The organism is Pseudomonas sp. GW822-FHT06B12, from assembly GCF_058799675.1.
Map to the genome: position 1 here is coordinate 334,398 of NZ_JBXALR010000003.1, position 191,128 is coordinate 525,525.

A 191,128-nucleotide genomic window follows, 5' to 3' on the forward strand; every position below is an offset into this window, starting at 1 on the left:
AACGTCGGCGGAGTTCCTTTTTCCGGAAACCCTTATGGCTTCGTGATTGCCTGCCTGATGATGGTGACAGTAGGGGTGGGGCAGTGGTGGTTGTTCCGGCGTTTGCGCTGGGTATGAGGGAGAGCCATGTGACCCGGAGAATTTTGATCGCGTCTTTCACAGATATCACGAGAGGTGCGTATGCACGATCCGTTTGAACAGTCCTTGCGCGACATGCTCAAGGCATCACCGTCCACCCGTGACGACGATGCCTGTCTGGGGCGTGTACTGAAAACCGCCAACCGCCAGGTCGGCGCCGGTGACCTGTTCAGCCTGCTGGGCCGCTGGCTGCCCGCGCTGATGATCGCCCTGAATAACGGATCGGCCCATGTCTCGCCGGTTTCCCGTCGTAAACCTACTGCTCGCACTGCTGATAAGGCTGATTGAATATGGAACTTGATCTCTGGACTCAGAGCCTCGTCACGGCAATGACAGCGTTGTGGACCAAGGTAGCGAACTTCATTCCGAACCTGTTCGGCGCACTGGTAGTGCTTTTGCTGGGTTTTGTCGTGGCCAAGCTGCTCGACACCCTGCTTTCCAAATTACTCGCAAAACTGGGCCTGGATCGCTTGATGGGCGGTACCGGTTTGACCAAGCTGCTGGCTCGCGCAGGCCTGCAGGTGCCGATCTCGACCCTGATCGGAAAGATCGTTTATTGGTTCGTTTTGCTGATTTTTCTGGTTTCTGCTGCAGAATCCCTTGGCTTGGAGCGAGTTTCGGCTACGCTCGATATGTTGGCGTTGTATGTGCCGAAAGTATTCGGCGCCGCGCTGGTGTTGCTGGTGGGCGTGCTGCTCGCGCAATTGGCCAATGGGCTGGTGCGCGGCGCCGCAGAAGGTGTAGGACTGGATTACGCATCGGGCCTGGGGCGTATCGCTCAAGGCTTGGTGATCATCATCAGTATTTCGGTCGCGATCAGTCAGTTGGAGGTCAAAACCGACCTGCTGAACCATGTGATCGTGATTGTTTTGATTACCGTTGGTCTGGCAGTTGCCTTGGCCATGGGGTTGGGAAGCCGGGAAATTGCCGGCCAGATTCTTGCGGGAATCTATGTGCGTGAGTTGTATCAGGTTGGGCAACAAGTGCGTGTTGGTGAGGTCGAAGGCCAGATCGAAGAGATCGGCACGGTTAAAACTACATTGCTGACCGACGAGGGTGAGCTAGTCTCACTTTCCAATCGGATCCTCCTGGAACAGCATGTTAGTAGCCGCTAACCCGGCAAACCCTGCTAATGTATGCCGCCGCTAAATACCCGATACCCTGGGTTGCGGCGGACATTGACCTGACTGTCGGCCCGACTTGTTTTGAATAAAGCCCAATCGCTATCCATGCGCTACGACCCCCGCGAGCTCTCTGATGAGGAGTTGGTCGCGCGCTCGCACACGGAGCTGTTTCACGTGACGCGCGCCTACGAAGAGCTGATGCGGCGTTATCAGAGAACATTATTTAACGTTTGTGCACGGTATCTTGGGAACGATCGTGACGCAGATGATGTCTGTCAGGAAGTGATGTTGAAGGTGTTGTACGGTTTGAAGAACTTCGAAGGCAAATCGAAGTTCAAAACCTGGCTCTACAGCATCACGTACAACGAATGCATCACACAGTATCGGAAGGAACGGCGTAAGCGTCGCTTGATGGACGCTTTGAGTCTGGACCCCCTTGAGGAAGCGTCTGAAGAGAAGACGCCGAAACCTGAGGAAAAGGGTGGACTTGATCGCTGGTTAGTGTATGTGAACCCGATTGACCGAGAAATTCTAGTGCTACGATTTGTCGCAGAGTTGGAGTTTCAGGAGATCGCAGACATCATGCACATGGGTTTGAGTGCAACGAAAATGCGGTACAAACGCGCTCTTGACAAATTGCGTGAGAAATTTGCAGGCATCGCTGAAACTTAGTTCGGCGCAAATATCTCTTACGTGTAGGCAAGTTCTGATAGACTTGCCGCCGAGTTGTCCCCCGGTTTGCGGGACTGCTTTACAATCACCAGATGGGGATTTAACGGATGAAACTGAAAAACACCTTGGGCTTGGCCATTGGTTCTCTTATTGCCGCTACTTCGTTCGGCGCTCTGGCACAAGGCCAAGGCGCGGTCGAAGGTGAGGCGTTCTGGGGTAAAACCTGGAACCACAGCGTCGATTCCTACCAGAACGGCCGCACTCCTGGCGTCTCGATCGGCTACTTCCTGACCGACGACGTTTCGATCAACGCGACCTACCGCAAAGACGAATACACCCGTTCGGACACCGACACTGGCAACCAGCGGATCAAAGGCGATCACTTCGGCCTGAAGTCCCAGTACCACTTCGGTACCGTAGGCGACGCTATCCGTCCTTACGTTGAAGGCGGTGTATCTCACGGCAGCATGACCAACGTCGCTGCTGACGGTCACACTGGTCGTGACAAGTCCACCTACCTGACCACTGGTGCTGGCGCCAAGTGGTACATCACCGACAACTTGTACGCTCGTGCCGGCCTTGAAGCTGACTACAAGCTGGACAACGGTCGTTGGGACTACCAGGCTCTAGTTGGCCTGGGCGTTAACTTCGGCGGCACTGGCGGCAAAGTTGCTCCAGCTCCAGTAGCTGCAGCACCGGCTCCAGAGCCAGAGCCAGAAGCTCCAGTTGCTGAAGTTGTTCGCGTTCAACTGGACGTGAAATTCGACTTCAACAAGGCTGTTGTCAAGCCAAACAGCTACGGCGACGTGAAGAACCTGGCTGACTTCATGAAGCAGTACCCGAACACCACCACCGTTGTTGAAGGTCACACCGACAACGTCGGTCCTGACGCTTACAACCAGAAGCTGTCCCAGCGTCGTGCCGACGCTGTGAAACAAGTTCTGGTCAAGGATGGTGTTGAAGCTAACCGCGTTCACTCGGTTGGTTACGGCAAGTCCCGCCCAATTGCTGACAACAGCACTGACGCTGGCCGCGCTGCAAACCGTCGCGTAGAAGCGCAGGTTGAAGCTACTGCTAAGTAATTAGCGTGTAGTTTGGAAAAGCCCGGCTTAGGCCGGGCTTTTCTTTGCCTGCGATTTGGTCTTGAGCGAAAAGTTGCAATGGCGTTTACGCAAACTTGGCGCTCCGGCGCTCCTCTGTAGGAGCTGCCGAAGGCTGCGATCTTTTAGCATTGTCACAGGCTGCCACCGCACCGATCACCAGGATAGCCGGGCTTTTCAACTGGAAGCTGTGGGCGTCTTCCTGCATCGCTGTGAGGTTGCTCCGACATTCCCTCTGGTGCGGCAATGAAGCATTTTCAATCATCGCCACGGGCGTATCAGTCGCCATCCCGCCGGCCAGCAATTGCTCGCCAATTGAGCTCAATTTCGCCACGCCCATGTAAATCACCAGCGTCGTACCGCTTTGGGCCAAGGCTCGCCAATTGAGCTCGCTGTCGTCCTGCGTATGCGCTGTCACCAGGGTTACGCCGCGGGCGATGCCGCGCAGGGTCAGGGAAATATCGCATTGCGTTGCGCCGGCCAGGCCTGCGGTGATGCCATTGACCAGCTCGACCTCAATTTCACGTTCGCGCAACCACTGTGCCTCTTCACCGCCGCGTCCGAAAATGCACGGATCGCCACCCTTGAGCCGCACCACACACTTGCCCTGGCGGGCATAACGCAGCATCAAGCGATGAATGAACGCTTGCGGAGTAGAGCGGCAGCCTCCGCGTTTGCCGACCGCAATGATTCGCGCCTGTGGGCAATGCACCAGCACTGCTTCGTTGACCAGATCATCGATCAGCACCACATCGGCTTCGTTCAGCGCCCGTACGGCTTTGAGGGTCAGCAATTCAGGGTCGCCGGGACCTGCACCTACCAACCAGACTTTTGCGCTCATGTTCTATTCCTCACGACGTGATTGCGATGGGCTGCACGTTGGCCGCCAACAGACGCTTGATTTCCGGGACACAGGAGCCGCATTGCGTGCCGCAACCGAGTTGTTGTTTCAGGCCCTGCAAGTCCAGCCCGCTGCGAATACCGGCGCACACCGCGCCTTCGCTGACGTTTTTGCAGTTGCACAGGGTTTTGTTGGCGCTGACGGATGCACCTGCACTGCCGGGTGGCGTGCTCAACGGCGCCAAGAGCCAGCGCCGCAGTTGTTCGTCGGCACGACCTTCCAGCCAGAGGTTTTGCAGCCAGTGCTGTGCAAGGGTTTCACCTGCCAGGCGAATGGCGGTAATCCGGCCCTGTTCGATGCGTACGCGTTTGCCAATGGCGCGCCGTGGATCGTCGTACGCTAGGACCGGGCCATCGTTGAGCCCCAGCAGTTGATCGATGTCATGCAGCCGTTGTGGGTCGGGCGCCTGGGCGCTGGCAGCGCGAATCAGCAGCGCTGGGCGTTCACGGCCAGCCAGGCTGAGGCTGACGTAGGCAAAGTCCTCGCAGAGCGGTCGTAAGGTCTCGAAATGCTGCTGAACATCGCCCTCAACCAGTGCGAACAAATGCCATGGCAGCTTTACCGGTTCGATACGCACGCCGCTGTGCTTGAGTTCGGGTTGTTTCGACAGGGGATCGAACGCCGGCTGCGTGACGGCATTCACCCCGCCCTTGAGAAAGCGGTCCCCCCAGTGCATTGGCAGAAATGCCTGACCCGGGCGCACGCTGTCATCGCTGCCGACGGCGACGATCAGGCTGCCTCGACGGCTTTTGAGGCTGACCAGATCAGCGTTTTTCAGCCGATACCGACGCAGTTCATCAGGGTGCAGGCTCAACAGGGCTTCGCTGACGTGGCCGAACAATTGCGCTGAAGTGCCGGTGCGGCTCATGCCATGCCATTGATCGCGCAGACGTCCGGTGATCAGGGTCAGCGGAAAGCGTGCATCGCGTTGCTCCTTGGCGGCGCGATAAGGGTCGGCGACAAACTGTGCACGGCCGCTCTCGGTAGGGAAAATCCCGTCCACATAAAGCCGTGGCGTTCCGCTCAAGGCGCCATCCGGGAACGGCCATTGCTGTGGGCCGAGGCGGTCGAGCAGCGCATGGCTGATCCCGCATAGGTCCAGATCCCGTCCGCGCGTCAGTTGTTTGTATTCATCAAAGACCTGGGCCGGTTGTTCGAAGGCAAACAGGCTGGGCTGTCCTGGACGCAGACGTCGTTCCAGGCGTTGCGCGAAATCCACGGTGATCGCCCAGTCCGGGCGTGCTTCACCCGGTGCGCTGATGGCGCGGCGAACGTGGGAAATCCGCCGTTCAGAGTTGGTCACCGTGCCTTCCTTCTCGCCCCAACTGGCGGCAGGCAGCAGCAGGTCGGCGAAGGGCGCGGTTTCGGTGGTACGAAAGGCTTCTTGCAGCACCACGAACGGGCAAGCCTGCAACGCCGCACGCACGGTTTGCTGATCTGGCAGCGACTGCGCCGGGTTGGTGCAGGCGATCCACAATGCCTTGATCTTGCCGCTCTGCACCTGTTCGAACAATTCGATGGCCGTTAACCCGGTCGTGTCAGGTAGTTTTTCGACACCCCAGTAAGCCGCCACTTCAGCGCGATGTTCCGCTTTGGCCGCTTCGCGATGACCTGGCAGCAAGTTCGACAAGCTGCCGGTTTCGCGTCCTCCCATGGCATTCGGCTGACCGGTGAGGGAGAAGGGGCCTGCACCTGGGCGGCCGATTTGCCCGGTGGCCAGGTGCAGATTGATCAGTGCGCTGTTTTTTGCGCTACCGGCGGTGGACTGATTCAGCCCCATGCACCACAGCGAAAGAAAACTTGGCGAGGTGCCGACCCACTCGGCGCATTGCTGCAGTTGTTCAGCGCTGATCCCGCAGAGTTGCGCGACCATTTGCGGGGTGTAGTCGCGGACCAGGTTTTTCAGCTCGGCCAAGCCTTCGGTGTGAGCTTTGATGAACTCCCGGTCGACCCAGTCTTCCCACAGCAGCAGATGCAATATCCCATGGAACAGCGCGACATCGGTGCCGGGCAGAATGGCCAGATGCAGGTCGGCGAGGTCGCAGGTGTCCGTGCGTCGAGGGTCGATGACGATGACTTTCATCTGTGGTCGGCGGGATTTGGCTTCTTCCAGTCGGCGAAACAGCACGGGATGGGCGTAAGCCATGTTACTGCCGACAATCATCACGCAATCGCTCAGCTCAAGGTCTTCATAACTGCACGGCGGGGCGTCGGCGCCCAGGCTGCGCTTGTAGCCGACCACCGCCGAGGACATGCAAAGTCGCGAATTACTGTCGATGTTGTTGGTGCCGACCAGCGCTCGGGCCAACTTGTTGAAGGCGTAGTAGTCCTCGGTCAGCAGTTGCCCGGAGATATAGAACGCCACGCTGTCCGGGCCGTGCTCGGCGATGGTGTCGGCGAAAACGCTGGCGGCGTGATCGAGGGCGGTGTCCCAATCGGTACGGCTGCGGGCCATACCTTTGCCGAGGCGCAGTTCCGGGTACAGCGCCCGAGCCGCGAGGTCGCCGGTGAGGTGCAGCGTCGAGCCTTTGCTGCACAGTTTGCCGAAGTTGGCCGGGTGCGTCGGGTCGCCGCTGACGCCGAGGATCTGCTCGCCGTCATGCTCGATCAGCACGCCGCAACCCACCCCGCAGTAACAGCAGGTCGAGGCGGTCGTCTGGCGGCTCATCAGCCTGCGTCCCGCAGAGCGAGCATGACCCGACCGTTCTCCACCCGCGCCGGATGGTGATGGGCGCAGCCAACGTCGGGCGCCAGGGCCTGACCGGACTCCAGTTCGATCTGCCAATTGTGTAATGGGCAAGCGACACGTTTGCCGTAGATCAGTCCCTGGGACAGCGGCCCGCCCTTGTGCGGGCAGCGGTCGTCGAGGGCGAAAACCTCATCGTCGCTGGTGCGAAAAATCGCGATGTCACCTTTTGGCCCGCTGACGATGCGTGAGCCCAAGGCGTTGATTTCTTCCAGTGCGCAGATATCCAGCCAGTTCATGCCGGCACCTCCAGGTTTTTCACGGGGATGACATCGAACTCCTTCTTCAGCAGCGGCTGCTCAAGACGTTCTTTCCACGGGTCCTGCTCGAACGACAGGGAGAATTGCAGGCGATCGTTGAGCGCTTTGCGGCGCTCCGGGTCTTCCAGCACGGCTTTCTTGATGTGTTCCATGCCGACGCGTTGCAGGTAGTGCACGGTGCGCTCGAGGTAGAAGGCTTCTTCGCGGTACAGCTGCAGGAAGGCGCCGTTGTACTCGCGCACTTCTTCGGCGGTTTTCAGTTTGACGAAGAACTCCGCGACTTCGGTTTTGATCCCGCCGTTGCCGCCGATGTACATCTCCCAGCCAGAGTCGACGCCGATGATTCCTACGTCTTTGATCCCGGCTTCCGAGCAGTTGCGCGGGCAACCAGAGACCGCCAGCTTGACCTTGTGCGGCGACCACATGTTGAACAGGTCATGCTCCAGTTCAATGCCCAGTTGCGTGGAGTTTTGCGTGCCGAAGCGGCAGAACTCGCTGCCGACGCAGGTTTTGACCGTGCGAATCGATTTGCCGTAGGCATGCCCGGAAGGCATGTCCAGGTCCTTCCAGACGCCGGGCAGATCCTGCTTCTTGATCCCCAGCAAGTCGATACGCTGGCCGCCCGTGACCTTGACCATGGGCACGTTGTACTTGTCGGCCACATCGGCAATGCGCCGCAGCTCCGCAGGATTGGTCACACCGCCCCACATCCGTGGGACTACCGAGTAGGTGCCGTCTTTCTGAATGTTGGCGTGGGCCCGTTCGTTGATCAGTCGCGATTGCGGATCGTCCTTGGCCTCGCCTGGCCAAGTGGAAATCAGGTAGTAGTTGAGCGCCGGACGGCAGGTGGCGCAGCCATTCGGGGTGCGCCAGTTCAGGTAGCTCATGGTCCCGGCGATGGTCAGCAGATGCTCTTCGCGGATCGCTTGGCGGATCTGTCCGTGGTTGAGGTCGCTACAACCGCAGATGGCTTTTTCGCTCTTCGGTTTGACGTCCGCCGCACCGCCGACGGTGTTGATCAGGATCTGCTCCACCAAACCGGCGCAGGAACCGCAGGAGCTGGCCGCTTTGGTGTGCTTCTTGACCTCGTCGACGCTGAACAGCCCGTGTTCCTGAATCGCCTTGACGATGGTGCCCTTGCAGACGCCATTGCAACCGCAGACTTCGGCGTTGTCAGCCATGCTCATGGCTTTGTCCTGGCCTTGGTGGCCTACATCACCCAAGGCGTTTTCGCCGAACATCAGGTGATCGCGGATTTCGCCGATGGCGTGATTCTCACGAATCTGCCGGAAATACCAGCCGCCATCCGCTGTGTCGCCGTACAGACAGGCACCGACCAGCACGTCATCCTTGATCACCAATTTTTTGTAGACCCCGCCGATGGGGTCGGAAAGGGTGATGGTTTCGGTGCCTTCGCCGCCCATGAAGTCGCCGGCGGAGAACAGGTCGATGCCGGTGACTTTCAATTTGGTCGAGGTCACCGAACCCGAATAGCGGGCAAACCCCAGTTGCGCCAGGTGGTTGGCGCAGACCTTGGCTTGCTCGAACAGCGGTGCCACCAGACCGTAGGCGATGCCACGGTGGCTGGCGCATTCGCCGATCGCATAGATGCGCGGGTCATAGGTTTGCAGGGTGTCGTTGACCAGAATCCCGCGATTGCACGGGATGCCGGATTTTTCCGCGAGCTCGGTGTTGGGGCGAATGCCGGCCGCCATCACTACGAGGTCGGCAGGAATAATGTCGCCGTTCTTGAACTGCACCGAGCCGACCCGGCCATTACCGGCGTCGTGCAGGGCCTGGGTCTGTTCGCACAGGCGAAAGTGCAAGCCGCGACCTTCCAGGGCGGTTTGCAGCAACTGGCCGCTGGTTTTGTCCAGTTGCCGTTCCAGCAACCACTCGCCAAGGTGCACCACGGTCACGTGCATGCCGCGCAGCATCAGCCCATTGGCCGCTTCAAGGCCCAGCAGGCCGCCGCCGATGACCACCGCGTGCTTGTGGGTTTTGGCGGTGTCGATCATGGCCTGGGTGTCGGCAATGTCGCGGTAACCGATGACGCCTTCCAGGGTATTGCCAGGAATCGGCAGGATGAATGGCGTCGAACCGGTGGCGATCAGCAGACGGTCGTATTCGGCTTCGCTGCCGTCTTCGGCGATGACCCGGCGTTTGACCCGGTCGATCTCCACCACTTTGCGGTTGAGCAACAGTTTGATGTTGTTGTCCAGGTACCAATCAAGATCGTTGAGCACGATTTCGTCGAAGGTCTGCTCACCCGCCAGCACCGGCGAAAGAAGAATGCGGTTGTAGTTGGTATGGGGTTCGGCGCCGAAGACCGTGATGTCGTACAGCTCGCTGCTCAGCTTGAGCAATTCTTCCAGGGTGCGAACCCCGGCCATGCCGTTGCCGATCATCACCAGTTTTAGTTTTTTCATCAGGTTCTCCGGGGAGCTCAGACTTGCCTCATCAGGGTGGTCAGGCTGGCTCGAGGTATTTTGCGCAAACAAAAAAAGGCGTCCCGCTAGTTACCTAGCGAGGACGCCTTTGTCCTGGTCCCGTTCTCTCGGGAAGCACACCCTTCGTCGTTGAAGGCTGGGCTTTATGTATGGTGAAAAAGGTAATGCAGTGGTCGTGCCAAGTGGCGGGAGGGCCGTATCTACGGACGTTCCCTATGAGTAACTGGCTTTTTAATGCACCGGATAAAGGCGCAATGCCCGATTTTGAAGCAAAAAATCAAAAGATCGCATACACCTGTAGGAGCTGCCGAAGGCTGCGATCTTTTCGGATCAACGAAAAACTCAGCCATGAAATGCCAGATACAACAGCACCAGATTGATCAGCAACGACACCAGCGCCAAGGTCCGCCAGACCTTCAACGGTTCACGTTCCAGCAACGGCCTGGGTCGCACACTCAAACTGCGCCGTTCACCTTGCTCCAGCACCAGCAACCATTCTTCCGCCGTCTCATAACGTTGCGCCGGGTCGGCGCATACCGCGCGTTCCAGGCTTTGCCCGAGCCAGTCCGGCAAATCCGGCCGATAACGATTGGCGTTGATTGGCAGGCCAAAGCGCGGCCGTTGAAAGGCTTCGATTTCCCCGTAGGGATAATGCCCGGTAGCCAGGTAATAGAGCGTCACTCCGACCGCGTACAGATCCTGTTGCGGTGTCGGTGAAATCCCGTTGAACGCTTCCGGGGCAATGTAGCTCGGGGTGCCCGGCAGCGCGTTCGATTGGTTTTCGGATAAACCGGTGCAGTACGCCAAACCGAAATCCAGCAGCCGTAATTCACCGTCTTCAGCCAGCAGCAGATTTTCCGGTTTGATGTCGCGATGGAAGATCTGCCGCCGATGCAGCATGCCCACGGCTCGCAGCAGACGCTCGGCCAGTTGTTGCCATTGGGGCAGCGGCAACGGACCGTTTTGCGCGAACAGTTCGGCCAAGGTCACACCCGGATACTCGCGCATCACGTAATACAGGTGCTGACGTTGCGCCGCCGGGTGAATTTCCGGAAAGCTGCGACCGGCGACACGCTTGAGAAACCACTCCTCGGAGAGCAGTGCCTGTGCGGCGGCGGTGTCGTTGTTCAACGGCAAAGGGAGTGTTTTCAGAAGCCAGGGCTGTTGCTGCCCATCATGTACACGGTAAATCAGCGATTGCTGGCTCTGCCCAAGCAGCCTCTCGACATGCCAGCCCTCGAAGATTTGGCCGGGTCTGAGCGGCGGCGGCAATGGCCATTGCTGCAATTGGATCAGCGCATCGCCGATGCTCGTTTCGCCGAGGGTGTCGACCCGCACCAGCAGCGCGCTGGCGTTGTCCTGACTGCCGGCCAGGTGGGCCGCGTTGACCAGGGTTTGTGCGGCGCTGTCGAGGTCGGGCTGATCGCGCAGAATGGCCGCGATGGCCGTGTCGCCCAGCGTCGCCCAAACGCCATCGCTCAGCAGGACGAAACTCTCGCCGGTGCGAAGCTCGCCGTCGAGAAAGTCCAGCACCAGGTGCTGATCCAGTCCCAATGCGCGCTTGAGCACATGCTGCATGCCCGGTTGTTCCCAGACGTGGTCCTCGCTGATGCGCTGCAACTGGTCGGCGTGCCAACGATACACCCGACAATCGCCGACATGCGCCAAGGTGAAGCGTCGACCGCGCAGCACCAGCGCGCTGACGGTGGTGAGCAACGGCTGGCCACCGCCGTTGGCCTGCAGCCAGCGATTCTGCGCCAGCAGCAGGCGGTCCAGCGCTTGCGCCACCGCCCAGGTTTGCGGCGTGGCGTAGTAATCGAGGGCCAGAGCCTGCAAGGTTGCCCGGGCTGCGAGCCCGCCATCGGCGCATTGACTGACGCCGTCGGCGATGGCGAACAGAAACCCCTTGCTCGCCGCCAGTTCGGCGGCGGGCGTGACCAGGCGCAGGGCGTCCTGATTCTCGTCTCGTGGGCCGATGGCGCTGGCCTCGGCGAAGCTCAATTGCAGGCTCATTGACGCATCATACTCGCGCGGCGGTCACGGCGGCCGAACCCCATGTGGTTCTCCAGCGGCGTTTGACCCCGTGCAAGCCGAACCAGGCCAGAACACCGAGGCTGGCGAACAACCACAAGGCCAACTGATAGCTGCCGGTGCTCTGTTTGATCGCCCCCATGCCCGCCGCGAGGGCGAAGCCGCCGATGCCGCCTGCCATGCCGATCAGCCCGGTCATCACGCCGATTTCGCGCCGAAAGCGCTGCGGCACCAACTGGAACACCGCGCCATTACCCGCGCCAAGGCCGAGCATGGTGCAGACGAACAGCGCCAGAGCAGCGTAGGAACTCGGTAGGTTGAAACCCACGGCAGAAATGCAGATCGCCGCGACGGTATACATGATCAGCAAGGTGCGAATACCACCGAAACGATCCGCCAGTGCGCCACCGAGAGGTCGCATCAAACTGCCGCCGAACACGCAGGCCGCAGTGTAGTAACCGGCGGTGACCGGGCTCAGGCCGTATTGGTCGTTGAAGTAGCCGGGCAGGGCGCTGGCCAGGCCGATGAAACCACCGAAGGTCACGCTGTAGAAAAACATGAACCACCAACTGTCGCGGTCACCGAGAGCCTTGAAGTAGTCGCTCATGGACTTGGCTTTCGGCCGTTCCGGTGCATTTTTCGCCAGCCAGGCGAAGATGATCAGCGTCAGGATCAGCGGGATCAGCGCGAAGCCGAAGACGTTGCTCCAGCCAAATGAGGCAGCCAATATCGGGGCGATCAGCGCAGCGAACACCGTGCCTGAGTTGCCCGCGCCGGCGATGCCCATGGCTTTACCTTGATGCTGCGGCGGATACCACTGCGAAGCCAGGGGCAGGGCTACGGCGAACGAAGCACCAGCCATGCCGAGGAACAGGCCCAGCAGCAGCGCTTGTTCGTAGCTGTGGATGCCGAGTTTCCAGGCGCCGAACAGCGCGCAGATCACAATCACTTGGCCGATCAACCCTGCAGTTTTCGGCGACAGGCGATCCGCCAGCAAGCCCATCACGAAGCGCAAGAAGGCCCCGGCCAGAATCGGTGTGGCCACCACGAGTCCGCGTTGCTGGGTCGTCAGGTGCAGGTCAGCGGCGATTTGCACCGCCAGCGGGCCGAGCAGGTACCAGACCATGAAGCTCAGGTCGAAATACAGAAAGGCCGAGAAGAGTGTCGGGGTATGGCCGGATTTCCAGAAGCTTGAATTCATCGCGCACCTCAGCTGTGAAGAGTCTCGAAGGGAGTCATAAGCTTTGCGGTGGGGCGCCGCGACGGCCGCACCACCGGCCCCGGGCTGTGGGGCCAAAACGAAAAAACGCCGCAACCCGCTGCGCTTGCGCGAAAGGGGTGTGCGACGTCTTTGTCGTAGGTGGGGCAACCGCCGTTGGTTACCTGTGTGGTTTAAGTAGCGAGATCTGTGCCAACAGGTGAAACCGCGTCGCGGCCAATCGCGAGCAGGCTCGCTCCCACAGTTGATTTGTGTACGACGCAATTCCCCTGTGGGAGCGAGCTTGCTCGCGATGGCGTCTTCGCAGGCACCGCAAGGGCTTCAGCCCAGCAACTCACTCATGGCAATGATCTGCTCGGCCACCTGGATCAGCTTCTGCTGGCGGCTCATGGCCTGGCGGCGCATCAGGGTGTAGGCCTGTTCTTCATTGCAGTCCTTCATTTTCATCAGCAAGCCCTTGGCCAGCTCGATCCGCTTGCGCTCGGCCAGTTGCTGGTCGCGGGCCTGGAGTTGGGCGCGCAGGGCCTGATCGCTTTCGAAGCGCGCCATGGCCACGTCAAGGATCGGTTGCAGGCGCGCGGCATGAATGCCTTCGACGATGTAGGCGCTGACGCCGGACTTGATCGCCTGACGCATCACGCCGGGGTCGTGCTCGTCGGTGAACATCACGATCGGCCGAGGCTGGTCGCGGCTGACCAGCACGACTTGCTCCAGCACATCGCGGCTCGGTGACTCGGTATCGATCAGGATCACGTCCGGACGCACCGTTTCGACGCGCGCAGGCAGGTCGATGGTCAAGCCCGACTCGTCGATCACCTCAAACCCGGCTTCGGTCAGTGCCGCTTTTAGACGCCCAACCTTTTTCGCCGTGTCGTTGATCAGCAGGATACGCAGCATGTTTGCAGGCTCCTGTCAGCGGCGGGCGAAAAGGGTGGGGGTGTCGGCCATGGCGTGCAGCCTGAAACTGCGGGCATACGCCGCCGGGTCCGAACCATTCCATATTTTACCGTCGATCAACTGGCTGCTGCGCATTTCCTGACCCCGGGCCGCGATGCCCAGCGCACTGGCTGCGTCGCGGTAGACGTCGAGTTGCTGGACCTGACGCGCCACTTGCAGATAGTCCGGGTCTTCGCGCAGCAAGCCCCAGCGGCGGAATTGGGTCATGAACCACATGCCGTCGGAAAGGTACGGCAAGTTGACGTCGCCGCCAGCGTGAAAGCGCAGCGCGTGAGGGTCCTGCCAGCGATTGCCGAGGCCGTCGGCATAGTCGCCCAGTAAGCGCGGTTCGATGCAGTCCAGCGGCGCGTCGAGGTATTCGGCAGCGCTCAACAGCTGCGCAGTGCTGCGGCGATTTTCCACGCTTTGTTCGATGAAGCGGCTGGCCTCCAGAATTGCCATGACCAGCGCCCGAGCGGTGTTCGGGTATTGCTCGACGAAGGCGCGGGTGCAGCCAAGGACTTTTTCCGGGTGGTCGGGCCAGATGGTTTGGGTCGTCGCCATTGTGAAACCGAGGTTCTGCTTCACCGCACTGGCGCTCCAGGGTTCGCCGACGCAGAAACCGTCGATCCGTCCGGCCTGCAAGTGCGCGACCATTTGTGGCGGTGGTACCACGACGCTGTCGACATCCAGCAACGGATGGATGCCCTGGCTCGCCAGCCAGTAATACAACCACATGGCGTGGGTGCCGGTGGGGAAGGTCTGGGCGAAGGTGAGTTTTGGGCGACTTTGGTGCACGTGGCGGTCCAGCGCTTCAGGACTGGTCACGCCCAGCCCTTGCAGGCCATGAGAAAGGTTGATGCTCTGACCGTTCTGGTTCAGCCCCATGAGCACGGCCATGTCCGTCGCCGCGACGCCGCCGATCCCCAGATGCACCGCATAGATCAAACCGTACAGGCTGTGGGCGGCATCGAGTTCGCCGCTGACGAGTTTGTCCCGCAGGTTGGCCCAGGACGATTGGCGCTTGAGGTTCAGGGTCAACCCGTAGGGTTGGGCGAAGCCCTGGGTCGCTGCAACCACCACTGACGCGCAGTCGCTCAGGGCCATGAAGCCAAGGTTGATCGCGGTTTTTTCCGGGGCATCGCTGCCGTTGACCCAGGCCAGCGGTCCTGCTTCAGGTTCTGTCATCACATAAGCACCTTGCATGAAAAAGCGCCGTACCCAGGCCCATGTGCACACCTTGCCAGGTGACGACGCCGTTGTCCTTTCGATTCGCAACCCGGCACTCATCCCGCCATTGGCATGGGTGCACATACCAAGCTGGTGCAAGGCATATGCCATGCAGGCCGTGTGAAAACTACTACGCTCGACAATCCTGCGTTAAAAACAGGCTCGGAATGCTCATTTACAACCCGTAAACTCCGCTTCCTCGCCTGTTTTTGCCTTGTCTTGCCTTCGCTCGCTACGTTTTCACACGGCCTGCATCGACAGCTGATTTCATCGTGCGCCTCGCTTGCGGCCCCGATGCACGGCTATAATCGCCGCCTTATTTCGCCGCCAACCGAGTCAAACCCGCCCATGTATACCCTGGCCCGCCAACTGCTGTTCAAACTCTCCCCGGAAACCTCCCACGATCTGTCCCTGGACCTGATCGGCGCAGGTGGGCGTTTGGGCCTCAATGGCTTGCTGTGCAAGGCGCCAGCGCAGATGCCGGTGAATGTCATGGGCCTGGACTTCCCTAACCCGGTGGGTCTGGCGGCCGGCCTGGACAAGAACGGTGCGGCCATCGACGGGTTTGCCCAATTGGGTTTCGGCTTCGTCGAAATCGGCACCATTACCCCGCGTCCGCAACCGGGCAATCCAAAACCACGGATTTTCCGCTTGCCGCAGGCCGAAGCGATCATCAACCGCATGGGGTTCAACAACCTCGGCGTCGATCATTTGCTGGCGCGTGTGGCGGCTGCCAAATACAAGGGCGTGCTGGGGATCAACATCGGCAAGAACTTCGACACGCCGGTAGAACGTGCGGTCGACGACTACCTGATCTGCCTGGACAAGGTCTATGCCCACGCCAGTTACGTGACGGTCAACGTCAGCTCGCCGAACACCCCGGGCCTGCGCAGCCTGCAATTTGGTGATTCGCTCAAGCAATTGCTCGCGGACCTGGCTCAGCGCCGGGAAGAACTGGCGCTACGTCATGGCAAGCGTGTACCGCTGGCGATCAAGATCGCTCCGGACATGACCGACGAAGAAACCGCTCAGGTGGCGCAGGCACTGATCGAAACCGGCATGGACGCGGTGATCGCGACCAACACCACCCTGAGCCGCGTAGGCGTCGAAGGCATGGAGCACGGTGACGAGGCGGGTGGTTTGTCCGGTGCACCGGTGCGCGACAAGAGCACTCACACAGTCAAGGTGCTGGCGGCCGAGCTGGCCGGGCGTTTGCCGATCATCGCGGTCGGCGGCATTACCGAAGGCAAGCACGCGGCTGAGAAAATCGCTGCGGGCGCCAGTCTGGTGCAGCTGTATTCGGGCTTCATCTATAAGGGCCCGGCGCTGATTCGTGAGTCTGTAGACGCGATCGCGGCCTTGCGCTGATCCCTGTGGGAGCGAGCCTGCTCGCGATGACGGGTTTACAGGCAACATCATTGTTGAATGTTGAACCGCTATCGCGAGCAGGCTCGCTCCCACAGTCGTGTTTACAACTTGAGTTTCTCGCAGGCATAAAAAAGGGCTCCTCGAAGGAGCCCCTGGGCCGAAGCCCGCCGTCCGGAGAGGACGTGCGTGGTTAAGTCGTTACATAATCAGATTGTCGTGTCGGAGTGTGTGCCCTGTTTAGCCGACGGCGTGAAGTTCGTTGAGTCTATGGATTCCCGCAGTGCCGGTCATACCGTCCCAGTTGTCGCCGCGTCCTTCTCGCCAGCCGTTGATCCAGGCTTGACGTACCGACGGTAGAGTAAAGGGGCAAAGCTCACGGGATTTTCCACCAACGCCATATTGATATCCGCGCAAAAATGCTCTTTCCAACGGATCACGCTTAAGTCTTCTCATAGGGTGTTTCCCTCACTTGTTGACTGTATTTGTCGCGTCGACCTCTATCGAGGTCAGGCAGAAAAATTTCTGCCGTTGGTGGCTCGCTGCCGGCGTCACGAGCCAAGGTGTTGACGTCGTTGCGGCGTCAACCTGTATTGAGTTCTAACCAATGCGTCACATCGAGGGAATGATCGTTTTGTCATAAGGACGTAACGATAATGATGCTAAGGCCATAAGTAACACGATGTAATTCCCGTGTTCATTGACCAAAGCTCGCTATGATCAGCCTTTCACTGGATGATGAGGCTAATCCTTTCGTGAGAATGTCCACCCGTTGCACTCGGGTACTATTCGACGAAGGGTCGAGTTATGACATTTTGTTGCATAGAATTTCTTATCTGCCTGGGCATCTAAGCTCATTCAACCGGTTGGTTGGCTGTGCGGCCAGGGTGGGACGGCACACTTTCGTGCCACGCGAGCGCTCTTCAAGAAAAGCGCTTGATTGAAAAACGAGCGGTCAATGCGTTGCCCGTTCACTTATTGCTAAAGGCCCTGGAACTCCCATGTCGGATCGTTACGAACTCTTCCTCACTTGCCCAAAAGGCCTCGAAGGTCTGCTTATCGAGGAAGCCGTCGGGCTTGGCCTTGAGGAAGCGCGCGAGCACACTTCTGCCGTGCGCGGCATGGCCGACATGGAAACGGCTTATCGCCTGTGCCTGTGGTCACGTCTGGCTAACCGGGTGCTGCTGGTGCTCAAGCGTTTCCCGATGAAGGACGCCGAAGACCTGTACCACGGCGTACTGGATATCGAGTGGCAAGACCACATGCTTAATGACGGCACCCTGGCCGTTGAATTCAGCGGTCACGGCTCGGGCATCGACAACACCCACTTCGGCGCCCTGAAAGTGAAGGACGCCATCGTCGACAAACTGCGCACCCCGTCGGGCGAGCGTCCGTCCATCGACAAGCTCAACCCGGACCTGCGCATTCACCTGCGTCTGGACCGTGGCGAAGCAATCCTCTCCCTCGACTTGTCTGGCCACAGCCTGCACCAGCGCGGCTATCGCCTGCAGCAAGGTGCGGCGCCGCTGAAGGAAAACCTCGCGGCGGCGATTCTGATTCGTTCCGGCTGGCCACGGATTGCGGCTGAAGGCGGCGCTCTGGCTGACCCGATGTGCGGTGTCGGTACGTTCCTCGTCGAAGCGGCGATGATCGCCGCCGACATGGCGCCGAACCTGCGCCGTGAGCAGTGGGGCTTCACCGCCTGGCTCGGTCACGTGCCGGCGTTGTGGAAAAAACTTCACGAAGAAGCCACCGCCCGCGCCGCTGCCGGTCTGGCCAAGCCGCCGCTGTGGATTCGCGGTTACGAAGCCGACCCACGGCTGATTCAACCGGGCCGCAACAACGTCGAGCGCGCAGGCCTGAGCGAGTGGATCAAGATCTACCAGGGCGAAGTCGCAACCTTCGAGCCGCGTCCGGACCAGAACCAGAAAGGCCTGGTGATCTGCAACCCTCCGTACGGCGAGCGTCTGGGCGACGAGGCAAGCTTGCTTTATCTCTACCAGAACCTCGGCGAGCGTCTGCGTCAGGCTTGCCTGAACTGGGAAGCGGCGGTGTTCACCGGCGCGCCGGATCTGGGCAAGCGCATGGGGATTCGCAGCCACAAACAGTATTCGTTCTGGAACGGCGCCTTGCCGTGCAAATTGCTGTTGATCAAAGTGCTGCCGGATCAGTTCGTCACCGGTGAGCGTCGTACCCCGGAACAGCGTCAGGCTGAGCGTGAACAGGCTGCCTACGATCAGTCGCCGGTCGAGCCGCAAGAGCGTCAGTACAACAAGAACGGCAATCCGATCAAACCTGTACCGGCGCCGGCTCCTGTTGTTGAACAGGCACGCCTGAGCGAAGGCGGGCAGATGTTTGCCAACCGCCTGCAAAAGAACCTCAAGGCCATGGGCAAGTGGATCAAGCGCGAGGGTATCGACTGCTACCGTGTCTACGATGCCGACATGCCGGAATACTCCATGGCCATCGACCTCTATCACGACTGGGTCCATGTTCAGGAATACGCGGCACCGAAGTCGATCGATCCGGAAAAAGCCTCGGCGCGTATGTTCGACGCGCTGGCAGCCATTCCGCAGGCCTTGAACATCGACAAGAGCCGTGTGGTCGTGAAACGTCGCGAGCGTCAGAGCGGCACCAAGCAGTACGAACGCCAGAGCGCGCAGGGCAAGTTCACCGAGGTGAACGAAGGTGGCGTGAAGTTGCTGGTCAACCTGACCGACTACCTCGACACCGGCCTGTTTCTGGACCACCGCCCAATGCGTCTGCGGATTCAGAAAGAGGCGGCCGGCAAGCGCTTCCTCAATCTGTATTGCTACACCGCGACGGCCAGCGTCCATGCGGCCAAGGGCGGCGCGCGTAGCACCACCAGCGTCGACCTGTCGAAAACCTATCTGGATTGGGCACGCCGCAACCTGTCGCTGAACGGTTTCTCTGACAAGAACCGCTTGGAGCAGGGCGATGTGATGGCCTGGCTGGAAGCCAATCGTGACGAGTTCGACATGATCTTTATCGATCCACCGACCTTCTCCAACTCCAAGCGCATGGAAGGGATTTTCGACGTCCAGCGCGACCACGTGCAGTTGCTGGACCTGGCCATGGCCCGTCTGGCGCCGGGTGGCGTGTTGTATTTCTCCAACAACTTCCGCAAGTTCCAGCTCGAAGAAAACCTCACGGCGCGCTATGCCGTCGAGGAGATCACCGCACAAACCATCGACCCGGACTTTGCCCGTAACGGCAAGATCCATCGCGCCTGGAAAATCATGGCGCGCTGAGGTCTGATTGGATCCATAGAGCCTTGATTTTTCGAGGCTCTGTGGTCTTTTGGCGCTGGCTAATCTAGTGGCTAATAGCTATAACTTCACTCAAAGCCAAGGTGACACCAAAGCACGCCGGCGTTTTGAGTTTTGCTTATGCCGTTGCACGCCGTACGACCCAAGATCCTGGGCTTCATCAGCGAAGAGGTTTCGGCCTCGCTAGTTGCGCTGCTGGTTCTACTGGCTGGCGGCGTGCTGACGGGGCTGCTCGCCTGGGCCAGCCTCAATGCGCACCATCAACAGATGGCGCAGAACTTTCAATTGCTGGTCAACGAGCGCAAAAGCCGGATTACCGAGCGTTTCGACGATCAGGAACAGCGCCTCGATAGCCTGCGGCGATTTTTCGTCAACTCCGAATCGGTTTCCCGTAAAGAGTTCGACGGTTTTACCAAAGCACTGTTGCAAAGAACTCAGGCCTACGCCTGGGCGCCGTCGGTTGCCCGCAGTGAGCGTGCCGCGTTCGAACTGCGGGTGCGCGAGCAGGGTAAAACAGGGTTTTCCATCCGCGACCTGACGCCTTCCGCAGAGTTGCAACCTGCCACCGAACGTGATGAGTACGCTCCGGTGTTGTACAGCCAGACGCAAAGCTCAAAAGGCGCGCCGCTGGGTTTTGATTTGCTCTCGGAACCGCTACGTCGCGCAACCCTGCAAAGGGCCCGTAACCTGAACGCGATGGCGGTGTCCGAGCCCACGCACCTGCTGGGTGTCGATCCTGAATACGCCCGTGGCGTGCTGCTGGTCGAGCCGGTTTTGCGCAATGCCACAGCGTCTGCTCATGATGCCGCGCCCCTTGGTTACGTGCTGGCAGTGATCAGCATGCGTCAGTTGGTGGCCGATGGTTTTCCGATGCCAGCTCAGGACAACCTTGTGGTGCAGATTCGCGGTCAGGCGCAGGGAGGTCAGGCAGAAGCGCTCTACGAATCCACTAACCCAGTGGCGAATCAACCGTTGCATTACAGCTCGATGTTGCGCCTGGGCGATCATGTCTACGATCTCGACATCCGCACCAGCGCGGTGTTTGAGCGTGCCAATCATTCGGCGGTTACCAGCCTGATCGTGATGGGGACGCTGTTGAGCGTGCTGCTCAGTGCCTTGCTCTACATTCTGGTCAGTCAACGGCAACGAGCGCTGGCGCTGGTTGAGCAGAGTACCCGCGAGTTGCGCCTGCGTGAGCAGGAGTTGAACAGCGCTCATGGGCAGTTACGCGGAGTGCTGGACGCTGCGACCCAGGTGGCGGTGATTGCCACTAACCTGCGCGGTGTGATCACGACCTTCAATGCCGGTGCCGAGCACATGCTCGGTTATCGCAGCGGCGATGCGCTGGGGCATATGACTCTGGAAAGCCTGCACCTGCCCCTTGAGCTGGAGGCGCGAGCGGTGGAGCTCAGTCAGCGTTACGGCAAGCCGGTGCCGAGCTGTCAGGCGATGCTGGTGGAAGGAGGCGATGCGGGTGGGCACGAAGCGCGTGAATGGACCTTGGTGCGTCAGGACGGCAGCCATCTGACGGTGAACATGCTCGCCACCGCCGTGCTTGATGAACAAGGGCTTTGGGTCGGGCATCTGGCGATCTGCATCGACATCACCGAGCGCAAGCGCGTGCATGAAGCGTTGGCGGCGCGCGATTTGTTGCTCAAGAAACTCAGCGCGCATGTGCCGGGCGGTATTTATCAGTTCAAGATGGCGGCGGACGGGCGCTTCAGTGTGATCTACGCCAGTGACGGCATCCGTGATATTTACGAGATCGATCCAGACGTGCTGCAACAGAATGCCGAGGCTATTTTCGAGCGAATTTATCCGCAGGATGTGGCTCGGGTGCGCGCCTCGATCCGGATCTCTTCGCAAAAGCTCAGCCCGTGGCGCGAAGAATACCGTGTGCAGTTACCCGTACGTGGCCTGCGTTGGGTGCGCGGTGAGGCAACGCCGGAAGAACTGCCCGGCGGTGGAGTGCTGTGGCATGGCTATATTTCGGATATCTCCGACCTCAAGCGGGTCGAGGAAGAGCTGCGCGCGTTGTCGGTGACCGACGCGCTGACCGGGATTCACAATCGGCGCTATTTCCAGGAGCGGCTGACCACGGAAATGGCTCGGGTCGAGCGCGGTACCGGGGAATTGGCGGTGATCATGCTCGATATCGATCACTTCAAACGCATCAATGACGTGTACGGCCACGCGGCAGGCGATCGGGTGTTGCAGGCGATCTGTCAGCGCATCCGCCACCGCTTGCGGCGTACCGATGTGTTCTGTCGCCTGGGGGGCGAGGAGTTTATGGTGTTGTGTCCCGACACCGACGGGCAGCACGCCCATACGTTGGCCATCGAGCTATGGCAGAGCTTGCGCAATACGCCGATCGACGGGCTGGGGACGGTGACTGCGAGTTTCGGTATCGCCAGCTGGCGTTCCGGAGAAGGTGCCGATGCCTTGCTGTTGCGCGCTGACTCAGGGGTTTATGCGGCGAAGCAGGCCGGGCGGGATCGGGTTGAGATGGAGTTGGCCTAGGCGGGTTGCGCACAAGCTTTTGTGGGAGCGAGCCTGCTCGCGATGAACGATGACACGGTCATTCTGATACACCGCGTTGCCCGCATCGCGAGCAAGCTCGCTCCCACACTGGATCTGTGGCGTTTGATGGATCGGCTTAAAGCGCCGACTCGGCTGTCGCCATTTTCGGCTGGCGGTACAGATCCAGCAGCACCTGATCAAGCACCGTATGCGCGCCAAATGGCGCGGGATCGTTGAGGATCGCGACCACAGCCCAGGTATTGCCGTTGCTGTCGCGGCTGAAACCGGCAATAGCGCGCACGGTGTTCAGGGTGCCGGTCTTGACGTGTGCTTCACCCCTCATCGCGGTGGTCTTGAGGCGTTTGCGCATGGTGCCGTCCATGCCGCTGATCGGCAGCGAACTGACGAACTCGGCCGAGTACGGGCTTCTCCAGGCGGCTTGCAGCATGCTCGCCATCTCACGAGCGCTGACCCGTTCTGCACGCGACAGACCGGAGCCGTTCTCCATCACCAGGTGCGGCGCGGTGATGCCTTTCTTCGCCAGCCACTGCCGGACTACACGTTGTGCGGCTTTTGCATCGTCAGGATCAGCGTCGGTGCGGTATTTCGCGCCCAGGCTGAGGAACAGCTGCTGAGCCATGGTGTTGTTACTATATTTGTTGATGTCGCGGATGATTTCCGCCAGGTCAGGCGAGAACGCCCGGGCCAGTACCTTGGCATCTTTCGGCACGGCGGCGAGACGATCCTTGCCCTGAATGCTGCCACCCAGTTCCTGCCAGATCGCGCGTACGGCACCAGCGGTGTAGGTTGCGTGGTCGAGCAGCGAAAGGTAAGTCTGCGAGCTGCAACCGTCGGCCAACTGGCCCGCAACCGTCACGGACACGCTGCCGTCGGCCTGAGTCACCGGGTTGTAGCGCACGCCACCCGAGCACTGTTTGCCGCTGAGCGCTTTGACCTGGTTGTCGATGCGAATGCTGGCGATCGGAGGCTCGACCGATACCAATACCTTGCCCGAATCGTTACGAGCCACGAAGCGCAAGGCCTTGAGGTTGACCATCAGCGCGTCGGGCTTGACCAGGAACGGCTTGTTCTCGTCTTTACCATCGTCATTGAATTCAGGCAATTGCGGTTGGACGAAGAAGCTGCGGTCCAGCACCAGGTCACCGGTGACTTGCTGCACGCCATTGGCCCGCAGGTCACGCATCAGCAACCAGAGTTTTTCCATGTTCAGCTTCGGATCGCCGCCGCCCTTGAGGTACAGGTTGCCGTGCAGGATGCCGCCACTGAGGGTGCCGTCGGTGTAGAACTCGGTTTTCCACTGGTGATTCGGGCCAAGCATTTCCAGCGCGGCGTAGGTGGTCACAAGCTTCATGGTCGACGCCGGATTGACCGAAACGTCAGCGTTGAAAACGGTCGCTGTGCCGGGGCCGTTGAGTGGAATCATCACCAGCGACAGGGCGCTGTCCTTCAACTTGCTGGCTCTGAGAGCCTTTTCAACATTGGGTGACAGGGCTGTGTTGGTCGGGGCAGCGGAAACCGGGAAGGCCAGAGGCACAAGCAGGCTGGCGAGAAGCAATGGACGCAAAGATTTGATCATCTGAAGTAAAACCCTACAGCCGAGGGGAAAAAAGATGAGGGCATGAAGATAAATTCCCTCAGTGGTCACGAAAGTGTCGGCATTATGCCCCAAGGTATGGCGCCTTGTGCCGTACACAGAGGGCCGAATCCGCTATTTTTTTTACCGGCGGTAGGCACAAGTTCCCAGAGAGTCGGGCAAACAGCGGCTTAAACTGCTAAAGTGCCGCCCGTTATTACTTTTGAGGATTGTTCCAATGGCGACTAACCGTTCCCAGCGTCTGCGCAAAAAACTCTGCGTCGATGAATTTCAAGAGCTGGGTTTCGAACTGAACCTGGATTTCAAAGAAGATCTGGCTGATGAGGCTGTTGACGCTTTCCTCGACGCGTTTCTGAAAGAAGCCATGGAAGCAAACGGCCTCGGCTACGTTGGCGGCGACGACTTTGGTCTGGTTTGCCTGCAGAAACGTGGCTCGGTCAGCGCAGAACAACGCGCCGCCGTTGAAGCCTGGCTGAAAGCTCGCACCGAGCTGACCAGCGTAGAAGTCAGCCCGTTGCTGGACGTTTGGTACCCGGAAAAGCCGATCAATCCGGTAGCTTGATGTTCAAAAAAACGGCGACCTGAGGGTCGCCGTTTTTGCAAAGATCAAAAGATCAAAAGATCGCAGGCTTCGCCAGCTCCTACAGGGTGTACGCATGTAGGAGCTGCCGAAGGCTGCGATCTTTTGCTTTTCAGGCTTGTCGCCAATTCAGAATCATCAGCGTCACCACCCCCGCCACAATCCCCCAGAATGCCGAACCGATGGAAAACAGCGTCAACCCCGACGCAGTGACCATAAAGGTGATCAGCGCTGCTTCACGTTCTTTCACTTCGCTCATGGCGATGCTCAGACCATTGATGATCGAACCAAACAGCGCCAGTGCAGCAATCGACAGCACCAGCTCTTTCGGCAGGGCGGCGAACAATGCGGCCAGGGTTGCACCAAAGACTCCGGCAATCCCGTAGAAAATCCCGCACCAGACTGCTGCGGTGTAACGCTTGTTGCGGTCTTCATGGGCATGCGGCCCGGTGCAGATCGCGGCGCTGATGGCTGCAAGGTTGATCCCGTGGGAGCCAAAGGGTGCCAACAGCAGCGAAGCAATGCCGGTGGTGGTGATCAGCGGCGAGGCCGGCACGTTGTAGCCGTCGGCACGCAATACGGCGATGCCGGGCATGTTCTGCGAGGTCATGGCGACCACGAACAGTGGAATGCCGATGCTGATGGTCGCCGCGAGGGAAAAGTGCGGAGTAGTCCAGACCGGGGTTGCCACTTCGAGGTGGAAACCGCTGAAGTCTAGCAGGCCCATGAAGCCGGACAGTGCCGTGCCGATCAGCAGCGCTGCCAGCACCGCATAACGCGGCGACAGGCGCTTGACCACCAGATAGGTGAAAAACATCCCCAGCACCAGGCCGGTGCGATGCTGGGCGGCGACGAAGATTTCACTGCCGATTTTGAACAGGATCCCCGCCAGTAACGCGGCCGCCAGGGATGCCGGAATGCGTTTGATCAGACGTTCGAAGCTGCCAGTCATACCGCAAAGGGTGACGAGCACGGCGCAGGTGATGTAGGCGCCAATCGCCTCGCCGTAGGTCACGCCCGACAGGCTGGTGATCAGCAACGCCGCACCGGGCGTCGACCAGGCGATGGTGATCGGTGTGCGATAGCGCAAGGACAAACCGATCGAGCACACCGCCATGCCAATCGAAATCGCCCAGATCCACGATGAAATCTGCCCGCTGGTCAGGCCCGCCGCCTGGCCGGCCTGGAACATCAGCACCAGCGAGCTGGTGTAGCCGGTCATCATGGCGATGAACCCGGCGACGATGGCCGAAGGTGAAGTGTCGGCCAGTGGGCGAAGTTGCGCGTGAGTGGCGTCGGTCATGGCGCGGTGTTTCCTTGTTCTGTTGAAAATCTCGCTACCTGCGTAGGAGCTGCCGAAGGCTGCGATCTTTTGATTCTGGCTTTTGCGGTGTTGCCGAGAAAAAGATCGCAGCCTTCGGCAGCTCCTACGCAGGGGGCGTGCATAGGCCACGGGGGTTGTGTTCAAGCCTAAACTCAAACGTGACTGGGTGTTGCAATACAGCCGGGGGCGTATATGGCCGTACAGTCGTGTTGCCACCACCGGTTGTGTACAATGTGCTGTGTTTTTTACGCAATACTTGCCAGCGACCCACTGTGCCGTATTACAGTCACAGTTAATTCGCCGCAGTTCTCCCGACTCGAGTGCCCATGAACGAACAGTTGCAGCCCCTCAAGAAACAACCGCGAGCAGGTAAAGCCGGCCGCAGCGGAACCCAGGACGATATCGTCTATGCGCATATCTTCGAGGCCATCCTCGAACAGCGCCTGGCGCCCGGTACAAAATTGAGCGAAGAGGCGCTGGGAGAGATTTTCGGGGTCAGCCGCACCATCATTCGCCGTGCGCTGTCACGTCTGGCCCACGAAGGTGTGGTGCTGTTGCGTCCCAACCGTGGCGCCGTGGTTGCCAGTCCGAGTGTTGAAGAGGCCCGTCAGGTATTCATGGCACGGCGTCTGGTTGAGAAGGCGATCACCGAACTGGCAGTCGTACACGCGACCGCCGAACAAATTGCCGAGCTGCGGCAGATGGTCAACGACGAGCGCGACAGCTTCTCCCGTGGCGACCGCGGTGCCGGTATCCGTCTGTCTGGCGAATTCCACCTGAAACTGGCCGAAGCGGCGAAGAACGCCCCGCTGATCAGCTTCCAGCGCAGCCTGGTGTCGCAGACTTCCTTGATCATCGCCCAGTATGAAAGCGGTAACCGTTCGCACTGTTCCTACGATGAACACACGCAGCTGATCGATGCCATCGAGGCCCGCGACGCCGAACTGGCGGTGAACCTGATGATGCATCACATGGATCACATCGACAGCAAGCTCAACCTCGACGAAGAAAGCGCCTCGGACGATTTGCACGCGGTGTTCTCGCACCTGTTGCAGACCAAGAAGCCAGGGCGGTCGACCGCCAAGCTTTGAGTTGAATCAACGCCACCGAGTCGCGCCTATCGCGAGCAAGCTCGCTCCCACAGGGTTTTGTGCTGAATGCAAATTCTGTAACCACTGAAGATCAACTGTGGGAGCGAGCTTGCTCGCGATAGCGGTCTGACAGGCGATAAAAAATCCCCCGCAACCAACGATTGCGGGGGATTTTTCGTTTCAGAAGGGCTTAGCGCTGGTGAACGAGGTTGCCCGCCGCATAAGTCTGCAACACCGTCCGGTCATCACCCAATGTCATCAGCACAAACAACGTCTCGGCGATGGTGTTGGCCTGTTTCAGGCGATAGCTGAGCAGCGGCGTGGCGTTGTAGTCCAGTACCAGGAAGTCGGCGTCGGTGCCCGGTTGCAGGGTGCCGATCTTGTCTTCCAGGCGCAGTGCGCGGGCGCCGCCGAGGGTCGCCAGGTACAGCGACTTGAACGGGCTCAGGCGTGCGCCTTGCAACTGCATGACTTTGTAGGCTTCGTTCAGGGTTTGCAGCAGCGAGAAGCTGGTGCCGCCGCCGACGTCAGTGCCCAGGCCCACGTTCAGGTTGTGCTTCTCGGCCATCGGCAGGTTGAACAGACCGCTGCCGAGGAAGAAGTTCGAGGTCGGGCAGAAAGCGATGGCCGAGCCGGTTTCAGCCAGACGTGCGCACTCGTCGTCGCACAGGTGCACGCCGTGCGCGAATACCGAGCGCTCGCCGAGCAATTTGTAGTGGTCGTAGACGTCCAGGTAACCCTTGCGCTCCGGGAACAGCTCCTTGACCCATTCGACTTCCTGCAGGTTTTCACTGATGTGAGTCTGCATGTACAGGTCGGGGTATTCGCTGAGCAACTGGCCGGCGAGGGTCAACTGTTCCGGGGTGCTGGTCGGTGCGAAGCGCGGCGTCACCGCATAGTGCAGGCGACCCTTGCCGTGCCAGCGTTCGATCAGTGCCTTGCTTTCGACGTAGCTGGATTCAGCGGTGTCAGTCAGGTAGTCCGGCGCGTTGCGATCCATCATCACCTTGCCGGCGATCATCCGCAGATCAAGCGTCCGTGCGGCTTCGAAGAACGAGTCCACCGATTGCGGGTGCACGCTGCCAAACACCAGTGCGGTGGTGGTGCCGTTGCGCAGCAATTCCTTGATGAAAATGCCGGCGACTTCTTCGGCGTGGGCCTTATCGGCGAACTGGCTTTCGCACGGGAACGTGTAGGTATTGAGCCAGTCCAGCAGTTGTTCGCCGTACGCGCCGACCATGCCGGTTTGCGGCAGGTGAATGTGCGTGTCGATGAAGCCAGGAGTGATCAGAGCGTCCTGATAATGGGTGATTTGAATGTCGGCGGGCAGACTGGCAAGCAGTTCGCTGGCGTGGCCGATGGCGCTGATTTGGCCGTTTTCAGTCACCAGCAGGCCATCTTCGAAATACTCGTAAGAGGCTTCGATGCCAACCACGGCTGGGTCGGCGATGCTGTGCAGGATGGCGGCGCGGTAGGCTTTGCGAATCAAAGGCATGAGGTGTTCTCAGTTTGTGGCTTGACTGCGGCGCGAGGCGGGCAGCAGTTTGGCGATAGGTTCGGCTTTTGCGGTGTGCTGGCCGAAATTCGCGTTATAGGTGGCGATGATTTCACCGGCGATGGAGATGGCGATTTCCACCGGCAATTTGCCTTTGACCTCGCCCAGACCCATCGGGCAGCGCATGCGTTGCAGCACGGCGTTGTCGAAACCGCGCTCGCGCAGGCGGTGTTCGAACTTCACCCGTTTGGTCTTCGAGCCGATCAGGCCGAAGTAGGCAAAGTCGTTGCGCTTGAGGATCGCCGCGGTGAGTTCCAGGTCGAGCTGGTGATTGTGGGTCATGACGATGCAGTAACTGCCAGCGGGCAGGTCGTCGATTTCGTCCACCGGTTCTTCGGCGACGATTTTACGCACGCCATGGGGGATCTGTTCGGGGAACTCCGCTTCCCGCGAGTCGATCCAGCGCACGCGGCAGGGCAGGCTGGCCAGCAACGGCACCAGCGCCCGACCGACGTGGCCGGCGCCGAACACAGCGATCTGTGCTTGCACCTGGCCCATGGGTTCGAACAGCAACACGGTGACGCCGCCGCAGCATTGACCCAGGCTGGCGCCGAGGGTGAAACGTTCCAGATGGGTGTCCTGTTTGCCGCTGGCAAGCATCTCCCGCGCGACCTGCATCGCCTTGTATTCCAGATGCCCACCACCGATGGTGTCGAACGTCTGCGTGGCGCTGACGACCATCTTCGAACCGGCATTGCGCGGCGTTGAGCCGAGCTCTTCGATGATGGTCACCAACACGCAGGGTTCACCCTGGGTTTGCAGGTCGGCGAGGGCGTCGATCCAGTTGTACATGTTTTCACCCCTACAACATTGTTGTCTGTTCGGGCCTCATCGCGAGCAAGCTCGCTCCCACATTAGATCTGCGTCGTGCATAGATCTCCTGTGGGAGCGAGCTTGCTCGCGATGGCCGCGACGCGGTCGTTACAGCGAAGCGAGCTCAGCCTCGGCTGCTACGGCTTTCGAAGCCTTCAACTGGCGCATCTGTTCACAGCCCCACAACACCCGCTCCGGTGTGGCGGGTGCGTCGATTTTTGGTTGATGTTTGTAATCGCCCAGGCTGGCCACCGCATCCTTGATCGCACACCAGGCGGCGATGCCGAGCATGAACGGCGGTTCGCCCACGGCCTTGGAATGGAACACCGTGTCTTCCGGGTTCTTGCGGTTTTCCACCAGCTTCACGCGCAAATCCAGCGGCATGTCGGCGACTGCCGGGATCTTGTAGCTGGCCGGGCCGTTGGTCATCAGTTTGCCCTTGGCGTTCCACACCAGCTCTTCCATGGTCAGCCAGCCCATGCCCTGGATGAAGCCACCCTCGACCTGACCCATGTCGATGGCCGGGTTCAGCGAGGCGCCGACGTCATGCAGGATGTCGGTACGGAGCATTTTGTATTCGCCGGTCAGGGTGTCGACAATCACCTCGGCGCAGGCTGCGCCAAAAGCGAAGTAGTAGAACGGCCGACCGCGTGCCTGGCTGCGGTCGTAGTAGATTTTCGGGGTCTTGTAGAAGCCGGTGCTGGACAGCGACACCTGAGCGAAGTACGCCTGTTGGATCAGCTCTTCGAAGGTCAGGATCTGATCGCGAACCCGCACGTGGCCGTTGTGAAATTCCACGTCTTCTTCGCTGACCGCAAACTTGCGCGCGGCAAATTCCACCAGGCGTTGCTTGATGATTTCAGCGGCGTTTTGCGCAGCCTTGCCGTTCAGGTCGGCGCCACTGGACGCGGCGGTCGGCGAGGTGTTCGGGACCTTGTCGGTGTTGGTCGCGGTGATCTGCACACGGTCGATTTCAACCTGGAACACTTCGGCCACGACTTGTGCAACTTTGACGTTCAAACCCTGGCCCATTTCGGTGCCGCCGTGGTTCAGGTGGATACTGCCGTCGGTGTAGACGTGAATCAGCGCACCGGCCTGGTTGAGGAAGCTGGCGGTGAAGGAAATACCGAATTTCACCGGGGTCAGCGCCAGGCCTTTTTTCAGGATCGGGCTGTTGGCGTTGTAGCGCCGGATCGCTTCGCGGCGTTCGGCGTACTGGCTGCTTTCTTCCAGCTCAGCAGTTATTTCCTCGAGCATGTTGTGCTCGACGGTCTGGTAGTAATGGGTGACGTTGCGCTCGGTCTTGCCGTAGTAGTTGGCCTTGCGCACGGCCAGTGGATCAAGGGCCAGATGACGGGCGATGGCGTCCATCACTTCTTCGATGGCGACCATTCCTTGTGGGCCGCCAAAGCCACGATAGGCGGTGTTCGACGCGGTGTTGGTCTTGCAGCGGTGACCGTTGATGGTCGCGTCGCCCAGGTAGTACGAGTTGTCCGAGTGGAACATCGCCCGGTCGACGATCGACGCCGACAGGTCGGGTGAGCAACCGCAGTTGCCAGCCAGTTCCAGCTGGATGCCGTGCAGGCGCCCGGTGTCGTCGAAGCCCACATCGTATTCAATGTAGAACGGGTGACGTTTGCCGGTCATCAGCATGTCTTCGACCCGTGGCAGACGCATTTTGGTCGGCTGCCCGGTCAGGTGCGCGATCACTGCACAGAGGCAGGCGGGGCTGGCGGCCTGGGTTTCCTTGCCGCCGAAACCACCGCCCATGCGACGCATGTCGACGACGATTTTGTTCATCGACACGTCGAGCACTTCCGCCACCAGTTTCTGCACTTCGGTGGGGTTCTGGGTCGAGCAGTAGACGATCATGCCGCCGTCTTCAGTCGGCATCACCGAAGAGATCTGGGTTTCGAGATAAAAGTGTTCCTGGCCGCCGATGTGCAGCGTGCCTTGAATCCGGTGCTCTGCGGTCGCCAGCGCAGTGGCCGAATCGCCGCGTTTGTGGGTGTGGCTATCCAGCACGAAGTGGCGTTTGCGCAGGGCTTCGACCACGTCGAGCACCGGCTCCAGATCTTCATATTCGATGATCGCCGCCATTGCAGCTTTGCGTGCGGTTTCCAGGTCTTTCGCGGCTACTGCGAGCACCGGCTGACCGACGAATTGCACATCATCGATGGCCAGCAACGGATCGCCCGGCAACAACGGACCGATGTCTTTGAGGCCCGGCACATCTTCGTGGGTAATAGCGATGCGCACGCCTTCGAAGGCGTAGCAGGGCTGGGTGTCGATGCTGATGATTTTCGCGTGGGCGCGATCCGAAAGCCGCGCGTAAACGTGCAGCTGATTCGGGAATTCCAGTCGGTCGTCGATGTACTGGGCTTCACCAGACACATGCTTGTCGGCGCTGTCGTGCTTGACGCTGCGACCGACACCGGTGGTCAGGTCTTTGGCAAACAACTCGGCCAGTTCGGCTTGGGTCTTTTCGACTTTGTGATGGTTAGACATAAGCGGTCACCCGAGTCTCGATGTGCGGTGTTTGCAGTTCGATGAAGTATTTACGCAGCAGGTTCTGCGCGCTGAGCAGGCGGTATTCCTTGCTTGCGCGGAAGTCCGAGAGTGGCGTGAAATCTTCTGCCAGGGCTGCGCAGGCACGTTCCACTGTGGCGTTGCTCCACTGCGCACCGAGCAGCGCGGCTTCGCAGCTTTTGGCGCGTTTTGGCGTCGCCGCCATGCCACCGAACGCGACGCGGGCGTCGGCAACCACGCCGTTTTCGATGCGCAGATTGAACGCCGCGCAGACCGCGGAAATGTCATCGTCCAGACGCTTGGAGACCTTGTAGGCGCGGAACAGCTGTTCAGCGCTGGCGCGCGGCACGATGATCTTTTCGATGAACTCGCTTTCCTGGCGCGCAGTGACCCGGTAATCGATGAAATAGTCTTCCAGTGCCAGGGTGCGACGGGTTTCGCCTTTACACAAAACGATCTGCGCGCCGAGAGCGATCAGCAGCGGTGGCGAGTCACCAATCGGCGAGGCGTTGCCAATGTTGCCGCCAAGGGTGCCCTGATTGCGGATTTGCAAGGAGGCGAAACGTTGCAGCAATTCGCCGAAGTCCGGGTACTCGGCCTCAAGAGCGTCATAGCAGTCGGAGAGGGCGGTGGCGGCGCCGATTTCCAGGCGGTCGTCAAAGCGCTCGATGCGCTTCATTTCTGCAACGTTGCCAACGTAGATCATCACCGGCAACGTGCGGTGGAACTGGGTCACTTCCAGCGCCAGGTCGGTGCCGCCGGCCAACAGCCTGGCTTGCGGATAGGCGTCATAGAGATCGGCGAGATCGGCGACGGTCAGTGGCACCAGGCAGCGTTTGTCGCCGCTGTTCAGCTCACCGGTGTCGGTCGGCGCGATGGCCTTCAGGCGAGCGATGGTTTCGGCTTCGCGAGAATCGAACTGGTCGGTCTGTTTGCCGCAGCACACTTGTTCGGCGGCGGCGAGGATCGGCCGGTAGCCGGTGCAGCGGCAGAGGTTGCCGGCGAGGGCTTCGTGGGCTTTATGGGAGTCTGGGTGATCGCTGTTTTTCTGCAAGGCGAACAGCGACATGACGAAGCCCGGAGTGCAGAAGCCGCACTGCGAGCCGTGGCACTCGACCATGGCTTTTTGCACGCTGTGCAGCTCGCCCTGGTGTTTGAGGTCTTCGACGCTGATCAGCTGTTTGCCGTGCAGCGACGAAACAAACGTCAGGCACGAGTTGAGGCTGCGATAGCGAATGTGTTCGCGTCCGGTGTCGTCGGTCTGCAATTCGCCGACCACCACCGTGCACGCGCCACAGTCACCGCTGGCGCAACCTTCTTTGGTACCGGGTTTGCCCAAATGCTCGCGCAGATAGTTCAGCACGGTCAGATTCGGGTCCAGGGCGTGCTCGCTACGGAGTTCCTGGTTAAGTAAAAACTGGATCACGGAAGGCCTCGCAGACTCATTATTGTTGTTAACCGACTTGAACCTGAATTTATCAGGTCTGACTTTTCGGTCAATGATTTTCTGACTTAAAGGTCAGGAAAATCGCTTTTGCCGATCAACAGTAGCTTCTTTCATTATTGACCCTCTCGGGATACCTCGCTTTTTGCTTGAATCGTGCCAAATTCCGCTGGCTGGGCCCTGCGCCATCACCCATCAAGTGCGCTACACTGCGCCGCTTGTGCAGATCGAAGATTTTGAAGGAAAACCATGACGTTCAAGGCGCCGGATAGCCTCGCCGAGCAAATCGCTCACCACCTCGCCGAACGCATCATTCGCGGCGACCTCAAGCCGGGAGAGCGCATTCAGGAACAGAAGGTCACGCTGGCCCTCAATGTCAGCCGCGGCTCGGTTCGCGAAGCCTTGCTGATCCTTGAACGCCGGCACCTGATCGCCATCCTGCCGCGTCGTGGCGCCCACGTGACCGAACTCACCGCGCACAAGGTGCAGAGCCTGTGTACGCTGATGAGCGAGCTGTACATTCTGCTCGGCAATTCGGTGGCCAATGGCTGGTCGGTTCAGGCCGACATGGCGCCGTTCCTGCAAATCCAGCAGCGCTTGAGCGCCAGTTACGAGCGTCAGGACATCCGCGCCTTTGTCGAGGACAGCTTCAACGTGATGCGGGCCGCGTATCCATTCGCCAATAACCCGTACTTGCAGGAAACCGTCGAGAACCTGCAGCCAGCCATGAGCCGCGCGTATTTTCTTGCTCTGGAACAGCGCAAGGCCGAAATGAGCGAGTTCCTCGAACTGTTCGAGCGCTTGCTCGCGGCCGTGCTGGCCCGTGATCTGCCAGAGATTCGTATCGTGCTCTCGGCCTATGCCCGGCGCAGTTGCGATCTGGTGCTGTCTGCCTTGCCGGCGGCCTGAGCGTGCGGCTCAAGTGCATCAAACTGGCGGGGTTCAAATCCTTCGTCGACCCGACCACGGTGAACTTCCCCAGTAACATGGCGGCGGTGGTCGGGCCCAATGGTTGCGGCAAGTCGAATATCATCGACGCCGTACGTTGGGTGATGGGCGAGAGCTCGGCAAAGAACTTGCGCGGCGAGTCGATGACCGACGTCATCTTCAACGGTTCCACCAGCCGCAAGCCGGTGAGCCAGGCGAGCATCGAGCTGGTGTTCGACAACTCCGATGGCACGCTGATTGGTGAGTACGCGGCCTACGCGGAAATCTCCATTCGCCGCAAAGTCACCCGCGACAGCCAGACCACTTATTACCTCAACGGCACCAAATGCCGTCGCCGCGATATCACCGACATTTTTCTCGGTACCGGCCTGGGCCCGCGCAGCTACTCGATCATCGAACAGGGGATGATCTCCAAGCTGATCGAGTCCAAGCCCGAAGACCTGCGCAACTTCATCGAAGAAGCGGCGGGGATCTCCAAGTACAAGGAGCGCCGGCGCGAGACCGAAAACCGCATTCGTCGCACTCACGAAAACCTGGCGCGCCTGACTGACCTGCGCGATGAGCTGGAGCGTCAGCTCGAACGCTTGCACCGTCAGGCCCAGGCGGCCGAGAAGTATCAGGAATACAAAGCCGAAGAGCGTCAGCGCAAGGCTCAACTGTCGGCGTTGCGCTGGCAGGCATTGAACGAACAGGTCGGCCAGCGCGAGGCGATCATCGGCAACCAGGAAATCAGTTTCGAAGCCCTGGTCGCAGAGCAGCGCAATGCCGATGCGAGCATCGAACGGCTGCGCGACGGTCATCACGACCTGTCTGAGCGCTTTAATTTGGTGCAGGGACGCTTCTATTCGGTCGGCGGCGACATCGCCCGGGTCGAGCAGAGCATCCAGCACGGCCAGCAGCGTTTGCGTCAGTTGCAGGACGACCTCAAGGAAGCCGAGCGTTCGCGTCTGGAAACCGAGTCGCACCTGGGCCACGACCGCACCTTGTTGGCGACCCTCGGCGAAGAGCTGGACATGCTCACCCCCGAGCAGGAAGTCACCAGCGCCGCCGCTGAAGAAGCCGCCGCCGCGCTGGAAGAATCCGAAACCACCATGCACGGCTGGCAGGAGCAGTGGGACAGTTTCAACCTGCGCTCAGCCGAGCCACGGCGTCAGGCCGAAGTTCAGCAGTCGCGTATCCAGCAGCTGGAAACCAGCATGGAACGCCTGGCCGAGCGTCAACGTCGCTTGGCCGAAGAGCGCGACCTGCTCTCGGCGGACCCGGAAGACGCAGCGATCCTCGACCTCAACGAACAACTCGCCGCCAGCGAAGCGACCCTCGAAGATTTGCAGGCCAGCGAAGAAGCGCAGGTCGAGCGTCTTGAGCAGTTGCGTCAAGAGCTGCAACTGGCCCTGCAAAACCAGCAGCAGGCGCAGGGCGACTTGCAACGACTCAACGGACGCTTGGCCTCGCTGGAGGCGTTGCAGCAAGCGGCGCTCGATCCGGGCACCGGCGCCGCCGAGTGGTTGCGTGAGCAGCATCTGGCCGAGCGTCCGCGCCTGGCCGAAGGTTTGAAGGTTGAAGCGGGTTGGGAGCTGGCGGTGGAAACTGTGCTCGGCGCCGACCTGCAAGCGGTGCTGGTCGATGACTTCGCGGGCTTCGACCTGTCCGGGTTTGCCCAGGGCGATCTGCGCTTGCTCAGCCCGGCCAGCGACGGTGTGCGGATCCCCGGCAGTCTGCTCGACAAGGTCGAGGCGCAGATCGATCTGTCGCCGTGGCTGGGGCAGGTCAAACCGGTGGAAAGTCTCGAACAGGCGTTAGCGCTGCGTGGCCAATTGTCGGTCGGCGAAAGCCTGATCAGTCGTGACGGCTACTGGGTCGGGCGGCACTTTTTGCGGGTGCGCCGCGCCAGTGAAGCCGAGAGCGGCATGTTGGCGCGTGGCCAGGAAATCCAGCGTCTGGGGCTTGAGCGTGAAGAGCGTGAAGCGACCGTAGAGACGTTGGAAACCACCTTGCAAAACCTGCGCGCCCAACAGCGTCAGCAAGAGAATGGCCGCGAACACCTGCGCCGTTTGCTGCAAGACGAGGCGCGCCAGCAAGGCGAATTGAAAGCTCAGCTGTCCGCAGGCCTTGCCAAGGCCGAGCAACTGATGTTGCGTCGTACGCGTCTCGATGAAGAACTTGGCGAGTTGAGTGAGCAGCGCGCGCTGGAACACGAACAGGTTGGCGAGTCGCGCCTGCAATTGCAGGAAGCTCTCGACAGCATGGCGATCGACACCGAGCAGCGCGAGTTACTGCTGGCTCAGCGCGACAGCTTGCGCGAGCGCCTTGATCGAGTGCGGCAGGAAGCCCGTCAGCATAAAGACCACGCGCACCAATTGGCGGTGCGTCTGGGCTCGCTCAAGGCGCAACACGATTCAACCCGTCAGGCGCTGGAACGGCTGGAGTTGCAGTCCGAGCGTCTGACTGAAAAGCGCGAACAGCTCAGCCTCAATCTGGAGGAGGGCGAAGCGCCGCTGGAAGAGTTGCGGCTCAAGCTTGAAGAATTGCTCGACAAGCGCATGAGTGTCGACGAAGAGCTGAGAACTGCGCAGATTGCTCTGGAAGATGCCGACCGCGAATTGCGTGACGCCGAGAAGCGCCGCAGTCAGGCCGAGCAGCAATCGCAGTTGATCCGTGGCCAACTGGAACAACAGCGCATGGAATGGCAGGCGCTGACCGTGCGCCGCAAAACCTTGCAGGATCAATTGCTCGAAGACGGCTATGACTTGCACGGGGTGCTCGCCACGCTGGTGGCTGAAGCGAACGAAAAGGAAGCCGAAGAAGAACTCGAACGCATTGCCGCACGAATTCAGCGACTGGGTGCGATCAACCTCGCGGCCATCGACGAGTATCAGCAGCAGTCCGAGCGCAAGCGTTATCTGGATGCTCAGGACGCTGACCTGGTGGAAGCGCTCGATACCCTGGAAAACGTCATTCGCAAGATCGACAAGGAAACCCGCAATCGCTTCAAAGATACCTTTGATCAGATTAACGGTGGATTACAGGCGCTTTTCCCAAAAGTTTTCGGTGGCGGCAGCGCTTATTTGGAACTGACGGGCGAAGATCTACTCGATACAGGGGTAACGATCATGGCGCGTCCGCCCGGGAAGAAGAACAGCACCATCCATTTGCTGTCAGGCGGTGAAAAAGCCCTGACGGCACTGGCGCTGGTTTTTGCGATCTTCAAGCTGAACCCGGCACCGTTTTGCATGCTCGACGAAGTTGACGCGCCGCTGGATGACGCTAACGTTGGACGCTACGCCCGATTGGTGAAAGAGATGTCACAAACGGTGCAGTTCATCTATATCACCCACAACAAGATCGCCATGGAAATGGCCGAGCAATTGATGGGGGTTACGATGCACGAGCCCGGTTGTTCACGTCTGGTAGCCGTGGATGTCGAGGAGGCGATGGCAATGGTGGACGCCTGAGTCATGGCGCGTAGGCCATATGTTTGCGGGAATCAGGGATTTTTACCCGCGCAGATTGCTGGCCAATCGACATAATGGCTGAAGCCATCGTGACTGACGGTGTAAAGTTATCTTTGGTCGTGCTAGTTTAATGTCAATTTTTCGTATGCGTGGGCAAAACGCCATTCAGAACAGAGAGTTGGCGCCACGTTTTAAAGCGGTTTGCAGGTTGTAAACCCCTTATTTTTCAGCATTTTTTATAGAGGCACGGGATTACATGGAAATCGGTCTGCGCGAGTGGCTGATCGTCATCGGCATTATTGTCATTGCCGGTATTCTTTTTGATGGCTGGCGGCGTATGCGCGGCGGCAAGGGCAAACTGAAGTTTCGCCTCGACCGCAGCCTGTCCAACCTGCCGGACGAGGACAGCGGCGCTGAACTGCTGGGCCCGCCGCGCGTGCTGGATACGCATAAAGAGCCGCAACTCGACGAGCATGACTTGCCGTCGGTGAGTATGCCTGCCCGTGAGCCGCGTGAATCGGGTTCCAAGCGCGGCAAGCGTGGCAGCGAGCCGTCCCAGGGCGACCTGAATTTGAATCTGGATCTGGACGGCGGCCCGAGCTTCAGCAGCCGTGATGATTTTCCGGACGAAACCAAACCGTCAAGCACCAAGGCCGATAAAGAGCAGCCGCAGGCAGAAGAAGTACTGGTCATCAGCGTGATCTGCCGTGACCCGGGCGGTTTCAAAGGCCCGGCTCTGTTGCAGAATATTCTGGAAAGTGGTCTGCGCTTTGGCGAGATGGATATCTTCCATCGTCACGAAAGCATGGCCGGCAACGGCGAAGTGCTGTTCTCCATGGCTAACGCGGTCAAGCCTGGGGTGTTCGATCTGGACGATATCGATCTGTTCAGCACCCCGGCCGTCAGCTTCTTCCTCGGCTTGCCAGGCCCGCGTCACCCAAAACAGGCCTTCGACGTGATGGTCGCTGCCGCTCGCAAACTGTCCCAGGAGCTCAACGGCGAACTGAAAGACGACCAGCGCAGCGTACTGACCGCTCAGACCATCGAGCACTACCGTCAGCGTATCGTCGAGTTCGAGCGCCGCGCCCTGACCCAGAAGCGCTGATATCGACCCGAAGACTGCGGACGCTTGGTGATCTTGAAATTGTTGAGAGCAAGATCAAAAGATCACAGGCTTCGCCAGCTCCTACAGAGGTCACGGCATCACGTAGGAGCTGCCGCAGGCTGCGATCTTTTAACGTAGCCCACGAATTGCATTCAGATTGAGCAGCCTCGGCTGCTCTTTTGCTTTATGAGAGAACACCCATGACCGCCGCTGAAAATCGCATTCTAGAGCTGCGCGCTGAGCTGGATCAGCACAACTACCGTTACCACGTCCTCGACGAGCCGAGCATTCCGGACGCCGAGTACGATCGGCTGTTCCATGAGCTCAAGGCGTTGGAAACGGCAAACCCCGAGCTGATCACCAGCGACTCGCCGACTCAGCGGGTTGGCAGTGCGGCGCTCTCGGCGTTCACTCAAGTGCGGCACGAAGTGCCGATGCTGAGTCTGGGCAATGCCTTCGAAGAAAATGACATGCGCGAGTTCGATCGGCGGGTCACCGAAGGTCTGGATTTGCCGTCCGGCGATTTGTTCGGCGGTGGCGCCGAGGTTGAATACAGCTGCGAGCCGAAGCTCGATGGTCTGGCCGTCAGTTTGCTGTATCAGGACGGTGTGCTGGTGCGTGGCGCTACTCGCGGCGACGGCACCACCGGTGAAGACATCAGTGTCAACGTGCGCACCGTGCGCAATATTCCGCTCAAGCTGCAAGGCAGTGGCTGGCCGGCGACTCTGGAAGTGCGCGGCGAAGTGTATATGTCCAAGGCCGGTTTCGAGCGCCTTAACGCCACGCAACTGGAAGTCGGCGGGAAGACCTTCGCCAACCCGCGCAACGCCGCGGCGGGTAGCCTGCGCCAGCTGGACTCGAAGATCACCGCCAGTCGTCCGCTGGAGTTTTGCTGCTATGGTCTCGGCCAGGTCTCGGCCGAGATTGCCGACACGCACATCGGCAATTTGCAGCAGCTCAAACAGTGGGGCATGCCGGTCAGTCGCGAGCTGAAACTGGCCAAGGGCATCGACGAATGCCTGGATTATTACCGCGACATCGGCGAGCGCCGTAACGCGCTGGCCTATGAAATCGATGGCGTAGTGTTCAAGGTCAACAGCATCGCCTCGCAGCGTGAGTTGGGCTTCCGCGCTCGCGAGCCGCGCTGGGCGATTGCCCACAAGTTTCCGGCGATGGAAGAGCTCACCGAGTTGCTCGACGTGGAATTCCAGGTCGGCCGAACCGGTGCGGTCACTCCGGTTGCACGGTTGAAGCCGGTGAAAGTGGCCGGCGTGACCGTGTCCAACGCGACGTTGCACAACATGGATGAAGTGGCGCGTCTGGGCTTGATGATCGGCGATACGGTCATCATCCGCCGCGCCGGTGACGTGATCCCGCAAGTGGTGCAAGTGGTCACCGAGCGTCGCCCGGAAAACGCCCGTCCGGTGCAGATTCCCGAGTGCTGCCCGGTCTGTGGTTCGCATGTCGAGCGCACGCAGTTGGTCAAGCGCAGCAAGGGCCGCGAAACCGTCAGCGAAGGTGCGGTGTATCGTTGCGTCGGCCGTCTGGCCTGCGGTGCGCAGCTCAAACAGGCAATCATCCATTTCGTTTCGCGCCGGGCCATGGACATCGAAGGTCTGGGCGAGAAGAGCGTCGAGCAGTTGGTGGACGAAGGTCTGGTCAGCTCGCCGGCGGATTTGTACGCCTTGAGCTTTGAACAGATCGTCGACCTGGAAGGTTTCGCCGAGCTGTCGAGCAAGAACCTGCTCAGCGCCATTGCCGACAGCAAGAAACCGGGGTTGGCGCGTTTCATCTATGCCCTCGGTATTCCGGATGTCGGCGAAGAGACGGCCAAGGTTCTGGCGCGCTCGCTGGCGTCGCTGGCGCGGGTTCAGCAAGCGTTGCCGCAAGTGCTGACGTACTTGCCGGATGTCGGGCTGGAAGTCGCCTACGAGATTCACAGCTTCTTCGAAGATGCGCACAACCGGAAGGTGATCGAGGAACTGCTCAAGCATGGTCTGGAGATTCAGGATCAGGGCGAATTGGGCGCCGAGTTTGCCGCCAGTACCACGCTGGGCGGGATGATCGACAAGCTGAACATTCCCTCGGTCGGGCCGGGCGGGGCGCAGAAGCTGGCTGACAAGTTTGGTTCGCTGGAAGCGATCATCAGCGCCGACTGGCTGGACATGCGCCAGGCGCTGCCTGAGAAGCAGGCCAACGCCGTGCGGGAGTTCTTTGCCATCGAACAGAACCGTCAGCTGGCGCTGGATGCCGAGAAGCAATTGCGCGACTTCGGCATGCACTGGCAAAGCGAGAAGAAAGTCGTCGAAGGCTTGCCGTTGGCAGGCCAGACCTGGGTGCTCACCGGCTCCCTGGAGCTGATGAGTCGCGACGTCGCCAAGGACAAACTCGAAAGCCTCGGCGCCAAGGTGGCGGGTTCGGTGTCGGCCAAGACCTACTGCGTGGTCGCAGGGCCTGGCGCTGGCTCCAAACTGGTCAAGGCCAATGAACTGGGGTTGAAGGTGCTGGACGAAGAAGCGTTTGTCGAGTTTCTGCGCATGCACGACATTTCAGTGTGACGCCATTCGCGAGCAAGCCCGCTCCCACATTAGTTTTGCGCGACTCTGTGGGAGCGGGCTTGCTCGCGAAAGCAATGTCAGCCCTCGCAGAAAAAGCGGGAACGATCATGGCGCGAGAATGATCTAGTCTTGGCAGGCCCCAGGGAGAGATCGCCATGTACCGCTTTTTCGAGCAGCTCAGCTCACGTATCGCCGCGCCCTTCATCGGCGAAAGCTCGCGTAACAGCAAGGTCTGGCATTGCCGTTGCGGGCAGTCACTGTTCTTTCGCAACAGTCAGTGCCTGGCCTGCTCGGCAGCCTTGGGTTATCAGCCTGAGCAGAGTCGTTTGTCATCGCTCGCGCCGGGGTTCGACATCGATACCTGGCAACTCGATGCGGAGCCCGAGGCGGGGCTGTTTCGCCGTTGCGCCAATCTGGATACGCCGGCCGCCTGTAACTGGCTGCTCCCGGCTCATGGTTGGGGCGTGCACTGCATTGCCTGTGCTCTGAACCGGACCATTCCCGACCTGTCGATCCCTGAAAACCATGACCATTGGCGCAAGGTGGAAATCGCCAAACGGCGGCTGGTTGCGCAACTGGTAAGTCTGGGCTTGCAGGTGATCCCCAAGTCAATCGATGAGGAGTGGGGCCTGGCGTTTGATTTTGTCGGCGTCGACCTTGAGGGCCAGTCGCCGACCACTGGCCATGCCAATGGCCTGATTACCCTCGATATCAAAGAGGCTGACGATGCTCACCGCGAGCGCGTCCGCGTGCAGATGCGCGAGCCGTATCGAACCTTGATCGGGCATTTTCGTCATGAAGTCGGGCATTACTATTGGGATCGCCTGATCGCCAATGGCCCTTGGCTGGAAGCGTTTCGCGGACTGTTTGGCGATGAGCGTGTCAGTTACGCCGAGGCGCTGGAACGGCATTACCAGCAGGGCGCTCCACTGGACTGGCAGCAAAGTCATGTCAGCGCTTACGCTACAATGCACCCGTGGGAAGACTGGGCGGAAACCTGGGCGCACTACCTGCACACGCGCGGCACGGGCCAACCGGACTTCTACCCCTTCGTCCTGCCGACAGTGGTCATCGCCAAGTTGCATTTCGTTCACCTGGTGATCCAGCAGGAGGGCGGCAGGGCGGATGAGGTGTTACAGGCGCAATAAATCAAACGTTCGCAGCCTGCGCACGTACGCCGACCCCCGTAGGAGCTGCCGCAGGCTGCGATCTTTTCAGGATCAACGCAGGTCCTTGACGCGGCTCATATTTTTTAATCCGCACCAACGGTTGTAACTTCGTCTCAGATAGGTACAATGGCGCGGCTCGCCGTCAGGTGAGCGTCGTTATGGTGACCCCATCGGTCCCCCCGCAACGATTACCCGTGAACCTGGTCAGATCCGGAAGGAAGCAGCCACAGCGGGAACATTGTGTGCCGGGGTGTGGCTGGTGGGGTCGCCACCTTAACGCCAGGCCTTCATTCGCAAGGTTTGTATCTTCTCCAAAAAACCAGATTCTTAAGTCATTGATCATTTCCGATCGATGTTTTGCTGCGCCTGAGAAAATACCGCCATTGCGAGCGCGTAAGACTGTCGGTGCCGATGTCTGTCAGGATTCAGCGCAAATGAAAAGAGCAGGCATGCCTATCAATCCGATACGCATGCCTGCTCTTTTTTTTGTTTCTGGCTCTAAGGCTTGGACAAGGCCTGGTCTACCGCCGCGATCAGCTTTCCCAGATCCTTCGGGGTGGCTTTGTGTATGACACCGAACAAATACGCTCGCTGTTCGTCTTCGTCGCCAAGATCGGCAAAAAACGCTTTGAGCTTCACTCCCAGCACATCGGCAAGCATGAACAGGGCTTCCACGCTGGGGGTATAGGTGCCGGTTTCGAAGCGGCTGATGGTTTTGGGGTCAAAACCGGTTTTTTCACCGAGTTCAGCCTGAGTAAGCCCCGCCACCTTGCGATAGCGCCTTATGGCTGGACCCAAACTTGAAATTTGCATCGCTCAATTCCCATTTAGAATCAAGAACTTAACGATAGATTTTTGCATTAGACAACTGCATGATCCATCACCTTGCTTTGCAAAATGTGATGTATTTCGTAGAATCTCCGTTTCGTACGGGCATTTGGTGACCTGGCTTCATAAGTCCAGGCAATGTGAGACAGCCAGCATTGCGTTACCTCACAGGGTGTGCAGAGACGCCGCTGACGACGCGAAATGCCGTTCAATATTACCAGAGTCGGTATTTTTGACGTGACTGTACGAGGCCTCTGAGCCTAGTTGATCTTCGTCTGTTCGGGGGCCATCAAATGCTGTCCATGGAGTTTTAACGTGCATCTGAATTTGCCGGCCCGCTCTTTTACAAGGATGTTGCCCCGACAGCATCACGTTCTGCGATCCCCAACGCAGTGCAAGACCTTTCAAAACATCTCTTCCGGGCGTTGTGCGCTGGTCGAGCGGTACAACCGCTAGCCACAGTGGGCCAGACTCATGGATGAGAAGTACCGTAGGGCCGTAGATGCAGCCGCCATTTTCTCCGAGACTGACCTGGCGGGGCGCATTACTTACGCCAACGATTTGTTTTGCGAGGTGTCTGGTTATAGCCGCGAGGAATTGCTGGGGGCCAATCACCGCATCCTCAACTCAGGCCTGCATTCTGACGATTTCTTCGCAACGATGTGGCGCACCATTGCTCTGGGCAAGGTCTGGAAGGGCGAAATTTGCAACCGGGCCAAGGACGGTAGCCTCTACTGGGTCGATAGCACCATGGTCCCGGTGCTGGACGAGTCGACCGGGCGGGTCCATCGCTATCTGTCGATTCGCTTCGATATCAGTGAAAAGCGTCAGTTGCTGCACTCTCTGCAATGGCGGGTCGGCCATGACGTACTGACCGGTCTACCCAATCGGGCGTATCTCTCCGACTTGCTCGAGCAGGCCCTGGATTATTCCCGTGTCGAGAACGTGCCGTTGGCGGTGTGCATGCTCGACCTCGACGGCTTCAAGGCAGTGAATGACGGCTATGGCCACGCCAGCGGCGACTTGTTGCTGGTGGAAGTGGCCAAGCGCCTGCGCACCATCGTTCGTGGCGAAGATGTGGTGGCGCGGCTGGCCGGGGACGAGTTCGTGCTGATTTTGCGTTTTGTGCGCGATATGCCGGAATTACGCGCGGCGTTGCATCGAGTGCTGGGGGCGATCTCTGCGCCGTACTCGATTCTGGGCAAGGACATCAATGTCTTTGCCAGCATCGGCGTCACGCTGTTTCCGGTCGACAGCGAAGACGCGGAAACCCTGCTGCGTCATGCCGATCAGGCGATGTACGTGGCCAAGCAGAGCGGGCGTAACCGTTTTCACCTGTTCGATGTGGTGCGCGACCAAGAGGTCAAGGCGACTCATCAGACAGTCGCGCGGGTTCGTCAGGCATTGCTCAACGATGAGCTATGTCTGCATTTTCAACCCAAGGTCAATATGCGTTGCGGTGCGGTGGTGGGCTTTGAAGCGCTACTGCGCTGGGAGCACCCGCAGAACGGTCTGGTGCCACCCAGAGAGTTTCTGCCGTTTGTGGAGGAGACTGATCTGATCGTCGATATTGGCGAGTGGGTGATGGAGCAGGTTCTGGCGCAGTTGTCCCAATGGCAAAAGGACGGTCAACGGTGGCCGGTCAGCGTCAACATCGCTGCCCGGCATTTTCAACGGGCGGACTTTTTCGATCGGCTCAAGAACGTGCTCGAGCGGCATGCCTGGGTCGCACCCCAGTTGCTTGATCTGGAAATTGTCGAGTCGGTGGCGATCGAGAATATTCAGCACGTCAGTACCTGCCTGCAAGCCTGTCAGGCGCTGGGCGTGAGGTTCTCTCTGGGGGATTTTGGCACCGGTTATTCGTCGCTGAGCTACCTCAAGCGCCTGCACACCCAAACCATCAAGATCGATAAGTCATTTGTGCGCGACATACTGCATGATCGCGACGATCTGGCGCTGACTACCGCAGTGATCGGCCTTGCCCGGGCCTTTGGGCGAGAGGTGATCGCCGAGGGCCTGGAAAGCATCGAGCATGGCCAGTTGCTGTTGCGCCTGGGCTGCGAGGTGGCGCAGGGCTATTTCATTGCGCGGCCGATGCCGGCCAGTGAGGTGCCGGGTTGGGTCGAGGCCTTTGTCGCGCCGACCCAGTGGCAGGCGCTGGATCAGGCGGTCTGAGGCTTATTGATCGACCTGGGTCGGTTCGTTGGTTCCGGTGTAGAGCCTGATGATGTCGTCGATTTCCCCGGACATTTTCATCTTGAGCAGCGTTCGCAGGATTTGCTGGATTGGCAGTTTTGGGTCGTTGCGTACATAACAACCGACGTTTTGCTCCTGCAACACCGCGACTGCCCGCAATGGTCGGTCGGGCATCAATTGCTGATTGAACCAGTCCAGGGCCCATTGATTGCTGACGGCGTAGCGATTACGGCCGGCCGCCAGTTTTTTCAGCACCTGTTCCTGATTGCGCGCATCGTCGCGCTTGAGCTGGCCGCGATCGAAGAGTGGTTGCAGGGTCGGATAGCTGTAGCCGAGCACGGTGCCGATCGGTTGCACGGCAAGGTTTGCGGGGACGACCGAGGCAGGAGCGCTTTGCGTGCCGATCAGCAGGTCGCGCTGAAACCACAGCGGAACGCTCCAGAGGTAGTCCCCGGATGGGTTCGGCAGCCAGGATTTCGCCGCATAGCAGCGGATGTCGATTTCCCCGTGTTCCATGGCGCTTTGCACGCGTGCGCGGGCCAGCACATGGAATTCGGCCGGCAGACCCACCTGTGTGGCCAGACTGAGCATCACATCGTACAAAATGCCTTGGGTTGGCCGACCGTGCTCGATTTGCACCATGGGCATCGCCCAGCTGTCGATGATTGAAAAGCGCAAGGGCGCTGGCGCGGCAATAGCGCTGACGCTGATCAACAGCAAAGCCCCCAAGGCTGAACGCATAAACTCTCCAGCAAAAGACCGGCAGGAGCCGATAAAAACGCCTCCAAAGACCAGCTTAGCCAGATTAGCCGAGCGCACCGGATGCAATTTTGCCCTTGCTCCGCTAGCATTACCCGCTTCCGCTTCCCAGTTGCGACGGTTTTCGATGAGTTATCAGGTTCTTGCACGTAAATGGCGTCCGCGCTCGTTCCGCGAAATGGTCGGCCAGACCCATGTGCTCAAGGCTCTGATCAATGCCTTGGACAGCCAGCGGCTGCACCACGCCTATCTTTTTACCGGCACCCGCGGTGTGGGCAAGACCACCATCGCGCGGATCATTGCCAAATGCCTGAACTGTGAAACAGGTATCACTTCGACGCCGTGTGGCGAGTGCTCGGTGTGCCGCGAAATTGATGAGGGGCGCTTTGTCGACCTGATCGAGATCGACGCCGCGAGCCGGACCAAGGTCGAGGACACCCGTGAGCTGCTCGACAACGTGCAGTACGCGCCGAGCCGTGGGCGCTTCAAGGTCTACCTGATCGACGAAGTGCACATGCTCTCCAGCCATTCCTTCAATGCGCTGTTGAAAACCCTCGAAGAGCCACCGCCCTACGTCAAGTTCATCCTGGCGACTACCGATCCGCAGAAGCTTCCCGCAACGATTCTGTCGCGGTGCCTGCAGTTCTCGCTGAAAAACATGACGCCGGAGCGCGTGGTCGAGCATTTGACCCATGTGCTCGGCGTCGAGAATGTGCCGTTCGAAGACGACGCACTGTGGCTGTTGGGCCGTGCTGCCGACGGTTCGATGCGCGATGCGATGAGCCTCACCGACCAGGCCATTGCCTTTGGTGAAGGCAAGGTCATGGCGGCTGATGTGCGGGCGATGCTCGGCACGCTCGATCACGGCCAGGTCTACGACGTCCTGCACGCGCTGCTCGATGGCGACGCCAGAGCGTTGCTGGAAGCGGTGCGGCATCTGGCCGAGCAGGGTCCGGACTGGAATGGCGTGCTGTCTGAAATTCTTAACGTGCTGCACCGCGTCGCGATTGCCCAGGCCCTGCCTGAAGGCGTCGATAACGGTCATGGCGACCGTGATCGGGTGCTGGCGCTGGCCCAGGCCTTGCCGGCCGAAGACGTGCAGTTCTATTACCAGATGGGCCTGATCGGACGCCGCGATTTGCCGCTGGCACCCGACCCGCGCGGTGGTTTCGAAATGGTCTTGCTGCGAATGCTCGCGTTCCGACCGGCAGACACCGCGGACGCACCGAGGCAGCCGCTAAAGCCAGTGGGGATCAGCCAGGCCACAGTTGATTCCGCAAACTCAGTGGCTGGCGCACCGCGTGTTGCGCCGGTAGTTGCTTCTGCTCCCGTTGTTGCTGCGCCGGTCGCCGCAACGCCGGTTCAACCGGTTGCCGAGGTGGTTGCACCCGTGTCGACACCTGAGCCGGTTGTTCCAGTAGTCGTGCCTGCGCCTGTGGTCGAGGTTGTGGCTGAGCCTGTGGCCATCGTCGAAGAAGTCGTCGACCTGCCCTGGAACGACCCGGTAGAGCCTGAGATTGTGCAGCAACCGGCCATTGAGCCAGTGCTGGAGACGACTTCTGAGCAGCCTGACCTGACACCCATGCCGACGCCGACTCCGGATAGCGTTGTACCCGATGCGCCGGAATGGGCCGCCGCGCCGATTCCCGAGCCGTCAGTGGCTGAAGTCGATGCCGCCACGCCGGGCATGGATCTGGATGACGAACCGCCGCTGGACGAGGACTACATCGAGCCGGACATGGATTCGGCCTATAGTTACCTCGATGAGCTGGCCAGTGAGCACGCCGCAGAACCAACGCCTGAACCCGAACCTGAACCGGCCGCGATGCCGGCCACAGGGCTGGCATTGCAATGGCTGGAGCTGTTCCCGAAATTGCCGATTTCCGGCATGACCGGCAGCATCGCCGCCAACTGCACGTTGATCGCAGTCGATGGCGATCATTGGCTGCTGCACCTGGACCCGGCCCACAGCGCGCTGTTCAACGCGACTCAACAACGCCGGCTGAACGATGCGCTGAACCAGTATCACCAGCGCACCCTGACGGTGAGCATCGAGCTGATCAAGCCCGAGCAGGAAACCCCGGCGCAGGCGGCTTCGCGTCGACGTGTCGACCGCCAGCGCGAAGCTGAGAATTCGATTCACGGTGATCCGTTCATCCAGCAAATGATGCAACAGTTCGGCGCGGTGATCCGTAACGATACTATTGAACCTGTCGAGGCTCTGGCCAGCCAGGGCTAATAACTGAAGGCGTTCGGCCCACTGGGCCGGGCGCTGTTTTGATCCAAGTACTTTTGAGGTGATTCCCATGATGAAAGGTGGCATGGCCGGCCTGATGAAGCAGGCGCAGCAGATGCAGGAAAAAATGGCCAAGATGCAGGAAGAGCTGGCCAACGCCGAAGTCACCGGTAAAGCCGGTGGCGATATGGTCACCGTGGTAATGACCGGTCGTCACGACGTCAAGCGCGTAACCATCGATCCAAGCCTGGTGGAAGGCCTGAGCGAAGACGACAAGGAGATGCTGGAGGCCGTGTTCGCCGCCGCCGTCAACGACGCCGTGCGCAAGATCGAAGCCAACAGCCAGGACAAAATGTCCGGCATGACCGCAGGCATGCAACTGCCGCCGGGCATGAAACTGCCATTCTGATTCGCTAACGCGTCGGATGGACTACAAAAATGCCAGGCACTCAGCCTGGCATTTTTGTTTTCGGCGGGAAAGCATACTGCGTCTGTTGAGCCGCCTTCGCGAGCAAGCTCGCTCCCACATTGGATTGGGGGACATTCGCGATAGATGTCACACTGTAAATCCCTTGTGGGAGCGGGCTTGCCCGCGATGAAGTCGACTCGGTAACGCTGAAGAAACTTCGAACGTGGCACCGTGATGAGCATTTGACGCTGGCCAGAGGCGCAGGTATAAACCGCGTCTCGTTGTTTTGTCGGACCTTTTCCCCATGAGCTTCAGCCCTTTGATTCGCCAACTGATCGACGCCTTGCGCACTTTGCCGGGTGTCGGTCAGAAAACCGCCCAGCGCATGGCGTTGCAACTGCTCGAGCGTGATCGCAGCGGAGGCTCACGGCTGGCGTTGGCCTTGAGCCAGGCCATGGAAGGGGTCGGCCATTGTCGTCTGTGCCGCACGCTGACCGAAGACGATCTGTGCCCGCAATGCGCGGACCCTCGCCGCGACGACACGCTGTTGTGTGTGGTCGAGGGGCCGATGGATGTCTATGCAGTGGAGCAGACCGGGTTTCGCGGTCGCTACTTTGTGCTCAAGGGGCATTTGTCGCCACTCGACGGTCTGGGCCCGGAAGCCATTGGCATTCCGCAGTTGCTGGCGCGGATTGAAGAGGCGGGTACTTTCACTGAAGTCATCCTGGCGACCAACCCGACGGTTGAAGGTGAAGCGACGGCGCACTACATCGCCCAGTTGCTCAGCAACAAAGGCCTGATCGCCTCGCGCATCGCCCACGGCGTGCCGTTGGGTGGCGAGCTGGAGCTGGTGGATGGCGGGACTCTGGCCCATTCGTTTGCTGGGCGTAAGCCGATCGTTCTGTAGCGCGTGAACTGACGTCATCGCGAGCAAGCTCGCTCCCACATTGGACCGCATTCGACAGGACAATTCGGTCAACTGTGGGAGCGAGCTTGCTCGCGATACAGGCGCCGCGGTCTTCCTGGCTCACATAATTCTATTGAAAACCAAGCAAGCGCTCGGTAAGTTCGCTGAACCTTCAGTGGAGCTCGCCGATGCCTGCCTTTCAGGAATACTTCGACCCCGGCCATCAGTTGGTCCGCGACAGCGTGCGACGTTTCGTCGAGCGCGAGATTCTTCCGGACATCGATCAGTGGGAGGAGGCCGAGAGCTTTCCTCGTGAACTCTACCTCAAGGCCGGCGCCGCGGGGATTCTCGGCATTGGTTATCCCGAAGCGCTGGGCGGCAGCCACGAAGGTGACCTGTTCGCCAAGATCGCCGCCAGTGAAGAGCTGATGCGCTGTGGTTCCGGCGGGCTGGTGGCGGGATTGGGCTCGCTGGATATCGGCCTGCCACCCATCCTCAAATGGGCCAGACCCGAGGTGCGTGACCGGGTGGTGCCGCTGGTTCTTTCAGGTGAAAAAATCAGTGCGTTGGCGATCACCGAGCCCAGCGGCGGCTCAGACGTAGCCAACCTGCAAACCCGCGCCGTGCGTGAAGGGGATTACTACCGGGTCAGTGGCAGCAAAACCTTTATCACCAGTGGTGTTCGTGCGGATTTCCATGCCGTCGCGGTGCGTACCGGTGAGCCGGGTTTTGGCGGTATCAGCCTGCTGTTGATCGAGAAGGGCATGCCGGGATTCACCGTCGGTCGTCAGTTGAAGAAAATGGGCTGGTGGGCATCGGACACCGCCGAGCTGTTTTTCGATGATTGCCGCGTACCGGTGGACAACCTGATAGGCGTCGAGAACATGGGCTTTGCCTGCATCATGGGCAATTTTCAAAGCGAGCGTCTGGCGCTGGCGCTGATGGCCAACATGACCGCGCAACTGGCGCTGGAAGAAAGCCTGAAATGGGCCCGGCAACGCGAAGCGTTCGGCAAGCCGATTGGCAAGTTTCAGGTGCTCAAGCATCGCTTGGCGGAAATGGCCACGGCGCTGGAAGTCTCCCGAGAGTTCACCTATCGCCAGGCAGCGAAAATGGCCGCCGGGCAGAGTGTGATCAAGGAAATTTCCATGGCCAAGAATTTTGCCACCGACACGGCGGACCGCATCACCACCGACGCGGTGCAGATCCTCGGCGGGCTAGGTTATATGCGTGAAAGTCTGGTGGAGCGGCTGTACCGCGACAACCGGATCCTGTCCATTGGCGGCGGTACGCGTGAAGTGATGAATGAAATCATCAGCAAGCAGATGGGGCTTTGAATCAGGCGGTGCTGCGGCTGACGCTATCGCGAGCAGGCTCGCTCCCACAGGGATTTTGTAAATACCGGAGATCCAATGTGGGAGCGAGCCTGCTAGCGATGGCGTCGGTGAAGACGCCGACTTATCTTTCGGTCAACGCAAACTGTGTCAGGCAGAACGTCGGAATGCCCATGTCTTCCAGGCGCTGGGAGCCGCCCAGTTCCGGCAGGTCGATAATGGCCGCTGCTTCGAAAATCCGTGCGCCCATGCGTCGAACCAGATTGGCCGCAGCGATCAGCGTGCCGCCGGTGGCGATCAGGTCATCGAACATCAGCACCGAGTCGCCTTCACAGAGGCTGTCGGCGTGGACTTCAAGGAAGGCTTCGCCGTACTCGGTCTGGTAACCCTCGGACAGTACGTCAGCCGGCAGCTTGCCTTGCTTGCGGAACAGCACCAGCGGTTTGTTCAGTTGATAAGCGAGGATTGAGCCGATCAGGAAACCGCGAGCGTCCATGGCGCCGATGTGCGTGAAGTCGGCCTCGACATAGCGGTGCGCAAAGCTGTCCATCACCAGGCGCAAGGCCTTGGGGGACTGGAACAGTGGAGTGATGTCGCGAAAGATCACGCCCGGCTTTGGAAAATCGATCACGGGGCGGATCAGGGATTTGATGTCGAAGGAGTCGATGACCATCGTCGAAGTGTCCTGGCGGGCTACAAACGCCGAAGTATAACTGCGGCCGAGCAGGTTCGCTCAGCCGCATGTGCAACATCAGCCTTCGACCGAGCCACCGGCCAGCGCGCAGAGTTGAATCGGGTCGAGGATGTGTACTTCCTTGCCTTCGGCGGCGATCAGCTCGTTCTGCTGGAAGCGCGTGAACACGCGGGACACGGTTTCCACTGCGAGGCCCAGGTAGTTGCCGATTTCATTGCGCGACATGCTCAGGCGGAACTGGTTGGCCGAGAACCCGCGTGCGCGGAAACGTGCCGACAGGTTGACCAGAAACGTGGCGATACGCTCATCAGCGGTTTTTTTCGAGAGCAACAGCATCATCTGCTGATCGTCACGAATCTCGCGGCTCATCACGCGCATCAATTGACGGCGCAACTGCGGCAGTTGCAAGGCCAGTTCATCGAGGCGTTCGAAAGGGATTTCGCATACCGAGGTGGTTTCCAGCGCCTGGGCTGAAACCGGGTGGCTTTCGGTGTCCATGCCGGACAGGCCGACCAGTTCGCTCGGCAGATGGAAGCCGGTGATCTGCTCTTCGCCGCCATCGCTCAGGCTGAAGGTTTTCAACGCGCCGGAGCGTACTGCATAAACGGAATCGAACTGGTCGCTCTGGCGGAACAGGAACTCGCCTTTTTTCAGCGGGCGACCACGTTTGACGATCTCGTCCAGCGCTTCCATGTCTTCCAGATTCAGAGAAAGTGGCAGGCAGAGAGGGGCCAGGCTGCAATCCTTGCAATGTGCCTGGTTATGAGCGCGCAGTTTAACTGGCTCGGACATTTCTTAGATCCTTGTGGGAAAACACACATAAGATGTAAGGGTAACCCACGCAATGACCTCGAGGCCAGCTTGTGGTGTCTTAAATCACCCGAGAGAAGCGCTGGCGATTCTGTTGTTCCAGGTAGGCATCGAAGACCATGCACGCCGAACGGACCAGCAGCCGTCCAGCCGGCAAGACCACGATTTTTTCGCTGTCGAGTTCGATCAGGCCATCCTCGGCCATGGCGTGCAACTGCGGCCAGAGCTCGTTGAAGTAGCCGCGAAAATCGATATTGAAGGCCTGCTCGATCTGGGCGAATGCCAGGCTGAACGTGCAGATCAACTGCTGAATCACTGCCCGCCGCAAACGGTCGTCCTGATTGCACAGCAAACCACGGCTGGTGCCCAGTTGTGCGCTGGCCAGAGCGTTTTGGTACTGATTCAAATCGCTGCTGTTCTGACAATACAGATCACCGATCTGGCTGATGGCCGACACGCCAAGACCGATCAGGTCGCAATGACCGTGGGTGGTGTAACCCTGGAAGTTGCGTTGCAGTGTCGACTCTTCCTGGGCGATGGCCAGCTCGTCATCCGGCAAGGCAAAATGGTCCATGCCGATGTAGCGATAACCGGCGGCGGTCAGTTGCTCGATGGTGCGTTGGAGCATGTTCAGCTTTTCGGCGGGTGCCGGCAGGTCGCTGCTATTGATTCGCCGTTGCGGCATGAAGCGCTCGGGCAGGTGCGCGTAGTTGAACACCGAGAGCCGATCCGGTTGCAGGTTGATGACTTCGTCCACGGTGCGGGCGAAGCTCTCGGCGGTTTGCTTGGGCAGGCCGTAGATCAAATCGATGTTGATCGAGCGGAACTGCAAGGTGCGCGCCGCCTCGATCACCGCTCGGGTCTCCTCCAGGCTTTGCAGGCGATTGACCGCGCGTTGCACCGCAGGGTCGAGGTCTTGCACGCCAATGCTGACCCGGTTGAAGCCCAACTCGCGCAGCAGACCCATGGTCGACCAGTCGGCTTCCCGCGGGTCGATCTCGATGCCGTAATCGCCGGAGTCATCGTCCAGCAGGTTGAAATGCTTGCGCAGTTGCGCCATCAACTGGCGCAGTTCGTCGTGACTGAGATAGGTCGGGGTGCCGCCGCCGAAGTGCAATTGTTCGACTTTCTGGTTCGGGTCCAGATGACAGGCGATCAGCTGGATCTCCTGTTCCAGCCGTTGCAAGTAGGGCTGGGCGCGGCCGCGGTCCTTGGTGATGACTTTGTTGCAGGCGCAGTAGTAGCAGATGTTCGCGCAGAACGGCACGTGCACATACAGCGACAATGGCCGCTGGGCCTTGCGGCTATCGCGCAGGGCGTGCAGCAGGTCGAAGGTGCCGACCTGGCTGTTGAATTGCACCGCGGTCGGGTACGAGGTGTAGCGAGGTCCCGCCAGGTCATAACGGCGGATCAGATCTGTGTCCCAACGAATGGCGTCGAGCATGCGGGCATTCCCCCGGAAAGGCTGGCAGTGTTGGCGAGTCTAGGGGGGGCGGCGTTGAGGCATCTTGATTTGCATCAAGGGGGCATTCGGTCGGGATCTGCGTTGTCGGTGATGGCCCCTTCGCGAGCAAGCCCGCTCCCACAGGGATTTTGTGAACACTGGAAATCCAATGTGGGAGCGGGCTTGCTCGCGAAGGGCGCGCCGCCGATCTAATGCCCCATCAACCAATGCTGATGCGGTCCGGGCAAGGTCCAGAGACCAAACAGGATCACCAACAAACCACCGGTCATGCGCACGCTGCGTTTACGCAGGAGTGCGGTGACTCGCTCGGCGGCAAGCCCGGTGGCCAACAAAACCGGCCAGGTGCCAAGGCCGAAGGCGAGCATCAACAATGCGCTATCGATGGCGTTGCCCTGACTGGCGGACCACAGCAGCGTGCTGTAGACCAAACCGCACGGCAACCAGCCCCAAAGCGCGCCGAGCAGCAACGCGCGTGGCAGGCTCGACACCGGCAGCAAACGGTTGGCAACTGGCTGTATGTAGCGCCACAGGCCGCGTCCCAGGCTTTCGATGCGGGTCAGGCCGCTCCACCAGCCGGCCAGGTACAGGCCCATGGCGATCAGCAGCAAGCCGGCGAGGATCCGCATGAACATCGCCGCCGGGCTGTTGGCCACGGCCCATCCCGCCAGGCCGATCAGCAGGCCCGCAGTGGCGTAGCTGAGAATCCGCCCGAGGTTGTACGCCAACAGCAGACGAAAACGCCGGCTGCGTTGTTCCTTGGGAATCGCCAGGGTCAGCGCGCCCATCAGCCCGCCGCACATGCCCAGGCAATGCCCACCGCCCAGCAGGCCGAGGATCACCGCAGAAACCAGCAGAGGCGCCAACTCAAGCATGAGGCGGGGCCTTGTCGGTCGGCTTGGCCGGATCAGTCGGTGGTTGACCGCTGGCTTCGTCGACTGCCGCCTGATGGTTCGGGTCCTGGTCGTCGAACAGGATGCTGTGGGCCGGACCGTCGAGGTCGTCGTACTGACCGCTGTCGACCGCCCAGAAGAAAATGTAAATGGCGATGGCGACGATCAGCAGCGCCGCCGGGATCATCACGTAAAGAGCTGGCATCTGGACTCCATGCTCGTGCGGCTCAGGCCGGCAGCGGGCGGGTTTCTGGCGTGGTGCGCAATGGCGGCATGCTCGGCATGCGAGTCAGGCGGAGCGCATTCAGTACCACAGTCAACGAGCTGATGGACATGCCGACCGCGGCCCACACCGGAGTGATCCAGCCGAGGGCGGCGAACGGCAACATGAGGCCATTGTACAGCCCGGCCCACAGCAGGTTCTCGATGATTACCCGGCGGGTGCGTCGGGCCAGGCTGAAGGCTTGCACCAGCGCGTCGAGACGATTGGACAACAGCACCGCGTCGGCGCTGGTTTTCGCCAGATCGGTGGCCGAACCCATGGCCACGCTGATGTCGGCGGCGGCCAGCACTGGCACGTCATTGACCCCGTCGCCGAGCATCAACACCTTGCGACCTTCCTGGTGCAGTTGCTTGAGCACCTGCAACTTGTCATCCGGGCGTAAACCGCCTCGGGCTTCGTCGATACCCAATTGCGCGGCGACACTCGCGACCATCGGCGAGCTGTCGCCGGACAGCAGCAATGTGCGCCAACCGCGAGCTTTACACGCCGCGAGCAGCGCAGGAGCGTCGTTGCGCAGACGATCATCAAGGACGAACCAGGCCAGCGCGCCGTGGCTGTCGCCGAGCAACAGCCATTGGCCGGCTTCATCCGGGATTGCCGGCACAGCACAGCCGCTGAGTTCGCAGACAAACGTCGGTTGACCGATGCGCAAGCGCTGTTCGCCGACCAGTCCTTCGAGTCCCAGTCCTGGCGTGCTCAGGACTTCTTCGGCGGCCAGCGGCGCCCGGCCAAAGGCGCGGGCGATCGGGTGCTCGGAACGGTTTTCCAGAGCGGCAGCGAGGCCCAGGCACTGGTCGCTGTCGAGTGCGCCCAGTGGTCGAATCGAACGCAAGGCCAGGCGACCTTCGGTGAGGGTGCCGGTCTTGTCGAAAATCACCGTGTCGATCTGATTCAAGCCTTCCAGTACGTGGCCACGGGTCAGCAGCAGGCCGAGTTTGTGCAAGGTGCCGGTGGCGGCGGTGAGCGCGGTCGGCGTGGCCAGCGACAAGGCGCACGGGCAGGTCGCGACCAGCATCGCCAGCACGATCCAGAATGCGCGGGACGCATCCAGTTCCCACCAGAGCAAACCAATGGCCGCGGCGGCAATCAGTGACAGCAGCAGGAACCACTGTGCGGCGCGGTCGGCAATTTCTGCCAGGCGTGGTTTTTCGGCCTGAGCGCGATCCAGCAGGCGGACGATGGCGGAGAGGCGAGTGTCCTGACCCAGCGCCAGCACTTCGACGGTCAGCGCACCCTCGACGTTCAAGGTGCCGGCGGTGACTGCATCGCCCAGCGTTCGAGGTTGCGGCAGGTACTCGCCGGTCAGCAGCGACTCATCGATGCTCGACTGGCCGTCGAGGATTTTACCGTCGGCCGGGAGGATTGCACCGGGATGCACCAATACCTGGTCACCGAGACGCAACTCGCTGAGCAGGATGCGCTCGCTCTGGCCATCCGCGCTCAGGCGCAGGCATGACGCAGGCAGCAGGTTGACCAGTTGTGCGGTGGCGGCGGCGGTGCGTTCGCGGGCGCGGCGTTCCAGGTAGCGACCAGCCAGTAGAAACAGTGCAAACATCCCGACCGCGTCGAAATACAGCTCGCCGACTCCAGTGATCGAGGTCCAGATCCCGGCGAGGTAGGCGCCGCCGATGGCCAGCGAAACGGAAACGTCCATGGTCAGGTGGCGGGTGCGCAGGTCGCGCATCGCGCCTTTGAAGAACGGCGCGCAGCTGTAGAACACAATCGGCGTGGTCAGGAACAGTGCAACCCAGCGCAGGATGGTGTGCAGTTCGGGACTGAGGTCGATGTTGAATTCCGGCCAGGTGGCCATGGTCGCCATCATTGCCTGAAACCACAGTAAACCGGCGACGCCCAGTTGGCGCAAAGCCAGGCGGTTTTCGTTGGCCAGTTGTTCGCTGGCGCGGTCGGCTTGATAGGGGTGGGCGGCGTAACCGATGTGGCGCAATTCGCTGAGCACCTGGCTCAACGGCAACTGGCTGTCGGCCCAGCGCACGTGCAGGCGATGGTTGGACAGGTTCAGTCGCGCCTCGGCCACGGCCGGCAGGCTGCGCAGGTGTTTCTCGATCAACCAGCCGCACGCCGCGCAGCTGATGCCTTCCATCAGCAGGGTGGTTTCAGCCAGATCGCCTTCGTGACGGACGAAGGGTTGTTGCACGTCGGCGCGGTCATACAGCGCCAGTTCGTCCACCAGTTGCACTGGCAAGGCTTCGGGGTTGGCTGAGGCCTCGCTGCGGTGGCTGTAATAATGTTCCAGCCCGCCTGCGACAATCGCTTCGGCCACGGCCTGGCAACCCGGACAGCAGAGCTCGCGGGTTTCGCCGAGGATGACGGCGGTAAACCGGCTGCCGGATGGGACGGGCAGGGCGCAGTGGTAGCAGGGGGTGGGCGTGGTCATGAGGTTTTCACTGGTACCGCTGAATCTCTGTCGTCAGGTAGGGCCTCATCGCGAGCAAGCTCGCTCCCACATTTGATCGGTGTCGTGCACAAAGTTTGTGTACGCCGAGATCCACTGTGGGAGCGAGCTTGCTCGCGATGCGCGAAGCGCAGGTGTTACTGCTTCAGGTCTTCCGCGCCTTGCAGAGGCTCATCACCCAGCAGCAAATCCTTGTCATGGCTGATCTGTTCTTCTTCGAACATGCGCCACACATGATCGTCCTGGCTGCCCAGCAGCTCGACGAAGCGCCGGCCGTCGATCTTGTCGGTCAGTTGGCCGATATAACGCCCCTGTTCGGTCTCGCTGCGGGTCAGGATGATCTTGCGATCCTTTTCCGGTTGGGTCGGCGAGATCAGGTTCAGTTCCAGGGTCGCAGGTGTGCTGTTACCCGTCAGGTGCAAGTCGACTTCACCGGTCACGTCATCCAGGCGCATGCGGGCATGCATCATCAGGCTCTGGGCCAGCAACTCGCGGTCCAGCGAGCGGTTGATGCCTTTACCGGCTTCGTAGTAATTGTCGTTGACCAGGTTGTCCGGGTTGTTCACCGCGATGGTCACCATGGACAGGGTCAGCGTCACCGAGCAGGCCAGGATACCGATGATGATCCATGGCCAGAGATGTTTGTACCAAGGGCTGGTGGCGGTTGCTGCGGGCATGATGACTTCTCTCAACGAATTTGTGGGCCGATGAACCGGCTCTTGGCTTCAACGTGGACGCTGCTGTCGTCGGCATCCTTGAGGGTGAATTTCACCTCGTTGGTGCTGGACGGCAGTTGTTCCGGCGCGCTCGACAACTCGACCGGCATGCTGAAAATTTCCCCGGCGGCGACCTTGATCTCGCGCTTGCCTTGCAGCTTGAGATCCGGCAGGCCGGAGGCTTCCAGCACGTAAGTGTGATCGCGCTGGTCCTTGTTCATGACTTTGAGGCTATAGACGTTCTCGATCCGGCCTTCGGCGTTCTCGCGATACAGCACACGGTCCTTGCTGACATCGAAACCGACCAGCGAACGCATGAAGAACGCGGTGATCAGCAAGCTGATCATAGCCAGCAACACCAGCGCGTAGCCGATCAGGCGCGGACGCAGTTTATGGGTTTTTTGCCCGGACAGGTTGTGCTCGGTGGTGTAGCTGATCAGCCCGCGCGGGTACTCCATCTTGTCCATGATGCTGTCGCAGGCGTCGATGCAGGCCGCGCAGCCAATGCATTCGATCTGCAAGCCATCACGGATGTCGATGCCGGTCGGGCACACCTGAACGCACATGGTGCAGTCGATGCAGTCACCCAGGCCCTGGGCCTTGTAGTCGATGCCTTTCTTGCGTGGGCCACGGGTTTCGCCACGACGTGGGTCGTAGGAAACGATCAGCGTGTCCTTGTCGAACATCACACTTTGGAAGCGCGCGTAAGGGCACATGTAGATGCACACTTGCTCGCGCAGCCAGCCGGCGTTGCCGTAGGTGGCGAGGGTGAAGAAGCCGACCCAGAAATACGACCAGCCATCGGCCTGGCCGATGAAGAAGTCGATGGTCAGTTCACGAATCGGCGAAAAGTAGCCGACGAAGGTCATGCCGGTGACGAAACCGATCAACAGCCACATCGTGTGTTTGCTGAGCTTGCGCAGGAACTTGTTGGCGCTCATTGGCGCCTTGTCGAGCTTGATGCGCTGGTTGCGGTCGCCTTCGGTGACCTTCTCGCACCACATGAAAATCCAGGTCCAGACGCTCTGCGGGCAGGTATAGCCGCACCAGACACGCCCGGCGTACACGGTAATGAAGAACAGGCCGAAGGCGCTGATGATCAACAAGCCGGACAGCAGAATGAAGTCCTGCGGCCAGAAGGTTGCACCGAAGATGAAGAATTTACGCTCCGGCAGGTTCCACCAGACGGCTTGATGGCCACCCCAGTTGAGCCAGACCGTGCCGAAATACAGCAGAAACAACGCGGCACCGCCGGTCATTCGCAGATTACGGAACAGGCCGGTGAAGGCGCGGGTGTAGATTTTTTCCCGAGAGGCGTAGAGGTCGACGCTGTTGTTCGCGTTCTTGGCAGGCGGGGTAACGTCGTGTACCGGAATCTGGTTGCTCATCTATTGCATCCCACGGCAGTGGAAAAATGCCCCGGTCAGTACGTGCCGACCGCGGTCAAAAAGAGGTGTTGCAGTGGCGCAATGATACGCCTGTAGCTCTAGTGCAAGGGTGCGACCTTTGGTCGCGTTGGGGGAAATCAATTGATGGTGTAATGACTTGAATCAATTGACTTGTGAATTATGGACCGTTTTACAGAGGGTGGGAGTTCACCCGATCAAAACAAAACGGCCCCGCCAGATCACTGGCGGGGCCGTTTGTTGTTGCTAACAGGCGTTTGCCTTACTGGGCGTCAGCCGCTTTCTCGCCGTGGGACAGGCTATAAACATAAGCGGCCAGCAGGTGAACCTTGTCGTTACCTTGCAGTTGCGCCTGCGCAGGCATCTGGCCCTGACGGCCGTAACGGATGGTCTGCTGCAGTTGAGCGAAGCTCGAGCCGTAGATGAACGCTGCCGGGTGAGTCAGGTTAGGTGCGCCCATGGCTGGGGTTCCTTTACCTTCCGGACCGTGGCAAGCCACGCAGTTGGCGGCGAAAATCTTCTGGCCGGCAACCGGGTCAGCCTTGCTGCCTTCCGGCAGCTTGCGGCCATCGAGGTTGGTCAGCACGAACGAGGCGACGTCGCTGACGCCTTGCTCGCCGATGACTTCACCCCAGGCCGGCATCACCGCGTGACGGCCGCCCATGATGGTGGTCTTGATGGTTTCCGGCTCGCCGCCCCAACGCCAGTCTTCGTCGGTCAGGTTAGGGAAACCGTAAGCGCCTTTGGCGTCGGAACCGTGGCAAACCGAGCAGTTGGAGGCGAACAGGCGGCCACCCATCTTCAGGGCTTGCGGGTCCTTGGCAACTTCTTCAATCGGCATGGCCGCGAATTTGGCAAAGATCGGACCGAACTTGGCGTCCGATTTGGCCATTTCCTTTTCCCACTCGTGAACACCGGTCCAGCCGGACTGGCCGTTGGCGAACGGGGTTTGCTTCTCGTTGTCGAGGTAGCCGTAACCTGGCAGCAGGCCTTTCCAGTTGCCCAGGCCCGGGTACAGCGCCAGGTAGCCCAGTGCGAAGATGATGGTGCCGACAAACAGCATGAACCACCATTTCGGCAGCGGGTTGTCGTACTCCTCGATCCCGTCGAAGGCGTGGCCAACCGTCTCATCCGTCTGCTCGGCGCGCTGGCCCTTGCGGGTCGACAGCAGCAGCCAGGTCAGGGCGAAGATGGTACCCAGACTGAGGACTGTGACGTACAGACTCCAGAACGTAGTCATTCTTTGTTACTCCTAGAAGCTTGCTCGACGTGCTTGATGGCTTCGGGATCATCCGCGAAAGGCAGCAAGGTCGCGTCTTCAAACTCCGACTTGCGCTTGGGGCTGAATACCCACAACGCCAGACCGATAAAGGCAACCATCACGACAACGGTGCCCAGGCCACGAATCATCCCGATATCCATCCAGATCACCGTTTGCTTTTGATGATGGTGCCCAGGCCTTGCAGATAGGCCACCAGCGCGTCCATTTCGGTTTTGCCCTTCACGGCATCTTTTGCACCGGCGATGTCTTCGTCGGTGTAAGGAACGCCGAGCGTGCGCAAGACTTCCATTTTCTTCGCGGTGTCTTTGCCGTCGAGCTTGTTTTCCACGAGGAACGGGTAAGCCGGCATTTTCGACTCAGGCACCACGTTGCGCGGGTTGTACAAGTGCGCACGCTGCCAGTCATCGGAGTAACGACCGCCTACACGGGCCAAGTCCGGACCGGTACGCTTGGAACCCCACAGGAACGGGTGGTCCCAAACGCTTTCACCGGCTACCGAGTAGTGGCCATAACGTTCGGTTTCAGCACGGAACGGACGGATCATCTGCGAGTGGCAGCCGACACAACCGTTGGCGATGAAAATGTCACGGCCTTCAAGTTCCAGCGCCGGGCGTGGCTTCATGCCTTCAACCGGCTTGTTGGTCACGTCCTGAAAAAACAGGGGGACGATCTGGGTCAGGCCGCCGATGCTGACGGCGATGACCATGAAGAAGGCCAGCAGGCCAATATTCTTCTCGACTGCTTCATGCTTCATCAGTGAGCTCCAACTACAGCGATCTGAGCGGCGGCTTCGGCTTCAGCCGGGTTCGAGGCGCGTACGGTACGGAATACGTTGTAGGCCATGAACAGCATGCCGCTGGCAAAGAACGCACCACCCAGGGCGCGAACGATGAAACCAGGGTGGCTGGCTTGCAGCGCTTCGACGAAGGAGTAGGTGAGGGTGCCGTCATCGTTGATTGCACGCCACATCAGACCCTGGGTGATGCCGTTGACCCACATCGAAGCGATGTAGAGCACGGTACCGATGGTCGCGAGCCAGAAGTGCGTGTTGATCAGGCCGATGCTGTGCATCTGCGGACGACCGAAGATTTTCGGGATCATGTGGTACAGCGCACCGATCGAAATCATCGCCACCCAGCCCAAGGCACCGGCGTGTACGTGGCCGATGGTCCAGTCCGTGTAGTGCGACAACGAGTTGACGGTCTTGATGGCCATCATCGGGCCTTCGAAGGTCGACATGCCGTAGAACGCCAGGGACACGACCAGGAAACGCAGGATCGGGTCGGTCCGCAGCTTATGCCAGGCACCCGACAGGGTCATCATGCCGTTGATCATGCCGCCCCAGCTTGGCGCCAGCAGGATGATCGACATTGCCATGCCAAGCGACTGAGCCCAGTCCGGCAGTGCGGTGTAGTGCAGGTGGTGCGGGCCAGCCCAGATGTACAGGGTGATCAGTGCCCAGAAGTGCACGATCGACAGGCGATACGAGTAGATCGGACGCTCGGCCTGTTTCGGCACGAAGTAGTACATCATCCCCAGGAACCCGGTGGTCAGGAAGAAACCTACCGCGTTGTGGCCGTACCACCACTGGATCATGGCGTCAGTCGCACCGGCGTACGCCGAGTAGGACTTGAAGAAGCTGACCGGCAAGGAGGCGTGGTTGACGATGTGCAGCATCGCCGTCACGACGATGAAGGCACCGTAGAACCAGTTGCCGACATAGATGTGCTTGGTCTTGCGCTTGACGATGGTGCCGAAGAACACCAGACCGTAGGTGACCCAGACGATAGCCAGCAGGATAGCCAGAGGCCATTCCAGTTCCGCGTATTCCTTGGTGGTGGTGTAACCCAGCGGCAAGGTAACGATCGCGCCAACGATTACAGCCTGCCATCCCCAGAAGTGGAAGGCAGCGAGGCTGTCGGAAATCAGTCGCGTTTGGCAGGTTCGCTGCACGACGTAATAAGAAGTGGCAAACAGTGCACAACCACCGAAGGCGAAAATCACCAGGTTGGTGTGCAGCGGGCGTAGGCGTCCAAAAGTCGTCCACGGCAGGCCAAAGTTAAGTTCTGGCCATACGAGCTGTGAGGCGATGAAGACACCGAGCCCCATGCCAAGGATCCCCCAGACCACCGTCATGATGGCGAACTGGCGGACTACCTTATAGTTATAAGCAGTCGGACTGATTGCTGTGCTCATTCTAAGGTTCCACGGTTTGGGTGTTTTATTAGGAGTAAAAATCGGTCGCAAGTATGGAGAAAACAGGGGGTCATTGCAACGCGCCATGACCTGCGTCAATGCTTCCAAAAGCTGATTCTGCGGCCTTTCCATGCGCCGCGTAGGGACAAAATTGCCCATGGGCAAAATGTCCCGGCGGACGAAAAAGGCGAGGGGGTCTGGTCAGTTGTAACTGGGTGTGTTCAAACGAGGCGGGCAGGTGACAGACGGCAACTTGCGCGACAGCCGGTATCTACCAGCCTTTGCGGCCTGTCATCGAACAGATTCGTCGAACGCATCGTGTACGGTTGACCCTTGACCGGCTGTTGCCAGTCCGCTTCGAAGCAAGCGTAGACGCGAATCCACCGAACCGAAAGGCAGACCAATTGAGGGGTGCGACAATGCGTCGCAAAGGAGCAGGGAACTGCCGCATTCGGGTGAATGCAGCAGTTGGGCGGTGAAGATTTATTCGGTTTTGCTTTCAGCCTGCAAACGCTCGGCGTTCGGGTTGTGAGACAAACTGTACACATACGCGGCCAGCAGTTGCACCTTGTCGTTGCCGAGCAGTTCGCTCTGCGCCGGCATGTGACCCTGGCGACCATGGCGGATGGTCTGTTGCAGTTGCGTCAGGCTGGTGCCGTAGATGAAACCTGCCGGTTGCGTCAGGTTTGGCGCCCCCATCAACTCCGTGCCCTGGCCGTTTGCGCCGTGACAGGCTACGCAGGTAGTGCTGAATGTTTGCTGTCCGGCGTGCAGGTCAGCGCCGCTGTCAGCCGGCAGTGGCAGGCCGGCGAGTTCGTGACGCACATAGGCCGCGACGTTTTTCACCCCAGTCTCGCCCAATACTTCGCCCCAGGCCGGCATGGCCGCCATGCGTCCACCCATGATGGTGGTCTTGATGGTGTCGGGACTGCCACCCCAGCGCCAGATACTGTCGGCGAGGTTAGGGAAGCCGAAGGCGCCCTTGGCATCCGAGCCGTGGCAGACCGCGCAGTTGGAGGCAAACAGGCGACCGCCCATTTTCAGCGCTTGCGGGTCTTTGGCGACTTCTTCCACGGGCATGGCTGCGAATTTGGCGAAGATCGGTCCGAATTTGCTGTCGGCCTTGGCCATTTCCTTTTCCCATTCCTTGGTCTGGGTCCAGCCGTCTTCATAGCCTGGCAATACGCCTTTCCAGTTGCCCAGGCCCGGATAAAGGATCAGGTAACCGACGGCAAACACCAGGGTCCCGGCGAACAGCATGAACCACCACTGCGGCAGCGGATTGTCGTACTCCTCGATGCCGTCGAAGCTGTGGCCCATGGTCTGGTCGACGCTGCCCTTGGTTTCGCCCTTGCGGGTGCCGATCAGCAGCCAGGTCAGGCCGATCAGGCTGCCAATGGTCAGTACGCAGATCCACGTACTCCAGAAGGTGGTCATGGCCGGGTACTCCTTGTTGCGGATTCTTTGGTGTCGGTGTCGTCGGGTTGCGGTTCATCGGCAAAGGGCAGCAGGCGCGCTTCGGCGAATCCCGGGCTGCGTTTGCCGTTGAACACCCACAGCGCCAGTCCGACAAAGGCGACGAATACGACGACGGTGCCCAGGCCGCGGATCATTCCAGTACTTATTTCAAAGGGCATGGCTCACCTCTTGCTCTTGATCGCAGTGCCGAGCACTTGCAGGTAGGCGACGAGCGCGTCCATTTCGGTCTTGCCCTTGAGCGTTTCGACGCTGCCTGCAATGTCTTCGTCGGTGTACGGAACGCCGAGGGTGCGCATGACCCGCAACTTGGTTTCGGTGTGGCTGCTGTCGAGCGGGTTGGCCACCAGCCATGGGTAGGCGGGCATCTTCGACTCCGGCACGACGTTGCGCGGGTTGTACAAGTGCGCGCGGTGCCAGTCTTCCGAGTAGCGGCCGCCGACCCGGGCCAGGTCCGGACCGGTGCGCTTGGAGCCCCAAAGAAACGGGTGATCCCAAACGCTTTCACCGGCCACCGAATAGTGACCGTAGCGCTCGGTCTCGGCGCGGAACGGACGAATCATCTGCGAGTGACACTGCACACAGCCTTCGCGGATGTAGATGTCGCGACCTTCGAGTTGCAGCGCGGTGTAGGGCTTCATGCCTTCGACCGGTTTGTTGGTGACGTCCTGGAAGAACAGCGGGACGATCTGGGTCAGACCGCCGATGCTCACCGCGAAGACCATCAGCAGCAACAGCAGGCCGACGTTTTTCTCAATCGTTTCGTGTTTCATGGCGGACTCCTCAGGCCATCTGCGCCGCGGCGGCGACTTCGGCTGGCTGTGCGGCACGCACGGTGCGCCAGGTGTTGTAAGCCATCAGCAACATGCCGCTGAAGAAGATCGCGCCGCCCACCAGTCGCACGACGTAGCCTGGGTGGCTGGCCACCAGGGTTTCGACGAAGGAGTAGGTCAGCGTGCCGTCTTCGTTGACCGCACGCCACATCAGGCCCTGGGCGATGCCGTTGACCCACATCGAGGCGATGTAGAGCACGGTGCCGATGGTTGCGAGCCAGAAATGCGCGTTGATCAGGCCGAGGCTGTGCATTTGCGTGCGGCCGAAGATTTTCGGGATCATGTGGTACAGCGCGCCGATCGAGATCATCGCCACCCAGCCGAGTGCGCCGGCGTGTACGTGGCCGATGGTCCAGTCGGTGTAGTGGGAGAGGGCGTTGACCGTTTTGATGGCCATCATCGGCCCTTCGAAGGTCGACATGCCGTAGAACGCCAGGGACACCACGAGGAAGCGCAGGATCGGGTCGCTGCGCAACTTATGCCAGGCGCCCGAGAGGGTCATCATGCCGTTGATCATCCCGCCCCAACTTGGCGCCAGCAGCACCAGCGACATCACCATGCCCAGCGACTGTGCCCAATCCGGCAGTGCGGTGTAGTGCAAGTGGTGCGGACCAGCCCAGATGTACAGGGTGATCAACGCCCAGAAGTGCACGATGGACAGGCGATAGGAGTACACCGGACGCTCGGCCTGTTTCGGCACGAAGTAGTACATCATCCCGAGGAAGCCAGCAGTGAGGAAAAAGCCTACCGCGTTATGGCCGTACCACCACTGCACCATGGCATCTGTCGCACCACCGTATGCCGAGTAGGACTTGACGAAGCTCACCGGCAGGGACGCGTGGTTGACGATGTGCAGGATGGCTACGGTGATGATGAACGCACCGAAAAACCAGTTGCCGACGTAGATGTGCTTGGTTTTGCGCTTCATCACCGTGCCGAAGAACACGACGCCGTAGGCCACCCAGACAATGGCGATGAGAATGGCGATCGGCCATTCCAGCTCGGCGTATTCCTTGGAGGTGGTGTAGCCCAGCGGCAAACTGATTGCGGCCAGCACGATCACCAACTGCCAGCCCCAGAAGCAGAACTGCGCGAGTTTCGGCGCGAACAGCTGGGTCTGGCAGGTGCGCTGCACCGAGTAGAAAGAGCTGGCAAACAGTGCGCAACCGCCAAAGGCGAAAATCACCGCGTTGGTGTGCAGCGGGCGCAAACGGCCGAAGCTGGTCCAGGGCAAATTGAAGTTGAGTTCAGGCCAGACCAATTGAGCCGCGAGAAAAACCCCGAGCCCCATGCCGACGATGCCCCACACCACCGTCATAATGGCGAATTGGCGGACCACCTTGTAGTTATAGGCGGTACTTAAAGAAGTGTTCATGGTTCCCCATCCACGGTTCAGCCGAAGTGAAAGCGTCTGCGCAAGGCGATGACGCTTCCTTCGCCTGGAGTTATAGGCAGATTAAAAGCGAGGCAAGCATGGACAAACAGCACAAGGCCAGTATTGACGGGGATCAATGGGCGCAGTGCGTGCGGGATCACGGATGGTTGTGGGATGCCGCCTCAGTGCCGGCATCGGCGACGCTGATTCTCGCGCATGGCGCCGGCGCACCGATGGACAGTGACTGGATGAACGACATCGCCGCACGCCTTGCTGCGCAGGGCGTCAACGTCTTGCGTTTCGAGTTTCCCTACATGGCGCAACGGCGTCTGGATGGCGGCAAGCGCCCGCCGAATCCGGCGCCGAAATTGCTCGAATGCTGGCGTGAGGTCTATGCGCTGGTGCGACGCCATGTCGCTGGGCGTCTGGCCATTGGCGGCAAGTCCATGGGCGGACGCATGGCCAGTTTGCTGGCCGATGAGTTGGGGGCGGATGCGCTGGTGTGTCTGGGGTATCCGTTTTATGCGGTGGGTAAACCGGAGAAGCCTCGGGTCGAGCATTTGGCCGGACTCAAGACGCCGACGCTGATTGTGCAGGGGGAGAGGGATGCGCTGGGGAATCGTGCGGCGGTTGAAGGGTATGAGTTGTCGCCGAGTATCGAGGTGCTGTGGCTGACGGCGGGTGATCACGATTTGAAGCCATTGAAGGTCTCAGGGTTTACTCATGAGCAGCATTTGGCGGCTGCTGCGCAAAAGGTTGCTGCATTTCTTCTCTGATATTGATGGTGGTGGTTGCGGCCTCATCGCGAGCAAGCTCGCTCCCACAGGGCTTTGTGCATCACCACAATCCAATGTGGGAGCGAGCTTGCTCGCGATGAGGACCTGACAGACGACATCACTTTCAAACTGGCAATAAAAAACCCGGAAGTATCACCTCCCGGGTTTTTGTATTTGCCAACAACGATCAGCGGTTAAACCGCTCCACCAACGAATACTGGGTATTCGCCGTTCGCGTCAGCTCTTCACTCAGCAGCGCCGAGTTCTGTGCCTGTTCCGAGGTCTGGTCGGCCAGTTGCGCGATGGTGCTGATGTTGCGGCTGATCTCTTCAGCCACCGCGCTTTGCTCTTCAGTAGCTGCAGCGATTTGCGTGGTCATGTCGGTGATGTTGGCCACCGCTTCGCTGATGCCCACCAGTGCCTGGTCAGCTTCCAGAACCCGCGCCACGCCTTCTTCGGCCTGGCGATGTCCCGCTTCCATGGTTTGCACCGCCGTGCTGGCGGTCTGTTGGAGCTTGGCGATCAGGCTGTGGATCTGCCCGGTCGATTCGCTGGTGCGTTGCGCCAGTTGCCGTACTTCGTCAGCCACCACCGCAAAACCACGACCCATCTCACCGGCGCGAGCCGCTTCGATGGCCGCGTTCAAGGCCAGCAGGTTGGTCTGGTCGGCGATGCCTTTGATCACGTCGACCACGCCGCCGATTTCGTCGCTGTCCTTGGCCAGTTGGGTCACGGTCAGACCGGTTTCACCGACCACCACCGACAGGCGCTGGATAGCTTCACGGGTTTCGCCAGCGATGTCACGACCACGGCCGGTCAGGCGATTGGCTTCCTGGGTGGCGTCAGCGGTGCGTTGCACGTGGCTGGCGACTTCCTGGGTAGTGGCGGCCATCTGGTTGACGGCCGTCGCCACTTGCTCGGTCTCGACGCGCTGACGTTCCAGGCCGGTCGAGCTTTTGTGCGCCAGGGTGTCGGACTGTCGAGCCTGTTCGGTCAGGTGCTCGGCGGTGTCTTGCAGGCGAGTCAGGCAGGTTTTCAGACGGGCTTCCTGGCTGAGGATCGACATTTCCAGGCGCGCTTGAGCGCCGCGGCTGTCGGTGTACATCTGCGCAATCAGCGGGTCGGACGTGGTCTGCTCGGCCAGGCGCAGCAAACGCTTGAGGCCGCGCTGTTGCCAGCTCAAACCGAGCAGGCCGAGTGGCACCGAAAGTCCGGCAGCCAAGGCAAAACCCCACTGCGAGTTGAGCGTGGCGCCAATCATGAAGCTCAGCTGGCTGACCAGAATGAACGGCAACCAGTCCTGTAGCACCGGCAGCCATTTATCTGTTTGAGGAATCGCCGACTTGCCCTGATTGATGCGTTGGTAGAGCGCTTCGGCGCGGCGGATCTGTTCGGCGGTGGGCTTGACCCGCACCGACTCGTAACCGACCACCTGCTTGCCGTCGAATACCGGTGTGACATAGGCGTTAACCCAGTAGTGGTCACCGGTCTTGCAGCGATTCTTGACAATGCCCATCCATGGCAAGCCTTGTTTCAGTGTGTCCCACATGTGCGCGAAGACCGCAGCCGGGACGTCGGGGTGACGGACCAGGTTGTGCGGCGCACGGATCAGTTCCTCACGAGAAAACCCGCTGATTTCGACGAAAGCATCGTTGCAGTAGGTGATCACGCCTTTGGCATCGGTCGTGGAAATCAACCGTTGCTGAGCCGGGAAGGTCCGTTCGCGTTGTGTAATGGGCTGGTTATTACGCATGGCTTTTTCAATCCGCAAGGCTTTGACAGGGTGTCGGCAGCGCCAGGAATAAATTGAAATTATTTTTCAATATTCAGCGGTGCCGCACATTGTTTGATTTCAACCGGCCAGCATCGGGTAGGTGAAGAGGCCAAAGTGCAACAGATTCAAACCAAAGTGCGTGGCGATGGCTGCCCCCAGTCCACCGAAACGGTACGCCAGCCCGTAACCAACCCCGGCAAGGCTCGCCAGCAGCACCCATTGCCAGCCAGCGCCGAGGTGCGCCAGGCCGAACAACAGCGCGGTACCGAGCAGGGCGAGGTGTTCGCCGTAGCGCAGGTGGTTCAGGCAGCGACTCAAACCACCCTGAATGTAACCGCGAAACAGCGCCTCCTCGACCAGCGTCACCAGCAGCAGGTTGTTCAGCACCCAGAGCCAGGATTGATCGGGCCACTTCGGCGCCCAACTGATCATGCCCAGCAGCAGCGCGCCACCAAGAGCAGTCAGCGCGCTCAAGGGCAGTGCCGCGGCGGTGGCATACAGTGAAAGGCGCAGGGAGCGGCGACCGACAATCCACGGGCAAACCAGCAACAGCCAGAAGCCAATCAGTGGTTTATCCAGATTCAGGTACATGGAATACGGCACCGCATCGGCAGTGAAGCGTTCCGGGCCGATACCGCGACCGTTGTAGAAACCGGGAAGCCAGTGCATTGCCAGCGCGAGCGCCAGGAAAATGAACAAGCCGTGACCCAGGACGCGGCCGACCTGAATCTGAGGCTGGCGAACGGCAAAACCGGCAAACAGTAATAACCCGACGGTAATTGCCGCCAGCCAGCCGAGTTGGCTGTAGATCAGGGCCAGTGCGTAGCCGATGGAGAGGAGTGCCAGGTAGAGCCATGGCAGAGCAATCATGTGAAGTCCTTGTGTCTGAGATTCTGCGGGCCACCTCGGTCCACTGTGGGAGCGAGCTTGCTCGCGAAGGGGCCATAAGACTCAACATCAATATTGCCTGTTCTGGCGCTTTCGCGAGCAAGCCCGCTCCCACACTTGATCGGTGTTGTTCACATTTTTGTGCCCGCCACATCACCACTATGGAAGCGGTGCGATTAAAGGGACGTTCGCGACGCAAACAAAAACACCGCCTGAAGGCGGTGTTTTTGTCAGTGCGACATTATGAAGCGATCAACTGCCGCAACACGTAATGCAGAATCCCTCCCGATTTGAAGTATTCCACTTCGTTCAGCGTGTCGATCCGGCACAGCACGTCCACCTTCTCGCTGCTGCCGTCCTCGCGGGTGATCACCAGTGTCAGGTTCATTCGTGGCGTCAACTCGACGCCTGTCAGTCCCTGAATGCTGAGTGTCTCCTTGCCGGTCAGGTTCAGGCTCTTGCGGTTCTGATCGAGCTTGAACTGCAGTGGCAATACCCCCATGCCCACCAGGTTGGAACGGTGAATCCGTTCGAAACTCTCGGCGATCACCGCTTTGACGCCCAGCAGGTTGGTGCCCTTGGCCGCCCAGTCACGGCTTGAGCCGGTGCCGTATTCCTGGCCGGCGATCACCACCAGCGGAGTGCCCGCCGCTTGATAGCGCATGGCGGCATCGTAGATCGGCAGTTTTTCACCGGTCGGAATGTAGAGCGTGTTGCCGCCTTCTTCGCCGCCGAGCATTTCGTTGCGAATGCGGATGTTGGCGAAGGTGCCGCGCATCATCACTTGATGGTTACCGCGACGTGAGCCGTAGGAGTTGAAGTCTCGCGGTTCCACACCCTGTTCACGCAGGTAGCGCCCGGCCGGGCTGTCGGCCTTGATGTTGCCGGCGGGAGAGATGTGGTCGGTGGTCACCGAATCGCCCAGCAGGGCCAGCACGCGTGCACCGCTGATGTCCTGAATCACCGGCAGGGGGCCGGAAATGTCATCGAAGAACGGCGGATGCTGGATGTAGGTGGAGTCCTTCTGCCAGACGTACGTCGCCGCTTTCGGGACTTCGATGGCTTGCCACTGCGCGTCACCGGCGAACACTTCGGCGTATTCCTTGTGGAACATCGCGGTGTCGACCTGCGCCACGGCGTCGGCAATTTCCTTGCTGCTCGGCCAGATGTCCCGCAGGTACACCGGCTTGCCATCCCTGCCATCGCCCAGTGAGTCGCTACTGATGTCCATGCGCACGCTGCCGGCCAAGGCATAGGCGACAACCAGCGGCGGGGAGGCCAGCCAGTTGGTTTTCACCAGTGGATGCACACGACCTTCGAAGTTGCGGTTGCCGGACAGCACTGAAGCGACGGCCAGGTCGGAACTCTGAATGGCTTTTTCAATCGGTTCCAGCAACGGCCCGGAGTTACCGATGCAGGTGGTGCAGCCATAGCCGACCAGAGAAAAGCCCAGTTCATCGAGGTATTGGGTCAGGCCCGCGGCCTTGTAGTAGTCAGTGACCACTTTGGAACCGGGCGCCAGCGAGCTTTTCACCCACGGTTTGCGTTTGAGGCCTTTCTCCACGGCTTTTTTCGCCACCAGCCCGGCAGCCATCATCACGCTCGGGTTGGAGGTGTTGGTGCAAGAGGTGATGGCGGCAATCACCACGGCGCCGTTTTTCAGGCGATAGGTCTGGCCTTCATACTCGTAGTCCGTTTCGCCGATGAGGTCGGCATTGCCGACGGCAACACCGCCGCCACCTTCGCTTTCGAGGCGACCTTCTTCCTTGCTGGTGGGGCGGGTGGGTTTGACTTGCAGGCCGAGGAAGTCAGTGAACGCCTGGGCGACATTTGGCAGCGACACCCGGTCCTGTGGGCGTTTGGGGCCGGCGAGGCTGGCTTCGACGCTGCTCATGTCCAGCGCCAGGCTGTCAGTGAACACCGGTTCTTTACCGGGCAGGCGCCACAGGCCTTGGGCTTTGCAATAGGCCTCGACCAGTTTCACCACGGCGACGGGCCGACCGGACAGGCGCAGGTACTCCAGTGTCACGTCGTCCACCGGGAAAAAGCCGCAGGTGGCGCCGTATTCCGGGGCCATGTTGGCAATGGTTGCGCGATCCGCCAGTGGCAATTCAGCGAGACCGTCGCCATAGAACTCAACGAATTTGCCGACCACGCCTTTCTTGCGCAGCATCTGGGTGACGGTCAGCACCAGGTCGGTGGCGGTGATGCCTTCCTTGAGTTTGCCGGTGAGTTTGAAACCGATCACTTCCGGGGTCAGCATCGACACCGGTTGGCCGAGCATCGCGGCTTCTGCTTCGATGCCGCCAACCCCCCAGCCGAGTACGCCGAGACCGTTGATCATGGTGGTGTGGGAATCGGTGCCCACCAACGTGTCCGGGAAGGCGTAGGTGCGGCCGTCCTCATCTTTGGTCCACACGGTGCGGCCGAGGTATTCGAGGTTGACCTGGTGACAGATGCCGGTGCCCGGCGGCACGACGCTGAAGTTGTCGAAGGCGCTCTGGCCCCAGCGCAGAAAGGCGTAACGCTCGCCATTACGCTGCATCTCGATGTCGACGTTTTGACCGAAGGCAGCGCTCGTTGCGAATTTGTCGACCATCACCGAGTGGTCGATCACCAGATCCACTGGCGACAGCGGATTGATTCGCTGCGGATCGCCACCGGCCTTGGCCATGGCGGCGCGCATGGCGGCGAGGTCGACCACCGCTGGCACACCGGTGAAGTCCTGCATTAATACGCGCGCGGGACGGTACTGGATTTCCCGGTCGCTGCGCCGCTCTTTGAGCCAGGCGGCGAGGGCCTTGAGGTCGGCGCCGGTGACGGTTTTTTCGTCTTCCCAGCGCAGCAGGTTTTCCAGCAGGACTTTCAGCGACATCGGCAGTTTGTCGAGATCGCCTAACGCTTTGGCGGCTTCCGGCAAGCTGAAGTAATGGTAGGTCTTGTCGTCTATTTGCAGCGTTTTAAGGGTTTTCAGGCTATCGAGGGACGGCATTGAAATGACTCCTTTGGGTCCGCACGGCAACGGACTGGCGGGACAGACAGAGCTCTTAACCTAGCCCTGTTTAGACGTTAAGGCTAATAACCGGACTCTATGGACAAGTCCAGGCTGGTGAACTCGGCTATCATGCGCCGGTTTTCGTGACAGGCTTTGCTTCAACGCAAGTCTGGGCATCGCGCAGTGGTTGAATTTCTCGCCATCTGCCCAGGAGTAAGAATGAACACCCTCTTTATGCATTGCCGGCCAGGCTTCGAAGGCGAAGTCTGTTCCGAGATTTCCGAACACGCCGCACGGCTGAACGTGGCCGGTTATGCCAAGGCCAAAACCGCCAGCGCCTGCGCCGAGTTTGTCTGCACCGAAGAAGACGGCGCCGAGCGCCTGATGCGCGGCCAGCGTTTTTCCCAGCTGATCTTTCCGCGTCAATGGGCTCGCGGCATCTTCATTGATCTGCCGGAAACCGACCGCATCAGCGTAATCCTCGCCCATCTGGCGAGCTTCCCGACGTGCGGCAGTCTGTGGCTGGAAGTGGTTGATACCAACGATGGCAAAGAGCTGTCGAACTTCTGCAAGAAATTCGAAGGCCCGCTGCGCAAGGCGCTGACCGGCGCTGGCAAACTGGTGGAAGACCCCAACAAGCCGCGTTTGCTGCTGACCTTCAAAAGTGGCCGTGAAGTGTTCGTCGGCCTGGCCGAGGCCAATAACTCGGCGATGTGGCCGATGGGTATTCCGCGCTTGAAGTTCCCGCGTGAAGCGCCAAGCCGTTCGACCTTGAAGCTGGAAGAGGCGTGGCACCATTTCATCCCGCGTGATCAGTGGGATGAGCGCCTGCACAGCGACATGACCGGCGTCGACCTGGGCGCCGCGCCTGGCGGCTGGACCTGGCAACTGGTCAACCGTGGCATGTTGGTGACCGCTATCGATAACGGCCCAATGGCTGAAAGCCTGATGGACACCGGGCTGGTTCAGCATTTGATGGCCGACGGTTTCACCTTCAAGCCCAAGCAACCGGTGGACTGGATGGTCTGCGACATCGTCGAGAAACCGGCGCGCAACGCCGCGATGCTGGAAGAGTGGATTGGCGAGGGGCATTGCCGCGAGGCGGTGGTCAACCTGAAGCTACCGATGAAGCAGCGTTATGCCGAAGTGAAGCGCTTGCTCGAGCGCATTGAAGAGGGCTTCAAGGCGCGTGGTATTCGGGTCGATATCGGCTGCAAGCAGCTGTATCACGACCGTGAAGAGGTGACCTGCCATTTGCGCCGGCACGATATGAAAAAACCGAAAGCTCGCTGATTCACACGGACCAATGTGGGAGCGAGCTTGCTCGCGATTGCGGTGTGTCATTCAACATTGAAGTCGGCTGATGTACCGCTATCGCGAGCAAGCTCGCTCCCACAGGTACATCGAAATGCCACAGATGACGATATACCCCGCATTGCGCGACAATAGCGGCCAGTTTCAGGAGTGAGTCATGAGTGAAATGATCAATACGCCGGTAGACGGCACCCTCGACGCCACCGGCCTCAATTGCCCGGAGCCGGTGATGATGTTGCACCAGCATATTCGTGACCTGGTGCCTGGCGGCCTGCTCAAGGTGATTGCCACCGACCCGTCGACCCGTCGCGACATTCCCAAGTTCTGCGTGTTTCTGGACCATGAACTGGTTGGACAGCATGAAGAGGCAGGCACCTACCTCTATTGGATCCGCAAGAAACTCGCTTAATCCGCTGACCGACTGATGCGGATTCGCTTGCGTGCACTGCGCGTCAGGCGGATCGACAGCATCAGCGCCGCGCAGCTCAAGCCCACGATCAAGCCCTGCCACAGCCCGCTCGGTCCACTTGGCGCGCCGAGCCAGTGGGTCAGGCCAAGGGCGTAACCCACCGGCAAACCAATCCCCCAGTAAGCGAACAAGGTCAGGATCATCGTCACGCGAGTGTCCTGATAACCGCGCAGCGCACCTGCAGCAGTCACCTGGATCGCATCCGAGAACTGAAACAGCGCTGAATAGACGATCAGCATCGACGCCACCTGAATCACGATCGGGTCGGCGGTGTAAATCGCCGCGATGTGTTCACGCAGCAACAGCATCATGCTCGCCGACAGGCAGGCGTAAGCCAGCGCAGTGCCCATGCCGACACCGGCGGCGAAGCGTGCTTCGCGGGGTTCCTCGCGCCCAAGTGCCTGGCCGACCCGCACGGTCACGGCCATGCCCAGGGAGTAGGGGATCATGAACACCAGCGAACTGAAGTTCAGGGCGATCTGATGCCCGGCCACCACCGTGGCGCCGAGGCTGCCGATCAACAGGGCGATCACCGCGAAAATGCTCGACTCGGCGAACACTGCGATGCCGATCGGCAGGCCGATGCCCAGCAGACGCTTGATCACCGCCCATTGCGGCCAATCGAAACGGCTGAACAACTGACTCGATTGATAGGCCGGCGCCCAACGCTCCCAACCGGCCATGCCCAGCGCCATCACCCACATCACAATCGCGGTGGCCCAGCCGCAGCCGACGCCGCCCATGGCGGGTACACCGAGGTGGCCATAAATGAAGATGTAGTTCAGCGGAATATTCAGCGCCAGTCCACACAGACCCAGAACCATCGCCGGCCGGGTGCGTCCCAGGCCGTCACTGAAGCAGCGCAGCACGTGATACAGCGCCACCGCCGGCAGACCGCTGGCGATGCCGTGCAGGTATTGCATGCACGGGCCGATCAGCTCGGGATCGACCTTCATGATGTGCAGGATCGGTTCGGCGCTGAACAGCATGCCAGTCGCCATCAGGCCCACCACCAGCGCCAGCCACAATGCCTGACGGACGATAGGGCCGATCTCGGCGTGGGTGCCGGCGCCGAAGCGCTGAGCCACTTTTGGCGTGGTCGCCAGCAGCGTGCCGGTCATCAGCAGGAACACCGGCACCCAGATCGAGTTGCCCAGTGCCACCGCCGCCAGATCGCGCGGCCCGACGCGGCCGGCCATCACCGCATCGACGAAGCCCATGGCGGTGGTTGCCAGCTGCGCGATCATGATCGGCAGCGCCAGGCCAAGCAGGTTTTTAAGCTCCAGGCGAACCCGGGCCGGGCGGTTGAGGGAAATAGCGGCGGGGCTGTCAGTTACGGAATTCACAGGCGAAGCGTCCAGAGAGGTTTGATGCGCGGGGCGGCGCATTCTACGCGTTGACGCCGCAGTCAGGAAAATTCCTGTGTTGCGGATTTGTAAACTCGCACCTTTGCAGCTCCTACGAAGATGTGCGCTACACTGCCGATCCGCCAAAGGAGCCTGCCATGCTGATTGTTGCCGACGAAAATATCCCGCTGCTCGATGCGTTCTTTGAAGGTTTCGGCGAAATCCGCCGTGTACCGGGACGCTCCATCGACCGCGCCACGGTCGAGGCGGCCGATGTGCTGTTGGTGCGCTCGGTGACCAAGGTCGACCGCGACTTGTTGGAAGGCAGCAAAGTGCGGTTTGTCGGCACCTGCACCATTGGCACCGATCACCTGGATCTGGACTACTTTCAGCAGGCCGGCATCACCTGGTCCAGCGCGCCGGGCTGTAATGCCCGAGGCGTGGTCGACTACGTGCTGGGCAGCCTGCTGACCCTGGCCGAAATCGAAGGCGTCGATCTGGCCGAGCGCACATACGGGGTCGTCGGCGCCGGTGAAGTTGGCGGTCGGCTGGTCAAGGTTCTGCAAGGTTTGGGCTGGAAGGTGCTGGTGTGTGATCCACCGCGTCAGGCGGCCGAAGGCGGCGAATTTGTCAGCCTGGAGCAGATCATCGGGCAATGCGACGTCATCAGCTTGCACACCCCGTTGAGCAAAAACGCTGAGCAACCGACCTGGCACCTGTTTGACGAAAACCGCTTGAACCAACTCAAGCTCGGTGCCTGGCTGATCAACGCCAGTCGTGGCCCGGTGGTGGATAACAGCGCATTGCGCGAAGTGCTGCTGGTGCGCGAAGACCTGCAAGCGGTGTTGGACGTGTGGGAAGGCGAGCCGAGTGTCGATATCGCCCTGGCCGAACTGTGCGTGATTGCCACTCCGCATATTGCCGGTTACAGCCTCGACGGCAAGCAGCGCGGGACCGCGCAGATCTATCAAGCGTTTTGCCAGTTCCTCGGGCAGCCAGCCCAGGTCTCCCTTGATGAGCTGTTGCCGGCACCGTGGCTGGCGCAAGTCCACTTGAACGCCAGTTGTGATCCAGCCTGGGCCTTGGCGATGGTCTGCCGTGGGGTGTACGACCCGCGCCGCGATGACGCGGATTTCCGCCGCAGCCTGGTGGTCAGCGGTGCCGAACAGCGCACGGCGTTTGACCTGCTGCGCAAGCATTACCCGGAACGTCGAGAGATTGATGGACTGAAGGTACGCATTGACGGCGAATCACCGGCCTTGCGGCAAATGGTGGCGGCGTTGGGGGCAACGGCTGTCTAGCGACCTGCAGGCCAGCGTTGCTGGCCTCAAACCCCTTTCGGCAACTCCATCAAAAACCGCGTCCAGCCCTGGCCCGATTCGCAATGAATCGTTCCACCATGGGCGCGGATGATCGACTGAGTGATCGCCAACCCCAATCCTGCATGTTCGCTGCTGCCTTCATGGCGCGCCGGATCTGCACGGTAGAAGCGGTCGAACAAGCGCGGCAGCAACGCTTCGGCAATGCCTTCCCCGGAGTTCTCGATACTCAGGCTCAACCCTTTTGGCGCATCGACAATCCGCACTTGAACCTCGCCGTGTGGCGGGGTAAAGCGCAGCGCGTTGTCCAGCAGATTGGAGAGGGCGCGGCGCAACATGCTGCGGTCACCACTGATGCCGGCGCTGCCGAGTCGGGTCAGCTTGACCTGGGCGTCTTCGGCCAACGGTGCGAAGAATTCCAGCAGCAGATCCGCTTCCTCAGCCAGTTGCAGCGGCTCGCGTTTTGGAATCAGCAAACCGTGATCGGCCTTGGCCAGATAGAGCATGTCGTTGACCAGTTGCGCCATCCATTGCAGCTCTTCGAGGTTGCTGTGCAGGGCCTCGCGGTAATCTTCGAGGTCACGCGGGCGGGTGAGGGTGACTTGAGTGTGGGTCAGCAGATTCGACAGCGGCGTGCGTAGTTCGTGGGCGATGTCGGCAGAGAAGGCTGACAGTCGCTGGAACGAGTCGTCGAGACGGCCGAGCATGGCGTTAAACGTGTGGGCCAGCTCGGCGAGCTCCGTGGGCATTTGATCTTCGGGCAGGCGCTGGGTCAGTGAGCTGGCAGAGACCCCGGCGGCCACTTCACTCATGCGCCGCAACGGCCGCAAACCACTGCGCGCCGCCCAGGCACCGAGCAGCGCGGTGGCCAGCGCCGACAAGCCGACGGTCAGCCAGATCAAATGCTGCATGCGCTGCAAAAAATGCTGATGGTGGGTGATGTCGAGCATCAGAATCAGCTGCGCGGAATCGGCTTTGTCCGGCGCAAGTGCAGCGCTGTAGACCCGATACGCCGTGCCGGCGCTGTGCAAACTGTGAAGGCCGGACTGGGCTGGCAAATCGGCAGGCAGGTTCGTCGCACTGTCGAACCACACACGCCCATCGGCACCGCGGACCCGCAATGCCAGGTCCGGCTGATGGCTCATTTCATCTTGCAAGCGGGCTTTGCGTTCGGCGAACAACACTGGGTCGTCGGCACCCGCCAAGGCGCTGCGCAGGGCGATCAGCTTGCTGTCGAGCAGTTGCTGGTCGAGTTCAATAAAGTGCGTTTCGCTGGCGCGGCTGAACAGCACGCCGGCGAACAACGAAACCACCGCCGTGCAGGCGGCAAACAGCAAGGCCAGACGGCCGCTCAGGGACAGGCGGCGCATCAGGCGGGACGCTCTTCAAGCACGTAACCCATGCCGCGCACGGTATGAATCAACTTGTTCGGGAAGTCGTCGTCGATCTTCAGGCGCAGGCGGCGGATCGCCACTTCAATGACGTTGGTGTCGCTGTCGAAATTCATGTCCCAGACCTGCGAAGCGATCAGCGATTTGGGCAGCACTTCGCCCTGACGGCGCAGGAGCATTTCCAGCAAGGCGAATTCCTTGGCGGTCAGGTCGATGCGCTGGCCGCTGCGCTCGACCCGACGCCGGATCAGATCCAGTCGCAGATCCGCCAGTTGCAGACTGGTTTCCTGCGGCGTCACGCTGCCGCGACGCAACAGGCTACGCACGCGGGCGAGGAACTCGGAGAAGGCGAAGGGCTTGACCAGGTAATCGTCGGCGCCCAGTTCCAGCCCATGAACCCGGTCTTCAACGGCGTCGCGAGCCGTGAGAAACAGCACTGGAATATCCAGGCCGGCGCTGCGCACCGCTTGCAGAATCTGCCAGCCGTCACGGCCGGGGAGCATCACGTCGAGAATCAGCAAGGCGTAATCACCCGTCAGCGCCAGGTGTTGGCCGGTGTTGCCGTCGGCCACCAGTTCAGCGTTGAAACCAGCCTCGGTCAGGCCTTGGCGCAAGTAATGGCCGGTTTTCGGTTGGTCTTCGACGATCAGCAGTTTCATGAGGCGCTCGAGGTCAATGGAACAGGGGCGTTATACCGTGGCGGGCGGCCATGCAGCACAACCTTACAAAGTTGTAATCTAGCCGTCAGCTGGCTGGCAGCGGCGCAGCCATAGAGTTTCCCACAGGCTGAACCTCATCTTGTTGGAGTGTGATCATGTTTTTGCGTCATCGACTGGTGCTTGCCGGCTGTTTGCTGGTGTTGAGTTTTCCCGTATGGGCCTCGCCGGCACAGACCTACGACTTCGGTGCGCCAGCCCCGGCGGCCAAGGCTACACGCAGTGTCGAAATCGTGATGGGCGATATGTCGTTCACGCCCAAGGCGCTGGAAATCAAGGCCGGCGAGACAGTGCGTTTTGTGCTGATCAATAAAGGCCAGTTACTGCACGAGTTCAACCTGGGCCATGCGGCGATGCATGCAGCGCATCAACAGGAAATGCTGAAAATGCAGCAGAGCGGCATGCTGACTCCGACCGCGATGAAAAGCGCTTCCATGGACCACGGCTCGATGCCGGGCATGGATCACGGCGCAAGCATGAAGCACGATGATCCGAACAGTGTGCTGGTGGAGCCGGGCAAAACCGCCGAGCTGACCTGGACCTTCAACAAAGCCGGCAACCTGGAATTCGCCTGCAACATCCCCGGCCACTATCAGGCGGGCATGGTCGGCAAATTGACTGTCAGTCAGTAAGCACTCAAAGGCGGGAGCAAAGGCTGTTAGAATCCGCTGATTCTTCAGTCAGGTTTCCGCCATGCATCCCGCAGCCGAACATTCGCCGCTGGGCAAATCCAGCGAATACATCGCCACGTACACGCCGTCCTTGCTGTTCCCGATCCCGCGCACCGCGAAATGGGCCGAGCTTGGCCTGACGGCTGAAACCCTGCCGTACAAGGGCGTGGACTTCTGGAACTGCTTCGAGCTGTCCTGGCTGTTGCCGTCGGGCAAGCCAGTGGTGGCCATCGGCGAATTCAGCATCCCGGCGGACTCGCCGAACATCATCGAATCGAAGTCGTTCAAGCTGTACCTGAACTCGCTGAACCAGACGCCGTTCGCCGATACCCAAAGCCTTGAAGCTACTTTGGTGACCGATTTATCGGCGGCGGCTGGCAAACCGGTGGGCGTGCGCATTCGCAGCTTGAACGAGGTTCAGGCCGAAGGCGTCGTGGCGCTGCCGGGTGTGTGCATCGATGATCTGGACATCAGCGTCAGCAACTACGAGCATCCGCGTCCGGAACTGTTGCGTTGCGACGATTCGCGCATCGTTGAAGAAAGCCTGCACAGCCATCTGCTCAAATCCAATTGCCCGGTCACCAGTCAGCCGGACTGGGGCAGCGTCGCGGTCGAGTACCGTGGCGCGGCGCTGGATCACGCCAGCCTGTTGGCCTATCTGGTGAGCTTCCGTCAGCACTCGGACTTCCACGAGCAATGCGTAGAGCGGATCTTCCTCGATCTGCAACGCTTGCTGAAGCCGGAAAAGCTGACCGTGTATGCGCGTTACGTGCGCCGCGGCGGGCTGGACATCAATCCGTATCGCAGCACTGAAGCGGTACAACTGCCGAATCTGCGGTTGGTGCGCCAGTAAAGATCTAATGTGGGAGCGGGCTTGCTCGCGAAGAGGCCATTACATTCAACATTGATGCTGAATGTCACTCCGCCTTCGCGAGCAAGCCCGCTCCCACAGGGGATTGCATTTCAGGCCGTATAAAACGAAAAAGCCCCGCTATCACTAGCGGGGCTTTTTTGCATCTGAAGGGTCAGATCCCGATGTTGCCCAGGGTCTGCACGATGTTGCGCAAAATGGTGGCCAGCGCCGGGTGGTCCACTTCGAAACGCTCTACGGCAAGGTTTACGCCGTCTGACAGGCTGCTGTCCTGCGTCGCGGTTTCCAGTTTGATCTGCGCCTCGATTTTCTGCATCAGTTCTTGCAGGTGTTCGCGTTCTTCCAGCGTGAGCGGTGGGTTCTGCTCCAGTTGCTCGCGCAGGGCGTTGAGCTGTTCTTGCAGTTCGCGGGCAGGCATGGCGTTCTTCCTTTTATCGATAGGCACTGGCATAGACCGCAGCGATGGGCCAAAGGTCTGCATCTGACCTTTAGATTAATCCACTGGCGAGCGAAGTGCATGATCTTGATCAAGAACGGCCTATCAGGGCTTTTCACCCTTGTGTCGGCGCAGGCCGATGTCTGACAGGCAAGTGCCGAGTTCGCCCAGATGATCGATCACTGAGTGCACGCCGAGGCTGAACAGTTGCAGGGTCGCCTTGCCGCGTTTGAGCTCGCGCTCTTGCTGGCTCAAGGCTTGCCACTCACTGGGAGCCAGCCCGCAGAGTGAGCCGCAGGACGCCAGGCCAATGGTCCAGAGCCCGGCATTGAGGCCCGATTGCAGCAAGCGCGGTTCGCCGCTGACCAGTACGCAGCCGTCCAGACGATCGATGTTCAGTGCCATCAATGCTTGCCAGCACGCATCGGGGGAAGGCCATTGCCCGACATTCAGCGTGTGTGGGCTGGCGGTGATCCAGTCCGGCAGCGAAGTGGCCAGGGCGTGGCTTTGCGCGGGCGGCAACTCGTCGAGCCAGGCGCACGGAATGCCTTGAAGTTGCAGGCTGTGCAGCGCTTCCAGAGCGCCCGGTGTCAGGTGCGCCCGCTCGGCCGCATCGTAGTTGTTCTGACGGCTACAGGCGCCGAAATCCACCAGGCAGCCGCTGAGACCGAAAAGCACTGCGGTCGGGTTGGGAATGCTGTGGGGGAGGGCTTGGGCGTGAGGCATTTCGACGTCCCTGAAATAACCTGAGAGGTTATGGAGGGACCATGACAGTTGAGTGACATCGGGATGAATCGGCATTTCCCGGGTGGCTGCCTAAAAATACTTATCCGTCTTATACTAGCGCGCTTATCGCCCGGGTATTGAGGCCCGCGCCAGTACGGTCCAAGGAGTTTTTTCTATGCGCTGGAGCAATCGTCTAGCTCGACTATGTATGTGTGCCGGCGTGTTGCTGGTTCCGTTCGCTGCCCAGGCCGCGTCGGAAGATGACCCTTGGGAAAGCGTTAACCGTCCGATCTACAAGTTCAACGACGTGCTGGACACCTACGCCTTGAAACCTCTGGCGCAGGGCTATCAGTTCATCACGCCGCAGTTTCTTGAAGACGGTATCCACAACTTCTTCCGCAACATCGGTGACGTCGGCAACCTGGCCAACGACATCTTGCAGGCCAAGCCTCACGCTGCCGGCGTTGATACGGCTCGTCTGCTGATGAACACTACCTTCGGCCTGGCCGGTTTCTTCGATGTGGGCACCAAAATGGGCCTGCAACGCAACGACGAAGACTTCGGTCAGACCCTCGGTCACTGGGGTGTGGGGAGCGGTCCTTACGTGATGCTGCCGTTCTTCGGCCCAAGCACATTGCGTGATGCACCGTCCAGGTACGTCGACACCTTCACCAAGCCGTACCACTACATGAACGACATTCCGGCACGCAACACGTTGTTCGGCCTGGACGTGATCGACACCCGCGCCAGCCTGTTGTCGAGCGAGAAGCTGATCACGGGTGATAAATACATCTTCATTCGTAACGCTTACCTGCAGAACCGCGAGTTCAAGGTCAAAGACGGCAAGGTTGAAGACGATTTTTAAATCGTCACCTGCACAACAAGAAGGCGGCCATTTGGCCGCCTTCTTTGTTTCTATTCGTGCTCAATTCATTTTCAGGATTGTAAGCCCAAGTTTCTGGCCACCAGAGTCCTGTTGAGTGACCCAGACCACTTCAGTCTCGGCTTCCAGGCCTTTGAGCGCGGCGTGCTCGGAATCGATGCGCACGTTCAGCGTGTCACCCACCTGGAACGAACGGCTCGCCCGAACCTGCATGCCACTGCTGGAAAGGTCGATGCAGACGGCTGGAATCAAATCGCCGGCGTGGATCAAAGTGACGTCCGCATCGACCCGCATGCGGATGTAATCGCGCTTTTCACTGTAGTCACGATCGGTTTGGCTCATGGGCTCGATCCTTCCAATATGTTGCGGTTTTGGCTGTTCTTATAACTCCCGGTGATTTGCGATGTAAAGACGCCTGATGACCATCGGCGTGAGCTTGAAACGCCTCGCGGATGGGAGTACCGTCTGCGCCTTAGAAGGGCACCTCTGATGAACACGCTTGTAGGGCAAATGCTCGAAAGCGGTGCGACAGAGAGGCTAGAAAGCGAATCCAGTAGTGTGTGCCGGGCCGAATGCCCTGCCAGCTACGCCAACCTAATTCTGGCGCCGTTTGCCCACATGCAAAAAACCAGTGCCACGCTGCTGATAATCGATGACGACGAAGTAGTACGCGCGAGTCTCGCGGCCTATTTGGAAGACAGTGGGTTCAGCGTCCTTCAGGCCAGCAATGGCCAGCAGGGGCTTCAGGTATTCCAGCAAAACCAACCCGACCTGGTGATCTGCGATCTGCGCATGCCGCAGATGGGCGGGCTCGAACTCATTCGTCAGGTCACTGACCTTTCGCCGCAAACCCCGGTGATCGTGGTCTCGGGTGCCGGCGTAATGAACGACGCCGTCGAGGCCCTGCGCCTGGGCGCGGCGGACTACCTGATCAAACCGCTGGAAGATCTGGCCGTGCTCGAGCACTCCGTGCGCCGGGCCCTGGATCGTGCGCGTCTGCTGCTGGAAAACCAGCGTTATCGGGTAAAACTCGAGACCGCCAACCGCGAACTCGAAGCCAGCCTGAACCTGTTGCAGGAAGACCAGAACGCTGGGCGTCAGGTGCAGATGAACATGCTGCCGGTCAGTCCCTGGACGATCGACGAGTTCAAGTTTGCGCACCAGATCATCCCGTCGCTGTACCTGTCGGGCGACTTCGTTGACTACTTTCGGGTCGACGAGCGTCGGGTCGCCTTCTACCTGGCGGACGTTTCAGGGCATGGCGCTTCATCGGCATTCGTGACCGTACTGCTGAAATTCATGACCACGCGTTTGCTGTTCGAATCCAAGCGCAATGGCACCTTGCCAGAATTCACCCCTTCAGAGGTCCTTGGTCATATCAACCGAGGCCTGATCAGCTGTAAGCTGGGCAAACATGTCACGATGGTCGGTGGAGTCATCGACGAGGAGACGGGTTTGTTGACCTATAGCATCGGCGGGCACCTGCCGTTGCCAGTGTTATACACGCCAGAGAGTGTGGGTTATCTCGAAGGGCGCGGTCTGCCGGTGGGCTTGTTCAATGAAGCCACCTACGAAGACCACGTCATCGAGCTGCCGCCGGTATTCAGCCTGACGCTGATGTCCGATGGCATTCTGGACCTTTTGCCAGAACCGACACTCAAAGAGAAAGAGGCCGCCTTACCTGAACGGGTAAGAACGGCGGGCGGCAGCCTGGATGGCTTGCGGCAGGTTTTTGGATTGGCCACGCTAGGGGAGATGCCGGATGATATCGCCCTGTTGGTGTTGAGCAGGAATCTTTAATGAGTACCGGTAGAATCCAGTTCGCCGAGCAGGACGGCACCTTCGTCCTGAAGTTCGTCGGTGAAGTTCGCCTGACCCTGTGTTCGGCGTTGGATGCGACTATTGAGCGGATCTTCACGGCGTTGAACTTCAATGCAATCGTGATCGATCTGACCGAAACCCGCAGCATCGACAGCACCACGCTGGGCCTGTTGGCCAAGCTGTCGATCATGTCGCGGCAAAAGGTCGGCCTGCTGCCGACCGTCGTCACCACCCACGAAGACATCACGCGGCTGTTGGAGTCCATGGGCTTCGAGCAGGTGTTCAACATCGTTGACCGCCCGATTCCGTGCCCGGAATGCCTGACCGACCTGCCAGACCAGGATCAGTCCGAAGAAGTGGTGCGGATCAAGGTGCTCGAAGCGCACAAGATCCTCATGGGCCTGAACGACTCCAACCGCGAAGCTTTCCATGACTTGGTGAACGCCCTGGAGCGTCACTGATTCGCTGAGTCTGCGCCTTCTTCACCGGCCCCATCGCGAGCAGGCTCGCTCCCACACTAGTTTTGTGTCGATCACGCTACCTCGGTCACGCCACAAATCCCCTGTGGGAGCGAGCCTGCTCGCGATGGGGCCAGACCTGTCACCCGTTGCTCTGGCGCGAAGCTCATACAATTCCCGCGGCCAAACCGCATAAAAAAGGGCGAACCTGTGAGGGTTCGCCCTTTTTGCATCACGCTGAATCAAATCACAGCTTGGCTTGCAGCAGCGCTTCCAGTTTCTCCTGGTCACGAGCGAACTGACGAATACCTTCAGCCAGTTTCTCGGTGGCCATGGCGTCCTCGTTGGACGCCCAGCGGAACTGCGCTTCCGTCAGGCTCTGACGCGCTTCGCCAGCGTGGCCTGGCGCCAGCTTGCGTTCCAGCTTGCCGGTGTCGGCGGCCAGTTTCTCGATCAGCTCCGGGCTGATGGTCAGGCGATCGCAGCCGGCCAGTTGCTCGATCTGATTGAGGTTACGGAAGCTCGCACCCATGACCACGGTTTTGTAGTCATTGGCCTTGTAGTAGTTGTAAATGCGCGTCACTGACTGCACGCCCGGATCATCGGCACCGGTGTAGTCGTTGCCGTTGGTCTTCTTGTACCAGTCGTAGATACGGCCCACGAACGGCGAAATCAGGAACACCCCGGCCTCGGCACAGGCAACCGCCTGGGCGAAAGAGAACAGCAGTGTCAGGTTGGTCTGAATGCCTTCGCGTTCCAGCTTCTCGGCAGCGCGGATGCCTTCCCAGGTGGACGCGATCTTGATCAGCACGCGGTCGCGGCCAATGCCGGCCTTTTCGTACAGCTCGATCAGACGGTGCGCGCGCTTCAATACGGCGTCAGTGTCGAACGACAGGCGCGCATCCACTTCAGTGGAAATACGCCCCGGAATCACTTTCAGAATCTCTTGACCGACCGCGACACCAAAACGGTCGCTCGCCAGGCCCACGTCGCCTTTGCAGTCACTGACGCAGGCGTTCAGCAAATCGGCGTAGGCAGGAATGGCCGCTGCTTTAAGCAGCAGGGAAGGGTTGGTGGTGGCATCCACCGGTTTAACGCGAGCGATTGCCTCGAAGTCGCCAGTATCGGCCACCACGGTGGTGATTTGTTTGAGTTGTTCCAGCTTGGAAGTCATGAGCGTGCTCTATCCTGTGGGTCTGTTGACATTACCCGAGCGTTGACGACCACTCAAGGGCGCAAATGCGTAACAACGGCCAGAGCGGTAACAACCTGAGAACAGGCGTTGGAAAGGTCCGGTGCTATTCGGTAAATACGATGCTGAAATGGCTTACAGGTTCAAAGGAAGTGACGGGCAGTGGTTATTGAGGTTATGACTACTGGCTGCTGATCAGCGCAGCTACGGCGAGATCGTTCAGCTCTGCGTCGGGTGTTTCCTGCCTGAAGCGATTCAAGGCTGAGGTGAAATAGGCCACTTCAAGCGTGCCGTCGCTGGCGAGGTAGAGCTGTGCCGCTTCTTGCTCTTGTGCGGAATAGACGAGCTTGCGGTTCTCGGTCGTTTCCTGGCTGGCAGAGAAAGGTGAGAGCAGTACGCTGACGAGGGTAAAACCGCTGAGTTGGGTGACTTGCAGCGGGCTGTCTGTGTTACCTACACACAGGCCATCGCAGTGGGCGAAAGCCGTGGCGGAAGTTGCAGAGAGTAGGGCCAGGAGGGTGCAGCGCTTGAAAACAACAGAATTGAACACGGGCATAACGAGAAGGACGTCCTGTCGACAGTGCATCGGCGTAATTTCACAAGCAGGCAACACTTCTTGGTTGCCTGCCAGCCCGCTGGTGCTAGCGAGACTCCGATGCGGCGCAATGATCCACACTTTGCGCCTGCACAACAAGGAAGAGCTGCTACAACCGGCGAGATAGTAAAACCTGCCTATCAGCGCCCCTCCAACAACTCCGCCGCCTGATCCAGCAATGCCAAAGGCTCTTTAGCCTTGTGAATATCCACCGACAACAACTGCCGAAACTTGCGCGCCCCTGGAAACCCGGTGCCCAAACCCAGCACATGCCGAGTGATATGGTGCATCGCACCGCCCGCATCCAGGTGCGCGGCGATATAAGGCCGCAACTGCGCCAACGCCTCGGCCCGCGAAATCACCGGCGCCGTGCTGCCGAACAATTGCTGATCCACCTCAGCCATCACATAAGGATTGTGATACGCCTCACGGCCCAGCATCACGCCGTCAAAGATCTGCAAATGCTCGTGACAGGCCTCCAGCGTCTTGATCCCGCCGTTGAGAATAATCTCCAGCTCCGGAAAATCCGCCTTCAACTGCGCCGCCACGTCATAGCGCAACGGCGGAATGTCCCGATTCTCCTTCGGCGACAACCCCTCCAGAATCGCAATCCGCGCATGCACCGTAAAACTGGTGCACCCGGCATCCCGAACCGTCCCGACGAAATCACACAGCTCAGCGTAACTGTCGCGCCCATTGATCCCGATCCGATGCTTCACCGTCACCGGAATCGACACCGCATCGCGCATCGCCTTCACACACTCCGCCACCAACACCGGATGCGCCATCAGGCACGCACCAATCATATTGTTCTGCACCCGATCACTCGGACAGCCGACGTTGAGGTTCACCTCGTCGTAACCGTGTTCCTGCGCCATGCGTGCGCAGGCTGCCAGATCGGCTGGGACGCTGCCGCCCAACTGCAAGGCGAGTGGGTGCTCGGCTTCGTTGTGGCGCAGGAAACGGTCGTGATCGCCGTTGAGGAGGGCGCCGGTGGTGACCATTTCTGTGTAGAGGAGAGCGTGCTTGGAGAGCAGGCGCAGGAAGAAGCGGCAATGGCGGTCAGTCCAATCCATCATCGGCGCCACGCTGAAGCGGCGAGACAGCTCAGTACGAGAGTGGCTAGTGTTTACGGGGGATTCAGCTTTTTCGATATTCATTAGTACTGATCTTTTATACAGCTGTTTTTACCCATTATTCCTTGTTTTTTGAAGTCGGTTGCTACAATGTAGCAATCGAATTCAGCAATGTAGCAACTGGAAATGGGCACGATCACATCACGCAAGCGCAAGGACAATTCGACGGCTTACACGGCGCAGATACGGATCAATCGGGACGGGAAGACAGTTTATCAGGAAAGCCAAACCTTCGACCGCAAGCAGGTCGCCCAGGCCTGGATCAAGCGCCGGGAAACGGAGCTGGCGGAACCTGGTGGCATCGAGCGCGCGAACCGCAAAGGTGTGACGATCAAGAAGATGATCGAGCAGTACCTGGACGAGTACGAAAAGATCCGTCCGTTGGGCAAAACCAAGAACGCCACGCTGAAAGCAATCAAGGACACCTGGTTGGGCGAGCTCGATGACTCGTCGTTGACCAGCCAGAAGCTGGTGGAGTTCGCGCAATGGCGGATGAGTAAAGAGGGCGGTGGGGTTCAGGCACAGACGGTCGGCAATGATCTGTCGCACTTGGGTGCGGTGCTCTCCGTGGCGCGGCCGGCCTGGGGCTATGAGGTCGATCCGCTGGCGATGCCGGACGCGCGCAAGGTGTTGCGCAAGCTCGGCATGGTGAGCAAGAGCAAGGAACGTAACCGCCGGCCAACCTTGGATGAGCTGGACAAGCTGATGAAACACTTTTTCGGGGTGTTGAAGCGCCGGCCGGACTCAATCCACATGCCAAAGATGATCGCTTTCGCTATCTTTTCGACACGCCGGCAGGAGGAGATCACACGAATCCGGTGGGACGATCTCGATGAAACCCGGCAGGCCGTCCTGGTACGGGACATGAAGAATCCCGGGCAGAAGATCGGCAACGACGTATGGTGCCATTTGCCTGACGAAGCTTGGGCGATTCTGAAGACCATGCCCAAGACAGAGAGGGAAATTTTTCCCTACAACGGTAAGTCAGTGTCGGCGGCCTTCACTCGGGCGTGCCCGCTGTTGGGCATTGAAGATCTGCATTTCCATGACCTGCGGCATGAAGGGGTGAGTCGACTGTTCGAAATGGACTGGGATATCCCCAGGGTTTCCAGTGTTTCGGGGCATCGCGATTGGAATTCGTTGCGTCGATATACCCATTTGCGAGGAAGGGGTGATCAGTACAAAGGTTGGGTATGGCTTAGGCCTCTTCTAGGGCATCGTGTCTCCGGCTGACGGCAAAAATTGTTTTACTGCTGATTCCGGTAACGTTAGGCTGTGGCACGATGCTATTACCTCCTCAGAATTGGCGAATGGAATTTCAATGTCTACTGCAATGGAAGATTTAAGAAAAGAGTTACAAGTTGCTCGTACCGAAGAGCACCGCATGCAAGCTCTTGCAAAAATGGAAGATCTGCGTGTGCAGGCGGAAAACTCAATCCGAAATGCGCAAAAGAATATTGCCTATAGCACTCGAGAGTTTCCAATCGAGACAATTCTTCAAAAGTACCAAGATGGAATTGATACAGAAGAAAATGAGCTTTTTATCCCGGACTATCAGCGCGATTATAAGTGGGATATAAAAACTCTTTCTCGGTTCATTGAGAGTATTTTGTTGGATTTCCCAATACCGTACATTTATATAGCTAACGTTTCTGCTGAAGATCCTGAGTTGGATGGCCGGGTCGAAATTATTGACGGGTCGCAGCGAATTCGTGCGCTTGATTATTTCGTTACAAATCAAGTTGCTCTGCAAGACCTTAAGGAGCTTAAGGCGCTTGAGGGGTTTTATTTTGATGATTTGCCGGCTGGTCGCAAAAGAAGATTTTTACGTGAAACATTAAGGTTCGTTGAGCTTAAAGGCGAGGTAAGCGAATCGCATAGGCGCGACCTGTTCGAACGCATCAACTCAGGCATGAAGAAGCTGGTAGGTGCAGAGACCAGGCATGGTTCGGAATTCGCATCGTCCCCATTCTATAAGCAAATCATTGTGCCTTGTTCTGACGATGAGCTATTTTCCAAGCTTGCACCGCTGTCTAATAAGAAGAAGTCAAATGGTGATCATCTCGAGCTTGTTACTCGATTTTTTGCTTATCTTAATGATTTGGGCTCATATGACGGAAAGGTTCTCCAGTTCCTTGAGGAGTTCTTGGCTAAAAGCGTGGCAAGGGATGATGTTGCAATTGCGGCTGATCTCGTGGAATTTAACAAAACCATGCAATTTATTGATGCTCATTTCAATATGGGCTTTAGACGTACTCCTACAAGTAAAACGACGCCTCGTGCTAGATTTGAAGCTATTGCGGTAGGGGTGGCACTAGCATTGCGAGAGGCGCCCTATCTAAATGCGCCCGCAGCGCCGGTGAGTGATTGGTTGTTCGGTCCTGAATTTCAAGCCGTTATAAGCGCGGATAGTGCGAACAATAAGGCTCAGCTATTGGCTCGAATTGACTACGTCAAGAATAAGGTATTAGGGGCCTAACATGCTCGAAGCTGTCAAGGATGAGTTTGATAAGCGATCTGAAGAAATAGATACGCTTTATTCCCATATTGGAGGTTTAGATGCGGAACCTGACGAAGTGGTCAGGGAAGCCTCTGTTGGGCTAATTTCTATTCTTGCTTCGTCCTTATGTCTCATGCTCTACAATCAGGTTGAGTCGACGGCTTTCTCTTGCGTTGAGGCAATATATGACAGCGTGCATGAAAAGCGGATAAGCTTTAATAGGCTTGTGCCGGGATTTAAGAAGAAAATTTTGAACGATTGTCGTCAGGCGTATCACTCCGTCGACAGTTTGATGTCTGGATTTCAGAACAACGACATTTCTGAAGTTATCGCAAGAACATCACTCAAGCTGGAAAAGGTGTTCAGTGGAAACGTAGATGCTAGAAAGTTAAGGGAGGTTCTCGGGAATTATCATCTGGCAATTTCTGGGCCGTCACCTTTAAATCAAGGAGCCGAACTTTTGAGTTTAAAGGTTGCAAGGAACTCCCTTGCGCATGGCTCCGCTTCGTTTGAAAAGTACGGTCGGAGCCTGACGGTCTCAGATTTAAACAATTTGCGGGATAATATTCGAGAGTATATGTCTCATGTAATAGCCCTTACGGAGCGCTATTTAGAGTCTGAGGCATATCTAAATCCTTCAGATGCTGCATAAATGTTTCCCCGATAACTTCGCCTAACCGAACTGGGACGGCATTTCCAATCATCGTTCCAATGGCGCGAGTGGAGACTTCCGTGCCAGGTTCGAAAAATTCGTAGTCGTCGGGGAACGACTGAAGGATCGCCATTTCTCGAATGGACAAAGCGCGGTCCTGTTCCGGGTGGCCAAACCTGCCTGTGCCATAGCCATAGCTTTGAGTCGTAATGGTTGGGCTCGGTTTCTCCCACTGCATTCTGCCGTACACACTGGCGTAAGTGGACCCAGAAGCCTTTGAGTGGCACGCTGCGCGTAACGACTCGGGCCAATCTCTCCAAGTGCCGCCTGGTATCGAACATTTGATTCGCTGAAGATTCATGGTGTTGAGGGAAGCGGCGTAATGCAGGGAATCACTTGCATGTCGTTCTCCTGCCTCGAGCGGTGGGAGATGGCCAATTGCTGATTTAACTGTCTTGAATTGATCTGGCGCGAGTTTTGGGGCAATTATCTTGATCGGCCCTAGCTTCGAAGCAACAAGAACTAAACGCTTTCTTAGTTGATGAAGTCCGTATTCAGCGCAAGATACTACTTTGTAATCGACTTTGTAGCCTTCTGATTTGAGTGTCTTCACGAACTTTAAATATACGGAGTGGGTTCGTAGTTGCGGAACATTCTCCATGGTTACAAGTTCTGGTTTGCATTCCAGAATTAAGCGTTGGAATTCTCGAAGTAGCATCCATTTGTCGTCGTCACTCTTTCGAGTGCTAGAGTACTTTGAGAATGGCTGGCATGGAGCGCAACCGGCAAGAAGTTTAAAATTTCCACCCTGGAGCCACTTGTTCACGTCTTCGCTAGTTAGATCTGTGACTGATTTACCGACGAATACAGACGCTGAATTATTTTTTTCATACGCGTATTTGCAGGCTTGATCAAAGTCAACCCCGTAGGTGACGTTAATCCCTGCATTTTTAAGCCCTCGGGTTAAGCCTCCGGCTCCGCAAAATAAATCGACAGCTGTAACGGTCATTCAGGTCACTCAGTGGGTCAAAAGCAGGGGGCGTATGGTACAGATTTTTTCAGGTGAAATCGATCTTGTGGTCGGGCAAATCACTCTCAACGATTGCTAACCTCACCTGCCCGATGCTTGGCAGGTGTAGGTAGCCACGTTGATCCCGAGTCAGCAGTGGTTTTTGGGCCGGCTCATCAATTGATCTTGCTCCTTCATCGCGGTTTCTCTTTGTTTGTCTATGTATTTCGCCAGATCTTGCAGATGGATGCCTAGCGCTGCTTTCTGTGTCGCGGCTCCCAGTCGAACGATGGGGATATCAATTTCTCCTGACAGCCGCTTGTGCTTAAATTTTTCAACAGTCAACCCCATGTAGTCAGCGCACACGCGATCCAAAGGGATAACTGCTTGCCCGTTGTATTGGGCCATCAACAGGAAAAGAGTGTTCATGCTGCCTCCTGTTTATCGTCTGTCGGAAAGTAAATTGAATGCGTTCGCAGCCACGATTGGAGCCTGTCCGTTGCCAATGGCCTTAAGCCGGTCCACCCGATGGGCCACCCCATCAGCCACTCGGCCCAATCCGGGTTCAGATGACCACCATCCAATGCCATCACGGCGTGATCCAGGCGATCGTTCGAACGGTCGGCTCCCGATCGGCGAGTCAGTGCGGCAGGTGAGGATCCCTTCGCCATGCTCGCCACCGGCGTTGGCCATCGTCTGGCGGGTGTCTTCTGCGATGAGCCAGATCCGGTCTCGCTGATGAGGTGCGCCGAAGTCAGCCGCTCCGATAACACCCCATCGCGCGTCATACCCCATTTCGGCAAGGTCACCGAGCACCATGGCAAGTCCTCTTCCCACAAGCAGTGGTGAGTTCTCCAGCTCGATGTAGCGCGGTCGTACCTCATCGGTAATTCGTGCCATCTGCCGCCACAGTCCGGAGCGGGCTCCAACGATGCCCAGACCGTTGCCTGCGGCCGAGATGTCCTGGCAAGGAAATCCTCCCGAAACCACGTCAACAAGGCCTTGCCATGGCCGTCCGTCAAAACTGCACACATCAGACCAAATCGGGAAAGCCGGGAGCAGTCCATCGGTTTGTCGTTGCGCCAGAATCTGTGCAGCGTAGGCATCACGCTCAACGGCGCAGATGGTGCGCCATCCGAGGAGGTGAGCGCCGAGTATTCCGCCACCAGCGCCTGCGAAAAGAGCCAGCTCATTCACGCCGCCTCCTTCATAGACGAGTAGCCTGAAAATGGGCATTCTCGACTCTTTTTGGTGGCTAGGAGCCATGACGCATGAAGGGGTTGAATATGTCGTCTGCGATGAAGATCGCTGGTGTGTGGGTGACTTGGGCCTTTCTGGCGACAGGTGCATTGGGCTGGGCATTGTTTGTTGTGTTGGATGCGTTCGAGGTCAAAAAAGACGCTGCCGCCTGGGTTCAGGCGATCGGTTCCATTTTGGCCATCATAGGTGCCGCGGCTTTTCCTGTTATCCACTCCAAGAAAAGTGCTGTGGAAAGGCAGTCTCAAACTAATGCAATGCTGAAAACCATAGCTACATTGATCCGCAAGGAATTGGACTTGCTGATCAATTCCCTGCTTGGGGCTATCAGTCCAGATCAAGAACTGGCAGGTGAGATTTTTGAGTTCCGTTACAGAACTCCGCACCTTAAGCCACCTGAGCCTAGCAAGCGAATGTGTGAGGAATCCACGAAGAGTGCGCGTCAATACGCGAGGCATGGCCATATAGCCAGCTGGAAAGGGCTGGATATATTGCTGACGAACATCAGCAGTGCCCACATGGCTACAAGGCTCCACCTGATCCATCTCAATCATTTGATGAACGCTATTTCGGCGGCCAAGGCAGCAAGTGAGATGCTTGATGACTGGGACCTTTTGAATGACGATGAGCTGCCAATGGTCAATAGACTCATTTTTTGCCAGCAGAATGTCGTCTTTGCAATCGACTATCTGAGCGGAAAAATACAGACTGCCAGCCAGTAAGTCAGCTCCCTTGTACCCCACAACAGGCTGCGCGGGCGGGCGATTCTGAGCGATTAGCGTGGCATCAAGAGTGGCTGCCTCGCGCAGCTTTTCGTGGGGTATAAGTGCCTCGGTGGTGCTGCTGGACGGAGCAGTAATGCCTGCTGCTGCGCAGCAGAGGTTGTTTGTTTCCTGCGCGTCGAGGCACGTTTTGGCGTTTGGCTCGGGTAAGTCGAAGCGCTTGCCGGTATTGGTGAGGATCTGGCTCATGCGGCTTCCTGCTCTACTGGCTCCAGCAGGGCGGCCATGGCGAGTGTTTGCTCGCGTAGGGCGACGGATTCACGTTCCAGTTTTTTGCCGGTGCGGAATGCTGCGAATGTCTCGGCGGCGATCCTGAGTTTTTCGGCGATGGCCAGCAGGGTTTGGCGTTCTGGTTCTCCCAGTTTCGAAGTGGCCAGTGCGTTCTCGTAGCGGGCGTAAAGCTGCTGGTAGTGTTCCCGCGACTGGTTAAGTGAAAGCTCCAGATTGCGGACGGTTTGCGAGTTGTCGGATTGCTGGATGGCCATTCCTTCATCAATGCCCTCAAGGCGGCCGTCGATCAGGCCGCCGCGATAGCCGGCCCAATAGGTGAGGCCGACGAGCGAGATGAGGGCGATCAGTGCGCAGATCTGTATTGCGGTCATGTGGTGTGCTCCTGGTGATGTCATCGGCTGGTGGTGGCAGCCGTTCGGTTTGTGGGTGTTACTCGTTGGTCTCTTCCTGTTGTCGCTGCATGTCTTCGTCGGCCTTATAGGCACGGATGTCGATCAATGAGGCGACATGCCGGATATGAGCGTACTTCGGTGCTTTGCGGCTGGTGTCCAGCGTGGTGATGGGTAGCTGAATCCGGCCGTTGTTGATCTCGGCCACAAACGACTGTTCGTTGAGGTTTCGAAAGTACTGTTCGCGGACTTTTTCCAGGGGGATCAGCACGTCGCCGAAGGTGCGGTAAAGCAGCTCTACGGTGGCTGATTCCGGTGCGGGTTGTAGCCGCAGTGGGGTTTGGCTTGCGTTACTCATTGGCTTACTGAGCCTCCTTGCGTTGTGTTCTTGCCGGGTGATTCCAGGCGTTCAGGCAGTGGCGTTTGGTCAGCTCTCGCAGATGTTCCGGCACTTCGAGGAGCGCGGCGTTGCGCTCCTCGCGTGTGCGCATGGCGACGATCTGGCGGGCGTATTCCCTAGGCCACGTCACGGTTGTCTACCGGGATGGCGGGTAGGTCCAACCCCAGTTGCTCGGCCAGCCAGCGGATACCGGGTTGTTTGACGCGGGTTGACTGGCTGTACTGCATGCCGGCGGTCTCGTGATACCAGTTACCGTCCTTGACTCGCAGGAACTCCCGGTCGCGGGATGGGTAAGTGGGCAGGTTTCGATCATTGAGCAGACCTTTTTCCCGCATGAGCTTGATCAGCTTGGGGCGTGTGAGTCCGAGCTGGGCGGCTGCTTGGGCGAGTGTGCGTTCCATGGCATCCCCCTCAAGCTGCGTGCGCGGCAGGTGTTGCTGCCGCAGCCAGGTGGTTGATGGACTCGGCCACTTTCTCGTAGATCTCAATGTCGCTGCCGCACACGGTGAAGCATTTGGTGCGCGGGCTTTTCACACCGATGCTCATGATGGTGGTGACACCAGAGCGGGTTTTGGTGCGATGCATAGCAACGTGAAGGGGCAGATCAAAACCCATGTCGAGGCTCACGACACCGCCAGTACGCACCAGCTCGAACACCCGTTGTTTATGCTCGGTATCGAACCGGGCGTATTGGCGGTTGGCGTGTGGGATGTTCAGCAGATCGGCAGTGTTGCTGGCATCGAAGGGGCCGTTGGCAATCTCTTCAATGAAGTCGGCCAGTTTGAGGTGCATCTTCTTTTCGTTCTGCAAGGTCAGCGTGTGGCGCTCGCTGCCCAGCTCGACGGTAAAGAGGGTGTCTGATTTGCTGCGTTCAACCTTGAGACGAAACGCCAGAGCTTCGCGCTTTGGTGTCGACCGTAGCGTGTGATTGAAGGTCTCGCTCAGATTGACTTGGGCGTTGAGCAGTTGCAGGGTGCGGTTATCGAGCTTGAATTTGCTCATGCTGCATGCCCTCCACCATTGGGATCGAAGGGTGCGGGTGCGGTGCGGGTTTTCTGCTTCGGTTTGGTGGTGACAAACGAGCAGCCGCATTCGCGGGCCAAGCGGCGAATCTCGAAGATATGGAAGGGGTTAGCAGCGGCCGGATGGACGTGCAGGGTGGCTGTGGTGTGCATGGTGTTGCCTCGCTCTGTGGTGGAAGAGTGAGTCAAATATCAACCATTAGTTTGCATCAAGTCAACTGGTGGTTGATTTATTTTTAGGCTGGGAGCAGCTAGAGAGGCGTGGGAAATTTACAGCTGCTGGACATGATGGTGGCAAAACAGTAGCTTTGTGTATCGCCTATATTTATCAAGGATTGCGTAGAAAAATTATGGAGAGCTATAAAGTTGAGTATTTATCAGTAATTAATTCGAAGGAGGATTTCTGTAAGTCGGTATCTTCATTCAATAGCTTTTTACAGTCATATGATAATATTAAGATTTCTGCAGGCAAGATTAAGTTTGAGGGGGCCGCATTTTTATATGATGTGCAGTTTGGCGATATCGTTGAGAACGCTCAGCGTTATTTTCATGTTAGGTTTGCGTGTGATGAAGCTAAAGATCTTGATAAATTCAAAGCGATGTTGCGCGCTGTTCGAACTTTGTTGGCTAAGGCGAGTGGGCGGCCACCTGAGGTTCTTTGGGATGACATTAGTAGTGAGCTATCTCAACGGGCGTATCCTATAGTCCATGAGCTGGAAAATTTGATGCGTAAACTTATTACTAAGTTTATGTTTATTAAAATCGGGCTGGCGTGGACTAAAGATGCGGTGCCCAAAGAGGTGTCAGAGTCTATAAAGACTAAGAAGGAAACTGCTGGGCATAATTACTTATATGAGGCTGACTTTATTCAGCTTTCAAATTTTTTGTTCAGGGAATACTCTACGGCTAATTCGCGTAAGCTTGTAGAGAAATTAGGCGGTGCAAAAAAAATAGAAGAGTTGGACTTGCTGGAGCTGCAAGAATTGGTCCCTAGGTCTAACTGGGAGAGATATTTTTCGCCGATTGTTGATTGTAAGATTGAGTATCTTCAGCCACGCTGGGAACGTTTGTATCTCTTGCGGTGTTTAATAGCTCACAATAATCTGATGAGTGATTCTGATTATAGTGAAGTCTGTCTGCTCTCCCGTGAGGTGAAGGATAAGTTAACTCAGGCTCTTGATGGGCTTGATAAAATTCAAGTCTCAAGTGAACAAAAAGAAGATGTGGCTGAGAATGCTGCGATTGAGATAGATACTAGTTTTGGTGAGTTTATCGTTAATTGGAACAATGCACTTGACATGATTTTCCAGCTTTCCGTATTGACAAAAATTGAGTTTGGTAAAGATGGTCATGGTAAAGGTAGCGTTTCGGCAAAAAATTGTGTCAAGGTATTAGTCGAATTCGGTGTTCTCAGTCGTAACGACGGCGTTCTATTTTCTGAGTTGATGAATGCTAGAAATTCTATAGTTCACAACTCTGTTTTTGGTGTTACGGATATTGAGGCCAAAAATTATATTCTGGCATTGAAGCATTTTCAGAGTGTTTTATTAAGATTGATAGATGAGTACACGAAAGGGTGATGGTCTATCGGCTCATTCAGGGATGAATGAGCCAACCACTTTTCCACAAATATGTGTTTCTTCCGTAATATCAATGATTGGGTATTGTGGATTGATCGGTCGCAAAAACTGCCGCCCGGCATCTTCTACCAGAACTTTGAACGTTGCCTCATTTGTACGCGGAACTCGGGCAATCACTCGATCACCCGTCTTGGTTTCCGCCTCAGGATCTACAAAGATGATGCAGCCCGTTGGGTAGCTCCGGCCTGGCCCTGGATTCGTCATCGAGTCACCAAAGACTTTCAATGCATATCCATGGTTGCTGATCGGTACAGGGCAGGACAGCCATGAGTCAGCATCATATGCCTCAAAGTTCGAGATCGCTTCGCACCAGGCTCCTGCTTGGACCCAAGAAATCAACGGCACCTTACCAAAGCGCTGTGTTAATTCGCTAACGTTGCTTTCTTCGCCGACGGCCAGTTGGCGAACATTGCTTTCACCGATCTGCTCTTTAGGCAGCACACCATACTCCAGCCACTCCCTGCGTACTCTCAGCCAGGAGCAGAGTGCAGCCATGCTATCGGCTTCGGCCATGGCTTCACCGTTAAGCCACTTGCTGACGGCCTGCGTGGTTTTATCAACCCCCAAGCTCTTCAACTGACGATGGATGTCCACGCCACGACCCCGGCTGCGTACGCCGGCATCGTCGAGGGCTTCGTGTAGGCGCGAGCTGAAAGCGGCGCGTAGTGCATTTTTATCAACCATAGGTTGAGAGTGCCACGGAGCTTGCGCAATAGTCAGTTGATGTTTAATATCAATTCCGAGTTGATAAATGGAGGTTGCCATGTTGGACCCCGCAGATTTCCCGAACGCCATTGCGTTCGCTTTTGAAGCAGTAGGCGGCATCGGGGCCGCCGCGAAGGTGTGCGACAGGAGCTATCAGGCGTTGAACAAATGGCGCCTGGCGGCCAGCTTGCCGCGAACCGACTACACCGGTGAAACCAAATATGCAGTTCTTTTGGCTACAGCTGCAAAGCAGAAGGGCAACTCGTTTGAGTCCACCTGGTTGCTGAATGCATCTGCGCCGCAGAAAGCTGCTGCATAGCGTAGTCAGAAAAAAGGCGACCCAAGGGCCGCCCAGTTCCTCCCGGCACGCACCATCACAGCGCTGTCGGGTCGTGATAAAGATAGGCGGGCACACCACATGCGAACCGCCAATCTTTACCGCGCTTTCCAAGGCACGGATGCCTTGGAGTTGCTGCCTTCTCCACCACAGATTGGGCAGCTGTTGCGCCAGAGGTGAACGACGGATCGTTCGCCTCGGCACGGTGCCGGTGTCGATCCTGAAGATCTAGCCGGCGTTTGGGCCCTTTCAAGCCACGCGGCAAATGTATCACCACTGCATGTCGCGCGGCACTGGCAACTTACAAGGATTAATGCCATGAGCCGAATCGCTCTGAGTTGCGTTGATCGAGCACAGCGGGAAATCCTGCCGCTCGATTTGGCGCTCTACCATGCTGCTCGGGACTATCCCGGCGGCGCCGCTGCAATCGCCGCCACCACCGGCCGCAATCCCACCACGCTGCAACACAAACTCTCACCTACGCACCCGAGCCACACGGTTAACATTCAGGAATTCGGCGAGATCCTGGAGCTGACCAAGGACCGCCGCATCCTTGATGCCGTGCATGCCTTGGTCGGTGACACGATCTGGCAGGAGCTGGCTGAGACGTACACCAATGACATGCCTGAGACGCTGACCACTGGCATTGCCGAGTACTTCCGGCAGGTCGCGAACTTGGCTGAGACGTGGGCCAAAAGTATCGGCGACGGTGTGGTGAATGACCACGAACTGGCCGAGATCCGCCTGCAGGTGTTTCGCGGCATTCAAGGGCTGTTGGGGATGTTCAACCGCGCCACCTACGTCAACCAGACAACGCGGGGTGTCGACCGTGGCTGACATTGCTGACTTTGCTAATGACCTGGTGCAGGAGCGTCTTGATCAGGCTCTGGCCGCTCGAAATGCAGTCAAACCTGTGACGGCAGCTTACTCATTCATGTACTGCGAAAACTGCGATGAGCCGATCCCAGAAGCTCGCCGCCTCGCTGTGCAAGGGTGCATTTACTGCGTGTCCTGTCAGGCGGTTGATGAAGTGTTGGAGGCCCGCCATGCTCGATGAGGTTCTGAATCAGTTCGCGGACTATGGCCTGGAGCCCAAGCAGCCTTTGGTGTTCGGCAAGCTGACCCGCTGCAAAACCACCCAGGACAAGGGCAAGGAAAAAAACGGTTGGTACGTCGTCCACGAGCATCGGACTGAAAAGAACGAAACGCTGATCTTCGGCAGCTTTGGTGACTGGCGCTCGGGTGAGACGCAGAAGATCAAGGTCAAGGCCGGGCGGATGTCGCCAGAAGAGCGTGAGGTCATGCGTGCTCGGCAGGAAGATGCCAAGCGCCGCGCCGCCGAGATCGCGGCCAATGCCGCACGTCGAGCGGCAAACCGGGCGGCGGGGTTGTTCAAACGCATACCGGAGAAGGGCCGCAGCGATTACCTGGATCGAAAGCAGATCGTCGGTTTCGGCGTTCGTTATGCACCGCGCTCCGGCGCGTTTTTGGTGCCTATGTGCAACGTGCGGGATCAGATCGTCGGTCTACAGGTGGTGTTCCCGACCAAGCAGGAAGACACCGGCCGGGATAAATCCTACTGGCCCTACGGCATGTCGAAAGAGGGCGCCTTTCACCTGATCGGACCGCACCCTGAACCGGGCGAGCCGGTGTTGGTGTGTGAGGGTTACGCCACGGGCGCTAGCCTGCACATGGCGACCTCGCTGACGGTGGCCATCGCTTTCGACGCGGGCAACCTGCTGGTGGTCTGCAAGGCCATGCGTGAGCGCTTTCCGGGTTGCCCACTGATCGTCTGCCGCGATGATGACTGGAAGACAAAGCGCCCGAATGGCGATCCTTGGAACCCCGGTGAAGAGAAGGCGAATAACGCCGCGTTGATCGTTGGTGGTCAGGTCGTTGCGCCGATCTTCTCTGGTGAGCGGGAAGACAAGTGGACGGACTTCAACGACCTGCACGTTGCGGAAGGCTTGGAAGCTGTCCGCCGCCAGGTACTGGCGGTGGTCAAGCCACCGGCTGCGGGTGGCTGGAAGGATCAACTGGCCCGAACCGAAAATGGTGCTTTGATCGCGCACATGCAGAACGTCGAATTGATTCTCGGCAACGACGAACGCTGGGCCGGGGTGATCAGTTACAGCGCCTTCAGTTCGAAGCTGGTGAAGCTTCGGTCTGCGCCTTATGGCTGCGGTGCCGGTGACTGGGCGGACATTGATGACGTGCGGGTGATGAAGTGGCTCGCGCAGCAGTACAACCTCAGGGTGAAGGCGAGTCATGTGATCGAGGCGGTCAGTGTGGTAGCGCATGACCATGCGTTCCATCCGGTGCGGGAGTACCTGAAAAAGCTTGAATGGGATCGCGTGCCCCGGCTGGAAAGCTGGCTCACTGACGTGATGGGCGTACATGCCAGCGACTACACCGCCAAGGTCGGCAAGCGCTGGATTCTGTCGGCCGTTGCGCGGGTGATGAAGCCAGGTTGTAAGGCTGATTCGGTGATGATTCTTGAAGGCGCGCAGGGCGCTGGTAAGTCGACGGCGATGAGCATCCTTGGCGGCGAGTGGTTCATGGATACGCCGTTTTCCTTGGGCGACAAGGATGGGTTTCAGGCGATTCGCGGGAAGTGGATCGTCGAGCTGGGGGAGCTGGACAGCTTCAACAAGGCCGAAAGCACCAAGGCAAAACAGTTCTTCTCCGCGTCCACTGACACCTACCGTGAGAGCTACGGCCGCAGAACAATGGACGTGCCACGCCAGTGTGTTTTCGTGGGTACGACCAACCAGGATGAGTACCTCAAGGACACCACCGGCAATCGACGTTACTGGCCGGTCGCTTGTAACAAGGTCGACCTGATGAAGCTGCGGGAGATCCGAGATCAACTGTGGGCCGAGGCGATGTTTTGTTATGAGGCGGGAGATATCTGGTGGGTGACGCCGGATGAGTCTCCGATGTTTGCGGAAGCCCAGGACCAGCGTTTTGTAGTTGATGAGTGGGAGGGGCCGATTCTGAGTTGGCTGGAGGAGTCGCAGATCGGAGAGACCACCTCAGGCAGTGATGTGTTGAGCCAGGCGCTTAATCTGGATTTTGGGCATTGGGGTAAGCCCGAGCAGATCCGTGTTGGGTCGATCATGCACCGTCTTGGTTGGCGTCGGGTGCGAATGCCGGCTCTGCCCAAAAGCGGTAAGCGACCTTGGGCGTACAAAAAGCCTAAAGGCTGGGGTATCCCGCCAGCATTCCTGCCTGTCGCCTTCGAGGAGCCTTGCTTTGATTAAGCGAATCGATGAGATATTGAAGTTGTGGGCCGAGGATCTGCACAGCCAGCACGAAGGGGGATCGGAACTGGGCGGCGGCAACATGATTGCGATGCTGATGGCGTGCAAGGGGGAGCTGATACGTGGGACTCGCGGTAGTCGGGTGTTGCTGGATGAATCTGCTGACATTGAGTTGATCGTCAACAAACACTTGGCACCCGAGTTAGCTTTGGTGGTGATGGAGCACTACTGCAACCACGACAGCTTCCTCTCACAGAAGATGCTGCATTGCGGGTGCAGTTCACGGACCTACTACCAGCGCTTGCATGATGCGCATGTAAGCATTGCCGGTTTACTGATGGGCAAGGCTGCATGATACTTGTGGCTACCGCGTCTGGCGCTGTCCCAGCGTCCTACCTTGTCCTACCGCTGATTCAGTTGGTAGGACAGCTACAGGCCGCGTGGTTAGAGGTCTGTCCTACTGTCCCATTGAAATTATCGAACCGCGCATGTGAGCGTAGCGGGAACGTGTACGCGCGCTTCGCGCATGCGTGTTTTTTAATTCTCTCTATATGCGTAAAAAGGATAGAAATAGTAGGACAGTGGGGCAGCGCCTTGATTTTCGGGGCTCTCAGCTGTCCCACCTTCCTGTCAATCAATGGGACAGGTAAGACAGGGGAAGGAGAAGCGATAGCCGAGGTGGTGTATTCGCCGACATTCGCTAGGCGTTCACCCTGTGTTACCCACTTATTCACCGGGTGGCATTAAAGTGGGGTTGCTGCCAGTAAAATCCACCTGTAAAAAGTAGTCATCTTCGATAGGTGCGACTGCGGAGAGCGACACAAAAGAACCGGCCCAATGGCCGGTTTTTTTATGCGCGAAATTTACCCAAGTTTGCTGCGCTGGGCTTCATCCAGCTTTCGCCAAATCATTGCAAGGCCTAGCCCAGTGACAGCGAAAGCGATGATGGTCCAACAGTCCAAAAGCAAGTGAATGACGCTGGAGCGAGTTATAGGAGCACTACTAGTACCAAAAGCTACGATCCCCAACACGCCCTTACCCATCAATACAAGCGTGCCTGCGTAGGTCAATCCTCTAGTAATTCTTTCGGTGCAAAAAGCTCTCAGTTTCTTCCATTTCGTCTTGTCCTCGTCAGAAGCCTGGACCCACAGAAGCATGAACGTGGCTAGGCCGACGGGGAAAAGTATGAGAGTCGCAACAGCGACCAACACATTCAGAGTATTCATGGCAATTCTCAAAACCAAACTGCCAGCTTATTCGAGATCGGTAATCATCGGAATAGCGTGATTGCGGTGCTGATCAATCCTATGAAGTGAGAGAGAGTATGACGAACGAGCAACAAGCGCTGGCAGAGATGCCGATCTGGTTAGTGATCGTCTTGGCCTTGGTCGGTGGCGTGTCCGGAGAAATGTGGCGGGCAGACAAGGACGGGGCGCGGGGCTGGGCATTGTTGCGCCGGTTGGCACTTCGATCCGGTGCCTGCATTGTCTGCGGGGTGTCGGCGATGATGTTGATGATCGCCGCCGGCATGTCGATCTGGACGGCAGGCGCTTTGGGTTGCTTGACCGCGATGGCCGGCGCCGATGTCGCCATCGGCCTTTACGAGCGCTGGGTCGCCAAGCGGTTGGGCGTTTCCGAGTCGGCATCGACTGACCACACCTAGGCGGCGCTCCGGCCGGGGGGCGGTTTTTCCGGGTCCTCCCCGAGGGGCGCCCCCTACACGGGTCATCGAACTCGCGGATTCTCTGCAGCTGAGAATCTTGCAGGGATGTCCGTCTTTTCAAAGGGTTAGATATGGGCAGGACAGTCAACAAGGCCGACTTGAGTGAGATTGTTGGCCGCGACGAGCGCACCCTGTCCCGCTGGCAGAACGACGGCATGCCGGTGATCGAATTCGGCCTGGGGCGGGGCAACGAAAACCAGTACGACACCGAAGCCGTAATTCAGTGGCTGATGCATCAGGCCTCGCTCAACGGCAAGAAAGAATCCTCTCGCGACCGACTGGACCGGGTTAGGGCTAACCGCGAAGAGCTGGCGCTGGCCAAGGATCTGGGGGAGGTGGTCATCGCCGCCGACCTGGTCGAACGCTTCGAAGCCATGATCACCTCGGCCAAAGTCGAGTTGCTCAATACGTTACCTGATGCGCTGGCCACGGAGTTGTCGGCGCGTTATGGCGTGGAAGTGGATGAACAACTGATCAGAGACCCCATCGAATCCATCCTGAGGAGGCTGTCTGACTATGACAAGGATGATGCCCAGTCAGCTGGAGATCCTGACGAACCGGACAATCCGGAGGGCTTTGAGGAAGACGGCGAGTAACGCGCTGCGCGGTGCTTGCCGCAAGTGGGCACCACCGCCACGCATGAGCATCATCGAGTGGGCGGACAAGTACCGTTGGCTCGCACCAGAAGAGGCGGCTCGCCCCGGCAAATACCGCTTTGATGTAACGCCACACCTCATCTGGCCCGGTGGCCCGCTGGAAGCGTTGGACGATCCGGCGGTCAGTGAAATTGTCGGCCGCAAGTCGGCGCAGGTGGCCTGGACGTCGGGCGTTCTGGGTAACGCCCTGGGCAAATGGATCGACATCGATCCGTCGCCGATCCTGGTGCTGTTCCCCAAGGCCGAAGCCGCCAAGCAATACGTCGGCGAGAAGCTCGAACCGATGATCGAGGCCACGCCACGGCTGCGCAAGAAAGTCGACCTGCGCAGCCGAAAGCTGCAGCAGCGTCAGGACTTTAAGCGCTTTCCCGGTGGCTTCCTGAAAATGGTTGGCTCCAACAGCCCGGCCAGCGTGAAGTCCACGCCGGTGCCACGGGTGGCCATCGAAGAACCGGACGACTGCAACCTCAACCTGCGCGGGCAGGGCGACAGTATCAAGCTGGCCAAGGAGCGTCTGAAAACCTTTCGCCGCTCCAAGATCATCATCGGCGGCACCCCGACCATCAAAGGCCTGTCAGCCATCGATGCGGAGCTGGAGCTGTCGGACAAGCGCGTCGGCCTGGTGCCGTGTCACGAATGCGGCCAGGAACACGCGCTGAGCTTCGACAACCTGCACTGCGATGAGGATCCGGCCTACCTGCACGAGGTGTACGGCAAGAAACGGCCGGAGAAGAGCTTCTACTCCTGTCCGCACTGTGGCGCGATCTGGGACGACAACCAGAAAAACGCCAACCTCAAGCACGGTCGCTGGTCGGCCACGGCTGAGTTTCGCGGCATTGCCGGCTACATCCTCAACGAGCTTTACGCCACGTTTTGGGGATCGCGCTTCCAGGTGCTGATGGAGAAAAAACTCCAGGCCGAACACGCAGCGGCGCAGGGAAACATCGGCCCGATGATCGCCTTCGTCAACAGTTCGAAGGGCGAAAGTTACGAGTATCAGAGCGACGCGCCGAAGACCGACGAACTGGAGAAACGCGCCGAGCCTTACACCGAACTGACGGCGCCTAAAGGCGTGCTACTGATCACTGTCGGTGTCGACGTGCAAGGCGACCGGCTGGCACTGGTCATCACCGGCTGGGGCCGTGGCGAAGAATCTTGGCGGCTGTACTGGGGCGAGCTTCACGGCAACCCCATTGACCCGCATGACAGCGTCTGGCAGGAACTGGACCGGGTGATCTCCCGGCCGATTCCCACCGACGGCGGCGCGCACTTGGCAATATCGGCGGTCAGCATCGACAGCTCGGACGGCAACACCAGCGATGCGGTTTACGCCTACGTGCGGGATCGCCAGCGCTACAACGTTATGGCGATCAAGGGTGCGTCCATCGACAGCCGCGACAAGGAGATTTTCACCAAGCCGCCACAGTCGGTGGACACCTCGCAGGACAACACCAAGGCGGCGAAATACGGTCTGCGGGTACACATCGTCGGCACGCACAAGGCCAAGACGTTGATCGACGGCCGGCTTCGGCTCAAGGGTGTCGGGCCGGGGCGCATGCACTGGTACAGCGAGATCCGTTCGGACTACTACGAGCAGCTCACCAACGAGGTGCTGGCACCGCATCCGCGCAACCCCAGCAAGATGGTCTGGCAGAAAAAGGCCGGGCGGCGCAACGAGGCGCTCGACTGCGAGGTGTATGCCTTGCATGCCGCACGCAGCCTCAAAACCCACCTGCTCCGTGATCACGAATGGGACCAGTTGGAGCAGCAACTGCTGCAGCCAACCCTGTTCAACACCGAACAACCGGTCGCACCGGTACCGCGCCGAGCAGTGGCTCGCGGGCGGGGCACCCGCAGTCGAGCGGGCTACTAAGGAAACCATCATGACAGACGCACAACAGCGCCTCGCGGAAGTCCGGGCGGCGATCTCTGACGTCCTGAAAAAAGGCCAGCGCCTGCGTCGTGCGGATCGCGAACTGTATCGCGCCGAACTGAACAGCCTGCGCCTGCTGGAACAGCAGTACGTTAAGGAGGTCGCGCTGGAGCAGGCCCAGCAACAGGGCCGTGGCCGTAACCGCATCTCTTACATGGCGATTTGACTATGGGCTTCTTTCGGAAGGATCCAGCCGAGCTGCTGATGCGCGAGGCCATCCGGCTCGCCAAGTCTGCATCCGGCGCTCGGCCCATCGTCGCCCAAGGTGGCGGGGGCGGTGTCGAGACCCGCTGGCGTGGCGCCTCCCGCGTGCTGCGCAGCATGGCCAGCTGGATTCCTGGGCTGGGTAGCCCGCGCCGGGATCTCGACCAGAACGAACGGCGCATGCTCGTCGCCCGTTCGCGGGACGCCATGCGCAATCATCTGATCGCTCGGGCGGCCATCACCCGCCTGCGCACCAATGTGGTCGGCACCGGTCTGGTATGCCGTTCACAGATCGATCACGACGCACTGGGCCTCAGCGAGCAGCAGGCGGACGAACTGAACACACAGCTCGACCGGCTGTGGTCGCTGTACGCCGATGACCCACGTGAATGCGATGCCGAGGCGACCCTCAACCACTACCAGTTGCAGGCGCTGGTGATGATCTCGTCGATGGTCTGCGGTGACGTGCTGATTGCCAGCCCTGACGATGAGCGTCCGGGCTGCGTGTTCAGCACGCGTCTGCAACTGATCGAATCGGATCGGGTGTGCAATCCGGCCGGGCAATTAGACGGCGCCAACCTGGTGGACGGCGTCGAGTTCGACCGGCTCGGCGCGCCGTTGGCCTATCACGTCTGCACCGGCTATCCCAATGAGTTCACCGCAGGCCAGTCCCTTCGCTGGGAGCGGTTGCCGACATTCGGTGGGGCCACCGGTCGCCGCCGGGTCATGCACGTCATGGCTGACAAGGAGCGGCCCGGCCAGAAGCGTGGTGCGCCTTACCTGGCTCCGGTGCTGGAGCCGCTACAGAAACTGGAGCGCTACAGCAGTGCCGAACTAATGGCGGCGGTGATCTCGGCGATGTTCACCGTGTTCATCAAGAAGACCAACGACTTTCAGGTCTCCAACCTGCCGCTAACGGCGCTGGCCAACGAAGGTGATGGGGCTGGCGGCGACACCACCGCCGATGGCGAATTGGCCTTGGGCGAGGGCGCCATTGTTGATCTAGGGCAGGGCGAGGAACCGGTGATTGCCAACCCAGCACGGCCCAATGCGCAGTTCGATCCGTTCTTTACCTCCGTGGTCAAGGAAATCGGCGCGGCCCTGGAGCAACCGATGGAAGAGCTATTGCTGCATTACAGCAGCAGCTACAGCGCGGCCCGTGCGGCGATGCTGCAGGCGTGGCGCTTCTACAGCCTGCGCCGCTGGTGGCTGATCTGCGACTTCTGCCAGCCCAGCCGTGAACTGCTGATCGATGAGGCCGTGGCGCGGGGGCTGATCAAGTTGCCGGGCTATGCAGAACCGGCCAAGCGCAAGGCGTACTGCCAAGCGATCTGGATCGGTCCGGCGCGTGGCGCCATCGATGAGTTGAAGGAAGCCAATGCCGCTGGCAAGCGCATCGAGATCGGCGTCAGCAACGAGACGCTGGAAACCGCCGCGATGACCGGCGAGCCGTGGCAACAGGTGTACCGACAGCGCGTACGCGAAGTCGAGCAGCGCCGCAAGGATGGCTTGCACGTCCTGCCCAAAGGGCGCGAACAGGAAACACCGCTCAATAACCCCAACGAGGAATAACCATGCCCCGCGCATTTGAGCTGGCTGCCTCGCAGCCCTGGCTGATGCTGCCTGGCGCCCTGGACAACCTGCTGACCATTGCAGACCGGATGGGCGACCCGGCGGCGCTGGAAACCCGCACCGGCATGCGGCTGGACAACAGCCGGAGCGTCAGCGTCCGCAACGGGGTGGCGATCATCCCGGTAGTCGGCCCGGTGTTTCGCTACGCCAATCTCTTCACCGAGATTAGCGGCGCGACCAGTACCCAAGTGCTGGCTACTGACCTGCAGACGGCTCTGGACGACCCCAAGGTCAACGCGATCATTCTGAACATCGACAGTCCAGGTGGCGTGGCCGCCGGCATCAATGAGCTGGCCGACCACATCCATGCAGCCCGTGACCGCAAACGCATCGTCGCCTACATCGGCGGCACGGGAGCCAGCGCAGCCTACTGGATCGCTTCGGCGGCCAGCGAGATCGTCATCGACGAAACCGCGCTCGCCGGGAGCATCGGCGTCGTGGTCGAGGCGGTCGTAGAGGGTGAGGCATCCAGCGGTCGCAAGCGCTACCAGATCGTCAGTCGCAACGCGCCCAACAAGCGCGTCGATCTGGCCACCGAGGAGGGCCGGGCCAAGGTCGGCGAAACGGTCGACGCCATGGGCGAGGTGTTCGTGGCCAAGGTCGCTCGCAACCTGGGTGTGGATCCGGAACGCGTGCCCGAGATGGGCGACTTTGGTGGTCTGCGCGTTGGCGCTGCCGCCGTCGAATCCGGCCTGGCTCACCGCTTGGGCTCGCTTGAAACACTGATTACCCAACTGGCCAAACCGGCCGCAACCCAACCGAGGAAATTCAACATGACCACCGTCAGCAGCACGGCGGAGTTGCGTGAGGCGCTGGCCGCCGGCACGGATCCGCAAACCATCCAGATTGCTCAGGCCAGCCAGCCAGATCTGGAAAGCATCCGCACCGAGAGCCGCGAAGAAGGCGCAACCGCCGAACGGCAGCGGATCACCGGCATCAATGCGATGGCCAGCAAGGGCTTTGAGACCGAGATCGCCGCTGCCATCGACGCCGGAACGTCGGTCGAGGCCACTGCACTGCAACTGTTTAAGGCGGCGCAGGATCGCGGCATTTCCCTGAGCGCGATCAAGTCCGACGCCACTGGCGCGTCAACTTCCACCCCATCCGGCAACAATGACCAAGGCGAACGCAAAGCCGTGGTCAACGCCATCGTCGAGGGCGCCTCGCGCCGCTGATTGGAGAGCCTCATGAGCAACCCTGAACGCGAAACCTACATCCCCGATCAGCTGTCGGCCGGTGCCTTCCCGGTGATGATCGACAGCGCCGTGATTGCCGCTGGACAGAAGCTTAGCCGTGGCGCTGTCCTCGGTCAGGTGAAAGCCAGCGGCGAATACGTGCTGTGCACGGCGGCGGCCACCGACGGCTCCGAGGTACCGAAGGCGATCCTCGACCAGGCCACCGACACCAGCAAGGGCGCCCGGGTGGCACCGATTCGTCTGACCGGTGAAGTGCAGGCCCACCAACTCATTCTCGGCGAGGGCCTCACCCTGGCGCAGGCGAAAGCCGCGCTGCGTTCCCTGTGCCTGTTCGTTCGCTAACTGGAGCTTCCGATGGATATTTTTGATACCCGTACCATGCTGGAGGCGGTCGAGCAGATGCCGACTGCACGCCGCTTTCTGCTGAACACCTTTTTCAATGGCGGCAGTCCGGTGACGTTCCCGACCAAGACGGTGGACATCGACATCATCAAGGGCAAGCGCAAGATGGCGCCGTTCGTTCACCCACGTCTGCCCGGCAGCGTGTCGTTGCGCGATGGCTACACCACCAGCAACTACACGCCGCCTTATATCCAACCCAAGCGTGAAACCACCGCCGAACTGGTGCTCAAGCGTGCAGCCGGCGACAACCCGTTTTCCTCGCGCACTCCGCTGGAGCGCGCCGGACAACTGCTGGGCAAGGATCTGCGCGATCTTGATGACGAGATCGTCCGTCGTGAAGAGTGGATGTGCGCTCAGGCGCTGACCACCGGGAAAGTGCGGGTGATCGGCGAGGGCGTGGACGACACCATCGACTTCCTGATGGCCAGCGATCACAAGATCAGCCTGGGCAGCGGTCAATGGGGTACTGCCGACGGTGACCCGATTGCCAACCTGCGTGGCTGGAAACGCAAGATCGCCAAGGACTCCGGGCGCACGGCCAACACCGTGGCCATGAGCGGTGAAGCACTGGATGCGTTCCAGTCGAATGCGACGGTGATGAAGCAGCTCAATACCCGCCGCGTCGACATGGGCCTGATCAAGCCCGAGGAACTGCCGGACGGCGTGACCTACCTGGGTTACCTGAACGATCCGGGCGTCGACCTCTACGGCTATGACGAGTGGTACCTGGACGATGACGACGACGAGCAGCCGATGATTCCGGCTGGCGGGCTCATCCTCGGTTCCACCTCGACGCGCAACGCCATGTTGTACGGCGCCATTCAGGATCTGGAAGCGGTAGAAAGCGGCTTGGTCGAGGCGGCGCGCTTCCCGAAAAGCTGGGTGACGCAAGAGCCGAGCGCCCGTTGGCTGAAGCTGCAGAGCGCAGTGTTGGCGAGCCTGCTGGAACCCGACGCTTTCATCTACGCCAAGGTGGTGTGACATGGCCAAAAAAGCCGAATTCCTGGTGATCGACGGTTGCGTGCAGGACGGTCGCACCGTGGTGGTGAAGGGCGAGCCGTACACCCCGCCAAACAAGGAGGTGGCGGACGCACTGATCGCCGAGGGTCGTATCGCCCCGGTCAAGGATCCGCTCGCGCAGCAACTGCTGCGTGAATCTCAGGGCCTGACCGGTGATACCGACGACAGCTCTGATGACGGTGCATAACCGTGCGCTTTCGGGAGTTGAGCGACGACATGGACGCCCTGGTGCTGGATGGCCTGGGCGACGTTGGGCTGGTCGGCGGTCGCGAGATCGCCGGCTTTTTTTCCGCACCCTGGCTGCAGCCGCGTATGGGGCGCATCAACACGGCGCTGCGGGAGCCTCAGTTCGAGGTCCGCGTCAGTGATGCCGCAGGGATTGAGTCAGGTCAGTTGGTGGTCATCGACCTGCCGGTGCAGGACGGTGGCGGCGCCTATGACCTAGTGAAACTGGAACCGGACGGCACCGGCTGGGTCGCGTTGCTATTGAGGGTTAAGGCATGAGCGTCGGCAGTCATTTCAAGTCTTCGGCCAGCGGCGGAATGATCTCCTTGCAGACCTCGACAGCAGATCGGCAAGCGTTCCAGGACTTCGCCAAGTTAGTGCCGAAAGCGGCGGCCGTTGCCCAGCGTCGAGCGATCAACAAAACCCTGGGTTGGCTGCGTACGCACATTGCCCGCGCTGTCGGTCGGCAGGAGCGCATTGCGGTGGCTGCGGTGCGTCAGCGGTTGCGTGCTTACCCGGTCACCGGCGGCGCCATGAGCGGCAAGTTGTGGTTCGGTCTCAATGCCCTCGAGGCAAGTCGAATCGGTCGTGCCCGGCAGAGCAACTCCGGCGTGTCGGTGGCCGGTCGACGTTATCAGGGCGCCTTCTACAAGAAGGTCTATGGCAACAGCGCAGACATCTGGATTCGCACGGCCAGCAAGCATTTCAATGCCGACGATTATCCCGACAGCACCGTGAGTGCGCGAGGCGGGGCGAGTTCGGGCTGGATTGCCGAACACGACAACCGCTTCCCGCTGGCCAAGGCCAAGGTCTCCCTGGGCCAGGCCCGGCCGCACTTCGAAAGCTGGGTGCGTAAGGCCGATGCACACCTGGTGCACGTCCTGCAGCAGGAGCTCAACTTTGAACTGCAGAAGTATCTGAAGGGGAAATAACGTGTCAGATGAACCATTCAGCCTCGAGCAGTTGTACCAGGCCATCGAGCGGCACATCCATGCGCATCTCCCGAGCGTGCAGACGGTCGCTGTGTGGCCAAACATCGAAGATCGCGTCGGGTTGCCGGCGGTGTTCGTCGAGCTGGCCGAAATGGAGTCGGGGCAAGATCCGGGCACCGGTGAGACGGGGCTGGCCTGCAAGTTCGAAGCGCGGGTGATCACCGATCCGATCGAACCGGATCACCACCAACAGGCCGTGTTCCTCGCGGGGCAGCTTGCGGTGTTGCTGCGCCTGCAGAGCTGGGGCTTAGCGGTGGAGCCTGCCGAGTTCGTCCAGGCCATGCAGGACTGGACCAAGCCGGTACTGGATGGCTACACCGTCTGGGTGGTGGAGTGGACGCAGCAGATTTACTTGGGTGAAGCTCAGTGGCCGTGGCCGGATCAGCCGCCGGGCACCCTGGTATTGAATATTGAACCGGGTGACGGCGAGGTGCGGCCTGAGGAGGTGCAATGAGTTATGCCAGCGCGCAGCACGACCGCATGCTCGCCGGCCTGGTCAAGGATTGTTACGTGGTGGCGGTGGACCTGGCCGCCTCGCCGCCGGTATGCCGGGTTTCGGACGGGGAATGGGTCAGCGGCTGGGTGCGCTGGCACAGCGTCGCTGCCGGCAAGGCGCGGCACTGGCGGGCACCCAGCCTGAATGAGCAGGGCACGCTGATTAGTACCAGCGGTGACGTGTCGCAAGGTACGTTTATTCCTGGTCTGTACGGCAACGGTGGTCCGCCGCCAGACAATCGTGATCACGTTGAAGTGTGGCGTTTTGACGATGGCGGTTCGCTGGTCTACGACTGGCAGGCCAAGAGCTACAGCATCAGCCTGCCCAGCGGCACGGTCACGATCAAGGTGGGGGCCACCCAGGCCGAGGTGACGGACAACGCCGTGACGGTGAAGTCCAGCACGATCAACCTGGAAGCGAGCGTAAACATCAAGGGACCGGTGAACATCGACGGCTCGCTGCATGCCACTCAGGACATCACCAGCGACGGGGCGATTCTCGACACCACTGGCAACAGCAACCGCCACTCGCATTAGTGACAACCAATAACCCCAGCCCGCCGTGTGCGGGCTTTTTCATGCTCGGAGCAATCATGGCCAAACCTCAAGAAGACCCCGTGGCGTTGGTTCAAGCCATCACCAGCAGCCCACCGTCGGCACCAGGGGCGCCGAAGGCGACCTACCGCGACACCGTGTACACGTCTCGTACGCTGATCCTGCCGGATGACCGAACGCTGGCCGTAGCGAAGGGCGTTGTGTCGGTCAGCACCTCGGATGATGGGGCACTGAAGTACCTCAAGTCCCACGCTGAGTTCGAGCTGCTTAAGGAGTAACCCCGATGATCGGAATGGATCGCCACACCGGGCAGCCCATCTCCGGCATCGAGCATTTACGCCAGTCTGTCGAAGACATCCTCGGCACGCCGCTGCTGAGCCGTCGGGAGCGACCGCTGTACGGCTGCAAGTTGCGGCGCATGGTCGACCTGCCCATCAATGAAGGCTGGAAAAGCGCTGCGCAGGCCGAAGCCGCTCGGGCCTTGGGCTTGTGGGAGCCGCGTCTGAAACTGGAACGGGTCCGCGTGGTGTCCGTTCTGGGCGGGCAAATCAATTTGAAGATCAGCGGCGAATACCTCGGTGTGCGCGGCACGTTGGAGGTGTGGGTATGAGTACCTTGGTGGACCTGTCGGAATTGCCGGCACCGGAGGTGCTGGAGCCGCTCGACTTTGAAGTTGTGTACGACGAAGCGCTGGAGGTTTTCCGTGGGCACATGGGCGACAACTGGACGGCATCGCTGGAAAGCGACCCGGTCACTAAGCTGCTGGAGGTCGGCAGCTACATCAAGCTTGGCAACCGGGCACGGGTTAACGACGCGGCCAAAGCGCAATTGCTGGCCTATGCCACCGGCGGCGATCTGGATCACTTGGCGGCCAACGTTAACCTGAAACGCCTGGAGATCCAGCCGGCCGATCCGCTGGCGGTGCCGCCGGTCGAGGCGATCCTGGAATCCCACGAGGCCTTGCGTGAGCGGGTGCAGTTGGCCTACGAAGGTTTGACGACCGCAGGGCCACGCAACAGCTACATCCTGCACGCTCGTAATGCATCGGCGCTGGTCGCCGATGCCACAGCCGAAAGCCCGTCACCGGCCTGTGTTGATGTCACTGTGTTGAGCCTGGAGGGCGACGGCGAGGCGGGGCCTGACTTGCTGGCGTTGGTCGCCGCTGCCGTGAATGACGAGGACGTGCGCCCCGTCGGCGACCGCGTGACGGTGCGTGGCGCCGAGATCTTGCGGTACCGCATCGACGCCGTGCTGCACATGAAAGGTGCTGGTCCGGAAAACGATGCCGCACTCGCCGAGGCGATCAAACGTCTGGAGACCTGGATCAACCCGCGTCGGCGGTTAGGGCTTGAAGTGGCGCGTTCCGGTGTTGACGCGCAGGTGCACGTGGCGGGCGTAGCTCGGGTCGAACTCAAGGATTGGCAGGATCTCGCCCCGACCAAGGCGCAGGCCGCTTACTGCACCGGATACAGCGTCGTGCTGGGAGGTTGAAATGCGCAGTCTTTTACCGCTCAACAGCACCTCACTGGAGCGAGCCATTGAGGCGACGTTCGGTGAGCAGATCCTCATCCCGCTGCGCACGTTGTACAACCCTGATACCTGTCCGGTTCATCTGCTGCCACACCTGGCCTGGGCCTGGTCCGTCGACCGCTGGGATCCTAGCTGGTCGGAGTCGGTCAAGCGGGCAGCGATCAAGGCGTCGTTTTACATCCATGCCCACAAAGGCACCATCGGTGCGCTGCGTCGGGTGGTCGAGCCGCTGGGTTACCTGATCGAGATCGTCGAGTGGTTCAACACGGTGCCGCAAGGCATGCCGGGCACCTTCGCCCTGAAGGTCGGCGTCTTGGACACCGGCATCACCGAGGCAATGTATCAGGAGCTGGAGCGGCTGATTGATGACGCCAAGCCTGTCTCCCGGCACCTGACGGGGTTAGCGATCAGCCTCGAAACCCAAGGCAATTTGAATATCAGTGTCGCCCTGTACGAAGGCGACGAAATTGACGTTTACCCGCCGGTGATGCGTGACATCGAGGTCACGGGCCGCTTCGGCGTGGTCGGTCGCGAACACTCCATAGACACCCTGGACGTTTATTATGATTGATGCGAACTCGCAGTTTTTCGCGATCCTCACGAATGTGGGGATGGCCAAGCAGGCGAACGCCGACGCGCTCGGCATTCCCTGGAAGATCACTGAAATGGGCGTGGGTGATGCCAACGGCACCGACCCCATCCCCAACGCCGCGCAAACCAAGCTGATCAGCGAATGGCGGCGCCGGCCGCTGAATCAGCTCAAGATTGACCCGATCAACCCGGCGGTGGTCATTGCTGAACAGGTGATTCCGGCCGACGAAGGCGGTAAGTGGATCCGCGAAATCGGCCTGTACGATGCCGACGGCGATCTGATCGCGGTGGCCAATTGCGCACCGAGCTTTAAACCGATCTTGTCGCAAGGCTCGGGCCGAACACAAATTGTGCGCATGAACTTCATTGTCACCAACACCGGGAGCATCACCCTCAAGATCAATCCGGCGGTGGTGCTGGCCTCGCGGGCCTACGTCGACGCGGCCATTCTGGAAGTGCTACCGAAGAACAAAGCCCCCGGCGAGTGGACTCGGGTCAAGACCAACGATCGCGGGCTTGTGGTGTCGGGCGACAACCCGGACACGCTCGCCGGAATGGGCATCAAGGACAGCTACACCAAGGCTGAAATCGAGTCGATGATTGCCCAGGCCTCGGCGCTTCCGGTCGGCACTATGGTGGCGTTTCCGGTGAACAAGGTTGCGCCCGGATTTCTGGAGATTGACGGCAGTGTAAAGAGTGCTGCGGTCTATCCGGATCTGGCAACGTTCCTGGGCACAGCGTTCAACAAGGGCGATGAGGGCGTTGGTAACTTCCGTCTTCCCGAATCGCGCGGCGAATTCCTGCGTGGTTGGGACCATGGGCGTGGTGTTGATCCGGGCCGCGTCATTGGTAGCTGGCAAGATAGTCAAAACAAGGCGCACACGCATACCAATGGTGCCGTTGGCTTTGGTACCGGGTCACTAAGCGGCGGCAGCGCAAATTACGCTCTGTGGGGGAGTATCGCTACTGGCTCTTCTGGCGGCGATGAGGCCCGCCCCCGAGGCCTCGCAGTAATGTGGTGCATCAAGGCCTGGAACGCGCCGATCAATCAGGGAAACATTGATATTGCCGCCTTGGCTACTTTGGCGACGCAGGCGACAGAGCTAAAGCTCGGCACCGCAAAGATCGCTACTGAATCGCAGGTCGATGCGGGAGCGGATGACGCCACAATTGTTACGCCGAAGAAACTCCGGTGGGGGTTTTCGATGTTGAAGGCCGCCAACGGATACATCGTTTTTCCCAGTTGGTTGGGCGGTTTTATTATCCAGTGGATGTATGTCACCAACTCCAACAATTTGGGGACAGGCTTTTCCAGCGTCGCATATCCCATCCCTTTCCCCAATGGAGCATTAGGTGCGGCGAAAATCAACCTTGCCTCTAGCGGCGGGAGCTATGCGAGCTCTGATGCCAGTTACAACAGTCTGGATAATGCGGGTTTCTCTTGGTTGGCTTACAGCGGTAGCGGCGCGCTGGTTACGGGTGTCGGTGGCGTCGGGGTTCGTTTTGTTTTTTTTGGATGCTAGGTGCGATCATGGGCGATAAATATGCCGTTTTCGGCAAAGACAACATCCTTAAGGCGCGCTTGATTCGCGGTGTTCACGCTATTCCGATGGACGCGGTCGAGGTCGATGATGAGTTGTGGTTCAGGCTTATCCAGGAAACAGAGTGCATATGGGTACTGGACGCCGAAAGCAAAGTATCCCAGCGCCCGATGCCCGAACCGCCACCACTGACCGCCGAAGAAAATGAGAGGTTACGTCTGTCGGCCTATGCCAACCCGCTGACCGGATCTGATCGTTATTTCTCGGAAGCGTTGCGCATGCAGGTCATGGGAGAGGATGGCTGGGAGGAAGTCCGGGCGGCCGGTGTGACCCGCTACAAAGCCATTCAGGCGGAATTCCCATGGGCACCGCCTGATGTCGAAGAGCCTCAATAACGCCCTGTACTGACGGGGCGTTTTCTTTTCCGCTGCGTGCAACACGAACCCCCTCACGGCCTCGCTCATGCGGGGCTTTTTCGTTTTTGGAGATTGAGCCTTATGAGTTTCTTTCACGGCGTCACGACCACTTCGGTCGATACCGGCGCACGCACCATCTCGTTGCCGTCGTCTTCGATCATCGGACTGTGCGACACCTTCACCCCGGGCGTCCTCGGTGGCGGCACCGCCAAGGCCGGCGAGCTGAAACTGATCACCACCGAGCGCGAAGCCATTGCTGCCTTTGGCGCCGGTGCGGCGATCACCCAGGCCTGTCAGGCGATCTACAGCAAAGCCAAGGCCGTGATCGTGGCCATCGGCGTGCCCAAGATGGAAGACGCTGCGCTGCAGACGTCGGCGATCATTGGCGGGGTGCTGGCCTCGGGGCAGCGTACCGGCCTGCAGGCGTTGCTCGATGGCAAGAGTCTGTTCAACGCGCAGCCGCGGCTGCTGATCGCGCCAGGGCATTCGGCCACACAAGCGGTGGCCACGGCGCTCGATAGCCTGGCGCAGAAGCTGCGGGCTATCGGCATCATTGATGGGCCATGCACCACCGACGAGGCCGCCATGGCCTACGCCGAAAATTTCGGCAGTCGCAACCTGTTCATGGTCGACCCGGGCGTGCAGTTCTGGGACACCGGCTCCAGTGCGACGGTGGATGCACCGGGCTCGGCCTGGACGGCTGGCTTGTTCGCCTGGACCGACGCGACATACGGCTTTTGGGCATCCCCGTCGAACAAGGAGTTTGCCGGCATCACCGGCACTACCCGTGCGGTCGAGTACCTGGATGGTGACGCAACCTGCCGGGCCAACCTGCTCAACAACGCCAATATCACCACGATCATTCGCGACGACGGGTTTCGTCTTTGGGGCAACCGCACGCTGTCCAGCGATCCGAAGTGGGCCTTTGTCACTCGGGTTCGCACGCTCTTCATCATCATGGATGCGGTGCAGGCGGGTCACAAGTGGGCGGTCGACCGCTCGATCACCAAGACCTACGTCAAGGACGTCACCGACGGTCTGCAGGCGTTCGGGCGTGACCTGAAGAACCAGGGCGCAGTGATCGAGTTCGAGGCGTACCCCGACCACGAGCTGAACACGGCCAGCCAGATCGAGCAGGGCAAGGTGTATTGGCGCATCCGCTTCACCGACGTACCGCCGGCTGAGAACCCGAATTTCCTCTTCGAAGTCACCAACGAATGGATGACCGAAGTGCTTGAATCCGCCTAAGGAGGCCCCCTGATGATTCCTGAAGTTCTGTCCAACTGCGCCGGCTTTATCGACGGCGTGAGCTTTGCTGGTGAGATGCCAAGTCTCACCCTGCCCAAAGTAGTTCTGAAAATGGATACCTACCGTGGTGGAGGCATGGCCGGTGAGATCGAGATCCCGACCGGCGTGGAAAAACTCGAAGCCGGGTTTACCACCAACGGCGTGCGCCGTGAGGCCTTGAAGTGGTTCGGCCTTTCGGATCGTACCGCGTGCAACGCTGTGTTTCGCGGCTCTTTCAAGGGCCTCAAGGGTAAGGTCACTCCGGTCATTGTCACCATGCGCGGCGGCCTCAAAGAGGTCGACATGGGCGACTGGAAACCCGGCGACAAGGCCGAGACCAAACACAACATGGCGCTGACCTACTACAAGCTCGAAGTCGATGGTCGGTTGATTTACGAGATCGACATGGTCGGCATGGTGCTGGTGGTGGATGGCGTCGATCAACTCGCGGATGAACGTGCGGCCCTGGGCCTCTAAGGACAAACAAACATGACTCAAGCAACTGTAAAAGACACGCTGCCCAAGTGGCTGCACATCACCGAAGACGGCTTTCGCATCACCCTCAAGTACCCGACCGATCTGAGCGGCATGCTGGTCGACAGCATGTCGATGCGCGCCCCTTGCGTGCGCGATATTCGGGCCGCGCAGGCAACCTGCAATGGCGACGAAGAGAAGCGCGAAATGTCGCTGTTTTCGTCGCTGACCCAGACCCCTGAGTCGGATCTGATGGCGCTCAAGCTGGTCGACTACATGCGCCTGCAGGCCGGTTATTTTCGTCTGGTCCAAGACGACGGCATTTGATGCGACCACGTTGAAGACGCTGGCCAAACGGGTGGCCAAAGAGACTGGGTTCTCGGCGGCCGAGATCATGGTCATGCCATTCAACGAGCTGGTGTGGTGGCTCACGGATTGAGCCACCTTCCATTTTTCCGATGCATAGGGCACGCACATGGCGAACAAACTGGCGCTCGGCTTTGTCATCGGCGGCGCCGTCGATTCGACGGTGGGCAAAGCGTTCAAGGACGTCGAAAGCAAGATCAAACAGCTGGACGAAACCGGGAAAAAAGCACGGGTGTTGCAGAACACCATCGGCGACACGATCCGTCTGCGCGAGGAGTGGCGCAAGGCACATATGGCCGGCGCCGAAGGCGCGGGCAAGCTGCTGACCAAGCTGGAATCCAACCTCAGCCTGCTGAAAAAGCAGGGTGTCGAGGTCGGCCGGCTCAGCAAGGCGTACACCGCGATGGGCCGGGCGGCGGCCGGGGCCGAATTGAAGGCGTTGGGGCACCGGCAGTTGGAGGAAGGGCGGTCTGGCCTCAAAAGCAGTCTCGGTCAGGCAGGCGCCATGGTCGCCGCCGTGGCCATTCCGACCAAGGTCAGCGCGGACTTCAGCGCGATCATCCGCGACATCTCGATCAAGGCCGGCATTGCCAACACCGCGCAAGAGCAGGACATGTCCCGCACGATCATCACCACGTCACAGGACACGGGCATGGCCCGCAACCAGGTGGCCGAGGTGGTGAACGCCCTGGTCGGTGCCGGCATGGATCTGAGCAAGGCGCTGGACTACGCCCCGACGGCGGCCAAGTTCGTCGTCGGCCAGGGGGCGGACGGTACCGAAACCGCGAAGATGATCAACGCCCTGGGGCAGAACGCCAAAATCACCGATCCGGCGATGATGCAGAAGGCGCTGGAGGCGATCGCCTTTCAGGGGCAGGCGGGCAGTTTCGAGTCGGCGGACATGGCCCGCTGGTTCCCCGAGCTGCTGGCCAACATGGGCAACCTGAAGATCTACGGCATGGACGCGGTGATCCAGCTGGGTTCGATCCTTCAGGTGCAGATGAAAACGGCCGGCGGCGCCGATGAGGCGGCCAACAACCTGAAAAACTGGATGGGCAAGATCGGCTCGGGCGAAACGGTGGATGCATACAAGAAGGCCGGGATCGATTACCAGGCCTCGATGACCACCGGGCTGCAGAATGGCATGTCGACCCTGGAGTCGAGCTTTGCGTTGGCCCAGAAGTACATTGCCGCGACCGACCCGAAGAAGGCCAAGGCGATGGCCGAGGCGACGGCCAAGATCAGTAAAGAGACCGATCCGGAAAAGGCCAAGGGCATGATCATCGCGTTGGAGGAGGCCTTGCGCACCGGTGACCTGTTTGCCGACATGCAGGTCAAGGCCGCGTTGACCGCGTACATGCAGAACAAGGATCTGTACAACCAGCTTAAAAAGGACTCGGCGGACGCCACCGGCATTCTCGACAAGAACTTGGCGGAGCGCCGGCAGACGTCCTCGCAAAAGTGGGCCGAGATGGCCCAGAGCATGGACGACGGTATGCGCAGCATCGGCGATGCGTTGCGACCGGTCACCGACGCGGTGGCTGACGGCATCACCAGCGTTGCCCGTCGCCTCACTGAGCTCTCCGACGAATCCCCGCGTTTGGTGACCAAGATTGGTACCGCTGTAGCCGGATTGGTGGTCCTGAAGACGGCGGTCAGCGCTTTCAAGGTGGGTAAGGGGCTGATGAACCTCGGGCGCGGCACTTTGTTGGGTAACCCGAATATTCCGCAGAAAGTGATCGTTACCAACCTGCCGGCCGGTAGTGGCGGACTGGATGGCGGCATGGACGGCGGGGGCACATCGGAGAAATCCGGCAAGTCAGGTACGCGAGGCGGTCGCGGTGGCTCGGTGGCCAGAGGCATGAAAGGCCCTGCGGTATTCGCGGTGGTCGACGCAGGGGTTAAGGCCGTGGACACCTACAATAACGCGGTGACCCGGGACGAAAAAGCCGAGGGGTACGGTGAGGCCGCCGGTGGATTGGCCGGCACTTTGGCCGGTGCCGCAGCTGGGGCAGCTATCGGCTCCATGGTGCCGATTATTGGCACCATCGTTGGCGGACTTGTCGGCGGTGCGTTGGGTAACTGGGGCGGTGATGCGCTCGGTGGTTACCTGGGCAAATCGATGTTCGGCACGGACGAATCGCGGAAGACCCTGCCTGCAGCTGGGCCGCTGATGATGACCAATGCAGGGCGGAGCATCCCGCTGGTGATGGGGGATATCGCTCGCTCTTTTGCGCCACCGAAGTCTTCAGCTGCGCAGAGCCTGCTGCCTGAACGGGGGGCGGATGGCGCGGCCCTGGGCGATGTCACTCGGTCCCTGAGCAAACCCTCGGCGCCCAATGTGCCGGCCTTGTTGGCACCGGTCTCGGTACCGCCAAAGACCGAACCACCGAAGATCGAGCAGCGGGTCGAGATCCAAGCGCCGCTGCACATCACCGTGCAGGGCGATGTGAAGGATCCGGCGCAATTGGCGCGGGAGCTGCAACCCTACATTGATCAGCAAATGCGCCAGGCCACGCAGCAGATGCAAAACCGCAAGCTGTATGACGAGCCGCATGTGTAACGAGGAGGGCCTATGGCTTACATGGAGCAATTGCAGGCGGGTCTGAAAAACCTGGCAGCAGCGGGGGAGACCGGGCGTCGTAGCCTCGACGGCATGATGGGGCCGGTCAACGGCGCCATCAGTGAAATCAGCGGCGCGGCCTCGGAGCTGGAGAGCTTGCCGATTGTCGGGCCGGTGGTCGGTCAGAAGCTGCAACGGGTCATGCGTAGCGTCAACGCCGCCCAGGCCAAAGTGGGGCAGGTGGTGGCCACGTACAACAAGGCCACGCGGGCCGTGTCACAGATCGATGAGCGCATGGGCCAGCTGAAAGAGCAGGCTGCCCGGGCGTCCACTGCGATCAACAAGATCGCCGGCAAGGTCAGCCCATCGCTGGCCAACATCGTGCCCACCGGATCGCTGGCGGGCGATGCCACACCAATGCCGGAGGCGGTCACGCCGTTTCCGCACCTGCTGATCATTCAGCCGCAGGATCCGAAGGCGCAGCCGTACTACTTCAACCTGGATACGGCCGCTTTCGACGAACTGCGACGTTCGACGGAGTTTCGCTGGGCCTCCCAGGAACGGCTGACCCGTCGACCCGCGCAACAGGCGGTCGGCATGGGTGAAGAAAAGATCACCCTCAAGGGCGCGATTTTTCCCGGGTTCAAGGGCGGGATCAAGCAACTGGACACCTTGCGCAGCCTCGGTGCCCAGTTGAAACCCCTGACCCTGACCACCGGTTATGGCGATGTGCTCGGGACTTGGTGCTTGAAGAACGTCGAAGAAGAACAGAGCGCGCTGCTGCAGGGTGGGATCCCGCGCAAGCAGGCGTTCACCTTGGAGTTTGTGCGCTATGGCGACGACCTGCAGAACGTCTGACGGGGATCTGCTCGATACCCTGTGTTACCACGCCTATGGCCATCTTGGCGGCACCGTCGAGGCGGTGCTGGATGCCAACCAGGGGCTGGCCGATGAGCCGCAACCGTATCGTGCCGGCATTGTGATTGTGCTGCCGGATCTGCCGGCTCCCACCGATGAGGTGGTGATGTTGTGGGGCTGATGCCGACGCCCAGCACACCGCCTCGATGACACTTATTTGCCCGCCTTGTGCGGGCTTTCTTTTGGACAAAACAATGACCCCTGCCTTTCGCGTCGTGGCCGACGGCGCCGACATCACGGCCCTGATCAATGATCGGCTGCTGCAGCTGAAAACCACCGACAAGCCCGGTATGGAGTCCGATGAGTTCGAGCTGCGCATTGATGACCGTGACGGTGCCGTGGCACTGCCGCCACGCGGGGCGGGTATCGAGATCTACCTCGGCTACGCCGAAACATCATTGGCTCGCGTCGGGCGCTATGTCGTCGACGATGTGGATTTCTCCGGACCGCCGGACACCCTGGTGATTACTGGCAAGGCCAGCGACATGCGTGGCAGCGGCAAGACCACACGTAGCGGCAGCTGGGAAGACGTGCCCTTGTCGCGCATCGTTGCCGATGTCGCCACGCGTAACGGCTGGCAACCGGTGTGCCCGGTGCAGACCAAGGTGCCGCGTGCCGATCAGCTCAACGAGTCAGACTTCAATTTCATCACCCGCTTGGCCAAGCAGTACGACTGCACGGCCAAGGTCGCCGATGGCAAATTGCTGGTGATGCCTCGACAGGGCGGGCAGAGCGCCTCGGGCAAGGCCTTTGGCGTGGTCACGATTCATCGCCGTGACGTCAGCCGCTTTCAGTTCCGGCTGGGTGATCGCAACTCTCACAAGGCAGTGTCGACCAAGCACCAGGACAAGAAAAACGGAAAGCTCGTGGTCGTCACCCTGGACAATGACGACTCACCGGACGGCCTGCCGCCGGTGCACACCGACCGTCACATCTACCCGAACAAGTCGGCTGCCGAACAAGCTGCCAAGGCGCGACTGGCGGCCTTCAACCGGTCGACGGCCGGGGTTCGTCTGGAGATGCCTGGGCGCACCGACCTGTTTGCCGAACGTTCGATCAATGCCCAGGGCTTCAAAGTCGGCCTCGATGGCGAGTACCTGGTGGACTCGGTGGAGCAGGTGTTCACCCAGTCTGGCTGGAGTACGACCGCTGAGTGCAATGGCGGCAAGAAGGGCAAGGCGAAAGCCAAAGGCAAAAAGAAAAAGCCGGCGAAGGATCTGAAGGTCGTTCAGCTCAAGCAGTAGCGCCGCATCCCCCAACCCCATGGAGATACGCTATGTCACTGACAGAGCAACAGCTACAGCGCATCATGCCCAACGCCCGCCGCCAAGCGGGCGTTTTTGTATCCGCCCTAAACACGGCGATGGCCCGTCGGCAGATCAATACGCCGAAACGCCAGGCCGCATTCCTCGCGCAGGTCGGCCACGAGTCCGGTCAACTGCAGTACGTCCGCGAGCTGGGCGGCGACCAGTACCTGAGCAAGTACGACACCGGCACTCTGGCCGTGAAACTGGGCAACACCCCGGAGGCCGACGGTGATGGCCAGCGTTATCGCGGTCGCGGCCTGATCCAGATCACTGGCCGCAATAATTACCTTCGCTGCAGCCTGGCGCTGTTTGGCGATGAGCGATTGTTGCGCACCCCTGAGTTGCTCGAGCTGCCGCAATGGGCTGCCGAATCGGCCGCATGGTTTTGGTGGGTGCGTGAGCTGAACGCCCTGGCGGATCGGAATGAGTTCGAGGCGATCACCCGAAAGATCAATGGTGGTCTCAATGGACTGGAGGATCGGCTGCAACTGTGGGGGCGGGCGAGGGCAGAGCTATGCGTGTCGTCGACCTGATCCCAGCGCCTTATCGGCTGTTCGCCATCGGCGTACTGCTGGCCGTCTTGGCCGGCGGCTCCGCTACGGCGGCCTGGCAGGTGCAGGACTGGCGCTACGGCCGGCGGCTTGAGCAACAAGCTCGCCTGCAGGCTGAACGCCTCAACCAACTGAGTCTGGCCGCAGCAGCGCAGCAACAAGCCGAGCACGACAAGCGTCTGGCCCTGGAACAGCGGCTTTCGGCCAGTGAGCAAACCTATTATCGAGCCCTGAGTGATGCCCAACGTGATCAAGGTCGCCTGCGCGACCGTCTTGCCACTGCTGATCTGCGCCTGTCAGTCCTACTCGACGTCACCGATGCAGCCAGCGGCGGCTCAGTGTCAGCCGCCACCACAACCGGCGGCGTGGTTCATGGCGCCACAAGAGCCCAACTTAACCCAGCGCATGCTCAACGAATTATCGGCATCACCGATGCCGGCGACCAAGGACTGATCGCCTTGGCGGCTTGTCAGGCGTATGTAAAAGAGTTGGTACAAGTCTTCAAGCGATGACTAGAGATCAAGATACAAATGGCTAATGCATGTGCCGCACGCTGAACGACCATATGTTGCGGATGCTCTACGTGCCTCTTTTTCGGCTTGGCAAGCGAAGGCGGTTTCAATTGCTTCAGAATTATCCATCTTCTTGCAAATTGATTTTACCTTCGGAGTACATCCGTCTTTGGCCGCATTTTGTGTAGCTTCAAAGAGGTGGTACTCGCCAGTTACTTTCTTCTTTTTAAGTGAGTAGACAATCATTTGATACGCTCCTTGCTATGTAGTGTCAAAACGATATCAATACTAGCTCGCGCTTATAAATAAGCAACATTAAAAAAGAGCGGCCGGGGTGGATGCGTCAACATCCAACCCGGCCGCCGTCCCTGCAGACTGTCCCTGCAAGTCCAGCCAAGGCTCTCGCTTCGTGCACAAAGCGCGGCGAGCCTAGCACCTGTTTATCCATACAGTAAAGGTCTTGCTTTCAATGTCTACACCCATCATCCCTTGGATGGGCGGCAAACGCCGCCTGGCCGACCGCCTCATTCCACTTTTTCCGCCACACGAATGCTACGTTGAAGTCTTTGCCGGCGGTGCCGCGCTGTACTTCATGCGGCCCCAGGCCGCGCCCGTGGAAGTCCTCAACGACATCAACGGCGACCTGGTCACGCTGTACCGCGTCGTGCAGAACCATCTGGAAGAATTCGTGCGCCAGTTCAAATGGGCGCTGAGCTCACGCCAGGTGTTCGAGTGGCAGAAGATGACCCGCCCCGAAACCCTCACCGACATCCAGCGCGCCGCCCGATTCTTCTACCTGCAGCACCATGCCTTTGCCGGCAAGGTTACCGGGCAGACGTTCGGTACTGCCACCACCGGCCCGGCCATCAACCTGCTGCGGATCGAGGAAAACCTCTCGGCTGCGTGGCAACGTTTGTCCGGCACCTACGTCGAGAACCTGCCCTGGCTTGAATGCGCTGAACGCTATGATCGTGCCCACACCTTCCACTACATGGACCCGCCTTACTGGCAGACTGCAGGCTATGGCGTTGATTTTTCCTTCGACAACTACGAGCGAATGGCCGACTTCATGCGCCGCTGCAAAGGCAAGGTGATGGTCAGCATCAACGATCACCCGGACATCCGGCGCGTGTTCGAGGGATTCCACTTCGAGACTTTGGATATCCGCTACAGCACCGCCAATCAACGACAGGGCAAGGCCGAGATGAGCGGGGAGCTGATAGTCATGAACTGGGAGCCGGCTGCTTTGGGAGGATTGTTCTGATCGGTATTTAACTTCTGCAGAGGAACCGGCAGGACCTTTGGTCCTGCCGGAGAGGGGCTATTTCAAATTACAACAAAGCGGTAGTTCCCTCTGCTACCAAGAGCCATACGGTACACCAAACTTCTCGACATAGGCTTTGGATTCATCAGAGAGGAAGTAGTACTCCCCGTCAGACTTACCTTCATACGGTCCACGCGGATCAACCGTGCCCTGTACGCGAGTCACTTCGAGTGGTGGCAGGCAGGGGCCGAGCACCCAGACTTTGGCAATGCCGCCGGGGGCCAGACCCACGACCAAAGCTTTGCGGTAATCCGTTATCCATTTCCCGTCGGCAGCACAAAAGGTTTTTTCGCCCTTGCGCATAATCGTTCTAGTTGATTCCGGTATTTCTATATAAGCCTCATAGGTTTTGGGCTCGACCAGGGATTGCCAACGAACATAAAGCAGTCGTGGTAAGTCGGCATCCATCACGTATTTACCTTTGCCCCAGCTTGGCTTTGCAGGCCATCCTTTAGGGTGGCCCGTGTTATTTGGGGGTGAATGTATTGCAGCGATACCGCTCATCGCACGTTTGTAAACATGCTCTTGAATGTCCACCACGTCAGCTGTTTCTATCCACACCTCCATGTAGTTAGGTGCGGAAAACCCCAAGCGCCAAGCGTCATAAGGTAATGATCGACTATTGGCGAGCGTGCAGCCACTGAGCAATAAGGCGGCGATAGCGATTCGTAAAAGCTTACTCATTAGGGTGCACCGTGCGCTTAGAGTCATCGTTGGGCCGATTGATAAAGACCACGCTCAGTTCGCTGTTTTTCAAATCTTTTACGGCATTCCAATTGGCAGACAGGTGGACGTAGCGCTGATAGAGCAGCTCTTCTTCTCCCGAGCTCAATCCGATCGTTTTGGTTTTACCCAAGGCATAGTCCATCAGTTTTTCGGCGATCGGAACGAGTTCACTAGGAAGCGCAAGTCTTGGGTCCTTTTCTTGGATCTGTCGGAACGGTACACCATTTTGTACCGCCAGCTCACGCATGATACGCAGGTAAATCAAGGCCAGATCACTGCGCACTTCGCGCTGGCTACTGACGGCTGCATAGACGTGTTTACCACTGTAACTATCGCCCTTGGTTCGGCGGCTATACGCCACTTCCCAGGATCGCACCTCCAATGGAAGATTATATTGGAATAATTGGTCTTGAAGTTTTCCAAGGTCGTTCAGCGCAAGCTTGTAACTGGAGGCTGTAGACGATGCAGTGTCTTGCTCAACATCACTGCTACGTGGTTTGCTCAGTAGTATGCGCTCCACGGCTTTGGGTCGATATCCCCCTCCAAGGTCAGAGTGCACACCCGGCAATACAATATCAGCGCCCCCAACGCTATTAAGGGAAAAATTGTAACGCCGCTCATCTCGGGCAACCAAGTGAACCACTTTCTTAGCAGCATCCGTAGCAAGGAACAGATTGATCCCCGGGTTGTTCGCATTGTTGCCATCGAAGTCGCCAACCAATGGGTTGGCAATGGCCGCTACTGTGTCGTAGATACCGATAAAATCTATCGACACATCCTTTTTGGCCTGCCATTTAAAACCATCGGTTAATACAGGAGAGCCAGCAGGCAGCGCTTTGGCGAGAATGCTCTGTTCACCCTTAAGCACTTCGTTGGCAAAGTCCCGTGCGGCGGCGGCTCCGCGACTGAACCCAAATATATCGAACTCGATTCGCTCCACACGTTTATCTGGATTGTTTTCTCTAAATCTCCTGAGTGCTTCAAGAAATAGCGCTGGAGTTTGTTCTACACGAGCCCTGACGCCCTGTGCCCCCAACCCTGTACTTTGTGAGTACAGGGAGTCGTCTCCGGTGCTACTGGTGCCGATTCCTTCCAGATAAATAGCTAAGTTTGCGGTTGTCGCTTCGGCCGGTAGAGTTTCATCTATTTGATCGTTGTACAGGTCATACAGCTTGGCCACGTTACTGGTGTCATTCCCATAGCTGTCGTCGGGTGAGCTGCCTTTGCCATCGTAACCATGAGATGCACAGTACTGACGAATATCCTCAGCTGCATCTTCCAGGTTCACGTCCGGTGCAAAGCAACCAAAAGCGCGTTCACTGTTCGTTCGGTTGTTGCCAGTGCCGTCGAAGAACACGCCCACCCGCAGGGTAATGTCTTCCAGTTCGACCTCTTCTTCCTCTTCCTCCAGCTCCTCTTCCACCGGTGGTGCGGCGTTCAACGCACCCATAGGAGGCGCCTTGAGCAACTGTCCGGCAGCGGCCAGAGCGGCAACCCCAGGAATCAATGGTGCGAGGATCTGAATGCCCGTCCCGGCACCCGGCGCACCCCCTGAATTCACCTTCACCTCAGCCCCACTAATCGTCACACCCCCCGCATCAACCTTGACGAAACTCCCCCCGGCCTTGGCCGTCAGTTCCATTCCACCCTCAACCACCACCTTTTCACCAGCGTGGTAATGAATCTCCGTCCCGGCTTCAACAAACTGCGCCGTGCCGACCTTCACATGCTGGGTCACCCCGACCGTCAGGTGATCATCGGCCCGCGCTTCGGTCTTGCGATCCAAATGGGTAATGCGGTGTTCTTCAGCCTTGAGTTCGGTGAGGGTGTTGGCTTCGACGGTGTCGTGGCGTTCGTTGCCGACGCGGATTTTCTGGTCGTGCTCGACGTTTTCGTCCCAGTCGCGTTGGGCGTGCAGGTAGATTTGTTCGGCACCTTTTTTGTCTTCGAGGCGGAATTCGTTGTAGCCCTTGCCGCCCGGTGAGCTGAGGGTTTTGAAGGTGCTGCGGGTTTTGTTCGCCGGTAGGTCGTAGGGGACGACGTTTTCCTTGTGGTACAGGCAACCGGTGACCAGTGGCTGGTCGGGATCGCCTTCGAGGAAGGTCACCAGCACTTCCATGCCGATGCGCGGGATGGCGATGCCGCCGTAAGCGCTACCGGCCCAGCCGCTGGCCACGCGAACCCAGCAACTGGTCTTGTCGTCGGTCTGGCCGTCGCGGTCCCAGAAAAACTGCACCTTGATGCGGCCGTATTGATCGCAATGAATTTCTTCGCCTTTGGGCCCGGTGACCACCGCGGTCTGGCTGCCGATACCCATGGGTTTCGGGTGTTCCAGGGCCGGGCGGTAATGCGCGTCCCACGGGGTGGCGAGGAAGCGGTTGCGGTAGCCCTGGTGGAAGTCATCCTTGTTCTGGGTGACGTCACTGGTGATGGACTCGCCCAGCACTTGCGGCTGTTTGCCTTCGTGAATGACTTCCAGCAGTAGCCAGAGGTCGTTCCACTCGGCGCGAGGGTGTTCGCTCAAGGCGAGGAAATGGCCGCTGACCAGGATCGGTTGATCGCTTTTGCCTTCGGCCAGTTGGTAGTCGCTGCGATGACGCTCCAGGGCGCGGGTCGCCAGTTGCTTGCCGCGCTCGCGGTCGGTGAAACGGCCGGGATAGTCGTAGTCTTCCAGGTCTGGCAGGAACGCACTGCTGGCCGCGCCTTCAGGCAGGATGCGCGGTTTTTCGAAGTCGTAATCGCGGCGGCTGACGCGGCTGGTGCGGGTTTCCAGGCGCAGGTTGAAGCGTTTGATCACCGGTTTGTCGGCGCTCATGCCGGAGTCTTGCTGATAGGTCACCGGCGCCAGTTTGCGGAACACCGTCTGGTCATCGCCGAACACCAGCGTGTGGCCGCTGGCACTGTGCTGGAAGTGGAAGTGAATGCCTTCTTCTTCGCACAGACGCTGGATGAAATGCAGGTCGGACTCGTCGTACTGCACGCAGTACACGCGCTCGGGGTAGATCGCGCCAAGCTGGAAACGGTAGGCGTCGGACAGAATGCCGCGGGCTTCGAGGACCTGGGCGATGATCTTCGGCACGCTCAGTTGCTGGAAGATTTGCTGGTCATGGTTGTGGCGCAGGTAGTTGAGCTGCGGGGTCAGGCTGATGCTGTAGCGCGTCAGGCTCTTACCCGAATCGCCCTGAGCGATGCGGTAGACCAGGCCATGAATGATCCCTTCGCCGGTACTGCCGAAGGTCAGGCACGCCGGTTTGTGCAGCAGCTCTTCAAGCTTGAGGTCGGGGCGGGTGCTGACCAGTTCGATATCGAAGCAGAACGGCTGATTGAGGGCTTCGCGGCCAATGAAACTGAGTACCTGAAGGTCGACGGAAGCGCCTTCAATAGTGAGCGAAATATGGGTAGCGTTAGCATCCAGCATGCCGTGAATTCCATCCATTGAAACGATCTAGGACCTGGATGGTGCGGGATTAGATCCATTACCTCAATACAGAAATTGCCGCGAGGCATTACTGCGGCAAAAAATCAGAAAACTCCTACAGTGCCACTACTCTGTTGGAATCCTTGGAGTTAGAGGCAAGCTTAGGGAAAACTTAGGGCAAAACAGAGATCGTTGTACGCCGCTACGGGCCTTACAAGCGAAGGTTTTTTCCAAGTTTCAGTGGCCTCGGGCGGTGTGGCGTGGGGGCGGAAGGGGTTCGAATCCCTATCCCTGCTAGACTCAATGAGTAGCCGATCAATGAAATGGTAACTACTCACTCTGGTGCTACCTTCCTAGCGTTCCTGTTCGCCCAAGCGAGGTGCAATGTTTCGGGCGTGTTGCCCGCGTGGAGCAGGCGTAGTGCGTTATCGGAGTATCGTGGATGCCGTTGACTGCCAAACTCAAAGACCATCACATTGGAAGCGTCTTCATCGATCGCAAGGTGATCCCTAAGGGCTTTACAGCGAGGCGGGGTAATCTCTAATTTTTCAGATAGTTGTTGTGGACTTAAGTGATATTTTTTCTGAAGATCAACCTCGCGGATTGCCCCTGCCGCTCCAGGGTCGTCGCCTGATATGAAGCGAACAGGTGCTCCCTCTTTCTTGCTAAAATGAACTTTGACGGTTAATCCCTCACCTGTCACGTCGCTTGCAAGAGTCATCAATCTAGGAAAAATTTCTGAGACTTCAGTGCCATTTTTTATAGCTCTTTCAATACGATCAATATCTCGCTCTGATACTGCGATTTGCTCAGTGACATGCCCCTCCATTGCAAGAAGGGCTCTGATTCTTCCGCGAGCTTCGTCTCGCGCTCTTTTATTTGGAGCAAGAAGCTCTGCAATTTGTGTGTATTCGTTATCGATCAGCAGCTCAAACTCTCTCAATGGTTGAGTCGAAAGGGGGAGAACTCTCAGCGGTAGATTGCTCGCAAGAGAGTCTCCGAAATGCAGCTTTAGAAGTTCGTCGATAGTTGTGATTAGGGCTCGTGCATTTAAATACAGTACCTCTTCAGATACAACAATCATTCAGTGTTGGGCCGCATCGCGCATCGCATCAATAGTTCTAACTGTTCCTGCTTGGGATGCATTCATATATCCGTTGGATGTCGCCACATTCAAGGCCTTCTCAAGCCCAATAGAAATGCCTTTTTCTTTTTCGAACACCGGTTGAGATTTTTGAATCAGCAAAGCTTTAACAAGCATCTCACTGCAGTGCTGCAAGTGTAGAAGTACGGATTCGGTACGACCTTGGTCGTCGTGGCTATTGAATACCTCCAGGCCACGCCGTAACGATGCAATACCTTTGCTTTTTAGTGTCCGCGCTTCTCGCTTAAGCTTCATAGTTTCATCCCTTTAGCGGCATGCTGACTAGAATTTTGCCTTGCGCGGATCAATGCGATCCTTGCTCGTCCTGGCAATCAGTACAAGATGCTAATTCGTATTCATCTGCTTTAGCCTGGCAAGTCCTTGCTTAATATAGCCTGCGTTTTCCCCAATCGCATGCAGGGATCCGCGCACATTTTTACCTACCTCCACCGAATTCCGCTGCTCCACCCACAGCGTCAATTCCATCACGGCCGCTTCCAAGGCCAGCTGGTTGTCGTAGATTCTTTCCAGCAAATCCGATAACGAATACTCGTCTGACATGGCATCGACTCCTTTCGAAAAAAGAACAAGCATAGTACCGGTAGTGCCCTTGGTGGGCAGTAATCGCGGCATGCTTAAAAATTGCTACAAAGCAATGTGTTTTCGAGGGATTAGCCAGTCAGGCCGGGGGGGAAGTGGGGTACTACGCCCAATCCATCATCGGGGCGACGGCGAAGCAACAGGGCAATTTTTCACAATTGAATCCAGCTTCCAAAACACCACATCAGCATCGGATATTTCCCGCAACCCGCATCGGTTCTAGCCGCTTTGCCGCCAGCCTCCTCACCAGATAACCTTTCCCCGTCGCTGCAAAATCAGCGGCCGGATGTGGAAGTCCGTTCTATAGCTAAAGGCGCCCAAGCGCCCATAAACACATGTCGGCGTTTTTTATGCCAACATTGTCGTGTTATGGCGGCTGTGCGCGGGGCACTCCCGAGTGCGCCGGGTTCCTTTAGCCCCGGTCTTCCACACCTGCGTACAGCTGCCACCCTCATGTGGAAGTGAGATTGGTAGTTCACTGAATTGCTAAAGGAGCTTCACTCATGAAAAAGATCACCCCCAATCCCCCCGAAACCCCAGCCGTTTCCGACCCTACCACCCACATCTTCACCATCGCCCCAAACATCGACACCGAAACCTTGCTAATCCATACCTCCGAAACCCTAGCGTCCCTAAACGCCATGACCACCGACCTGGCCTTCGAGCTCGAAGGTTCGCGCCGTCATGTGGCGTTGGCGATGCAGCAGTTGGTTGTACTCAGCGAGTTGCTGGTGAACCGAGCGCTGGAGCACTTCGACACGCCGGATGCGGCCTCCGGGGTTTCGTCCGCGGCTCGTCACTGAGTGCTCACGCTGGTTCATTCATTGGAGGTTCTGCCATGGCTCGATACATGCCGATCACTGGCATTGATTGCACAATTCCGTCGCTGCTGATTGATACCGAAGCGCCGGTCGATGTGCTGCACGACACGGCGGCGTACCGTATTCGCAGCGTGACGCAATTGCTGGAAACGCTTTCCCTGGGCGAGGGGATCGGTCGTGATGCATTGCTGTTGCAGGACTTCGCGCGGGTGTTGGCGATTCCGCTGCGCGATGGGTGTGATGTGATGGATGTGATCGGGCGGCGATTGCAGCGGTAAACAAAGGGGCGATCGTGAGGTCGCCCCTTTGGTTGGGTGTCCTTTCCTGTAGTAGCTGTCGAGCCTGCGTCAGGCTCGGGTTGTGTTCGGATGAGGCGGTTGTAAATCAGGCAATGCGTTCCTTCAAGCAAACTGCGTATGCAGGATTTGCGAGGACTTCGTCCTCGAACGCAGCCTCGCGGGCTCGGCAGCTGCTACGGGCATAGCCCTTTTCCGTGTTTCAACTTTGCGTAGATATCTGTCGGCGCAGTCAGCGGGGTAGATTGGGTTTTTGAAGTGATCAAATATATCTGTTCACTTATCTCGGAAAATAACTGGCAGTCAGTCGGCGCTCTCGTTAGCGTCTTTCATGGCCTGCTCTTTTTTCCGATTTTTTAAATCTCTTCTGGCAGCCCAAACAAGGCCAATGATTGTAACGGCAACAAAGATGATGATTTGTTCAGTAGGCATTTGCTTTCCTTCATAAGGCATCCGTTGGAATAGCGACGTCCCTGAATTCGCATAAGGTTTGTCCATGCTAATCAACGAAAGGAATGCAATTGTTAGGAATGTGTACCTCAGATGTAAAAGAATGTGATCGGAGGCGGGGCGTGAATAATTAAAGTGTTACAGAAGTTGTAGATAGTGTGTAGGGACGACCATTGCGGCCGCCTCTTGTTTATATCGAGCATTTTTTCGGGATTGGCAGGGAAGGGTGATACACCACGCTCCTTCCCCGCGTTGCTCTTGGCTTTAGAGCTCCAAGCCTTCCTGTATCACCGAGAGGAAGTTGTCCTCATCAAGCTCCACCGGATTTGGCTGTGGTTGTCCATTGCGCGAAATGCTCTGGATCTGCCACTGCGCTTCACCGTGTTCGGTCTCGGTTCGGCGCAAATACAGCTCTTTGCCTTTGGCGAGGACATCGACACGGCCCATGCCACCAATGATGAAGCGAGCAATGGGGTCGAGGGTGATGCTGTTGTGGTTGCCCTCGATCAGCAGTTTGTCGATGGCGTAGTTGAAGGTCTCGCCGGAAGGGAGGTTTTCGATAACGTGTGTGGGGACTCGGCGAATGTTCAAGCCGGCTTCAGTCAGTGGCTCCAGCCATGTCTCAAGCTGGTGGTACATCTCATAGACCTGTATCGGCCAATGCTCAATCGCCGTATCTGCGCAGGCTTCAGCGTCAGCGCGGGTTTGCTGTTTTTGCTTCAGTTTTGCGGCGAGCTCATCTGCCTTACTCATTTCGATGTCCTATCGTGACGTCAGTGTAAGCGTAGCCACTTCAAGGTACTTCACCCGGTTGAGTGACGGCCAGCTAGAATCCGCTGCAATGACAGGTTCACCACGCTGAGAAAGATCAACCGATCTGTCCCAAAGGAGAGGGTTAATGAAAAAACTGTATGCACTGGTCGCGCTGTTTGCGCTGACGATTGGCAGCGTCGGCATGAGCGACGCTCGGTCCCATCGCGATAAACAGCAGACCGAATCGGTGGCAGGGGTGTTTGATTACTACTTGCTGACGCTGTCCTGGTCACCGACGTTTTGCCTGACTCATCAGAACAACCCGCAATGCTCGGGCAAAGGCTACGGCTTTGTGCTCCACGGTCTCTGGCCGCAGTATGCCAAGGGCGGTTGGCCGGAGTCGTGTCCGCCGATGGTGCCTTTGTCGCCAGCGGAGCAGAAACAAGGGCTGACGCTGTTTGTGACACCAAAACTGCTTCAGCATGAATGGTCCAAACACGGTACTTGCAGCGGCCTCGGCGCTTCGGGTTATCTGGATGTGGCGGACAAGGCGGTTGGCGCGGTGAAGATCCCGGACAAGCTGAAACCCTTGAGCACCGAGATCTACTTCCCGGCGCAGGAAATTGCGCAGATGTTCCGTCAGAGCAATCCCGGAATTCCGGAGGATGGTATTGCGATTGTCTGCAACGGACCTGAGCTGTCGGAAGTGCGCGTGTGCCTCGGTAAGGACTTGTCGTTCGGGTCTTGTGGCAAGGGCGTGAAGAGTCAGTGTCGTGCGGGGGATATTCGGGTTCCGCCAATGCGATGATGGGGAGCATGAGCGTTTTATCGGCATAAAAAATGGGCGACGTCGGTTAATGCCTGTCAGTTAAGCGAAATCCATGTGGGAGCGGGCTTGCTCGCGAAGAGGGAGTACCAGTCAACATTAATGTTGCCGGGCACACCGCCTTCGCGAGCAAGCCCGCTCCCACAGGTTCCGCACCTTAACTGACAGGCATTAACCGAAGTCGCCCATTTTTGTGTGTTCGTTGCGCTGATAATGTGTTGCCTGTCGGTTCGTTATGCCGGCTCACTCAGGGCCTGCACAGGCAAACCCAATGCCACCAAGTCTTTGCGCAGCTGTGCCGCACTGGTGAACTGCAGCGCAGTGAAACCTTCCCGGCGTGCACCTACGATGTTCGGCGCGTGATCATCGATAAACACCGCATGGTGGCCTTCGAACTGATAGCGAGATTTCAGCAGTTGGAAGATCGCCGGGTCGGGCTTGATGATGCCTTCTTCGCCGGACACGAGGATTCCCTCGAAAGTGTGCAAAAAGGGAAAGCGCTCAAGGGCAATCGGGAAGGTTTCGGCGGACCAGTTGGTCAGGGCCAGCAAGCGGATACCCTTGGCGTGCAGTTCATCGAGGATCAGCACGGTTTCTTCCAGCACGCCGCCGAGTGTCTCCTCCCAGCGCTCGTGGTATGCACGAATCAGCGCCTCTTGTGACGGATGCCGCGCGATGGCTTCCTCAATCCCTTCCTGCCACGACCGGCCTGCATCCTGGCGCTCGTTCCACTCGGGAGGGCACACCTCTGAAAGAAAGGTCTCCATGGCCTGTACGTCATTACCGAAGATTTTTCGGTAAAGGTTTCTTGGGTTCCAGCGAATCAGGACATTGCCGAGGTCGAACACAACGGTGTCGATGGTTGTCGGGTTGTTCAGAGCTTTCATGCGTTTCCTCCTTGGATTGGCTTGTGTGGGCGGTTTTAGGGTGCCCCTGTTTTACCGCATCCCAAACCGAATAACACCCTCTGTAAACAAACTGATCATCCACCGGAACGGTCCATACAGCAGCGCGCTGCCGCCTTCGATTCGGCCGGTATCGCGGTGGTTTTCCTCATCTTCCAGGATCGACTGGACCGTTTCCCAGGCCGCCGAATCGTTCCGGCTTTCAAGGTAGGAGAGCTGGTTTTTCAGATGGCCCACCACCACCGACTCCACGGCCCAAGTGCAGGCCATGACGCCGCTTTTTCCCAGTAACGCCGAGATAAAACCCATGAACCAGCCCCCGGCGCCGCAGAGCCAGTAGCTCTTGCACTTGATGCCGTTGCGGCGCTGTATCTCTTCCCAGAACCGGTTCATGTGACGTTTTTCGTCTTCCATGAAGCTTTCCAGAAGGGGCACGTAGTCCCTGCGCAGCAGTCGGGATACAAAGATCTGCGATCGGTAAATGTTGATGGCGCCAAATTCTCCGGCGTGGTTCACCTTGAGAATCTTTCTGGCGGTGTCCAGCGATGCGGTGCTGTCTTTGTATTTCATTGGGTGTGGACGTTCACAGGGCTGTATCGGTGGGGAGCATTGATGTTTCAAATGAGCATCGACGAATCCATTGAACAATACAGGAGAAAGGGCCGCGAATTTATGACTCGCGCCGCTATTTGCCCCTCATCACCCCCGTAAGCTAAGCTCCCCGGCACTAAGGGAATTGGGCTATTGCTCATGCCTTACCCTTCAAGGATGACGCTTTTGCCTACCCCCATTCACGATCCTCATTACGCCCCCGGCGGCCCTCTTAAACGCTTGCCTCTGCGCAAAGCCGCGGTGATGTTTGTTGCGGCGGTTTGCCTGTGTTTGTGTGGCTTGCTTTACCTGCAACTGGAGCAGTCCCGGCGTCATGATTTGTCGCTGGCCGAGGTGGCTTCGGCGAACCTGACGCGGGCGATGGCGCAGCAGGCGCAGGACACGTTTTTGAGTGCGGACCTGGTGATGACCAGCCTGGTCGACTGGATTCAGGCGGACGGTTTTGGCGTTTTTCAAAACCCGCGGTTGCAGCGGACCTTTGCGCGGCGGGTGCAGGCGCTTGAGCAGTTACACGGTCTGTTTCTGTTCGATAAAAATGGCCAGTGGGTGGTGACGTCGTTTGATGATTTGCCGCGTGATGGGGGGGTGACTGATCGCGACTACTTCACGTTCCATCAGCAAAACCCTTCGTTGCTTGCGCACATCGGGCCGGCGATTCGTAGCCGGCAGAACGGCGAGTGGATCATTCCGATTTCCCGGCGGGTGAACGACCGGAACGGCGAGTTCCAGGGCGTATTGATGGCCGGGATCAAGCTGGCGTACTTCGATCAGTTCTTCAAAAGCTTCAGCCTCGATGACAATGGCGCGATGTCTCTGGTGTTGGCGGACGGGACGTTGCTGGCCAGGCGACCGTTTGAGGAGGCGCGAATAGGCGAGTCCCTGATGCACGGGGATATTTTCCAGAAGTACCTGCCCCATGCCCGTTCCGGGAATGTGATGATCCGTTCGGTGGTGGACGGCGTGGTTCGGCTGTATGGCTATCGTCAATTGGACGCTTATCCACTGGTGGTTACGGCGGCGACACCCGAAGAGGTGATTCTTCGGGGTTGGTACGCCAGCGCCTATCAATCCAGTGTCATCGTTGCCCTGGTGGTGCTCGGCGTTGGCCTGTTCGGCTGGGTGTTTGTACTGCAGGTTCGCAACGGTGAACTCATCGAGGCGGACTTGCGTACCGCGCAAGAGCGCCTGGAAGTCATCGCGACTCACGACAGTCTGACCGGGTTGGCGAATCGTCGGCTGTTTGAACGAGCGCTCGACATCGAGTTTGCACGGGGTGCCCGTCAACAGCGTTCGTTGAGCCTGATCATGCTCGATATCGATTTCTTCAAACGTTACAACGACACCTACGGTCACGTGGCGGGGGATCAGTGCCTGGCGGAAGTGGCGCGTGTGGTGAAAGGTTGTTGTCAGCGCAAGTCCGATCTGGCGGTGCGTTACGGCGGTGAAGAGTTCGCGGTGCTGCTGCCCGACACTGACATTCGCGGCGCCTTTGCGATCGCCGAGCAGATCCGTCACAGCGTCAAGGACAGTCACATCATCCATTCCGGCGCGCCGTCGGGGAACCTGACGGTGAGTCTGGGCTGTTATGCGTTTGTACCCAGCGACGGGGACAGCATCGAAGTGTTCATTGAGCGGGCGGACGCAGCGATGTATCAGGCCAAAAATTTTGGTCGAAACCGCACGATGGTGTTGTCGATGGACGGCACTCCCGACACGGCTGTGTGTTCAGAAGTTTGCTGAGGGGCAGGGCATCGGTTGTAGATTGAGTCCGCCTGACATTTTTATTGTTTACGAGGTACGGCATGAAGTATTCACCCACGCGACGTTCATTGTTGAAGGCAGGACTTACGCTGCCGTTGATCACTCTGGTGTGCCCGGCCTGGGCAAACGCTTCAGCCCCGGATAAATCACTGGCCGAGCTTTACAAACAACTCGCCGAGTTGGAGAGCAGCGCAAAAGGTCGGCTGGGCGTTGCATTGATCAACACTGCCAATGGCCACGACATTCAGTATCGGGGCGGGGAGCGTTTTCCGTTCTGCAGTACTTTCAAGTTGATGCTGGCCGCAGCGGTGTTGCACAAAAGCATGGCGGAGCCTGGGGTGCTCGACAAACATATCGCCTATGGCGAAGCCGACTTGCTGTCTTACGCGCCCATTGCCAAACAGAACTTGAAACAGGGTATGAGCGTTGCGCAGTTGTGCGCCGCCACGTTGCAATACAGTGATAACACCGCCGCCAACTTGTTGATCAAGGAGTTAGGTGGAGTGGCAGCGGTTAACCAGTTCGCCAAAGGCCTGGGTGATCCGGAGTTCCGACTTGATCGCAAGGAACCAGAGTTGAACACCGCCATTCCTGATGATCCGCGTGACACCACCACACCCGCCGCGATGGCCGCCAGTGTGCAGAAAGTCGTGCTGGGTGACGCGTTGGCAACGGCGCAGCGTGAGCAGTTGGCGATCTGGCTCAAGGGCAATACCACCGGCGATGCGAGCATTCGGGCCGGCACGCCGAAGGGTTGGGTCGTCGGCGATAAAACCGGTAGCGGCGACTACGGCACCACGAACGATGTGGCGGTGCTTTGGCCACAGACGGGCGCGCCCGTAGTACTCGCGGTTTACTTCACCCAGCATCAGAAAGACGCAGAAGCGCGGCGTGATGTTCTGGCTACTGCCACCCGTTTAGTGATGGCGCACGTGTCCTGAACAAGGAGTCATTGATGATTCAGACTGAACTATCGAATGTTGACCTCTATCTAAAGCGCCTCGGCTACGACGCACCGCCGTCGGCCACACTCGACACCCTTCGCGAGTTGCAGTCGCGTCATACCGCAACGTTCCCTTTTGAAACCCTGTCGACGATGCTGTGGGTTCCGGTGCCTATCGACCTGCCTTCGGTCGAGCGCAAAGTCCTGCACGAGGGGCGAGGCGGTTACTGTTACGAACTCAACAATATGTTCCTTGCCCTGCTTCAGCAACTGGGGTTCGAAGCCCGAGGGATCACCGGGCGGGTGGTGATAGGCGGTCCTGAAGACGCGTTGACCGCTCGCACTCACCGCTTGAGCCTGGTCACCCTGGACGGGGTTCGTTACATCACGGATGTCGGCTTTGGCGGCATGGTGCCGACGGCGCCGCTGCGCCTTGATACTGAAGAGGAGCAGCCGACCGGCCATGAGCCGTACCGCATCGTTCGCAAGGACAGCAGCTACGCTTTGCGTGCGAAGGTCGCGGACGAGTGGCGGCCGATGTATGTGTTCGATCTGCAGGTTCAGTCAGACATCGACTATCAGATCGGCAATTGGTATGTCTCGACCCACCCCGACTCTCCGTTTCGGGGGCAATTGAAGGTGGCACGCACCGGCCCCGGGATGCGTCGAACGCTCAACAACGGCAGTTATGCGATTCACCGGATGGGCCAGGAGAGCGAACGCCGGCAGCTCACGAATGCTGATGAAGTGATTGCGGTGCTGGAGCGTGAGTTCGACATTCGCGTGCCGCAGCATCCGCAGTTGAGGCAGGTTCTGGCGCAGCTGGTCAGCTCAAGCGAAAGGCCCGACTGAACGCTGCGTCAGGCATGGCTCAGTGTTCGAGTCGCTTTGGGTTTTGCCTTCGGGCTGTGCTCGGCGTCGAGCATCCGGTTGATTTCACTGGCTGCCGCACTCAACGTTTGCTCCAGTGATTTCAGTTCAGCAGCGGTAATTCCCTTCTTCAGGTGTTTGATGCCTGCGTCAATGGCGGAGGCAGGCGTCGGACCCTGACCTTTTGCGTTCAGCAAGGCTTGGCGCAAGGCATTGTTGATCACGGTCTGATAGCCATATCCCGCACTCTCTGCGAGTTCGCGTGCTGCCTCTATCACGGCATCGTCGAGCATGATGGTGATGCGGGTCTTGCCTTTGCTGGCAGCAACCGGCCCGCGTTTAGCGCTGCTGAAATCGTATTCTTCTTTCATGGTTCAAGCCTCCAGGTATTGGCGGCGCTCATGGTGGGTGGCGATGCGAGCGGAAATGATTCGAACGAAGTTCGGATCGCGGTAGGTGTAGACAACCACCAGTACCCGGCCCACAGCGTCCTTACCCATGACGATCCACCGTTGCTCATCATGGTCGTTGTCCAGGAGCGTCAGGGCGTTGTTGTCGTAGAACACCGGTTCCGTGTCGGCGAGACTGATGCCCTTGTGCTTCCTTTTGTTTGCAGCGTTTTTGACTTCGTCGTACTGAATGTCGAACGTCTTCATTATGCATACTTTATATGTATAAAAAAGGCAGCGAGTGAACCGTTGATCGCTGAAGAGACTTGAAGGTTAGTCGTCGTAAGGGAGGGGTCGAGGGAAGAACTATTTCAAGGTTTTGATGTGGGCCTGCAAATACTAGCTGGCAAACTGTATACAACTCTATAGACATTTGTCTTGAGTATTGAATACAGTGTGCGCATAACAAAAAACCAGGGAACCCCCCACGATGAAAACGCCCTCTGTTTCACACCAACGGCCTGAGGATGAAAACCTCGGGGTCGGCGCGAATATGGCTTACGGCCTGCAACACGTTCTGACCATGTATGGCGGTATTGTTGCGGTACCACTGATCATCGGCCAGGCGGCCGGGCTTTCTCCGGCCGACATCGGTCTGTTGATTGCGGCGTCACTGTTTGCTGGGGGGCTGGCGACATTGCTGCAAACCCTCGGTTTACCATTTTTCGGTTGTCAGTTGCCGCTGGTGCAGGGCGTTTCGTTCTCGGGCGTCGCAACCATGGTGGCGATCGTCAGTAGCGGTGGCGAGGGTGGTTTTCAGTCGATTCTGGGGGCGGTGATCGCAGCCTCGCTGATCGGGCTGCTGATCACGCCGGTGTTCTCTCGAATTACCAAGTTCTTCCCGCCGTTGGTCACCGGCATCGTGATCACCACCATCGGCCTGACGCTGATGCCGGTGGCGGCACGCTGGGCCATGGGCGGTAACAGCCACGCCGAGAGCTTCGGCAGCATGGCGAATATCGGTCTGGCGGGATTGACGTTGGTACTGGTGCTGATGCTGAGCAAGATCGGCAGCGCCACGATCTCCCGTTTGTCGATCCTGTTGGCCATGGTGATCGGTACAGTGATCGCGGTATTCCTCGGCATGGCAGACTTTTCGACGGTCACTCAAGGGCCGATGTTCGGCTTCCCGACACCGTTCCACTTCGGCATGCCGACCTTTCACTTCGCCGCGATCCTGTCGATGTGTATCGTGATCATGGTGACGCTGGTGGAAACCTCTGCGGATATCCTGGCGGTCGGTGAAATCATCGGCACCAAGGTTGACTCCAAGCGTCTGGGTAATGGGCTGCGAGCTGACATGCTGTCGAGCATGATCGCGCCGATCTTCGGTTCCTTCACTCAAAGTGCCTTCGCGCAGAACGTCGGGCTGGTGGCGGTGACCGGGATCAAGAGCCGTTACGTGGTGGCCACGGGCGGGGTGTTCCTGGTGGTGCTCGGCCTGTTACCGGTGATGGGGCGAGTGATTGCCGCAGTACCGACTTCCGTCCTCGGCGGTGCCGGTATCGTGCTGTTTGGCACCGTGGCGGCGAGTGGTATTCGTACCCTGTCCAAAGTCGATTACCGCAACAACGTGAACCTGATCATCGTCGCCACTTCCATCGGCTTCGGCATGATCCCCATCGCCGCACCCAACTTCTACGATCACTTCCCAAGCTGGTTCGCAACCATCTTTCATTCCGGCATCAGCTCGTCGGCGATCATGGCGATCGTGCTCAACCTGACCTTCAACCACTTCACCGCCGGTAACTCGGACCAGCAATCGGTCTTCGCCGCCGGCACCGAACGGACCCTGCGCTTCCAGGATCTGGCGGCGTTGCGTGAAGGGGATTACTTCAGTCACGGCAAACTGCATGACTGTGATGGGAATGAGATTCCGGTGGTGGTGGACTCGTCTCACGGTCCGTCGGAGCATCATGCGGGGCATGCCAAAAGCAGTGAGCATGTCTGACGACACTGTGCAGAGCGGCGCCTGACCGACGGCACGCTCACAACCGATAAACAGAAGGGCAGAGGGGATCGCATCCCTTCTGCCCTTTTTGCATGGGGGCTAGGGGCGCCCGGCCTCGCTGGCGATCAGCATCATTGCCGCCGAGAGCGTGTGGCCATCGGTGATCTGGCCGGCGACGATCATTGCCATCAGTTCCTGGCGCGTGATGAACAAAAGATCATCTACCTCACCATCGGTTTCGTCGGTGGCCTGTGTGTCAAGGTAGACTTGGCACACCGCAACCGCACTGGCAATCAGTGATGTGTTGCTGTGCAGCAACCCCAAATTCTTGACCTTCAGCGCCTGCCAACCCGTTTCCTCCAGCAGCTCGCGAGCCGCCGCTTCGCTGGCAGTTTCGCCCTTGTCGATGGCGCCCCGCGGGAACTCGAGGGACATTGCACCAATGGCCCGGCGCTTGAGGTTGACCAGCATCAACCGGCCGTCTTCCAGGGTCGGCACGGCCACCACGCCATTGATGGCCTGGGCTTCCTTGATGATGAAGTAGCCGTTCTCGCGGACCACTTTGAAGTACGGGGTTTCCAGCAGGCACTGGGATTCGGTGACAGGCTTCATGCGCGGTATTACTCCAGAAAGCAGCGATCGAAAAGGTAGAGGCTGGCGGGCTTGAGGTTTTCCAGCGTGGCTTGCGGGCGGCCGCCGTCGCCGCTTTTCTTGCGCCCGGTCTCTTGCAGGTAGCCGGCCTCGATCATCTTCAGCAGACGCTGGCGGATGCTGGTCTTGAGCACCGGTCGCTCAAGCACCAGGGAGAAAATGCTCACCGCTTCAGGCGCGCTGAACTCGTTGCCGAGGAACATCAGCGGCAGGCTGCTGTACAGCGACTTGGAGAACAGGCGCTCCTGCACGGAGGCCACCAGACTGTTGTGATCGAAGGGCAGCCTGGTCGAGGCTTCGGCCACCTCCTTGAGCGGGAAAAATCCCTGGTGTTCGGCCGGCTGGACCGCATCGCTGACGATGGCGAGGTAGAAGGTCGACGACGACCAGCAGCGCGGATCGCGGAACGCGTCGCCAACGGTGCCGACCTGCTCGATCCATGCCAGTGGCATGTCGACCTTTTTCGAGGTGCGCAAACGCTCCACGGCATCGTTCAGCGTGAGGTCTTCGACTCCGCCATTGACCACGATCCCGGGCAGCGCCCAATGGCCGGCGAACGGCTCGGCTTCGCGCCGGTTCAGGAGGATTTCCAGCGCCTGGGTTTCCCGGCAGTAGCGCAGCACACAGAGGTCGATGGTGTGCAGGTAGGCGCTTGGATGAGGGGTGCGGTCTGGCATGTCAGCTTCCGTGGGCAGCGTAGAGGTCATAGTTTACCGGGTCCATGCCAGGTGCCATCCAGTGGGTGGGCAGCGACTCGCCCAAGGCCAGCCGTTCGCGCACCACCGTGCTGCGTACGTGGATCTGTTCCTCGACGCAGATGATGGAAAAGCGCTCCAGCAACTCCGGGCCGCGATAGAAGGTCGGCAACAGGTCCGCCACATCCTGGCCGACCACCAGGGCAATCTGTTTACCGGTCATGGCCAGGCTGTCGGCGAGATGGGCGAGCAGGGTGTAGCTGTAGATCGGACCTTCGACGCCGCGCGCCACGATCTGCTCGACCCGGCTGGCACGCACTTCGGCGCAGCACTGGGGCTGTACGTGCTCGACGATCGACTCCAGCCAGTTCAGGCGCAGTTCATAGTCGGTCATTCGCTTGCCGTAAGGGTGCCTGAAGCTGGGGGCCACCAGCAGACGCCTGGCCTGGCGTGAGGCCTCGATCATCACCTGGGCGTGCCCGGCATGAGGAGGATTGAAGGCGCCGCCATAGAGGGCTATTTCAAACATGGCTGATCTCCCTATTGGTACATGACGTGTACCTTATCACCGAATTCATTCAGACGAAACTATCGCCATTGACCCTCGTATCAATGGCGTTTAGGCGGGTTCGTGGCCGGTTAAAATATTTCCATGGTCAGGTATTGCAATGAAAGTACATGACGTGTACTTTTTGATCCATGCAGAGGAGAGACCCGACATGAACAGCCCGACCCTGAAAACCGCTTCCTTCGATGTCGATGCGCAAAAGAGCTTCACGCCGCTGTGCCCTGATGAGCTGCCCGTGGCGGGTGGCGAGCAGATCGGCAGCGAACTGAACTTCATGGCCACCCTGGCCAGCCTGCGTGTCGGCAGCAAGGACGCTCATACAGCTCAGGCTCCGTGGGTGGTGGCGGAGCACTCGCAAATGCTCCAGTCGACCGGCCTCGAACACGCCGACCTCACCTGGGTCAGCCACTGTGTCCCTGGCACCGAAGGCTTCACCCTGCTGAACGAATTGCCGACCCCATACGACTACGACTACTTCGTCTGGAAGGGTGTCGAGCCGGACCTGCACCCTTACGGCGCCTGCTACCACGACCTGCACGGCAAGCTGTCCACCGGCGTGATCGAGTACCTGAACAGCCGGGGTGTGAAGCAGGTCATCGTCGGCGGTCTGGCGCTGGATTTCTGCGTCAAGACCACCGCCCTGCAACTGGCCGCCGCCGGTTTCAAGGTGATCATCCACTTGCCTGCCTGCCGGGCCATTAGTGAAGAGGGCGCCACTCAAGCCATCCAAGACATGCAACAAGCGGGAATCTCGGTTACCGCGACCCGCGAAGAAACCGCCAGTCTGGCAAGCGCATAAGGAAAAAAAACATGGAAAGTGCATTCGATTGCAGCAACGGCGTCATCCAGAGTCTTCTGGATACCGACTACTACACGTTCACCATGATGCAGGCGGTCCTGCACCAGCACCCGAACGTCGAGGTGGAATACCAGTTCATCGTGCGCTCGAAAGAGCGGCTCGGGCACCTGATCCCGGACATTCGAAATGAGCTGGAGAAGCTCGCCGGCCTGCAGTTGCGTGAGGGTGAGCAGCGGTTTCTGTTCAACAAGCGTTTCCGTGAATACCTGACACCGGACTTTGAACAGTTCCTCGGTCTGTTTCGCTTCAACCTGCGCTACATCCATGTGTCGGAAGTCGACGGCCAACTGCACATCCGCGTCCGTGGTCCGATGTTGCACTGCATCATGTTCGAGCAGCCGGTGCTGGCGATGGTCAGTGAGTTGCGTAACCGCGAGAAGTACCCGGAAGTCGAGTTGGCCGACGTTACCCGCACGCTGTACCAGAAGTTTGAATGGCTGGAAAAAAACGCCAGCCGCGAAGAGCTCGCCGAGTTCCGGGTCTCGGATTTCTCCACCCGCCGGCGCCTGTCGTTCAGGGCCCAGCGCGAAGTGGTCAACGTCATGCGCAGCGACTTCCCTGGAGTGTTCGTCGGTACCAGCAACGCTCACCTGGCTTATGAATTCGATCTGCCGCTGATCGGCACCATGGCCCACCAATGGCTAATGGTGCACCAGCAACTCGGGCGGTTGCGCGAGAGCCAGAACGCCGCGTTGGAAAACTGGGTGCGCGAGTACCGTGGCAGGCTGGGTATCGCGCTCACCGACTGCATCAGCACCGACTTTTTCCTCAAGGATTTCGATCTGTACTTCGCCAAGCTCTATGACGGCCTGCGTCAGGACTCCGGTGACCCGATCGTCTGGGCCGACAAGGTACTGGGGCGATACAAGGAACTGGGCATCGATCCTAGAACCAAGGACCTGATGTTCTCCGACGGTCTCAACTTCGAGAAGTGCCTGCCGATCCTGCGCCACGTGCGTGGCAAGGCCAAATTCGGTTTCGGCATGGGCACCAGCCTGGCCTGCGATGTCGAGGGCGTCGAGCCGCTGAGCATCGTCATGAAACTGGTGCGGGTGCATGGCGAGCCGGTGGTGAAGTTCTCCGACGACCCGATCAAGAACGTCTGTGAAGACGCTTCGTTCCTGCGGTACGCGGCCCAGGTATTCAACGTCAGCCTGATCAATCCACAGCTGGGAGCCTGATATGACTATGCAACAGCAAGAGCGCATCGCCCGGGAACTGGGCATCGACCGGCAACTCACCCGGGGTGGCGAGGCCGCTGAAATCGTCCGTCGTGTCGATTTCATTAAACAGCTGCTGCGCGAGTCGGGCTGCAAGGCCCTGGTGCTCGGTATCAGCGGCGGCGTTGACTCCTTGACCGCCGGCCGCCTGTGCCAGCTGGCGGTGGAGCAACTGCGCGCCGAGGACCATGAAGCGCGCTTTATCGCCGTGCGCCTGCCGTACAAAACCCAGGCCGACGAGCGCGACGCCCAGGCCTCCCTGGACTTCATCCAGCCGGACCTGATCACCACCAGCAACATCGCCGACTGTGTCGACGGCCTGATGGCCAATATCGCCATCGACGGTTTGCAACCTTCGGCCGAACTCACCGACTTTGCCAAAGGCAACGTCAAGGCCCGGGCGCGGATGCTGGCGCAATACGCCATCGCCAACTTCAGCAACGGGTTGGTGGTCGGCACCGATCATGGCGCGGAAGCGCTGATGGGCTTCTTCACCAAATTCGGCGACGGCGCCTGCGACCTGGCACCGCTGTCCGGGTTGACCAAAAGCCAGGTGCGGTTGCTGGCCGATGCCCTGGGCGCGCCGACGCAACTGGTGCGCAAGGCGCCAACCGCCGACCTGGAAGACCTCGCGCCGGGCAAGCTGGATGAGGCTGCGTATGGCTGCAGTTACCAGGAAATCGATGCGTATCTGATGGGCGAAACGGTGTCGCAACGGACGCGGCAGATCATCGAAAGCGCCTACATCAAGACCGCCCACAAACGCGAACTGCCTCGCATCCCCCAGTCATAGCTGTAGGCGCTGCCGCAGGCTGCGATCTTTTGATTTTCCATCAGCCACAAAAAAGCCCCTGAATCTTTCGATTCAGGGGCTTTCGGTATTGCTATATGGCTCCACGACCTGGACTCGAACCAGGGACCCAGTGATTAACAGTCACTTGCTCTACCAACTGAGCTATCGCGGAATGCGCTGTATGTTACTGATTAAAAAGGACAAGTCAAGCCTGGATTGCTCAAGTGGCACATTTTCCGTTGGGCGGTGATGATTCTGGAGGCGAGTAGGGTGTTGTCAGCCATTGGCGGTTACCAGAATCGTGGCAGGGGTCTACCATGGCCCCCCGGAAGTGGTTTCACGCGCTACCGGCCCTCAGCCGAAAAGGTACGCGACATGACTCACCAACCACTGTTCACTGTTTCCCTGCTGCGCGAGGTGTTCGTATGAGCATCGCTCAGATCAGCCTGCCCAAAGGCGTAGGCCCGCATGCCGAGAAGCTCTTCGATGCAATCACTCAGGCGAGCACCGCGGATGAGCTGAATCGCGCTGGCGGCAAGGCCGAAGGGTTTGTGCTGGGGCTGGAAAGCACCAAGGCGATCAAAAGTCAGGTCGCCGAATCGCTGTATGTGGCGTATGACGACGCCGCCAGTCAGCGTTCAACTGAGCTGGCGGGCTGATCGACCTTACCCGCCGAAGGTAAAGGTGCCGAGCATGAATTTGGCATACAGCGACGTGGCGGCCAGTTGCACCAGCCACAGGGCCAGGCCACCGAGAAACACGCCCAACGCAACCTGCCAGACCAGCCCGCTGCTGCGTTTGGTCTGGTTGCGTGGCACGAAGTGGTCCAGGTCTTCATCGCGGTCAGCGCGTAAATCATCGTTTTTCATGTCGGTTCTCTGAAGTATCGGAAATACGCAGTACGTGTGGGAGCGAGCTTGCTCGCGATAGCTTCATCCCAGGCAGCCTATTCATTGCGGCATCTGGCGCATCGCGAGCAAGCTCGCTCCCACATTTGGTATGTGTGCAGTTTAGAGTGCTCGTTCGCAGTGTTGATTATTATCTGTTCATCAACGAAAAGGGGAAGCCAAACGGCTTCCCCTTTTCTGTCGCGCGTGTGGCTTAGATCACCTGAACGATGGCCTTGGTCACCACCTCGATGTTGTTCTGGTTCAGCGCGGCCACGCAGATGCGGCCGGTGTCCAGGGCGTAGATGCCGAACTCGTTGCGCAGACGGGTGACTTGCTCAACCGTCAGACCGGAGTACGAGAACATGCCGCGTTGACGACCGACGAAGCTGAAGTCGCGGTCAGGCGCGTTTTTCGCCAGCAGATCGACCATCTGCGTACGCATGCCGCGAATGCGCAGGCGCATTTCGGCCAGTTCCTGTTCCCACTGGGCGCGCAGCTCAGGGCTGTTCAGCACGGCGGCAACGATGGCTGCGCCGTGGGTCGGCGGGTTGGAGTAGTTGGTGCGGATCACGCGTTTGACTTGCGACAGCACGCGAGCGCTTTCTTCTTTCGATTCGCTGACGATCGACAGCGCGCCAACACGTTCGCCGTACAGCGAGAACGATTTGGAGAACGAGCTGGAAACGAAGAAGTCCAGGCCCGATTCGGCGAACAGGCGCACGGCAGCGGCGTCTTCGTCGATGCCGTCGCCAAAGCCCTGGTAGGCCATGTCGAGGAACGGCACGAGGTTTTTTGCCTTGACCACGTCCAGCACGTTGTTCCAGTCCGCCGGGCTCAGGTCGACACCGGTCGGGTTATGGCAGCACGCGTGCAGTACGACGATCGAGCCAGCCGGCAGGGCGTTCAGGTCTTCCAACAGGCCTGCGCGGTTTACGTCGTGAGTCGCCGCGTCGTAGTAGCGGTAGTTCTGAACCGGGAAGCCGGCGGTTTCGAACAGCGCGCGGTGGTTTTCCCAGCTTGGGTCGCTGATGGCAACGACGGCGTTCGGCAGCAGTTGCTTGAGGAAGTCAGCGCCGATTTTCAGTGCGCCGGTACCGCCGACGGACTGGGTGGTGACAACCCGGCCAGCCGCGAGCAGTGGCGAGTCTTTACCGAACAGCAGCTTTTGCACGGCCTGGTCGTAGGCGGCGATACCGTCGATCGGCAGGTAGCCACGGGAAGCATGTTGAGCAGCGCGAATCGTCTCGGCTTCGACAACGGCTCGCAGGAGTGGAATTCGCCCCTCCTCGTTGCAGTAAACACCGACTCCCAGGTTGACCTTGTTGGTACGGGTGTCAGCGTTGAATGCTTCGTTGAGGCCCAGGATTGGATCGCGTGGTGCCATTTCGACAGCGGAGAAGAGGCTCATTATTGCGGCGGCTCTGAATGGAATGTGGAGGGACGTGTGGCGCTCCAGCCGAATGCACTAGAGCGGTGCACAAACGGGGAGCTAGTATAGAGGCCAACACCGGGCGCGGCGACAGGCGTTTCCGCTTTTCGGGCAGGTTTTTTCGGATTATTTTTCGGCCGTTCGCCTTATTGTCACGTCAATGGCATAGGGGCATGTAGGACGTTTGCCTTGAAACTAGAGGTATTCGGCACCACATCAACGGTTATCATGATTTTTCCCGGCGACATTCGTCGTGAGCGGTCTTCATCGTTCGTGCCCGGTCAGCTCGCGCAGGAATGAACCAAGAGGTACGTTATGTCTGAATTCCAGCTAGTGACCCGCTTCGAGCCCGCCGGCGATCAGCCGGAAGCCATCCGTTTGATGGTCGAGGGCATCGAGGCCGGGCTGGCGCACCAGACGTTGCTCGGTGTGACCGGTTCGGGCAAGACCTTCAGCATCGCCAACGTGATCGCCCAGGTGCAGCGGCCGACCCTGGTGCTGGCGCCGAACAAGACCCTGGCCGCGCAGTTATATGGCGAGTTCAAGGCGTTCTTCCCGAACAACGCGGTGGAGTACTTCGTTTCCTACTACGACTACTACCAGCCCGAAGCCTACGTGCCGTCGTCCGACACGTTCATTGAGAAAGACGCCTCGATCAACGATCACATCGAGCAGATGCGTCTGTCGGCGACCAAAGCCTTGCTGGAACGCAAGGACGCAATCATCGTCACCACGGTGTCGTGCATCTACGGTTTGGGCAGTCCGGAAACCTATCTGAAAATGGTGCTGCACGTCGATCGTGGCGACAAGCTCGATCAGCGTGCCTTGCTGCGCCGTTTGGCCGACCTGCAATACACCCGCAATGACATGGATTTTGCCCGCGCGACCTTCCGCGTGCGTGGCGATGTGATTGATATCCACCCGGCGGAATCCGATTTCGAAGCGATCCGTATTGAGCTCTTCGATGATGAAGTGGAGAAGATCTCTGCCTTCGATCCGTTGACCGGCGAAGTGATTCGCCAGCTGCCGCGTTTCACCTTCTATCCGAAAAGCCACTATGTAACACCGCGAGAAACCCTGCTGGGAGCCATCGAAGGGATCAAGGTCGAGCTGCAGGAGCGCCTGGAATACCTGCGCTCCAACAACAAGCTGGTGGAAGCCCAACGTCTCGAACAACGCACCCGTTTTGACCTGGAAATGATTCTTGAGCTGGGCTACTGCAATGGCATCGAAAACTACTCGCGCTACCTCTCGGGCCGTGAGTCGGGTGAGCCGCCGCCCACCTTGTTCGACTATTTGCCCGCCGATGCCTTGCTGGTAATCGACGAATCCCACGTCAGCGTGCCGCAGGTTGGTGCGATGTATAAGGGTGACCGTTCGCGTAAAGAGACATTGGTCGAATACGGTTTCCGGCTGCCGTCGGCACTGGACAACCGGCCGATGCGTTTCGATGAATGGGAAAGCATCAGTCCACAGACGATTTTCGTCTCGGCGACCCCGGGCAACTACGAGGCGGAACACGCCGGTCGAGTGATCGAGCAACTGGTGCGGCCGACCGGTCTGGTCGATCCGCAAATTGAGATTCGTCCGGCGCTGACCCAGGTCGACGACTTGCTTTCGGAAATCACCAAGCGTGTCGCACTGGAAGAGCGGGTGCTGGTCACTACGTTGACCAAGCGCATGTCCGAAGACTTGACCGACTACCTTGCCGACCACGGTGTGCGGGTGCGTTATCTGCACTCGGACATTGATACCGTGGAGCGGGTCGAGATTATCCGCGATTTGCGTCTGGGCACTTTCGATGTGTTGGTGGGGATCAACCTGCTGCGTGAAGGCCTGGACATGCCGGAAGTCTCGCTGGTGGCGATTCTCGATGCGGACAAGGAGGGCTTCCTGCGCTCCGAACGCTCGCTGATTCAGACCATCGGCCGCGCGGCGCGTAACCTCAACGGTCGGGCGATTCTGTATGCCGACCGGATCACCGGCTCTATGGAGCGGGCGATTGGCGAGACCGAGCGGCGTCGCGACAAACAGATCGCGTTCAACCTGGCCAACGGCATTACTCCAAAAGGGGTGTTCAAGGACGTCGCCGATATCATGGAAGGCGCCGTCGTGCCGGGCTCGCGCAGCAAGAAGCGTAAAGGTATGGCCAAGGCTGCCGAGGAAAGTGCCCGGTACGAAAATGAACTGCGCTCGCCGAGCGAAATCGCCAAGCGCATTCGTCAGCTGGAAGAGAAAATGTACCAGCTCGCCCGCGATCTGGAGTTCGAAGCCGCCGCGCAGACGCGCGACGAAATCACCAAGATGCGCGAGCGGTTGTTGACCGTCTGAGATTTGTAGTGATTGTCAGGCCGCCATCGCGAGCAAGCTCGCTCCCACAGTTGATCGCGTTGTCCGGGCGTGCGCAGTCCAATGTGGGAGCGAGCCTGCTCGCGATGGGGGCGCCGCGGTCTTAATGGGCTTCTCCAGCCTTCAATCCAGGCGGCAACGCCTTGGTCAGCAAGATCGCCAACATGCTCACCCCCAGCGCAATCCCGACAAAGTGAAACGCATCGTTGTAAGCCATGATCAAGGCTTGCTGATGGGCTATCTCGCTGAGTTTTCCCAGCGCGGCCATTTCGCTGCCGAATCGATCGGTCATGCTCGCCATGCGCTCAGCCACCTGCGGGTTGCTTGGCACGATCGACTCACGCAAATAATCGAAGTAGGTCTTGGTTCGTGCATCCAGCAACGTGGCGAGCAGGGCGATGCCAATCGCGCCGCCGAGGTTACGCAGAATATTGAACAGGCTCGAAGCGGAGCCTGCATCCTGCGGCAGGATGTAGGCGGTGGCGATCAGCGAAATGGTCACCATGATCAGCGGCTGGCCCAGCGCCCGGACGAGCTGGATCTGATTGAACTGCGGTCCGGCGAAATCCGGGTTGAGCGCGCCCGAAAGAATGCTTGCCAAGCCAAACAGGCCAAAACCGAGCGTGCACAGCCACTTCGGAGAAACGAACTTCATCAGTTTCGGCACCAGCGGAATCAGGAACAGCTGCGGCACGCCCATCCACATGATCACTTCACCGATCTGCAAGGCGTTGTAGTTCTGGATCTGCGCCAGATACAGCGGCAGCAGATAAATCGAGCCGTACAGCCCCACACCCATGCCCAGGCTGGAAATACTCGATAAGCCAAAGTTGCGGTTGCGCAAGATGCCCAGATTGATCAGCGGATTGGGCTTGGACACTTGCACGATCACAAAGGTGATCAGGCTCAGCAGGGCGATGCAACCCAGCGTCACGATCAGGTTCGACTCCAGCCAGTCCTTGCGATGGCCTTCCTCAAGAAACACCTGCAAGCACCCCAGGCCAACCCCTAGCGTGAGGATGCCCATGTAGTCGGTGCTTTTGAGCAATTCCCAGTGGGCTTCTTTTTTCTCCAGGCCATACATGAGGCCGGCGATCATGATCAGCCCCGGCGGAATGTTGATGTAGAAGATGTACTTCCAGCCCCAGTTTTCCGTCAGCCAGCCGCCGAGGGTCGGGCCGATGGAGGGCGCGAAGGTCGCGGTCATGGCGAACATTGCCATGCCTTTGGCGCGATGGTGTTCGGGGAGTTTGATCAGCGTCAGGGTGAACGCCAGCGGGATCAGCGCACCGCCAGTGAAACCCTGCAAGGCGCGGAACACGATCATGCTCTCCAGGCTCCAGGCCATCGAGCAGAGCAGGGAGGCGGCGAGAAAGCCCAGCGAAACCCAGACTGCCAGGCGTCGTGCCGAGAGCAGTTGCACCAGCCACGCGGTGAGCGGGATCATGATGATTTCCGCCACCAGGTACGAGGTGGAAATCCACGAGCCTTCTTCCAGTGTCGCTGACAGCGCGCCTTGAATGTCCTTGAGCGAGGCGTTGGTGATCTGGATGTCGAGCACCGCCATGAAGGCGCCGAGCATCACGCTCATCACCGCAATCCAGTCCCGCCGGGTCGGTTCGCCGGCCGGGCGGATCAGTTGATCACCGGCCATCGACAGGGTCTTTGATGTTTACTTTGACGGTGACCGACATGCCTGGGCGGATCTTGCCGTGCAGCGGATTGTCAGCAGCAAAAGTCAGTTTCACCGGAATCCGTTGTACGACTTTGGTGAAGTTGCCGGTGGCATTGTCCGGTGGCAGCAGGCTGAACTGCGCGCCCGAGGCGGCGAACAGGCTGTCGACCCGGGCTTCGATCGGCGTGTCGCTGTAGGCATCGAAGGTCAGCTCGGCTTTCTGGCCGGGCTGCATGTGGCCAATCTGGGTTTCCTTGAAGTTGGCTTGAATCCAGATGTCCTGATCCGGGACGATCGACAGCAGGTAAGCGCCGGCCTGCACGTATTGGCCATTGCGGGCGGCACGCTGGCCGATCAGGCCGCTGATCGGTGCGTGAATCTCGCTGCGGGTCAGGTTCAGCTGGGCCTGCGCCAGATCGGTTTTGGCGTTGGCGATTTGCGCATCGAGGCGCTTGATCTCGGCCGTCAAGGCGTTGACCTGCTGGCGCTGGCCTTGGGCATCAGCCTGGGCCTTGGCCACTTGCGAGCGGGCGATGTGGGTATCGGCGGAGAGGGTGGTCACCCGTTCTTCCGAGACATAACCCGGTTTACGCAGGGTTTGCGCACGGGACAGATCGATTTGCGAGCGGCCGAGGGTGGCTTGGCTGGCAGCGACCTGAGCTTCGCTGGCGGCAATCAGGCTGGCTTGTTGGGTCAGTTTGCTCTGTGCTTGCAGGCGCTCGGCTTCGCGAGTGGCGAGAGTCGCGTTGGCGCGGTCGACGGCGAGATGAAAGTCATCGCCTTCAAGTCGGATCAGCAACTGGCCTTTTTCGACGTGCTGGTTGTCCTGCACCAGTACTTCTTCAATGCGCGCGCCCAACTGGCTGGAGACGCGGGTGATTTCACCCTGGACATAAGCGTTGTCGGTGCTTTCATAAAACCGTCCCTTGAAGAACCATTGAGCAAAGAAGCCCCCGGCAATCAGCAGGACGATTAGCAGGAAAATAAACAGGCGACGCTTGAGTTGGGCAGGCATGGGCAGACTGTAGTCGAGAAAGTGTAAGGAGATTTATCAGTACTCGAATCTGTCATATAGCCGATAAGCGGTAAATGCCACTTATTGATAATCAGCCATTGAACGGTGCCAGAGCCTTTTGTAGCCCCGACGTTGGCTTAAATGCCCTGCTCACTGGAGCCGGGCGGGCAACGCCTGTTACCATTCGCCCTTTGTTTCATCTCCGCTTTTTATATTCTTTCGAGACATGCCATGACCACCGTCCGCACTCGCATCGCGCCATCGCCTACCGGCGATCCCCATGTCGGCACCGCTTACATCGCTTTGTTCAACTACTGCTTTGCCAAGCAGCATGGCGGTGAGTTCATCCTGCGGATTGAAGACACCGACCAACTGCGTTCGACCCGCGAGTCCGAACAGCAGATTTTCGATGCCTTGCGCTGGTTGGGCATCAACTGGAGCGAAGGCCCGGATGTGGGCGGCCCGCACGGTCCGTATCGCCAGAGCGAGCGCGGCGACATCTACCAGAAGTACTGCCAGCAGCTGGTCGATCTGGGCCACGCCTTCCCGTGCTTCTGCACGAGCGAAGAACTGGACCAGATGCGTGCCGAGCAAATGGCTCGCGGCGAAACCCCGCGTTACGACGGCCGTGCGCTGTTGCTTTCCAAGGAAGAAGTCGCGCGCCGTCTGGCCGCTGGCGAGCCACACGTCATCCGTATGAAGGTGCCGACCGAAGGCGTCTGCGTGGTGCCGGACATGCTCCGTGGCGACGTCGAGATCCCGTGGGATCGCATGGACATGCAAGTCCTGATGAAGACCGACGGCCTGCCGACGTACTTCCTCGCCAACGTGGTCGACGACCACCTGATGGGCATTACCCACGTATTGCGCGGTGAAGAGTGGCTGCCATCGGCGCCGAAGCTGATCCTGCTTTACGAGTACTTTGGCTGGGAGCAACCAGAGCTGTGCTACATGCCGCTGCTGCGTAACCCGGACAAGAGCAAGCTGTCCAAGCGCAAGAACCCGACCTCGGTAACGTTCTACGAGCGTATGGGCTTCATGCCGGAAGCGATGCTCAACTACCTGGGACGCATGGGCTGGTCGATGCCGGACGAGCGCGAGAAGTTCTCGCTGCAGGAAATGGTCGACAACTTTGACCTCAAGCGTGTTTCCCTCGGCGGGCCGATTTTCGACATCGAGAAGCTGTCGTGGCTCAACGGCCAATGGCTGCGTGATCTGCCGGTGGAAGAGTTCGCCAGCCGCGTGCAGACCTGGGCGCTAAACCCCGAGTACATGATGAAGATCGCGCCACACGTGCAAGGGCGGGTTGAAACTTTCAGCCAGATCGCACCGTTGGCCGGGTTCTTCTTCGCCGGTGGCGTGACCCCGGATGCCAAGCTGTTCGAGTCCAAGAAGCTCTCGGGCGATCAGGTTCGCCAGTTGATGCAGTTGATCCTGTGGAAGCTCGAAAGCCTGCGTCAGTGGGAGAAGGACAGCATCACTGCGACCATTCAGGCCGTGGTCGAATCCCTGGAGTTGAAGCTGCGTGACGCCATGCCGCTGATGTTCGCCGCCATCACCGGTCAGGCCAGTTCGGTCTCGGTGCTGGATGCGATGGAAATCCTCGGCCCGGACCTGACGCGTTTCCGTCTGCGCCAGGCCATCGACTTGCTCGGTGGCGTGTCGAAGAAAGAAAACAAAGAGTGGGAAAAACTCCTGGGCGCTATCGCCTGATTTAACGCATTTCCTCGTAGGAGCTGCCGAAGGCTGCGATCTTTTGATCGTGATCTTCGGCGACCGAAAAGATCGCAGGCTGCGCCAGCTCCTACACCGGATGCGCAAGAGCGCCGCCGCGTAGGAGCTGCCGAAGGCTGCGATCTTTTGATCTTGCTCTTCGGCGCCACCCCCATTTTTCGGGGGGAGGGCGGTAAGTGATTGTTATGGCGGCAAAAAACTTTGGAAATAGTTAAAAATAAGTTTGACAGCTTTCCGAAGCGCCATTAAGATTCGCCCCGTCCTCAGCGATGAGGGGCTATAGCTCAGCTGGGAGAGCGCTTGCATGGCATGCAAGAGGTCGACGGTTCGATCCCGTCTAGCTCCACCAATTTTACAGTTCAAGGTCTGGCCACACCGGCCTTGAATCGATCAGTACTCAGCACTGATCAGTGTATAGAAGGGTTTGTGTCCCCTTCGTCTAGTGGCCTAGGACACCGCCCTTTCACGGCGGTAACAGGGGTTCGAGTCCCCTAGGGGACGCCACGATTACCCGCTCTGCGGGATTTATAAGGGTCATTCAATTATTGAATGGCCCTTTTGTTTGTCTGGCGTTTGACCAATCCCCGCATTCTCCCAAAACTGTTCTTCTGACCAACGGTCACATCAACGACTTGCGTAAAATTATTATGAGAATAATATTTTAATCGTAATATTCGGAGGCAACGATGAACGACAAAAAAGCTCAAACCCGTGAACGCATTCTCCAGGCCGCCAGCTCCGCGCTGATTCAGCGCGGCCCGGCAGAGCCCAGCGTGGGTGAAGTGATGGGCGCTGCCGGCCTGACTGTCGGCGGTTTCTACGCACACTTCGAAAGCAAGGACGCGATGATGCTGGAGGCCTTCACGCAATTGCTTGGCCAGCGTCGGGCGATGATTGCCGACATGGACGCCACGCTGACCGGCGAGGAGCGCCGGGCGTTGGTCGCTGCGTTTTACCTGTCGCGCAAACACCGTGATTCCACCGAGCACGCCTGTCCGATTCCTGCGTCGGTAGGGGAGTTGGGGCGTCTGCCGGACGATTTTCGTCTGGCCTTGAATGAACACGTCGAGCTGATGGTCGCGCAATTGGCCGCCAGCCCGGAAGACATCGATAAAGCGTTGGCTGACCTGGCGCTGATGGTCGGTGGTTTGGCCCTGGCGCGGGCGCTGGGTGCCGGTGAGTTGTCCGATCGATTATTGCGTGCCGCCAAGTCGGCGGTGCTATGACCTGAAGCACAAGCCTTTGGAGATGAGCGATGAGCACGTTAAGTTGGATTCGTGGCGTTAATGGCACCTTGGGCTGGGTTGCACCACAGTTGGTGGCGAGCAAGATGCGTTCGGCGTTCATGACGCCGCGCGAGCTGCCACCGCGTGATTGGGAAATGCCGCTGCTGGCGAACTCCGAGCGGATTACCTTGCGCTTCGGTCTTTCAGCGTTGCGCTGGGGACAGGGCCCGACGGTGCTGTTGATGCACGGCTGGGAAGGTCGGCCGACGCAATTCGCCAGCTTGATCACGGCGCTGGTGGATGCCGGCTACACCGTGGTTGCGCTGGATGGTCCGGCTCACGGTCGCTCTCCTGGTCGCGAGGCCAACGTCGTGCTGTTTGCGCGTGCCATGCTCGAAGCGGCGGCGGAGCTGCCACCCTTGCAAGCGGTCATCGGTCACTCCATGGGCGGCGCCAGTGCGATGCTTGCCGTTCAATTGGGGTTGCGCACTGAAACCCTGGTCAGCATCGCGGCCCCGGCGCGGATTCTCGCTGTGCTGCGCGGCTTTGCCCGTCACGTCCGCATGCCGCCCAAGGCGCGCTCGGCGTTTATCCGCAAGGTCGAGCAGGATGTGGGCATCCAGGCCTCACGGCTCGATGTCGCCCATTACCAACTGGATATGCCAGGGCTGATCGTGCATGCCGAGGACGACTGCTTTGTCTCGGTCAAAGAGTCGCAGCTGATTCACGACGCCTGGTTCGACAGCCGCCTGTTGCGCCTGGCAGAGGGTGGTCATCAGCGAGTGCTGGCGGATCCGCGACTGATCGAAGGCGTGCTGTCGCTGCTGTCCGGTCGTAGCTTGCAGGCGCGCCAATCTGCCTGATCATCCGTTACACTGCCCCGGTCGAATAATCTGACCGGGAGTGGGGCATGGGCTGGGATCGGGCAACGCCGTTTATCATTGATCTGCAGGTGGCCGCCGAGGACATCGATGGTCTGGGGCACGCCAATAACGCGGTGTACGTCACCTGGCTTGAGCGTTGCGCGTGGCGCCATTCGCAGCGTCTCGGGCTGGACCTGACCGAATATCGGCGGCTGGACCGGGCGATGGCCGTGGTGCGTCACGAAATCGATTACCTGGCCGCCGCCTATGAGGACGATGAGTTGCAGTTGGCGACCTGGATCGTCGACTGGGATCAGCGCCTGAAGATGACCCGGCATTTCCAGCTGAAACGCCCGAGCGACAACGCCACGCTGCTGCGGGCGCAAACCACGTTTGTCTGCATCGAGCTGTCCAGCGGCAAGCCCAAGCGCATGCCGGCGGAATTCATCGAAGGCTACGGCCCGGCATTAGCTTAATGTGGGAGCGAGCTTGCTCGCGATGAACGATAACGCGGTGTACTTGATAAACCGCGCCGCCTGAATCGCGAGCAAGCTCGCTCCCACACTCGATCAGCGATGTTCTGCAGATTCCTTGTGTAAATCCAGTAAACTGCCGCACGTTTTTCGTTGAGTGTTTTCCATGCAAATTGCTTTGGCGCCCATGGAGGGGTTGGTCGACAACATCCTGCGGGACGTGTTGACCCGTGTCGGCGGTATCGATTGGTGCGTGACCGAGTTCATTCGGATCAACGATCAACTGCTGACGCCCGCCTATTTCCACAAGTTCGGCCCTGAACTGCTGAACGGCGCCAAGACCGCTGCCGGCGTGCCGTTGCGCGTGCAGCTGTTGGGTTCCGACCCGGTGTGCCTGGCGGAAAACGCGGCGTTGGCCTGTGAGCTGGGCTCGGAGGTGATCGATCTGAATTTCGGTTGCCCGGCCAAGACCGTGAACAAATCACGCGGCGGTGCGGTGCTGCTCAAAGAGCCGGAGCTGCTCAACGAAATCGTCGAACACGTGCGTCGCGCAGTACCGGCGCATATTCCGGTGACCGCCAAAATGCGTCTGGGCTTCGACAGCCCCGACGGCGCGTTGGTGTGCGCCACCGCGTTGGCCGAAGGCGGTGCCGCGCACATCGTCGTGCATGCACGCACCAAGACCGACGGCTACAAGCCGCCGGCGCATTGGGAGTGGATCCCGCGGGTGCAGGAAGTGGTCAAGGTTCCGGTGTTTGCCAATGGCGATATCTGGAGCGTTGAAGACTGGCGCCGTTGCCGCGAAATCAGCGGCGTGGAAGACATCATGCTCGGTCGCGGTCTGGTCTCGCGCCCTGACCTGGCGCGACAAATCGCTGCCGCACGGGCGGGTGAGGAAGTGGTCGAGATGACCTGGGCCGAGTTGCTGCCCCTGCTTCAGGACTTCTGGCTGCAAGCCAAGGCACAGATGACGCCACGCCAGTCGCCGGGTCGCTTGAAGCAGTGGCTGGCGATGCTGACCCGCAATTATCCCGAAGCGGTGGAGCTGTTCACGGTCCTGCGTCGCGAGACCGAGCTGGATCAGGTGTCGCGTTTGCTGGGTGTGCAGGTCACTGAAGCGGCCTGAAACCTCTGTTGAAAAAAACACAAAATAATCTCTTGAAATGCAATCAGCGGTCCTTATCTAAGGATTACGCGATGCCGAATTCGGGTCGCGGAGACAAAAAAACTTGCTGATTATTTTCAGGAGATTTGAATCATGAGTACTGCATTTTCCATGGCTCCACTGTTCCGTTCTTCGGTGGGCTTCGATCGTTTCAACGATCTGTTCGAGTCGGCGCTGCGCAATGAGCCAGGCAGCACCTATCCACCTTACAACGTCGAAAAACACGGCGACGACCAATACCGCATCGTCATCGCGGCGGCTGGCTTCCAGGAAGAAGACCTGGAGCTGCAAGTGGAGAAAGGTGTGTTGACCATCAGTGGCGGCAAACGTGACGCCAATGAAGCTGTCACCTATCTGTACCAAGGCATCGCTCAGCGCGCCTTCAAACTGTCCTTCCGACTGGCGGACCACATTGAAATCAAGTCCGCAGGTCTGAGCAACGGTCTGTTGAACATCGACCTGCTGCGCGTCGTGCCGGAAGAAGCGAAAGCCAAACGCATTCCGATCAACGGAACGCAAAAACCGGCGTTGCAGCACTGAGTTATGTGCTGAAACATATTCAACTGATCAGGCTGTAACTCGCTGAAATAAAGGCCCCGACTTGTCGGGGCCTTTTCGTTTGTGCAGAGAAATCATTCGTTCGTACTTTGCCGCTGCACGAGTGTTTCTCTACAATCCGCGCCAATTTCGCCGACACCTCCTTTCAACTTTGTCGGCCTGGAGCTTTTTTTCATGGAAGAGATACAGCAGCGTTGGCTGTGCGGCCTTTCTGCGCCGATGGTGGCCCTCAATCCTCGCGCCAGTTACAGCGATCCCGGTTTTTACTCCGACCCACAATTTATCGATTTGCAGTGCAGTTGGTCCATCAGTGATCGGCCGCAGCTGTTAAGCATGCTCGAACGCATGACAGATGGCGGCCATGCCATTCATCTCGATGGCGCATATCGGGCATGGCAGCGTCGCCTGCCGAGCGAATGGCAGGCTCTGCTTGAAACCCTGACACCTCGTGAGCGTGTCTTGTACGAATTTGCTGGCCGTACCTATGGCGGTTGCGGGCCGGGCGGTATTCGGGCCTGGGATCTTGGGCGTATGGGGTTTCTCTTGCGCTGTGGCTTGCGCAACGAATGGATCGATCTGACAGAAAGTCTCTGGCTGCACGGCCGACTCGCTGCGCGAGCGCAACACTATTACGGCAGTTGGTTCTCTTATCTCAGCGGTTTCCTGGCCGGTCATGCGTTCTGGAGCTGTCAGGGCAGCAGTGACGAACAGCTGGCCCACGAACTCAATCGCCAGGGGGAGTCTTCGGGTAGTGCCCTCATTGCTCGTGGCCTTGCTCGCGATATCCCTTCATTTATTGCCGATCTGCCTTGGCACATGGACCTCAATCCGCCGGAACGCCCGGTCTCCCTAGAGGAGTTCGACTGGTCATGAGTTGCTGGATACGTTTGGGTATCGAACCCACCAAGGATCAAGAGCTGATTCGCAATGCCTATCGCGCACGCCTGCCGGAGCATCATCCGGAGAGCAACCCCGAGGGCTTTCAGGCCCTGCGTGAAGCCTACGAGAGCGCTACCCGTTTCGCTCGGCATGATGAGGTCACCATTGAACAGGCGATCGCTGCTGTTCCTGAGGTCCCGCCGGCGATCGTTGATTTTTACGCTTTGCTTGAGGATCCGGCTCGGCGATTCAATCTGGAGGCGTGGCAGGGATTTGTTCGAAGGTTGGATCAACTGCCTTTGGATACGCTTGAGGACCTCAGTTGGGGCTTGTTCCATCAGTTGGCCGATGCCGGTCCGCTGTCCTACCGTTGTGCGAATTTACTGGCGCAACGCATGGCTTGGGAGCATCAGTTGCTGGATCTGGAGTTCGACCAGGCGCAAGAGGTCGAAGTGTTCCTGCAACGCATCAAAACGCGCGATCCATTCGACACGGCGCTGATGAATGACTGGCCCGAGCCTGCACAGACGGAAGCCCTGTGGTATGCCCGCAGCCTCGACTACCTCTTCGAGCATCGTCCGCTCCATGAGTTCGAAGACTTCGCCAGCCAACACACGTGCTTGCCGCTGCCCGCGGATGAGGCGTTCATTAAGCGTTTGCTGGCGCAGTTCACTCAGGCCGGTATCGGCGGTTCCGGTTTGCTGCAGCTTTGTCTCGAACAACAGCGGCAAGCTCCAGACGATGTCGACCGGCTTTACGTGTTGGCTTGCCAAAGCAGCTTGCTGGACCTGGAAGAGCAAGCTTTGCCCTGCTGGATCCGGCTCTGGCAGGAGCATCGTCATCCGAAGGCCGAGAGCCACTTGCTGGAGCTTTGCTCTGCGCGTCAACCGGACTTTCTTGCGCTGCTGATCCAGGCGTTCGACCGCCCGGAAAGCTTCCGCGACTGGTCCCATGACCTCGCCGATGTCACTCAAGAATATGGCAGTCCTTCACAGCGTTCGGAAACTCTGGCCCGTTGGCTCGGTGTCGGGCAACTCAAGCTGCAAGGACTGTCGGCCGCCTTCGTCGAATGGTGCATGACGGGCGATGAACTGCCGCTGCTGGCACTCCTTCTTGGAGCGCATGAGGACCGTTACTTGCTACGTCTATACCGACATGCCTGGGCATTGCACCGTGGGGATGTGGGGTTGTTGCAGCAGATACTGGAGGAGCCGTCGCGGATTGATGCTCTCGAGAACCTGGTATTGAGCGGGTTCAAGTATCAGGCCGAGCAGCAACTCTGTTGGTTGAATCAGGCGCCGATCCCGTTGGCGCTGAAGAGCTTTCTCAGCAGTCATTCAGCCCAGCCGCAACTGGCTGAGAAACTGGCAAAGGGCGAGCCGCATGCCATTTGCCGTCTCTGGTTGCGTAGGCTGCGTGTCTATGATCAGTCCGCATTGGAGCGGATCGAGCAGGCCTTCAATCTGCAAGACGCAGATGCGGACGCAAACTTGCGGGAGTTGAGTCTGTTGGCACAATTGGGTCAGCGGGGCGTGTTCCTGCCGGCCATTGCGCAAGGTGAGGCTGCATGGCAATGGCACGCTCAAACGGTTTTCCTGCTGGCTTTGCTCGATCAGCCGGAACGCTGGCTGGCGCTGGTCGATGCGCAATGTGTGGAGCGGCTGGAGTTCAATCCGGCTCATCCGCTGAGTCGGCTTCAACCGCTATTGCTACGTCTGCAACGCGAGCAGGGTAATTGCAGCGGTCTGCTCGGATGGTTGCAGGGTAGTGATCCGGTTCATGGTTTGCTCGTGCAGCAATTGTTCAATGTGCAGCAGGTCCTCGACAGCGCAGCGCTATCCGACAATACAACGATCTATACCTGCATTGAGAGTGATCCCGATGCTTGCGGCGAGGATCTACTGGGGCTGATGCTTCTCTGGGGAGTGCTGTATCACGATCCGGGTCTGGATGCGGAGCGTCATCGCATGCTGTTGCAATCCATCGCCGGCATCAGTTGTGAGGATGACTGGTTCGAAGCGTTTCGTGATGGTTTGATCCGGGGGGAACCAGTGTGGCCGCCTCGTAAGGTGCTGACGGATTACGAGGTCGACAAGCTGTTGGTTTACGAAACTCTCGATACCCTGAAAAGCCTGATTCGTTATGGCGCGGCAGGTGTGCCCAGAACCAGGGTTCTGCAGCAGTTGCAGCGTGGCAAGGATGATGCCGCGAACAGTGCGGGGCTGCGTCTGGCGTTGAGCGCTTTGTTGTCGTGGTCCGAGCGTCTGTTGCTGGCCAAGAGTGACAGTCGCCCTGTGGCATCGGGTGCTTTTTGGCGTTTAGGCACTCGATTGGGACGTAAGGCTTTTATCGGGCAGTGCCTGGGATGCGTGCTGCTCACCCCGATTGTGGCATTGCTCGGCGGCACTGCATTGTCCGGGGTGTGCGTGCTGGTTCTCGGCGCAGCCATGTTGCTCGGCGCCACTTTGCGTCGGTTACATGATCTCGGTCGCGGTATTCCTACGCTGGCGGTCTTTCTCTGTCTGGTGCCGGTGTTGCCGTTCCTGCCTCTGGTGTTGTTTGGGTTGCCCGGGGACAAACTGCCGAACCGTTTCGGCGCGCCAGCGGACAGCGCGGGTCAGGACGCGCTGTCCGGCGGCTTGCAAGCCACTCTGCGACGGTTGAATGGTTAGAGGCGCAGGTCGTCCAGCGCTTCATTGAGCTGTTTGCGGTGGCTGGCAATCGTTGAGGTTTGCTGGCCACCGAGCACGCCGATGAACTCGTCCAGCCAGTAACGGATCTGCTCACGCTCATCGCCCAGGCTTTGCATCCAGGCGCGCTCAAGTCGCGCCAGCAGGGTGCGATTGGGCAGTGCGTCGCGCGGATGGATTTTCAGTGCTGCGAGCCGTTCATGGCTGGCTGCGCGCGCCTGCGGGTCAAGGCCGGTGGGGCTGCGGTCGATGCTGTGGCTGTGGCGCTCGCCGTTATCCAGGGTCACGTCCACTTCCAGCAGGCCATTGATGTCGTAGCTGAACCGCACATCCAGGGCTTGTTGGGCGCCGGTGCGCGGCAGTGGCACCTGGAACTCGTCGATGAAGATGTTATCGCGTACCCATGGACGTTCGCCCTGATAGATCGCGATGCGAATCGTATCCTGCTCGGGGTGGGTGCTGTAGAACCGTTGCTCGCGGGAGGTCGGGATCACAGTGTTGCGCTCGATGATTGGTGAGTAGGCGCCGCTAATATCTTCGCCGCGCATCGAGGCAATGCCTAGGGTGTAAGGGCAGACGTCGGTCAGAATCAGCTCTTCGACGGCTTGCTCGCGTGCCTTGCACGCTGCCTGGGTCGCGGCGCCGAGGGCTACGATGGTGTCCGGGTCGAGGTGGCGGTAGGGTAGGCGTCCGAACAGGGTCGCGACCATCTGCTGCACCGCCGGCATTCGTGTGGCACCGCCGACCAGCACCAGGCTGTCGAGATCGCGGGGGCGCAGCCGGGCATCGCGCAGCGCTTGTTCGATGGGTGCTCGCAGGCGTGCCAGCAGTGGTTCCCAGATCTTCTGTGTGCGGGCCTCATCCAGGGACCATTCGCGGGTTTCACCAGCGCTGTTCCAGCTCAGTTGCTGCGGGCCTTCACCGAGTTTGCACTTGAGTTGTTCGAGAGTGTCACCGAGGCTGGCCAGCGCCAGGGGGTCAAGGGCGGCCGAACTCAGTTGCCATTCCTTGAGGCAGGCTTGCAACAGCGCGGCGGTGAAGTCTTCGCCGCCGAGGAAATTGTCGCCCGCGGAGGCATGCACTTCGATCAACGGTAATGCGTACTCCAGCACGGTGACGTCGAACGTCCCGCCGCCCAGGTCGAAGATTAGCGTACGTTCGAATTTTTGTTCGTGCAGACCATAGGCCATGGCGGCGGCGGTAGGTTCGTTGATCAGGCGCAGTACCTTCAAACCGGCCAGTTCGGCCGCGAAACAGGTGCGTTTGCGCTGCTCGTCGCTGAAGTACGCAGGAACTGAAATCACCGCCTCGTGTACTGGGCAACCGAGCCAGGCCTCGGCGTCCTGCTTGAGTGAACCGAGTACCAGCGCCGAGAGTTCTTCGGGGCTGAAGAGTTGAGCGCCGAGCTCAAAACGCTTGTCGCTGCCCATGTAGCGTTTGAAGGCTGCCGCGGTGCGCTCGGGGTGAGTGGTCAAGCGTGCGCGTGCGGCTTTGCCAATCAGCATGCTGCCATCTTCGTCGACACTCACGACCGAGGGCGTGAGCACTTCACCGAGGGCGTTGGGGATCAGTTGGGCACGGCCATCCAGCCACACCGCGATCAGGCTGTTGGTGGTGCCGAGGTCGATACCCAATAACGGTGTTCGAGGGGTGTTCGCGTCCTGCATCCTGGAGCTCCTGCAAAGTCTGGTGCCGCCTTTGGCGATACGCTCGGTGCCCGCCATGGGCGCGCTGTGCGGGTGAAACTCGCCAGCACAGCGAAAAAAACGCGACCCTACAGGTTGTGAGAAACACTGGCAATCGGAGCGCTCCCCTGGAGGCCGCCGAGTCCAGTGATCAGGCTGTTTGGTGCCGCCAAACGCAGACTGCGCAGTGGATGCGGGTTGAGGAAAAATCAGCCGCATTCACTTCAATAGTTTTTCAAAGCCCTCCAGCGGCAGTGGCTGACTGTGCAGGTAACCTTGATACAAGTGGCAGCCCAGGCCCTGCAAAAACTCAAGCTGTTCGGGGGTTTCGACGCCTTCGGCAATCACTGTCAATTCAAGGCTGCGGGCCATGGCCACGATGGCGCGGATGATTTCCGCGTCGTTCGGATCGCTGGTCGCATCGCGGATGAAGGACTGATCGATCTTCAGCGTGTCCACCGGCAGGCGCTTGAGGTAAGTCAGCGAGGAATAGCCGGTGCCAAAATCGTCCATGGCGAAGCTGACACCAAGTTTCTTCAGGCGGCGCATCTTGCTGATGGTGTCGTCGAGGTTCTGGATCACGATGCCTTCGGTGATCTCCAGCTTGAGCAGCGAGTACGGTAACCCGTGGTTGTTCAGGCTGTGTTCAATCCGCTCGACGAAGTCGTTCTGGCGGAATTGCCGTGGACTGATGTTCACACAGAGACTGAAGTTCTGCGGGTCGATCAGGCCTCTATCGATCAGTTGCCTGAAGGCCTGGCAGGCTTCATCGAGGACCCAGGTGCCGACTTCCAGAATCAGTCCGCTGTCCTCCAGCACCTTGATGAATTCGCTGGGCGACTGAGCGCCCAGCTGCGGGTGATGCCAGCGTAGCAGGGCTTCGGCGCCGATGATGCGATCGTCTTGCGCGTCCACCTGAGACTGGTACTGCACGTTGAATTCGCCTCGCGAAAGGGCCAGACGCAGATCGGTTTCCATCCGCAGGCGTTCACTGGCAGCTTTTTGCATAGTGTTGTGGAACATCTGCGTGGTATTGCGCCCCGAGTCCTTGGCCCGGTATAGCGCGATGTCGGCGCGCTTGAGCAGGTCGGTCGGGGTTGAGCCGTGATCGGGAATCAAGGCTATGCCGATGCTCGGTGTGACTTGCAGGCGCTGACCGTCGAGGAACATCGGCTCGGACAGCAGCTCGCGCAAGGTGTCGGCCAGCTCGCGAACCTGTTCGCTGACCTCGCTGCGCGTACCTTCCAGACCGCTCAACAGCACCACGAACTCATCGCCACCCAGCCGCGCCACGGTGTCTTCCATGCGCACGCTGGCTTCGAGGCGCGCGGTGATGATTTTCAGCACCGTGTCACCCACCGGATGACCCAGCGAGTCATTGATGTGCTTGAAGTGGTCGAGATCGAGGAACAGCAGGGCGCCGCGCAGGTTGTGGCGTTTAAGCAGGGCGATCTGCTGGCTCAGGCGATCCATCAGCAGGGCGCGGTTGGGCAGGTTGGTCAGCGGGTCGTGGTAGGCCAGGTGACGGATCTGCGCTTCGGCGTTTCTCAGCAGGCTGACGTCCCGGGCGGTCAGCAGCAGGCAGGCGGTTTCGTTCAGGGTGATGGGCTCGATCGACACCTCGACGGTGAGAATCTCGCCGCGCTTGTTGCGTCCAAGCATTTCCTGGTGATGCACCCGGCCTTTGATCTTCAATTCGGCCAGCAGCGCCGAGCGTTGTTTTTCTTCGGCCCAGATACCGACCTGATACACGGTTTTGCCAATCACCTCATCGGCACGGTAGCCAGTCAAACGGCAGAAACCGTCGTTGACCTCCAGGTAACGTCCGCTGTCGCGCTCGGTGATGGTGATGGCGTCGGGGCTGGAGTGAAACGCTTTGGCGAATTTTTCTTCGCTGGCCTTGAGTGCTGCCTCGGAACGTTGCTGCTGGGTGATGTCGCGCAGGGTGGTAACGATGCATGGCTCGTTGCCGACGTTGATCTGGCGGCTGGATATCACACAGGTCAGGGGTTGCCCGTCCTTGTGGTGAACGATGATTGCGACGTTGTTCAGCGCTTGTTCGCGAATCACCTGTTCGATGCGCTGCTGACGCTTCACCGAAGCGTCCCAGAGGCCAATCTCGTCGGCACTGCGGTCGATGACGTCGCTGGCACTCCAGCCGAAGGTCTGAGTGAAGGCGGGGTTGATCTCGATGAACTGGCCGGTGTCCTGACGCGTCACGCAGATCGGGTCCGGACTGACCTGGAACAGGCTGGCGAATTTTTCTTCGGAGGTGATCAGGCGTTGCTCGCGCTCTACCTGGTCGGTGATGTCGAGCAGGGTGCCGGCCATGCGCAGTGGTGCACCGGACTCATCGCGATAGAGCCGGGCACGGCTTTCCAGGTAGCGCGAACTGCCGTCGGGCAATTGCACGTGGTAGGTCAGTTGATAATTGCCGGCCGGGCCTTCGCGCAAGCTGCGGTAGGCGTCGCGCATGCTGTCGCGCTCATCGTTGGGCACGCCTTCGAAAAACGCATCGAAGGGCTCGTGAAAGGGCACCGGGTCCAGGCCATGCAATTGCGCGGCGCGGGCCGAGCCGTAGAGCATGCCACTGGGAATGTGCCAGTCCCAGGTACCGAGTTGCGCCGAATCCAGGGCCAGGTCCAGGCGCTCTTGACTGTCTTTGAGCGCTTGCTCGGCAAGTTTGCGTTCGCTGGTGTCGAGGAACGTGCTGAGCAGGTAGGCCTGACCCTCGAGTTCAACCTTTTGCGCGCTGAGAATGCCGTCGTGGATCTGGCCATTGCTGGCGCGAAACTGCACCTCCATGCTGACCAGTTCGCCCTTGGCCTTGGTTGCCTTGACCAGTTTGGCGCGTTGTTCCGGGTGCACCCAAAGGCCCAGCTCCAGCGTCGTACGGCCGATCACGCTGTGCACGGGCCAGCCGAACAGGCTTTCGAAGTATTGATTGGCTTCACTGATCAGGCCGTCTTCCTGGCGGGTCAGCAGTACCATATTCGGGCATAGATGAAATAGTGTTGCGAAACGTTTCTCCGAGCTGCTCAGGGCCTGTTCGCGCTGGCGTTGATGGGTGATCTCGCGGATCACCCCGATCATTCGTGGCCGGCCTTGTTTGTCCGGTATCAGGCTGCCGTTGATCTCCAGCCAGTGCAGACTGCCGTCGGGCCAGCGGATCCGGTGATGCATCGCCTGTTCCAGCGGCGCGCCGGCCACCACGGCGTGAAAGGCCCGCAGCGCTTTCGCGCGATCCTCGACCGGCAACAAATCCAGGTATTCCAGATCGGCCGGCAGCGGCTGCCTTGGGTCAAACCCGAACAGCGCTTGAGTCCCCCGTGACCAACTGATCAGCCCGCGTTCAATGTCCCAGTACCAGGCGCCCAGGCGTGCGCCGTTCAGAGCGGCGAGCAATTGTGGTGCGCTTTCCCAGCTCTGCTCCGAGGTACGCGGGTCGAGCGCCTTAATGCGCGGCATTGGGGGCGTGCGTGAGCGAGTGCGGTCAGCAGATTTGGGCATTGGCAACAGGCCTTGGGCTGAATTGGGTGTTTGGCGCAGGGATTTTCAACCTTAAAGGATTAGCACAAGTTAGCCGTGAGTCCCTGGCAAATCGATTTGTGCGTCCAGCAAGGCCATGAAAGCCCGTGCAGCATTCGACAGCGTCCGTTCGGTGTGCACGATATAGCCTAGCTGGCGAGTGAGCTGTATGCCCGGTAAAGGAATGCGCGCCACCTGATCATCGAGCATGGTGCGCGGCAATACGCTCCAGGCCAGACCGATGGAAACCATCATCTTGATAGTTTCCAGATAGTTAGTGCTCATCGCGATGTTTGGCGTCAGCCCCTGGGCTTCGAAAAGTCGTTGCACGATATGGTGGGTAAAGGTGTTGCCGCCGGGAAAAACCGCCGGATGGCGGGCAATATCGGCCAGGCTGACCGCGCCGTTGCTGATCAGCGAGTGTTCCGGAGCCGCCACGAAGTCCAGCGGGTCGTCCCATACCGGCGTGGCCTTCACCAGTGTGTGGGGCTCGGGTGCCAGGGTGATGACCGCCAGCTCGGCGCGACCGTGAAGAATTTCCTCGTAGGCGACTTCCGAATCGAGGAACTGAATATCTAGCGCGACCTGGGGATAGCGTCGGGTGAACGCCCGCAGCAAGGGCGGAAGACGGTGCAGGCCGATGTGATGACTGGTCGCCAGCGTCAGACGGCCGGTCACTTCGCCGGTCAGGTTGGTCAGCGCCCGGCGCGTGTCATCCAGCACGTTAAGAATCTGATAGGCCCGCGGCAGCAGGGCGCGCCCGGCCTCGGTCAGGCTGACTTCCCGACCCAGTCGATCAAACAGCCGCACCTTGAGTTGCTGCTCCAGCCCGGCGATGCGTTTGCTGATGGCTGGCTGGGTCAGGTGCAGCCGTTCGCCCGCGCCGGAGAAGCTGCCGGTCTCGGCGATGGCGATAAAAGCATTGAGGTTGGCCAGGTCCATGGTCGTATTCCAGTTGGTTATCCAAAGCATAAAAAATATGAATTTGAGTTATTTAATGTAACCCCATAGGATCGACCTCACAAGCCAAGGGGTTATTGAAGCGTCCTTAACCCAGGGCATAGAAACAAGCTGATGAGGAAACGTCTGATGGCCGGCAAAACGCTCTACGACAAGCTCTGGGATTCGCATTTGGTCAAACAGCGCGACGATGGTTCGGCGCTGATCTACATCGATCGTCACATCATTCACGAGGTGACCTCGCCGCAAGCCTTCGAAGGTCTGCGTCTGGCCGGGCGCAAGCCGTGGCGCATCGATGCCAACATCGCAACCCCGGACCACAACGTACCGACGACTCCAGAGCGCAAGGGCGGCATTGCTGCCATCGCTGACGAAGTCTCGCGTTTGCAGGTTCAGACCCTCGATGACAACTGTGACGAATACGGCATCGTCGAATTCAAGATGAATGACGTGCGCCAAGGCATCGTCCACGTCATCGGCCCGGAGCAGGGCGCAACCTTGCCGGGCATGACCGTGGTCTGCGGTGATTCCCATACCTCGACCCACGGCGCTTTCGGCGCGTTGGCTCACGGTATCGGCACTTCCGAGGTCGAGCACGTGCTCGCCACTCAGTGCCTGGTCGCCAAGAAAATGAAGAACATGCTGGTTTCCGTCGAAGGCACCTTGCCGTTCGGCGTGACTGCCAAAGACATCGTTCTGGCTGTCATCGGCAAGATCGGCACCGCCGGCGGTAACGGCCACGCGATCGAATTTGCCGGTAGCGCGATTCGTGAGTTGTCGGTCGAAGGCCGCATGACCATCTGCAACATGTCTATCGAAGCCGGTGCGCGAGTTGGTCTGGTTGCTGCTGACGAAAAGACTGTTGCCTACGTCAAGGGTCGTCCGTTCGCCCCCAAAGGCGCTGAGTGGGACTTGGCTGTCGAAGCCTGGAAAGACCTGGTTTCCGATGCAGATGCCAAGTTCGACACCATCGTTGAACTCGACGCTGCGCAGATCAAACCGCAAGTCAGCTGGGGCACTTCCCCGGAAATGGTCCTCGCCGTCGATCAGAACGTGCCGGATCCGGCTAAAGAGATGGACCTGGTCAAACGCGATTCCATCGTCCGTGCCTTGAAATACATGGGTTTGACCGCCAATCAGGCGATCACCGACATTCAGCTGGACCGCGTGTTCATTGGCTCCTGCACCAACTCGCGAATCGAAGATTTGCGCGCTGCGGCAGTGATCGCCAAGGGCCGTAAAGTGGCTTCGACCATCAAGCAAGCCATTGTGGTGCCGGGTTCGGGTCTGGTGAAGGCGCAAGCCGAAGCTGAAGGGCTGGACAAGATTTTCCTCGAAGCCGGTTTCGAATGGCGCGAGCCAGGCTGCTCGATGTGCCTGGCGATGAACCCGGACCGTTTGGAGTCTGGTGAGCATTGCGCATCGACCTCCAACCGTAACTTCGAAGGTCGTCAGGGCGCCGGTGGCCGTACGCATCTGGTGAGCCCGGCGATGGCCGCCGCCGCCGCTGTCAACGGTCGTTTCGTCGACGTCCGTGAATTGATCTGAAGGAGCGCAGCATGAAAGCTTTTACCCAGCACACTGGTCTTGTCGCGCCTTTGGATCGTGCCAACGTCGACACCGACCAAATCATTCCCAAGCAGTTCTTGAAGTCGATCAAGCGCACCGGTTTCGGTCCGAACCTGTTCGATGAGTGGCGTTACCTGGACGTGGGTCAGCCGTATCAGGACAACTCCAAGCGTCCGTTGAACAAGGACTTCGTGCTCAACGCCGAGCGTTATCAAGGTGCCAGCGTGTTGCTCGCCCGGGAAAACTTCGGCTGCGGTTCGAGCCGCGAGCACGCGCCGTGGGCCCTGGAAGAGTACGGTTTCCGCAGCATCATCGCGCCGAGCTATGCCGACATCTTTTTCAACAACAGCTTCAAGAACGGCTTGCTGCCGATCATCTTGAGCGACGCTGAAGTCGACGAGTTGTTTGCGCAGGTGGAAGCCAATCCGGGTTACCAATTGCAGGTCGACTTGCAGGCCCAGACTGTGACCCGTCCTGACGGCAAGGTCCTGAGCTTTGAAATCGATGCTTTCCGCAAACACTGCCTGCTCAACGGTCTGGACGATATCGGCCTGACCTTGCAGGACGCTGATGCGATTGCCACGTTCGAAGCCAAGCACCGCGCCAGTCAGCCGTGGTTATTTCGCGACGCGTGATTGATCCGGCATTTCGGTAGGTAGTATTGGCCTCATCGCGAGCAAGCTCGCTCCCACAGGGTTTGTGAACACCTCAATTCCAGTGTGGGAGCGAGCTTGCTCGCGATGACGGCAGCCCAGACAACACAAGACTCACCCCTTAAGGAAGTCACCATGACCAGCACTGCCCAGCACAGCGAAGTGGTACAAAAGCAATTCGGTGAACAGGCTGCGGCCTACCTGAGCAGCGCAGTACACGCCCAGGGCACCGAATTCGCACTGCTACAGGCCGAACTCGCAGGTCGCGGTGATGCGCGGGTGCTGGACCTGGGCTGCGGCGCCGGTCATGTGAGTTTTCATGTGGCGTCCTTGGTGAAAGAAGTAGTGGCCTACGACCTGTCGCAGCAGATGCTCGACGTGGTGGCTGGCGCTGCGGTTGATCGCGGTCTGAGCAACGTGACCACCGTACTCGGCGCGGCGGAACGCCTGCCATTTGCCGATGGCGAGTTCGATTTCGTGTTCAGCCGTTACTCGGCGCACCATTGGAGCGATCTCGGGCAGGCATTGCGCGAAGTGCGCCGGGTACTCAAGCCGGGCGGGGTGGCTGCGTTCATTGACGTCTTGTCGCCGGGCAGTCCGTTGTTCGACACTTACCTGCAAAGCGTTGAAGTCCTGCGCGACACCAGCCACGTGCGTGATTATTCCGCCGGCGAGTGGTTGCGTCAGGTCAGCGAGGCGGGGTTGCATACCCGTAGCACCACGCGCCAACGGCTGCGTCTGGAGTACAACTCCTGGGTCGAGCGCATGCGCACACCCCAAGCGTTGCGCGTGGCGATCCGCGAGTTGCAGCAGGCAATGGGCAACGAAGTGCGCGAGTATTTCGAGATAGAAGCCGATGGTTCGTTCAGCACCGATGTGCTGGTGCTGATGGCTGAACGATAAGCGCCGAGCGCTAGAATTTTTCCGGGCGCGCCCATGAGCGCGCCGACTGATGACATGAGGAACGCATGAGCAAGCAGATTCTGATTCTCCCAGGTGACGGTATTGGCCCGGAAATCATGACCGAAGCGGTCAAGGTGCTGGAACTGGCCAACGACAGGTTCGCGCTGGATTTCGAGCTGAGCTTTGATGTAATCGGCGGCGCCGCCATCGACAAGCACGGCGTGCCGTTGGCCGACGAAACCCTGGCCCGCGCGCGTGCTGCCGATGCGGTGCTGCTGGGTGCGGTGGGTGGTCCGAAATGGGACACCATCGAACGTGACATTCGTCCAGAGCGCGGCTTGTTGAAGATTCGTGCGCAACTGGGCCTGTTCGGCAACTTGCGTCCGGCGATCCTGTACCCGCAACTGGCCGAAGCTTCGAGCCTGAAAGCGGAAATCGTCGCGGGCCTGGACATCCTGATCGTCCGTGAACTGACCGGCGGTATCTACTTCGGCGCGCCACGCGGCGTGCGCGAACTGGAAAATGGCGAGCGTCAGGCGTACGACACCCTGCCATACAGCGAAAGCGAAATCCGCCGTATCGCCCGTGTCGGTTTCGACATGGCGCGCGTACGCGGCAAGAAGCTCTGCTCGGTCGACAAGGCCAACGTTCTGGCTTCCAGCCAGCTGTGGCGCGAAATCGTCGAGCAAGTGGCCAAGGATTACCCGGACGTCGAGCTGAGCCACATGTACGTCGACAACGCCGCCATGCAACTGGTGCGTGCACCGAAGCAGTTCGACGTGATTGTCACCGACAACCTGTTCGGCGATATTCTGTCCGACGAAGCCTCGATGCTCACCGGTTCCATCGGCATGTTGCCGTCGGCCTCGCTGGATGCCAACAACAAAGGCATGTACGAGCCGTGCCACGGTTCGGCGCCGGACATCGCAGGTAAAGGCATCGCCAACCCGTTGGCGACGATTTTGTCGGTGTCGATGATGCTGCGTTACAGCTTCAATCAGGTGGTGGCTGCTGACGCCATCGAAAAAGCCGTGAGCCTGGTATTGGATCAAGGGTTGCGCACAGGTGACATCTGGTCGCCGGGTTGCGCGAAAGTAGGTACGCAGGAAATGGGCGACGCAGTAGTCGCAGCGCTGCGGAATCTGTAATCTCTCTGGCCCCGCTTGTCGCTGATGCCGGCAAGCGAGCCCACTTTTTGTAAAAGGTGTAGTTGCGATGAAACGTGTAGGTCTGATCGGTTGGCGCGGTATGGTCGGTTCCGTGCTCATGCAGCGGATGCTGGAAGAGCAGGATTTCGATCTTATTGAGCCGGTGTTTTTCACCACTTCCAATGTCGGTGGCCAAGGCCCGTCCGTGGGTAAGGATATTGCTCCGCTCAAGGACGCTTACAGCATTGAAGAGCTGAAAACCCTCGACGTGATTCTGACCTGCCAGGGTGGCGACTACACCAGCGAAGTCTTCCCGAAACTGCGCGAAGCCGGCTGGCAGGGTTACTGGATCGACGCCGCTTCCAGCCTGCGCATGCAGGATGACGCGGTCATCGTTCTGGACCCGGTAAACCGCAAGGTCATCGACCAGCAGCTCGACGCGGGCACCAAGAACTACATCGGCGGCAACTGCACCGTCAGCCTGATGCTGATGGGCCTGGGCGGTCTGTTCGAAGCCGGTCTGGTGGAGTGGATGAGCGCCATGACCTATCAGGCGGCTTCCGGTGCCGGTGCGCAGAACATGCGTGAACTGATCAAGCAGATGGGCGCGACTCACGCCGCTGTCGCTGATCAGCTGGCTGATCCGGCCAGTGCGATCCTCGACATCGACCGTCGTGTTGCCGAAGCCATGCGCAGCGATGCGTACCCGACCGAAAACTTCGGGGTGCCATTGGCCGGTAGCCTGATCCCGTGGATCGACAAGGAACTGCCGAACGGTCAGAGCCGCGAAGAGTGGAAAGCCCAGGCCGAGACCAACAAGATCCTCGGTCGCTTCAAGAGCCCGATCCCGGTGGACGGTATCTGCGTGCGCATCGGCGCCATGCGCTGCCACAGCCAGGCGCTGACCATCAAGCTGAACAAAGACGTGCCGATCGCCGATATCGAAGGGCTGATCAGCCAGCACAACCCGTGGGTCAAACTGGTGCCGAACCAGCGCGAGATCAGCATGCAGGAGCTGAGCCCGACCAAGGTTACCGGCACCCTGAACGTACCGGTTGGCCGTCTACGCAAGCTGAACATGGGCTCGCAGTTCGTCGGTGCTTTCACCGTCGGCGACCAGCTGCTGTGGGGCGCGGCCGAACCGCTGCGTCGCATGCTGCGGATTCTGCTGGAGCGTTGATTCGCTGATGTAATGAAACAACCCGCACCTTGAAAGAGGTGCGGGTTTTTTTATGATTTTTTGTCTGGAGGGCTTTGGTGTCTGTTGGTCTGCCATCGCGAGCAAGCTCGCTCCCACATTGACCGTGTGAACACTGGAGATCAAATGTGGGAGCGAGCTTGCTCGCGATGGCGTCGGCTCGGACACCACATATACCCAGCAGAATTGCCTGTGCACCCACCACCCGGTAAAGTGCCGCTCCCCCCGTTTCGCCTGAGGTAGAACCATGAGCCAGTCCTTTGATATCGCCGTCGTCGGCGCCACCGGTACTGTCGGCGAAACCCTCGTCCAGATTCTTGAAGAACGCGACTTTCCGGTTGCCAACCTGCACCTGCTGGCCAGCAGTGAGTCGGCCGGGCATTCGGTGCCGTTTCGCGGGAAGAACGTGCGGGTGCGGGAAGTCGACGAATTTGATTTCAGCAAGGTCCAATTGGTGTTCTTCGCCGCCGGCCCTGCGGTCACCCTGAGCTTTGCGTCGCGTGCTACGACCGCCGGTTGCGCACTGATCGATTTGTCTGGCGCCTTACCGGCGGAACAAGCACCGCAGGTGGTGCCGGAAGCCAACAGCCAAGTGCTGGCCGGCTTGAAAAAGCCTTTTCAGGTGAGCAGCCCAAGTGCATCGGCTACCACCCTGGCCGTGGTGCTGGCGCCGCTGCGCGATTTGCTCGACTTGCAGCGAGTGACCGTCACCGCCAGCCTGGCGGTTTCCGCCCAAGGCCGCGAAGCGGTCACCGAGCTGGCCCGGCAAACGGCTGAACTGCTGAATGTTCGCCCGCTGGAGCCGCGTTTCTTTGATCGACAAATGGCTTTCAACCTGCTGGCACAAGTCGGCACGCCGGACGCTCAGGGCCATACACTGCTGGAAAAACGTCTGGTTCGAGAGCTGCGCGAGGTCATGGCACAGCCTTTATTAAAGATTTCTGTCACTTGCATTCAAGCCCCGGTGTTTTTCGGCGATAGCTTTAGCGTGACCTTGCAGTCAGCCAGGGCTGTCGACCTGGCGGCAGTGAATGCTGCGCTTGAGGCGGCACCGGGTGTCGAACTGGTCGAGGCGGGTGACTACCCGACGCCGGTCGGCGATGCGGTAGGGCAGGACGTGGTCTACGTTGGTCGGGTTCGCAGCGGAGTCGACGACCCGGCGGAACTTAATCTGTGGCTGACGTCAGATAACGTACGCAAAGGCGCGGCACTCAATGCGGTGCAAGTGGCTGAGCTGTTGATAAAAGACCTTGTGTAAAAGATACTTGGCAACAATTTTCAGAATGATTCCAGTCGAGCGATATGCTTGGCCCGAATGCTGGAGGCGAGCCACCATCAAGGGCTTCCAAGGGCATAAGTGAAAGACGCGCGCGCAGGGACTCTTCGAGACTGCGCGCAATGCCTTACGGCAGCGGTTATCAACACCTTCTCGCTTGCCGAGGAACGTTCAACAAAGGATGAGGCTATGGTTCAAGTTCGCAAACTGGTGTTAGCAATAGCGGCCGCCTCGGCGCTGTCCTCCGGTATGGCGCATGCCCTCGGGCTTGGGGAACTGACCCTGAAGTCGACCCTGAACCAGCCCCTGGTGGCAGAGATCGAGCTGCTTGACGTCAAGGACCTCACCGCTGCCGAAGTGGTGCCGAGCCTGGCTTCGGCCGACGACTTCGCCAAGGCCGGGGTTGACCGTCAGGCGTTCCTCAATGACCTGACGTTCACGCCAGTGCTCAATGCCAGTGGTAAAAGCATCCTGCGGGTGACTTCAAGTCAGCCACTCTCCGAGCCCATGGTGAAATTCCTGGTTCAGGTGATGTGGCCAAACGGTCGACTGCTGCGCGATTACAGCGTGCTGCTCGATCCGTCCAAATTCTCGCCGCAAACCGCTGACGCTGCCGCGCACCCCGCGCCGTCTCAAGCGCCAGCAGTCAACGCACCGGTGACTGGCGCGAGCAAGCCTGCGCAGCACATCACCACGCCGCGCGACACCTTGTGGGAAATCGCCGCGAAGGCGCGCAATGGCGGCTCGATCCAGCAAACCATGCTGGCGATTCAGGCACTGAACCCGGACGCCTTTATCGATGGCAACATCAATCGGCTGAAAACCGGTCAGGTCTTGCGCCTGCCGGATGCCACGCAAAGCACCAGCCTGGCACAGCCTAAAGCCATTGCCGAAGTCGCCGCGCAGAACACTGCCTGGCGTCAGGGTCGTCGCTCGGTTCACCGGGCGCAGGCGCAACAGCTTGATGCAACCAAGCGCGGGCATGATGTTGTCGCGCCGCAAGGTGCCGCCAAGGACAGCCTGACTCTGGTTTCGGCCGAGTCCGGCAAGAAAGGTGGCAAGGGCAAAGCGGGTGATAGCAAAGCCATCAGCAACAAGCTGGCGGTGACCCAGGAAGGCCTCGATACGACCCGTCGCGACAATGCCGAGCTGAAAAGCCGCATGACTGACTTGCAGAGTCAGCTGGACAAACTCCAGCGCTTGATCGAGCTGAAGAATAATCAACTGGCCAAGCTGGAGGCGGAAGGCTCGGCAGGTGCTGGTGCTCAACCTTCGGCAGCGATGTCGGCCGATCTGGTCGCCCAGCCTGCTGCGGCGCCAACCCCGGAGGCGCCCGCGTCTCCTGCGGTAACGCCAGGGGCAACGCCGGCCGCAGTGCCTGCCGAGGCGCCGACACAGGCAACCCCGGCGGTGAGTGACGAGCAAAAGTACAACGAACTGCTGACCAATCCGGTGCTTCTGGGGCTGGTAGGTGGTGGTGCTGTGGTGCTGTTGTTGCTTCTGTTGCTGCTGGCGCGTCGTCGCAAGGCCCAACAGGAAGCCGAGAAGCACAAGCGCATGGCCAAGGCATTGGCTGAAGAGTCGGACTTTACTGAAGAGCTCGATCTGCCGGAAAGCAGCTTTGAAGGTCTTGAAGTTCCGCCGCCAGTCGTCAAGCTTGCAACGCCTCCAGCTCCAGCTCCAGCTCCAGCTCCAGCTCCAGTCGTGGCGCCGGTGGTGGTAACGCCACCGATTGCTGCACCTTTGGTAGCGCCTGCGGCCGAGCGCTCGGACGATGTCCTGGCGCAAGCTCAGTCGCACATCAACGCCGGGCGTCTGAATCAGGCGGCCAGTCTGCTCGAAGACGGCATCAAGCAAGAGCCGCAACGTAGCGACCTGCGCTTGAAGCTGATGGAAGTCTACGGCCAGCAGGGCGATCGCAGTGCGTTCGTGGCGCAAGAGCGTCAGCTGGTTGCCAATGGCAAAAATCATGCTGACGTTGAACAGTTGAAAAGCCGCTTTCCGGCGATGGTTGCCGTGGCAGCTGTTGGCGGTATCGCCGCCGCCGCGGTTGCCGCCGAGCTGGATGCGCAATACGTCAAGGACCTGCTGCACGATGAGCCTCAGGCGCCCGCTCCGGCACCTGAAGCCGTACCAGCCCCGGCACCTGTCGAGGATGACTTCGACAGCGCCTTCGACCTGAGCCTGGATGATCTGGAAGCTGCATCGCCCGCGGTAGTCGCTCCAGAGCCGGCGCTGGAGCTGGACGCGTTCCCGCTTGACGACGATCTGAGTTTCGAATCCGTTCTGCAACAGCAGACCGAAGCCAAGGACAGTCTGGATGACCTGTCGGATTTCGACCTGGATCTGGGTGGCGATGTGCCGGATTCGACCCTGGCTGATGACGAGTTCTTGCTCAACCTCGACGACGATCTGAAAGACCTGCCAGCGGCCGAGTCGCCTGCGGTCACAGAGGCGGCGCTTGATGATCTGGAGTTGCCGGCTGATTTCGACCTGTCCCTGGCGGATGAGCTCGATGCTCAAGCCAAGCCTGAGTCGGACGACTTCATGTCCGAGCTGGACGATGTCAATGCTGAGCTGGATCGTTTGTCCGGTAGCCTGGAACACCCGGCTATCGCCGAGCCAAGCTTCACCGCTGAAGATGCGGCGATCGGGATGGATGAGCCTGAGTTTGACTTCCTCGCGGGCACTGACGAGGTCGCGACCAAGCTGGACCTGGCGCAGGCTTACATCGACATGGGTGACAACGAAGGCGCGCGGGACATCCTCGATGAGGTGATCAGCGAGGGTAATGACGGTCAGAAGAGCGAAGCCAAGGAAATGCTCGCGCGTATGGCCTGATTGACCGGTAACGCATAACGAAAACGGCAGCCCATCGAGGCTGCCGTTTTTGTTTTCACAGTGAGGTGATGGCGTTTGTTGGATTGCCATCGCGAGCAGGCTCGCTCCCACATTGGATTTTCATTGGGGCTATCAGGCCAGCAAATCCTCATAAAACGCGCCGAATGGCCGGGTAGGGTGGGCCAACTGGATTTCGAGGATCCACAGCCCTACATTCGGACAGGCTTCGAAATTGCCCAGATCGCCCGCGCGATAGATCGCATGGGGGAAGTCGCTGACCCGATGGCCCTTGTTGTCCAGGTTCAACACCCAGCCCATGGCGGACGCTTGTTCCTCGGCGTAGCGATACAGCTCCGGGCCGGCGACCCGATGGGTTCGCCAATAGTCCTGAACCTGGTCGAACAGGTTTTTTGCGGCCGCTGCACAGGCGATCATTTCCGGGTCGTTGCCGGTGGTGAAGGTGGCACCGGAGTCGCCCTCGTGGCGATCCCACACGACCCCGAGGTCGATGAAGAAAATATCGTTTTCGCCCAGCACCGGATCGCCGCTCGAGGGCTGCTTGAAAGTTTTCAAGGTGTTCTCGCCGAAGCGGATCTTGGTCGGGTGCCAGATGCGGTCCATGCCCAGTTCGGTCAGTACTTCAAGCCCCATCAGCAGGGCTTCGGACTCCAGCATGCCGGGTTTGATCCGGCGGACCATTTCATCGATGGCTTCCCAGGTCTTGCGTTTGGCGTGGAGCATTCCCTCCAGGCTGTAGGCCAATCCAACGGCTTCCTTTTCTATGGCGCTCATTTATCAGTTCTCGTCAGGTGTCCGGTCTTCGTTATGTATTTGTCTATATAGCGAAACTGCGGTGGCTCGTGCAAATGACAATTCGTCTGTCGGGGCGCGAACAAAAAACACCGTGAACATGGCGTCCCGCCTCGGCGGCCTTATAATGCCCGCCTTTGCGTACATCAGCAGGCTGTCACTCCTTGGCAAATATAGATAACCCGGCCGCCGAAATGGCGGCCGACGGCTTTTTCCGGATCGCGTTGGGCGTTGAATATAAAGGCTCGCGCTATCGCGGCTGGCAGCGCCAGGCGTCCGGTGTGGCCACCGTGCAGCAAACCCTTGAAACGGCTCTGTCGAAGGTCGCGGATTCGCCGGTGTCCTTGCACTGCGCGGGTCGCACCGACGCTGGCGTGCACGCCTGTGGTCAGGTGGTGCATTTCGATACTCAAGTCGACCGCTCGTTGAAGGCCTGGGTCATGGGTGCCAATATCAACTTGCCCCACGACATCAGTGTCAGCTGGGCCAAGGTCATGCCGGCGGATTTTCATGCGCGTTTCAAGGCGATTGCCCGTCGTTACCGTTATGTGATCTACAACGATCAGATCCGCCCGGCGCACCTCAACGAAGAGGTCACCTGGAATCACCGACCGCTGGATGTCCAGCGCATGGCCGAGGCGGCGCAGCATCTGGTCGGCACCCACGATTTCAGCGCCTTCCGCGCCGGTCAGTGTCAGGCCAAGTCGCCGATCAAGGAAATCCATCACCTGCGGGTTACCCAGCACGGCAAGATGATCGTGCTGGATATTCGCGCCAGCGCGTTCCTGCACCACATGGTGCGCAATATCGCCGGCGTGCTGATGACCATCGGTGCTGGCGAGCGTCCGGTGGAATGGGCTCGGGAAGTGCTGGAAAGCCGGATTCGCCGTACCGGCGGCGTCACGGCCCATCCATTCGGGTTGTACCTGGTGCAGGTCGAGTATCGCGATGAGTTTCCGTTGCCCGAGCGTTACATCGGTCCGCACTTCCTGACCGGCTTCTCGGAACTTGACGGCTGACGCCCTCGAATGCATTTGCTACCATCCGGGACTTCCCCGGATTTGCCCTGAGGTTCAAACGACATGTCAGCCGTTCGCAGCAAAATTTGTGGGATTACCCGCATTGAAGATGCGTTGGCGGCCGTCGATGCCGGGGCGGACGCGATTGGTTTTGTGTTCTATGCCAAAAGCCCGCGGGCGGTGACGGTGCAGCAGGCTCGGGCGATCATCGCCGCGTTGCCGCCATTCGTGACTACGGTGGGCTTGTTCGTCAACGCCAGCCGTTGCGAGCTCGGTGAGATTCTCGACGCGGTGCCGCTGGATCTGTTGCAGTTTCATGGCGACGAAACCCCGGCCGATTGCGAGGGTTACCATCGGCCGTATATCAAGGCGTTGCGGGTCAAGGCGGGCGACGACATCGCTGCCAGCTGCGATGCCTACGCTAAAGCCAGCGGCATTTTGCTCGATACCTATGTCGAAGGTGTTCCCGGCGGAACCGGCGAGGCCTTTGACTGGTCATTGATACCGCAAGGATTGAGCAAACCGATCATCCTCGCCGGTGGGCTGTCGGCGGCTAATGTGGCCGAGGCTATTGCCCGGGTTCACCCTTACGCGGTGGACGTCAGTGGTGGGGTAGAGCAGAGCAAGGGCATCAAGGATCACGCGAAGATTCGCGCATTTATCAAGGCTGTACGCAGTAGCTCGATGTGACGGCTGGCAGACTGCCGCCGTCCACAGGCATGGCTGAGGGTTTTTGGGTTGTACGAAGGTCAGTCTTGCTGACCCGGCAATCCAGATCATCGCCGCACACATGAATTTAGCTCAAGGGCATACGCGGGGCTGCGAACCAAAGCGTTCGGGCCGCCGGTACTGGAGAAAGAAAGCATGAGCAACTGGTTAGTAGACAAACTGATCCCTTCGATCATGCGTTCCGAGGTGAAGAAAAGCTCGGTGCCTGAAGGTCTGTGGCACAAGTGCCCGTCCTGTGAGGCGGTGCTGTATCGTCCGGAGCTGGAAAAGACCCTGGATGTTTGCCCCAAGTGCAACCACCACATGCGCATCGGCGCACGTGCGCGGATCGACATCTTCCTTGACGCCGAAGGCCGTGCCGAGCTGGGCGCTGACCTGGAGCCGGTTGACCGTCTGAAATTCCGTGACGGCAAGAAGTACAAGGATCGCCTGACCGCTGCGCAGAAGCAGACCGGTGAAAAAGACGCGCTGATCTCCATGAGCGGTACCCTGCTGGGCATGCCGGTTGTGGTTTCTGCCTTCGAGTTCTCCTTCATGGGTGGTTCGATGGGTGCGATCGTCGGCGAGCGCTTTGTGCGTGCGGCCAACTACGCGCTGGAAAACCGTTGCCCGATGATCTGCTTCGCCGCTTCCGGTGGTGCGCGGATGCAGGAAGCGCTGATCTCGCTGATGCAAATGGCCAAGACCTCGGCGGTACTGGCGCGTCTGCGCGAAGAAGGTATTCCGTTCATCTCCGTGCTGACCGACCCGGTCTACGGCGGTGTTTCCGCCAGTCTGGCGATGCTCGGCGACGTCATCGTCGGCGAACCAAAAGCCTTGATCGGTTTCGCTGGTCCGCGTGTTATCGAGCAGACCGTGCGTGAAAAACTGCCGGAAGGCTTCCAGCGCAGCGAGTTCCTGCTGGAGCACGGCGCCATCGACATGATCATTGCACGCCAGGAGCTGCGTCCACGCCTGGGTAACCTGTTGGCGCAACTGATGGGCCTGCCGACGCCTGAGTTCGTGGCTGCGCCAGTCGAGGCCGTCGTGGTTCCGCCGGTGCCTGCAAACCTATGACCGAACGTACCCTTGGCGACTGGCTCGCCTACCTTGAGCAGCTCCATCCGTCAGCCATCGACATGGGGCTTGCGCGCTCGCAAGAGGTAGCGTCCCGGATGGGATTGGGCAAGCCGGCGCCTCGGGTGATCACGGTCACCGGCACCAACGGCAAGGGCTCTACCTGTGCGTTCGTGGCTTCATTGCTGCGGGCGCAAGGGCTCACGGTCGGTGTCTACAATTCTCCGCATCTGCTGCGTTACAACGAGCGGGTGCAGGTCAACGGCGTCGAAGCCACTGATGCGCAGCTGTGCGAAGCCTTTGCTGCAGTTGATGCCGGGCGCGGTGAAATCTCCCTGACGTATTTCGAGGTGGGCACACTGGCGGCGTTCTGGCTGTTTCAGCGTGCAGGTCTGGATGCGGTGGTGCTGGAAGTCGGCCTCGGCGGGCGTCTGGACACCGTCAATCTGGTGGATGCCGACGTCGCGCTGGTCACCAGTATTGGCGTTGATCACGCCGATTATCTTGGCAATACCCGCGAATCCGTCGCTTTCGAAAAAGCCGGCATCTTCCGTCAGGGCGCGCCTGCGCTCTGTGGTGACCTCAATCCGCCTCAACCCCTGCTGGATAAAGTGCGCGAGCTCAATTGCCCGTTCTTCCTGCGCGGTCGTGATTTTGATTTGGGCGTCACCGAGGAGAACTGGCAGTGGCGGGGCGTCGATGCCCAAGGGCGTGCGATTGAGTTGCACGACTTGCCGTTGCTCGATCTGCCGATGGAAAACGCCGCGCTGGCGTTGCAGGCCTATGCGCTGCTGGGTTTGCCATGGCAGGCCGAGCAAATTGTCGCTGCGTTGAAAGCAACATCAGTGGTCGGGCGTCTGGATCGCCGCCAGTTCAACTGGCACGGCAAGCGTCTGAACCTGATGCTGGATGTGGGGCATAACCCGCATGCGGCCGAGTACCTGGCTCAGCGATTGGCTCGCCGGCCGGTGGCGGGTCGACGTTTGGCGGTATTTGGTTTGTTGGCTGACAAGGATCTCGATGGAGTTGTCGGCGAATTGAGTGGTAGTGTCCAGCATTGGGCTGTCGCCCCGCTCGATTCTGCGCGCGCACGTCCGGTTGCGGACTTGCAGGTTGCGTTGCAGAACCTTGGGGCGTCGGTAACATCCTATGCAAGTGTCGCGGATGCCCTGGAAGGGCAGTGCGCGCTGGCGACGGCGGAAGATGAAATTCTGCTGTTCGGATCATTTTATTGTGTTGCCGAGGCCCTCGAATGGTTGGCTCGGCGCTCCACGGAGGAAGCTGCACATGGCTTTGCTGGATAACGCGTACAAGCAGCGGATGGTTGGAGCTCTGGTTCTGGTGGCATTGGCGGTGATTTTCTTGCCGATGCTGTTTTCCCGACAGGATGAGCAGCGTCAGGTGGTGGTTCAGGCCCCGACTGCACCTCAGGCCCCGGCAATGCCGCAAGTACAGATCGAGCCCGTGGTGGTTCCGGAGCCGCAAGCACTGCCGCAGGAACCGGTTCCAACCGATGAAGAGATTGCTGCGGAGCAGGCGCCGTCGAAACCGACTGCCCCTGGCGCGCCTATCGCGCCGGCCCCGGTTGTCGCCAAGCCGGTAACGCCGCCTGCGCCAAAACCGGCAGCTGCTCCGGCGCAACCGATCGCTGCAGCGCCGAGCAAGCCTGACACCAGCCAGAGTCGTGTCGATGCCAATGGCCTGTCGGTCAGTTGGTCGGTGCAATTGGCCAGCCTGTCGAGCCGTGAAAGCGCCGAAAGCTTGCAGAAAACCCTGCGTAGCCAGGGTTACAACGCCTATATCCGTACTGCCGATGGCAAGAATCGGGTGTTTGTCGGGCCGTTGATCGAGCGTGCAGAAGCTGATCGCCTGCGTGACCTGCTGGGCCGTCAGCAGAACCTCAAAGGCTTTGTCGTTCGCTTCCAGCCTGAGCGCGGCTGACGCTAACTGACTGATTTCAAATGCACTTGCAATCGCAGCTTACCGACAGCCATGGGCTCTGCTAAAATGCGCCGCCTTATCCGTCTGTAGGCTGCACTGTGCCATTTACCTGGGTTGATTGGGCGATCGTTGCAATCGTCGCCATCTCCGCTTTGATCAGTCTGAGCCGCGGCTTCGTCAAGGAAGCCTTATCGCTGCTGACCTGGATCATCGCAGGAGCTGTTGCCTGGATGTTCGGTGGCTCACTGTCCGAGTACCTCGCCGGATACATCGAAACACCGTCGGCTCGCGTGATCGCGGGCTGTGCCATCATGTTTGTCGCCACCTTAATGGTGGGCGCAATGATCAATTACCTTATCAGCGAACTGGTTCGCGTCACCGGCCTGTCCGGGACCGATCGTTTTCTCGGCATGGCCTTCGGCGCGGCACGTGGCGCGCTGCTGGTGGTCACCGCCGTCGGGCTCTTGAGTCTGGGCCCGGTACAGCAGGATAAGTGGTGGCAGGAGTCAAGGCTCGTGCCACAATTTCTATTGGTTGCAGACTGGTCCAAAAACCTCATATTAGGGTGGAGCAGTCAGTGGCTGGCCAGCGGTATCAGCGTACCCGCTGACATACCGTTCAAGGAGCATCTCTTGCCGACGGCCAAAACGCCGCAGTGAGAAGTGTTCAGTTCAGTTTCATTAAGTAGGGGTTGCGTCGCATGTGTGGCATCGTCGGTATCGTCGGTAAGTCGAACGTCAATCAGGCGCTGTATGACGCGCTAACCGTCCTCCAGCACCGCGGCCAGGACGCTGCCGGTATCGTGACCAGCCATGATGGCCGGTTATTCCTGCGCAAGGACAACGGCCTGGTTCGTGACGTGTTTCATCAGCGTCACATGCAGCGCCTGGTCGGTCACATGGGTATTGGCCATGTGCGTTATCCGACGGCAGGCAGCTCGACTTCGGCCGAAGCTCAACCGTTTTACGTCAACTCGCCGTATGGCATCACCCTGGCGCACAACGGTAACCTGACCAACGTTGAACAGCTGGCCAAGGAGATTTACGAATCTGACCTGCGCCACGTCAACACCAACTCCGATTCGGAAGTGCTGCTCAACGTGTTCGCTCACGAACTGGCCCAGCGCGGCAAGTTGCAGCCAACCGAAGAAGACGTGTTTGCGGCCGTCACCGACGTGCACAACCGTTGCGTGGGTGGTTACGCGGTCGTTGCGATGGTGACCGGTTATGGCATCGTCGGTTTCCGTGACCCGCACGGCATCCGCCCGATCGTCTTCGGTCAGCGTCACACCGACGAAGGCGTCGAGTACATGATCGCCTCCGAAAGCGTTTCCCTGGACGTGCTCGGCTTCACCCTGATTCGCGACCTGGCACCGGGCGAAGCGGTCTACATCACTGAAGACGGCAAGCTGCACACCCGTCAGTGCGCGACCAACCCATCGCTGACTCCGTGCATCTTCGAACACGTCTACCTGGCGCGTCCAGATTCGATCATCGACGGTGTTTCGGTCTACAAGGCTCGCCTGCGCATGGGTGAGAAACTCGCCGAGAAGATCCTGCGCGAGCGTCCAGAGCACGACATCGACGTGGTCATCCCGATCCCGGACACCAGCCGCACTGCGGCGCTGGAGCTGGCGAACCATCTGGGCGTCAAATTCCGCGAAGGCTTCGTGAAGAACCGCTACATCGGCCGGACCTTCATCATGCCGGGCCAGGCTGCACGGAAAAAATCCGTACGCCAGAAGCTCAACGCCATCGAGCTGGAATTTCGCGGCAAAAACGTGATGCTGGTGGACGACTCCATCGTTCGCGGTACCACCTGCAAGCAGATCATCCAGATGGCTCGCGAAGCCGGCGCCAAAAACGTCTACTTCTGCTCGGCAGCTCCGGCTGTGCGTTACCCGAACGTCTACGGCATCGACATGCCGAGCGCTCATGAGCTGATCGCGCACAATCGTTCGACCCAGGACGTGGCTGATCTGATCGGCGCTGACTGGCTGATCTATCAGGACCTGCCTGACTTGATCGAAGCGGTCGGTGGCGGCAAGATCAAGATTGAGAACTTCGACTGCGCGGTGTTCGATGGCAAGTACGTCACCGGCGACGTCGACGAGGCTTACCTGAACAAGATCGAGCAGGCGCGCAACGATGCCTCCAAGGTCAAGACGCAGGCAGTCAGTGCGATCATCGATCTGTACAACAACTGAGTTTCTACCGGCCCTGAGGGGCCGGTTTTGTATCCATCAAAGAATTTGTATCTATCAAGAACGGGGCAAGGAGTGGCAGCATGAGTCAGGATTGGGATGCCGGTCGGCTGGACAGCGACCTCGATGGCGTAGCGTTCGATACCCTGGCCGTACGCGCCGGTCAGCACCGCACGCCGGAAGGCGAACACGGTGATCCGATGTTCTTCACTTCGAGCTACGTATTCCGTACCGCTGCCGATGCGGCGGCGCGCTTTGCTGGCGAAGTGCCGGGCAACGTTTACTCGCGTTACACCAACCCGACCGTTCGCGCGTTCGAAGAGCGCATTGCCGCCCTCGAAGGTGCTGAGCAGGCAGTGGCAACGGCCACCGGTATGGCGGCGATTCTCGCGGTGGTGATGAGTCTGTGCAGTGCTGGCGATCATGTGCTGGTGTCGCGCAGCGTGTTCGGCTCGACCATCAGCCTGTTCGAAAAGTACTTCAAGCGGTTTGGCATCGAAGTTGATTACGTGCCCCTGGCGGAGCTGTCTGGCTGGGACGCGGCGATCAAGGCCAACACCAAATTGCTGTTCGTCGAGTCGCCGTCCAACCCTTTGGCTGAGCTGGTGGACATCGCTGCGTTGTCGAAAATCGCTCACGCCAAAGGCGCGATGCTGGTGGTCGACAACTGCTTCTGCACGCCTGCCTTGCAGCAGCCGCTGAAGCTCGGTGCGGACGTGGTCGTGCATTCGGCAACCAAGTTCATCGACGGCCAGGGCCGTTGCATGGGCGGCGTAGTGGCCGGTCGCAGCGAGCAGATGAAAGAAATCGTTGGCTTTCTGCGTACTGCCGGGCCGACCTTGAGCCCGTTCAACGCCTGGATCTTCCTCAAGGGCCTGGAAACGTTGAGCCTGCGCATGAAGGCGCACTGTGCCAACGCCCAGCAGCTGGCCGAGTGGCTGGAGCAGCAGGACGGCATTGAGAAAGTCCATTACGCCGGCCTCAAGAGTCATCCGCAGCATGAGCTGGCTCAGCATCAGCAGAAGGGTTTCGGTGCGGTCGTAAGTTTCGAGGTCAAGGGTGGTAAAGAGGGCGCCTGGCGCTTTATCGATGCCACGCGTTTGATTTCGATCACCGCCAACCTCGGTGACAGCAAGACCACCATTACCCATCCGGGCACCACCTCTCACGGTCGCCTGGCGCCGCAAGAGCGTGAGGCTGCGGGAATCCGCGACAGCTTGATCCGCATTGCGGTCGGCCTGGAAGATGTGGCTGACCTGCAAGCGGATCTGGCGCGCGGGCTGGCTGCCTTGTGATCGAGTTGTCCACGCCTGCGAGTGGCGCTAATGGTCGGGTTGCACTGGTCACCGGTGCTGCGCGCGGCATAGGCCTGGGGATTGCCGCCTGGCTGATCAGCGAAGGCTGGCAGGTGGTGCTGACCGATCTTGATCGGGTGCGCGGCTCGAAGGTTGCCAAGGTGCTGGGTGAAAACGCCTGGTTTATCGCCATGGACGTGGCCGATGAGCAGCAAGTGGCTCGGGGCGTTGCCGAGGTGCTTGGGCAGTTCGGTCGCATCGATGCGCTGGTGTGCAATGCGGCAATCGCCGATCCGCACAACATCACCCTGGAAAGTCTCGATCTGACTTACTGGAATCGTGTGTTGGCGGTGAACCTCAGCGGGCCCATGCTGCTGGCCAAGCACTGCGCGCCTTATTTGCGGGCTCACAGCGGCGCTATCGTCAATCTGGCCTCGACTCGGGCCGCTCAGTCGGAGCCGGATACCGAGGCTTACGCGGCGAGCAAGGGCGGCTTGCTGGCATTGACTCATGCTTTGGCCATCAGTCTGGGGCCGGAGATTCGGGTCAATGCGGTCAGCCCTGGCTGGATCGATACGCGTGATCCCGCGGCGCGGCGTGCCGAGCCGTTGAGCGACGCTGATCATGCTCAGCATCCGGCGGGCAGGGTAGGGACGGTCGAGGATGTGGCGGCGATGGTGGCCTGGCTGCTTTCGAAGAATGCCGGGTTTGTCACGGGCCAGGAGTTTGTGGTCGACGGCGGCATGACCAAGAAAATGATTTATAGCGATTAACCGAGGTGCCGGAGCCGCGGCGGATACGGCTTGAGGTTGGGGGTGTCGCTGATTGGCGCCCCGGAAGATGACATGAATTTGTCTTTTTCAGAAAAACTTCAAGCAGGCTATTGACTTAGCTTCGGTATCTGCGTAAATTTCGCGGCCTCAGAGATGCAAAGGGTGATTAGCTCAGCTGGGAGAGCGTCTGCCTTACAAGCAGAATGTCGGCGGTTCGATCCCGTCATCACCCAC

General features: G+C 59.2%; 184 protein-coding genes, 4 tRNA genes and 1 other RNA gene (1 of these 189 running past the window's edge). 109 read left to right on the forward strand and 80 right to left on the reverse strand.

Going from position 1 to position 191,128, the window contains the following annotated elements; translation table 11 throughout:
- The 5 genes from AC1RKH_RS09060 to AC1RKH_RS09080 form a co-directional block, all read left to right on the forward strand.
- Positions 1-117 carry the final stretch of a zinc transporter ZntB gene (locus AC1RKH_RS09060; RefSeq protein WP_493061485.1) on the forward strand. The gene continues 879 nt to the left of window position 1, outside the view, so the window shows 117 of its 996 coding nt (coding positions 880-996); its start codon lies beyond the left edge, outside the window; its stop codon occupies positions 115-117.
- 63 nt (positions 118-180) lie between these two features.
- The gene (locus tag AC1RKH_RS09065; RefSeq protein ID WP_123425628.1) at positions 181-426 is read left to right on the forward strand and encodes a CrfX protein; all 246 of its coding nucleotides are present in this window, start codon (positions 181-183) and stop codon (positions 424-426) included.
- Positions 427-428: 2 nt separating this feature from the next.
- Positions 429-1,253, forward strand: coding sequence for a mechanosensitive ion channel family protein (locus tag AC1RKH_RS09070; RefSeq protein WP_123425629.1), 825 nt, complete (start codon positions 429-431; stop codon positions 1,251-1,253).
- 90 nt (positions 1,254-1,343) lie between these two features.
- Positions 1,344-1,934, forward strand: a complete 591-nt coding sequence (gene sigX / locus AC1RKH_RS09075; protein WP_015096065.1) for an RNA polymerase sigma factor SigX — start codon at positions 1,344-1,346, stop codon at positions 1,932-1,934.
- Between the two features lie 107 nt (positions 1,935-2,041).
- The gene (locus AC1RKH_RS09080) at positions 2,042-3,016 is read left to right on the forward strand and encodes an OmpA family protein (RefSeq protein WP_493061486.1); all 975 of its coding nucleotides are present in this window, start codon (positions 2,042-2,044) and stop codon (positions 3,014-3,016) included.
- Positions 3,017-3,101: 85 nt separating this feature from the next.
- Here AC1RKH_RS09080 and cobA read toward each other — a convergent pair whose 3' ends face one another.
- The 8 genes from cobA to AC1RKH_RS09120 all read right to left on the reverse strand — a co-directional run bounded on the left by cobA (position 3,102) and on the right by AC1RKH_RS09120 (position 14,765).
- Positions 3,102-3,875 carry a uroporphyrinogen-III C-methyltransferase gene (gene cobA / locus AC1RKH_RS09085; protein WP_493061487.1) on the reverse strand — a complete coding sequence of 258 codons (774 nt, stop codon included), beginning with the start codon at positions 3,873-3,875 and terminating at the stop codon, positions 3,102-3,104.
- A 10-nt stretch (positions 3,876-3,885) separates the two neighbouring features.
- The gene (locus tag AC1RKH_RS09090) at positions 3,886-6,603 is read right to left on the reverse strand and encodes a nitrate reductase (protein WP_493061488.1); all 2,718 of its coding nucleotides are present in this window, start codon (positions 6,601-6,603) and stop codon (positions 3,886-3,888) included.
- A complete protein-coding gene (nirD, locus tag AC1RKH_RS09095) occupies positions 6,603-6,920 on the reverse strand; it encodes a nitrite reductase small subunit NirD (protein ID WP_493061489.1) in 318 nt (105 codons plus the stop codon). Before nirD ends, AC1RKH_RS09090 begins: the two co-directional genes overlap by 1 nt.
- Positions 6,917-9,370 carry a nitrite reductase large subunit NirB gene (gene nirB, locus AC1RKH_RS09100; RefSeq protein ID WP_493061490.1) on the reverse strand — a complete coding sequence of 818 codons (2,454 nt, stop codon included), beginning with the start codon at positions 9,368-9,370 and terminating at the stop codon, positions 6,917-6,919. Before nirB ends, nirD begins: the two co-directional genes overlap by 4 nt.
- Positions 9,371-9,733: 363 nt before the next feature.
- Entirely contained in the window at positions 9,734-11,404 is a 1,671-nt protein-coding gene (locus tag AC1RKH_RS09105; protein ID WP_493061491.1) for a bifunctional protein-serine/threonine kinase/phosphatase, read from the reverse strand.
- 7 nt (positions 11,405-11,411) lie between these two features.
- On the reverse strand, positions 11,412-12,623 hold the full coding sequence (locus AC1RKH_RS09110; protein WP_493061492.1) for a nitrate/nitrite transporter: 1,212 nt from the start codon (positions 12,621-12,623) through the stop codon (positions 11,412-11,414).
- A gap of 339 nt (positions 12,624-12,962) precedes the next feature.
- Positions 12,963-13,538, reverse strand: a complete 576-nt coding sequence (locus AC1RKH_RS09115) for an ANTAR domain-containing response regulator (protein ID WP_123425637.1) — start codon at positions 13,536-13,538, stop codon at positions 12,963-12,965.
- A gap of 15 nt (positions 13,539-13,553) precedes the next feature.
- Complete coding sequence (locus AC1RKH_RS09120) at positions 13,554-14,765, reverse strand: CmpA/NrtA family ABC transporter substrate-binding protein (protein ID WP_493061493.1); 1,212 nt, start codon at positions 14,763-14,765, stop codon at positions 13,554-13,556.
- Positions 14,766-14,781: 16 nt separating this feature from the next.
- Here AC1RKH_RS09120 and AC1RKH_RS09125 point away from each other — a divergent pair, with 16 nt between their 5' ends.
- Both AC1RKH_RS09125 and AC1RKH_RS09130 read left to right on the forward strand, forming a co-directional pair.
- Entirely contained in the window at positions 14,782-14,931 is a 150-nt protein-coding gene (locus AC1RKH_RS09125) for a hypothetical protein (RefSeq protein ID WP_493061494.1), read from the forward strand.
- 224 nt (positions 14,932-15,155) lie between these two features.
- On the forward strand, positions 15,156-16,175 hold the full coding sequence (locus tag AC1RKH_RS09130) for a quinone-dependent dihydroorotate dehydrogenase (RefSeq protein WP_123425638.1): 1,020 nt from the start codon (positions 15,156-15,158) through the stop codon (positions 16,173-16,175).
- Positions 16,176-16,412: 237 nt separating this feature from the next.
- On the opposite strand, the gene rmf is transcribed toward AC1RKH_RS09130, so the two are convergent.
- On the reverse strand, positions 16,413-16,628 hold the full coding sequence (gene rmf, locus AC1RKH_RS09135) for a ribosome modulation factor (RefSeq protein ID WP_003223300.1): 216 nt from the start codon (positions 16,626-16,628) through the stop codon (positions 16,413-16,415).
- Between the two features lie 545 nt (positions 16,629-17,173).
- Here rmf and rlmKL point away from each other — a divergent pair.
- Positions 17,174-19,444, forward strand: coding sequence for a bifunctional 23S rRNA (guanine(2069)-N(7))-methyltransferase RlmK/23S rRNA (guanine(2445)-N(2))-methyltransferase RlmL (rlmKL, locus tag AC1RKH_RS09140; protein WP_123425639.1), 2,271 nt, complete (start codon positions 17,174-17,176; stop codon positions 19,442-19,444).
- A gap of 138 nt (positions 19,445-19,582) precedes the next feature.
- Positions 19,583-21,982, forward strand: coding sequence for a sensor domain-containing diguanylate cyclase (locus tag AC1RKH_RS09145; RefSeq protein WP_493061495.1), 2,400 nt, complete (start codon positions 19,583-19,585; stop codon positions 21,980-21,982).
- A 136-nt stretch (positions 21,983-22,118) separates the two neighbouring features.
- Here the strand turns inward: AC1RKH_RS09145 and dacB are convergent, their stop codons facing one another.
- Positions 22,119-23,579 (reverse strand): D-alanyl-D-alanine carboxypeptidase/D-alanyl-D-alanine endopeptidase, encoded by a 1,461-nt coding sequence (dacB, locus tag AC1RKH_RS09150; protein WP_493061496.1) that lies wholly within the window; start codon positions 23,577-23,579, stop codon positions 22,119-22,121.
- A gap of 235 nt (positions 23,580-23,814) precedes the next feature.
- On the opposite strand from dacB, the gene AC1RKH_RS09155 reads away from it, so the two are divergent.
- Positions 23,815-24,159, forward strand: a complete 345-nt coding sequence (locus AC1RKH_RS09155) for a YggL family protein (RefSeq protein ID WP_427547014.1) — start codon at positions 23,815-23,817, stop codon at positions 24,157-24,159.
- A 130-nt stretch (positions 24,160-24,289) separates the two neighbouring features.
- On the opposite strand, the gene AC1RKH_RS09160 is transcribed toward AC1RKH_RS09155, so the two are convergent.
- Positions 24,290-25,480, reverse strand: a complete 1,191-nt coding sequence (locus AC1RKH_RS09160; protein ID WP_493061497.1) for a benzoate/H(+) symporter BenE family transporter — start codon at positions 25,478-25,480, stop codon at positions 24,290-24,292.
- 347 nt (positions 25,481-25,827) lie between these two features.
- On the opposite strand from AC1RKH_RS09160, the gene AC1RKH_RS09165 reads away from it, so the two are divergent.
- Positions 25,828-26,592 carry a GntR family transcriptional regulator gene (locus AC1RKH_RS09165; protein ID WP_123425643.1) on the forward strand — a complete coding sequence of 255 codons (765 nt, stop codon included), beginning with the start codon at positions 25,828-25,830 and terminating at the stop codon, positions 26,590-26,592.
- A 190-nt stretch (positions 26,593-26,782) separates the two neighbouring features.
- Here the strand turns inward: AC1RKH_RS09165 and guaD are convergent, their stop codons facing one another.
- The 4 genes from guaD to xdhA all read right to left on the reverse strand — a co-directional run bounded on the left by guaD (position 26,783) and on the right by xdhA (position 32,915).
- Positions 26,783-28,087 (reverse strand): guanine deaminase, encoded by a 1,305-nt coding sequence (gene guaD / locus AC1RKH_RS09170; RefSeq protein WP_493061498.1) that lies wholly within the window; start codon positions 28,085-28,087, stop codon positions 26,783-26,785.
- A 9-nt stretch (positions 28,088-28,096) separates the two neighbouring features.
- On the reverse strand, positions 28,097-28,939 hold the full coding sequence (gene xdhC / locus AC1RKH_RS09175) for a xanthine dehydrogenase accessory protein XdhC (RefSeq protein ID WP_493061499.1): 843 nt from the start codon (positions 28,937-28,939) through the stop codon (positions 28,097-28,099).
- Positions 28,940-29,068: 129 nt separating this feature from the next.
- Positions 29,069-31,468 (reverse strand): xanthine dehydrogenase molybdopterin binding subunit, encoded by a 2,400-nt coding sequence (xdhB, locus tag AC1RKH_RS09180; RefSeq protein ID WP_493061500.1) that lies wholly within the window; start codon positions 31,466-31,468, stop codon positions 29,069-29,071.
- The gene (gene xdhA, locus AC1RKH_RS09185) at positions 31,461-32,915 is read right to left on the reverse strand and encodes a xanthine dehydrogenase small subunit (RefSeq protein ID WP_493061501.1); all 1,455 of its coding nucleotides are present in this window, start codon (positions 32,913-32,915) and stop codon (positions 31,461-31,463) included. The genes xdhB and xdhA overlap by 8 nt, the downstream gene beginning before the upstream one ends.
- 267 nt (positions 32,916-33,182) lie before the next feature.
- Between xdhA and AC1RKH_RS09190 the strand changes: the two genes are divergently transcribed.
- The 6 genes from AC1RKH_RS09190 (at position 33,183) to ffs (ending at position 42,430) form a co-directional block, all read left to right on the forward strand.
- Entirely contained in the window at positions 33,183-33,842 is a 660-nt protein-coding gene (locus AC1RKH_RS09190) for a GntR family transcriptional regulator (RefSeq protein ID WP_123425648.1), read from the forward strand.
- A 2-nt stretch (positions 33,843-33,844) separates the two neighbouring features.
- Positions 33,845-37,333 (forward strand): chromosome segregation protein SMC, encoded by a 3,489-nt coding sequence (gene smc / locus AC1RKH_RS09195; protein ID WP_493061502.1) that lies wholly within the window; start codon positions 33,845-33,847, stop codon positions 37,331-37,333.
- Positions 37,334-37,589: 256 nt separating this feature from the next.
- Positions 37,590-38,438, forward strand: a complete 849-nt coding sequence (gene zipA, locus AC1RKH_RS09200) for a cell division protein ZipA (RefSeq protein ID WP_493061503.1) — start codon at positions 37,590-37,592, stop codon at positions 38,436-38,438.
- A gap of 200 nt (positions 38,439-38,638) precedes the next feature.
- Positions 38,639-40,996, forward strand: coding sequence for an NAD-dependent DNA ligase LigA (gene ligA / locus AC1RKH_RS09205; protein ID WP_493061504.1), 2,358 nt, complete (start codon positions 38,639-38,641; stop codon positions 40,994-40,996).
- A gap of 155 nt (positions 40,997-41,151) precedes the next feature.
- On the forward strand, positions 41,152-42,144 hold the full coding sequence (locus AC1RKH_RS09210) for a zinc-binding metallopeptidase family protein (RefSeq protein ID WP_493061505.1): 993 nt from the start codon (positions 41,152-41,154) through the stop codon (positions 42,142-42,144).
- A 189-nt stretch (positions 42,145-42,333) separates the two neighbouring features.
- Positions 42,334-42,430, forward strand: an RNA gene (gene ffs / locus AC1RKH_RS09215) — signal recognition particle sRNA small type.
- Positions 42,431-42,663: 233 nt separating this feature from the next.
- Here the strand turns inward: ffs and AC1RKH_RS09220 are convergent.
- A complete protein-coding gene (locus tag AC1RKH_RS09220) occupies positions 42,664-42,978 on the reverse strand; it encodes a helix-turn-helix domain-containing protein (protein ID WP_054593225.1) in 315 nt (104 codons plus the stop codon).
- A 489-nt stretch (positions 42,979-43,467) separates the two neighbouring features.
- On the opposite strand from AC1RKH_RS09220, the gene AC1RKH_RS09225 reads away from it, so the two are divergent.
- Positions 43,468-45,168, forward strand: coding sequence for a putative bifunctional diguanylate cyclase/phosphodiesterase (locus AC1RKH_RS09225; protein WP_493061506.1), 1,701 nt, complete (start codon positions 43,468-43,470; stop codon positions 45,166-45,168).
- A gap of 3 nt (positions 45,169-45,171) precedes the next feature.
- Here the strand turns inward: AC1RKH_RS09225 and AC1RKH_RS09230 are convergent, their stop codons facing one another.
- Positions 45,172-45,930 (reverse strand): substrate-binding periplasmic protein, encoded by a 759-nt coding sequence (locus tag AC1RKH_RS09230; protein WP_493061507.1) that lies wholly within the window; start codon positions 45,928-45,930, stop codon positions 45,172-45,174.
- 145 nt (positions 45,931-46,075) lie between these two features.
- Between AC1RKH_RS09230 and dnaX the strand changes: the two genes are divergently transcribed.
- The 4 genes from dnaX to AC1RKH_RS09250 all read left to right on the forward strand — a co-directional run bounded on the left by dnaX (position 46,076) and on the right by AC1RKH_RS09250 (position 50,837).
- Entirely contained in the window at positions 46,076-48,187 is a 2,112-nt protein-coding gene (gene dnaX / locus AC1RKH_RS09235) for a DNA polymerase III subunit gamma/tau (RefSeq protein WP_493061508.1), read from the forward strand.
- Positions 48,188-48,254: 67 nt separating this feature from the next.
- Positions 48,255-48,593 (forward strand): YbaB/EbfC family nucleoid-associated protein, encoded by a 339-nt coding sequence (locus AC1RKH_RS09240; RefSeq protein WP_008028561.1) that lies wholly within the window; start codon positions 48,255-48,257, stop codon positions 48,591-48,593.
- A gap of 304 nt (positions 48,594-48,897) precedes the next feature.
- Positions 48,898-49,500, forward strand: a complete 603-nt coding sequence (gene recR, locus AC1RKH_RS09245; RefSeq protein ID WP_054593221.1) for a recombination mediator RecR — start codon at positions 48,898-48,900, stop codon at positions 49,498-49,500.
- 188 nt (positions 49,501-49,688) lie between these two features.
- Positions 49,689-50,837, forward strand: a complete 1,149-nt coding sequence (locus tag AC1RKH_RS09250) for an acyl-CoA dehydrogenase family protein (RefSeq protein WP_493061509.1) — start codon at positions 49,689-49,691, stop codon at positions 50,835-50,837.
- Between the two features lie 121 nt (positions 50,838-50,958).
- Here AC1RKH_RS09250 and AC1RKH_RS09255 read toward each other — a convergent pair whose 3' ends face one another.
- The 16 genes from AC1RKH_RS09255 to ccoN (AC1RKH_RS09330) all read right to left on the reverse strand — a co-directional run bounded on the left by AC1RKH_RS09255 (position 50,959) and on the right by ccoN (AC1RKH_RS09330) (position 66,673).
- Positions 50,959-51,507 (reverse strand): adenine phosphoribosyltransferase, encoded by a 549-nt coding sequence (locus AC1RKH_RS09255; RefSeq protein WP_493061510.1) that lies wholly within the window; start codon positions 51,505-51,507, stop codon positions 50,959-50,961.
- 78 nt (positions 51,508-51,585) lie between these two features.
- On the reverse strand, positions 51,586-52,320 hold the full coding sequence (gene fnr, locus AC1RKH_RS09260) for a fumarate/nitrate reduction transcriptional regulator Fnr (RefSeq protein ID WP_493061511.1): 735 nt from the start codon (positions 52,318-52,320) through the stop codon (positions 51,586-51,588).
- 79 nt (positions 52,321-52,399) lie between these two features.
- Positions 52,400-53,782 (reverse strand): oxygen-independent coproporphyrinogen III oxidase, encoded by a 1,383-nt coding sequence (hemN, locus tag AC1RKH_RS09265; protein ID WP_493061512.1) that lies wholly within the window; start codon positions 53,780-53,782, stop codon positions 52,400-52,402.
- Positions 53,783-53,991: 209 nt separating this feature from the next.
- A complete protein-coding gene (locus AC1RKH_RS09270) occupies positions 53,992-54,675 on the reverse strand; it encodes a sulfite exporter TauE/SafE family protein (protein WP_019689546.1) in 684 nt (227 codons plus the stop codon).
- On the reverse strand, positions 54,668-54,898 hold the full coding sequence (gene ccoS, locus AC1RKH_RS09275) for a cbb3-type cytochrome oxidase assembly protein CcoS (RefSeq protein ID WP_493061513.1): 231 nt from the start codon (positions 54,896-54,898) through the stop codon (positions 54,668-54,670). The genes AC1RKH_RS09270 and ccoS overlap by 8 nt, the downstream gene beginning before the upstream one ends.
- Before the next feature lie 22 nt (positions 54,899-54,920).
- Positions 54,921-57,371 carry a heavy metal translocating P-type ATPase gene (locus AC1RKH_RS09280; protein ID WP_493061514.1) on the reverse strand — a complete coding sequence of 817 codons (2,451 nt, stop codon included), beginning with the start codon at positions 57,369-57,371 and terminating at the stop codon, positions 54,921-54,923.
- Positions 57,372-57,526: 155 nt separating this feature from the next.
- Positions 57,527-58,066, reverse strand: coding sequence for a FixH family protein (locus AC1RKH_RS09285; RefSeq protein WP_493061515.1), 540 nt, complete (start codon positions 58,064-58,066; stop codon positions 57,527-57,529).
- 11 nt (positions 58,067-58,077) lie between these two features.
- Positions 58,078-59,493, reverse strand: a complete 1,416-nt coding sequence (gene ccoG / locus AC1RKH_RS09290) for a cytochrome c oxidase accessory protein CcoG (protein ID WP_493061516.1) — start codon at positions 59,491-59,493, stop codon at positions 58,078-58,080.
- A gap of 280 nt (positions 59,494-59,773) precedes the next feature.
- Positions 59,774-60,751, reverse strand: coding sequence for a cytochrome-c oxidase, cbb3-type subunit III (gene ccoP / locus AC1RKH_RS09295; protein ID WP_123425667.1), 978 nt, complete (start codon positions 60,749-60,751; stop codon positions 59,774-59,776).
- Positions 60,748-60,933 (reverse strand): CcoQ/FixQ family Cbb3-type cytochrome c oxidase assembly chaperone, encoded by a 186-nt coding sequence (locus tag AC1RKH_RS09300; protein WP_003175465.1) that lies wholly within the window; start codon positions 60,931-60,933, stop codon positions 60,748-60,750. Before AC1RKH_RS09300 ends, ccoP (AC1RKH_RS09295) begins: the two co-directional genes overlap by 4 nt.
- A gap of 5 nt (positions 60,934-60,938) precedes the next feature.
- Positions 60,939-61,547: a cytochrome-c oxidase, cbb3-type subunit II gene (ccoO, locus tag AC1RKH_RS09305; protein WP_054593209.1), complete on the reverse strand. Its 609-nt coding sequence runs from the start codon at positions 61,545-61,547 to the stop codon at positions 60,939-60,941.
- Entirely contained in the window at positions 61,547-62,989 is a 1,443-nt protein-coding gene (ccoN, locus tag AC1RKH_RS09310; RefSeq protein WP_123425669.1) for a cytochrome-c oxidase, cbb3-type subunit I, read from the reverse strand. Before ccoN (AC1RKH_RS09310) ends, ccoO (AC1RKH_RS09305) begins: the two co-directional genes overlap by 1 nt.
- A 483-nt stretch (positions 62,990-63,472) precedes the next feature.
- Positions 63,473-64,426 carry a cytochrome-c oxidase, cbb3-type subunit III gene (gene ccoP, locus AC1RKH_RS09315; protein ID WP_493061517.1) on the reverse strand — a complete coding sequence of 318 codons (954 nt, stop codon included), beginning with the start codon at positions 64,424-64,426 and terminating at the stop codon, positions 63,473-63,475.
- Entirely contained in the window at positions 64,423-64,626 is a 204-nt protein-coding gene (locus AC1RKH_RS09320; protein WP_493061518.1) for a cbb3-type cytochrome oxidase subunit 3, read from the reverse strand. Before AC1RKH_RS09320 ends, ccoP (AC1RKH_RS09315) begins: the two co-directional genes overlap by 4 nt.
- Positions 64,627-64,629: 3 nt before the next feature.
- Positions 64,630-65,238, reverse strand: coding sequence for a cytochrome-c oxidase, cbb3-type subunit II (gene ccoO / locus AC1RKH_RS09325; RefSeq protein WP_123425672.1), 609 nt, complete (start codon positions 65,236-65,238; stop codon positions 64,630-64,632).
- A gap of 10 nt (positions 65,239-65,248) precedes the next feature.
- Positions 65,249-66,673 (reverse strand): cytochrome-c oxidase, cbb3-type subunit I, encoded by a 1,425-nt coding sequence (gene ccoN / locus AC1RKH_RS09330; RefSeq protein WP_123425673.1) that lies wholly within the window; start codon positions 66,671-66,673, stop codon positions 65,249-65,251.
- A gap of 98 nt (positions 66,674-66,771) precedes the next feature.
- Between ccoN (AC1RKH_RS09330) and AC1RKH_RS09335 the strand changes: the two genes are divergently transcribed.
- Positions 66,772-67,449, forward strand: coding sequence for an alpha/beta family hydrolase (locus AC1RKH_RS09335; protein WP_493061519.1), 678 nt, complete (start codon positions 66,772-66,774; stop codon positions 67,447-67,449).
- Between the two features lie 187 nt (positions 67,450-67,636).
- Here the strand turns inward: AC1RKH_RS09335 and AC1RKH_RS09340 are convergent, their stop codons facing one another.
- The 3 genes from AC1RKH_RS09340 to acnA form a co-directional block, all read right to left on the reverse strand.
- Entirely contained in the window at positions 67,637-69,202 is a 1,566-nt protein-coding gene (locus tag AC1RKH_RS09340) for a methyl-accepting chemotaxis protein (protein WP_123425675.1), read from the reverse strand.
- Between the two features lie 99 nt (positions 69,203-69,301).
- Complete coding sequence (locus tag AC1RKH_RS09345) at positions 69,302-70,093, reverse strand: CPBP family intramembrane glutamic endopeptidase (RefSeq protein ID WP_493061520.1); 792 nt, start codon at positions 70,091-70,093, stop codon at positions 69,302-69,304.
- 259 nt (positions 70,094-70,352) lie between these two features.
- A complete protein-coding gene (acnA, locus tag AC1RKH_RS09350; RefSeq protein WP_493061521.1) occupies positions 70,353-73,103 on the reverse strand; it encodes an aconitate hydratase AcnA in 2,751 nt (916 codons plus the stop codon).
- 222 nt (positions 73,104-73,325) lie between these two features.
- Between acnA and rlmM the strand changes: the two genes are divergently transcribed.
- Together rlmM and tusA are read left to right on the forward strand one after the other, a co-directional pair.
- Positions 73,326-74,399, forward strand: coding sequence for a 23S rRNA (cytidine(2498)-2'-O)-methyltransferase RlmM (gene rlmM / locus AC1RKH_RS09355; RefSeq protein ID WP_123425678.1), 1,074 nt, complete (start codon positions 73,326-73,328; stop codon positions 74,397-74,399).
- A gap of 178 nt (positions 74,400-74,577) precedes the next feature.
- Positions 74,578-74,829 carry a sulfurtransferase TusA gene (tusA, locus tag AC1RKH_RS09360; protein WP_071550969.1) on the forward strand — a complete coding sequence of 84 codons (252 nt, stop codon included), beginning with the start codon at positions 74,578-74,580 and terminating at the stop codon, positions 74,827-74,829.
- Here tusA and AC1RKH_RS09365 read toward each other — a convergent pair.
- Positions 74,826-76,235, reverse strand: a complete 1,410-nt coding sequence (locus AC1RKH_RS09365; RefSeq protein WP_493061522.1) for an MATE family efflux transporter — start codon at positions 76,233-76,235, stop codon at positions 74,826-74,828. The two genes, tusA and AC1RKH_RS09365, sit on opposite strands and share 4 nt — an antisense overlap.
- Positions 76,236-76,393: 158 nt before the next feature.
- Here AC1RKH_RS09365 and pdxB point away from each other — a divergent pair, with 158 nt between their 5' ends.
- Complete coding sequence (pdxB, locus tag AC1RKH_RS09370) at positions 76,394-77,536, forward strand: 4-phosphoerythronate dehydrogenase PdxB (RefSeq protein ID WP_493061523.1); 1,143 nt, start codon at positions 76,394-76,396, stop codon at positions 77,534-77,536.
- A 26-nt stretch (positions 77,537-77,562) separates the two neighbouring features.
- On the opposite strand, the gene AC1RKH_RS09375 is transcribed toward pdxB, so the two are convergent.
- Together AC1RKH_RS09375 and AC1RKH_RS09380 are read right to left on the reverse strand one after the other, a co-directional pair.
- Positions 77,563-78,924, reverse strand: a complete 1,362-nt coding sequence (locus tag AC1RKH_RS09375; protein ID WP_493061524.1) for a heavy metal sensor histidine kinase — start codon at positions 78,922-78,924, stop codon at positions 77,563-77,565.
- Positions 78,924-79,604, reverse strand: a complete 681-nt coding sequence (locus AC1RKH_RS09380) for a heavy metal response regulator transcription factor (protein WP_493061525.1) — start codon at positions 79,602-79,604, stop codon at positions 78,924-78,926. Before AC1RKH_RS09380 ends, AC1RKH_RS09375 begins: the two co-directional genes overlap by 1 nt.
- A gap of 155 nt (positions 79,605-79,759) precedes the next feature.
- On the opposite strand from AC1RKH_RS09380, the gene copI reads away from it, so the two are divergent.
- Together copI and queF are read left to right on the forward strand one after the other, a co-directional pair.
- Positions 79,760-80,293: a copper-resistant cuproprotein CopI gene (gene copI, locus AC1RKH_RS09385; RefSeq protein WP_493061526.1), complete on the forward strand. Its 534-nt coding sequence runs from the start codon at positions 79,760-79,762 to the stop codon at positions 80,291-80,293.
- A 61-nt stretch (positions 80,294-80,354) separates the two neighbouring features.
- Positions 80,355-81,185, forward strand: a complete 831-nt coding sequence (gene queF / locus AC1RKH_RS09390; protein WP_493061527.1) for an NADPH-dependent 7-cyano-7-deazaguanine reductase QueF — start codon at positions 80,355-80,357, stop codon at positions 81,183-81,185.
- Positions 81,186-81,357: 172 nt separating this feature from the next.
- On the opposite strand, the gene AC1RKH_RS09395 is transcribed toward queF, so the two are convergent.
- Together AC1RKH_RS09395 and pcrP are read right to left on the reverse strand one after the other, a co-directional pair.
- On the reverse strand, positions 81,358-81,621 hold the full coding sequence (locus tag AC1RKH_RS09395) for a DUF4404 family protein (protein ID WP_123425684.1): 264 nt from the start codon (positions 81,619-81,621) through the stop codon (positions 81,358-81,360).
- A gap of 123 nt (positions 81,622-81,744) precedes the next feature.
- Positions 81,745-82,365, reverse strand: coding sequence for an HAD superfamily inactivated hydrolase PcrP (gene pcrP, locus AC1RKH_RS09400; RefSeq protein ID WP_493061528.1), 621 nt, complete (start codon positions 82,363-82,365; stop codon positions 81,745-81,747).
- 175 nt (positions 82,366-82,540) lie between these two features.
- Between pcrP and AC1RKH_RS09405 the strand changes: the two genes are divergently transcribed.
- Positions 82,541-83,230, forward strand: coding sequence for an MlaA family lipoprotein (locus AC1RKH_RS09405; RefSeq protein ID WP_493061529.1), 690 nt, complete (start codon positions 82,541-82,543; stop codon positions 83,228-83,230).
- 60 nt (positions 83,231-83,290) lie between these two features.
- Here the strand turns inward: AC1RKH_RS09405 and AC1RKH_RS09410 are convergent, their stop codons facing one another.
- Positions 83,291-83,590: a PilZ domain-containing protein gene (locus AC1RKH_RS09410; protein WP_493061530.1), complete on the reverse strand. Its 300-nt coding sequence runs from the start codon at positions 83,588-83,590 to the stop codon at positions 83,291-83,293.
- Between the two features lie 276 nt (positions 83,591-83,866).
- Here AC1RKH_RS09410 and rssB point away from each other — a divergent pair, with 276 nt between their 5' ends.
- Both rssB and rssC read left to right on the forward strand, forming a co-directional pair.
- Complete coding sequence (rssB, locus tag AC1RKH_RS09415; protein WP_123425688.1) at positions 83,867-85,048, forward strand: two-component system response regulator RssB; 1,182 nt, start codon at positions 83,867-83,869, stop codon at positions 85,046-85,048.
- On the forward strand, positions 85,048-85,530 hold the full coding sequence (gene rssC, locus AC1RKH_RS09420) for an anti-sigma factor antagonist RssC (RefSeq protein ID WP_123425689.1): 483 nt from the start codon (positions 85,048-85,050) through the stop codon (positions 85,528-85,530). Before rssB ends, rssC begins: the two co-directional genes overlap by 1 nt.
- A 244-nt stretch (positions 85,531-85,774) precedes the next feature.
- On the opposite strand, the gene tal is transcribed toward rssC, so the two are convergent.
- From tal to dusA, 3 genes are all read right to left on the reverse strand, one after another.
- Positions 85,775-86,701: a transaldolase gene (gene tal / locus AC1RKH_RS09425; protein ID WP_123425690.1), complete on the reverse strand. Its 927-nt coding sequence runs from the start codon at positions 86,699-86,701 to the stop codon at positions 85,775-85,777.
- 199 nt (positions 86,702-86,900) lie between these two features.
- Positions 86,901-87,275 (reverse strand): DUF2388 domain-containing protein, encoded by a 375-nt coding sequence (locus AC1RKH_RS09430; protein ID WP_493061531.1) that lies wholly within the window; start codon positions 87,273-87,275, stop codon positions 86,901-86,903.
- Between the two features lie 179 nt (positions 87,276-87,454).
- Positions 87,455-88,474 (reverse strand): tRNA dihydrouridine(20/20a) synthase DusA, encoded by a 1,020-nt coding sequence (gene dusA / locus AC1RKH_RS09435; RefSeq protein WP_493061532.1) that lies wholly within the window; start codon positions 88,472-88,474, stop codon positions 87,455-87,457.
- Between the two features lie 102 nt (positions 88,475-88,576).
- On the opposite strand from dusA, the gene AC1RKH_RS09440 reads away from it, so the two are divergent.
- From AC1RKH_RS09440 to AC1RKH_RS09450, 3 genes are all read left to right on the forward strand, one after another.
- Positions 88,577-89,683, forward strand: coding sequence for a site-specific integrase (locus AC1RKH_RS09440; RefSeq protein WP_493061533.1), 1,107 nt, complete (start codon positions 88,577-88,579; stop codon positions 89,681-89,683).
- 88 nt (positions 89,684-89,771) lie between these two features.
- A complete protein-coding gene (locus AC1RKH_RS09445) occupies positions 89,772-90,929 on the forward strand; it encodes a DUF262 domain-containing protein (RefSeq protein ID WP_493061534.1) in 1,158 nt (385 codons plus the stop codon).
- Between the two features lies 1 nt (position 90,930).
- On the forward strand, positions 90,931-91,602 hold the full coding sequence (locus AC1RKH_RS09450) for an MAE_28990/MAE_18760 family HEPN-like nuclease (protein WP_493061535.1): 672 nt from the start codon (positions 90,931-90,933) through the stop codon (positions 91,600-91,602).
- Here AC1RKH_RS09450 and AC1RKH_RS09455 read toward each other — a convergent pair.
- The 3 genes from AC1RKH_RS09455 to AC1RKH_RS09465 form a co-directional block, all read right to left on the reverse strand.
- Positions 91,547-92,611: a DNA cytosine methyltransferase gene (locus tag AC1RKH_RS09455; RefSeq protein WP_493061536.1), complete on the reverse strand. Its 1,065-nt coding sequence runs from the start codon at positions 92,609-92,611 to the stop codon at positions 91,547-91,549. The two genes, AC1RKH_RS09450 and AC1RKH_RS09455, sit on opposite strands and share 56 nt — an antisense overlap.
- 150 nt (positions 92,612-92,761) lie before the next feature.
- Complete coding sequence (locus AC1RKH_RS09460; protein WP_493061537.1) at positions 92,762-93,040, reverse strand: pyocin activator PrtN family protein; 279 nt, start codon at positions 93,038-93,040, stop codon at positions 92,762-92,764.
- Positions 93,041-93,052: 12 nt separating this feature from the next.
- Positions 93,053-93,808 carry a DNA cytosine methyltransferase gene (locus AC1RKH_RS09465; RefSeq protein WP_493061867.1) on the reverse strand — a complete coding sequence of 252 codons (756 nt, stop codon included), beginning with the start codon at positions 93,806-93,808 and terminating at the stop codon, positions 93,053-93,055.
- Between the two features lie 74 nt (positions 93,809-93,882).
- Here AC1RKH_RS09465 and AC1RKH_RS09470 point away from each other — a divergent pair, with 74 nt between their 5' ends.
- The gene (locus tag AC1RKH_RS09470; protein WP_493061538.1) at positions 93,883-94,590 is read left to right on the forward strand and encodes a hypothetical protein; all 708 of its coding nucleotides are present in this window, start codon (positions 93,883-93,885) and stop codon (positions 94,588-94,590) included.
- Positions 94,591-94,835: 245 nt separating this feature from the next.
- Here the strand turns inward: AC1RKH_RS09470 and AC1RKH_RS09475 are convergent, their stop codons facing one another.
- The 6 genes from AC1RKH_RS09475 to AC1RKH_RS09500 are packed head-to-tail and all read right to left on the reverse strand — an operon-like array spanning position 94,836 to position 96,845.
- Positions 94,836-95,252, reverse strand: coding sequence for a hypothetical protein (locus tag AC1RKH_RS09475; RefSeq protein WP_493061539.1), 417 nt, complete (start codon positions 95,250-95,252; stop codon positions 94,836-94,838).
- A 58-nt stretch (positions 95,253-95,310) separates the two neighbouring features.
- Positions 95,311-95,628, reverse strand: coding sequence for a pyocin activator PrtN family protein (locus tag AC1RKH_RS09480; RefSeq protein WP_493061540.1), 318 nt, complete (start codon positions 95,626-95,628; stop codon positions 95,311-95,313).
- A gap of 4 nt (positions 95,629-95,632) precedes the next feature.
- Positions 95,633-95,800, reverse strand: coding sequence for a hypothetical protein (locus AC1RKH_RS09485; RefSeq protein ID WP_158246525.1), 168 nt, complete (start codon positions 95,798-95,800; stop codon positions 95,633-95,635).
- Positions 95,787-96,071 (reverse strand): phage antirepressor KilAC domain-containing protein, encoded by a 285-nt coding sequence (locus tag AC1RKH_RS09490; protein WP_493061541.1) that lies wholly within the window; start codon positions 96,069-96,071, stop codon positions 95,787-95,789. Before AC1RKH_RS09490 ends, AC1RKH_RS09485 begins: the two co-directional genes overlap by 14 nt.
- A 10-nt stretch (positions 96,072-96,081) precedes the next feature.
- Complete coding sequence (locus AC1RKH_RS09495) at positions 96,082-96,672, reverse strand: hypothetical protein (protein ID WP_493061542.1); 591 nt, start codon at positions 96,670-96,672, stop codon at positions 96,082-96,084.
- Positions 96,669-96,845 (reverse strand): hypothetical protein, encoded by a 177-nt coding sequence (locus tag AC1RKH_RS09500; protein ID WP_493061543.1) that lies wholly within the window; start codon positions 96,843-96,845, stop codon positions 96,669-96,671. The genes AC1RKH_RS09495 and AC1RKH_RS09500 overlap by 4 nt, the downstream gene beginning before the upstream one ends.
- Positions 96,846-96,913: 68 nt before the next feature.
- Here AC1RKH_RS09500 and AC1RKH_RS09505 point away from each other — a divergent pair, with 68 nt between their 5' ends.
- Positions 96,914-98,272 (forward strand): hypothetical protein, encoded by a 1,359-nt coding sequence (locus tag AC1RKH_RS09505; RefSeq protein WP_493061544.1) that lies wholly within the window; start codon positions 96,914-96,916, stop codon positions 98,270-98,272.
- Between the two features lie 12 nt (positions 98,273-98,284).
- Here AC1RKH_RS09505 and AC1RKH_RS09510 read toward each other — a convergent pair whose 3' ends face one another.
- Positions 98,285-99,016: a LexA family protein gene (locus AC1RKH_RS09510; RefSeq protein WP_493061868.1), complete on the reverse strand. Its 732-nt coding sequence runs from the start codon at positions 99,014-99,016 to the stop codon at positions 98,285-98,287.
- 79 nt (positions 99,017-99,095) lie between these two features.
- Here AC1RKH_RS09510 and AC1RKH_RS09515 point away from each other — a divergent pair, with 79 nt between their 5' ends.
- The 5 genes from AC1RKH_RS09515 to AC1RKH_RS09535 all read left to right on the forward strand — a co-directional run bounded on the left by AC1RKH_RS09515 (position 99,096) and on the right by AC1RKH_RS09535 (position 102,992).
- Positions 99,096-99,356, forward strand: a complete 261-nt coding sequence (locus tag AC1RKH_RS09515) for a hypothetical protein (protein WP_493061545.1) — start codon at positions 99,096-99,098, stop codon at positions 99,354-99,356.
- A gap of 336 nt (positions 99,357-99,692) precedes the next feature.
- Positions 99,693-100,211 carry a phage regulatory CII family protein gene (locus tag AC1RKH_RS09520; RefSeq protein WP_454185597.1) on the forward strand — a complete coding sequence of 173 codons (519 nt, stop codon included), beginning with the start codon at positions 99,693-99,695 and terminating at the stop codon, positions 100,209-100,211.
- A complete protein-coding gene (locus AC1RKH_RS09525; protein WP_493061546.1) occupies positions 100,204-100,431 on the forward strand; it encodes a TraR/DksA family transcriptional regulator in 228 nt (75 codons plus the stop codon). Before AC1RKH_RS09520 ends, AC1RKH_RS09525 begins: the two co-directional genes overlap by 8 nt.
- Positions 100,421-102,637, forward strand: a complete 2,217-nt coding sequence (locus AC1RKH_RS09530; RefSeq protein ID WP_493061547.1) for a virulence-associated E family protein — start codon at positions 100,421-100,423, stop codon at positions 102,635-102,637. Before AC1RKH_RS09525 ends, AC1RKH_RS09530 begins: the two co-directional genes overlap by 11 nt.
- Positions 102,630-102,992 (forward strand): PA0613 family protein, encoded by a 363-nt coding sequence (locus AC1RKH_RS09535; protein WP_493061548.1) that lies wholly within the window; start codon positions 102,630-102,632, stop codon positions 102,990-102,992. The genes AC1RKH_RS09530 and AC1RKH_RS09535 overlap by 8 nt, the downstream gene beginning before the upstream one ends.
- A 508-nt stretch (positions 102,993-103,500) precedes the next feature.
- Here the strand turns inward: AC1RKH_RS09535 and AC1RKH_RS09540 are convergent.
- A complete protein-coding gene (locus tag AC1RKH_RS09540; protein WP_493061549.1) occupies positions 103,501-103,863 on the reverse strand; it encodes a hypothetical protein in 363 nt (120 codons plus the stop codon).
- A 98-nt stretch (positions 103,864-103,961) separates the two neighbouring features.
- Here AC1RKH_RS09540 and AC1RKH_RS09545 point away from each other — a divergent pair, with 98 nt between their 5' ends.
- The 28 genes from AC1RKH_RS09545 to AC1RKH_RS09680 all read left to right on the forward strand — a co-directional run bounded on the left by AC1RKH_RS09545 (position 103,962) and on the right by AC1RKH_RS09680 (position 125,726).
- Positions 103,962-104,300: a phage holin family protein gene (locus AC1RKH_RS09545; RefSeq protein WP_442114642.1), complete on the forward strand. Its 339-nt coding sequence runs from the start codon at positions 103,962-103,964 to the stop codon at positions 104,298-104,300.
- Between the two features lie 131 nt (positions 104,301-104,431).
- Positions 104,432-104,956 carry a DUF1441 family protein gene (locus AC1RKH_RS09550; RefSeq protein WP_493061550.1) on the forward strand — a complete coding sequence of 175 codons (525 nt, stop codon included), beginning with the start codon at positions 104,432-104,434 and terminating at the stop codon, positions 104,954-104,956.
- Positions 104,937-106,889, forward strand: a complete 1,953-nt coding sequence (locus AC1RKH_RS09555; RefSeq protein WP_493061551.1) for a phage terminase large subunit family protein — start codon at positions 104,937-104,939, stop codon at positions 106,887-106,889. The genes AC1RKH_RS09550 and AC1RKH_RS09555 overlap by 20 nt, the downstream gene beginning before the upstream one ends.
- 10 nt (positions 106,890-106,899) lie before the next feature.
- Positions 106,900-107,115, forward strand: coding sequence for a hypothetical protein (locus AC1RKH_RS09560; protein ID WP_493061552.1), 216 nt, complete (start codon positions 106,900-106,902; stop codon positions 107,113-107,115).
- A 2-nt stretch (positions 107,116-107,117) separates the two neighbouring features.
- Positions 107,118-108,725 carry a phage portal protein gene (locus tag AC1RKH_RS09565; protein WP_493061553.1) on the forward strand — a complete coding sequence of 536 codons (1,608 nt, stop codon included), beginning with the start codon at positions 107,118-107,120 and terminating at the stop codon, positions 108,723-108,725.
- 2 nt (positions 108,726-108,727) lie between these two features.
- Positions 108,728-109,960 carry a S49 family peptidase gene (locus AC1RKH_RS09570; protein WP_493061554.1) on the forward strand — a complete coding sequence of 411 codons (1,233 nt, stop codon included), beginning with the start codon at positions 108,728-108,730 and terminating at the stop codon, positions 109,958-109,960.
- A gap of 12 nt (positions 109,961-109,972) precedes the next feature.
- Positions 109,973-110,323, forward strand: a complete 351-nt coding sequence (locus tag AC1RKH_RS09575; protein ID WP_493061555.1) for a head decoration protein — start codon at positions 109,973-109,975, stop codon at positions 110,321-110,323.
- Between the two features lie 12 nt (positions 110,324-110,335).
- On the forward strand, positions 110,336-111,364 hold the full coding sequence (locus AC1RKH_RS09580) for a major capsid protein (protein ID WP_493061556.1): 1,029 nt from the start codon (positions 110,336-110,338) through the stop codon (positions 111,362-111,364).
- 1 nt (position 111,365) lies between these two features.
- Complete coding sequence (locus AC1RKH_RS09585; RefSeq protein WP_493061557.1) at positions 111,366-111,590, forward strand: hypothetical protein; 225 nt, start codon at positions 111,366-111,368, stop codon at positions 111,588-111,590.
- A 29-nt stretch (positions 111,591-111,619) separates the two neighbouring features.
- A complete protein-coding gene (locus AC1RKH_RS09590) occupies positions 111,620-111,907 on the forward strand; it encodes a head-tail joining protein (RefSeq protein WP_493061558.1) in 288 nt (95 codons plus the stop codon).
- Positions 111,904-112,560 carry a hypothetical protein gene (locus tag AC1RKH_RS09595; protein ID WP_493061559.1) on the forward strand — a complete coding sequence of 219 codons (657 nt, stop codon included), beginning with the start codon at positions 111,904-111,906 and terminating at the stop codon, positions 112,558-112,560. The genes AC1RKH_RS09590 and AC1RKH_RS09595 overlap by 4 nt, the downstream gene beginning before the upstream one ends.
- A gap of 1 nt (position 112,561) precedes the next feature.
- Entirely contained in the window at positions 112,562-113,074 is a 513-nt protein-coding gene (locus AC1RKH_RS09600) for a hypothetical protein (RefSeq protein ID WP_493061560.1), read from the forward strand.
- On the forward strand, positions 113,071-113,652 hold the full coding sequence (locus AC1RKH_RS09605) for a phage baseplate assembly protein V (RefSeq protein ID WP_493061561.1): 582 nt from the start codon (positions 113,071-113,073) through the stop codon (positions 113,650-113,652). The genes AC1RKH_RS09600 and AC1RKH_RS09605 overlap by 4 nt, the downstream gene beginning before the upstream one ends.
- A gap of 56 nt (positions 113,653-113,708) precedes the next feature.
- Positions 113,709-113,948 (forward strand): hypothetical protein, encoded by a 240-nt coding sequence (locus AC1RKH_RS09610; RefSeq protein WP_493061562.1) that lies wholly within the window; start codon positions 113,709-113,711, stop codon positions 113,946-113,948.
- Positions 113,949-113,953: 5 nt separating this feature from the next.
- Positions 113,954-114,280, forward strand: coding sequence for a GPW/gp25 family protein (locus AC1RKH_RS09615; RefSeq protein WP_493061563.1), 327 nt, complete (start codon positions 113,954-113,956; stop codon positions 114,278-114,280).
- Positions 114,277-115,161, forward strand: coding sequence for a baseplate assembly protein (locus AC1RKH_RS09620; protein ID WP_493061564.1), 885 nt, complete (start codon positions 114,277-114,279; stop codon positions 115,159-115,161). Before AC1RKH_RS09615 ends, AC1RKH_RS09620 begins: the two co-directional genes overlap by 4 nt.
- A 1-nt stretch (position 115,162) precedes the next feature.
- Positions 115,163-115,771 (forward strand): phage tail protein I, encoded by a 609-nt coding sequence (locus AC1RKH_RS09625; RefSeq protein WP_493061565.1) that lies wholly within the window; start codon positions 115,163-115,165, stop codon positions 115,769-115,771.
- On the forward strand, positions 115,764-117,314 hold the full coding sequence (locus tag AC1RKH_RS09630) for a phage tail protein (protein ID WP_493061566.1): 1,551 nt from the start codon (positions 115,764-115,766) through the stop codon (positions 117,312-117,314). The genes AC1RKH_RS09625 and AC1RKH_RS09630 overlap by 8 nt, the downstream gene beginning before the upstream one ends.
- An 8-nt stretch (positions 117,315-117,322) precedes the next feature.
- A complete protein-coding gene (locus tag AC1RKH_RS09635; RefSeq protein WP_493061567.1) occupies positions 117,323-117,727 on the forward strand; it encodes a hypothetical protein in 405 nt (134 codons plus the stop codon).
- A 102-nt stretch (positions 117,728-117,829) separates the two neighbouring features.
- Positions 117,830-118,996 carry a phage tail sheath subtilisin-like domain-containing protein gene (locus AC1RKH_RS09640; protein ID WP_493061568.1) on the forward strand — a complete coding sequence of 389 codons (1,167 nt, stop codon included), beginning with the start codon at positions 117,830-117,832 and terminating at the stop codon, positions 118,994-118,996.
- A 12-nt stretch (positions 118,997-119,008) separates the two neighbouring features.
- The gene (locus AC1RKH_RS09645) at positions 119,009-119,512 is read left to right on the forward strand and encodes a phage major tail tube protein (protein WP_493061569.1); all 504 of its coding nucleotides are present in this window, start codon (positions 119,009-119,011) and stop codon (positions 119,510-119,512) included.
- Positions 119,513-119,524: 12 nt separating this feature from the next.
- Positions 119,525-119,836 carry a phage tail assembly protein gene (locus tag AC1RKH_RS09650; RefSeq protein WP_493061570.1) on the forward strand — a complete coding sequence of 104 codons (312 nt, stop codon included), beginning with the start codon at positions 119,525-119,527 and terminating at the stop codon, positions 119,834-119,836.
- A 148-nt stretch (positions 119,837-119,984) separates the two neighbouring features.
- Positions 119,985-122,438 carry a phage tail tape measure protein gene (locus AC1RKH_RS09655; RefSeq protein WP_493061571.1) on the forward strand — a complete coding sequence of 818 codons (2,454 nt, stop codon included), beginning with the start codon at positions 119,985-119,987 and terminating at the stop codon, positions 122,436-122,438.
- Between the two features lie 12 nt (positions 122,439-122,450).
- A complete protein-coding gene (locus tag AC1RKH_RS09660) occupies positions 122,451-123,296 on the forward strand; it encodes a phage tail protein (RefSeq protein ID WP_493061572.1) in 846 nt (281 codons plus the stop codon).
- The gene (locus tag AC1RKH_RS09665; RefSeq protein WP_493061573.1) at positions 123,271-123,477 is read left to right on the forward strand and encodes a tail protein X; all 207 of its coding nucleotides are present in this window, start codon (positions 123,271-123,273) and stop codon (positions 123,475-123,477) included. Before AC1RKH_RS09660 ends, AC1RKH_RS09665 begins: the two co-directional genes overlap by 26 nt.
- Before the next feature lie 73 nt (positions 123,478-123,550).
- Positions 123,551-124,600: a phage late control D family protein gene (locus AC1RKH_RS09670; protein ID WP_493061574.1), complete on the forward strand. Its 1,050-nt coding sequence runs from the start codon at positions 123,551-123,553 to the stop codon at positions 124,598-124,600.
- 32 nt (positions 124,601-124,632) lie between these two features.
- Positions 124,633-125,196, forward strand: coding sequence for a glycoside hydrolase family 19 protein (locus tag AC1RKH_RS09675; RefSeq protein WP_493061575.1), 564 nt, complete (start codon positions 124,633-124,635; stop codon positions 125,194-125,196).
- Positions 125,178-125,726 (forward strand): lysis system spanin subunit, encoded by a 549-nt coding sequence (locus AC1RKH_RS09680; protein WP_493061576.1) that lies wholly within the window; start codon positions 125,178-125,180, stop codon positions 125,724-125,726. The genes AC1RKH_RS09675 and AC1RKH_RS09680 overlap by 19 nt, the downstream gene beginning before the upstream one ends.
- Here AC1RKH_RS09680 and AC1RKH_RS09685 read toward each other — a convergent pair whose 3' ends face one another.
- A complete protein-coding gene (locus tag AC1RKH_RS09685; protein ID WP_493061577.1) occupies positions 125,727-125,972 on the reverse strand; it encodes a hypothetical protein in 246 nt (81 codons plus the stop codon).
- Positions 125,973-126,195: 223 nt separating this feature from the next.
- On the opposite strand from AC1RKH_RS09685, the gene AC1RKH_RS09690 reads away from it, so the two are divergent.
- Complete coding sequence (locus AC1RKH_RS09690; protein WP_493061578.1) at positions 126,196-126,990, forward strand: DNA adenine methylase; 795 nt, start codon at positions 126,196-126,198, stop codon at positions 126,988-126,990.
- Positions 126,991-127,083: 93 nt separating this feature from the next.
- Here the strand turns inward: AC1RKH_RS09690 and AC1RKH_RS09695 are convergent, their stop codons facing one another.
- The 5 genes from AC1RKH_RS09695 to AC1RKH_RS09715 all read right to left on the reverse strand — a co-directional run bounded on the left by AC1RKH_RS09695 (position 127,084) and on the right by AC1RKH_RS09715 (position 132,899).
- A complete protein-coding gene (locus tag AC1RKH_RS09695) occupies positions 127,084-127,734 on the reverse strand; it encodes a DUF2931 family protein (protein WP_493061579.1) in 651 nt (216 codons plus the stop codon).
- On the reverse strand, positions 127,727-131,194 hold the full coding sequence (tssI, locus tag AC1RKH_RS09700) for a type VI secretion system tip protein TssI/VgrG (protein ID WP_493061580.1): 3,468 nt from the start codon (positions 131,192-131,194) through the stop codon (positions 127,727-127,729). Before tssI ends, AC1RKH_RS09695 begins: the two co-directional genes overlap by 8 nt.
- 334 nt (positions 131,195-131,528) lie before the next feature.
- Positions 131,529-132,278: a DUF8611 domain-containing protein gene (locus AC1RKH_RS09705; protein WP_493061581.1), complete on the reverse strand. Its 750-nt coding sequence runs from the start codon at positions 132,276-132,278 to the stop codon at positions 131,529-131,531.
- Positions 132,279-132,593 (reverse strand): hypothetical protein, encoded by a 315-nt coding sequence (locus AC1RKH_RS09710; RefSeq protein WP_493061582.1) that lies wholly within the window; start codon positions 132,591-132,593, stop codon positions 132,279-132,281.
- A 90-nt stretch (positions 132,594-132,683) separates the two neighbouring features.
- A complete protein-coding gene (locus AC1RKH_RS09715) occupies positions 132,684-132,899 on the reverse strand; it encodes a hypothetical protein (protein ID WP_493061583.1) in 216 nt (71 codons plus the stop codon).
- 542 nt (positions 132,900-133,441) lie between these two features.
- Between AC1RKH_RS09715 and AC1RKH_RS09720 the strand changes: the two genes are divergently transcribed.
- Entirely contained in the window at positions 133,442-133,741 is a 300-nt protein-coding gene (locus AC1RKH_RS09720; protein ID WP_493061584.1) for a DUF6124 family protein, read from the forward strand.
- Between the two features lie 35 nt (positions 133,742-133,776).
- Complete coding sequence (locus tag AC1RKH_RS09725; protein ID WP_493061585.1) at positions 133,777-134,037, forward strand: hypothetical protein; 261 nt, start codon at positions 133,777-133,779, stop codon at positions 134,035-134,037.
- Between the two features lie 321 nt (positions 134,038-134,358).
- Here the strand turns inward: AC1RKH_RS09725 and AC1RKH_RS09730 are convergent, their stop codons facing one another.
- Both AC1RKH_RS09730 and AC1RKH_RS09735 read right to left on the reverse strand, forming a co-directional pair.
- On the reverse strand, positions 134,359-134,487 hold the full coding sequence (locus AC1RKH_RS09730; RefSeq protein ID WP_401119316.1) for a hypothetical protein: 129 nt from the start codon (positions 134,485-134,487) through the stop codon (positions 134,359-134,361).
- Between the two features lie 282 nt (positions 134,488-134,769).
- Entirely contained in the window at positions 134,770-135,258 is a 489-nt protein-coding gene (locus AC1RKH_RS09735) for a hypothetical protein (RefSeq protein WP_493061586.1), read from the reverse strand.
- Positions 135,259-135,403: 145 nt separating this feature from the next.
- Between AC1RKH_RS09735 and AC1RKH_RS09740 the strand changes: the two genes are divergently transcribed.
- Entirely contained in the window at positions 135,404-136,066 is a 663-nt protein-coding gene (locus AC1RKH_RS09740; protein ID WP_123425704.1) for a ribonuclease T2 family protein, read from the forward strand.
- Between the two features lie 251 nt (positions 136,067-136,317).
- Here AC1RKH_RS09740 and AC1RKH_RS09745 read toward each other — a convergent pair whose 3' ends face one another.
- Positions 136,318-136,971, reverse strand: coding sequence for an HAD family hydrolase (locus AC1RKH_RS09745; RefSeq protein WP_493061587.1), 654 nt, complete (start codon positions 136,969-136,971; stop codon positions 136,318-136,320).
- A 51-nt stretch (positions 136,972-137,022) separates the two neighbouring features.
- Entirely contained in the window at positions 137,023-137,559 is a 537-nt protein-coding gene (locus AC1RKH_RS09750) for a demethoxyubiquinone hydroxylase family protein (RefSeq protein ID WP_493061588.1), read from the reverse strand.
- Positions 137,560-137,766: 207 nt separating this feature from the next.
- On the opposite strand from AC1RKH_RS09750, the gene AC1RKH_RS09755 reads away from it, so the two are divergent.
- The 3 genes from AC1RKH_RS09755 to AC1RKH_RS09765 all read left to right on the forward strand — a co-directional run bounded on the left by AC1RKH_RS09755 (position 137,767) and on the right by AC1RKH_RS09765 (position 141,157).
- Positions 137,767-139,341: a sensor domain-containing diguanylate cyclase gene (locus AC1RKH_RS09755; protein ID WP_493061589.1), complete on the forward strand. Its 1,575-nt coding sequence runs from the start codon at positions 137,767-137,769 to the stop codon at positions 139,339-139,341.
- A 62-nt stretch (positions 139,342-139,403) separates the two neighbouring features.
- Entirely contained in the window at positions 139,404-140,303 is a 900-nt protein-coding gene (gene bla / locus AC1RKH_RS09760; RefSeq protein WP_493061590.1) for a class A beta-lactamase, read from the forward strand.
- Between the two features lie 14 nt (positions 140,304-140,317).
- Entirely contained in the window at positions 140,318-141,157 is an 840-nt protein-coding gene (locus AC1RKH_RS09765; protein ID WP_493061591.1) for an arylamine N-acetyltransferase family protein, read from the forward strand.
- A gap of 8 nt (positions 141,158-141,165) precedes the next feature.
- Here the strand turns inward: AC1RKH_RS09765 and AC1RKH_RS09770 are convergent, their stop codons facing one another.
- Positions 141,166-141,546 (reverse strand): BrnA antitoxin family protein, encoded by a 381-nt coding sequence (locus AC1RKH_RS09770; RefSeq protein ID WP_493061592.1) that lies wholly within the window; start codon positions 141,544-141,546, stop codon positions 141,166-141,168.
- Between the two features lie 3 nt (positions 141,547-141,549).
- Positions 141,550-141,831, reverse strand: coding sequence for a BrnT family toxin (locus AC1RKH_RS09775; protein WP_493061593.1), 282 nt, complete (start codon positions 141,829-141,831; stop codon positions 141,550-141,552).
- A gap of 223 nt (positions 141,832-142,054) precedes the next feature.
- Here AC1RKH_RS09775 and AC1RKH_RS09780 point away from each other — a divergent pair, with 223 nt between their 5' ends.
- Positions 142,055-143,575, forward strand: a complete 1,521-nt coding sequence (locus AC1RKH_RS09780; protein WP_493061594.1) for a nucleobase:cation symporter-2 family protein — start codon at positions 142,055-142,057, stop codon at positions 143,573-143,575.
- A gap of 99 nt (positions 143,576-143,674) precedes the next feature.
- On the opposite strand, the gene AC1RKH_RS09785 is transcribed toward AC1RKH_RS09780, so the two are convergent.
- From AC1RKH_RS09785 to AC1RKH_RS09795, 3 genes are read right to left on the reverse strand one after another with little or no spacing between them, the layout of a single operon-like run.
- Entirely contained in the window at positions 143,675-144,187 is a 513-nt protein-coding gene (locus AC1RKH_RS09785; protein ID WP_493061595.1) for an NUDIX hydrolase, read from the reverse strand.
- Between the two features lie 8 nt (positions 144,188-144,195).
- Positions 144,196-144,903: an NUDIX hydrolase gene (locus AC1RKH_RS09790; protein ID WP_493061596.1), complete on the reverse strand. Its 708-nt coding sequence runs from the start codon at positions 144,901-144,903 to the stop codon at positions 144,196-144,198.
- 1 nt (position 144,904) lies between these two features.
- A complete protein-coding gene (locus tag AC1RKH_RS09795; protein ID WP_493061597.1) occupies positions 144,905-145,450 on the reverse strand; it encodes an adenylyltransferase/cytidyltransferase family protein in 546 nt (181 codons plus the stop codon).
- A gap of 190 nt (positions 145,451-145,640) precedes the next feature.
- On the opposite strand from AC1RKH_RS09795, the gene AC1RKH_RS09800 reads away from it, so the two are divergent.
- The 3 genes from AC1RKH_RS09800 to nadE are packed head-to-tail and all read left to right on the forward strand — an operon-like array spanning position 145,641 to position 148,361.
- A complete protein-coding gene (locus AC1RKH_RS09800) occupies positions 145,641-146,288 on the forward strand; it encodes an isochorismatase family protein (RefSeq protein ID WP_493061598.1) in 648 nt (215 codons plus the stop codon).
- Between the two features lie 11 nt (positions 146,289-146,299).
- Entirely contained in the window at positions 146,300-147,529 is a 1,230-nt protein-coding gene (gene pncB, locus AC1RKH_RS09805) for a nicotinate phosphoribosyltransferase (RefSeq protein WP_493061599.1), read from the forward strand.
- Between the two features lies 1 nt (position 147,530).
- Entirely contained in the window at positions 147,531-148,361 is an 831-nt protein-coding gene (nadE, locus tag AC1RKH_RS09810; protein ID WP_493061600.1) for an NAD(+) synthase, read from the forward strand.
- 96 nt (positions 148,362-148,457) lie between these two features.
- Here nadE and AC1RKH_RS09815 read toward each other — a convergent pair.
- Positions 148,458-148,533 (reverse strand) — tRNA-Asn (locus AC1RKH_RS09815).
- A gap of 253 nt (positions 148,534-148,786) precedes the next feature.
- Between AC1RKH_RS09815 and AC1RKH_RS09820 the strand changes: the two genes are divergently transcribed.
- Positions 148,787-149,020, forward strand: a complete 234-nt coding sequence (locus tag AC1RKH_RS09820) for a hypothetical protein (protein WP_019692692.1) — start codon at positions 148,787-148,789, stop codon at positions 149,018-149,020.
- 6 nt (positions 149,021-149,026) lie between these two features.
- Here AC1RKH_RS09820 and AC1RKH_RS09825 read toward each other — a convergent pair whose 3' ends face one another.
- On the reverse strand, positions 149,027-149,230 hold the full coding sequence (locus tag AC1RKH_RS09825) for a hypothetical protein (RefSeq protein WP_123425711.1): 204 nt from the start codon (positions 149,228-149,230) through the stop codon (positions 149,027-149,029).
- A gap of 232 nt (positions 149,231-149,462) precedes the next feature.
- A complete protein-coding gene (locus AC1RKH_RS09830) occupies positions 149,463-150,659 on the reverse strand; it encodes an amino acid aminotransferase (protein ID WP_493061601.1) in 1,197 nt (398 codons plus the stop codon).
- Positions 150,660-150,995: 336 nt separating this feature from the next.
- On the opposite strand from AC1RKH_RS09830, the gene uvrB reads away from it, so the two are divergent.
- The gene (gene uvrB / locus AC1RKH_RS09835) at positions 150,996-153,011 is read left to right on the forward strand and encodes an excinuclease ABC subunit UvrB (protein ID WP_123584749.1); all 2,016 of its coding nucleotides are present in this window, start codon (positions 150,996-150,998) and stop codon (positions 153,009-153,011) included.
- Between the two features lie 121 nt (positions 153,012-153,132).
- Here the strand turns inward: uvrB and AC1RKH_RS09840 are convergent, their stop codons facing one another.
- The gene (locus AC1RKH_RS09840; RefSeq protein WP_493061602.1) at positions 153,133-154,683 is read right to left on the reverse strand and encodes an MDR family MFS transporter; all 1,551 of its coding nucleotides are present in this window, start codon (positions 154,681-154,683) and stop codon (positions 153,133-153,135) included.
- Positions 154,673-155,719: an HlyD family secretion protein gene (locus tag AC1RKH_RS09845; protein WP_493061603.1), complete on the reverse strand. Its 1,047-nt coding sequence runs from the start codon at positions 155,717-155,719 to the stop codon at positions 154,673-154,675. The genes AC1RKH_RS09840 and AC1RKH_RS09845 overlap by 11 nt, the downstream gene beginning before the upstream one ends.
- A gap of 231 nt (positions 155,720-155,950) precedes the next feature.
- Between AC1RKH_RS09845 and gltX the strand changes: the two genes are divergently transcribed.
- From gltX to AC1RKH_RS09895, 10 genes are all read left to right on the forward strand, one after another.
- On the forward strand, positions 155,951-157,432 hold the full coding sequence (gltX, locus tag AC1RKH_RS09850) for a glutamate--tRNA ligase (protein ID WP_123425716.1): 1,482 nt from the start codon (positions 155,951-155,953) through the stop codon (positions 157,430-157,432).
- A gap of 294 nt (positions 157,433-157,726) precedes the next feature.
- Positions 157,727-157,802 (forward strand) — tRNA-Ala (locus AC1RKH_RS09855).
- Between the two features lie 79 nt (positions 157,803-157,881).
- Positions 157,882-157,957 (forward strand) — tRNA-Glu (locus tag AC1RKH_RS09860).
- Positions 157,958-158,139: 182 nt separating this feature from the next.
- Positions 158,140-158,679: a TetR/AcrR family transcriptional regulator gene (locus tag AC1RKH_RS09865; RefSeq protein ID WP_493061604.1), complete on the forward strand. Its 540-nt coding sequence runs from the start codon at positions 158,140-158,142 to the stop codon at positions 158,677-158,679.
- A 29-nt stretch (positions 158,680-158,708) separates the two neighbouring features.
- Complete coding sequence (locus tag AC1RKH_RS09870; protein WP_123425718.1) at positions 158,709-159,542, forward strand: alpha/beta fold hydrolase; 834 nt, start codon at positions 158,709-158,711, stop codon at positions 159,540-159,542.
- 47 nt (positions 159,543-159,589) lie between these two features.
- Positions 159,590-160,018 carry an acyl-CoA thioesterase gene (locus AC1RKH_RS09875; RefSeq protein WP_123425719.1) on the forward strand — a complete coding sequence of 143 codons (429 nt, stop codon included), beginning with the start codon at positions 159,590-159,592 and terminating at the stop codon, positions 160,016-160,018.
- A 163-nt stretch (positions 160,019-160,181) separates the two neighbouring features.
- Entirely contained in the window at positions 160,182-161,141 is a 960-nt protein-coding gene (locus tag AC1RKH_RS09880) for a tRNA dihydrouridine synthase (RefSeq protein WP_493061605.1), read from the forward strand.
- 132 nt (positions 161,142-161,273) lie between these two features.
- Complete coding sequence (locus AC1RKH_RS09885; protein ID WP_493061606.1) at positions 161,274-161,720, forward strand: Hsp20 family protein; 447 nt, start codon at positions 161,274-161,276, stop codon at positions 161,718-161,720.
- A gap of 192 nt (positions 161,721-161,912) precedes the next feature.
- Positions 161,913-162,611 carry a DUF1266 domain-containing protein gene (locus tag AC1RKH_RS09890; protein ID WP_493061607.1) on the forward strand — a complete coding sequence of 233 codons (699 nt, stop codon included), beginning with the start codon at positions 161,913-161,915 and terminating at the stop codon, positions 162,609-162,611.
- Positions 162,608-165,289, forward strand: coding sequence for a DUF805 domain-containing protein (locus AC1RKH_RS09895; RefSeq protein ID WP_493061608.1), 2,682 nt, complete (start codon positions 162,608-162,610; stop codon positions 165,287-165,289). Before AC1RKH_RS09890 ends, AC1RKH_RS09895 begins: the two co-directional genes overlap by 4 nt.
- On the opposite strand, the gene AC1RKH_RS09900 is transcribed toward AC1RKH_RS09895, so the two are convergent.
- The 3 genes from AC1RKH_RS09900 to AC1RKH_RS09910 all read right to left on the reverse strand — a co-directional run bounded on the left by AC1RKH_RS09900 (position 165,286) and on the right by AC1RKH_RS09910 (position 171,462).
- Entirely contained in the window at positions 165,286-166,974 is a 1,689-nt protein-coding gene (locus tag AC1RKH_RS09900; RefSeq protein WP_493061609.1) for an Hsp70 family protein, read from the reverse strand. The genes AC1RKH_RS09895 and AC1RKH_RS09900 overlap by 4 nt on opposite strands.
- Before the next feature lie 237 nt (positions 166,975-167,211).
- Complete coding sequence (locus tag AC1RKH_RS09905; protein ID WP_493061610.1) at positions 167,212-170,502, reverse strand: EAL domain-containing protein; 3,291 nt, start codon at positions 170,500-170,502, stop codon at positions 167,212-167,214.
- A gap of 69 nt (positions 170,503-170,571) precedes the next feature.
- Positions 170,572-171,462 (reverse strand): LysR family transcriptional regulator, encoded by an 891-nt coding sequence (locus AC1RKH_RS09910; protein WP_493061611.1) that lies wholly within the window; start codon positions 171,460-171,462, stop codon positions 170,572-170,574.
- A 147-nt stretch (positions 171,463-171,609) separates the two neighbouring features.
- On the opposite strand from AC1RKH_RS09910, the gene leuC reads away from it, so the two are divergent.
- From leuC to AC1RKH_RS09945, 7 genes are all read left to right on the forward strand, one after another.
- Entirely contained in the window at positions 171,610-173,028 is a 1,419-nt protein-coding gene (leuC, locus tag AC1RKH_RS09915) for a 3-isopropylmalate dehydratase large subunit (RefSeq protein WP_123425723.1), read from the forward strand.
- 11 nt (positions 173,029-173,039) lie between these two features.
- Positions 173,040-173,684 carry a 3-isopropylmalate dehydratase small subunit gene (leuD, locus tag AC1RKH_RS09920; RefSeq protein ID WP_123425724.1) on the forward strand — a complete coding sequence of 215 codons (645 nt, stop codon included), beginning with the start codon at positions 173,040-173,042 and terminating at the stop codon, positions 173,682-173,684.
- Between the two features lie 153 nt (positions 173,685-173,837).
- Positions 173,838-174,605, forward strand: a complete 768-nt coding sequence (locus AC1RKH_RS09925; RefSeq protein WP_123425725.1) for a class I SAM-dependent methyltransferase — start codon at positions 173,838-173,840, stop codon at positions 174,603-174,605.
- Positions 174,606-174,670: 65 nt separating this feature from the next.
- Positions 174,671-175,753, forward strand: a complete 1,083-nt coding sequence (gene leuB, locus AC1RKH_RS09930) for a 3-isopropylmalate dehydrogenase (protein ID WP_123425726.1) — start codon at positions 174,671-174,673, stop codon at positions 175,751-175,753.
- A 67-nt stretch (positions 175,754-175,820) separates the two neighbouring features.
- Positions 175,821-176,933 (forward strand): aspartate-semialdehyde dehydrogenase, encoded by a 1,113-nt coding sequence (gene asd, locus AC1RKH_RS09935; RefSeq protein ID WP_123425727.1) that lies wholly within the window; start codon positions 175,821-175,823, stop codon positions 176,931-176,933.
- 265 nt (positions 176,934-177,198) lie between these two features.
- Entirely contained in the window at positions 177,199-178,209 is a 1,011-nt protein-coding gene (locus tag AC1RKH_RS09940) for an aspartate-semialdehyde dehydrogenase (RefSeq protein WP_493061612.1), read from the forward strand.
- Positions 178,210-178,416: 207 nt separating this feature from the next.
- A complete protein-coding gene (locus AC1RKH_RS09945; RefSeq protein WP_493061613.1) occupies positions 178,417-181,068 on the forward strand; it encodes a motility hub landmark protein FimV in 2,652 nt (883 codons plus the stop codon).
- A 132-nt stretch (positions 181,069-181,200) separates the two neighbouring features.
- Here AC1RKH_RS09945 and AC1RKH_RS09950 read toward each other — a convergent pair whose 3' ends face one another.
- Positions 181,201-181,860, reverse strand: a complete 660-nt coding sequence (locus AC1RKH_RS09950; RefSeq protein ID WP_493061614.1) for a M24 family metallopeptidase — start codon at positions 181,858-181,860, stop codon at positions 181,201-181,203.
- 212 nt (positions 181,861-182,072) lie between these two features.
- Between AC1RKH_RS09950 and truA the strand changes: the two genes are divergently transcribed.
- The 10 genes from truA (at position 182,073) to AC1RKH_RS10000 (ending at position 191,127) form a co-directional block, all read left to right on the forward strand.
- Positions 182,073-182,897, forward strand: coding sequence for a tRNA pseudouridine(38-40) synthase TruA (gene truA, locus AC1RKH_RS09955; protein WP_493061869.1), 825 nt, complete (start codon positions 182,073-182,075; stop codon positions 182,895-182,897).
- Positions 182,898-182,960: 63 nt separating this feature from the next.
- Positions 182,961-183,587 (forward strand): phosphoribosylanthranilate isomerase, encoded by a 627-nt coding sequence (locus AC1RKH_RS09960; protein WP_401119228.1) that lies wholly within the window; start codon positions 182,961-182,963, stop codon positions 183,585-183,587.
- Positions 183,588-183,761: 174 nt separating this feature from the next.
- Complete coding sequence (gene accD, locus AC1RKH_RS09965) at positions 183,762-184,682, forward strand: acetyl-CoA carboxylase, carboxyltransferase subunit beta (protein ID WP_123425734.1); 921 nt, start codon at positions 183,762-183,764, stop codon at positions 184,680-184,682.
- Complete coding sequence (gene folC / locus AC1RKH_RS09970; RefSeq protein WP_493061615.1) at positions 184,679-185,986, forward strand: bifunctional tetrahydrofolate synthase/dihydrofolate synthase; 1,308 nt, start codon at positions 184,679-184,681, stop codon at positions 185,984-185,986. Before accD ends, folC begins: the two co-directional genes overlap by 4 nt.
- On the forward strand, positions 185,970-186,623 hold the full coding sequence (locus tag AC1RKH_RS09975; protein WP_493061616.1) for an SPOR domain-containing protein: 654 nt from the start codon (positions 185,970-185,972) through the stop codon (positions 186,621-186,623). The genes folC and AC1RKH_RS09975 overlap by 17 nt, the downstream gene beginning before the upstream one ends.
- 98 nt (positions 186,624-186,721) lie before the next feature.
- Positions 186,722-187,282 (forward strand): CvpA family protein, encoded by a 561-nt coding sequence (locus tag AC1RKH_RS09980; protein ID WP_123425737.1) that lies wholly within the window; start codon positions 186,722-186,724, stop codon positions 187,280-187,282.
- Between the two features lie 41 nt (positions 187,283-187,323).
- Positions 187,324-188,829, forward strand: a complete 1,506-nt coding sequence (purF, locus tag AC1RKH_RS09985) for an amidophosphoribosyltransferase (RefSeq protein WP_123425738.1) — start codon at positions 187,324-187,326, stop codon at positions 188,827-188,829.
- 80 nt (positions 188,830-188,909) lie between these two features.
- A complete protein-coding gene (locus AC1RKH_RS09990) occupies positions 188,910-190,121 on the forward strand; it encodes an O-succinylhomoserine sulfhydrylase (protein WP_493061617.1) in 1,212 nt (403 codons plus the stop codon).
- A complete protein-coding gene (locus AC1RKH_RS09995) occupies positions 190,118-190,894 on the forward strand; it encodes an SDR family oxidoreductase (protein ID WP_493061618.1) in 777 nt (258 codons plus the stop codon). The genes AC1RKH_RS09990 and AC1RKH_RS09995 overlap by 4 nt, the downstream gene beginning before the upstream one ends.
- A gap of 160 nt (positions 190,895-191,054) precedes the next feature.
- Positions 191,055-191,127: transfer RNA gene (locus AC1RKH_RS10000), tRNA-Val, on the forward strand.
- The last annotated feature ends 1 nt before the right edge of the window (position 191,128 follow it).

Coding starts and splice junctions, on each gene's coding strand:
- AC1RKH_RS09065 (WP_123425628.1), top strand. CDS start 181: ATGCACGATCCGTTTGAACAGTCCTTGCGCGACATGCTCAAGGCATCA.
- AC1RKH_RS09070 (WP_123425629.1), top strand. CDS start 429: ATGGAACTTGATCTCTGGACTCAGAGCCTCGTCACGGCAATGACAGCG.
- AC1RKH_RS09080 (WP_493061486.1), top strand. CDS start 2,042: ATGAAACTGAAAAACACCTTGGGCTTGGCCATTGGTTCTCTTATTGCC.
- cobA (WP_493061487.1), bottom strand. CDS start 3,875: ATGAGCGCAAAAGTCTGGTTGGTAGGTGCAGGTCCCGGCGACCCTGAA.
- AC1RKH_RS09090 (WP_493061488.1), bottom strand. CDS start 6,603: ATGAGCCGCCAGACGACCGCCTCGACCTGCTGTTACTGCGGGGTGGGT.
- nirD (WP_493061489.1), bottom strand. CDS start 6,920: ATGAACTGGCTGGATATCTGCGCACTGGAAGAAATCAACGCCTTGGGC.
- nirB (WP_493061490.1), bottom strand. CDS start 9,370: ATGAAAAAACTAAAACTGGTGATGATCGGCAACGGCATGGCCGGGGTT.
- AC1RKH_RS09105 (WP_493061491.1), bottom strand. CDS start 11,404: ATGAGCCTGCAATTGAGCTTCGCCGAGGCCAGCGCCATCGGCCCACGA.
- AC1RKH_RS09110 (WP_493061492.1), bottom strand. CDS start 12,623: ATGAATTCAAGCTTCTGGAAATCCGGCCATACCCCGACACTCTTCTCG.
- AC1RKH_RS09115 (WP_123425637.1), bottom strand. CDS start 13,538: ATGCTGCGTATCCTGCTGATCAACGACACGGCGAAAAAGGTTGGGCGT.
- AC1RKH_RS09120 (WP_493061493.1), bottom strand. CDS start 14,765: ATGACAGAACCTGAAGCAGGACCGCTGGCCTGGGTCAACGGCAGCGAT.
- AC1RKH_RS09125 (WP_493061494.1), top strand. CDS start 14,782: ATGAAAAAGCGCCGTACCCAGGCCCATGTGCACACCTTGCCAGGTGAC.
- AC1RKH_RS09130 (WP_123425638.1), top strand. CDS start 15,156: ATGTATACCCTGGCCCGCCAACTGCTGTTCAAACTCTCCCCGGAAACC.
- rmf (WP_003223300.1), bottom strand. CDS start 16,628: ATGAGAAGACTTAAGCGTGATCCGTTGGAAAGAGCATTTTTGCGCGGA.
- rlmKL (WP_123425639.1), top strand. CDS start 17,174: ATGTCGGATCGTTACGAACTCTTCCTCACTTGCCCAAAAGGCCTCGAA.
- AC1RKH_RS09145 (WP_493061495.1), top strand. CDS start 19,583: ATGCCGTTGCACGCCGTACGACCCAAGATCCTGGGCTTCATCAGCGAA.
- dacB (WP_493061496.1), bottom strand. CDS start 23,579: ATGATCAAATCTTTGCGTCCATTGCTTCTCGCCAGCCTGCTTGTGCCT.
- AC1RKH_RS09155 (WP_427547014.1), top strand. CDS start 23,815: ATGGCGACTAACCGTTCCCAGCGTCTGCGCAAAAAACTCTGCGTCGAT.
- AC1RKH_RS09160 (WP_493061497.1), bottom strand. CDS start 25,480: ATGACCGACGCCACTCACGCGCAACTTCGCCCACTGGCCGACACTTCA.
- AC1RKH_RS09165 (WP_123425643.1), top strand. CDS start 25,828: ATGAACGAACAGTTGCAGCCCCTCAAGAAACAACCGCGAGCAGGTAAA.
- guaD (WP_493061498.1), bottom strand. CDS start 28,087: ATGCCTTTGATTCGCAAAGCCTACCGCGCCGCCATCCTGCACAGCATC.
- xdhC (WP_493061499.1), bottom strand. CDS start 28,939: ATGTACAACTGGATCGACGCCCTCGCCGACCTGCAAACCCAGGGTGAA.
- xdhB (WP_493061500.1), bottom strand. CDS start 31,468: ATGTCTAACCATCACAAAGTCGAAAAGACCCAAGCCGAACTGGCCGAG.
- AC1RKH_RS09190 (WP_123425648.1), top strand. CDS start 33,183: ATGACGTTCAAGGCGCCGGATAGCCTCGCCGAGCAAATCGCTCACCAC.
- zipA (WP_493061503.1), top strand. CDS start 37,590: ATGGAAATCGGTCTGCGCGAGTGGCTGATCGTCATCGGCATTATTGTC.
- ligA (WP_493061504.1), top strand. CDS start 38,639: ATGACCGCCGCTGAAAATCGCATTCTAGAGCTGCGCGCTGAGCTGGAT.
- AC1RKH_RS09210 (WP_493061505.1), top strand. CDS start 41,152: ATGTACCGCTTTTTCGAGCAGCTCAGCTCACGTATCGCCGCGCCCTTC.
- AC1RKH_RS09220 (WP_054593225.1), bottom strand. CDS start 42,978: ATGCAAATTTCAAGTTTGGGTCCAGCCATAAGGCGCTATCGCAAGGTG.
- AC1RKH_RS09225 (WP_493061506.1), top strand. CDS start 43,468: ATGGATGAGAAGTACCGTAGGGCCGTAGATGCAGCCGCCATTTTCTCC.
- AC1RKH_RS09230 (WP_493061507.1), bottom strand. CDS start 45,930: ATGCGTTCAGCCTTGGGGGCTTTGCTGTTGATCAGCGTCAGCGCTATT.
- dnaX (WP_493061508.1), top strand. CDS start 46,076: ATGAGTTATCAGGTTCTTGCACGTAAATGGCGTCCGCGCTCGTTCCGC.
- AC1RKH_RS09240 (WP_008028561.1), top strand. CDS start 48,255: ATGATGAAAGGTGGCATGGCCGGCCTGATGAAGCAGGCGCAGCAGATG.
- recR (WP_054593221.1), top strand. CDS start 48,898: ATGAGCTTCAGCCCTTTGATTCGCCAACTGATCGACGCCTTGCGCACT.
- AC1RKH_RS09250 (WP_493061509.1), top strand. CDS start 49,689: ATGCCTGCCTTTCAGGAATACTTCGACCCCGGCCATCAGTTGGTCCGC.
- AC1RKH_RS09255 (WP_493061510.1), bottom strand. CDS start 51,507: ATGGTCATCGACTCCTTCGACATCAAATCCCTGATCCGCCCCGTGATC.
- fnr (WP_493061511.1), bottom strand. CDS start 52,320: ATGTCCGAGCCAGTTAAACTGCGCGCTCATAACCAGGCACATTGCAAG.
- hemN (WP_493061512.1), bottom strand. CDS start 53,782: ATGCTCGACGCCATTCGTTGGGACACAGATCTGATCCGCCGTTATGAC.
- AC1RKH_RS09270 (WP_019689546.1), bottom strand. CDS start 54,675: ATGCTTGAGTTGGCGCCTCTGCTGGTTTCTGCGGTGATCCTCGGCCTG.
- ccoS (WP_493061513.1), bottom strand. CDS start 54,898: ATGCCAGCTCTTTACGTGATGATCCCGGCGGCGCTGCTGATCGTCGCC.
- AC1RKH_RS09280 (WP_493061514.1), bottom strand. CDS start 57,371: ATGACCACGCCCACCCCCTGCTACCACTGCGCCCTGCCCGTCCCATCC.
- AC1RKH_RS09285 (WP_493061515.1), bottom strand. CDS start 58,066: ATGCCCGCAGCAACCGCCACCAGCCCTTGGTACAAACATCTCTGGCCA.
- ccoG (WP_493061516.1), bottom strand. CDS start 59,493: ATGAGCAACCAGATTCCGGTACACGACGTTACCCCGCCTGCCAAGAAC.
- ccoP (WP_123425667.1), bottom strand. CDS start 60,751: ATGACTACGTTCTGGAGTCTGTACGTCACAGTCCTCAGTCTGGGTACC.
- AC1RKH_RS09300 (WP_003175465.1), bottom strand. CDS start 60,933: ATGGATATCGGGATGATTCGTGGCCTGGGCACCGTTGTCGTGATGGTT.
- ccoO (WP_054593209.1), bottom strand. CDS start 61,547: ATGAAGCATGAAGCAGTCGAGAAGAATATTGGCCTGCTGGCCTTCTTC.
- ccoN (WP_123425669.1), bottom strand. CDS start 62,989: ATGAGCACAGCAATCAGTCCGACTGCTTATAACTATAAGGTAGTCCGC.
- ccoP (WP_493061517.1), bottom strand. CDS start 64,426: ATGACCACCTTCTGGAGTACGTGGATCTGCGTACTGACCATTGGCAGC.
- AC1RKH_RS09320 (WP_493061518.1), bottom strand. CDS start 64,626: ATGCCCTTTGAAATAAGTACTGGAATGATCCGCGGCCTGGGCACCGTC.
- ccoO (WP_123425672.1), bottom strand. CDS start 65,238: ATGAAACACGAAACGATTGAGAAAAACGTCGGCCTGCTGTTGCTGCTG.
- ccoN (WP_123425673.1), bottom strand. CDS start 66,673: ATGAACACTTCTTTAAGTACCGCCTATAACTACAAGGTGGTCCGCCAA.
- AC1RKH_RS09335 (WP_493061519.1), top strand. CDS start 66,772: ATGGACAAACAGCACAAGGCCAGTATTGACGGGGATCAATGGGCGCAG.
- AC1RKH_RS09340 (WP_123425675.1), bottom strand. CDS start 69,202: ATGCGTAATAACCAGCCCATTACACAACGCGAACGGACCTTCCCGGCT.
- AC1RKH_RS09345 (WP_493061520.1), bottom strand. CDS start 70,093: ATGATTGCTCTGCCATGGCTCTACCTGGCACTCCTCTCCATCGGCTAC.
- acnA (WP_493061521.1), bottom strand. CDS start 73,103: ATGCCGTCCCTCGATAGCCTGAAAACCCTTAAAACGCTGCAAATAGAC.
- rlmM (WP_123425678.1), top strand. CDS start 73,326: ATGAACACCCTCTTTATGCATTGCCGGCCAGGCTTCGAAGGCGAAGTC.
- tusA (WP_071550969.1), top strand. CDS start 74,578: ATGAGTGAAATGATCAATACGCCGGTAGACGGCACCCTCGACGCCACC.
- pdxB (WP_493061523.1), top strand. CDS start 76,394: ATGCTGATTGTTGCCGACGAAAATATCCCGCTGCTCGATGCGTTCTTT.
- AC1RKH_RS09375 (WP_493061524.1), bottom strand. CDS start 78,924: ATGCGCCGCCTGTCCCTGAGCGGCCGTCTGGCCTTGCTGTTTGCCGCC.
- AC1RKH_RS09380 (WP_493061525.1), bottom strand. CDS start 79,604: ATGAAACTGCTGATCGTCGAAGACCAACCGAAAACCGGCCATTACTTG.
- copI (WP_493061526.1), top strand. CDS start 79,760: ATGTTTTTGCGTCATCGACTGGTGCTTGCCGGCTGTTTGCTGGTGTTG.
- queF (WP_493061527.1), top strand. CDS start 80,355: ATGCATCCCGCAGCCGAACATTCGCCGCTGGGCAAATCCAGCGAATAC.
- AC1RKH_RS09395 (WP_123425684.1), bottom strand. CDS start 81,621: ATGCCTGCCCGCGAACTGCAAGAACAGCTCAACGCCCTGCGCGAGCAA.
- pcrP (WP_493061528.1), bottom strand. CDS start 82,365: ATGCCTCACGCCCAAGCCCTCCCCCACAGCATTCCCAACCCGACCGCA.
- AC1RKH_RS09405 (WP_493061529.1), top strand. CDS start 82,541: ATGCGCTGGAGCAATCGTCTAGCTCGACTATGTATGTGTGCCGGCGTG.
- AC1RKH_RS09410 (WP_493061530.1), bottom strand. CDS start 83,590: ATGAGCCAAACCGATCGTGACTACAGTGAAAAGCGCGATTACATCCGC.
- rssB (WP_123425688.1), top strand. CDS start 83,867: ATGCAAAAAACCAGTGCCACGCTGCTGATAATCGATGACGACGAAGTA.
- rssC (WP_123425689.1), top strand. CDS start 85,048: ATGAGTACCGGTAGAATCCAGTTCGCCGAGCAGGACGGCACCTTCGTC.
- tal (WP_123425690.1), bottom strand. CDS start 86,701: ATGACTTCCAAGCTGGAACAACTCAAACAAATCACCACCGTGGTGGCC.
- AC1RKH_RS09430 (WP_493061531.1), bottom strand. CDS start 87,275: ATGCCCGTGTTCAATTCTGTTGTTTTCAAGCGCTGCACCCTCCTGGCC.
- dusA (WP_493061532.1), bottom strand. CDS start 88,474: ATGAATATCGAAAAAGCTGAATCCCCCGTAAACACTAGCCACTCTCGT.
- AC1RKH_RS09440 (WP_493061533.1), top strand. CDS start 88,577: ATGGGCACGATCACATCACGCAAGCGCAAGGACAATTCGACGGCTTAC.
- AC1RKH_RS09445 (WP_493061534.1), top strand. CDS start 89,772: ATGTCTACTGCAATGGAAGATTTAAGAAAAGAGTTACAAGTTGCTCGT.
- AC1RKH_RS09450 (WP_493061535.1), top strand. CDS start 90,931: ATGCTCGAAGCTGTCAAGGATGAGTTTGATAAGCGATCTGAAGAAATA.
- AC1RKH_RS09455 (WP_493061536.1), bottom strand. CDS start 92,611: ATGACCGTTACAGCTGTCGATTTATTTTGCGGAGCCGGAGGCTTAACC.
- AC1RKH_RS09460 (WP_493061537.1), bottom strand. CDS start 93,040: ATGAACACTCTTTTCCTGTTGATGGCCCAATACAACGGGCAAGCAGTT.
- AC1RKH_RS09470 (WP_493061538.1), top strand. CDS start 93,883: ATGAAGGGGTTGAATATGTCGTCTGCGATGAAGATCGCTGGTGTGTGG.
- AC1RKH_RS09475 (WP_493061539.1), bottom strand. CDS start 95,252: ATGACCGCAATACAGATCTGCGCACTGATCGCCCTCATCTCGCTCGTC.
- AC1RKH_RS09480 (WP_493061540.1), bottom strand. CDS start 95,628: ATGAGTAACGCAAGCCAAACCCCACTGCGGCTACAACCCGCACCGGAA.
- AC1RKH_RS09490 (WP_493061541.1), bottom strand. CDS start 96,071: ATGGAACGCACACTCGCCCAAGCAGCCGCCCAGCTCGGACTCACACGC.
- AC1RKH_RS09495 (WP_493061542.1), bottom strand. CDS start 96,672: ATGAGCAAATTCAAGCTCGATAACCGCACCCTGCAACTGCTCAACGCC.
- AC1RKH_RS09500 (WP_493061543.1), bottom strand. CDS start 96,845: ATGCACACCACAGCCACCCTGCACGTCCATCCGGCCGCTGCTAACCCC.
- AC1RKH_RS09510 (WP_493061868.1), bottom strand. CDS start 99,016: ATGGTTGATAAAAATGCACTACGCGCCGCTTTCAGCTCGCGCCTACAC.
- AC1RKH_RS09515 (WP_493061545.1), top strand. CDS start 99,096: ATGTTGGACCCCGCAGATTTCCCGAACGCCATTGCGTTCGCTTTTGAA.
- AC1RKH_RS09520 (WP_454185597.1), top strand. CDS start 99,693: ATGAGCCGAATCGCTCTGAGTTGCGTTGATCGAGCACAGCGGGAAATC.
- AC1RKH_RS09530 (WP_493061547.1), top strand. CDS start 100,421: ATGCTCGATGAGGTTCTGAATCAGTTCGCGGACTATGGCCTGGAGCCC.
- AC1RKH_RS09540 (WP_493061549.1), bottom strand. CDS start 103,863: ATGAATACTCTGAATGTGTTGGTCGCTGTTGCGACTCTCATACTTTTC.
- AC1RKH_RS09545 (WP_442114642.1), top strand. CDS start 103,962: ATGACGAACGAGCAACAAGCGCTGGCAGAGATGCCGATCTGGTTAGTG.
- AC1RKH_RS09550 (WP_493061550.1), top strand. CDS start 104,432: ATGGGCAGGACAGTCAACAAGGCCGACTTGAGTGAGATTGTTGGCCGC.
- AC1RKH_RS09560 (WP_493061552.1), top strand. CDS start 106,900: ATGACAGACGCACAACAGCGCCTCGCGGAAGTCCGGGCGGCGATCTCT.
- AC1RKH_RS09565 (WP_493061553.1), top strand. CDS start 107,118: ATGGGCTTCTTTCGGAAGGATCCAGCCGAGCTGCTGATGCGCGAGGCC.
- AC1RKH_RS09570 (WP_493061554.1), top strand. CDS start 108,728: ATGCCCCGCGCATTTGAGCTGGCTGCCTCGCAGCCCTGGCTGATGCTG.
- AC1RKH_RS09575 (WP_493061555.1), top strand. CDS start 109,973: ATGAGCAACCCTGAACGCGAAACCTACATCCCCGATCAGCTGTCGGCC.
- AC1RKH_RS09580 (WP_493061556.1), top strand. CDS start 110,336: ATGGATATTTTTGATACCCGTACCATGCTGGAGGCGGTCGAGCAGATG.
- AC1RKH_RS09585 (WP_493061557.1), top strand. CDS start 111,366: ATGGCCAAAAAAGCCGAATTCCTGGTGATCGACGGTTGCGTGCAGGAC.
- AC1RKH_RS09590 (WP_493061558.1), top strand. CDS start 111,620: ATGGACGCCCTGGTGCTGGATGGCCTGGGCGACGTTGGGCTGGTCGGC.
- AC1RKH_RS09595 (WP_493061559.1), top strand. CDS start 111,904: ATGAGCGTCGGCAGTCATTTCAAGTCTTCGGCCAGCGGCGGAATGATC.
- AC1RKH_RS09605 (WP_493061561.1), top strand. CDS start 113,071: ATGAGTTATGCCAGCGCGCAGCACGACCGCATGCTCGCCGGCCTGGTC.
- AC1RKH_RS09610 (WP_493061562.1), top strand. CDS start 113,709: ATGGCCAAACCTCAAGAAGACCCCGTGGCGTTGGTTCAAGCCATCACC.
- AC1RKH_RS09615 (WP_493061563.1), top strand. CDS start 113,954: ATGATCGGAATGGATCGCCACACCGGGCAGCCCATCTCCGGCATCGAG.
- AC1RKH_RS09620 (WP_493061564.1), top strand. CDS start 114,277: ATGAGTACCTTGGTGGACCTGTCGGAATTGCCGGCACCGGAGGTGCTG.
- AC1RKH_RS09625 (WP_493061565.1), top strand. CDS start 115,163: ATGCGCAGTCTTTTACCGCTCAACAGCACCTCACTGGAGCGAGCCATT.
- AC1RKH_RS09630 (WP_493061566.1), top strand. CDS start 115,764: ATGATTGATGCGAACTCGCAGTTTTTCGCGATCCTCACGAATGTGGGG.
- AC1RKH_RS09635 (WP_493061567.1), top strand. CDS start 117,323: ATGGGCGATAAATATGCCGTTTTCGGCAAAGACAACATCCTTAAGGCG.
- AC1RKH_RS09640 (WP_493061568.1), top strand. CDS start 117,830: ATGAGTTTCTTTCACGGCGTCACGACCACTTCGGTCGATACCGGCGCA.
- AC1RKH_RS09645 (WP_493061569.1), top strand. CDS start 119,009: ATGATTCCTGAAGTTCTGTCCAACTGCGCCGGCTTTATCGACGGCGTG.
- AC1RKH_RS09650 (WP_493061570.1), top strand. CDS start 119,525: ATGACTCAAGCAACTGTAAAAGACACGCTGCCCAAGTGGCTGCACATC.
- AC1RKH_RS09655 (WP_493061571.1), top strand. CDS start 119,985: ATGGCGAACAAACTGGCGCTCGGCTTTGTCATCGGCGGCGCCGTCGAT.
- AC1RKH_RS09660 (WP_493061572.1), top strand. CDS start 122,451: ATGGCTTACATGGAGCAATTGCAGGCGGGTCTGAAAAACCTGGCAGCA.
- AC1RKH_RS09665 (WP_493061573.1), top strand. CDS start 123,271: ATGGCGACGACCTGCAGAACGTCTGACGGGGATCTGCTCGATACCCTG.
- AC1RKH_RS09670 (WP_493061574.1), top strand. CDS start 123,551: ATGACCCCTGCCTTTCGCGTCGTGGCCGACGGCGCCGACATCACGGCC.
- AC1RKH_RS09675 (WP_493061575.1), top strand. CDS start 124,633: ATGTCACTGACAGAGCAACAGCTACAGCGCATCATGCCCAACGCCCGC.
- AC1RKH_RS09680 (WP_493061576.1), top strand. CDS start 125,178: ATGCGTGTCGTCGACCTGATCCCAGCGCCTTATCGGCTGTTCGCCATC.
- AC1RKH_RS09685 (WP_493061577.1), bottom strand. CDS start 125,972: ATGATTGTCTACTCACTTAAAAAGAAGAAAGTAACTGGCGAGTACCAC.
- AC1RKH_RS09690 (WP_493061578.1), top strand. CDS start 126,196: ATGTCTACACCCATCATCCCTTGGATGGGCGGCAAACGCCGCCTGGCC.
- AC1RKH_RS09695 (WP_493061579.1), bottom strand. CDS start 127,734: ATGAGTAAGCTTTTACGAATCGCTATCGCCGCCTTATTGCTCAGTGGC.
- tssI (WP_493061580.1), bottom strand. CDS start 131,194: ATGCTGGATGCTAACGCTACCCATATTTCGCTCACTATTGAAGGCGCT.
- AC1RKH_RS09705 (WP_493061581.1), bottom strand. CDS start 132,278: ATGATTGTTGTATCTGAAGAGGTACTGTATTTAAATGCACGAGCCCTA.
- AC1RKH_RS09710 (WP_493061582.1), bottom strand. CDS start 132,593: ATGAAGCTTAAGCGAGAAGCGCGGACACTAAAAAGCAAAGGTATTGCA.
- AC1RKH_RS09715 (WP_493061583.1), bottom strand. CDS start 132,899: ATGTCAGACGAGTATTCGTTATCGGATTTGCTGGAAAGAATCTACGAC.
- AC1RKH_RS09720 (WP_493061584.1), top strand. CDS start 133,442: ATGAAAAAGATCACCCCCAATCCCCCCGAAACCCCAGCCGTTTCCGAC.
- AC1RKH_RS09725 (WP_493061585.1), top strand. CDS start 133,777: ATGGCTCGATACATGCCGATCACTGGCATTGATTGCACAATTCCGTCG.
- AC1RKH_RS09730 (WP_401119316.1), bottom strand. CDS start 134,487: ATGCCTACTGAACAAATCATCATCTTTGTTGCCGTTACAATCATTGGC.
- AC1RKH_RS09735 (WP_493061586.1), bottom strand. CDS start 135,258: ATGAGTAAGGCAGATGAGCTCGCCGCAAAACTGAAGCAAAAACAGCAA.
- AC1RKH_RS09740 (WP_123425704.1), top strand. CDS start 135,404: ATGAAAAAACTGTATGCACTGGTCGCGCTGTTTGCGCTGACGATTGGC.
- AC1RKH_RS09745 (WP_493061587.1), bottom strand. CDS start 136,971: ATGAAAGCTCTGAACAACCCGACAACCATCGACACCGTTGTGTTCGAC.
- AC1RKH_RS09750 (WP_493061588.1), bottom strand. CDS start 137,559: ATGAAATACAAAGACAGCACCGCATCGCTGGACACCGCCAGAAAGATT.
- bla (WP_493061590.1), top strand. CDS start 139,404: ATGAAGTATTCACCCACGCGACGTTCATTGTTGAAGGCAGGACTTACG.
- AC1RKH_RS09765 (WP_493061591.1), top strand. CDS start 140,318: ATGATTCAGACTGAACTATCGAATGTTGACCTCTATCTAAAGCGCCTC.
- AC1RKH_RS09770 (WP_493061592.1), bottom strand. CDS start 141,546: ATGAAAGAAGAATACGATTTCAGCAGCGCTAAACGCGGGCCGGTTGCT.
- AC1RKH_RS09775 (WP_493061593.1), bottom strand. CDS start 141,831: ATGAAGACGTTCGACATTCAGTACGACGAAGTCAAAAACGCTGCAAAC.
- AC1RKH_RS09780 (WP_493061594.1), top strand. CDS start 142,055: ATGAAAACGCCCTCTGTTTCACACCAACGGCCTGAGGATGAAAACCTC.
- AC1RKH_RS09785 (WP_493061595.1), bottom strand. CDS start 144,187: ATGAAGCCTGTCACCGAATCCCAGTGCCTGCTGGAAACCCCGTACTTC.
- AC1RKH_RS09790 (WP_493061596.1), bottom strand. CDS start 144,903: ATGCCAGACCGCACCCCTCATCCAAGCGCCTACCTGCACACCATCGAC.
- AC1RKH_RS09795 (WP_493061597.1), bottom strand. CDS start 145,450: ATGTTTGAAATAGCCCTCTATGGCGGCGCCTTCAATCCTCCTCATGCC.
- AC1RKH_RS09800 (WP_493061598.1), top strand. CDS start 145,641: ATGAACAGCCCGACCCTGAAAACCGCTTCCTTCGATGTCGATGCGCAA.
- pncB (WP_493061599.1), top strand. CDS start 146,300: ATGGAAAGTGCATTCGATTGCAGCAACGGCGTCATCCAGAGTCTTCTG.
- nadE (WP_493061600.1), top strand. CDS start 147,531: ATGACTATGCAACAGCAAGAGCGCATCGCCCGGGAACTGGGCATCGAC.
- AC1RKH_RS09820 (WP_019692692.1), top strand. CDS start 148,787: ATGAGCATCGCTCAGATCAGCCTGCCCAAAGGCGTAGGCCCGCATGCC.
- AC1RKH_RS09825 (WP_123425711.1), bottom strand. CDS start 149,230: ATGAAAAACGATGATTTACGCGCTGACCGCGATGAAGACCTGGACCAC.
- AC1RKH_RS09830 (WP_493061601.1), bottom strand. CDS start 150,659: ATGAGCCTCTTCTCCGCTGTCGAAATGGCACCACGCGATCCAATCCTG.
- uvrB (WP_123584749.1), top strand. CDS start 150,996: ATGTCTGAATTCCAGCTAGTGACCCGCTTCGAGCCCGCCGGCGATCAG.
- AC1RKH_RS09840 (WP_493061602.1), bottom strand. CDS start 154,683: ATGGCCGGTGATCAACTGATCCGCCCGGCCGGCGAACCGACCCGGCGG.
- AC1RKH_RS09845 (WP_493061603.1), bottom strand. CDS start 155,719: ATGCCTGCCCAACTCAAGCGTCGCCTGTTTATTTTCCTGCTAATCGTC.
- gltX (WP_123425716.1), top strand. CDS start 155,951: ATGACCACCGTCCGCACTCGCATCGCGCCATCGCCTACCGGCGATCCC.
- AC1RKH_RS09865 (WP_493061604.1), top strand. CDS start 158,140: ATGAACGACAAAAAAGCTCAAACCCGTGAACGCATTCTCCAGGCCGCC.
- AC1RKH_RS09870 (WP_123425718.1), top strand. CDS start 158,709: ATGAGCACGTTAAGTTGGATTCGTGGCGTTAATGGCACCTTGGGCTGG.
- AC1RKH_RS09875 (WP_123425719.1), top strand. CDS start 159,590: ATGGGCTGGGATCGGGCAACGCCGTTTATCATTGATCTGCAGGTGGCC.
- AC1RKH_RS09880 (WP_493061605.1), top strand. CDS start 160,182: ATGCAAATTGCTTTGGCGCCCATGGAGGGGTTGGTCGACAACATCCTG.
- AC1RKH_RS09885 (WP_493061606.1), top strand. CDS start 161,274: ATGAGTACTGCATTTTCCATGGCTCCACTGTTCCGTTCTTCGGTGGGC.
- AC1RKH_RS09890 (WP_493061607.1), top strand. CDS start 161,913: ATGGAAGAGATACAGCAGCGTTGGCTGTGCGGCCTTTCTGCGCCGATG.
- AC1RKH_RS09895 (WP_493061608.1), top strand. CDS start 162,608: ATGAGTTGCTGGATACGTTTGGGTATCGAACCCACCAAGGATCAAGAG.
- AC1RKH_RS09900 (WP_493061609.1), bottom strand. CDS start 166,974: ATGCAGGACGCGAACACCCCTCGAACACCGTTATTGGGTATCGACCTC.
- AC1RKH_RS09905 (WP_493061610.1), bottom strand. CDS start 170,502: ATGCCCAAATCTGCTGACCGCACTCGCTCACGCACGCCCCCAATGCCG.
- AC1RKH_RS09910 (WP_493061611.1), bottom strand. CDS start 171,462: ATGGACCTGGCCAACCTCAATGCTTTTATCGCCATCGCCGAGACCGGC.
- leuC (WP_123425723.1), top strand. CDS start 171,610: ATGGCCGGCAAAACGCTCTACGACAAGCTCTGGGATTCGCATTTGGTC.
- leuD (WP_123425724.1), top strand. CDS start 173,040: ATGAAAGCTTTTACCCAGCACACTGGTCTTGTCGCGCCTTTGGATCGT.
- AC1RKH_RS09925 (WP_123425725.1), top strand. CDS start 173,838: ATGACCAGCACTGCCCAGCACAGCGAAGTGGTACAAAAGCAATTCGGT.
- leuB (WP_123425726.1), top strand. CDS start 174,671: ATGAGCAAGCAGATTCTGATTCTCCCAGGTGACGGTATTGGCCCGGAA.
- asd (WP_123425727.1), top strand. CDS start 175,821: ATGAAACGTGTAGGTCTGATCGGTTGGCGCGGTATGGTCGGTTCCGTG.
- AC1RKH_RS09940 (WP_493061612.1), top strand. CDS start 177,199: ATGAGCCAGTCCTTTGATATCGCCGTCGTCGGCGCCACCGGTACTGTC.
- AC1RKH_RS09945 (WP_493061613.1), top strand. CDS start 178,417: ATGGTTCAAGTTCGCAAACTGGTGTTAGCAATAGCGGCCGCCTCGGCG.
- AC1RKH_RS09950 (WP_493061614.1), bottom strand. CDS start 181,860: ATGAGCGCCATAGAAAAGGAAGCCGTTGGATTGGCCTACAGCCTGGAG.
- truA (WP_493061869.1), top strand. CDS start 182,073: ATGGCGGCCGACGGCTTTTTCCGGATCGCGTTGGGCGTTGAATATAAA.
- AC1RKH_RS09960 (WP_401119228.1), top strand. CDS start 182,961: ATGTCAGCCGTTCGCAGCAAAATTTGTGGGATTACCCGCATTGAAGAT.
- accD (WP_123425734.1), top strand. CDS start 183,762: ATGAGCAACTGGTTAGTAGACAAACTGATCCCTTCGATCATGCGTTCC.
- folC (WP_493061615.1), top strand. CDS start 184,679: ATGACCGAACGTACCCTTGGCGACTGGCTCGCCTACCTTGAGCAGCTC.
- AC1RKH_RS09975 (WP_493061616.1), top strand. CDS start 185,970: ATGGCTTTGCTGGATAACGCGTACAAGCAGCGGATGGTTGGAGCTCTG.
- purF (WP_123425738.1), top strand. CDS start 187,324: ATGTGTGGCATCGTCGGTATCGTCGGTAAGTCGAACGTCAATCAGGCG.
- AC1RKH_RS09990 (WP_493061617.1), top strand. CDS start 188,910: ATGAGTCAGGATTGGGATGCCGGTCGGCTGGACAGCGACCTCGATGGC.